Raw genomic sequence first — 226470 nt, forward strand, 5'->3', positions numbered from 1 at the left:
TATTTCACTGAGGTGGCCCGCCAGGGTTCGCTGCGCAAGGCTTCTGAGGTGCTGCACGTCTCGGCATCCTCAATTGATCGGCAGATCCTGCGCGTGGAGGAACAGCTGGATATGCCGCTATTTGAGCGCCATCCATCAGGATTACGTATGACCGCAGCGGGTGAGATCCTGCTGAATGCGGCGAAAAACTGGCAGCGGGATTTTGGTCGCGTCTGCACGCAGCTGGATGATTTGCGCGGATTACGTCACGGCCATGTGCATATCGCCACCATTGATGCGATTAATCGCGGCTTTTTTTCATCGATTTTGCAGCGCATTCGCAGCGACTATCCCGGCATCTCCTTCACGCTGACCACCATGAGCAACATCCACATCGCCAATGCGCTGACCTCGGGCGATGCGGATTTCGGCATCATGCTTAATCCGCAAAGTTCGCGCGAGTTGCTGGTGAAGTCGTTTGCCGATTTACGTTTGGGAATTGTGGTGAGCAGTCAACATCCGCTAGCCAATCTGGAGTCGATCCGTTTCAGCCACTGCGAATCCTGGCCATTTATCGTGCCCGCCGCGCCGCTAATGCTGGCCGATCCGCTGGAGGCGCTGATCAACAGTTCGGGCATTAAGATCAACGAAGTGGCGCGCACCAATAACATTCATATGCTGCGTTCACTGGTGCGTGATGATGTGGGGATAAGCCTGATGTGCTGGCTGGATATCGTTGATGAGTATCGGCGCGGTGAACTGAAGTTTATCCCGTTGATCGATACGGTGCTGAAGCCATTTACCTTGTCGCTGTGTGTTGCGCCGCAGCGCCAGCTTTCGATTGCCGCTTCGATGATGCTGCGCGAGCTGGAGTCGTTTTTTGCACTGATGCAGAGTGAGGAGTTGCTGGCGTAATGCTCGTTAGTTAAGGCATGAAAACCCCTCATTATCGAATGCACACATTGTAGCGGCGCAATTCATTGCGCGATAAATCGCGCCGCTACAGAAGGTGCGGTTATATGATACGGCGCTTAACTGATCGTCATTACGCCATGAATGGCGACCTTACGATAATGTTAATCGCCCCAACGGCTGCGCAAATAATTCACCGCATCCTGGGTTTGTGGCTGATTAAGGTAATTTTCGCGGAACAAAATGGTGCCGTTAATCTGCGGTAGCGACTCGTTGAGATCGAGTTGCTTTTGCAACTCCGGCACGCCGCCGTTCACCGTCCAGTCAGGTTCACTTTTCGACGCTTCGCCAATTTTATATAGCGCCACACCGATATAGAGCCGAGTGTGCGTTGGCTTCACCACGTCCGCCCACCAGTGGGCTAACACGTCGTAACGGGCGGCCTGGCGCGCAAACGGCCAGTAAAGCTGCGGCGCGATGTAATCCAGCAGTCCCATTTGCACCCAGCGACGCGTATCGGCGTAGGCTTCGTCGTAGGCGGCCGCGCCGCGCGTGTCGGAGCCCGCCGCATCATGCGACAGATTGCGCCACACGCCTGCCGGGCTGACGCCAAATTCTACGTTCGGGTTCAGTTGCTTGATGGTGCGCGACACCTGCTCAATTAACAGCAGCGTATTGTTGCGCCGCCAGTCAGCTTTCGATGCAAAACCCTGACCATACTGGCGGAACGTGGCGCTGTCGTTGAGGGTTGAACCGGGCGTTTCAGTATAGAAATAGTCATCGAACTGCACGCCGTCGATCGGATAGTGCGACACCACTTCCGCAACGATGCTGGTGATCCAGTCGCGTGCGGCGGGAATGCCGGGATCGAGCACGAAGCGGTCGCTGGCGGTGCGGATCCAGTCGCGATGCAGCACAAATACGCTGGCCGGTTGCAGCGCAAGCGTATTATTCAGCGCGTTAACCGTGGAAGGTTTGACGTTGGTCGAGACGCGATATGGGTTGAACCACGCGTGCACCTTCATGCCGCGTTTGTGCGCCTCATCCAGCATAAATTTCAGCGGATCGTAGCCGGGATCTTCACCAATCCTGCCGGTGAGCATATCTGACCACGGCAAGATGCTGGAGCGCCACAGCGCGGTGCCATCCGGCTTTACCTGGAAAAATACCGTATTGATGCCGAGGCTTTTCAGTTTATCTAGCTTATCGGTCAACGCCTGTTGCTGCTGGTGGATGCGGTTGGCCGGGCTGGCATTCACGGAATTGATTGGCGGCCAGTCGAGGCGTGAAACGGTGGTGAGCCACACGCCGCGTACCGGTTCTTTGCTCAGCGCTGGTTTAGTCGGCATTGGCGGTTTGGTGACCGTCGGCAACGGCGTGACCAGCGATTTCGGTGGCGGCGAGGAGCAACTGGCCAGTGAGAGGGCGACAGCAATGGCGACCAGCGCAGCGGATTTTTTATAGGTGTTAACCCAGGGAAAACGATGTGAACAGGCTATGATAAACTCCCTTTTTTGCAACTTTCTGTTCGAAGAGCCTCATTCTCTTATCATGCGAACTAAAGTTAATAATGGTGTCATGGTTTGCACGATGAATCGCGCCGCTACTGATAAGTACGGGATTTTGTAGCGTCGCAATGAATTGCACGCAGTAAATTTATTTGAGGAACCCAAAACCTATGCAATACGAAGACCTTTATCGCCGTATCGGCCAGATCATCTTTAGCTGTGGCCCGCAAGGTGCGCGGGAATTGATCGTTCAGGCTGAACTGTTTGCGGACGATGATGGCGGGCAGTTTCAGTTCGATTACATCGATGAAAACGGTGAACCGGATTGGTTTGAACCCGATGCGCGCGCGATAGGCGATCTCTCGGAGGCGCTGAAAGATTTTCAGCAGTACTTCGTGGATAACAATATGACCAACGGTCTGCCGGTGTGGCGTAAATGCGCGATAAACCTCAACGTGCAGGAAGAAGCCATCAGCATCGACGTGCAGTACGACTAAGTTCCGCGGCATCCTTGCCTGGAAGTCATGCGTTACGAACGTAACGCCACCATCTCCTCGTTTTTCCGCGCCACGCGTTTGCGATGCACAATACGGCTGGCGGCGACGACACCCAGCGTCAACAGGCCGGTGGCGATAATCTCTGGACGGTGTTGTTGGTTGAAAAGCATGGCAACCAACACGCCAACGATGAACACCATCGTCGCCCACGTCAGGCCAGGGAACAGCCACATGCGATAGCTGAGGATTTCACCGCGCGCTTCGCGCTTTTTACGCAGCACCAGATGAGACGCGGCGATCACCAGATACACCAGCAACGCGATGGCGCCGGAACTGGCGAGCAGGAACTCAAATACTGCGCTCGGCGCCAGATAGTTAGCGATCACCGCGAGGAAGGCCGCCGCCGTGGAGAGCAACACCGCTACCCACGGCGTGCCGCTGCGGGTGGTGCGCGACGCGACGGCAGGCGCATCTTCACGACGTGAAAGCGAATAGATCATGCGCGATGCGGTATACAGCGCAGAGTTGAGACAGCTACACACCGCAATCAACACCACCACATCAACAATCTGCTTAGCGTAAGGCACGTTCATCATCTGCATCGCCGTCTGGTAAGAACCTGCTTTCATCAGCGACGGCGTATTCCACGGCACCAGCGCCACCACGATGAAGATCGACAGCAGATAGAACAGCGCGATGCGCCAGATCACCGAGTTGGTGGCCTGCGTAATTTGTTTCTTCGGCTCGCGCGATTCGGCGGCGGCAATGGTGACAATCTCGGTGCCCATAAATGAGAACATAGTGGTCAGAATGGCCGCCAGCACCGCGCCGATGCCATTCGGCATAAAGCCTTGCGTGTCATACAGATGTGAGATCCCCTGCGTGCTGCTGCCCGGCATCAAACCAAACACCGCTAAGCTACCCGCGCAGAGAAATGCGACAATCGCCACCACTTTCAGCAGGGCGAACCAGAATTCAAACTCGCCATAGTTTTTGACGCTGAATAGGTTGCTGATGGTCAGGAACGTGGTGATCGCCAGCGTATATTCCCATACCGGAACTTGTGGAAACCACGAATGCAGGATGGTGCCAGCGGCGTTGGCTTCCAGCGGGATCACTAACACCCAGAACCACCAGTACAGCCAGCCGATGGTGAAACCGGCCCAGCGGCCCAGCGATTTGTCGGCGTAGGTGGAGAAAGAGCCGGAATCCGGTGATGCCACCGCCATTTCGGCCAGCATGCGCATAATCAGCACCACCAACGCGCCCGCGGCGATGTAGGCCAGCAGTACCGCCGGGCCGGCTTCGGCGATCGCATGGCCAGAGCCAACAAACAATCCGGCACCAATCACGCCGCCAATCGATAACATCCGTACATGGCGCGGCTTCAGGCCTTGCGCCAATACATCGGCATTCTGTGAACTCATCAATGTTTCTCCAAAGCGTCTCTCAGGCCGCGCGACGCGCAGCCGGGTTACAACAGGTGAGAAGCCCAGCCCGCCGCGCGAGCTGGGTAGATTGTTACGAATCGGCGTGTTGACTCAGCACGCTGCTGAGGATCTCCAGCGCCTGGCCGAACTGCGCATCAGGAATGGTGAGCGGATAGAGGAAGCGGATGACATTGCCCTGCGGGCCACAAGTAAGCAGCAGCAGCCCACGCGCCATCGCGTGTTGCTGGATGGTTTGCGCGGTTTGCGCGCTGGCGAACTCCACCGCAATCATCGAGCCAAGGCCGCGAATGTCGGTGATGGAGGAACACTGGCTGCGTGCGCTGTGCAGGAAATCGGTTAACTGCGTACCGAGTTGTTGAGAACGTTCGCACAGCTTCTCGTCGGCGATCACGTCCAGCACCGCATGCGCCGCGGCAATCGCCAGCGGATTGCCAGCGTAGGTGCCACCCAGGCCGCCTGGACCCGGCGCATCCATAATCTCGGCCCGGCCGCTGACCGCCGATAACGGCATGCCGCCCGCGAGGCTTTTCGCCATGGTGATGAGATCCGGTTTCACCGTATAGTGATCCATCGCGAACAATTTGCCGGTGCGGGCAAAGCCGGTTTGTACTTCATCGGCAATCAGCAGAATGCCGTGCTCATCGGCCAGCGACCGCAGGCGGTTGAAGAATTCAGGCGGCGCGACATGGAAGCCGCCTTCGCCCTGAATTGGCTCCAGCACGATAGCCGCAACATCCTGTGGCGCGATGTCCTGCGTGAAAATATCCTGCAAGCTGGCCAGCGCATCATCAACGCTGATGCCGGTGATGCTGTTGGGGTAGCGCGCGTGCCACACCGACGCGGGCATCGGACCGAAGTCGCGTTTGTAGGGAGCAACTTTGCCGGTCATCGCCATGGTCATAAAAGTACGACCGTGGAATGCATTGCCGAAGGTGACGATGCCGTGACGGCGCGTCGCTGCACGCGCCACTTTTACCGCGTTTTCTACCGCTTCAGCGCCGGTGGAGAAGAACGCAGTTTTGGCTTTACCGGCAATCGGCACCACGCGATTGAGGCGTTCCGCCAGCGCCACATAGCTCTCATACGGCGTCACCTGGAATGCGGTATGGGTAAATTTCTCTAACTGATCGGCAATCGCCTGCACGATGCGCGGATGGCGATGCCCGGTGTTCAGCACCGCGATGCCGCCAGCGAAATCGATCCAGCTGTTGCCTTCACCATCGCGCAGCGTGGCGTTCTCCGCGTGCTCTACGTACCACTGACAAAGATTACCGGTGCCGCGTGGCAGGGCATCATCTTTACGTTGCTGCAACTGGCTGTTTTTACCTTCCATAACCTTTCCTTAGCGATAAGCGTCTTTACAAATCACGACAAACACGCTTATTTATGCCTGCGCTGAGTTATCTTGCCAGAGCCACTTTCAGTGAAAAGAGGGGAGCCAATTGCGAAGTTTGTACGCCGATCATGTATTAGAGCGCATGCAGTTTATGCCGGAAGGGACGTTGCAGCAGCGTTTGCTGAGTTGTATGCAAGCCGCTATTGCAGAAGGCATTTTTCCGCGCGCCACGCGCTTGCCCGCCACGCGCGATTTGGCGCGCGAGCTGTCGGTGTCGCGCAACACGGTGTTGAACGTGTATGAGAATTTGATGGCACAAGGCTACGTCACGGCGCGTACCGGCAGCGGAACATGGATTGCAGAAAATTTGCCGGAGGGATCGCTGAACACGCCGCGCAACGTGGCGCCGATCGAAACGTTAAGCGCGAAACCGGCGGCGATTTCCAAACGCGGCGCTTCGCTGCTCGGCCATGCCAATGCCTCGCCATATCAGTGGGGCGCTTTTGTGCCTGGCGCGCCGGATGTCACGCAGTTCCCGCATAAACTCTTCAGCCAGATTCAGGCGCGTCTAAACCGTGAACCGGATATTGAACGGCTGATCTACAGCAGCAACGGCGGCTGTGCACAGCTGCGTGCTGCGCTGGCGGAGTACCTGAGCGTGGCGCGTTCGGTACGCGCTGATGCCGATCAAATCATCATCACTGAAGGGATTCATCAGGCGGTGGATTTGGTTTCGCGCGTGTTGTGCGATCCCGGCGATCAGGTGTGGATCGAAGAGCCTGGTTATTGGGGGACGCGCAATCTGCTGCGCATTAACGGACTGAAAATCAACGCCATTGCAGTGGATGAGCAGGGATTGATCCCCGATTTGCCACCGCGCAGTCGTGCACCGAAGATGATTTTCGTGACACCGTCACATCAATATCCGCTGGGCGTGCATCTCAGCCTGGAGCGACGCAAGCAGCTGCTCGATCTGGCGCGCAAACACAAAACCTGGCTGGTGGAAGATGATTACGACAGCGAGTTTCGCTTCTCCGGCCAGCCATTCCCGTCATTGCAAGGCTTTGAGCCGGATGCGCCGGTGATTTATATGGGCACTTTTAGCAAGACGCTCTATCCGGCGCTGCGCCTCGGTTATCTGGTGGTGCCAAAAGCGCTGGCGCAGCCGCTGCGTGTGGCGGCGGCGGAACTCTATCGCGGCGGGCATTTGCTGGTGCAGCGCGCGCTGGCAGAGTTCATCCAAAAAGGGCATTACATGTCGCACATTCGCCGCATGCGCAAGCTCTACAGCCAGCGGCGGCGCTTTATGGTGAGCCTGATTGAGCGTTATCTGGGCGCCGATTTTCTGCCGGTAGTGAATCATGAGGCGGGATTGCACCTGGTAATGAATCTGCCAACCGGCTGCGACGATGTGGCGGTCGCCGCGCTGGCGCTACGGCGCGGCGTGAAGGTGCGGCCGTTGTCGCAATATTATATGCATCCGCAGGAGCGGCGCGGCCTGCTGTTGGGTTTTGCCTGCGTCGATGAGCGGCAGTGTCAGGATGCGTTTGGTATTCTCAAAGGTTGTCTGGTCGAGGCAAAAATCATTTAAACAGTGAATAATCCGTAGCGGCGCAATTTGTTGCGCAATGTATATGGCAAAACACGCGCAATAAATTGCGCCGCTACGAAGGGTGCTCTATCGCTGGCCGATGGTGTTTAGCCGCTGCACAATTTCTGGCGTAAGTTTCACTTCGCTACTCGCCAGGTTCTGCTTCAGGTGCTCCGGCGATGACGTGCCCGGAATCAGCAGAATATTAGGCGAACGCTGCAGCAGCCACGCCAGCGCCACCTGCAGCGGCGTAGCATTGAGCTCATTCGCTACCTCGCTCAGCTGATCCGACTGCAGCGGTGAAAATCCGCCGAGGGGGAAAAATGGCACATAAGGAATGCCTTGCGCTGCCAGCTGGTCGAGCAGCGCCTCATCCTGTCGATTAGCCAGATTATAGAGGTTTTGCACGCAGGCGATCGGCGTCATCGCCTGGGCATCGGCCACCTGTTTAGCCGTCACGTTGCTCAGACCAATGTGTCGAACCAGCCCGCGCTCTTTTAGCTTGATCATCGCTTCAACCTGCGGCTCCAGCGAACCCTCTTTCGGTCCGTGCACGTCCAGCATCGAACGCAGATTCACCACTTCCATCACATCAAGCCCTAGATTGCGCAGGTTATCTTCCACCGCTTGCGTTAGCGCTTCTGGCGTGAATGCCGGTAACCAGCCGCCTTTATCGTTGCGGCGCGCGCCCACTTTGGTGACGATAACCAGATCGTCGGCGTAAGGGTGTAACGCTTTTTTGATCAGCTGATTGGTGATATGCGGACCGTAGAAGTCGCTGGTATCAATGTGATTCACGCCTGCTGCGACCGCATCGCGCAGCACCTGCAAAGCACGCGCTTCATCTTTCGGCGGACCAAACACGCCGGGACCGGCTAACTGCATGGCACCGTAACCGAGTCGTGCAACCTGGCGGTCGCCAAGGGTGTAAGTCAATGCTGGATGAGACATGGAAAGCTCCTTCGTCAGTGTGTGGTTAGATTGTAATCGCCAAAACGCTGTGCAACTATCCGTACAAATTGGGACACAGTGTACGAGGTAGCGAACAATGGCATTGGATATCGCCTTGCTGCACGCGGTGGTGGCGGTGGCCAAAGCGGGCGGGTTTCGTGAGGCGGCGCGCATGACCGGCAGTAATCCGTCGCGCTTGAGCGATGCGGTGCGGCGTGCCGAAGAGCAACTTGGCGTGCGGCTGTTTAATCGCACCACGCGCACCGTGGCGTTAACAGAAGCCGGCAGGGTGCTGATGTCGCGCCTGCTTCCGGCGATGAACGAAGTGGATGCGGCGCTGGATGCGTTGAACACGTTCCGCGATACGCCGGGCGGCACCTTGCGCTTAAATGTGCCGGTGAGCGCCGCGCGCATTGTGTTACCGGCGATTGTGCCGGGATTTCTAAAGCGCTATCCCGATATCCAGCTGGAAGTGGTGGCGGAAAGTAATGTGCAGGATGTGTTCCGCGATAGTTGTGATGCCGGCATTCGTTATGACAATCATCTGGAGCAAGACATGGTGGCGCTGCCAATCGGTCCGCGCACCCAGCGCTTTGCCCTGGCGGCATCACCCGCGTATCTGGCGCAGTTCGGTACGCCGCAACATCCGCGCGACTTAGTGCAGCATCGCTGTTTACACGGACGCTATGCGACTGGCGTGATTGCCGAATGGGAATTTACCTGCGGCGAGGAAACCGTGCGCTTGCAGCCGAAAGGTCCGCTGATTTGCAGTATCGGCGCGGCGATGGACTTGACGGTAGAAGCGGCAATCGCTGGCTGCGGCGTGGTCTACTTATTTGAGGATTGGATTAGACCGGCGCTGAGTGATGGCAGCCTGCAGCCGATTCTGCCGGATTGGTGGCAAAGCTTCTCTGGCCTTTGGCTCTATTACAACGATCTCCGGTTGATTCCGGCGCCGCTACAGGCGTTTCTGGATTATGTGCGCGAACTGAATTCAGGTGCAGAAGCGAAAAAAAGCCGATAACCGTTGCCAGTTATCGGCTTATTCGCATCACAGGTAATTATGCGTTTAGCAGCTGATTCGCGGTTTTCTCAACCAGCGCCAGCAGGAGTTTAATATCTTCCAGCGTCACGGTTGGGTTCAGCAAGGTCAGCTTCAGGCAGGTTACGCCCTGATTCTCGGTCACACCTACGTTGGCGCGACCTGAATCCAGCAGCGCATCGCCAATACGCTGGTTGAACAGCGCAATCTGGGCAGTTTCGGTCAGTTGCTCTGGACGATAGCGGAACAGTACGCTCGCCAGCTGAGGCTGCATTACCAGCTCGAGGCGTGGTTCAGAGGTAACAAATTTCGCCACTTCCTGCGCCAGCGTCACACCGTGATCGATGATCGCCGCATACTGTTTCTGACCCAGCGCTTCCAGACCCATCCACAGCTTCAGCGCATCGAAACGACGCGTGGTCTGCAGGGATTTGGATACCAGATTCGGTACGCCGGCCTCTTCGTCAAACTCAGAATTCAGGTAAGCCGCCTGATAACGCATCAGCTCGTAATGACGCTCATCTTTCAGCAGGAACGCACCGCAGCTGATGGTCTGGAAATACTGTTTATGGAAGTCCAAAGTGACGGAATCCACCCGCTCCAGGCCATCGAGGTAGTCGCGATACTTCTCGGACAGCAGCAGCGCGCCGCCCCATGCTGCATCAACGTGTACCCAAATGTTGCGCTCGGCAGCAATGCCGGCAATTTCACGCAGCGGATCGATAGCACCGGCATCGGTGGTACCGGCGGTCGCCACGATCGCCAGGATCTTTTCGCCGTTAGCGTCGGCCTGCGCCAGTTTGGCTTTCAGGTCTGACACATCCATACGGGCGAACTCATCAGACTTCACCTGCACCACAGATTGGTAGCCATGGCCAAGCAGCGCCATGTTCTTCTGTACGGAGAAGTGCGCGTTTTCAGAACACAGCACTTTGATCTTACGCAGATCACCAGTGATCCCGTGCTGCTGCACCGAGTGACCCTGACGCTGATAGAAGGCGTCGCGTGCCAGCATCAGACCCATAAGGTTGCTCTGGGTGCCGCCGCTGGTGAACACACCGGCGTCGCCAGCAGGGTAACCCACTTGCGCACGCAGCCATTCGATCAGTTTGATCTCAATGATGGTGGCAGAAGGGCTCTGATCCCACGAATCCATACTCTGATTGGTGGCGTTGATCAGGACTTCTGCCGCCTGACTTACCACCAGACTCGGGCAGTGCAGATGCGCTACACATTGCGGGTGATGCACTGAAAGACTGTCTTTCAGGAAATATTCAATCGCGCGTTCAATCGCGGCCTGGTTACCCAGGCCGTTTGGATTGAAGTCGAGCGTGATACGCTCGCGCAGTTCGGCAACGCTTTTGCCTTGATACATCTCAGGCTGTTGCAGCCACTGCACAACCGCGGCGCTGCTCTGGGCAATCGCCTGCTGGTACGCCTCAATGCTCTGTGCAGAGGCGGCCAGAATCGGGTTTACTTCAGACATTTACTCTTCCAATCAAACAGGTTTGACGCCAGCGCCAATTAGCGCCTGCTCAAATTTATCCAGGAAAATCGCCAGCTCATCGTTGGTGATCAGCAGTGAAGGCAGCAGACGCAGAACCGCGCCATGACGGCCACCGCGCTCCAGAATCAGACCAGCTTCGAAGCACTTCTTCTGCAGCAGCGCAGAGAGTTCGCCGTCAGCCGGGAAGCTGCCCATGTGATCGGCCGCTTCGTTCGGTTTAACGATCTCAATACCGATCATCATGCCGAGACCACGAATGTGACCGATTACCGGGAAGCGTTTCTGCATCGCGGCCAGCTGCTGTTTCAGCCATTCACCCTGCGCGGCCACTTTGCCCGCGATATCCTGCTCTTTCAGGATTTTCAGCGTGGTCAGGCCGGTTGCCATCGCCAGCTGGTTGCCACGGAAGGTGCCGGTGTGATGACCCGGAGACCAAACGTCGAACTGCTTTTTGATACCCAGCACAGCCAGTGGCAGACCGCCGCCCACAGCTTTAGACATCACGATGATGTCTGGCTCGATACCGGCGTGTTCGAAGGCAAAGAATTTGCCGGTACGGGCAAAGCCAGCCTGAACTTCGTCGAGGATCAGCAGAATGCCGTGTTCCTGAGTTACTTTACGGATGCGCTGCAGCCACTCAGCCGGTGCTGGGTTCACGCCGCCTTCGCCCTGAACGGCTTCGAGGATCACTGCTGCAGGCTTGCGCACGCCACTTTCCACGTCGTTGATCAGGTTGTCGAAGTAGTAGGTCAGCGCTTTCACGCCAGCTTCACCACCGATACCCAGCGGGCAACGATACTGATGCGGGTAAGGCATGAACTGTACTTCTGGCATCATGCCATCAACCGCTTCTTTCGGTGCCAGGTTGCCGGTAACGGACAGCGCGCCGTGCGTCATACCGTGGTAACCGCCAGAGAAGCTGATCACGCCGCTACGGCCAGTGGCTTTCTTGGCCAGTTTCAGCGCGGCTTCAACCGCATCGGCACCCGAAGGGCCGGTGAACTGCAGGCAATAATCTTTACCCTGGCCTGGCAGCAGCGAGAGCAGAGACTCAGAGAACTGATCTTTCAGTGGAGTAGTCAGATCAAGAGTATGTAACGGCAAGCCGCTGGTAATGACATTTTGAATGCTCTGGAGAACATCAGGATGGTTGTGACCCAGTGCCAGCGTCCCTGCGCCAGCCAGACAGTCAAGATATTGTTTATTCTCAACATCTGTGATCCACACGCCATGGGCTTTAGCGATAGCTAAAGGCAGTTTGCGCGGGTAACTCCTGACGTTAGATTCAAACTCAGCCTGACGGGCTAAGAATGCGTCGTTATTTCCGTTGAATGCATTGGCACCAAAACTATCAATACGGACTTTATCCGTCATCATATCTCTCCTTCAACCGGGGCACGTAAGGCTCGCCAATTGACTAATTGAACAAAAAAGTAACAGCTGTGAAAAAACGCGGCCAATATAGAGCCTTTTGACCTACATCACAATGATTAATTTTGTTTAGATTTGTTTACTCTTTCCATATATGAATCAGAGCGTTGGCCAGAAATTGGCCACTTAATTTCGCACCGCAGTTGGGGTGGTTAAAAAATAATCGAATGAATAAAGAGACTTATAGCCGCTAAGGCGATCCACGGACCAAAGGCGATGACGTGATTGAGCTCGCGCTGCCCGCTAACTCTGGAAATCAAAACACATAAAATAGCGCCGCCCGAAGCCAATAAAAGCACCCAGGGTAAAAGCGACCAGCCCAACCAGGCGCCGATTGCCGCCAGCAGTTTTGCATCGCCCATCCCTAATCCCTCAATCCCTCTAATCCATTGATATAAAATTGATAGCGCCCACAACAAGCAATATCCTGCTATGGATCCCCATACCGCTTCTTGTAATGAGCCGGGTAGCCATCCCATCGCTTTAAACAGCAGCGCAATCCACAGCAAGGGCAGCGTAATCACATCCGGTAAAAGCAGATGTTCGAGGTCAATAAAGGCTAATACCGTTAACGCCCAGAACAATATGAGCGCGCCCAGCAATTGCATATTGACTGGCATCAGCCAGATAAGCAGCAGCGTCAGAAGCGCGGTAATTATCTCCACCTGTGGATAACGCCCGCTGATTTTACAATGGCAATAACGGCATTTACCGCGTAACAGTAACCAACTTATGAGCGGAATGTTGTCGCGCCAGCGCAGCGCGGTGGTGCATTGGTGGCAGTGAGAGGGCGGACAACACACATTTAGCGGAGTGTTCGGGTGCACTATTTGCAATGGCAACCGCGAGATCACCACGTTAAGAAAGCTGCCTACGGCCAATCCTAATAGGCCACTAATTAAGCCATATACGTATTCCATTACTCATACCTCGCGCCATCCAGGCTTGTCGTTGCCAGGACTTTACGCCGAAGCGAGGATAGGTGCGAGAGGTAAAAGGGCGTTACAGCGGCATACATCGGGATTGCAGAGCGGGCTCCAGAAATGGAGAGGAGAAGATTAAGCTTGCTGCTTGAACAGCTGAATCGCTTCCTGCACATTGCTGGTATTCAATGACATTACGCGGTCGTTATTAAGGAACACATCGTAGTGGCCGGCGTTATAGCGGAACACATATAGATCGCCGCGATAGCGCAATCCTTTGGTTTTCACCCCAATATGGTGGCGGCGCAGCGCTGCCTGAGAAAGTCTGTCAGTAGCCGTACTCATCGCATTATCCTCCAGACGTTATAAGACATATCCTGACTTAGTATAGGGTCAAAACCTTAATTTAACCTTAAGAAGTGTGCTGGTTCATGATGATAAACCGGCAAATTTGACCCTTCCTCTACCAATCCTCAACGTGTCAGAAAAAGCCGACTTAGTACCCTTCTCATTTAATGTTGCGTTAAGTTAACCCGCGTATTTTGGAATAAATGGCCGTTAAATAGTGCTTAATTCCAAGGTAACATAATGAATTTTCTACCATTCTCACGGCCCTCGTTGGGTGAAGAAGAGTTAGCCGCCGTTAAATCGGTGTTTGAGTCGGGTTGGATCACCACCGGCCCGAAAAATGCCGAACTGGAAGAGGCTTTTTGCCAGCTCACTGGCAATCAGCATGCGATTGCTGTCAGCTCCGCCACGGCGGGGATGCACGTCACGCTGCTGGCGCTGGGCATCCAGCCTGGCGATGAGGTGATCACGCCTTCGCTGACCTGGGTTTCCACCATCAACATCATCACGCTACTGGGTGCGACGCCGGTGATGATCGATATCGACCGCGACACCTTGATGGTAACGCCGGAGCTGATTGAAGCGGCGATCACGCCGCGTACGCGCGCCATCATTCCGGTGCATTACGCTGGCGCGCCCGCCGATATAGATGCCATTCGCGCTATTGGTGAGCGCCATGGCATTCCGGTGATTGAAGATGCGGCGCACGCCGCAGGCTGTTATTACAAAGAAAAGCACGTTGGCCAGCAGGGCACGGCGATCTTCTCCTTCCACGCCATCAAAAACATGACCTGCGCCGAAGGTGGCTTGATTGTCACCGATGATGCGGCGTTGGCCGACCGCATGCGCAGTCTGAAATTCCACGGACTCGGCGTCGATGCGTACGATCGCCACACGCACGGCCGCAAGCCGCAGGCCGAAGTGATCATGCCGGGTTTCAAATACAACCTGCCAGATATCAGCGCAGCAATTGCTTTGGTGCAGCTGAAAAAGTTGCCCGCCATCAATCAGCGCCGCGCGGCGATTGCGCAGCGCTATCTCACTGAACTGGCGAATACGCCGTTTCTGCCGCTGGCGCAGCCAGAATGGCCACATCAACACGCGTGGCATCTGTTCATTATTCGCGTTGATGAGGCGCGCCGTGATGCGCTTATGGAAACCTTGAAAGCGCAGGATATCGGCACCGGGCTGCATTTCCGTGCCGCGCACACCCACAAATATTACCGCGAACGCTATCCGCAACTCTCGTTGCCGCACACCGAATGGAATAGCGATCGCATCTGCTCAATCCCGTTGTTCCCTGATATGCGCGATGAAGATGTCACGCGCGTGATTAGCGCATTACGTCATATCGCTGGAGTTTGACATGCTGGAAGAAAAAGCCATTCGCAAAGTCTCCGTGGTGATCCCGGTGTACAACGAAGAGGAGAGCCTGCCGGAGCTGGTGCGTCGTACCGATGCGGCCTGTGCGGGATTAAATCTGGCGTACGAGATTCTGCTGGTCGATGACGGCAGCAGCGATCGCTCAGGCGAGATGATTGCCGATGCCGCCGATATGCCGGGCAGCCATGTGGTTGGCGTGTTGCTGAACCGTAATTACGGTCAGCACTCGGCGATCATGGCGGGCTTTAGCCACGTCAGCGGCGATTTAATCATCACGCTGGATGCCGACCTGCAAAACCCGCCGGAAGAGATCCCGAACCTGGTGAAAGCGGCTAAGCAGGGTTATGACGTGGTGGGCACCGTGCGTCAAAACCGCCAGGACAGCTGGTTCCGTCGTCGCGCCTCACGCACCATCAATCATCTGATTCAGCGCGTCACCGGCAAAGCGATGGGCGATTACGGCTGCATGCTGCGCGCTTATCGCCGCCATATCGTCGATGCGATGCTGAACTGCCACGAACGCAGCACCTTTATTCCCATCCTCGCCAACACCTTTGCGCGCCGCACCATTGAGCTGCCGGTGGCGCACGCCGAGCGCGAATTTGGCGATTCAAAGTACAGCTTTATGCGGTTGATTAACCTGATGTATGACCTGGTCACTTGCCTGACCACCACGCCGCTGCGCTTGCTGAGTATCGTCGGAAGCCTGATTGCGCTGGCCGGTTTTGCCTTCTCGCTGATTCTGATTGTGCTGCGTCTGTTCCTCGGCGCGGTATGGGCCGGTGACGGCGTGTTCCTGCTGTTCGCGGTGCTGTTTATTTTTGTCGGCGCGCAGTTCATCGGTATGGGATTACTCGGCGAATACATCGGCCGCATTTACAACGACGTACGCGCCCGTCCGCGCTACTTCATCCAACGTGTGATTCACCCACAGCAAAACGCCTCATCTGTACAGGAAATTGAGCAATGAAAACTGTCGTCTTCGCCTACGCCGAAATGGGCTGTGCGGGTATTTCTGCACTTCTGTACGCTGGTTATGAAATCAGGGCTATTTTCACCCACTCAGACACAGGAACTGAGAGCCACTTTTTCGACTCCGTTGCGCGTTTAGCCGCTGAGCAGGGCATTCCGGTCTATGCGCCGGAGGATGTCAATCATCCGCTGTGGGTCGATCGCATTAAAACCATGGCACCGGATTACATCTTCTCCTTCTATTACCGCGCTTTGTTGAACGACAGCATTCTCAGCAGTGCGCGTTTGGGGGCCTTTAACCTGCACGGTTCGCTGCTGCCCAAATACCGTGGCCGCGCACCGCTGAACTGGGTGCTGGTCAATGGCGAAACCGAAACCGGCGTAACGCTGCACCGCATGGTGAAGCGCGCCGATGCCGGTGACATCGTGGCGCAACAGCGCGTGGCGATTGACGAGCAGGACAATGCGTTAACGCTGCATCGCAAGCTGGTTGCCTGTGCAACGCAGGTGCTGGAAGGCGCATTACCGGCGGTGAAACGCGGCGATATTGTTACCACACCACAAAATGAGCGCGAAGCCACGGTTGTGGGTCGCCGCACGCCAGAAGATGGCCGCATAAAATGGGAACAACCGGCGCAGACGGTCAATAATCTGGTGCGCGCGGTGACCTATCCGTGGCCAGGCGCGTTCGCCTATGCCGGAACGGTGAAATTCGTGGTGTGGAAAAGTCGCGTACACAGCACTGAACATCAGGCCAAACCGGGTACCGTGCTTTCTGTTGAGCCATTCCTGATCGCCTGCGCTGAAGGCGCGCTGGAAGTGGTGACCGGTCAAAGCGATAACGGCGTGTTTATGAACGGCAGCCAGCTGGCGCAAAACCTCGGTATGGTGAAGGGCGCCTTGCTCTATTCTCAGCCAGTGGCGGCGGTGAAACGACGCACGCGCGTGTTGATTCTCGGCGTGAACGGTTTTATCGGTAACCACCTCACCGAGCGTCTGCTGCAGGATGATAACTTCGAAGTCTACGGTTTAGACATCGGTTCTGACGCCATCAGCCGTTTCCTCGATCAGCCACGCTTCCACTTTGTCGAAGGCGACATCAGCATTCACTCAGAATGGATCGAGTATCACATTAAGAAGTGCGACGTGGTGTTGCCATTGGTGGCCATCGCCACGCCGATTGAGTACACACGCAATCCGCTGCGCGTGTTTGAGCTCGACTTTGAAGAGAACCTCAAAATCATTCGTGACTGCGTGAAGTACAAAAAGCGCATCATTTTCCCATCGACTTCCGAAGTGTACGGCATGTGTACCGATCAGCATTTCGATGAGGATCACTCTAATCTGGTGGTTGGGCCGATCAATAAACAGCGCTGGATCTATTCGGTGTCTAAGCAGCTGCTGGACCGCGTGATTTGGGCTTACGGTGAGAAAGAAGGGCTGCGCTTTACGCTGTTCCGTCCATTTAACTGGATGGGGCCGCGCCTCGATAATCTGAATGCCGCGCGTATCGGCAGTTCTCGTGCTATCACGCAGCTGATCCTCAATCTGGTGGAAGGCTCACCAATTAAGCTGATTGATGGCGGCGCACAGAAGCGCTGCTTCACCGATATTCGCGACGGCATCGAAGCGCTGTTCCGTATTATCGAAAACAAACAGAACAACTGCGACGGCCAGATCGTCAACATCGGTAACCCGGATAACGAAGCCAGCATCAAAGAGTTGGCCGAGCGTCTGCTGGCGAGTTTCGAACGTCACCCGCTGCGCAGCAACTTCCCGCCGTTTGCTGGCTTCCGTGAAGTGGAAAGCAGCAGCTATTACGGCAAAGGTTATCAGGACGTGGAACACCGTAAGCCGTCGATCAAAAACGCGCGTCGTCTGCTGAACTGGACGCCAACCGTAGAGATGGATACCACCATCGATAACACGCTGGACTTCTTCCTGCGCACCGTTGAGCTACAGGATAAACCATGAAGAAAGTCGGTTTGCGTGTCGATGTCGATACCTGGCGCGGCACCCAACTTGGCGTGCCGGCGTTACTGGAGCAATTCAGTTTGCATCAGCTGCAGGCCAGTTTTTTCTTCAGCGTTGGGCCGGACAATATGGGGCGCCACTTGTGGCGCCTGTTAAAACCGCGTTTCCTGTGGAAAATGCTGCGGTCGCGCGCCGCATCACTCTACGGCTGGGATATTTTGCTGGCCGGCACCGCCTGGCCGGGACGTCAGATTGGTCGCGGTCTGGAGGAGATCATCAGCGCCACCGCCGATCATCATGAAGTCGGTTTGCATGCGTGGGATCACTTTGCCTGGCAAACCTGGGCGGGCGTGTGGCCGCAAGAGAAACTGGTTGAGCAAATTGCGCGCGGTAAACAGGCGCTGGAAGCGATCATCGGTGACAATGTCACCTGTTCAGCGGTGGCGGGCTGGCGCGCTGATGGCCGCGTGGTGGCTGCCAAGCAGCAGTTTGGTTTCAGCTACAACAGTGATTGTCGCGGCAGCGGTCCATTTATACCGATTCTCAGTGATGGCAGCCCCGGCACGGTACAAATCCCGGTGACCTTGCCGACCTGGGATGAAGTGGTTGGGCAATCGGTGAGCGCGGAAGGTTATAACGACTTCATCCTCGAGCAGATCCATGCCGTAAGCGGTTCGCCGGTTTACACCATTCATGCCGAAGTGGAAGGGATTGTCGGGCTTGAGGCGTTCGCCGATCTGCTGAAGCGTGCGGAGCAGCAAGACATTCAGTTTTGTCCACTCAGCGCCTTGTTACCCGACGATCTCACTACGCTGCCACGGGGCAACATCGTGCGCGGGCATATTCCCGGGCGTGAAGGCTGGCTAGGCTGCCAGCGCTAATTTTTACAGGAACCACGGATGCGTACAGTCACTAAAACCGCGTTACCCCTCGCGCTCTTCGCGCTGTTTTACCTGATCCCGATTGAGTTCCGCGCCTTGTGGCAGCCGGACGAAACCCGCTATGCCGAAATCAGCCGGGAAATGCTATTTAGCGGCAATTGGGTAGTGCCGCACTTCTTCGATCTGCGCTACTTCGAGAAACCGATCGCCGGTTATTGGGTCAATAACCTCGGCCAGTTGCTGTTTGGTCACACTAACTTTGGCGTGCGCGCCGGATCGATTTTCAGCACCACGTTGAGCGCGGTATTGGTGTATTGGCTCGGCACGCAGATGTTCGCCAGCCGTAAAATCGCGCTGAGCGGCAGCATGATTTTTCTCACCTCGTTGCTGGTGTACGGCGTCGGCACCTACGCGGTGCTCGATCCGATCCTGACGCTGTGGCTGGTCGCGGCCATGTGCAGTTACTGGCTGGCGTCACAGGCCAGCAGCACGCGGCAACGATTGATCGGATATGTGTTGCTGGGTGCGGCCTGCGCGATGGGTTTTATGACCAAAGGTTTTCTCGCGCTGGCGGTGCCAGTATTGGCGATTCTGCCGTGGGCCATCTGGCAACGTCGCTTTGGCGAACTGCTGCGTTGGGGACCGCTGACGATGGTGATCGCTGCGCTGCTCAGCACGCCGTGGGCGCTGGCGATTCATCAGCAGGAAGGCGATTTCTGGCATTACTTCTTCTGGGTCGAGCATATAAAGCGTTTCGCCGAGTCGGACGCGCAGCACAAAGCGCCATTCTGGTATTACATTCCGGTGCTGTTGGCAGGCTGTTTGCCGTGGCTGGCGCTGCTGCCGGGATCGCTGGTTGGTGCGTGGCGTCAGCGCAGCCAGCAAGCGGGTTCGATTTATCTGTTGAGCTGGGTGCTGTTACCGCTGCTGTTTTTCAGCATCGCTAAAGGCAAACTGCCGACCTACATTTTACCGTGCTTCGCGCCGCTGGCCTTGCTGATGGCGCATTACGCGCACAGCGCTTCGACAAAGGTGGTTACAGCGCTAAAGGTGAATGGTTGGATCAATCTGCTGTTCGGTTTGGTCATCACCATTGTGGTTTTAGTAGTGCTGGCACCCTGGGGCGTTGCGCATCGTCCAATTTATAGCGGCGATGAAGGGATGGGCGTGCTCTGTGCGGCGCTCTCCTTTATAGGTTGGGCCGTGATGGGCTGGTTGAGCCGCAAGCCGGAGGAGGGTCGCTGGCAGTTAGCCGCGCTCTGTCCGCTGGCGCTGGCGTTACTGGTGGGATTTGCCATTCCTGACAAGGTGCGCGATTCAAAGCAGCCACAAAGTTTTGTTAGCGCTGTACACGCTCAGCTGGCGGATAGCCGTTATCTGCTGGCAAACAATCCTGGCGTGGCATCAGCGGTGGCCTGGGAACTGCAGCGCAGCGACATCAATTTCTACGATGCCAAAGGTGAGTTGCAATATGGCCTGAGCTACCCGGATGCACAGTCACACTATATTGATGCGGATAACTTTGCCGACTGGCTGCGTATCCATCGTCGTCTGGGCAAGGTTTCGCTGGTGTTGATGCTGAATGCCAGCGACAGCACGCCGGATAAAAACCTGCCGGAACCGGATGATGTCTATCGTCAGGGCCGCCTGGTTTACTACGGCTATGATGCTAAACCATGAATCTGCTGCTGATTTTACTGGTGAGCGTGCTGAGCTGTGCCGCCCAGCTGTGTCAAAAGCAGGCGGCCCATCTCGGTATCAAAAAGGGGATTTCCTGGCTGGCGCTCAGCATCCTGCTGCTCGGTATCGGCATGCTGCTGTGGCTGGCGGTGCTGCGCGTGGTGCCGGTAAGCGTGGCCTATCCGATGTTGAGTCTCAACTTTGTGTTGGTGGCCATCGCCGCGCGGCTGATCTGGCGCGAAACTTACAGCGTGCAGCAGTGGATCGGCACGCTGGCGATTGTTGCTGGCGTGGCGCTGATGGGAAGTCATCTATGAAAGGCGTGATGCTGGCGCTGTGCAGCGTGTGGCTGGTATCGCTGGCGCAACTGGTGCTGCGGTTGGCGATGCTGGATTTCCCGCCATTAAGTGAATTGCTGAGTGTGCAGCACTGGAAAGCGCTGCTGCTGTTGGCGATGGGCCTCGGGGCGTATGCGCTGTCGATGTTGTGCTGGATGCTGGCGCTGCGCCAGCTGCCGCTTAACCGGCTCTATCCGCTGCTCAGTTTGAGTTATGTAGTGGTGTGGCTGGCCGCGATTTCCTTGCCGATTTTGGGCGAAACCTTCCGCTGGAGTAGCTTTGCTGGCGTGGTGCTGATCGTGTTTGGCTTAATGCTGGTTTCGCTGCCGCGCCGTAGGTGATGGTGTTTATTTATGCACATACCTTAGCGGCGCAATTTATTGCGCGATAAATCGCGCCGCTTCGGAAGGTGCAGTGATGAGATACGGCGCTTAATTGAAAGGCATTACGCCACTCATGGCGATCTTTTTTATTTATCCCCTCAAAGGCATCCCTAAATAAATACATCACCCTGATGTAAATCCATCAAAATAAAAATCCCAAAATGCTTGAACTCACACTTCGAAAAACAAATTTCAAATAAAAATTAACATGAAATAAAAACACCGCTAGCGTGAGTGCTCTGTTTTGTTCTGCCGTATTTCCTTAATTTTTTTCACCAGGAGGTATTATGGAAAGAGAACTTTATATATCCACTAACACCGCTTCCGGCCCCAATAGCGCCACGCGCACCGAGCCATTTGTTAAAATTATTGCGCTGGTCGCCACGCTGGGTGGATTGCTGTTCGGCTACGATACCGGTGTAGTATCAGGCGCTTTACTCTTTATGCGTGACGATCTACAGCTCACGCCCTTTACCACCGGGTTAGTCACCAGTTCACTGCTGTTTGGCGCCGCTTTTGGCGCGCTGCTCGCCGGTCATTTCGCGGACGCGCTGGGACGCCGCAAGATCATCATTTCTCTGGCCTTTATTTTTGCCCATGGCGCCATCGGTTCGGCCTTCGCGCCGGATGTCATCTCAATGATTGCTTCACGTCTGTTCCTCGGTATCGCCGTCGGTGGCGCAGCGGCCACGGTGCCGGTGTATATCGCGGAAATTGCCCCGGCGAACAAGCGCGGTCAACTGGTGACCTTGCAGGAGCTGATGATTGTTTCAGGTCAGTTGCTGGCGTACGTGTCCAACGCCACTTTCAATGAAATCTGGGGGGGAGAACACACGTGGCGCTGGATGATCGCTATCTCAACTGTGCCCGCAGTATTGCTGTGGTTGGGCATGATCTTTATGCCGGAAAGCCCGCGCTGGCATGTAATGCGCGGTAATAGCCAGCAAGCACGCAAAGTACTGGAGAAAACCCGCGCGGCCGATGACGTCGAATGGGAGCTGGAAGAGATAGAAGAAACCATCGAAGAGAACCGGCAACAGGGCAAAGGCCGCCTGCGCGATTTGCGTACGCCGTGGCTGCGCAAAGTGTTCCTGCTTGGTATCGGCATCGCGGCGATTCAGCAGCTGACCGGCGTCAACACCATCATGTATTACGCGCCGACCATGCTGACGGCAACCGGCTTGAGCAACGATGCCGCGCTGTTCGCCACCATCGCCAACGGCGTGATTTCGGTGCTGATGACGCTGATCGGTATCTGGATGATCGGCAAAATCGGCCGTCGTCCGCTGGTACTGGTTGGTCAGATGGGCTGCACCGCGTGCCTGTTTTTTATCGCCGCGGTGTGTTTCTTCATGCCGGAATATTACCCGGCAGGCGACGTCAATCTGCTGCGCGCCTATCTGGTGCTGGCGGGCATGCTGATGTTTCTGTGCTTCCAGCAAGGCGCGTTGTCGCCGGTTACCTGGCTATTACTTTCCGAGATCTTTCCAGCGCGGATGCGCGGTATTTGCATGGGCGGCGCGGTATTTGCGTTATGGATGGCCAACTTCGCCATTTCCATGGCGTTCCCGTTGCTGTTGGCGGCATTTGGTCTGGCCGGTGCCTTCTTAACCTTTGCCGTGATTGGTATTGGGGGATCGATGTTCGTGTTGCGCACCATCCCGGAAACCAAAGGACGCAGCCTGGAACAGGTCGAGCACTATTTCCATGAGTTGTACAAATGATGTTGCATTGATGTAAATCAATCAAGGTTCTGGCAGAGCAGCAAAACTACATCGCTTACTATCGCAAGATATCGACGCGACATGACAAAACAGAAGCTAATAAATATTACTCTTTCAGGATAGAACACACCATGACCTACAAAATAAGCCATGACCGACTCTGCGTTAATCGTAAAATCGCGCCTAATCTTAGTCTCGAGCGTTTTTTCTCGCTGGTTGAAAAACTGGGATTAAATAAAGTCGAAATCCGCAATGATATGAAAAGTGGTAGCGTGACCGATGATTTAACAGGCGAAGAAGTTCGCCATCTCGCGACGCAGCATGCTTTTACCATTGAAACTATTAATGCGGTTTATCCGTTTAACCAATTAAGCGATGACGTGCTGGAGAAAACGCGCGCTTTATTAAAAGACGCGCGTGCCACCGGTGCGAAAGCGTTAGTCCTTTGCCCACTGAATGACGGCACCGTTATTTCCCAGCAGCAAACCGTCGATGCGTTAAAAACGCTGGCGCCACTGTTTTCCGAATATGGCATTGCCGGTCTGGTGGAGCCGCTCGGTTTCCCGCAAAGCTCGCTGCGTTCAGCGGCTCTGGCACAGCAGCTGATCAAACAAGCCGGCGCGCCGTTCAAAATCGTATTGGATACCTTTCACCATCATTTGTACGAAGGGGCTGAACAAGACTTTGCTGGCGGCGTCGACGTCAACAATATCGGGCTGGTGCATTTGTCCGGCGTGACCGACGCGCGCCCAACGCATCAGTTAACCGACGAAGAGCGCATCATGTTAAGCGCCGACGATGTGCTGAAATCGAAACAACAAGTGCAGCGTCTGGAAGAGATGGGCTATCGCGGCATTTACGCTTTCGAACCGTTTTCGTCGGTGATGGATAACTGGAGCGAAGAACAAATTGCTCGTGAAATCCACTCCAGCATTGCTTACCTGAATAACTAAGGAACACTTCCATGACGCTCAATATCGGTGTAATTGGCACGGGCGCGATCGGTCGCGAACACATTCGTCGTTGTAGCCAGGTACTGCAACATTCGCGTGTAGTGGCGCTGAATGACATCAATCGCAGCAACTGCGAGCAGATCATCCACGATCTCGGCATTCAGGCGGAGATTTACGACAACGCACATGATCTGATTAACGCGCCAGAGGTGCAGGCGATTCTGGTCACCTCGTGGGGCCCAACCCATGAAGAGTTTGTGCTGGCAGCGATCAAAGCCGGCAAGGCGGTGTTCTGCGAAAAGCCGCTGGCGGTCACCGCGCAGGGTTGTATGAACATCGTGGAAGCGGAAATCGCCGCCGGTAAGAAGCTAGTGCAGGTCGGCTTTATGCGTCCTTACGACGCGGGCTACCGCGCGCTGAAGGCGGTGATTAATAACGGTGACATCGGCGAACCGCTGATGCTGCACTGCGCGCATCGCAATCCCGAAGTCGGCGATTCCTACACTACTGATATGGCGATCACCGATACGCTGATTCATGAGCTCGATGTGCTGCGCTGGTTGCTGAAAGATGATTACGTCAGTGCACAGGTGATCTACCCGCGCTCAACCAGTAAAGCCGCCTCGCATCTAAAAGATCCGCAAATCGTGCTGCTGGAAACCGCCAAAGGCGTACGCATCGACGTCGAAATCTTCGTTAACTGCACATACGGCTACGATATTCAGTGTGAAGTGGTCGGCGAAAGCGGTATTGCGCGCCTGCCTGAACCGATGTCGGTACAGACGCGCAGCGCGGCCAAACTCTCCACCCGCATTCTTACCGACTGGAAAAAGCGTTTCATCGATGCCTATGACGTGGAGTTGCAGGACTTCATCAATAACGTGTTGTCGGGTGAGATGACCGGCCCGTCTGCCTGGGATGGCTTCGCTGCGGCGGTTGCTGCCGATGCCTGTGTTGCGGCGCAAAAATCCGGAGACATCGTACCGGTCACTATGCCAGTGAAACCGGCGTTTTATAACTAAGTTGTTTTCCCTTCCTTAAACGCGCGTCAGGTTTAACTGGCGCGCGTATTATCGCGTATCACACTCTCTTCTCAGCGTTTTCCCGTGTATCATCGCCGCCTTTAAGATGTTTTGTAGGGAATAAGTGATGACGGAGATGACATTGTCCCGCCGCCAGCCTTCCGTATGGTGGGGCGCGATGATTATTTGCGGCACCGTGGTGGGCGCAGGGATGTTTACGCTGCCGGTGGTGATGGCGGGCGCGTGGTTTGGCTGGGCGATGATGTTACTGCTGATCAGCTGGGGCGGCATGTTGCTGTCCGGCTTGTTGTTTATGCGCGTCAGCCTTACGTATCCGCCGGGCGCGGGTTACGACACTTTAACCAAAGATTTGCTTGGACGCGGCTGGGCGGCGCTGAACGGCCTCAGCATCTTATTCGTCCTTGGCATCCTGACATACGCCTACATTTCAGCCAGCGGCCCGGTCTATCAGCACTCAATCAGTCAGTTGGGATTACCCATCTCAACTGCAGAAGCCAAGGTGTTGCTGACGCTGTGCGTCGCCGTCGTCGTTTGGCTCGGTACGACGGGCGTCAGCCGTTTGATGACCTTCTGCGTGCTGGCGAAAATTCTGCTGTTGATCGTGCTGTTTGGTGGCCTTCTGACGCAGGTGAACGTGCCGTCGTTAATGAGCGGACCCGCAGCCGGTGAACGTTACTGGCCTTATGCACTCGGCGTGCTGCCGTTTTGTCTCGCTTCGTTTGGTTACCACGGCAACATCACCGGTCTGGTGAGTTATTACGGCGGTAATAAGCAAAACATCACGCGCGCTTTGGTGTTGGGAACGCTGCTGTCGCTGGCGTTGTATCTGTTTTGGCTGACCAGCACCATGGGAAATCTACCGCGCGACGCGTTTCCTGAGATTGTGAAGCAGGGCGGCGATATCGCTGCGCTGATGGCGGCGCTGCGTGCGCATCTGCACGTCAATGCGCTGGCGCTGATGATGTCGATCTTCTCGCATTTCGCCGTGATTGCCTCATTCCTCGGCGTCACCGCCGGTCTGTTTGATTTCATCGCCGATCGTCTGGGATTCGCGAATTTACCCGTCGCACGTCTGAAAACCGCCAGCCTGACTTTCCTGCCGCCGTTACTCGCCTCGATTTGGTGGCCAAATGGCTTTGTCGCCGCGATTGGTTTTGCCGGACTGTTTGCCACCTTGTGGGCGGTCATCATCCCCGCGCTGCTGGCATGGAAATCTCAGCAACGCTGTTCGCTGGCGGTGGTTTTACTGTTGGTGTTTGGCGCGATGAATATATTGGCCTGGCTGTTGAGCTGGTTTGGGGTGTTACCGGAATTTGGTGGCCGTTAGAGTGAGAAGAAGACAACGTCAGCGCGACGTTGTCTTCAATTTAATGCGTAGAACCGGCTAATACGTTAAGGGCATGCGAGAAGAAGTCGCGCCGACCAAAATTCCCCGATTTAAGCGCCAGCGCCAGCGGCCGCTCGCCCTGAGCAAACAGGGCGGGCACGCCAGGATCGATTTCACTTCCAACCTGCAGCGAACCCAAATTTAACGCGCTGACCACCGCGCCCGAAGTTTCTCCGCCGCCAACCACTAAACGCTGAATGCCCGCTTCAAGCACCAACTTGCGTGCCGTATCGCCAAATAAGCGATCAAGTCGCTGCGAGATGTTGTGTTGGCCAAACTGCTGCTGCGCTTGCTTCACTACTGCCGGATCGCCTGAGGAATAGATCAGCGGGCAACGGTCCTGATGGGTGAGGATGAAATCCACGAGATCGTCAGCATCAATACGTTCCGCCATCACATCCTCAATCTCAATGGCCAGCACCGCATGCTGTTTTTGGTGTTCCTCTATTTGTCCGCGCGTCGCACCTGAACAACTGCCAACTAAAATGGCGCTGGAACCTTTAATGGCAGGAAACTCACTGTTGTTACCTTGCGCTTTACGGGCGCTGATAAAATTGTGCGGCAGGGCAAGCGCGATGCCCGATCCACCACTGATCAGCTTCTCATCCGCAGCAGCGATGCCGATCAGCGTTAAATCGTGATCGCTGAGGGCATCCACCACCACCAATTGCGTTTCCTCATCTGTTTGGTCTTGCAGTATCTCGCGCAGTGTTTCACTGCCTTGCACCACTTGCTGCCAGCCAATGTGGCTGACGCGCGTTTTCGCCTGGCGCGACAGCAAACGGCGGATGTCCGCATCCTTCATTGGCGTCAGAGGATGATGCTCCATGCCTGATTCATTCAGTGGACGGTCATGCACAAACAAATTGCCCTGATAAAGCGTACGGCCCATCGCGGGAAACGCCGGGCAGACAATCACATTGCGCGCCGCTAATCGCTGAGCCAGCGCGTCTAGTACCGGACCAATGTTGCCAGCATCGGTCGAGTCGAAGGTCGAGCAATATTTAAACACGATCTGCGCACAGCCTTGCTGCAACAGCCATTCACAAGCAGCCAGAGATTGTTGAACGGCTTCCTGTGCTGGCAAAGAGCGTGATTTCAAAGCAATGACGCCTGCTTCCACCTGTTCCTCGGCAGGCTGTTGCGGTACGCCAAGATATTGCGTCGTGCGCAATCCGCCTTCGCCCTCCAATCCTTTCGACAGCGTGACGGCGATATCGCTGGCACCGGTAAAATCATCGGCGATGACCCCAATCAGCATGATGAGCCTCCAATCGCTAACTGCATTTTTTTCACCGCAGCATGCGGTGCCGTTAACACCGGAATCGAGACTTTCTCACGCACGGCGTCGGCGGCGCGCGAGGTGGAGAAGTGAGCCAGCATAATTACATCGAAGTGACTCAACTGCGGCGCGAACTCTGCGACCAGACGATTGTGGCTGGCGACATCGCCTTTACGCAGCAGGTCAATGGCATCCGGAACCAGCACGCTTTCCAGCGTCGCGGATGAGCCAATTTGTTCGGCATAGTGATAAAACTCATCGCACATCGTCACTAATGACGGGCCAAAGGTCGCCAGCATGCCGATACGTTCGCCTTGCTGCAGTGCAGCCTCGAACATCGCTTCATTCGGTTTCAGCACCGGCACCGGCAAAGCCGCAGAGAGTTCATCAATCGCCGGGCCAAAAGCTGAGCAGGTCACCAGAATACCTTGCGCATTCATCGCATAACCGTAGCGGCCAAAAGCAACAAAGCGATCAATCAACTGGCGCGAAAGCTGTTCCTCTTTAGCGCGATCCAGCGTCAAACCATCATCCAGCAAATTCACCACTTCAGCCTCTGGCCAAAGATCGTTAAAGGCTTCCTGAATAGGGGGCATCGCCACCGGCGTGGCATGCAGTAAAACTATGCGTTGGCTCATCATTTTCTCCGACACCAGCGATACACAAGTGAATTACAGCACACCATACCTGAGGCAAAATGAAAATGTAAGGGCTTACATTTGTCTTCATAAGGTGATGCTCGTCACACAAAAAAACTGCGTATCTGTCAGGATAGAAATGAATGCATTCGTCTGAATGCCTATTTTGAAATCGCTTACTTTAGCTAACCCTGAGAACGCACTATGACCATTCGTGGAGAAACCACCGCAATTAACGTTAACGTGAAACCCGAAGCGCAGGTGCGCCCTGCGAATACGGTGCCACGCCATTTTCGTGATTTGCTGGCGCTGGAAGATTTTGAACGCCATGCGCGTAAGCGGTTACCGAATATGATTTATCAATATGTAAAAGGCGGTGTGGAAACCGGCAGAGGACTTGCTGCCGCGCATGAGGCTTATCAGCAATATGTCTTTGTACCGCGTATGTTCCGCGATGTTTCGGGCCGGGATCAGCGGGTGAATTTGTTGGGCCATGATTGGGCGCATCCCTTCGGTGTGGCTCCGCTTGGTGGGGCGTCGTTTGTCAGCTATCGCGCGGACTTAATGCTGGCGAAAGCCGCACGGGCCATGAATGTGCCGATGATCCTGAGCGCCTCATCGCTGATTCCGCTGGAAGAGGTGATCGCCGCTAATCCGGACGCCTGGTTTCAGGCCTATCTGGCGGGCGATCAACCGCGCATCGATCGATTAGTCGATCGCGTTGAACACGCAGGCTATAAAACGCTGGTGGTGACCGGTGATACGCCGATGCTGGGTAATCGGGAACACAACACCCGCAGCGGCTTCAGCATGCCGATAAAAATCACGCCGAAAGTGATGTGGCAAAGCGCCATGAGTCCGCGCTGGCTGCTGGGCACGGTGGCGCAAACCTTCCTGCGTCATGGTGCGCCGCACTTCGAAAATACCGATGCTGAACGCGGCCCGCCGATGATGTCGAGCAAAGTGCGTAACACCAATGCACGCGACAAACTGAGCTGGAAGCACGTTGAAGCGATCCGTAAAAAATGGAAAGGCAATCTGGTAATTAAAGGGCTGATGTCGCCGGATGATGCCTTCATCGCGCGTGATCTTGGCGCCGATGCGGTGATTCTCTCCAACCACGGCGGCCGTCAGCTGGACCACACGGTGCCACCGCTGCATACGCTCGCTGAAATCGCGGCGGCGAAGGGCAATATGAAGGTAATTATTGATAGCGGCATCCGTCGCGGCACCGATGTGATGAAAGCGATGGCGCTGGGCGCGGACTTCGTGTTTCTTGGTCGTCCATTCCTGTATGGCGCGGTGATTGGCGCTCAGGCGGGCGTTGAACATGCCATGCATATCCTGCGGGATGAAATCGATCGCGATTTAGCGCTGATTGGCGTGACACGGCCTGAGCAACTTAATGCTGCGCTGCTGCGTCGCGCACCCTTTTTCGCACGCGAGGATTAATCATGGCGTTAACGATTTATAGTGCGCTCGCACTGAGCGCGCCGTTTAACACGCTGGTTGCGCAATGGCAGTCGCAACATCCCGATATACCGCTGGCGATACGCTGGCATCCCAGCACCATCATCGAAAAAGAGCTCAACGCCGGCGCCGAAGCGGATGTGGTGATCGCTACGGTTGAGACGCTAGACCGCCTGACACAATCGGGTTTGGCGGAAGCGGGCACGCGCATCGAACTGGTCGATTCTCCCATCGGAATTGCGGTGCGGGCGGGCGCTGCACAGCCTGATATCAGCAATCGCGAAACGTTGATTCAGACTTTGTTGGCTGCGCGTTCGGTGGCCTGGTCAGAAGCCGGAGCCAGCGGTGTCTGGTTCTCGCAATTGTTGAAACAACTCAACATTGATACGGAACTGCGCGCGCGTGGCACGGTGATTCCTGCTGGTTTCACCGCCGAGCAACTGGTGCAGGGCAACGCTGACCTGGCAGTACAGCAGATCAGCGAATTGCTGATGGTGGAGGGCATTGATGTTGTTGGACCGCTGCCAGCGGGTACGCAGCAGGCGATTTCGCTCTCGGCTGCGGTGTTAAGCCACGCCCAACAACCGGAACGGGCGCAGGCATTTCTGGGCTGGCTGAAAACGCCGTCAGTCACGGACGTGTTCAACCGTTTTGGCATGGACAGGCGCGATTAGCGTTCCTGACGGGGCACCGAGCCGCTGCTGCCCCGGACAATCAACTCGGTACTTATCTGCGTCTGCGTTTGCGCAGGTAAGTTATTCAGCGTGTTCAATAAATAGTGCGCCGCGTGTTCACCAATCGAGGCTAAATCCACGCGCATGGTGGTCAGCGGATGCTCAAGATGCTCGGCGTATTCATAGTCGTTGAAGCCCACGATGGAGATATCATTCGGAATGCGCAGATAACGCTCGCTCGCCGCGCGCATGGCACCAAACGCCAGCAGATCGTTCCCGCAGATGATGGCGGTGGGCGGCTGCGGCGCATCGAGTAAACGAAACACCGCTCTGCGCGCATCATTCATGGTGAAGGCGTTATCAATTAAATGCGTATCCGGCAGCGTCAATCCATACTGCTGCAGGGCGCGGCGCGTACCGTTCAGACGTTCTGAAATACGATCGTTCGAAGGCGGCGTGCCGACAATCACCGCAAAGCGCTGATGCCCTAATCCCAGCAAATGCTGCGCCAGGGTTTCAGCCGCACCCTCGCTGTCATAACCGACACAAGGTCTTTCTCTGTCTTGCGAAAAGGTCTGCACGCAGGCGATATCCTGCTGAATGATGCGCTCCCACAGTTTTGGATGATGGGTATTGCCCACCAGCATCAAACCATCGATACCGTACTCAATCAGCTTATTGACTTCTTTCAGCTCGGTTTCCGGATCAAAGTTGGAGTTGGCCAATAGCAGCGTGTAGCCGGCTTCATGAATCAGTTGCTGAAACGCCGCCAGCGGACGCGAAAAGGTTTCTGTCGCCAGCGTGGGGACCACCGCGCCAATTGTCATGCTGCGTCGCGAGGCAAGGGTGCGCGCGGCGCGATTAATCACATATCCCAACTCTTCGCAGGCCTTTTCCACCGCTTCACGGCGTGATGCTTTGACCGTGGTGCTGCCGTTCAATACGCGTGAAACCGTCGCCGTTGAAACGCCAGAGAGACGCGCAACATCATCCAGTGAAACGCGGCCAGATCCATTTTGCTTCTCACTCATCAAGTCACTCCTGCAGAAAGAGTGAGCTTGCCCACAAAAATTGCAGACAACTCACAATCAATTTTGAAAGCGCTTACTTTTGGCTTGACTGAATTTTGTAATCGCTTACTTTTGACATCATGTTATCAGTTTGGGTGTGCCTGCTCACGTTTTTTTAACAGGTTCGCGAACTGTCACCCCCAAATTTAACCCCAACGCGGGCTGCAGCCGCTCTACGGCCGCAGAACCTCGTTAACCCTATATAAATCATAAAGGAATTCACCATGCGCAGATATCCACGAATTCGCTGGCTGATGATCGTGTTCTGCTTTTTCGCCATCGCAATCAATTACATCGATCGTATCAACCTCGCGATCGCCGCACCGCACATCAAAGCAGATTTAGGCCTCGATGACACCAGCATGGGACTGATTCTGGGCGCCTTCTTCTGGACCTATGCGCTGATGCAAATTCCGGCCGGACGTCTACTCGATCGTCTCGGTGCGCGTGCCGGACTGGCCATCGCCGTCGGCTGGTGGTCGTTGTTTACGGTGTTTACCTCGTTTGGTAAAGGATTCACTTCTCTTTTTGCGGCGCGCTTAGCATTAGGCCTGGGCGAAGCAGGGGGAAATCCGGGCTGTGTCAAAGTGGTTTACAGCTGGTTCCCGAAAAAACAGCGTGCAACGGCCAGCGGGATCTTTGATGCCGGTCCGCGTGCTGGCAGTGCGCTGGCGCTGCCGCTGGTTGCCTGGCTGATCAGCGTGTGGGATTGGGAAACGTCCTTCATCGTGACTGGCGCATTAGGACTGATTTGGGTGGTGATCTGGTTAGTCTTCTATCGTGAGCCTGAAGAGATGAAAGGCCTTGATGAAACTGAGCGGCAAAATCTGCTGGAAGATCGTGCTTTGCCCACCACGCAGGCCGACGCCAAAGTTGAACTGTGGTCACTGTTCCGCCATCGCAACGTATGGGGAATGATGATTGGTTTCTTCTGCATGAACTTCGCTACCTATTTCTTTGTGACCTGGTTCCCAACCTATCTGACTGTGGCACATGGCTTCTCGCTGAAAGAATTGGGAACGCTGGGTGCGATCCCTGCGCTGATGGGGATTCCGGGAAGTCTGCTTGGCGGGATTGTGTCGGATACCCTGTATCGCAAAGGATTTAGCCTGACGGCGGCGCGTAAAACTTGTCTTATCAGCGGCATGTTGCTTTCCAGCGTGATTGCTTTCGCCGCATTCACCGACAGCATTACGGTGATCCTGACGCTGTTTTCCATCACTTACGCCGGTTTAGCTTTTACCGCCGCCAACATTTGGACGCTGCCAGCCGACGTTGCGCCCGCCAGTAATTATGTGGCCACGCTGGGCGGCATTCAGAACTTTGCCGGTAACCTGGCCGGGATTGTTACGGCTTCCTTCACCGGCTTAATGCTGAGCCTCAGCCACGGTTCATTTGTGGTGCCGTTGCTGGTCGCGGGCGGCATCTGTGTGCTGGGTGCGCTGACCTTTATGTTTGTGCTCGGCAAATTGGAGCCCTTACCGATCAGCCCCAAATCTGATGCCAACGTCATTGCCACCGCCAATCAATAACAGGAGAAACCACATGCAAAACGAACAGGTCTTGCGAGAAGAGATTTGCCAGGTAGGAGCCGATCTGTTTAACCGCGGCTATACCACCGGCACCGCGGGAAACATCAGCGCTCGGCTGGAAGATGGCTGGCTGATTACGCCAACCGATGCTTGTTTGGGACATCTGGAGCCCGGCCGGATTGCCAAGGTTAATCGCGCCGGTGAATGGGTTTCGGGCGACAAGCCATCGAAGACTCTGCTGTTACATCGCCAGATTTATGATCGCAACCCGGAGGCGCACGGCGTGGTGCACACCCATTCGACGCATCTGGTGCAACTGACGTTAGCGGGTGTGTGGCAGCGCGACAGCATTTTACCGCCGCTGACGCCGTATCAGGTGATGAAAGTCGGTCGGATTCCGTTAATCGACTATCGCCGCCCAGGCCATGCCGATGTGGCTGCGCAGGTGGCTGAACTGGCCAATGACGTGCGAGGCGTGATGCTGGAGAGACTTGGCCCGGTGATGTGGGGCAAATCCGTTTCAGCGGTAAGCTTTGCCCTTGAAGAGCTGGAAGAAACCGCGCGCCTTTGGCTGAACTGCGTGGATAAGCCCGCCGCGCTGCCAGAACAAGCCGTATTGGAGCTGTGCGAACACTTTAATACGCGCTGGTAATACCCGCATTGTCCCTACAAAAACGAGATCTAAGATGAAAAAGACGGTAATAGCCGCAGGCATGATGCTTTTTGCATCAACGGTATTGGCGCAGGAGAAATCCTTTGTCTACGTATCCAACGGCGACAGCGGCACGGTGACGGCCTACGAACTGCAAAAGGCGCAGCGCCAGCTGAAACCGATTGGTGAATACCCCAGCGGCCTGAAAAGTATGCCGATGATGGTATCGCAGGATAACAAGACACTTTATGTCTCCGTTCGCAGTAAGCCTTACCATGTTTCGGCCTGGCATATTCAACCTGACGGCTCACTGCAGCATTTTGCGGATACGCCGCTGCCAGAGGCGATGGCGTATGTCGCGCTGGATAAGAGCGGGAAATTCCTGCTTTCATCTTCTTACGGCGGCGATCTGTTTAGCATCAATCGCATTGCCGCGGATGGTAAAGTTGAGAGTGCGCCGGTGCAGGTGGTGCATACCGGAAAACGTGCACATTCCATTCAGACCGATCCCAGCAACCAGTTTCTCTATGTACCGCTGCTGGGTGCCGATCAACTGCTGCAATACCGTTTCGATAGCCACAGCGGAACCGTTACGGCGAACACGCCAGCGTTTGTGAATATCCAACGCGAGTCGGCAACCGGACCGCGTCATTTCACCTTTGCACCGCAGCGGGACCAAAAGGGTGAGCAGAATCTCTATTTGCTGACCGAAATGGCCGGCAACATCTCGCGCCTGACGCTGAATAAAGATGGCACCCTGACGGAACATGAAGCGACACCGTCACTCGATCCAGCCATTGCCGCCAACATGCAGCGTGGCGAAGCGCGACCACTGACCGGCGATGATGATTTGCCAAAATCCGCCAAACCGCGTTTATGGCAAGCCGATATTCATATCACGCCGAATGGACGTTTCCTTTATTCCACCGAACGCACCAGCAGTCATATTACTGCGTTTCATGTATCACCGATCGATGGTCGATTGACGTTGATTAATAGCACGCCAACAGAAACTCAGCCGCGTGGATTTGCTATTGATAATTCCGGGCGCTATTTAATTGAATCGGGTCAGAAGTCGACACAAATCTCGCTCTATTCCATAGATCAAACCACTGGCAAACTGACATTAATTGAGCGCGTCCCCACCGGCAAGGGCGCTAATTGGGTCACTATCGTTGAGTAAATTTCTGCTCTACTTAATTCATTCGTAAGAAAAGGATTGTTTATGTCGACTATTCGCAAAACATTATTCAGCACATTATTTTGCTCAACGCTGTTAAGCGTTGGATTACCGACACTGGCGGCTGAAAAAGGGGTTGCCACCGATCTGGAACCACTGCACCACGTCATTCTGGAAAATAAATATGTCACAGTGATGCGCGTATTAATTCAACCTGGACAATCGACGCTATTTCATGAGCAGCATCTGGATTATGTTAATACCCACATTGAGGGTAGCCCGGTCAAAATAGAATATCCCGACAAGCCGGTTAACATAACAGAAATGAAAAGTGGCAATGTTAAATTCGGTGAGCATCAAGGAAAATCGGATACGGATAAGGTCACCAATACCGGAAATAACGTCAATCATCAGGTGGCGTTCGAAATTAACATCCCAGGCCCGCAACATTTCGGTAAGGCTTCCCGGCCTGCCAATGCCGCATTTAGTCAGGTGCTGGATAAGAAAACCGTGAGAGGCTGGAAGGTCACGCTTAAGCCTGGCGCCAGTACCGGCGAATATACGCAACACGGGCCTGGCGTGCGCGTGTTCTTCACCGAAGGGCGGGTACTGATTGCCGATCAAACTCATACCAATCGGGTAAAAGAAGTTTGGGTACATCCCGGCGATGCCTTTTTAACCGAGCCAGGTAAAGTCGATATAACGGCCGCAAGTGGCGAGAATATTATCTTCAATGATTATGAATTGTTATAGCACTGTTTGTATTTTGTGAATTGACGTTGTCTGATAATGTGCACTTCTGTGGGTTGCCACAGAAGTGCATTATTGTTTTTACCATACTAATAATTATTTACCGGAAGTAATTACAATGAAAGCAAGAAAGGTGAGACAGTGTTGTCTGCCTTTCGCGTTGAGCATTCTGATGTCTGCCACATTTTCAGCTCACGCTGAAGATGCAGCTGAGTCTGCAGCTCTTATTGCGAAAGGCAAGTATCTGGCTATTGCTGCGGACTGTGGAGCTTGCCACACCGCACCGAATCAGGGCAAGGAAATGTCGGGTGGCTATATTATCTCCTCGCCGTTGGGGAATATTGTTGCCAGTAATATCACGCCATCAAAAACCGCCGGCATTGGCGATTATAGCGAACAAGATTTTGTTAAAGCCGTGCGAAGTGGCATTAATAAACAGGGGCAACATCTTTATCCGGCGATGCCTTACACCTCATATGCGAAAATTTCTGATGCCGATATGCATGCGCTGTATGTTTATTTTATGCACGGTGTAAAAGCAGACGATAATGTACCGCCAGCAACGGATTTGCCTTTCCCGTTTAATATTCGTTCAAGTATGTTCTTCTGGAATATGCTGTTTGCCGATAATAAGCCGTTTATTCCGGCAAAAGATAAATCTGATGTGGTTAATCGCGGTGATTATCTGGTCAATGCATTGGCGCACTGCGATACCTGCCATACGCCACGTAACGCGCTGATGGGGCAAAACAATGCTCAGGCCCTCAGCGGTGGCAGCCTGGGCAGTTGGTATGCGCCGAATATCACTCCCGATCAACAAGCCGGCATTGGCAACTGGAGCAATGCGCAGATCGCGCAATATCTCAAAACGGGCCATGTTGCAGGCAAAGCGCAGGCAGCAGGTCCGATGGCGGAAGCTGTCGAGCACAGCTTACAGCATCTATCTGATGACGATATCAAGGCGATAGTGGCTTATCTGCGGCAGATCCCCGCAGTGACTCAGGCCACCCATTCGCCACGCGACGCGCTTGGCAAACCTGCAACAGATGAAGCGGCGCTGCGCGCGGTTAAAAATCCTGATGCGGGCTGGCAGGTTTACGCCAGCTCTTGCGCTAACTGCCATCAGGCGGATGGTGCGGGCAATCACTTCTATCCTTCGCTGTTTCATAACACCGCCACTGGCGCACCGCAGGCCGATAACCTGATTGCCACCATTGTCTACGGCGTACATCGCCAGATTGATGGCAAAGATGTGGTAATGCCCGCTTTCGGCCCGGATGGATTATTTACCGATCGACTGAGCGATCGGCAAATTGCCGACGTCAGTAACTACGTGCTGAAAAACTTTGGTAATTCTCAGCTGAACGTAACGCCTGAACAGGTGAAAACCGTGCGTGAAGGCGGCCAGCGCCCGCTGATTGCACGCCTGGCGCAGCCTACTGTGTGGGGCGGTGGCGCGGTAGTTGTCATTATTTTACTGGTGCTGCTGGTTTCAATTTCGCGTAAGGGGAAAAAGCATGGCGCATAACCTTTCCCGACGTCGTTTGCTGCAAGGCATGGGTATTTTGTCACTCGGCGCGATGTGTAATTCCCTGTTCCCGGCGCGCGCTCTGGCTGCCGATCAGCTGGCTAAAAATGGTTTTCTGACCGTTTCGCAGTTCCTGGTGAGTCTCCCGGTCGGCCCGATTTTGGGGCAGCGCTATTTCGATGCCTTAAATCGCCATAATGCCGACTTCACACACCGGCTTAGCAGCCTGCAGGCATTGTTGCAGCAGCATAATTTTGCTCATGTCGACGAATTTCTTGCCGCATTTGGGGCCGATAATTCTGATTGGCAAACGGCAAAACGCATCATTTCTGCGTGGTACACCGGCGTGGTCGGTGACGGCAGCGATCTGGAGTTGATCGCGTATGCCGATGCGATGATGTACCTGCCCACCAAAGATATTCTGGTGGTCCCAACCTATGGCGGCGGGCCGTTCTACTGGGCAGTAACGCAAGATGGCAAAGTGGCAACCACAGGAGAAGGCGCATGAGTGCACAAAAAGTCGATGCCGATGTGATCATCATTGGCTCGGGCGTGATGGGCGGGTTGATCGCCTGCCAGATGGCGAAAGCGGGTAAATCGGTGATCATCCTCGAGGCGGGCCCGCGAGTCTCTCGTCAGGAAATCGTCGAACGTTTCCGTAATTCCCCATTCAAGATGTCGTTAACCAACATCAAATTACAGGGCGTGGGTTCGCCTTACCCCAATCCGCCGCATATTCCGTCCACCTACGGTGACTATTTGCAGCAGGTTGGGCCGGTTAAATATCCCACCAAATACCTGCGCGTTGTCGGTGGCACGACCTGGCACTTTGGCTCCGCGTTGTGGCGCATGATCCCCAACGATTTCAAACTTAACACCCTTTACGGTCGTGGCCGCGACTGGCCTTTTGGTTACGACGAGCTGGAGTCGTGGTATGGCAAAGCCGAGCATGAGCTGGGCGTTTCAGGCGTCGATGGACAAGATGAAAGTGGGCAGGGCGGCAAAGCCTGGCCACCGCGATCTACGCCATTCCCGATGCCGGGTTTACCAACCAGTTATCTGTTTGATCGCCTAACCGAGATGTTGGGTAAAGGCGGTTATAACCCGGTACTGGAACCGAACGGTCGCGCGACTAAGCCGTGGGGTAAGCGCCCGATGTGTGGCGGCAACAATAACTGCAATCCGGTTTGCCCCATCGCCGCCAAATATGATGGCTCGATGCATATTGATGAAGCGGAACGTTTGGGAGCGAGGCTGCTGGATAACGCGGTGGTCTACCGTATTGAAGCGGCGGATGACGGCAAAATCACCGGCATTTGGTATAAAAAGCCGGATGGTTCCGAGCACCATTTAACCGCCGACTACTTTGTGCTGGCGGCCTACGGTATCGAATCGCCCAAGCTACTGTTGATGTCGACGTCGGAGAAATATCCCAACGGCATCGCAAACTCTTCCGATCAGGTGGGGCGCAATTTGATGGGCCACACCGGCATTAGTATGAACGTGATGATGTCGGAAGATGTGTGGCCAGGTCAGGGGCCGACTGAATTACTGGTGTATCTGAACAACCGCGATGGCGCCTTCCGCAAGGATTTCCCCAGCTACAAGATCAAAGTGCGTAACACGGTGCCAACTGCAGATTATGCTGCATCGCTCATTGAGAAAGGCGTGCTGGGCTCCAAACTGGATGCTGAAATCCGCCGCCAGTCGGCGCGCTCGCTGAACTTCGCTATTGATTTTGAAACCTTGCCGCTGGCGGAAAACCGCGTTACGCCGAGCAAGACGAAAAAAGATGCGATTGGTATTCCGTTGCCGGAGATTTATTACAGCGTGACGGATTACTGGCATGCCGGGAAAGAAGCGGGCATCAAAGATTTTCACAGGTTTGCAGAGCTGCTGAATGCGGAAATATTATCGATCGATACTAAGTTTCAGGATCGCCAGCACATCATGGGCACCACCATTATGGGCGATGATCCCCACAATTCAGTGGTAGATCGCGATTGCCGCACGCACGATCATCCCAATATGTGGATTGCCGGAACCAGTGTGATGCCGTCGGCGTCATGCATGAACCCAACCTTGACCGGCGCGGCGTTGAGCTTGCGTTTGGCTGAGCATATGTTGCAGACCATGAAGTCGGAAGTAGCAGGTTAGGTGGGAATCGGTCGCCATAAATGGAGACCCTACGTTGGAGCGGTGCGCATTGATGCGCACCGGCTCAAATAATCACTTTTTATTCGAAATTAGCGTGCCTTTCAGGCCGTGCGGCTCGGAGCGCAGATACTGCGGTGGCGCTTTGGCCTGCGCGCCCAATTCAGCGGCGGCATGCCACGGCCAGCGCGGGTCGTAAAGTACTGCGCGCGCCAGCGCGATCAAATCTGCGTCACCTACCTGCAATGCTTGTTCTGCCTGCTTTGGTTCCGTAATCAAGCCTACGCCAATCACCGGAATCTTTACCTGTTTGCGGATGTCGCGTGCAAAAGGCAATTGATAACCGGGACCGACCGTGATTTTCTGCTGCGGTGACAAGCCGCCACTGGAGACGTGCACATAATCGCTGCCCGCCGCTTCGAGTTGCTGGCTGAAGACAATCGACTGCTCAACATCCCAGCCACCGTCAACCCAATCCGTTGCAGAGAGGCGCACACCTACCGCCACTGAATCTGGCACGGCGCTGCGCACCGCATGGAACACTTCCAGAGGGAAACGCAGACGATTCTCCAGCGAGCCGCCGTACTCATCCTCACGCTGGTTACTCAGTGGCGACAGGAACTGATGCAGCAAATAGCCGTGCGCAGCATGCAGTTCAATCAACTGGATACCGAGTTTCGCCGCACGCTGCGCGCTGTCAACGAAGGCCAGTTTCAGGCGCTCAAGATCCTGTTTACTTAGCGCAACCGGTGCGCGATCTTCAGGATTAAAGGCTTGCGCGGATGGTGCAACGGTTTGCCAGCCACCTTGCTCCAGCGACAGCTGATTGCCGCCCAGCCACGGCGCGGCGCAGGACGCTTTGCGTCCGGCGTGACCGAGTTGAATACCAATGGGAGTGTCAGAATAGTGACGGATATCTTGCAGAACGCTGGCTAAAGCCGCTTCCGTTGCATCATCCCACAAGCCTAAATCGCCCGGAGAAATACGTCCGGCGGCTTCCACTGCTGTCGCCTCAATGATCAGCAAACCGGCGCCGGAAAGTGCCAGTTGCCCGAGATGAATGCGGTGCCAGGCGCTGGCTTTGCCATCCTCCGCAGAGTATTGGCACATCGGCGCGATGACGATGCGATTATCGAGCGTTAACTTACCCAGTTGCGTCGTACTAAACAGTAAACTCATTGAAACCTCATCTTCAGTGGCTGAATGGCTTTAAGCTTAGGGCGAAAAGCGCATTTTGCAGAGGGCTATGAGTTTGAATGTTGTAGCAAAAAGTAAGTTAAGCGGAATGTGCCGCCGCAAGTCGAAACGCATCAGACATTTTTTCCTGCTCACGTTGTGATAACCCCAAATGTCTGGCGACTATGCGCCATTGCGCAACAATGCTGCTGAATTTTTCAATGATAGTTTCGGCTTCACGTGCCTTCAGCCGGAAATAGGGCGCAACTTCCCGCGCCAAATCGAGATCAAGCGCATTATCAGCTGCCGTCACATTTAATTTTAGGCCATCAGCATAGGGCACTGGATTGAGATCGAAGGCGGCAGATAACCGCCAGCCCTTGTCTGGAACCAGAATAAATCCATGATTACGCAGATGATCATCGCTGTTAGAAACCAGCATATTAAAGACTATCCGCGACCACAGCTCGCGTAAATCAGCATTGGTTTGGGAGCCATGACGAATCAATACTTCTGCCAGTTCGAGATAACTCACTCCGGTAGACGCATCTTCGCCATCAATATGGCCAGTCATGGTCATCGCGGAGGCAAAGTGCAGACGCTTTCCTTCGGGCGTGCGATCGAAACGGCGCACCATGAAACAGTGATAATCGCTGGCAAATTTTTTCGCCATCGCAGCGGCAACGTCAAGTTCACAAGCCGTGGCGAGAGCATTGACGACCATTTCCCATCCACCCACATCATATTCATCGCGGATGCTGGGGAACTTGGCGATAAATAGCTGACCTTCCTCATCAACCACACTGGCTTTGGGCCGTGCGCCACCCAGAGAACCGCCTGGAGCGATCAACATCCTGAGCCATTCATGTCCCTGAACAGCACGGTTATCCGGATCGCTTTCCAGCGCGCGGCTTGCACGTTCAAGTGCTGCGATTTCAGTAAATGGGGGAGCCGCAATTTCCAATCTGTTATCAAGAAATTCCCCCTGATCCTCCAGCCGGTAACGCAAAGCACCCACGCGATACAGGTCATGAACCCCCAGTAAAAAATCGGATTCAAACATGCGCGTGCCGGAAGGCAATAATCCGCCACGGATATCGCGTTCCAGACGACGCTCCATCAATAAGCGTCCCCATCTGTCGGGGCTGGAATCGCCAAACACTCCAAATCCAGCACGATTGTGGGCAGGATATTGTGGCCCTTCGAATAAGTGGATGCCGGGATCTAACTGGATCAACATCAAATCGGGATCGCTAAGCGCTTGCGGATCATACTGAAATTCAAAAGATTCACGCGCCCGGCTGCGGCGAATATGCAGATAACCGAGACGTTTTGGTTGCTTGAGTCCGTTCCAGTCGGCGTAGACGCTAATCATGGTCATTGTCGGGTCCTATTTTTTCTTCCCTGAAATTAGCAGTGAGGCGAGGCCGGCAGAGGTGACTGTCTGAGCGTTTTTTTGCTCAACTCCGCGCTCATTCGCCTCAGCTACCTGCGTGCTGTTCTCACCCTCATCAACCTTATACGCTGATTTAGCAGCAAATAATTTAGTCGTTGAGGTAAGACGTGCATCCTGTAGTTGGCGACCCAAAGTATCCTCAGCAGCCAGCAGATTGAGATCCTGTTCGAGTCCTAACACCTGCATCACAGCCAGATAGGCTCCGATAGTCACACCCGCGCTACCCGCTTCAAGCGAACGCAACGTCATCGGGGTCATTCCCGCGCGTTCCGCCACCTGTTTAGCCGTAAGTTTTCTTCTTTTACGAGCGAGTTTTAATCGCTCTCCAAAAGCGGCAAGCATTTCGCTCGTTTGAGGAAGAAGCAGAGAAGTTCGCTGTGCCATTGTGTCACTATTTTATCTTTAAATGGGGTTAATGGATAAAATATTAGCACTTTTTCGATCTGTCTTCCATTTTTAATGATTAAATAAAAAACGAAAAAGTGTTAATAAATTAGCATTAAATGAACCTAAAAGATAAAATATTAGCACTTTAATTTAAAACGCCGCCTATCGCCAGCCGCGCGCTTTATCATTGCCGGTGCGCACCGCCAGTGAATGCGCTGCACGTTGCGAACGCGCCATCACCTCTTTTTGATTGAGCTGGGTAAACTCCCCGGCTCGCAGCAGATAAGCGCCATCAACAAACACATCGCTGACCTCGTGGCCGAGCGCCGAGTAGACCAACGATGAAACCGGATGATGGATTGGCGTCATCGCAGGATGCGAAGTATCAACGATCACCACATCGGCGCGTTTGCCGACTTCCAGCGAACCCACCAGATGTTCAAGTCCAATTGCCCGCGCACCGTCGATGGTGGCCATCTCCAGCACTTTTTCCGCCGTCATAATGGTGGGATCGCGGTGCACGCCTCTTTGCAGCAGCGCCGCCACTTTCATCGCCTGAAAAAGATTGTGATTGTTGCTGCTGGCCGGGCCGTCTGACCCCAAACCAACGGTTAAGCCGGCAGCCAGCATCTCCGGAATCGGCGGCACGCCGGAAGCGAGGTAGAGATTGCTGCAGGGATTGTGCGACACGCGCGTGTCATGATGTTTGAGTGCGCGGATGTCGCGCGAATTGCACTGCACGCAATGCACCGCCAGCACGTCCGGGCCGAGGAAACCGATATCGCTGAGGAATTCGGTATCGCTGGCCTGAAAACGCAGCTTTGTCTGCTCGATCTCAAAATCGGTTTCCGCCACATGCGTAGTGATCAGCACGCCGGTTTCATCCGCCAGCTGGCGCGTGCCGCGCAGCACTTTCTCATCCAGCGCCCAAATCATGCTCGGTGCCAGACCGACTTTTACCCGGCCATCGACCTGGTGATAACGATCGATCACCGCGCGCGCATCGGCCAGCGCCTGTTCAGGCGTTTCGATCAGTTCGGCAGGAATGCCATGCTCAGCGCCGCTGGTGAGAAAACCGCGACACACATGACCGCGAATGCCGCTGACTTCAAAGGCCTCGATCACTTTGGCGGTTAATCCTGGACGCGGATGCGCGTACATAAAATCGACCAGCGACGTGACGCCCGAACGCAGTGATTCCATGCAGCCGTGCAGCGCGGCGGCGTAAACATCCTCTTCGGTCAACGCCACGGCGCTGGGTCCGGTCATGCAGGTGAACCACTTTTTCAGCACCATGTCATCGCCGAGACCTTTCAGCAGCGTCTGAAACAGATGCGTATGCGTGTTCACCATGCCCGGCATAATAATGCGTTCGCGGCAGTCGATAATTTCGGCTTCAGGATAGCGCTGCTGCAAAGCGTCGCGCGTGCCGATGGCGCGAATGGTTTTATCTTCAATCAGCAAACTGGCCTGTTCCAGAATCTCGCGTTGCGGATTCATGGTGATAATCCAGCCGTCAGCCAGCAGATAACTCATGAGGCGTTCTCCAGTTGCTGCTGTAATTCAGCGGCATTGACCACAAAACCAAAGCATTGCTGCACGTTATACAGCGTGGCATCGCGGCAATAAGCCGGCGAGGTGGTGGCGCTGCAATCTTCCAGCAGCAGGCAGTCGTAACCGCGAAAGTTGGCATCCTGTAAGGTGCAAAGCACGCACTGATCGACATTAACACCGGCAAACAGCAGCGTGGTGACGTTGAGATTGCGTAGAATGCTGTCGAGTTCGCTGTCCTGAAATCCGGACATGCGGTATTTGTTGACGCGAATGTCATTGGCATCCGGCGTCAGTTCGTCCACTACTTCCGCCGCCCAACTGCCGGCCTGCAACACTGGCGCGCCGGAAACCGGCAGCGGATCGCCTAATCCCACGCCATCACCATTCGGGTTATAGACGTGCAGCAGCGCAGGGCTGAGATTGAGTTTATCAGCGCGATTGCCCCAATTGAGCCAAATCACCGGCACCTGTGCAGCGCGCAGCGTCGGCAGCAAGGCTTGCAGCGGCGCAATTGGCGCGCGCGCGGGCGTGACATCGACGCCGATATGCCCGAGCCAGCCTTCGGCATGACAAAAGTCGTTCTGCATATCAATCACCAGGATCGCCGTGCGCTGCAGATCAAAAATCACTGAACGTTCACGCGATGTAAGCTGCACGCTGCGCGACACCTGCGCTGGACGCCGCGTATCAACCACGTGCGCTGAAACGCGCCATTGATTGTGTCGACTGCTGCCTAAAACGTTCTCCGGCATATCAGGCTCCCGTTAACACGCGGATATCTTCAGCATCGAGCGTGACAGGGTCACCTCTACGAATCAGTTCGGAGAAGCCTTCATTCGGCGTCATCACCGTCAGCGTATAGAGTTTGCTGTTGCCGGTATTACGAATGGCGTGATCGTTGCCCGGATGCAGCAGCAGGGAATCGCCTTTCCTTATCTCAAGTTCATCATCGTTACAGCGCGCCACGCCTTCGCCGTGCAGCACATAGAAGAACTCGTGCGCGGTGGCGTGTTCATTCGGTGGCGTCGCGCCGCCGACGTTGAAGATCTCTACCACAAAGATGTTCTCAATGCCGTCTGACGGCTTGTCGAACAAGATGGCGAAATAGTTGCTGCTGTCCGCACTGATACGGAACGCCTTAACATCCGCAAGATTGTTGAAACGAAACGATTTCATAATTTATTCCTTTCGATAAGGCTGCGTTAATGCGCCGGGTTGCAATGTGCGTCCCACCACGCCGGACATCGCCAGAATGGTGAGCAAGTAAGGCAGCGCCAGCAGCACCTGCGGCGGCAGCGTGTTTTCAAACAGCTGTAGCGAGAGTTGCAGGGCATCTGCGGCGCCAAAAATAAAAGCGGCGACCAGCGCTTTAAGCGGGCTCCAGCGTCCAAAGATGACAATCGCCAGCGCGATAAAACCTTGTCCACTGACGATGTTGTCGCGGAACAGGCCGATCTGCGCCGTGACCAGATAGCTGCCCGCCAATCCAGCGCCCACGCAGGAGAACAGCACGCCCCACGTGCGGATCTTCAACACGTTGAGCCCGGCGGCATGTGCCGCGCACGGGTTTTCGCCCACCGCACGCAGCGACAGGCCAAAGCGGGTGTGAAACAGACCAAAGTGCGCCAGCACCGCCAGCAGCAAAGTGAGATAGAGCGGCAGCGGCTGCTGGAACAGAATCGGGCCAATAAACGGCAGCGAAGAGAGCAGCGGCACATGCCAGGGTTCGAGCATTGGGATGGTGGGCGAGGATGCATTGCCCATCACCAGCGCGTAAATCCAGGTGGCTAATCCCGCTGCCAATATATTGAAGACGATGCCCACCACAATCTGGCTGGCATGGGCGCGCAGGTAGAGCGCCGCCAGCACGCAGCCAACCAGCAGTCCGCCGACGCCACCGGCGATAAAGCCCAGCGCGGTCGATCCGCTCTCCACCGCCGTCATGTGGCTGGAAAGCGCGCCCAGCAGAATAGTGCCTTCAATACCGATATTCAGTACGCCGGAGCGTTCGGCATAGATCTCGCCCAGCGCCGCCAGTAATACCGGACCGGCAAGGCGCACTGCGGCGGCCAGCCAACTGACGAAAAAAGCGGTATCGAGATTCATCCACAGATTCATGAGTGTTCCTCCGCCAGATGGCTGCGCGATTTACGCCCGCCGGGCAGGTTGATGCGGTAATAGCGCAGCAGATCGCCCGCCAGAATCAGTAGCACCACCAGACTTTGCAGAATCAGCACCACCGAAGTGGGTAAGCCAGTTTGGCGCTGCATGGCGCTACCGCCCACTTCCAGCCCGCCATAGAGAATGGCGGTCGGGATCACCAGCAGCGGATTGAGGCGTGCCAGCAAAGCCACCACCACGCCGATAAAGCCGACGCCGCCGGAAATGCCTTCCATCAGGCGATGTTGCACGCCTAATACCGCGCACAATCCCGCCAGCGCAGCCAATCCGCCGCCGAGCAGCACCGCGCCCATTTGGCGGCGATTGACATCCACGCCGCTGTAGCGCGCCGCGCGCGGATTCAGCCCGGCAATTTTGATTTCGAAACCGGCGGGCGTGGCACGCATCAGCCAGAAGACAAACAGCGTGGCGACTAGCGCGATGGCGATGCCCCAATGTGCGCGCATGCCGTTCATCACAAACGGCAGCCAGCTCTCCACCGGCAAACGTGGCGTCTGCGGCAGATCGCCCGGCGCGCGCATTGGGCCGGAAACCAGATACTGCACCATGAACAGCGCCACATAGTTGGCCATCAGCGAAATCAGCACATCGTTGCCGCCAAATTTCACCCGTAACGCGCCAACCCAACCGGCCCAAATGGCGCCCGCGAGGAAGGCGGTAATCAGCACCATCGGCCAGTAGAGCAGCGCGGGAATCGCCCACGGAAAGCCTTGCGGCGTACCCGACAGCGCGATCCAGCTGGCCGCCGCGGCACCCAGCAGAAAACAGCCTTCGAAGCCGATATAACCGAGCCCGGCGCGCCACACAACGATGGTTGCCAGCGCGATCAGCATCAGCGGCGTGGATTGCACCAGGCTGAGACCGAAGCTGCGCAGCGAGCCAAAAGCGGCATCAAACAGGAAGCCATAAGCCGAGAGCGGATTGCCGCCAAACGGGATAAACAGCAAGCCGGCAATGATGAAAGCGGCAAGGATGCCGCAAAAACTGGTTAATACTAGCGCGCCGCTGGATTCGGCGGGCGCCAGACGTCGCTCAAGCAGCTTCTTCATGGTTGCCTCTGGTTTTTTTCAGGTGCGCGCCCGCCATCAGTTCGCCGAGGCGTTCTGGCGTGGCGTCGGCGGCGTCCATTTCTCCGGCAATCTGGCCGCTGTACATCACCGCGATGCGATCGGAGAGATTGATGATCTCCTCCAGCTCGGCGGAGATCATCAGAATGGCGCAGCCGCGATCGCGCGCCGCCATCAAACCCTGCCACACGCTCTCAATCGCGCCGACATCCAGCCCACGCGTGGGCTGTTCAACCACTAATAAGCAGGGATTGCTGGCGACTTCGCGCCCGAGAATCAACTTTTGCAGGTTACCGCCGGAGAGTTTTCCGGCTTCGAAATCGGCATCCGGCGTGCGTACCGCAAAGCGGGCGATGATGTCGCGCGCATGCTGGCTAATGCGCTGGCGATCCAGCAGCCAGCCGCCCGCGCGGGTAAAGGTGCGCTGGCGGCCGAGCATGGCGTTATCGGTAATCGATAAATCGGTCACCGAACCGACGCCACGCCGATCCGCCGGAATAAAACTGATGCCTTTATGGCGGCGCGTAGCGGGGGAATCGTCGCTGATGTCTTCGCCATTCAGCAGAATGCGGCCTGCTTCCAGTTCACGCAGGTTAAGGAGCGCTTCCGCCAGCTCCGATTGACCGTTGCCTTCCACACCGGCAATGCCGAGGATTTCGCCAGCGGCGACGTTGAGCGACACGCGCCAGATTTTCTGCTGGCCGCTGGCATCACGCACCGCAATGCTATCCACCTGCAACACGGTTTTGCCCGGCTGGCACGGCGTTTTTTCGACGCGCAGCACCACATCGCGCCCAACCATGCGGCGTGCCAGATCGCGCTCCGAGGTGTCTTTAATATCCACCGAATCCACCATTTTGCCGCCGCGCATCACCGAAACGTGATGGGCAATCGCCATGATTTCATACAGTTTGTGAGTGACAATCACTACCGAACGGCCTTCTGCGCACAGTGATTTCAGGGTAGCGAACAGGCCGGCTTTCTCCTGCGGCGTCAGCACCGCCGTCGGTTCGTCGAGAATCAGCACCTGCGCATCACGGTACAACAGCTTGAGGATCTCCACACGTTGCTGCACGCCAATCGGCAAATGCTGCACTTTCGCCCAGGGATCGATCGCCAGCCCGTGTTTATCCGACAGCGCCTGCAAACGCGCCGCCGCCGCGCGCAGATCAAGTACGCCGCTGGCGGCTTCTTTCAATCCCAGCACCACGTTTTCCACCACGCTCATCGGCTGCACCAGCATGAATTCCTGATGCACCATGCCAATGCCGCAGGCGATGGCATCGCTGGGATCGCGAAAACGCTGCGCCTGGCCATCCACCTCAATGCTGCCTTCATCGGCCTGATACAGGCCGTAAAGGATTTGCATCAGCGTGCTTTTGCCCGCGCCGTTTTCACCCAGCAGCGCGTGGATTTCGCCGGCTTTAATGCTGAGCGACACGTCATCATTGGCCACCACGCGCGCAAAGCGTTTGGTGATATTTTTCAGCGCGACGCGGATGTTTGCTGTTGCTGTCATGATGGTTAAACCACTGGCTTCAGCGCGCCGCTATCAAGCTGCTGCCAGATCTGCTGGAAGCTAGCCCATGCGCTGGCACTCACGAGTTTGGCGTTGTAATGTTCGCTGCCATTGACCACCGACCAGGCTTTGCCAACGGTGGGGTGCCATTCGTCGCCGCCTTTGAAGGTTTTATTCGCCATCGACTCGCCAACCTGTTCCACCATCCAGTCGAGGTTCTGGCGGAAGCTGCAGGCAACATAATCTGGCGCGACATCACGCTGATCGACATAGCAGCCGATAGCTTTGACTTTCGCCGCTGCCGCGCCTTGCATCGCGCCGAGGCCGGTGACGTCTGCGGCATGCCAAATCACATCCGCGCCGTTGCCAATCATGGTGGTGGCAGCTTCACGGCCTTTGGCGGCGTTGTCGTAATCGCCGGTCACCACGCCCATGCCTTTGATGCCCGGACGGGTTTTCTCAGCGGCCTGAATAAAGGCGCGCATCATTGCCTGCTGCGTGGGATTATCGCCGCCGCCCACAAAGCCGACCGCTTTGCCTTTTTCGGAGATCAGCGCCGCCAGCGCACCGGCGGCATAGGCGCCTTGCAGATAGGCGAGGTTGACGTATTCCACGTTGTCCGGTGATTTTTCGCCTGGCTTGAAGGTGGACGCGAAGAAATAGGTGTCAGGATATTCCGGCGCGATTTCGGCAAACGCCGAGCCGTATTCAAAGCTGTGGCCAATGATCAGCGTGTAACCGTCATCGGCGTAGCCACGTATGGTTTGATCCATCTGCGCCTGCGACACGCTTTCGCTGTGCGCCACGCTGAAACCGGCTTTTTGCAGGCTCTGCAATCCGGCATACGCCAGCGAACTCCAGCCGCCATCGGCAACCGAGCCGGGCAATAGCAGGGCGATTTTTATGGTGTTATTCGCCGCCATCGCTTTGCGCGACAACATCGGTGCCAGCGCGGGTAACAACAGTGCGCCAGCCACTAACTTCGCAAACTTTCTGCGGGATACGTCTGCCATCATGTGTTCTCCTGGTGTGGTTTTGATGTATTAATCACCGGAAGAGCATTATCTTAAAAGCATCATTTTTAGTACTTACCGATGCCTAAAAGGCAACGCAGGGGGAATATGCTGCAACATCGTTTGTTTGTGTATATCGATCAGGTGGCGCGCAGCGGTTCAATTCGCAAAGCGGCTGAACGGCTACACATCTCCGCGTCGGCGATTAACCGCCAGCTGATTGCGCTGGAAGAGGAGCTGGGCACGCCGCTGTTTCAGCGTTTGCCGCGTAAAATGATTCTTACCGCCGCCGGTGAAGCGCTGATTCATCATGTGCGGCAGAGCTTTAAAGAGATTGAAATCGCGCAGATGAAAATCGAAGAGCTGAAAGGACTGCGGCGCGGCGAAGTGACGGTGGCGATGATGAGTGGATTAGCGGCGAACCTGATTCCGCGCGTGGCAGCGGAGTTTCGCCGCGCCAATCCGCGGGTGAAATTGCTGCTGCAACAACTCACCACCGGCGAGAACATCACTAACGCGGTGGCAAGTGGCGAGGCCGATTTGGGGATTGGATTTGATTTCGACCTGCAGCCGGTACATCGCAACATTGCCAGCGTGCCGGTGCGATTGGGCGCGGTGGTGGGCGCGGGGCACCCGCTGGCGGAGAAGTCCAGTTTACGTTTGAGTGATTGCTTGCCGTATCCGGTGGTGATTGCCGACAAATCGATGGTGATTCGGCCTTACCTAAATGAAGTGTTCGCGCGTGCCTCGATCAATATGCAGCCAGTTATTGAAACCAATTCGATCGAGGTAATGCGCCAGTCGGCGATGATGGATCAAACTCTCACGTTTCTCACGCCGATTGACATTGAATCTGACCAGCGCAGCGGCCGGTTAATCTATATTCCGGTGCGCGAACTGGCGCAGCACACGCAAACGCTGATGTTGATCGGCCACGATCGTGGTACCAGCGCGATTGGTAGCGTGTTCGCCGAAACCATTAAAGGGATGATGTCGGAATTGCGTTAATCGTAGGGTGCGCATTAATGCGCACTTGGTCACCTTACATGGCGACCCTACGAGACTGCGGTGCGATCGGTCAGGAAATGAATATCGAAATCGTTCACTTCGCGTGCCAGCTTCAGCAGCGCATGCGCAGCACGATCGGTGGCAATCGCACCGCGCTCAGCATCCGCCGCTGCGGCGTTGCCGGTGGCACCAGACAGATGCAGATCCTGCGCCATCCAGCCAAAACCAATGCCGCCTTCCGGCGTTAAAATACCGCCGGTCGCTTCAAGCGCCACCGAAGTGGAAACGAAATTAGCGGCGTGCAGCATCTGCACCAGTTCAGGGTGCAAATGCAGCATCATGCTGGTTTCTGATTCACCGCCGTGAATGCCGTGATTAAGTTCATGCGCGCTGTAGAGATCCGATGCATCAATGGTACGGAACCAGCTGGCGCTGACGGCAAACATGCCCAGTTCGATGCGCAGCTGGCGACAGACGATCTCCATCAGCTGCGGCTGTCCGCCGTGCGAGTTCCAGAAAATCAGCTTGCGAATTCCGGCGCGCCAGGCGCTTTTCGCGACTTCGAACCACACTTTGCCTAACACGTCATACGGCAGCGAAAGGGTGCCGGGATAGGCAAGATGTTCATCCGATTTACCCATCGGCAGCGCGGGCAGCACCAGCAAAGGAAGATCGTCGAGCAATAATTCCACCGCGCGTTGAATAATGCCGGCGTTGATCGCCGCATCCACACGCACCGGCAGATGCGGGCCATGTTGTTCAACTGCGCCAATCGGCAGCACGGCGACGATATTCGCCATATCAAGTTCACTGAATTCCCGGGTTGAGAGATCCCACCACCAGGGCGAAGACGGTTTGAGCATGTTGACCTCCATTTTTAACCCCAACATAGCGGGTTAATAGTGCAATGGAAGCAACAAAATTCGCACTTAGCGTTGCTTTAAAGGCAATGGTCATAAGCAGGTCGCCATGAATGATCGGCGACCCAACAAGAGCGGCGTTACTTCTGATTTTTACTGGTGAATTCCTGATAATTTTCTTTGGTCACCGTCTGGTATGGCACCCAGTTGTAGGCTTCGGTCTTTTTACCGCTCAGCATGTCGTAAGCCACATCGACTGCACCGGTCGCCTGGCCTTTCGCATCCTGGAAGATCGTCACCGCCATTTTGCCGTTCTTAATAAACTGCAAACCATCCGGCGTGCCGTCGATGCCGGCGACTAACACATTGTTTTTCTTCAACTGATCGAGCGCCATAATCGCCCCGATCGCCATTTCATCGTTGTTCGCGATGATGGCGTTGATATCATTCCCATCCTGCAACCATGACAGGGTTTTATCGACCGCTTCGTTGCGCTGCCAGTTGGCGCTCTGTTTCTGAATCACTTTCAGGCCGGGATGATCCTTCACATAATCTTCAACCGCTTTGGTGCGCTGACGTGCTTCTTCGGTGGAGAGGGCGCCCATCAGAATGGCGATATTTCCTTTGTTATCCAGACGTTTGGCTAAAGCTTCGATCTCCATTTTGCCGCTTAACGCTGAGTCGGAACCGACATAGGCCATTTTACCGGTCAGTTTCACTTCGGGTTTACGGTTCACGAAGATCAGCGGGATATTGGCTTTTTGCGCGGCGGCGATAACCGGCATTACGCCTTGCGTATCCACCGGGTTGATGATGATCGCGTCTGCGCCCTGATTGATGAAATCATCCACCTGCTGGATTTGCAGAGATACATCGCCTTTGGCATCGGCAAACTGGCTGTTAAGCCCTTTGTCTTTAAGCTGCTTTTCCATCTGGCTTCGTAAGATGGAAACAAAATTGAGATCGAGATTAGCCAGAGCGACGCCAACCATGTAGGTTTTCGCCTGGGTAGTGAACACACTGAGCAAACCGCAGATAAGCATTAGTACTTTGAATAATTTCATTTTTTTATCTCTGTAGGGGAGGTTTCAATTATTTTGCATCCGGGTGCAAAATCAACGGGATGAGTCCCGCTGATTGACATCATGTTCAGACGGACAACGCGATGTGCTGCATTCACTCTCTGGCACGGTTGAAAAATAGTCAACGCAGCAAAAAGCGATTTCATCACCACGATCACAAAATCATCACGATTTGCACCCGAGTGCATTACAAAAATGCAACCGGGTGCAAAGTTTGCAAAAATCGCCTCTTGCTTACATGAGGAATCGCTCTATGCTCGCTTTTTGCCAGCTAATTTGCGGAAGGGAGCCGATGACGAGAACAGTAAAAAAAGCCACGGCCAGCGATGTGGCGCTTCTTGCCGGCGTATCGAAATGGACGGTATCGCGCGCGTTTATGCCCGGCGCTTCAATCTCTGAGAAGGCGCGCGAGAAGGTGATGCGCATCGCTAAAGAGCTGGGATATCGGCCCAATTTGCTGGCGCGTAGTCTGGTAAAGAAGAAAACGCATATTATTGGCGTGGTGATCGACGAGCTGAAAAATCCGCATACGCTGATGATTCTCAATGAAGCTACGCAGCAGCTACAACGTCGCGGCTATATGGCGTTGATCCTCAACATCACCGACGGCGAGCCGTATCGATCGGTAATGACGCAGGCGGATCAATTGCAGATCGACGGCATTTTGTTTCTCGGTACGGTGTTATCGGCGCAGCTGATTACGTTGGTGGAGGATATGTACAACATTCCGCTGGTGCAGCTGTATCGCAATACGCATGCGCAGGGCATCGATGTGGTGGCGATTGATGGTTATGCCGCCGGCAAGCAAATCGCCGAGCTGTTGCTGGCGCAGGGCGCGCAACGGTTTGGTTTTATGCAAGGTCCGGATACACCAACGTCACATCTGCTGCGCAAAGAGGGATTTGAAGCGACGCTGCAACAAGCGGGCTGTCAAATTGATGTGCTGCTTAAAGCCGGCAGCTACGATCGTGCACGCAGCTGGCAAGCGATGAGCGATTATCTGCATCAACCGGATGCGCCCGCAATTGATGCGCTGTTCTGTGAAAACGATGTGCTGGCGCTCGGCGCGATGGAAGCGATGCGCGCCGCCCCGACCAGGCCAAGGATTGCGGTGGTGGGATTCGATGATATTGAAGAAGCCAGCGCGCCAGGCTGCCAACTCACCACCTTTAGCCAACGTATTGATCTGCTGATCGCCGAAGCGTTAAATCGATTGATTGATGGTCGCGAGAGTGCGGATGAGCATTGGCGGCGGGGTGAAATGCGAGTACGGCGTTCGCATTTGAGGTCGCCATAAATGACGTAATGCTCCTCAGTTAAGACATGAAAACCCGTAATTACCGAGAGCACACATTGTAGCGGCGCAATTCATTGCGCGATAAATCGCGCCGCTACGGAAGGTGCGGTAATTTGATTCGGCGCTTGACTGATCACCATTACGCCATAAATGACGACCCACGACGTAAAATCACTGTTCTATGCTGGTCAGCAACGCATTTTGAATAATTCTTTGCGCTTTCAGCGGGTTTTGCTCACGCTGCGCTTCCTGCAACGCGGCGATATCCAGCTTATCCAGCGCGCGATAGATATGTTTGAGGAAGCGAATCGACAGATTGGCGGCTTCAACATGATCTTCACGGAACGGGAATTGATCAAGCTGCCACACGCCGTCCCAGTTATTGATCTTCAGAACATAGAAGAACTCAAAAATCTCGGTCATGTGCACGGTACCGACCACCAAATCGTCATCCCAGCCGCGCAGGTTGTCGTTGACGTCCATACCAAACAGACGACCACGATCGATAATCAGCTGGGCGGAATCCGCTGGGGATTCACCGGCAAACAGTGCATGACCAAAATCGAGCAGCACGCCAACGTTATCCAGTCCAATATCCTCAATGCCAAGCAGCGTACGCGCAGCTGAATCCCAGGTCATTTTCACGCGTGGTTCGCGCGGTTTGTACTCGATAGCAAATTTGACGTCTGGATTGGCGCTCGCCAGTTCGCGCATACCCTCTACGGCCATCTTCCACAGGTTTTTATGATCGACCTGGAACGGATAATCCCAGCCATCCTGACCCGGCCAGACTTTCACGTAGTTAGCCCCCAGCTCACGCACTACGGTGGCGGCTTCGTGCATCAAATCAAACGCCTGTTGGCGAATGGCGGCGTCGGGATTGGTGAAAGCACCGCGTGAAAAGCGGCGCAGATAGATTTCTGGCGTCACGCCAATGGCTTTCAATCCGGCATCGGCGAGCGCTTGTTTAACCTGCGCTACGGTTACGCCTTCGGTGAAGGGATAGGGCACATCAACATAGGATAGGTCCTCGACGCTGCCAGCGAGTTTAATCTGATCGAGGGTGCTAAGCGCTGGCCCGTAACCATCTACGGCGTAGCGATCGATATAGTTGGCGAAGTGCCACAATCCGGCACCAAATTTCGGATACGTGTAGGAACTCATTAGACCTTCTCCTCAGATGATTGCGTCATTGAATATATATTCATATATGGTTATATATTCCATTCTGCGCCTCGGCGTGCGCAGTTAACCAGCAATCATTGACGGAAATGCAACCGTAATCACACAATATTCGATGCCATGCCCCTTTGTTCAAACCGGTTTGCTGTGATATCCCATCCGGCTTAACCGGCTGAATAACTCTTTATTGTTGGCGCAGTTGAGCTTGCGAATAATACTCTGCCGATGATGGCTGATGGTTTTGCAACTGAGATGCAGTTTGTATCCAATATCGGTGAGATTGCTGGTTTGCCCCAGCATGCGCAATAAGCCGAACTCCCGCGCTGAAAGGGTTTGCTTGGTGCGGCGAACATCCGCCTCAAATTCTGTAGCCAACGGTAAACCTAATACAGCATCAGAAAGCGCTTTCAGACTGCACTTTTTAGAGAGAAAAGTAACACCTGGAAGCAAACTGACCACATAGCTTATGACCGCTTTCTCATGCAAATCGGTTAGCACGATAATCCGCGTGTCTGGCGAAGTTCGTTGGACTTTTAGCAATAATTCGGTAAAGAATTGCACATCGCGGCCATAAGCGGTTAATTCACTGATGAGCAAATCCGTTCCTGCGATCTTACTCAGCGCTGAGTCAATATCGTCACTATCTATATTTTTTACATGAATAAATTTCCCGGCAAAATAACGCGAAATCCCTTCAGTAATCCATTTGTTATTGTCTATCAGTGTTAATGACAACATAGTTATCCCCATCTTTATTATGCTGGCATTAAAGCGCGATCCCGGTGCTATGAATATCGGACTGGGGAAGGGAGGTTTGTACGAAATTTCCCAAATTCGCGATTACAGATTTAAAGGCATGTCAGTGTTGTTGAGATATAACCGCTGGGTGAACGTATGGCCGCGCTGGGCGTTAGCCTTGCATCGGGCTTGCCACTGAAAAAAATGTGAACCAAAAATAAGAACATGCAGCGATGCACAGCCAGGAACGGCAGCGGGTGGTGTATCAGCCTGGCGCGTTTCATTTGCTGTTGGGTAAAATAGCCGACATAGTTAACTGGCGCAGCAGCTGGATATTTCTGAAGCGTCACCGTATGCGATGACGCTGGTGTAGGCTCTTCATAAAGTGGAGGAATGATGGAATTAGAAACAACCCGACTGCGGCTGGAACCCTTTGAGCTGTCGCATTTTGACGGACTGCGAGCGATGGAAAGCGATCCGGAAATTATGCGTTACATCAGCAATGGCGTAGTTAAAACGCCAGAAGAGACCCTGACGAGTATTGAACGCGTTCAATCGCGCTGGCAACAATATGGTTTTTCCTGGTGGGCGATGCGGGAAAAAGAGTCTGGCGAAATCGTCGGTGCTTGCTGTCTGCAGCATTTAGCCAATCAGGATGGTGCGCCATTGGAAATTGGCTGGCGTCTCAATGCCAATTATCAAGGCAAAGGTTTTGCCACCGAAGCCGCGCAGGCGATAGTTAAGTTTGCGGTAGAACAGGTTGGCGTTAAATATTTGGTTGCGGTGGCCGATCCTGAGAATGCCGCTTCGCAGAAGGTGATGCAGCGGCTTGGCATGACCTACAAAGCGATTGAGCAACACTACGATGTGCCTTGCGTGGTGTATGAGCTTCATCTTTAGGCATTCGTGAACAAGTGCCATCAACATTTTATGTCATATTCCAATTCTGCTTATTTTACAGGATTGGAATATGAAAGAGCACGATATTGGTTTTAGCCACATAGCGCTGCAAGTGAGAGATATAGAACGCAGCATCGATTTCTATCAACGTTACGCAGGGATGCAGGTGATCCATGAGCGGGCACCAGGCATTGCAGAAGCGCAAAAAGTCGCATGGCTTTCTGATTTAACGCGTCCATTTGCGTTGGTGTTGGTGCAATCTCAAACCACAGTGGATACGCCTCTGGGTCCGTTTGGTCATATAGGCGTTGCGTGTGACAGTAAAGAAGAGATTGATGCCAGGGTTGCTCAGGCTGAATGCGAAGGTGTGTTACGCCGCCCAGCGCAACAATCAGCCGCTCCCGTCGGTTATTGGGCATTCTTCGCCGATCCCGACGGCAACACGCTTGAACTTTCATACGGCCAACAGATTGGCCTTGAGATTATTACCAGCCGCCTTAACGCGGGTGTTTAACCTAAAACGTCACTTGAAAGGGTGACGGTTGATATCGGGTTTAGACGTGGTATGAGTGCGCGATGAGATGCTTGATTTAACATAATCATGATTATACGCACTTAGATTGATGAGGCATTTGAGCAGATATCAGGGATATTTGAGGGATAAACAACGTCGTCAGTATTTCGGAGTTCATTAAGATCCCACCAATGATAACTATTGATGACTGATTTTTCATTTTCAGTCCATCCGCTGGTACTGATATCTTCATCGCCTATTTTAATAAAATAAAATCGCTCATGTGCCAGAACCACCTCACCGCTGGGCAGAGTCATTTCAAAGGTTCTCTCCGTTAACGCCTGTCCTACATCATTAACATAAATGCCTGTTTCTTCTCTAAGTTCCCGAATGGCTGCCTGCTCAAAAGTCTCTTCTGATTCCACGCCTCCACCGGGAGTTGCCCAGTATACTTTACCTGCCAGCGCATCCTTCTCATGCCTGAACTTGAATAATAAGACCTGATTAAGGAAGTTCATAATAAGCAAACGTGCAGAATCACGGGTACGCAATGGATAATTCCTTTTTCATTTTCAATGCAGGTCAGCATAACTGATTTTGAGGATAAAAATAAAATAGAGCCAAAGTTAAATCATATGTTATTACAGAATATTGGACATCTCAGGTTTGCAAGTTTCAACACCCGAAGGTGAGAGCGTAGTTTTCAACGTACATAGTCCTGCCATGATCATGGCTGACAACGCTGCTTCGCTCTTGGCTTTTGCTCTTGGAGGGGCTGGTGTTGCCCTCTTACCTGCCTGGCTTGTGCAGGAAGAGTTGCGCCTGGGGAATTTGATCCAACTACTGCCAGATCATCATTTTCCCCGTCAAGGAATTTATGCGCTTTACCCCAACACGCGCCATGTACCTGAAAAAGTACGAGCGTTCATCGATTTTTTACAGAGCAGAGTTGGAAGCCCCCAATAAAACTGATGTGAGGGAGCATCAAACGACTCAATGACCATGCACCGTTAATCCCACCAACCGAACCACAATCGGGCGCACTACCAGTATGCAAACAAAAGCCGCGGGCATCGCAACTTGATATGCATTCATCACATTTTCCATATAATGCGGCCCGATGCCAAATTCGGCGAAGGTAATGACCAGGCTCATCAGAAACGCCATTATAGTCGCCATATAAAACGCGAAGATGTAAGGTGAAACGTGCTTTGGTAGGCGTAGACGAGCACTACTTTTCTCGGTTGCTATTGTCATAGCGTGATCCTTTTCAGTAAGTTTAAGCAAAACAGCCGCTAACCTATCAAGTGAATCAGGATGCGAGTAGAACGCTTCTGCTTTAATCATTATTAAGTAAAAGTAACGAATCACGCATTGAGGGATCTATGGATTTACTGGGGTTGATCAACACTTTTATTCGCGTAGTTGAGAACGGCAGCATTGCCGCCGCCGCGCGGGCGAAAGGAATGAGTCCAGCGGCGGTAAGCCAAAGTGTTGCGCGTCTGGAGACGCATTTGGGTGTGCGGCTGCTTTCCCGCACTACCCGCAGCATGACGTTAACCGAAAGCGGTAAACGCTATTTCGAAAAAGTCCGACACATTCCCCATGATATTGACCTTGCCTCGCAGGCCGCAGCGATTGAAACCAAACCGCAGGGTTCGCTTTGCATCGCCACCACGGCGGCATTTGGCAGACACATTCTCGCCCTACTGATGCCTGCCTTTAAACAAACTTACCCCGATATTGATATCGAACTGATCAGTACCGATCGCAATGTTGACCACCGCCTGGAAGGCGTTGACGTCAGTATTCGTATTGAGGCGCAACTGAACGATCAATTGATCGCCCGCAAAATTGCCTCATTACCCTTTATCTTCTGCGCGGCACCCGCTTATCTGGCGCGTGCGGGCATCCCTAAAACGCCTGAAGATCTGAGCCAGCACGCCTGTTTGGTTTTCCGCTATCCAACCGACGGACGCTTTCTTCCGTGGACGTTTATGGTCAATGGCCAGCCGGTGAATGCAAAGCTCAACCCAGAATTCATCAGCGATGATATTGATATCATCGCGAAAATTGCCGAAAACGGCGGTGGAATTGCCCGGCTGGCGAGTTTTATTGCTCAGCCGTTGCTCGAGAGTGGTCAACTAATACCTTTATTCCACTCAGATCAAGGTGAGAAAAGCGACGTAGTGGCTTCACCGATGAATATTTATGCCTGCGTCAACGAGCGTTCGGCGCTGAATGCAAAGGTAAGAGCGTTTATTGCCTTTCTGGAACAACAACTCGCCGAAAGCGTTGATTAACTCTATAATATTGGGTGTTAAAGTCATTTTTGGACGATAAGACACAATATGCTGGATTTAACACTCAGCAAAACCAAAGAAATCGTCAAGCTGTTGAGCGGATGAAGCAGGCGGATGTCGCGGCCAGAGCGGGATTAGCGCTCGGGCAACAGGAAACTGAACTCACGCCAGCGCAGGTAGGCGATATCATCGATAATTACAGTTCGGTTGCATCTGGCTTTGCCCGCAAAGCGGCCGATTTGTTCCCAGAGCAAATCACTGCGGAAACGCTACGCTTTCTCCAGGCGCGCATTGACGAAAACATCAAAAACCTGGCGAAATAGTTAGCCGCTGCGGCCCCAAAAAAGCGCCGTTTTCTCGGGCCATTCAGCGCCCTAACCTGCTTTTATTACTCCCGCTCATAAACCCATTTAGTGATTACGGATAATGCTTTCGCAGATGCCGACTATGCTTACCCTTCTAAAACCATACAAAAATAAGTTGTACCCCAACATTTAACCCTTTTACTGGAGGTTTGGCATGAGCAGCCAACACTTAACAACACCTGTGCCGTCAATGGCGCCGATCAGCTTCAAAGTCAACGGTATACAGCAGCAATTAAACGTTGATACCCGCACTACGCTGCTGGACGCATTGCGTGAGCACCTGCATTTGACCGGCACCAAAAAAGGCTGCGATCACGGCCAATGTGGTGCCTGTACGGTGATGGTCAACGGACGTCGCATCAACGCGTGCCTGACCTTAGCGGTAATGCAGCAGGATGCAGAAATCACTACCATTGAAGGTTTGGGAAATCCGGATGAGCTGCATCCCTTGCAGGCGGCGTTCATCAAACATGATGGTTACCAGTGCGGCTACTGCACGCCTGGGCAAATATGTTCATCGATGGCGGTGCTGGAAGAGATCAAAGCGGGCATTCCCAGCCACGTCACCCACGATCTGGTTTCCGCGCCCAACGTGACTGCGGATGAAATTCGTGAGCGCATGAGTGGCAATATCTGCCGCTGCGGTGCCTATTCCAACATTCTTGCGGCGATTGAAGAGTACGCGGAGGGTCTGGAATCATGAAAGCCTTCACTTACCAGCGGGTCAAAACCCCGGCTGAAGCCGCTACCAGCGCCCAGCAACATACCAATGCCAAATTCATCGCCGGCGGCACCAATCTGCTCGATCTGATGAAGCTGGAGATTGAGACGCCCGCGCATCTTATTGATGTGAATGGGCTTGAGCTGGACAAAATCGAGGCCACAGCCGATGGCGGATTACGCATCGGCGCATTGGTGCGTAACACCGATCTGGCGGCCGATGCGCGTATTCGCCGTGATTATGGCGTGCTGTCGCGCGCGTTAGTGGCTGGCGCTTCCGGCCAGTTACGTAATCAGGCGACAACCGCAGGTAATCTGCTGCAGCGCACGCGTTGCCCCTACTTCTATGACACCAACCAACCGTGCAACAAACGTTTACCCGGCAGCGGCTGCGCGGCGCTGGATGGCTTCAGTCGCCAGCATGCGGTGGTCGGAACCAGCCAGGCCTGTATCGCCACCCATCCGAGCGATATGGCGGTGGCGATGCGTTTGCTGGATGCGGTAGTGGAAACGGTCAGCCCGGATGGGCGAGAGCGCAAAATCCCGATTGCTGAATTCTATCGTGCGCCTGGCAATACGCCGCATCTGGAAACCGTGCTCACTCCTGGCGAGCTGATTGTGGCCGTTACACTGCCGGCTCCGCTGGGCGGCACGCACATTTACCGCAAGGTGCGCGACCGCGCGTCTTACGCTTTTGCGCTGGTCTCTGTTGCCGCCATCATTCAGCCGGATAAATCCGGTCGCGTGGCGCTCGGTGGCGTGGCACATCAGCCGTGGCGGTTGGCAGAGGCGGACAATGCGCTGATTCAGGGCGCGCAGGCAGTGAGCGATCGGCTGTTCGCCACGGCGCAACCTACCGCTGAAAACGAGTTTAAGATCATTCTGGCGCAGCGAACGCTCGCTTCCGTATTGGCAGAAGCGAGGGGATAACTGATGAAATTCGAAAAATCCGCAGGCAATAACCCAATTGATCAGCTCAAGGTAGTTGGTCAGCCACTCAATCGTATCGACGGACCGCTGAAAACCTCCGGCCTGGCGCATTACGCCTACGAATGGCATCACGAAGCGCCCAATGCGGCGTACGGCTATGTGGTCGGCGCGCCGATCGCCAAAGGAAAAATCACCGCCATTGATGTGCAGGCAGCGCAAAATGCGTCGGGCGTGTTAGCGGTGGTGACGGCTAACAACGCGGGAAAACTGGGCAAAGGCGATAAAAATACCGCTCGCCTGTTGGCCAGCGATACCATCGAACACTATCACCAGGCCGTCGCACTGGTCGTGGCGGAGACGTTTGAGCAGGCGCGTGCGGCGGCGAGTTTAGTGAAGGTGGATTGTCAGCGTGAGCGCGGCGCTTATGATCTCGCGCAGCAAAAGCCGGGCGTTACCTCCGCGCCCGAAGATACGCCAGATAAATCCGTCGGTGATTTCGCCGGTGCGTTTACTGCAGCTGACGTCAAGCTGGATGCGCACTACACCACGCCGGACCAAAGCCACACCGCGATGGAACCGCACGCCTCGATGGCGACGTGGCAAGGCGATAAACTCACCGTCTGGACCTCGAATCAGATGATTGACTGGTGCCGCACCGATCTGGCCGCCACGCTCAACATGCCGATGGAGAAGATCCGCATCGTGTCGCCTTATATTGGCGGCGGCTTTGGCGGCAAGCTGTTCCTGCGCAGCGATGCAGTGTTAGCTGCGCTGGGTGCGCGCGCGGTTAAGCGTCCGGTCAAAGTGATGCTGCCTCGGCCATTAATCGCCAATAACACCACACATCGACCGGCCACCATTCAGCACATCCGCATCGGCACCGATAAAGCCGGCAAGATTCAGGCCATCGCGCATGAAAGCTGGTCGGGGAACCTGCCGGGAGGCACACCTGAAACCGCCGTGCAGCAAACGGAACTGCTTTACGCCGGTGCTAACCGCTTTACCGGATTACGACTGGCGACGCTGGATCTGCCCGAAGGTAACGCCATGCGCGCACCGGGTGAAGCGCCTGGACTCATGGCGCTTGAAATTGCCATTGATGAAATAGCGGAAAAAGTGGGCATTGATCCGATCGCCTTCCGCATCCTCAATGACACGCAGGTCGATCCGGCCAAACCCGAGCGCCCTTTCTCACGCCGCCAGCTGGTTGAGTGCCTGAATACCGGCGCCGAGCGCTTTGGCTGGTCACGACGCAACGCCAAACCGGCAATGGTCAAAGAGGGACGCTGGCTGGTCGGCATGGGTGTTGCGGCCGGTTTTCGTAACAACATGGTGGCGCCTTCCGGTGCGCGTGTGCATCTGGACAATAACGGCATCATCACCGTTGAAACCGACATGACCGACATCGGCACCGGCAGCTACACCATCCTCGCGCAAACGGCGGCGGAGATGATGGGCGTACCGATTGAGCGTGTGGCGGTTCGTTTAGGCGATTCAGACTTCCCGGTTTCTGCCGGTTCCGGCGGACAATGGGGCGCGAACACCTCAACATCCGGCGTTTACGCCGCCTGCGTGAAATTACGTGAAGCGGTCGCCAGCAAACTGGGCTTTGATGCGCAACGCGCTACTTTCAGCGACGGTCAGGTGCATGACGGAAACCAGAGCGCACCGCTCGCCCAGGCCGCCGCTGAAGCCACCATCACTGTGGAAGACACCATCGAGTTTGGCGACCTTGACGAGCAATATCAGCAATCCACTTTCGCCGGACACTTCATTGAAGTCGGCGTGGACGTCGCTACCGGTGAAGTGCGCGTGCGGCGCATGCTGGCGGTTTGTGCCGCCGGACGCATTCTCAATCCCAAAACGGCGCGCAGTCAGGTGATTGGTGCCATGACGATGGGACTTGGCGGCGCGTTGATGGAGGAGCTGTTCGTCGATGAACGCCTCGGTTATTTCGTCAACCACGATATGGCGGGCTACGAAGTGCCGGTTCACGCCGATATCCCGCAGCAGGAGGTGATCTTCCTTGATGACACCGATCCCATCTCCTCACCGATGAAAGCAAAGGGCGTGGGTGAACTGGGCTTGTGCGGCGTCAGCGCGGCAATCGTTAATGCCATTTACAACGCCACCGGCGTACGCGTGCGCGACTATCCGGTGACGCTGGATAAGTTACTTAAAGGCTTGCCTGCCCTTGTCTAAAGCTGAGGAGAAGCGCATTGCAGCAGCTACTGATTGACGACGATCTGCATCCGCAGATCAAGCCGCAGCAGGCTTTACAGACCGATGACAGTGAAAGCATCCTGCGCTTCGCGCTTGAAGCAATGGAGGCAGATTCCGCTGCCGTGCTGGTCACGCTGGTTGAGATTCGCGGTGGCGCGGCGCGGGCATTGGGTGCGCAGATGGTGGTGCGGGAAGATGGCCGCTATTGCGGCTATGTTTCCGGCGGCTGCGTGGAAGCGGCGGCGGCTTATGAAGCGTTGCAAGTTATCGCCACTGGCAAAGATCGCTTTGTGAGATATGGCGAAGGATCGCCTTATTTGGACATTGTGCTGCCCTGTGGCGGCGGCATCACGCTGGCTTTCCATCAGCTACGTGACGCGCAACCGCTGAGAAACGTGCTGGATTTGCTGGCAAAACGTCAACCCGCAGCGCTGCGCTATCTGCCGACGTTTCAGCGGCTGGCGAGCGCTGCTTGCACTGAGATAACCGGCTGGCAGGAGGATGCCTTTATCACCGGCTATCTGCCAAAAACACGCGTGGCGGTATATGGACGTTCAGTCGAAGCGTTGGCGACGGCGTCGATTGCGCAGGCCGCTGGTTACGAGGTGCTTTCTGGCGAGGATGTGCAGGCGCAGGCCGTTGATCCCTTTACGGCGGTGATTTTGCTGTATCACGATCTCGATCGCGAACTCCCAGTGCTTCTGGCAGCGCTGCGTTCTGCGCCCTTCTATATCGGAGCATTGGGAAGTCGGCGCACGCATGCAACGCGTATTGAGAAACTGCTGTCGCTCGGGTTTAGTGAGGAAGAGATTGCGCGTATCAAAGCGCCTATAGGCATCTTTGCCCAGGCGCGCGATGCGCGCACGCTAGCGCTATCAATTGTCGCGGATGTCGCGGCGGCTCGGCTCAACGTGGTTTAGCCACCACATCGAGATCGCGCTGTACAGCAGCATCCGCTTCAAGTGTGACCAGTAAGCGCGAGTCCAGTAACGCTCTGGCACCCTCATCGCCCTGCAAATTGCGTAACGCCTCAGCGTAGCATCCAGCAAACCCGACCGGATGGCCGGGTTTACCTTTATAGGTAAGACGCACCTGCGCCGCGCCCTTTTCTAACGCCTCTTTTACTTGCCAATAATGATCCACCGTTAGCCACGGCATATCTCCCAGCGTAATGATCCATCCGTTCCAGTGAGCGGTCATCGCCACACCCGCCGCAATGGATTCGCCGCTGCCGCCACTTTCACACAGCACAAGCTGCACGCCCGCCTTTACTGCATGCTGACGCACCGCCAGATAGTCGGGACGCGTTACCAGCGCCACCGGCAACCCGCTCAGCTTTGCCTGTTCGATCACCGTTTCAATTACCGCCGGCGCATCGTCGCCCATGCTGGCCAGCAACTTATTGCCGCTGCCGCCGCTGGCGATATAACGCGAACCTTTACCTGCCGCGAGGATGAGAATGCCGGGCGTTGCTGAATCCATAGAAGTTTTAAACCTTGCGTTACCATCGATTGTTAATGAAATTATAGTTAATTATATGATTTATAATAGATATTAACAAAAAACAGCCAATCCAAATTAGATTGACTTCAATCTAATTTATGTCAATATATTCACGTTTTTCAGTCTTAACGACTGCAACTCTGCCTTAAAAATAGTGGTGATATGAAAGAGTTAAACGATGAAGTTTGCTGTGTAGGTCCTGAGAGTGAAGCGCCGGTGACTGTCGACCAGTTTCTCTGCTTCGCGCTCTATTCCGCGTCCCTTGCGATGACCAAACTTTATCAGTCGCGACTGAAACCACTGGGTTTGACCTATCCGCAGTATCTGGTGCTGCTGGCGCTGTGGGAAAAAGACCATGTCACCGTTTCAGAATTGGGCGCGCGCGTGCAGCTGGATTCTGGCACGCTCAGCCAGCTTTTAAAACGACTGGAGCAGGCTGGCATTATCAGTAGAAAACGCGATGTCGGTGGCGATGAGCGCAGAGTGTTGATCTCCGTCACTGAGCAGGGACAAGAATTAAAGATCGCGGCGGCCGGCGTTCCGGCTGACATGGTGTCAGTGATGGATACGCCTTATGAAGAACTGGCCGATCTCACTGCACGTGTAACCACGCTGCGCCAGAAACTGATCAATGCCCTGCCCTGAGGGCGCGAAATAATACATTCCTATGAATGCTTTGGAGCAAGCTGAAAAATGTTAATTAGCAAAGGGATTAAGGAGAAGGTGATGTCAGACGAGAAAGCGGAAAATATGGATGACATTCATGCTGTCATTGGTCACGCCGTGTCATGCCTGCTTAAATCCGATCAACCTTTGCAACTTGATCACATTACTGCGCTATTGAAGCAGCAAGAAGAAGCCGCGCCCGTTCAGCTCAAGCAGGATTATGTCAACGCGATGAGTAAGATTGCGGAAAAGTGTTTAGCATCGTAATCAGTGCTTTTTCTGATTCGGGATATTAGCATGCTTCTCACTACTGAAATCTTCTCCGTCGCGTTGCGTGCTGGTCCTGACGCTATGATTTCTGACATCCGCCAGTGCGCGTTGGCAGGCAACTCGCCTGTAGCTTTCCTCTTCTGTTTCCGCCATCTCTTCAAGTTTGGCTATAAGCGCCGCAGAGGATACTGCAACCTGGTCTTCTAAAAGAGCAAGCAGCGCCTCACCAATCATTCGGTCCTTCATCTGTTCATCATAACTGCTGGTCATTTAATTCTCTGTGTAGTCATATTTACTCAAGCTTAAGAGTTATTAACCAATGGCGTTGTTATCTTGAGAAAATCAACGTGCGTCAGTCAGGTTAAGAGAAAACAATTGTTTTGTAAAATCCAATCTAATTCAGCAGCGCTATCAGCAAGTCTTGCCGCATAAAAAATGATCGCCGCGGCGCGATGACATTCCCCGATAAAAACAAGCTCATCCAACTTGATTAAAGATAAGAAAAGTCTTAGTGGCCTCGCGTACGTTTTCATGGCGAATAATCACCACAGGAAATAAATAGTATGAAAGCCGCAACCCCTGCTTTTCTCACCTCACTTTGCCTTACTGTTATCGGTTAGGATGCAGCGAAATTGAAAATCTATCAGTTCAGAAAATTCACTTTTAATGTGAAGAATCATGAAGTCACCTGCGACGGCAAGATGATGGCGGAGATAGCCACCACCGACTCTGCGCGTGTTATGCAAGGCGATGGATTGACCGTCATTTTCTATCACTATTTTCCGGAAAAAGCGGCGGTGATGAAGGATGGCCAGTTTGTCGATTGGGCCAGACTGAAACGTTAACGATAATGCGGGCAGCAAGGAGGCTGCACTCTCTTCTACAGGCGTGATAAACACTCGCCAGCGCATTCCATTCGTCTGTGACTTTTATCAATGATTAATAATGTTAAATAAGCCGATTAAAAAGCGTTCACTAAACCGCATTAGGGTATTTCGCTAAAATATCTTTGTTTACAGTTTATAACGGTAGGATTTATTCCACTTACTACACTGGGAGCGTGTATTTGCACGCTATTAACTTTATAAGGAATAACTCCAGTGCGTAAATTTTCTCTGATTGTATTAACTGCGGGCGTGCTGCTGTCGGTCACTTCTCAGGTCGAAGCGAAGGGCTGCATCAAAGGAGCGGTTGTCGGCGGCGTGGCGGGCCACGTGGCGCATCACGGCGTTGCGGGTGCAGCAGCGGGTTGTGCGGTTGGTCACCATATGGCGAACAAAAAGCAGAAAGAAGCGGACAGCAAACAGCAGCAATCTAAGTAATTCCCTGAGCTGCCTGTGCAAACAGGCAGCTGTAAAACGCGTTATAAACGCTTTTGCGAATCCGCATCAAACAGCATCGCGCGATCCGCATCAATGGTCACCGGCAGAATATCCCCCGCCTGTGCGCCAGAACGTTGCGTGGTGAACAGCATAATGTCGTGCCCCAACAGCGATCCATGAATCAGCTCGGATAATCCCGTCGGCTCCACCAGCGACACTTCTAACGGCAGCGCATTCATCGCGCCCGCTTCAGCAATCGCCACGTTTTCGGGACGGATACCGTAAACTACCGCTCGCCCAGCCTGATGCTGCGACCAATGCTGATTCAACGGCAGCTGTGCGCTATCGCCAATACGCACGCCCTGCGCGGTCATCATGCCATTGATGAAGTTCATTGATGGCGAGCCAATAAAGCTGGCGACAAACTTGTTCGCCGGTGTGTCATACAGCTCGAGCGGCGTACCGACCTGCTGAATCACACCGTTGTTCAGCACCACAATGCGATCCGCCAGCGTCATGGCTTCAACCTGATCGTGCGTCACGTACACAATGGTGTTGTTCATCTGCTGGTGCAGCTTCTTGATCTCGACGCGCATCTGACCGCGCAGCTGCGCATCCAGGTTCGACAGCGGTTCATCAAACAGAAACACCTGCGGCTGACGCACGATGGCGCGTCCCATGGCTACACGCTGCCGCTGACCGCCGGATAACTCTTTGGGTCGGCGATCAAGCAGATGCGTCAGGCTGAGAATTTCCGCCGCACGCCTCACCTTCTCTTCAATTTCCGCGCGCGGACGCTTCTGAATTTCCAGGCTGAAGCCCATATTGCGCGCCACCGTTAGATGCGGATAGAGCGCGTAGCTTTGAAACACCATCGAGATATCGCGATCTTTGGGTGCCACATCGTTCATCAGCTGGTTGCCGATACGAATATCGCCGCCGGTCGCCAGCTCCAGTCCGGCGATGGTGCGCAGCAGCGTCGATTTGCCGCAGCCGGAAGGTCCCACCAGTACCACGAATTCGCCGTCTTTGATGGTGAGGTTAATATCGCGCAGCACCTCAACGTTGCCATAGCGCTTGTCGATCTGTTTGAGCGTGATTTCAGCCATGATTTACCCCTTAACCGCACCGGCGGTGAGTCCCTGAACCAAATAGCGTTGAATAAAGGCGAAGAACAGACAGGCCGGGATCAGCGCCAGCACCACCGCCGCCATCATCTCGCCCCAGGAAACGGCAAACTTCGACACGAAGCTGAGCAGCCCAACCGGGAAGGTCATCACTTCGTTTTTGTTGATCAGCATCAGCGAGAACAGCAGCTCGCTCCACGCTGCGGTAAACACAAAACCCAATGTGGCCGCCATGCCCGGCAAGGTCAGCGGCACCAGCACGCGATACAGCGCCTGAAAACGCGTGCAGCCTTCCAGCATCGCCGACTCCTCCAGATCTTTGGGAATCGCATCAAAGAAGGATTGCATCAGAAAGGTGGCAAACGGCACGTTGAACGCGGTGTAGATCAGAATCAGCCCCAGCAAGCTGTTGGTCAGGCCCAGCGGCGCCATCACCTTGTAAATCGGCGCGATGATCATCACCAGCGGAAACATCTGCGTGAACAGCAGCAGTCCGGCGATCAGCACTTTGCCGCGGAACTGGAAGCGCGAAAAGGCATAGCCGGCCGCAGCGGCAATCAGCGTGGTAAGAAACGCGGTGCTAAACGAGACAATCAGGCTGTTGGTAAAAAAGGTCGGGAAATCACTGTCGGTCAGCACTTTTTTGAAATGACCAAAGGTCACGCCGCTCGGCAATAACCTTACGCCCTGACTAAACAGCAGTTGGTCCGGCGTCAGCGAGATTTTGATGATCCAATACAGCGGAAACAGCGCGAACAGCAGATACGCCGCAATACTCAGGCGATGGCCAATCAGCGGTAAGAGTCGCATCGTCGCCTCCTATTTCAGCAGCTGATGACGGATGCGCAGCAACACCAGCGCATAACAGGTCATCAGCAGTAACAGAAACACCGCCATCGCTGAGGCATAGCCAAAGTCGAGCTTGCGATAGGCGGTGGTGAAGATGTAGCTGGAGAGAATCGAGGTCGATCCCGCCGGACCGCCATCGGTCATCACCACAATGAGGTCGGCAAAATTGGCGATCCAGATGGTGCGCAGCATCACGGTGATGGCGATCATCGGTGCCAGAAACGGCAGCGTGACGCGACGAAACTGCTGCCAGCCGCTGGCACCGTCAATCGAGGCCGCTTCGTACAGGTCTTTGGGGATCGACTGCAGCGCCGCCAGCAGCGTGATGGCAAAGAATGGAATGCCAAACCAGACGTTGGCGATCACCGGTCCCCACATTGCCAGCTGCGGATCGGACAGGATGTTGTACGGCTCACTCAGCACGCCCAAATCGCTCAGCCACTGCGGCAGCGGCCCGACGACCGGATTGAACAACCATGACCAGGTCAAGCCAGAGAGAAATGCCGGTACCGCCCACGGCAAGAACACCAGCGCCTGCACCCAACGGCGAAAACGGAACTCGCGATTGAGCAGCAGCGCCAGCGCCAAACCGAAAAAGAACTGTAGCAGCAGCGAGCTGAGCGTCCAGTTCAGCGTGTGGCCCAGCGCTTTGAAAAAGCGCCGGTCATCAAACATCTCGCTGAAGTTATCCCAGCCGACCCAACCGGCCTCCAGCGGATTCAGCAGGTTAATGCTCTGAAACGCGTAGGAGATGCCGATCGCCATCGGCACAAAGATGAACAAAGCGATCAGCAACAGGCCAGGCGAGAGATACCACCACGGCTCAGCCAGCCGACTCCAGCGGAGGCGGCGGCGCGCCGGACTGTTGGGCAGAGAAGCATCAAGCATCATAATCACACTCCGCGTGGTTAAAGGTTACTGCGTAGCAAGCCAGGCTTTCTGCTCTTTGCTGAGATAGTTCGCCCAATCTTTCACCATGCTTTCGGTATCGTTCTCACCCAGCAAGGTTTCCTGGCTGCTCTCTTTCACAATCACCGAGTTGAAATAGCCCCAGCCTTTGAGATGGGTTGGCATGGTGAGTGGCACATAGTTAGGATCGTTCAGCTCTTTGAACCAGCCGGCGAACTGCGGCGTTTGGTAAAACGGGTCTTGCTCGGCACCTTTGTAAATCGGCAGCGTGCCGACGAATTTTGACCATGCGAGGTTGTTGGTTTTGTCACTGAGGAAGGTAATCAGCGGCCAGGCGAGATCCTTCTGTTTACCCTGCTTGAACATCGACCAGCCGGTATAGCCAATGGTCGGGAAAGCTTTGCCTGACGGGCCAACCGGCATCGGAGCCACAGCGAAATCATCGGCCGCCATGCTGTTTTTAATGGCGATCAGCGCGTCGGGATCCTGATCGAGCATTGCGCATTTACCTGAATAGAAGCCCGAAACGATCTCATTGAAGCCCCAGTTAACGCTGTCTTTCGAGGCGCCACCCTTTTGATACATATCCACCAGCAGCTGCGCGCCTTTCATCGCACCCGGCTCGGTCAGCGTACTGTTACCTTGTTTATCGAAGAACTCCGGTGAACCGTTCATCGCCGCCATAAACATCATCCAGGCGTTGGTGCCGCCCACGCCACCACGCATGCAGTAGCCGCTGATGCCATTCCCCAATTTGCTGATGCGCTGGGCATCGCTGGCGAATTGCTCCATGGTTTTGGGCGGTTCGCTTAATCCTGCCTGCTGGAACAGCTTTTTATTCCAGAACAGCGCGCGCAGATAAAAGCCGTACGGCACCATGGTGGCTTTGCCGTTGGCGGCGCGCGCCATGGCCAGCGTTTTATCGGTGAGCTGTGGCGTGGCATCCCAGCTTTTCAGGCGCGGCTCGAGGTCTTCCAGCATATTGTTACTGGCATACAATCCTTGCCAGGTATCCGGCATCTCCACCACATCCGGCACCTGACCGCTCTGCAGCATGGTGCCGAGCTTTTCAAACGCCTGGCCCCACGGCAGAGAAATCAGTTCAATCTCCGTGCCGGGATGCTGGGTTTTATACTCATCGAGCATTTTTTGCAGCAGCGCGGTGCGCGGCGGGCTGGTAATCACTTCCACTACGGTAAGCTTGGCGGCGAGGCTGCTCATCGCTGCACTCAAACCCACGGCTAACACTAATGCTTTCACGGCAAAACGTTGCGTCATGACTTTTCTCCAGTGAGTGATTACGCGCGATTCGCGCTGGCAAGGGCTTGCTGCAAATCGGCCCACAAATCGTTGGTCTCTTCAAGGCCGACCGAGATGCGGATCAGCCGTGGCGAGACGCCGAAATCCACCGCCGAGTTAAATTCACTGGCCTGGTTGATCACCGAAATCGCCGGCATCACCAGACTCTCAAATCCGCCCCAGCTCACGCCCATGTGGAACAGCTCTAGCGCGTTACACAGCTGTGGAATATCCACCTGCTCCGCCACTTCAAAGGCAAACAGACCGCTGTAGCCGCGCAAGGTGGACCACGACTGCGGTTTCAGCCCCGGATGGCAGACGTCGGTCACTAGCGGATGCTCCGCCAGTTTCTCAGCAATAGTCAGCGCGCTCTGGTGGTGGTGTTTCATGCGCAGCGGCAGCGTGCGCAGGCCGCGCATCAGCAGTGACGCTTCATGCGCCGAAAGTTTGCCGCCGAGGTAAGGACTGATGTGACGCGTAATGTTGTTGATGTGCTGCTGGCTGGCGATCACCAGACCAGCCACCACATCGCTGTGGCCGCTGATATATTTCGACGCCGAGTGCACCACGATATCGATGCCGCACAGCAGCGGCTGCTGGAAAATCGGTGAAGCCCAGCTGTTATCGATCATGCTGACCACGCCCGCTTCGCGCGCCATCGCGCCGAGCTGATTCAGATTCTGTTCACTCATCACCCAGCTTGAGGGACTTTCCAGATACAGCAGGCTGGCATCCGATAAGGCCGCACCAATTGCAGCTTCGTCATCGCCATCGACAAACTCGGTGACGATGCCAAAGCGCTGACAGAAGCCACGCAGAAAGCGATAGGTATCGGGATAAACGTGATTAACGCACACCACTTTTTTACCCGGCGCCACCACGCTGAGAATCGCATTGCTGATCGCCGCCATGCCGCTGCCAAAAGCCAGACAGGCTTCGCCGCCCTCCAGCGCCGCCATCTTGTCCTGCAGCGCTTTTACCGTCGGGTTATCGACGCGCGAATAGAGCGGCTGATCGCTCTCGCCGCGAAAGCGCGCGATCATGCTGTCGTAATCACTGAAGGTGAACAGCGAAGACTGGTAAATCGGCGTAGTGACCGCGCCCATTTCATGGCGTTGATCGTGAGTGAGCAGCGTTTGTTGCGAAATCAACTTATCGTTTGGCATTCATTACATCCTTCATGTCGCGTTCGGTGATATCGAGAATTTGATGGCAGATCGCGCGCGATGCCGTGCAATCGCGCTGGCGGATAGCGTTTAAGAGTTCACGGTGCAGCGGGAAAGAGTCTGAAAACAGCGCCTGTTCCGGCGGTGATTCGAAAAATGCATGAAATGAGTCGTAAATGCCGTTGAGCATTTGTAGCAGCAATGGATTTCCGGCAGCCCGATAGATACTGGCGTGAAATGCCCAGTCTTCCGCACCGGCAGAACCGATCGCCAGATGCACTTTTTCCATCTCATTTAGACGTTGCTCGATTTCGATCAGATCGGCAGCCGAGGCACGTTGAGCCGCCAACGCGCAGGATTCCGACTCGATAATGCGGCGCACTTCCAGCGCGTACAGCATGTTGGCCGAATCGTTTTTAAAGCGCAGCGATAAGAAGCTGTCGTTGACGCCCACTTCCGCCTGCAAAAAAGTCCCGCTGCCCTTTTTACGCAAGATAATGCCTAGCGCTTCCCAGCGTTTGAGTGCTTCACGCACCGTATTGCGGCTGACGCCAAGCTTCTCCGCCAGCACGCGTTCCGGCGGCAAGCGGCTGCCGGGCTGCGCACCCGACTGCGCCATATAGCGCGTTAGCGCATCGAGAATCAGCGTATCGCTGCGCGGCGTGGAAATAGGATGAAGCTCAGCCGGTATCTGCATGGCAATGCCTTAATTGGTCCAACATCTCTACCAATCGTATAGCAACGCGCGTGCCAGATTATTAATGCGCTGAATTAAATGAATTTTGTGCGGGGTAATAAGTGGACATTATGCGTTTTGCTGGTGCAAATCGAGGGGATCTGCACCAGTTGGGTACGTGGCAAGGGTGTTGATCATCTTGGGAGGGATTAAGCCGCGAGCAACTGACACGCTTTTATTTATTTAAAACCTGCCAGTGTTTATAGACGTCGAGCGCCTGCGGTCGAGGCTGATATTGCATCGGCAAGCGACGTTGTTCAATTGGCTTGCTGTATTCAGCGTAAAAGGTGTCCAGTTCAAAGTATTTACGATCGTCACGGTAATACGTCGAGTATTCTTCGCGTTTGGTGATGTATATCACCTGCTTTGGACTGCAATAATAGAGTGCCCCCAGACACATTGGACAAGGGCTGGCAAGAATGTAAATGTCGCAGTCGGTGAGGTTTTCGCTGCCTGATTCACGGCAGGCTTCGCGGATGGCCAGTATTTCAGCGTGAGCCGTGGGATCATTCGTCTGTGCGACCTGGTTTGCGCTCTCAGCGATTACCTTGCCATCGCGAACAATGACTGTTGCAAATGGGCGACCGCCCTCTTCAACGTTTTTCATTGCTAAATCAATCGTGCGTTGTACAAAATCCATTCGTTCCTCGCTTGTATACATAATTAACCATGACATGTTGAGCCTGGTTCAGTTTTGTATAATGCGAAAGCGATGAGCAGGCTAAACGTATACGATTTAACCGTTGAATGAGTAAAATTTTATTTCTGATGGCGGTGATGGGCAGCACCGCCTTTAGAAGAGTAATAATCTTAATCGCAAGCTCGCATTTTTAAGACTTATTACCAAGGACTACCATTGATGAGGGTTACGCAAAAATTCTGCCTGGCTCGGCAAAATTTCAAGATCCCGTTTTCTACAAAAAACCTGCGACGGCATATTTCCTGTTAACGGCGCAATGTCACGCAGTTTCATTTCACGGTTAACTTTAGGTAACCACTCTTCGAACTGTTTCGCGTAGGAATCCGCTAAATTTTTATCATGGGTGCGCCCGACAAAAAGCTTACTTTTAGCGAGACGGGAAATGTCCGTCGCATATATTTCGTAAAGATCGCCGCACTGTACAATTTCAATTGCGGTGAAATGCATATTGGGCCAGAAACTCACTTTTGCTGAAAAATTGCTGTAATTCATAAAATATCACTTATTGTTGGATTTATCTGTGTGCCAGATTATTCTGGTCGGGCCAGTAATTATAACGCCATTCTCATGGCCTGATACTGTCAGATAAATCCTGAACTTTTAAAATTGAATCAGTTTAAAACCCACGTTCTTAATTATGGGAGATTATCTTAACTGAAAAAGCCGTCATCATCCGGCGTCTTTCCTACCACGATTTGCAGCGTATTCCGCAGGCAATCCTGGAAAATCACATCATTGGTGCTCTCAAGCTCTGCCAGCAGATAGGCAATAATGCTCTTATTGGTAACAGTTTTTTTGTCTTTTATGATAGCGGTGATAATTGAACCCAATATTTCGGCCTCAGATTTCAGTTTTACAGAACCACAATTGAAATAGGCGATAAAATCGGTACTGATATTCATTTTTTGCATGCGTTTCCCCTGGCGACGTTAGTGCCAGCACTTTATGGAGTAATAAAAAATTAATGGAATAGTCTGAAAAATGAGATCGCAAATGATCTCGTTAAGCTGATTGAATTTAATAAAAGGGGAATATTGTTAATTTTAGAGAAAATGTCTATCAAGAGAGCCTGCTGACGTTTACATTGAGTAGCGTGGGTTTCGGGGTGAAAGAAGTTATGTCACCACTTGATCACAAAAATATACAAACACGTAATAAGAGTACAGAAGTTTCTTTTAATAAAACCGCTGTTATTTTAAGCAATTGGAATAAAATCAGCGATAACAGTCAGTTGAGTGATAGTTAGAGTCCAAAGAGAATTGTAAATTAGTCCTGTTAGGTGATTAATGCGCATTGTTGTTTATCGGTTTACAGATTGCAGAAGCGCACATTGATGCGCTTCTGCCCCTATGTTCAAGGCGTTACCGCTTCGCCGCTCACCACTTTTGCTTGCTGCAGGCTGGCCTCTTCCTCGCGGAACTTCAGACGATCCCAGACCCGGAAGAACGGATAGTAAATCACCAGCGAAATTGTCAGATTCACCACCTGCAAAACGGTGCCGGAAATATGCCCGCCGGTGGCCAGATAGCCGCTGACAAAAATCGGTGTGGTAAACGGCAGCGCAATCCCCGCCGGAGGCGCCACCAAACCGGTGCTCATCGCCGCCCACGACACAATCACCAGCACCACCGGCGTCAGGATAAAGGGCAGGAACAGATACGGGTTCATCACCAGCGGAATGCCAAACACTAATGGCTCACTGATGTTAAACAGCGCCGCCGGCGCAGCAATTTTACCGAGCTGTTTCATCTGGCGACTGCGTGAACGAATCAGCATGAAAATCACCAATCCCAGTAGCGCGCCGGTGCCGCCCGGTGCAATCCACAAATCATAAAACTGCTGGGTAAAGATGTGCGGGATGGGTTGGTTGTGCTGAAACGCCTCGAGGTTTTCACTCATATTCGACAGCCAAACCGGCTGAATAAACACCAGCACAATCGCATCACCGTGTAGCCCGAGCGTCCAGAGAATCCCAATCAGCAGCACCGAGAAAATCATGCCAGGCAAGGTGCCGCCCACGTGATGCATCGGCAAACCAATTACAGTAGCAATCAGGTTATTGATATCGCCGAACGGCGACGCTTCCACCGCCAGACGAATTACCAACACCACCGCCAGCACGCAAAAACCGGGCACCAGCGCGAGGAAGGATTTTGCCACCGCAGGCGGCACGCCCTCCGGCATCTTGATCACCAGATTACGGTTGTGCACAAAGCGGTAAATCTCGGTCGATAGCAGCGCAACCACGATAGCCACAAACAAACCCTGGCTGCCAATCAGTGAAATCGGCAACACGCCGGTGACCAACTGCGTCGGCGCGCCTTCCACCGGAGTAAACAGCGTCTGCTGCGGAATGGTCATCACAAATGCCACTAACGCCATCGCGCCGCTGGTGAGCGGATCAAGCGTGCGATACTTCTCCGCCAGGCGGTAAGCGATGCCGAAGCTGGAGATCAGCGCCATGATGTCGTAGGTCGCGCGCACCGGATAAAGCAGTTTGTTGCGCCACGTCTCGCCAAACAGATCCGCCATTAAATGGCCCCACGCCGGAATCGGCAGATAGGCAAAGATCAGGAAGAAGCTGCCAATCAGCATAAACGGCATGTTGAGAATGATGCCGTCGCGCACGGAGAGCACATGCTTCTGACCGGCGATTTTCAGTGCGACGGGCAAGACATAACGGTCTATAAAAGTACGGTTAGACATAGGTGTTCCTCTGGCTCAGTGGCGCAACGGATTATGGCGTGGCGAACTGCGGCAGCCACGGCTTGTTTAGGGTCAGCACTTCGTCAAGCAAAGCTTCGGCGGTCGCGACATCACCGACTAACGGATTGCCGAGCAGCGCCAGCAGCGCTTGCTCACGATCGCCATGCACTGCGGCTTCGATAGTCAGGCGTTCAAACGCTTTGATCTGCTGCGTCAGACCATTCATCAGCGGCGGCAACTCACCAAACGCCAACGGATGCGCGCCTTGCGCATCAACCAGACAGTTCACCTCCACCACCGCGTCATCCGGCAGGCCATGAATCGCGCCATTGTTGCGACAGTTCACCACCAGATTTTTGCCGCTGTTATTGTGAATTGCGCTGATCAGCTCAACCGCCACTTCGGAGTAATACGCGCCGCCACGGAAACTCAGCTGCTCGGGTTTGTGCGCCAGATGCGGGTCGGCATACAGCGCGAACAGTTCCGCTTCCACTTTCATCACCTGCTCCGCGCGCGTGCCTTCATGACCGTTTTGCGCTTTCTCCTGCTCTTCGGCCAGCATCTGCGGCGTTTGCCAGTAATAACGGTGATACGGGCACGGAATCGCCTTGAGCGCGCGCAGGAACTGCGGCGACCACGGCATATCTTTGATGTTGTTCATGGTGAGCGATTGGCCGTCGCACAGTTGCTCGATCACCTGCGCGGTCACATCCTCGCCCCGGCACGTCACCTGATGCACCCACACCAGATGATTGAGCCCGGCGAAGCGCAGCTGCACGTCATCCCAGGGCGCGTCGAGCATGCCAGCAATCATGTGATGCATATTCACCGGCACATTGCACAGCCCGATGATTTTCGCCTTGCTATAGCGCGACACCGCCTCCGTCACAATTCCCGCCGGATTAGTGAAGTTGATGATGAAGGCGTCCGGTGCCAGTTCCTCGACTTTGCGCGCTACCTTGAGCATCACCGGAATGGTGCGCAACGCTTTGGCAAAGCCGCCAACGCCAGTGGTTTCCTGGCCGAGCCGACCATATTTCAGCCCGAGGCGCTCATCCGCCGCGCGCGCGGCCAACAATCCCACACGCAGCTGCGTCAGAACAAAACGAGCACCGCGAATCGCGTCATCCAGCTCAAAATGGACGCTAACTTTTACCTGCTCCAGCCCGTTTTGCTGCAGCATGCGGCGAGTAAGATCGGCGATGACATTAACCTTTTCACGCCCTTGCTCGATATCCACCAGCGCCAGTTCCGTCACCGGCAGCTGCGCATAGCGATTGATGATCCCTTCCACCAGCTCCGGTGAATAGCTGCTGCCACCACCAATAATTGCGATCTTAAGCATCTGTGCCTCCTGCCGCTGTGCGGCGATAGAGTTCAATGATTTCGCCAGCCAAATCCTGAATCAGCATGGCGTTCATAAGATGATCCTGGGCGTGCACCAGAATCAGCGTGACCGGCAACTTACCGCTGCCTTCATCCAGACCAATCAGCGCGGTCTGCTGCTGGTGCGCAGCGCTGATGCTTTCGCCTGCCGCCGCCAGCTGTTGCTGCGCCTCGCTGAAGCGCCCTTCTCGTGCCAGTCGTAGCGCGCTGATGGCCGCGCTGCGGGCTGCGCCGGCCTGCACCAGCAACAGCATAATTTCCTCTTCAAACTCGATAGCCACGATTTCAGACATGCAGAATCCCCCACAGCACAACGCCGTGTAATGTCAGTTGGATGGGTTAAAAAGGACGTTTAAGAAGCGTGTAAGGCCAGCGCTTTATCGAGCACCTGTTCGCCACGCATCATGCCGTAATCCATCATGTCGATGACGGCGACAGATTTGCCTTGCGGCGCGGCAATAGCGCTAAGACGGGCTGCTTCGAACTGCACCTGCGGGCCAAGCAGAACCACATCGGCATCTGGCAGAATGCGTTCGAATTCCGCCACCGGCACGGCTTTAATGTCAATCTCCAGACCGCGCCCTGCAGCGGCATGCTGCATTTTGCTCACCAGCATGCTGGTTGACATGCCTGCAGCACAGCAAAGTACGATGCGCATAATTTCTTCTCCTGTGATTTGTCCCGGTCATTTAAGACCTGTCTCAGAGACGCTGTAAAGTGGTTGCGGGCAGAGGATTTTCTGATGGATAGATAATTTATTGATACAAGTCAGATGGATACGATTAAAATCGTCATGAAAATATTTTTCATGAGTGTGATCTTAACCGTAATTTAACAGTAAAAAGCCCAACAAACGGCGCTAACACCCCGCGATGAGATGAAAAAAAACTCAACATGAAAAATAATTTCATGCATGATGGACCTTCGCTACTGAGGATGTGATGAGCTAATGGATATTGTCTGGCAATTACGACAGCAGTCGGAGCGCGCGGATGCGCAGGAATCGAGGCTGGCGCGTTTTATTCTGGCGAACCTGCACGCCAATGTACACGTCACCATGGAGAGTCTGGCTACACAGGCTGGTGTGAGTCCGGATGTGCTAAGACGCTTTGCCACCTCGGCGGGCTGTCAGGATCTCGATGATTTTCTCCATCAGGTGCGGAAAGCCGGTCAGCAGCAGGATGTTGAATTTATTGATGTCATCCGCCAGCGGCAATCGTCGCTGAGTCAGCAGGAGAAACGCGTTGCCGAAGCGATTCTCAGCGACACTGCTTTTGCCGCTTCCGCCACCATCGAGCAACTTGCCGGCCGCGCAGAAGTCAGCGCCGCCACCATCACCCGCTTTGCGCGTTCGCTGGGTTGCGAAGATATCCGCGATTTGCGTATGCGGCTGGCGCGCGCGCCACAGAGACAACCCCCTCACGCGATTGCGCCGATTGAGGCTATTACTCAAGCGTTAACCCAGCAATATGGTCAAGCGGAAGCGGCGACCTGGCAACGTGCCGCAGAGCTGTTGCGTAAAGCCCGAAGCGTACTGCTGATTGGCGCATCGGGGCTGCAAACTACGCTGGTGGCGGACGTCCATCAGCGCCTGCAAAACGCCGGACTGGCCAGCGCGTGGATTCAGGATGACAACCTGCTGAGCATGACGCTGAGCCGTTTGCAACCGGACGATCTGTTGTTGATTCTCGCGCCTGATACGGTTAACAGCCACGTGCTTAGCGCAGTACACCATGCGCACATTCAAAAAACGCCGGTGATTGCGCTTTGTGCGAAGACATTAGATCTCGCCAATCAGGCCGATATCTGGCTGCCGCTGCCGGAAGCGCAACACGCGCGCCGTTACGGCATTTTGTTTGCGCTGGATCGGCTGGAGTCAGCATTAACTGTTCTCTAAGTAAATCTCCAACATCCTTAGATTTGCAAAAGTAAAACGATCGGTTTACTTTTTAAGGATGAAAAAGAAACTCGATATCATCAATGCCGCCGAGCGGCTGTTCTATCTCAACGGCTTTCACGCCATCAGCACCGATCGCATTTGCAGCGAGGCGAATGTCTCGACGCGCACCTTGTATCGCTATTTCCCCTCGCGTGAAGCGCTAACGGCCGCGGTGCTGGAGGCGCGACAGGATCGTTTCTTCGCCGCGTTGCAATCGCCGGACCATCCGCAAGCGGTCAGCCACACGTTCGATGCGATGGCCGACTGGATGCAACAATACGGCAACAATGGCTGTTTGTTTCTCAAGGCATGGGGCGAATACGCCGGAGAAGATGCCGCGTTAGCTGAACAGGCGCTGGCTTACCGCCACAAGATGCGCGATTACATTGCACGCGCCATTCAGCAGGCGCTCGGCAAGCAGCATGTCGCGCTAGCGGATGCGGTTTGGCTGCTGTTTGAAGGTGTGCTGACTTCCGCGCTGATCATCGGCGCGGCGCAGGCGTGCGAAGCCGGTAAAAACGCCGCGCTGCAGCTTATCGCGTTCAGTGAACAGACATGAAGGGTACGGCGCTCGGCATCACCGGATTTGCACTTATCGCGGTGACCTACGGTATGGCGCGTTTCGCCTGGGGCTTGATGATGCCCGAGGTGATGCACGACATCCCCTTTACCCGGCGCGTTTCTGGCGTGCTTTCGGCCTGTAGCTTTGCCGCTTACTGTGTGGCGGTGTTGATCGCGCCGATGATGACCGCCCGCGCCGGGCCGCGATTTCCTGCTGCGGTTGCCGCGCTGTGTGCCGCGTTGGGTTTGTTGATCATCGCGAGCGCGGTATCGCCGTGGATGCTCGGCGTGGGATTGTTTATCGCCGGTATGAGCGCCGGTCTCGCCTCGCCTGCGTTAGCGAGCGCCGTCAGCCAGCGTATTGAGGCTGAGCAACAGCCGCAGATGAACACGGTTATCAATGCCGGAACTAGCATGGGCATTATGTTGTCAGTGCCAATTTTGTACTGGCTGCCCGGCGGCTGGCGCATCGCCTGTGCGGTTTTTGCCGCGCTGGCGATGATCTGCCTGGTGCCGATTTGGCGCCAGCTACCCAATCACAATGAAAACGCTCAACGTGAATCCTGGTTAAGCCACCTGCGGCAGCGTTCGCTGCAGCGCCTTATCTTCATTGCACTGTTCAGCGGCGTCGCCAGCGCGGCTTGGTGGAGCTTCGGCCCGGATCTGCTGCATCGCATTCACGTCAGCGACCGCATGGTTAGCCTGTTGTGGCTCATCGCTGGCGCAGCAGGCATTATCGGCGCGCTCACCGGCCCGATGGCGAAATGGATGGGGATGAAGCGGGTTTATTGGCTGTCGCAATGCTGCCTTGCCGTGCCCTTATTGCTACTGGCGTTCAGCCATCACTATTCAGCCTGGCTGTTTCCCGCCGTGGCGCTGGGTGGCGCGGCGTATGTTACGCTCTCGGGCGTGTTGCTGGTGTGGGGCGCAGAAGCAACCAACAATGCCCCCGCCGTTGGCGTAGGCATCTTGTTCTTTGTGTTGGCGGCGGGTCAGGTGATGGGATCGCTGCTGTTTGGACAACTCTATATGCTGGCAGGCGCGTCAACCGCATTAACGCTGTTTGCCGCGCTGCCGTTGCTGATGATGTTTGTTATTCGTCGTTAAACGGATCTTTTTTGTCGTCTTCACTGTCATCGCGCGTTCTGGGGATCTCACCGTGTTCGCTGGGATTGTCCTTGGCGGGATGCTTTTCATCATTTACATCGCGTTTATCTTTAGGGTGATTGCTCATCTGAAGCTCCTTTATTGATCACCCATTAAGTGTAGTTGATGGGGCGAGGAGTTCGCCCCATACGCTTACTGCAACGCTTTCAGAATCTGCATCGCGGCTTTAACCCGCTCGGTATTGGGATAATTTTTGTTTGCCAATATCACAATGCCGACCTGCTTCTCCGGGATGAAGGCGACATAAGCACCGAACCCACCGGTTGCGCCGGTCTTATGCACCCACGACGCGCTGACACGCGGATGTGATTCGGCATCCCGCACCGGCTGCGGCCCAAGCGCCACCTTGTTATCCGCGCCCTTCACCGCCATCTCCGCCTGAGCGGGCCAATCCAGCATCTCCCACCCCAAACCTTGATAGAGCGCATCGGTGCGATAGAAACGCGTTTGCGCGAAATCCAGCGCCTGCTGCAGCGGCTTATCGTTAACCTGCTGCGGATCCATATTGGCCTGCATCCAGCGCGCCATATCTTTAATCGACGACTTCACGCCATAGGCTTCAGCATCCAGCATGCCCGGCGACACGCGCACCGGTTTGCCTTCGCGGTAGCCCCATGCGTAAGCATTTTTCGCGGCGTCAGGCACGGTTATAAAGGTGTGCTTGAGCTGCAATGGCGTGAATACGCGCTGTTGCATTGCCTGTTCAAAAGTCAGCCCGCTGGGTTTCGTCGCCAGCCAGCCAAATAAGCCGATGCTGCTGTTGGCATATTGACGCGTGTTGCCCGGCGTCCATTGTGGTTGCCACTGTTGATAGAAGTTCGCCAGCGCCTTTTCTTCGGTCACGGCATCGGGCACCTGCAGCGGCAAGCCGCCAGCGGTGTAAGTCGCCAGCTGCAGCAGCGTGATGTCGCGCCACTGCGGCGTGTTCAGTGCTGGCCAATATTTGCTGGCAGCATCGCTCAGCGCGATCTCGCCTTTATTCACCGCAACGCCACTCAGCACGCCGGTGAAGGTTTTACTCACCGAACCCAGCTCAAACAGCGTGTCTTGGGTGACCGGGCGCTGCTGTTTGACATCCGCCATGCCCCAGGTGAAATAGTGAGGCTGGCCTTTAACCACCACCGCCACCGCCATGCCGGGAATCGATTGCTGCTGCATTAGCGGTTTGATCGCCCGATCAACGGTTGCCTGCACATCTGCCGTGGTGGCAAACGCCATGGAGCACGCCGAGGTCAGCGCTGTAGCTATCAATGTTTGAGAAATCAATTTCACTGTAATTAACCTTCCGGGTTGTTGTTCCGCAGGCAGTTTGACCACTTTGACAGGGTGCAACAAACTGTTAATTTTAGCGTCAGACAATAGAAAATCTTACAGGTAGGCGCATGACACGACCCTATATTCCCCTAAACGCGCTTAGAGCCTTTGAAGCCGCTGCACGTCATCTAAGTTTTACTAATGCGGCGATTGAGCTGCACGTAACCCATGCAGCCGTGAGCCAGCAGGTAAAATCGCTGGAGCAGCAGCTCGGTTGCCAGCTGTTTGTGCGGGTCTCGCGCGGATTGATGCTAACCACAGAAGGCGAAAGCCTGTTGCCCGTGCTCAACGACTCTTTCGATCGGATTGCCGATACGCTGGATCGTTTCTCATCCGGTCAAATGCGCGAAAAATTGAAAGTTGGTGTGGTGGGAAGCTTTGCCACCGGCTTGCTGTTGCCGCGCTTAGAGGATTTTAACCGCCGTTATCCGCACATTGAGCTGCAACTCTCCACCCACAACAATCGCGTCGATCCGGCTGCCGAAGGCCACGATTACACCATTCGCTTTGGTAGCGGCGCCTGGCACGGCACCGAGGCGCAGTGTATTTGTCCTGCACCGTTATCACCGCTGTGTAATCCGGCCATTGCCCGGCAGTTGCAACAGCCTGCAGACGTGCACAAATTTACCCTGCTGCGCTCGTTCCGCCGTGATGAGTGGAGCCAATGGCTGCAAAGCATGAACGAACATGCGCCATCGCCTGCGCATCCGGTGATGATTTTTGACTCGTCGCTGACGATGATTGAAGCGGCGTTGTTAGGTGCGGGGATTGCGCTGGCACCGGTGAGGATTTTCAATCACCTGCTGCAAAGTGAGAAGCTGGTGCGCCCTTTCGCCGCTGAAATCGATCTCGGCGGCTATTGGTTAACGCGTTTGCAATCGCGGCACGAAAGCGCCGCGATGACCGCGTTTTCTGGCTGGTTGATGAATACCTTTTTGCCCGGTGCGCACTAATTAAACGAACACGTGATTTATAGCGCGAGAGCGCAGGCCGGAGTCACTTTTGGTCCGGTGGTCCTCGCGCCGCAGCAGATGTGTCAGCGCCCGCACGTAAGCCAGGCCTTACGCTATTTGTTTCGCCTTCGCCAGCGTGCGCGCAAGAAGTGCTGAGTACAGCGGCTTGCCGCCGAAGAACTGCGCGGCCAGCGTTGCGCCGAGACAGGTAATGATCATCGGCAAAATTAGCTGATAATTGTTGGTCATCTCCAGCACCAGCACAATGCCGGTCAGCGGCGCGCGCACCGACGCCGCAAACAGCGCGCCCATTCCGGCCACGGCAAAGGTTGCCGGCTCCAGATGTAAACCCGGCAGCCACTGCATGCAGAGCTGGCCGAAGCAGGTGCCGAGCAGCGTGCCTAGCGTCAGCATCGGGGCGAAAATACCGCCTGGCGCGCCGGAAGAGAAACAGCAGACAGTGATGAGCGTGCGCAGTGCGAAGAGCAGAAACAAGGCCAGCGCGCTATAGCTACCGCTGGAGAAATCGGGGATCAGGGCAATCCCGCCGTTGATGGCTTGTGGCAGCACCAGGCCAATCACGCCGCACGCGCCAGCCAGTAAACTTCCCCACATCACCCAAGGTGCCACGCGACCTTGGTGCAAACGCTGAAACTGATCCTGCGCGAGGAAAATGAAGCGATTAAATGCCACGCCGCAGCCACCGAATAACACGCCTAATACCAGATAAAGCCACAGCGTATTGGTTGGCGCATCCTGCAACTGACCAATATTGATGATCGCCTCATTACCATTACACACGCGGAAAACAATGCTGGAGACGATAACGCCAACAAACACCGCTTTGATGGAAATCAGGCTGTAACGAAACTGCGGACGCATCTCTTCAATAATAAACAGGATGCCCGCCAGCGGCGCATTGAAGGCAGCCGATAAACCGGCGGCAGCGCCGGTTGCCAGCAACGTGTGGCGAGATTCAGAAGATTTAACGCGGAACAAATCGACACACATGCCGCCGATATTGCCACCCAGTTGCACGGTTGGCCCTTCGCGACCCAACACCATGCCTGAACCTAACGCGCCCATGCCACCAATGAATTTCACTGGTAGTACGCGCCACCAGCGCACCGGTCGGAGCTCTTCCAGCGCGCCTTCGATTTCAGGAATACCCGATCCGCCCGCTTCTGGCGCGTAACGTCGCACCAGGAAATAGCCAATAGCGCCTAATAATGCCGAAAGGAAAAACGCACCGATTATTTTCACCAGCAGATTGTCACCGGCATCCGCCAGCCAGCTCAATCGCGTCTGCCCCACAAAATTCACCGCTTTATCAAAGGCCACGCCAACCAAACCGGTTAGCACACCGACCAGCGCAGCCAGCAGTAATAGTGCAACGGGCGTTTTGTCGCGGCGTAATAGTTTCTGCATCAATAAGAAGCGCCCAGCACGTAAAACCGTTTTGGGCTCTGCGGAGTGATGATGAGCAGACATGCAAATCCCTCTGTATTCAGAACAGTGTTCAAACGTTAGTTTGAAAAAAGAGGGATTAGCATACTGAGAATGAAGTGATTTTTAACCCAGGAATTCGCAAGCGGATTTTTCAGGATCGAAAAGGTTGGACATTTTTAGCCGATGCATCAACCTCTTCTACGGGGAATTAATCCTGCTCTTCAGCAATCAGCGTCAGTTTTTCATCAGTGGCTTTTTCTTCTTCCAGCGTTTCGCCCAGTAACCTGGCGGCATCCTGATAATCCAGCTTCAGGGCTAAGGCGCGCAAGGTGCCGTAGGTGGCGATCTCATAGTGCTCAACTTTCTGTGCGGCACCGATCAGTCCAGCATCGCAAACCGGCCCTTTTTCTACTTCATCGATAATTTCCTGCGCCTCTTCGGCCAGACCTTCCAGCGCATGGCATTTCATTCGTTTGATCTGCACGCCATCCGTGAGCTCAACCAGTTGATCAATACGTTCAATTTGTCCGCGCGTTTCTTCGAGGTGCTGTTTAAAAGCCGCAACCAGATTAGGATCAGAGGCTGCGCGAATCATTTTTGGTAACGCTTTGGTGATCTGTTTTTCTGCGCTGTAAATATCAGAGAGATCATGCACAAACAGATCTTGCAGTGTTTTAATCGTCATAATATGGCCTTTTAGTAGAATAGAATATCAGGTAGGTAAAAACGTGGGCGAGAGTGAATAAGTAATTACGCCGGCACATAAGCCTGACTTAATCCTGGCGGACAATAGACAATTCACAAGCGAAGCCTGAAAATAAACTCGCCGCATTGTTTAAATCATTGCCAGACTTAAACCAGGTCAATCGGAGAGAACATAATGAAAAAGCCAGGGCCGCCAGATCTCAACGGCGAAATTATTCACGAACGCAGATTAATGCCGCTCGGATTAATTTCTCTGTATGAAGTTACCTTCAACAATGGCACATATGCCGTTATGCGTTTGGATAAAACTCAACCCTTTCATCAGGGTGCCGTTTTTAAACGTGTTAATGACTGCTGGTATTGTGATGAACAACTGATACATCCTTACGCTTTTCAGTTTGTCGATCAGGCTGAAGCGCAACGGTCATTTATCGAATATGAGCGATAATATTATCTTGTGCTCTTTCATATCGGCGAGTGAAACGCAGCGAGTTGGTCCGGTTGCGCTGGCGGCAATGACATCCAGAAATTCACCTCCATGCTGGTTTCATATTCCGCATGCGCTTCAAGGAAAATATGCTCGCCGCTGCGCGATTGCCCGCCATAAAGCCAGCCGCCCTGCACCTCACCATTTTCAAATTGCACGATGCACTCCTGCTTGTAGCCGGGCGCTTGTTCATTTACATCAATCCATTCAAGAATATGGCGCATTCGCTTACTCCTCGGCAATAAACAGTGATTTACAGTGCGGGCACAACATAGCCTGTCCGCGCGCTTGCTTTAAGGAAGATTGTGGGCAAAACTTTTTACAGACTGGACACTGAGTTTTGACTTCCCGGCGTGATAAGCTTTCTAAAAATTGATTTAACCAGCTCATAATTTATTTCCTTTTTCCGTTAACTGATTCTAACACACCTGATTATTTTCATTGCCACTCACACTTGACAACCACGTTAAAGATCCTCAACCCCATCATTACGTTCAGTTAAATGTTCTAAATTAACTTTTATTTTATAAACCAACCGTAAGATCGATTTGGCACTATACTCAAAACAGACAAATATTTTCCCTCGCCCTCTCTTATACCGTCAACTTTCCTGTTGATAGTGCTGACTTTTATAATCCATTGGATTTTTTGCGACGCCATTATGAAAAATAAACTTTCCACCGGGCCATTCATTAGCTGTAGTGCGCTTCCAGCAACGACACGCAGTAGTTTTGAGTTTTTACATCACAGCGGTGTTTACCAGGCGAACCGGCCAGATGTTTTTTCCGAGCGGCAAATGGAAATATATGGCGAGCGTCTGGCAAAAACGCATCATCTTTCCGACGCCAAAAAAAGCTATAAATTATTGCAGCGGCTGACGGAAAACGAACAGGCGCTGATAAAAAGCGCAGAAATATTAAGTACCGGTGAGAAGCGTAATTTGACACCGGCTGGCGAATGGTTGCTGGATAATTTTTATATTATCGAAGAGCAAATTCGGATGGTGCGCCATCTGTTGCCCACCAAATTTGGTCAGGGTTTACCTGCGCTGAAAGACCCCGCGCACTATTTGCGTATTCAGGCGATCGCGGATGAGATGATCAGCCACAGTGATGGCCGCTTAGAGTCAGCAGTGTTGGCGACCTTTATTCATGCTTATCAACGCGTGACGCCGCTGCTAATGGGTGAACTCTGGGCGCTTCCCGCCATGCTGCGCTTTGCGCTGCTCGATAACCTCGCACGTATTGCGCAAGGCGTTGCTGAGATTCATCAGGAGCGCAGCCAGGCCGAAGCGTGGATTAATGAGATCGTTCATCACTCCGCCAGGGACGCCACTCGCGTGATTCAGGTGATCGCCGATATGGCGCACAAAAACGCTCAGCTTTCCGGCGCGTTTGTCGCCGAACTGGCGCGCAAACTGAATGGGCAGAATCACTCGCTGGCGCTAACGTGGGTGGAGCAACACCTGCTGAACACCGGGCGTAATACTGCGGATGTGATTGAACAATTCAACCGCCAGCTGGCACTGAGTCAGCTCTCGGTCAGCAACAGCATTGCCGGATTGCGCCAGCTTGGCGAAATCAACTGGCAGGATTTGGTGGAGTCGCTGAGCCTGGTCGAGCAGGTGTTGGCGCAGGATCCCGCCGGGATTTATCCCCAGATGCATTTTGACAGCCGCGATCAATATCGGCATGTGATTGAAGAGCTGGCTCGCCAGAGCGAATTCGACGAGCTAAACGTGGCCAATCAGGTTTTGGCGCTGAGCCGTCAGGCCGCATTGCCAGCGCGCCAACAGCATATCGGTTACTTCCTACTGGATAAAGGACGTGCGCAGCTTGAGCAACAGCTAAAGCCGCGCCGTTCCTGGCTGAATCAGGCGCGCCATCATCTCAGCCAAACGCCGCTGCTCTCCTGGCTGGGCAGCCTGACTTTATTGACCACCGCTTTCAGCGCCGAAGCGCTGTTTTTCACTCATCAATCCGCGATGTCGGTGGTGCTGTGGCTGTTACTGGTGCCGGCGGTGATCTTAATCAGCAGCCAGCTCGCCCTGCAGCTGCTCAGCGAAGTGACAACCCGCACCCGCCATCCGGTACCGCTTCCGCGACTTGATTACGAGCGGGCGGTACCGGATGGCGAACGCACGCTGGTGGTGATCCCCTGTTTAATCAGCAGCAAACATGGCACCGATGCGCTGTTGCGGTCGCTGGAAACCAGCTATCTCGGTAACGCGCTCGACAACATCAGCTTTATGCTGCTGGCCGATTTCACCGACAGCGCAGCCGAACACGATGACGATGATGCTGAAATCATCGGTTATGCGGTGCTGAAAATTCAGGCGCTCAACCGCCGATACAGCAGCAAGTCGCACAATGATGTGCTGTTTTCTCTGCTGCATCGCAACCGCGTGCACAACCCTTCGCAGGGCGTGTGGATGGGTTATGAGCGTAAGCGCGGCAAACTGCATGCGCTCAATCGCTGGCTGCAGGGCGAAGCGGAGATGTTTAACGTCATCGTCGGCGCCAGCCAGGCGCAAATGCGCACGGTGAAATACGTCATTACCCTCGATAGCGACACCATTCTGCCGCGAGAAACCGCGCACAAGCTGATTGGCATTATGGCGCATCCGCTCAATGCGCCGGTGTTTGATGACAGCCTGAATCGCGTGGTGGAAGGTTATGCCATTCTGCAGCCCCGTCTGGCGGAGGAGATTCCGCCCTTCGGCCAGGGCCGCTACGCGCGTCTCTCCAGCAGCGTGCCGGGCAACGATGCGTATTCATCGATGTCTTCCGATATCTATCAGGATCTGTTTGGCGAAGGTTCGTTTGTCGGCAAAGGCATTTACGATGTGGCGGCCTTTACCCGCGCGACGCGTAATACCTGCCCGGAAAATCTGGTGCTCAGCCACGATCTGCTGGAAGGCTGTTATGCGCGTTCTGGCGTGGTCAGCAATGTGGTGCTGTACGAACACTACCCGGATAACTATCTCAGCGATGTCGCGCGGCGTTTCCGCTGGGTACGCGGTGACTGGCAGCTGCTAAACTGGCTGAAACTGCGCGTGCGTCTGGAGGATGGCGGCTATCAGGCCAATCCGCTCAGTGCACTGTCGCGCTGGAAATTGTTCGACAACCTGCGTCGCAGCCTGATTGCGCCCGCCTTGCTGCTGCTGATGTTTCTGGCATTTAGTTGGGTGGCGAATCCGCCGTTTTGGCTCGGCTGCATTGCGCTGTTCCTGCTGTTGCCCAGCGCCTTAGCGTTGAGCATGGAAGGCATGCGCAAAAGTAAGACGCGCGCCTGGCAGCATCATCTCTCTATCCTGTCTTTGGATGCGTTAATGCGCCTGAGCCGCGCGGGACTGACGCTGGCGACACTACCGCATGAAAGTTACTGGTCGCTGAAGGCGATTATCGTCACGCTGTGGCGACTCAACGTGAGCGGGCAATTTCTCCATGAATGGAAAAGCGCCTCGGCGGGCAGTTCGTCGCCCACGCCGTCACTGCGCCATTTTTATCAGGCGATGTGGTTTAACCCAGCAGCTGGCGTTGCACTGTCACTTTTAACCGCGCTGGTTAATCCTGAATTGATTGCGCTGGCGTTGCCGATCTCGCTGCTGTGGCTAATCACGCCGTGGCTGTTGTGGCAGTTGAGTAAACCGGCCCATTCGCGCCAGAAAAAGCTCTCCGCTGAGCAGCAACAGTTTTTGCGCCACACCGCGCGTCACACCTGGGCTTGGTTTGAAGATTTCGTCACCGCCGAACATAACCACTTGCCGCCGGATAACTTTCAGGAAGTGTTGCAGCCGGTGGTAGCGCATCGCACCTCGCCGACCAATATCGGCCTGTCGCTACTGGCCAATTTAACCGCATGGGATTTTGGCTACATTACGCAGAAACCGGTGATAGCCCGTTCGCTCGCCGCGCTGGATAGCCTCGATCGCATGGAGCATTTTCGTGGACATCTCTACAACTGGTATGACACTTACACGTTGAAGCCATTAAATCCGCGCTACGTCTCCACCGTCGATAGCGGCAATCTCGCCGCGCACCTCGCCACCCTGCAGGCCGGACTTGCGCAGTGGAAGCATCTGCCGGTGCTCACCTTACCAGTGATTATGGCCGGTCTGCATGACACCTTGCTGCTGGCGAAAGCGCAGATGGGCACAGAGCGTAACGATCGCTGGGATGAGTTAACCGCGCAGTTTGCTGCGCTGCAACAGGCCGCGCCTGCTGCGATTGCCAACCATCTCTCGTCGCTGATCGCGCTGAGTGACATTCTGCTGGCGCAGATGACGCTGCCGCCGTTGCAGGTGAAATGGTTTGAACGGTTTATCCACCAGCTCAGCGATTTGCAGCAGGAGTGGACGCTGTTTTTCAGCTGGATCACATCGGGTGATGATCTGCCTGCCGCCTTGCCTTCTCTGCTGTGGCTGAGTGAGTTAGAGCGTCATCGCCCCGGCCTCCATTCTCAGCTCGCGGCGTCTGTGATGTGGGCCGCACGTGAACGCATGGCGACCTTGCTGGAGCTGGAAGGACGGCTGGAAGATCATGCAAAAATGGATTTCCGCTTTCTCTATGTTGATAAAACCGCGCTGCTCAGCGTGGGTTACAATCTCGACAGCGGCGCGCTCGATAAAGGCCATTACGATCTCTTCCCGTCCGAAGTGCGCCTGACGCACTACTACGCCATCTCTGCTAATCAGCTGCCGGTAAAAAGCTGGTTCGTGCTGGGCCGTTTGTTCACCCAACTGGATAACAAACCGGCGGTGATGTCGTGGAGCGGCTCGATGTTTGAGTACCTGATGCCGCATCTGGTGATGCCGGTTTACCCGGATACGCTGCTGGAAAAAATGGCACTGTCGGCGGTGAAGCAGCAGATCGCGTCCGGTGATGCCGCGCAGATTCCGTGGGGCGTCTCCGAGTCGGCTTACGCCGCGTTCGATGACAGCCAAAACTATCAATACAAAGCCTTTGGTACGCCAGAGTTAGGGCTGAAGCGTGGCCTCAACGATGATCATGTGGTTGCGCCCTACGCCTCGCTGTTGGCGCTGATGGTGCTGCCGCATCAGGCCACCGACAACCTGATGCGATTGAAGAAAATGGGTGCCTGCGGCAAATACGGTTTCTACGAGGCGCTCGATTTCACCGCGCAGCGCCTGGCGCGCGGCCAGCAATTTGTCGCGGTGAAAACCTACATGGCGCACCACCAGGGCATGGGTTTTCTGGCGATTTCGCACCTGCTGCATGAAGCCCCGATGGTGGCGCGGTTTATGTCGAGTGCGCGCTTCCAGTCTTCCTACTTGCTGCTGCAGGAGCGCGTGCCGGATGACATTGAGCTGTATACCCCGCGTCGGCAGTTCGTTGACACCAGCGAGATCAAACCGCGTTCAGATACGCCCGAACTGCGCGAGTTCAGCGGCTCGGCGGCGCATCTGCCGCAAATCCAGCTGCTGTCGAATGCCAATTATCATGTGATGGTGACGCAATCCGGCACCGGGTATAGCCAGTGGAAAGGATTGGCATTAACCCGCTGGCGCGCCGATGGCACCAGCAATCAGCACGGTATCTTCTGCTACATCCGCGATCGCCAATCCGGCGAGCTGATTAGCCCGACGTTCCAGCCCAGCGGTGATGCGCGCCCGCAGCACATTGCGCGCTTTATCGACGCCGGCGCGGAGTTTGAATCGCGCATGGAAACGCTCAGCACCCGCACTCAGGTGGTAGTGTCGCCAGAAGATGATGTGGAAATCCGCCGCATCGTCCTGACCAACCATTCACGCCAGCTGCGTGAAATAGACATCACCAGCTATGCGGAAGTGGTGCTGGCTTCTGCCGCCAGCGATATAGCGCATCCGGCGTTCAGCAACCTGTTTGTGCAAACCGAAATCGTCACTGAACTGGAAGCGATTTTGGCGCATCGCCGCCCGCGCGATGAGAAAACCGAGCCGCTGTGGATGTTCCACGCCCTGCTGATTCACGGCACCAGCGAGCGCGATACGCATTATGAAACTGACCGCGCACAGTTTATTGGTCGCGGCAGAACCGCCGCCGATCCGCAGGCGATGGCAGCCGATGGCGTACTCAGCGGCAGCGCCGGTGCGGTGCTCGATCCGCTGATGTCGATTCGCCAGAAAATCGCCATCAAAGCGGGTAAATCCGTCACCCTCGATCTGGTGTATGGCGTCACCACGCAGCGTGATGCCTGCCTTGGCTTGATAGAGAAGTATCGCAACAATGTCTACGCCAATCGGGTATTTGAAATGGCGGCCTCGCACAGTCAGGTGGCGCTGCGCCAGCTGAATATCCTCGCTGAAGATGCCAGTTTGTATAACCAGCTCGCCAGCGCGGTGATTTTTGCCAGCCCTGAAATGCGCGGCGACAGCCAGCGTCTGCAGCAGAATCGCCTGGGACAATCGTCGCTGTGGCGACACTCGCTGTCTGGCGACTTACCGATCGTGCTGGTGCGCATCGAAAACGGTACCCAGCTCAGCCTGGTGAGCAATATGATCAAAGCGCATCAATACTGGCGCCAGAAAGGATTGACGGTAGATTTGGTGATCCTCAACGGCGAGCAAATCGGCTATCAGCAGCTGTTGCAAAATCAGCTGATCAAAATGATTTCATCAGGCGAGATGCAGATGCTGACCGATAAGCCTGGCGGCATCTTCCTGCGCCAAAGCGAGCACTTTGCGCCCGAAGATGTCACGCTGCTACTCAGCGTAGCTACCGTGGTGCTGGAAGGCTGCAACGGCAGTTTGGCCGACCAGCTGACGGTGCTGTTAAAACCGCAGCCGGTGGCGCCGCCTTGCCGCTTCCTGGCGCATAAACAGGCCTTTCCTGCGCCCGCTCGCCTCGCTGAGCCGGAAAACATGCAGTTGTTTAATGGCACCGGCGGCTACAGCGCCGATGGCAGTGAATATCACATTTTGTTGTCCCCACATCAGCAGACGCCCGCGCCCTGGTGCAATGTGCTGGCAAATAAACAGTTTGGTAGCGTGATTTCAGAAAGTGGTCAGGCCTACACATGGTATGAAAATGCGCATGCATACCGCCTGACGCCGTGGCACAACGATCCGGTCAGCGATACGTCGGGCGAAGCCTTTTATTTGCGCGATGAGGAGAGCGGCGATGTCTGGTCACCTATGCCGCTGCCGATGCGCGGCGCCGGAGATTATTTGACGCAGCACGGCATGGGTTACAGCCGCTTTATGCATCAGGAGCAAGGCATTAGCAGCACGCTCACCACCTTCGTAGCTGGCGAGCAGGCGGCGAAAATCACCCTGATTCAGCTCAGTAATCTGTCTGGCAAAACCCGTCATTTGTCGATCACCGGCTACGTCGAATGGGTGCTGGGTGAGCTGGTGAGCCAATCTGCCCGCCATGTACAAACTTCTTCGGCGATAGTGGCAGATGGCAGCGCCATTCTGGCGGTAAATCCTTATACCAGCAGCGGATCGATGCGCACCGCCTTCTTCGCCGCATCCGGCAATCAGATTGCTTTCAGCGGTAATCGCCTTGAGTGTCTGGGCCGCAATGGCTCGACACGTAAGCCCGCGATGATGCAAGCGCGAGGCTTGTCGGGTAACACCGGCGCGGGACTCGATCCCTGCGCCACTCTGCAAACGCTGACCACCTTGATTGACGGCGATACGCGCACGCTGGTGTTCGTGTTAGGCGCGGCGGAAGATACCGCAGCGGCGTTGACGCTGATGCAGCAATTTCTTCCCAGCGAACAGGCGGAAGCCGAACTGGCGAAAGTGCAGCAGCAATGGCGCAATCTGTTAAACAAAGTCGAGGTGCAGACGCCCGATACAGCGGTGAATCTGCTGGCGAATAACTGGCTGCTGTACCAAACGCTGGCCAGCCGTTTGCTGGCGCGCAGCGGTTATTATCAGTCCGGTGGCGCGTTTGGCTTCCGCGATCAGTTGCAGGATACGTTGTCGCTCACCCACGCCGCGCCAAACTTACTGCGCGATCAGCTGGTGCTGTGCGCTTCCCGACAGTTCCTCGAGGGCGATGTGCAGCATTGGTGGCATCCGCCTGCCGGACGCGGCGTGCGCACCCGCTGCTCAGATGATTATCTCTGGCTGCCCTTTGCACTCTGCCACTACATCACCGCCACGGAGGATCTTGCGCTGTTAGAACAGCCGATTAGCTATCTTGAAGCGCCACTGCTCACCGCCGAAGAAGAGTCAGTTTACAGCCTGCCGAACGTCAGTCAGCTGCAGGAAAACCTGTGGCAGCATGGCTTGCGTGCCATTCAGCATGGTCTGAGGTTTGGTGAGCATGGTTTGCCGCTGATGGGTTCCGGCGACTGGAATGACGGCATGAGCGAAGTGGGTATTGCCGGTAAAGGTGAAAGCGTCTGGCTCGGCTTTTTCCTTTACAGCGTGCTCACGCGCTTTGCCGCGCTCTCCACCCGTATCGATCAGCCGGAAGCCGCCAGCTTGTGCGAAAAACAGGCGGAGAAGCTGAAAACGGCGCTCAATCAGCTCGCCTGGGATGGTGAATGGTTCCTGCGTGGCTACTTCGATAACGGTGAAACCCTGGGTTCGCAGCGCAACGCAGAATGTCGCATTGATGCCATCGCGCAGAGTTGGTCGGTGCTGTCTGCGGCTGGCGATCACGACAAATGCGCCTCGGCAATGCAGGCGCTCGATCAGCAATTGGTGGATAGCGATAACGGCCTGATTAAACTGCTGACGCCGCCGTTCAATGGCGCAGGCCCCAATCCGGGATACATTCGCGGTTATCTGCCTGGCATCCGTGAAAACGGTGGGCAATACACGCACGGCGCGCTGTGGGCAATTATGGCGTTCGCCGAGATGGGCCAGGTCGAGCGCGCATGGGCGTTGCTGGCGCTGATCAATCCGATCAATCACAGCCTGGATTCGAATGCTGTTGCAACTTACAAAGTCGAACCTTATGTGATGGCGGCGGATGTCTACAGCGCCGATAACCATGAAGGTTGCGGCGGCTGGACGTGGTACACCGGATCGGCGGGCTGGACTTATCAGCTGATCATCGAAAGCCTGCTCGGCATCACGCGCCACTGCGATACATTGCGGCTGCGTCCGCGTCTGCCCAAAGCATGGCCGGGCGCGAAGGTGATTTATCACGAAGGGGCCGCGCGCTATGAGATTGAGATGCTGCGCACGCCTGGCGCTTATCAGCTGTGGCTGGATGATGTGCTGAGTGCCGATGATGCCATCACACTCAGCTGCGACGTCGGGAATCATCAGGTACGAATTCATCTCGCTGAGTAGCAATCACTAAGGTCATTAGTTTTCACCATAGCCAGCAGTGGAAAATATCGCAGCGCCCTGCCAGCGGCTATTTTAGGGTTATTCTCCCCTACAAGGAGAATAATTCATGAGCCTCTTATCACCCGGCAATCGCCGGGATTTTCTTTCCGCCGGCATGAAACTCACCGCCGCAGGCACCTTGCTCAGCGCGGGCATGAGCCGTAGCATTCAGGCGGTAGAAACCTGCCAACCGGCGCCTGCCAGCCGCGTTGATGCCACGCACTTTTTGCTGCGCAATGTGCGCCTGGAAGAAGCCTTTATCCGCAAACAGGATGTCATCACCGCCACGCAAACCGGTTTTTATGATGTTGAGGTGAATGCTGGCAAGATTGCCGCCGTTCATCCTGCGGGCGTCAGCCTTAATCTGCCAACGTGGGACGCCGCAGGTTATCTGCTGCTGCCCGCCACGCGCGACATGCATATCCATCTCGATAAAACCTTCTACGGCGAAAGCTGGCGCGCCCCGCTGCCGCGCCATAGCGTGATTGATATGATTCATCAGGAAGAGCAGATCCTGCCCGAACTGCTGCCGACTTCTGAAATCCGTGCCGGGAAACTAATTGGCCTGCTGCAATCCAAAGGCAGCAGTTCTGCACGCAGCCATTGCAACATCGATCCGGTAAGCAAATTACACGGTCTGGAGCATCTGCAGCAGGCGATTGCCAGCCATCGCGATGATTTTCATGCCGACATTGTCGCCTTCCCACAGCACGGATTATTGCGTTCACAGGTTGAAGGCATGATGCGTGAAGCGATGAAGATGGGCGCGAACTATGTAGGTGGACTGGATCCAACCAACGTTGACGGCGCGATGGAAAAGTCACTGGATACCCTGTTCAGCATCGCACTCGATTTCGCTGCACCGATCGATATTCACTTGCACGAAACCGAGCCGCACGGCGTGGCGGCGATCCGCTACATGCTAAAAACGGTGCGCGACAATCCGCAGCTGAACGGCAAAGTCACCCTCAGCCACGCCTTTGCCCTGGGGACGTTACAGGGTAACGAACTGACGACGATGATTGAGGAGCTGAAAGAGCAGCAGTTTAGTATCGCCACCACCGTACCGATTGGTCGCGTAATCATGCCGCTGCCGCAATTGCGCGCCGCTGGCGTGCCGGTGTGGTCGGGCACCGACACCATCGCCGATCACTGGCAGCCCTTTGGCAGCGGCAGCATGCTGGAGAAAGCCAACGTCTATTCGCAGCTCTATCGTGGGCCGGATGAGTATTCTCTGAGCCGCGCGTTAGGTATCGCCACCAACGAGGTGTTGCCGCTGAATAGCCACGGCGAACAGCAATGGCCGAAAGCGCAGGACCACGCCACCATGATGCTGGTTAACGCCAGTTGTTCTGCGGAAGCTGTTGCGCACATCGCGCCGGTGATGGCGACGTTCTTTAACGGCAAACAGACGTTTGGCAGCTTGAGAAAGGTGTAAATTTCGACCTGGTGCGCATCAATGCGCACCCTAAAAAAGCTGTATGGCGAAAGCCAGCAATTCATAGTCAATTTCGGCATTTGCCTGCGGCCATCCTTTTCCATAGCTTGAAATCATCAACAGGAGAGGAACCTATGACAGCATCAGCACTACCGGTCGCGATTGTCACCGGCGGCAACAGCGGCATTGGCCTGGAAACCGTGAAGTTATTGGCGGCCGATCATCAGGTTTACGCGATTGGGCGCAATCAGCAAACGTTGCAGGCTTTAGAACAGGTCACCAATGTGATTCCGCTTGCACTGGATATCACAGATTTTGCCGCCGTGGCCGCGTTCACCGCCACATTAAATCGGGTTGATGTGCTGGTGCATTCGGCGGCGATCTCGATTCTCAGTACCACCTTCTCCGCCACGCCAGAACTGTGGCAACAGCACCTGAATATTAATGTCATTGCGCCTGCAGAACTCACGCGCTTAACCTTGCCCGCCCTGCGCGCCTCGCAGGGCAAAGTGGTGTTTATCAACTCCGGCTCCGGGACGCTGGCGTTAGCGGGACACGTCATTTACTCCGCCTCCAAATTTGCCCTTACCGCGCTGGCGCATGCGCTGCGTAGCGAAGAGAGCGAACATGGCGTGCGGGTTGCGACAGTCGCGCCCGGCCCAACCGATACGCCGATGAATCAAGCCTCGCGTGCCCGCGCGGGTAACCATGCACCGATCAATCCGCAGGAGTATCTCGATGCGAGTTCGGTGGCGCGCGCCGTGCGGTTTATTGTGGATAGCCCGGAAGATACGCAGATTGCAGATATTGTGATTCGTCCACGCCGCGATAAAGCCAGGCGCTGATTCAGCAGTAAAAAATCCGTAATGCGAGGCTGCCATCCGGCGGCCTTTTTCTTTTTTACGTTTTTTTAGCAATATTCTCACTGCTCATTCGTCTACCTCATCACCAGCAGTTATCCGTTAATGTAATGAGGACAAAACAATGAGAGATTTTGATATGCACAGACGCGGTCATCGGGATCATTTTGGCGGTCATCGCCTGGCGAAACCGCTGCTGATGGGCGCGGTGATTATCGCCGCACTGGGCTTGTTGGTGATGTCGCTGTGGAATGCGTTGCTGCCGGGCATCATCGGCGTGAAAAGCATCGGTTTCTGGCAGGCGCTGGGCTTGCTGGCGTTGTGCCGCATCTTGTTTGGCGGTTTGGGATTCCGTCCGGGCATGTTCGGCATGGCGCGTCGCCGCATGCACGAACGCTGGATGCAGATGACGCCAGAACAGCGCGAAGAGTTTATGCAGCATCGCCGCAATCGCTTTGGTCATCGTGGTCATCACGATCGCTGCGACTGGCATGGTCGTCGTGATGAGCGAGGTGAAACGCGTCCGCAGCCAGAGAATAATCCGCCCAAATCCAGCGACGCCGGGTAAGCGTGATGGCGCAGGATTCACTGCTGATGTCGGCAATCACCGCCTGCCGCACTAAGCTAAATGCGTTCATTCGCGGGCGAACTGACGAAATAACCGGATAACCCGATTGCCTGGCAATCGGGCATCATTTACCACCACTTTTTCTCTTGCTGCGGCTGCAAAAATTGCACGCCCTGCCCGAGTTGTGGCATCGACACATTAATCTGCTGTTCCTGCGCCAGCGTCACGATTTGATTAAGCGGATCATTCCATGCATGAAACGCTAAATCGAAAGCGGCATTGTGAATCGGGAACAGCCATTTCGCGTTAAGGTCAATAAAGGCTTTGATGGTGTCTTGTGGCAGCATATGAATATCGGCCCAGCGACGGTCATAAGCGCCGTTTTCCAGAAAGGCCATATCGAACGGGCCGAATTTATTACCGATCTGTTTGAAACCATCGAAATAACCGGAATCCCCGCCATAGAACAGGCGGAAATCATCGCTGATAATGCTCCATGAGCACCACAGCCGCTTATTACTGTCGAACATGCCACGGCCAGAAAAATGCTGCGATGGCGTGGCGACAAAATGAATACCGCCGATATTCTTTGATTCCCACCAATCCAGCTGGGTGATTTTTTCCGACGCAACGCCCCAGGATATCAGTAAATCACCGACACCCAGCGGCGTCAGGAAATAGCGCACGCGATCTTTGAGCTGCAAAATGGTGTGATAATCCAGATGGTCATAATGATCATGCGAAAGAATAACCCCTTCGATGGGCGGCAAATCTTCAAGCGCAATTGGCGCAGGCTGGAAGCGTTTCGGGCCAAACCACTTAAAGGGTGAGGCGCGCTGCGTAAATACCGGATCGGTCAGCCAGTATTTGCCCTGCATTTTAAATAGCAATGATGAGTGGCCAAGGCGAAATACGCTGTTATCCGCCGCAGCCGCAAGTTGCTGCGCGTCGAGTTTGATGAGCGGCAGCGCAGATTCAGGTGCGGTATTTTTCGGTTTGTTAAAGGCAAAATCCCAGAATAGTTTGGCGAACTCAGTTAATCCTAACTGCTGGCGTGGGATCTTATTGTTAAACCTTTTGCCATCAAACTGAGCGGATTGCGGATAGCGTTTTATATTGCAGCGACAAATGCTCGAACTATTCAACATTGATCTTTTACCTCTCATCGCGGGTCCTTCAGAATAGTCACTTTTACGGCAACGCACATCGCATATTGGGCGGTTGATGACTTCGCTAACGCCGAGAGTTAAAGTAACGCTTTTGCTTGATTTTATGAGGGAAAATGAAACGTTTATTTGTTTACGGTACGCTCCAGCCCGGCCATTCAAATGCGCATATTCTGGAAAACATCGGTGGCGAATGGCTGGCGGGAACGGTTTCAGGCACATTTTATGAACGCGGCTGGGGCGCAGCAGCAGATTTCCCCGGCATTGTGTTGCAGGAAAACGGCCCACGCGTGCCGGGTTATCTGTTTATCTCAGAGAAACTTGAACCGCATTGGCCGATGCTCGATGAGTTTGAAGATGGCTACGATCGCGTGGAAGTTGATGTCACCACCAGCAATGGCGAGCTGATCACGGCGTGGATTTATCAGTTGCAGCCGCAACTTTAACTTCACAATGCCAGTATTTACGCCCGATTTCCTCTTCCACCCCCAATGCGATGCAACGTCCTCAATACAATCTGTAATGATCTGCGCGCGTCCTGATTTCGGCTTCTAGAATGAATCTCAAATAGACGAGAGGAATTCATGATGATCAAAGTCTGCACCGCCTGCGGCACATCTTACGATGAGCAACAGAGTCAAATCGAACACTGCAAAATATGTGAAGACGAACGACAGTTTGTGCCGGCCAGCGGGCAAAAATGGACTCCACTGAACAGCCTGCAAGCCACACACTGCAATAAATGGCAGCAGCACGCTGCCAACGTGTTCAGTCTGCAAACCGTGCCCAGCTTTGCTATTAATCAACGCGCGTTTCTGCTGCAAACGCCGCACGGCAATATTCTGTGGGATTGCATCGCTAATTTCGATAATGCCACCAAAGCGATTGTTACCGCGCTCGGCGGTATTCACGCCATCGCTATTTCGCATCCGCACTATTACAGCACCATGCAGGATTGGGCAGCGGCATTCGACGCGCCGATCTATCTGCATGCTGACGATAGTGAATGGATTATGCGCGACAGCCCGCATATTCATCTTTGGCACAATGACGAGCTGGAAATTGTGCCGGAAGTGAAACTGGTTCGCCTTGGCGGACATTTTGCCGGCGGATGCGTATTGCATTGGACGCACGATGACGGCGTGCTGTTGAGTGGCGATATCGTGCAAGTCACGCCTGGCGCGGATGCGGTGTCATTTATGTGGAGCTATCCAAATATGCTGCCGTTACCGGCGGCGGCAGTCAGCGATATTATGCGTCGGCTGGCGGCGCTAAAATTTTCGCGCTTATACGGCGCATTCGAGCATCGCCAAATTCTCACTGACGCGCAGCGGATCGTGATGCAGTCGGGCGAGAAATATATTGCCTGCTTGCAGAAGTCTCTCTCCTGAACGAATTGTAAGCAAACGCGCCGTGGATGGATGTACAGACGTCTAAACATCCATTATAGTCCGTTCCCTACGTTTAAAGGGAATCCGCGCAATGAAGAAAATTTTACTCACGACGCTGCTGGCTGCATCCGTGGCGCTGCTTAGTGGCTGCAACAAAGACGATGAAAATCAAATCAAAGTGGCCATTAATACCGGACCAGACCAGGCGCTGTGGGATACCGTGAAGCAAGTGGCGCACGACAAATATCAGCTGGATGTCGATGTGGTGGCCTTCAATGATTACGTGCAGCCGAATGAAGCGCTGTTCAACAAAGATGTCGATGCCAACGCCTTCCAGAGCCTGCCTTATCTGGAGATGCAATCCAAAGAGCGCGGCTACCACTTCGCCGTGGTCACCAACACCTTCGTGTTCCCGATTGCAGGTTACTCGCGCAAGATAAAATCGCTGAAAGCGTTGCCTGACGGCGCCACCGTGACCCTCTCCAACGAAGCCACCACGCTCGGCCGCAGCCTGCTGCTGTTGCAGGCGCAGGGCTTGATCAAAGTGAAACCGGAAGCGGGCTTGCTGCCAACCACGCTGGATATCACCGACAATCCGAAGAAGCTGAAAATTGTTGAGGTGGATACACCGCAGCTGGCGCGTACGCTGGACGATCCGCAGGTTTATCTTTCGATCATCAACAACAACTTCGCCGCGCTGGTTAATCTCTCTGCCTCGCGTGACGGTATGTTTATGGAAGGCAAAGCCTCACCTTACGTGAATGCGATTGTGGCGCGTGAAGATAATAAAGACAGCGCCAACGTGCAGAAGCTGAAACAAGCCTTCCAGTCACAGGAAGTGCTGGATAAAGCCAACGAGATCTACAAAGGCGATATTATTAAAGGCTGGTAATTCGGCGAAAACTGCGCAGATATTAACTGCGCAGTTTCAGCTTATTTAAAATCGACCTCCATCAACTCCGCAATAGTTGCATTACACGTTGAAGCGACACAATGATGCAAATAGTCAGTAAACTTTGACGATGGCGGCATACCCAGCTCCAGCAATTTTTCATTGCTGAACACCACATTCAGTTTTGAAAAATGTCCATACAGATTCATGGCGCGTAATAAGATGCGTTCATTACAGGGACCAAACAGGGTAGAAAATGAGCTCCTGCTCGCTGCCAGTTCACGGTAATTCACTTTCTGATACGTTTCGGCCACCGCAACGTGTCCCGAGGCTTGTGCCATCGCCTGATCAATCTCGGCAAACGTGACGCTGCTATTTTCACCCGCTGAAATATGAATAATCGTCTTCTCCACGTTGGGAGCCGTCAATAACAACTCCAGCGCATCGGCACAGTAATCGACCGGCACCACATCAATACGGTCATTCAGCTCACACATAAATTTGCCTAAGGTGAGCACCATGCGAAATACCCAAAAAATGCTTGGCGACGGCGCACAGCCACAGTCCGAATGCCCCACCACAATGGATGGTCGCGCGATGACTAAGGGCAGATTAGGTAACATCTCGCTCATCATTCTTTCCACCGTCGCTTTACTCCACGTATATTCCACAACGTGTTGTTCGCGCAGCGTATTCAACTCACTTTCCACCACCAGCGAATTGGCTTCGGGCGCACACGACATAGCGGTACCGACATGCACAAAGCGCTTGAGCCCTTTCACCCGCGCCATACGACTGGCAAATGCAAAGGTGCCTTCTACATTGACTTTCCAAATCAGGGGATTCGCGCCAAACGAGGCAACAGCGGCGCAGTTAAGCACATGCGTAACCTTGGTCAAGCGCGCATCGTCAATAAACCGTTCCGGCTCAGCAAGATCGCCTATTAAGATGTTCTCGTGGGTGAGCCTGTTTAATTGACCGGCTGCAACGCCAAATTTAATCAGGTTTTCCTTAATTCGCTCTAATCCTGCAGCTTGACTATTAGCCCGCACTAATAAAAGTAGTCGGTAATGATCACTTTTCTTGAGCAGATTAACCGCGACCGCACCGCCCAAAAATCCAGTTGCACCCGTTATGAGTACTGTATTCATATTTTTAACCCACCGGTTCGTTACAGGAAAAACTGTGCATTTAGCTGGCTAGAATCTATGCTCGCGTGGGTAAATGGTGAATAAATGCCCTGTGCTTTCCTGCGGGTAAAACCGCTCCAGTGAGCATTGGTTTATATATGTTTAAATGTGATATTTGGGCCTCAGTGCGCAGTCAAATATTCCACTACGCTCAGCGTGAAAAATGAGCGCGATATAAAAATGGTGTAAAAATATCGGCGTTACGCGTAAAAATGCTGTACGTAAATTCGCCTGCCACTGTTCGCTTCGGTCGCAAACAGGTATGTTCGCCCTCATTAGCCTCAACCCTGATAAACCACAGGAAATTTATGAGTCAAAGTGAAAAACAGTCCTTGCCTGCTGGCATGCTGGCGGCCGCGGGGATCGTGTTTGGGGATATCGGCACCAGCCCGCTTTATACCCTTAAAGAGTGCCTCTCCATTTTGCCTAATGGCGCCGTCTCCACCACCACAGTGATGGGATTTTTGTCGCTGATTTTCTGGGCGCTGACGCTGATCGTGACGCTGAAATACGTCTGCTTTGTGATGCGCGCCGATCATGATGGCGAAGGCGGCGTATTAACGCTGATGTCGCTGGCACGCCAGCATGTTGGGCCGAGAGCCTCGCACATCATTGTGTTAGCAGGCTTGATTGGCGGCGCGTTCTTCTACGGCGATGGCGTGATCACGCCGGCGATTTCGGTACTGTCGGCGATCGAAGGTATCGAAGTGGTGTCACCTGAGCTGGATAAATATGTGGTGCCGCTGGCAGTGGCGATTCTCACGCTGCTGTTTATGATCCAAAAACACGGCACCGAGAAGGTCAGTAAAGTGTTCGGCCCGGTGATGTTTGTCTGGTTTGTGTCGATTGCCCTGTTAGGCATTCGCGGCATCCTGCTTAATCCCGAAGTGCTATACGCGCTGAATCCCTCCTATGCGCTGACGTTCCTGCTTAGCCACAAAGCGCTTTCGTTTGCCGCGCTGGGCATGGTGGTGCTGGCGGTGACCGGCGCGGAGGCGCTCTATGCTGATATGGGACATCTGGGCAAAGCGCCGATTCGCATGGCCTGGCTGGTGATCGCCATGCCCGCGCTGGTGCTTAACTACTTTGGGCAGGGCGCGCTGGTAATTGCCGATGCGCAGGCCCTCAATAACCCGTTCTTTAATCTCGCGCCGGGTTGGGGACAGATCCCGCTGATTGTGCTGTCAACGCTGGCCACGGTGATCGCCGCGCAGTCGGTGATTACCGGCGTGTATACACTGACGCATCAGGCGATCCGTCAGGGATTTCTACCGCCGATGCGCATCATCTTCACCTCGCACACGGAATCCGGTCAGATCTATATTCCGGTGGTGAACTGGCTGCTGTTTGTCGCGGTGACGGTGATTGTGCTGGCGTTCCGACAATCATCAGCGCTCTCTTCGGCGTACGGCATAGTGGTGACCGGCACCATGGTGATCACCGCGTGTCTGGCGGGCGTGGTAGCGCTGCGTAACTGGAAGTGGCCGCTGCCGGTGGCGCTGGTTTTCCTGCTGTGTATGTTAAGCATTGATGTGCCGCTGTTCAGCGCTAACCTGATGAAACTGCTGTCCGGCGGTTGGGTGCCGGTGCTGCTGGCGCTGAGCATGATGGGATTGATGCTCATTTGGAGCAGCGAGCGTAATCGCCTGATCCGCAAGTTGAATAACGATCCTGAGAGCCTTCAGGCGCTGGTGCGATCGCTGGAAACCCATCCGCCCAGTCGTGTGCCGGGCACCGCAATCTTCCTCTCACGTAAAGAGCATGAGATTCCGCAGGCGCTACTACATAACCTTAAACACAACCGCGTGCTGCATAAACGTGTGGTGCTGCTGCATATTCGCACCACCGATATCCCGCGCGTCTACAACCAGAAGCGTCTGAGCATCACTCAATTGTCGCCAACCTTCTGGCAAGTGACCGCCGCTTACGGCTGGCGCGAGACGCCATCGATGGCCGAGATCCTGCATTTGTGCGGGTTGGAAGGAATGGGTTGTACCGTCAATGAAGCCTCGTTCTTTACCTCGCACGACACGCTGGTGATGAAGAAGAGAAAAGGTTTGATGCGCATTAAAGGCGGTATTTTCCACTTCTGCCAGCGCAATGCGCAGCGCGCACATGAGCAATTTAATATCCCACCGAATCGGGTCATTGAATTGGGCGGGCAGCGCGAATTTTAATCTGCAGATGACATAAAGCGCAGGGATTGTAGCGGCGCAGTTCATTGCGCGATAAATCGCGCCGCTACTGTTCAGGCGTTATATTCAACCTCCTGTCGACTGTTAGGGTTAACACACCAAATGTAACCAGATGCAAAAATAGTCGCGTAAGGTTGAATGAGTTGTGGCTGAATCTTTCTTAACATCTAATTAGCAATTAAAGCTAAAACGCTTAACTTGAAAAGGTGTTTATTAACTTCACCGGCAATCATCACTCGCCGTAAACATTTAGGGTGTCAGCACATTACCAACAATTGAAAGATTCGTAGCTGCGGCCATTGGCTCAGTTATTATTTGCGAGGAGTATCGCCATGAAACAATTAATTAATGACGTAATATCTATTTTCACACCGCAATCTGTTAAACCGGTTTTAATTCGCGGCGATTTAACCCATCGCGAACTTTCATCGATTCATCCGGTAGGCTTTACTTCGGTGAGCTGGGCGACTTCAATGGAAGAGCTGAATGACGCCTTTGTGCAGAAAGCCGTTGCTGCCGGTGCGGTGGGTTATCACATCACCGAAGTGGAATCCCACGAACCGGCGCACGATGGTCAGCACGTCATGGCCGCCACTGCCACCCTTTATCACATCAATAGCAAAGTGGCTTATGGCTAATGTTTATCTTCGATCTGCTTAAATCACAGCCTGCCCTTCATCGTCGGCAGGCTTTTTTCTGCAAAATAGTCGACAAGAAAATCAATAAACACTTTAATGCGTGGCGATTCAGACGCGCGCTGCGTGTAGACCGCCCAGACATTTGCTTCCTGATACCATTGCGGTAATACGTGCAGCAATTGGTTTTCGCTTAAATACGGCGCCACATCCCAGGCAGAACGCAACGCAATACCGTGCGATTTCAGTGCCCAATTCAGAATCACTTTTCCGCTGTTCGATGAATAATGGCTATTCAGGCGACAAACGATTTTATTTTCGCCGTCCGTTAACGTCCAATGCCCAAAGGTATTATTATTCTCATTAATAATAAGACAGCTGTGATCGATTAAATCATCCAGCGTCTCCAGCGGACGTGACCGGGCTAAATAATCTGCCGTAGCACAAAGAATACGCCGATTGGCGGCTAATTTTCGCGCAATGTAGGCGTGATTCACATCATCACCCACCCGAATATCGACGTCAGTGCCTGACTGCAATAAATCAATATCGCGATCGCTGAGCATCAATTTGATGTTCAGTGACGGATGACGCGTCATAAATTCGGCAATCGCATCGGACAAATAATCCTGACCAAAGCCAAATGAACAGGCCACAGTCAAATCGCCGGTTAATTCGCCGCGCCACTGCTGAAAGTTATTCAGGAAGGAATCCATTTCGTGCACCACGTGCAATGCACCTTCTAGCGCCTTTTCACCTTCTGGCGTCAGGCGCATCACGCGGTTGGTGCGGAAAAACAGCCGGGTTTCCAACTGCTTTTCGAGGATGGCAATCCGCTTGCTGATGTAGGATGGCGACTGGCCGAGCTCAATCGCAGCGCGGCCAAAACCTTCATAGCGCGCTACGCTGATAAAGACATACAGATCTTCGACCGACGGCCAACCCTGAAGCGGCTTCTGATAACTTTTTCCGGCAAGCAGTATTTTCATCACCATCACGGCGTTAGCGAAATTTAGCCGGTTATAACACAGAATCCAGAAAGCACTGAAGCTGACTTAAAAACAGTTCAGGCACTTCCTCATGCGGTGAATGACCGCAAGGTAATGCGTTGCCCTGAATATTGCGCGCTTTGTCCCGCCAGGTTTCCACCACGTTATATAACTGGCCAACCGTGCCCTTTTCTCCCCATAACAGCAGCAGCGGCGCTTCGATGCGTTTAGCGCTGTCCTGCGCATCATCGTCTAAATCAATCGTCGCCGCGGCGCGATAATCTTCGCATACCGCGTGAATCATCTCTTTATTTTGATAACAGCGCAGGTAATCGTTGAATATTGCTTCTTCGGTGGCACCCGGCGTTTTTAATTGCCCGTCAATGTGTTTACGCAGGAATAACGCCGGATCGTGGCCGATCAGGGTTTCAGGTAATGGATAAGGTTGAATCAGGAAGAACCACCAGAAATAGCGCGTGGCAAACGCTTTGTTGGTTAAGGCGTACATGGTCGCGGTCGGCGCAATATCAACAAATACGCAGCAGGAGATTTTTTCCGGATGATCAAGCGCCAGCCGATGGCCCACGCGCGCACCGCGATCGTGCCCGACAAACGCTACGCGCTCTAAATCCAACGCCTCGATTAACAGGCTGATATCCTGCGCCATCACCCGTTTCGAGTAAGCGCGATGCGTCTCATCACTCGGCGGCTTGTCGCTGTCGCCGTAACCGCGCAGATCTGGCAGGATTACGCGATAATGCTGCGCCAGCTGCGGCGCAATTTTGCGCCACGCCAGATGATTTTGCGGATGTCCGTGCAGCATCAGCAGTGGCGGACCTTCGCCACCCATCGCAACGCGCAGCGTCACGCCGTTCGCCAGACGCACATCACTCAGCGTAAAGCCGTCAATAAAGGGTGAATCACCGCGTGGCGTAATCTCACTCATGCTGGTGCATCCTGTTGGATTTGATCGCGCTTCAGCCACGGACGCTGGGAAAAATGCTGCGCTTCAAACTGGGTGATGTCAGATTCGTACTGTAACGTCCAGTCCACCGCGCTGCCGCCGCCCAATAACATCTCGCGTTTCAACGCACTGACCGAAAAGGCAATGCGTTGATTATCGAAGAGGATCGCCTGTTGTTCCAGCGACACGGTAATGCGATTACTGGCGGCATTGTTCGCAACCTCGCTCAGGCGCTGATAATCCTCTTCGCTTAACGTCAGCGTCAAAACGCCATTGCGCTGGCAGTTATCGTCGAAGATGCCGGCAAAACTGGTGCCGATAATGGCGCGGATGCCGAGCTGATTAAGTCCCCAAACCGCATGTTCGCGGCTGGATCCACAGCCGAAATTGGCGCCCACCAGTAAGAAGGTGGCGTTTTCCCAACCGGCTTGATTAAGAATGAAAGCGGGATTTGGACGGCCGTCGGGCAGGAAGCGCAGGTCGAAGAACACACCGCGATCCAAATTCTTACGATCGATGCCTTTGAGAAACTGCTTTGGCATGATCACATCGGTATCAATATTGGCCGCCGGTAGTGGCGCCAGCGTGCCCGTCATGTTGTTAAATGCTTCCATCTCAAACCTCTGCAGTCATGAATTTGCGGACATCAACCAGATGGCCGGCAATCGCGGCGGCGGCGACCATCGCCGGGCTCATTAAGTGCGTGCGCGCACCCGCGCCCTGGCGGCCAGGGAAATTGCGGTTGGTGCCGGACGCACAGCGATCGCCGGGCGCTAACACATCTTCGTTCATCGCCAGGCACATTGAGCAGCCCGATTGACGCCATTCAAAACCGGCGTTGACGAAAATCGCGGCTAACCCTTCCGCTTCTGCTTGCTGACGCACCTGCGTCGATCCCGGCACGATAATGCCACGCACGTGCGGCGCGATTTTGTGTCCGTCGATAATCGCGGCGGCAGCGCGCAGATCTTCAATGCGGCCGTTGGTGCAGGAACCAATAAAGGCATGCGTGATGGCGATCTCCGCTAACGGCGTGCCGGGTTCCAGCCCCATATATTTCAGCGCGCTCCGCAGCGTCTGCTGTTTCACCGCATCTGCTTCCTGCGCCGGGTCGGGCACGTGGCCGGTAATGGCACTGGCTTGATCCGGGCTGATTCCCCAGGTCACTTTGGGTTCAAGATCGCTGCAGTCGATAGCGATGCGGCTGTCGAAACGCGCGTCCGCATCGCTGCGTAAATCGCGCCACTCCGCAACGGCCTGCTGCCACAACTCGCCGGTCGGCATTTGCGGTTTGCCGGCGATATAGGCAAACACTTTTTCATCCGGCGCGATAATCGCACCGCGCGCACCGGCTTCCACTGCCATGTTGCACAGCGTCATGCGCCCTTCCATGCTCAGCGCTTCGATGGCAACACCGGCAAATTCAATGGCAAATCCGGTTGCGCCTGATGCACCAATCTGCTCGATCAGCGCCATGATGATGTCCTTCGCCGAGCACCCAAACGGCAGCTCGCCGCTCACCGTCACCAGCATGGTTTTAAGGGTGCGATAAATCAGGGTTTGCGTCGCCAGCAGGTGCTCGATTTCCGAGGTGCCGATGCCGAAACCGAGCGCGCCAAACGCACCGTAAGTGGTGGTATGGCTGTCGCCTGCGGCAATCACCATACCGGGCATTACCAGGCCTTGCTCGTGTGCGACGACGTGTTCGATGCCTTGACGCGGGTCAAGCACATCGAACAGTTCGATGCCAAAATGCGCGGCGTTCTGGCGAAAGTAATCGACCTGTAACTGCCCGCCCGCATCGGTCATCGCATCATCACGCTCGGGGCGCGTCGGGTTGACGTGATCGACATTCAGCAAAATGGTGCCCGGATTACGTACCGGACGCTGGTGATCGCGCAGGCCGCTAAACGCCTGCGGGCTGGTGTATTCATTGAGAATCGAGCGATCGATGTAGAGCAACACATGCCCTTCATCATCTAACTTACGAACCACATGCTGATCGATCAGTTTTTCATACAGTGTTTTGTTAGCCATGCCGTTGCCCACGCGAAAAGTCACACAAGTCATTAGAGACGTTAGGGTAAACCAGTTTGTACGCGGGGAATGAACACGCTCCGTGAAGTGATGTTTTATGAAATGTGCAGTAGGTAAGTTGGTCGCCATGAACAGCTAAAACATCGCGCACGCTTTGTAGCGGCGCAATTGATTGCGCGATGAATCGCGCCGCTACGCAATGTGCATAAAATAGCAGGAGTTTTATTTGACCTAAGTCGCGTCTCCCGATATAAAGAATAACCGCGCTGCTTAAGCGGTTATCCCCGACTTATTTCCTCTTCTGCCTATATTTCACGCTATTTTATTTTTTTAAGTTAATTAATTAACACCAATACTTTATTAACTAAAAACAAGTTAATCATTCCGTAACAATCTCTTAATGTGCAAACCGAATTTTTAACGTTCACCTGCATTGCATAATAAGTAGGACTGGAATGACTCACACCAAAAAGATCGTGTCTGCCCTATCACTGGCAGCGCTGCTTGTCTCATCAGCGGTTCGCGCTGAAGACGCACCAGAAAAAACTGACGTTCTGCTGATTGGCGGCGGCATCATGAGCGCCTCGCTCGGCACCTGGCTGCAAGAGCTGCAACCGGGCTGGAAACAGCTGATGGTTGAGAAGCTGGACGGCGTCGCGCTGGAATCGTCCAACGGCTGGAACAACGCCGGTACGGGTCACTCTGCTAACATGGAGCTGAACTACACGCCCGAGCGTGCAGACGGTTCAATCGACGTTAGCAAAGCGCTGGAAATTAACGAATCCTTCATGATTTCGCGCCAGTTCTGGACGTCGCAGGTGCAGCGCGGTGTGTTGCACGATCCGCACTCCTTCATTAACTCTACGCCGCACATGAGCTTCGTCTGGGGCGACAAAAACGTCGAGTACCTGACAAAGCGTTACGATGCGCTGCAGAAAACCACCCTGTTCCAGGGCATGAAATTCTCTACCGATCATCAGCAGATCCAGCAATGGGCGCCGCTGGTGATGGAAGGTCGTGACCCGAACCAGAAAGTTGCGGCAACCTGGACGCCAGTCGGTACCGATGTTAACTACGGTGAAATCACCCGTCAGCTGATCGGTAGCCTGAAGAAAGATCAGAACTTCAAACTGGAAACCTTGTCAGAAGTCACTGATTTCAAGCGTAACAGTGATAACTCGTGGCACGTCACCATCAAAGATGTGAAGAGCGGCGATAAGCGTTCAGTTGATGCGAAATACGTGTTCATCGGTGCAGGCGGCGGCGCGATTAAGCTGCTGCAGAAAACCGGCATTCCGGAAGCAGATAACTACGGCGGCTTCCCGGTCGGCGGTTCATTCCTGATGACCGAGAACCCAGAGATCGCTAATCGTCACCTGGAAAAAGTATACGGTCAGGCTTCTGTGGGTGCGCCACCGATGTCGGTTCCACACATCGATTCACGTACCCTCGACGGTAAGAAAGTGGTGCTGTTTGGACCTTTCGCTACCTTCTCCACCAAGTACCTGAAAAACGGTTCGCTGTTCGATCTGCTGAGCGCGACCACCACCAGCAACATTATGCCGATGACGCATGTGGGCATCGACAACTTCGATCTGGTGAAATACCTGATTGGTCAGGTGATGCTGAATGACGACGACCGTTTTGCTGCGCTGAAAGAGTACTATCCGAACGCGCGTAAAGAGGACTGGAAACTGATTCAGGCGGGTCAACGTGTGCAGATCATCAAGAAAGATGCCGAAAAAGGTGGCTTGCTGAAACTGGGTACCGAAATCGTGACCGATCAGCAGAAAACCCTGGCGGCACTGTTGGGCGCGTCACCGGGCGCATCGACTGCTGCACCAATCACCCTCGACGTGATGAAAAAGCTGTTCCCAGAGCAGTTCGCTTCGCCAGAGTGGCAGCAGAAGATCCGCGCTATCGTGCCAAGCTTCGGTCAGAAGCTGAACGGCAACACCGCGCTGACGCAGCAAGTTTGGGACAACACCGCAGCGACGCTGCTGTTGACCAAGCCGCCGGTCATCAACATGGGTGATCAGACGGTTGCGCCAACGCAGGCTAAGCCGCGTACCGAATCAGGCAAACAGGATATGGCGCTGTAATTCCCGCCAGAAGTGAATCAAGCCGGACACTGTCCGGCTTTTTTATTGTCTTTTCTAGGGGCGCCATTAACGACGATCTCACGGAGATTTTTACGACTTTTTATAATCGGTGTAGGCGTTTTGTAAAACCACATGGTCGGCAATATATTTGGCATCGTGCCATACGCCATAAATAAACGATGATGCGCGATTCACCAGATTGGGCAAGCCAAGGAAGTAAATACCCCGTTCGGCGGAAATACCGCGTTTATGGAACGGCGCACCATTAGCATCAAAGGCATCCACTTTCAGCCAACTAAAATCAAATTTAAAACCGGTGGCCCAGATAATGCTGGTAATACCTGCGGCCTGTAGATCCAGTTCTGATAATGGATTAATTAAACATTCTGGATCTGGCAATAATTCCCATGCTTGCGGCTCGGGCGGTAAGTCCAGGCCATTACGTTCAATATAGGCATCGGCATCACGCAGTACGTCGAAATACGCTTTGTCGCCTTCAGCAATATTGTCCATTATACCCTCAGCAAAGCTCAGCACGCCGTTATCCCAGGTTTTGGTGATCCCCACTAACGTAATGCCCATGTGCGCCAGTCGGCGAAAATCGACCGTTTTGCCACCTTCATAACCACTCACGGCAAAAGCAACGTGCTGTTTCTTCGGCTTGATTTTGACTTCATCCCATAAGCCCAGCGCGCCCAGCCACCAGCAATAATCGCGGTCACGATAGGAACGTGGCGGACGGTAATGTTCGCCGATGGAGAGCGTCACTTCACGGCCAGATTTACGCAACTCTTCCGCAATTTGTGAGCCTGAAGCACCAGCGCCCACCACCAGCACGCCGCCCTGCGGCAACTGCTGCGGATTTTTATACGCCGATGAATGGATCTGATGCAGCGCAGCGCTTTCCGGCACGATCTGCGGAAAAGCGGGTTTCTGGAAAGGACCGGTAGCCGCCACCACATTGTCAGCTTCAAATTCACCGGCCGACGTCAGTACCTTAAAACCGCTACGTTCTGGTAGACGCTCAACCGAATGGACTTCAACGCCGGTGCGCACCGGCGCATCGAGCATTTTTACGTAGTCTTCGAAATATTGCGCCATCCGCTCTTTCGGTGGGAACGCTTCCTGGGAAATATTATCGAATTTCATTGAAGGAAAACGATCGTGCCAGGCTGGGCCATTGGCCACCAATGAATCCCAACGTTCTGAACGCCAGCGCTCAGCAATACGGCTACGCTCTAACACCACATGTGGCACGCCCATTAACGACAGATGTTCACTCATCGCAATACCTGCCTGACCCGCTCCGACCACCACGGTATTAATTTTTTCTACTGACATGTGAGATCCCTAAGATGATCGACCCCGATCTTTTCATGGAAAAGAGTAATCAGGTGTCGGATGACTACTATTCAGATTAATAAATGCTGTGCTATTCAATAAGCACAGCATTCCGTGCGAATACATCAATGCCCTGCTTCGACGTTCAATATTTTCCCCAAGCCTAAAAACTTATTCGCGATAATTAACATCGTCGCCGTTACGGCAATATAAATAACCGACAGTGCAGCCAGCGTTGGGTCGGCAAATTCACGCACATAGTTGTACATCGCCACCGGTAAGGTCTGCGTCGCTTGCGTGGTAATAAACAGCGAAGCGGTAAATTCGTTGAAGGAGAGGATTGCGGCAAATAACCAACCGCCAAACAAGCCCGGTAAAATCAACGGCACGGTTATGGTCCATACCACGCGCAACGGCGAAGCGCCGAGGCTTGCAGCCGCCATTTCAATACGTTGCTCAAGGTTTTTCAGCGACACATACACGCTGCGCAGCACAAACGGCAGTACCAGCACGACATGGCAGAAGATCACCAGTGAATAACCGCGTCCAATGCCTAACTGCGAGACCAGCATCAGTAAGCCGAGGCCAATGGTGAAGTGCGGAATAAACAACGGTGACAACAGCACGCCTTCCAGCACCTGTTTACAGGGGAAAGTGTAACGTTCAATGGCAATCGCCAGCGTGGCGCCAATAATTACCGCCAGCGTTGAGGCCCATGCTGTCACAATCAACCCCGAATAGAAGCCGTGGCGGAAGTCATCGTAGTTAACCGCACGCTCAAACCAACGCAGCGACCAGCCTTTCGGTGGGAAGAACAGCACCGAGGTGCTACTGAAGGAAGAGATCAACACCACAATGGTTGGCAGCAACACGAACAACAAAATCGCAATCACCAGCGAGCGTCCCGCCAGGGTAATCAATTTATCATTGAGGGATCGGGTCATATCAGTGGTCTCCCATCGCATGGAGGAAGCGGCTCATACGTTTCAGCGCCATCAGCAGCAGAATGGTCAGAATCAAACCCGCTATGCTGAGCGCAGCGGCAAACGGAAAATTCATCGATGAGAAACCCAGCTGATACACCATGGTAGCCACGGTGCTGACGCGTCCACCACCAATCAGCTGCGGCGTAGCGAAGGCGCTGAACGTCCAGGCAAACGCGGTGGTCAGGCTGGAAACGATGCCGGGAATCGATAACGGAATGGTCACCGTCAGCAAGGTGCGAATCGGCCCCGCCCCCAGACTGGTCGCGGCTTTCTCATAATCAGGATTGATGTGCGACAGCGCAGTCGCCAGCATCATCACCATGATTGGCATGGTCACATGCACCAGCGCGACTACCACGCCGGTTTGGGTAAACATAAACTGGATCGGCTTGTTTATCAGACCCATCGCCAGCAGCAAGCTATTGAGGAAGCCGCTATTACCCAGCACGATGATCCAAGAATATGTCCGTACCACTTCGCCGAGAAACAGCGGCGTAATGGCGATAATCAAGATGGTGGATTTGATCCAGGTGGTGCGCGTTCTCACCAGCGCATACGCCAGCGGATAACTCATCAGCAGCCCAAAAATCGCCGTTTTCGCACTGAGCATCACCGTGTTGATAAACGCATCGGCATAGATTTTCTTGAATAGACCGTTAAAGTTCGCCAGCGTGAATCCGCCTACATCAAGCGATCCTGGAATATAGGCCCGCACGCTAAACTGCATCACGGCAAACATGGCCACCACCAGCCCAAGCGCCGTGAACGTGGCGGGGATAATGAACCAGGGTAAGAATGTCGGTTTTTTCGTCATAGACGTTGCTGCCTGAATAAAGTGTTGCGACTCACCGGGCGGCCAATCGGCCGCCGCTATTTATCAATGTGACATGATGTTTTCAGAGAACCACTGACGCCACTCGGCGGTTTTCTCCGCGCGCAGTTGCGGATCGGTGTTGATGGTGGCATTCCACTGCTCAGGCGTGGTCAGCATGCCAGGCAGCTTCGCCAGTTCTGGATCGATATGCGCATTGGTCACCGTTGGGCTGCCGCGATAAATTTTCGCCACTTCCTGCTGGATTTCCGGTTTCAGCGCAATATTTATGAACTTGTAGGCCAGTTCCGCATGTTTGCTGCCTTTATTGATACCGACGGTATCAACGCCCAAAATCGCGCCCTCTTTTGGCACTGCCAGCTTAATGTTGACGCCTTCTGCAATCATGCTGTAGGCGTTCATCGACAGCATCACCTGTACCGGCGTTTCACCTGTGGAGATCAGCTGCTGGCTGTTGGCATCATCGGTATAGAAGGATTTGATGTTCGGGATCAGCGCTTTCAGCCTGGACTGGCCTTGTTCCCAATGCGCTGCGTCCGAGCCAGAAAGTTTGGCGGACACCGCGATGATATGGCTCGGATCCCAATCTGGCAGCGCAATCGAGCTCTTCAGTTCCGGACGCCACAGATCGTTCCAGCTGGTAAATTCTTCGCCCTTCGGCACTAAATCTGGCCGGTAGCCGATGGTGTAAACGTAGCCCCACACGCCAAGGTGATACGGGCTGACTTTGGCCTGCTGTACCAGATTCACCGCGTTAGGGATTTTGCTCAAGTCGAGCTTTTCAAACAGGCCGCTATTGGCATACAGATAACCGACATGCGCGGTGGTAAAGGTGACGTCAGTTTCCGGCGAACCGCCCGCCAGCTTGGCTTTGTTCAAACGATCGATGGTGCCGCCGGTGACGAACTGCACTTCTACGCCGGTTTCTTTGGTGAACTCTTTGGCGATAGTTTGATCAATCAGATCCTTAAAGCTGCCACCCCAGGTGCTGACAATCAGCTTATCTGCGGCCACTGCATTCCCTGCGCTTAATACACACGTGGTCAATAACGTTAAGGCACCTATCTTACGCAACATATTCTTGTCCCCAATGAATGAAATGGCTGTTGTCGCTGCTTTGCACCACCGTCTGGTCCATCGCGTCGCAATGCTCTAAAACAGTGCGAAGGCGGCTCTCGGGTGTTGAAGCGATAATGCCGTTGCGGTGAGATGGGGTAAAACAGCATTTCCCTCGCTGTTGCATCAGGATTTCTGAGGCTAAAAAAGTGGCCTGCTTAACAAGGATTTTCTGAAGCAGGAGTGAGGAAGACGCGAATGGTCGCTGGCGCAAGGACAGGTGATTATGCTGTAAGTCGGAATTTGGCATAAGAAATGCTTGAGTTGAATCGACCTTATTAGAATGACTGACGCGACATGAGCGTGTCAGCGATCTCAGGAGAACCTGCATGCTCAGTCGCATCACCCAGCGTCAGCTGGAATATTTTGTCGCTTCCGGTGAAGCGGGCAGCATTATTGGCGCCTCGGAGCGTATTCACGTCTCCTCTCCGTCGATTTCCGCCGCCATCACCCACATTGAGTCTGAGCTTGGCGTGCAGCTGTTTGTGCGTCACCATGCCCAGGGCGTTTCACTCACTGCAATCGGCCACCAGGTATTAAAAGAGGCCAAACTGATCCTCGAACAGATGTCGAACCTTTACACCATTGCATCGGAATCAATGAACAACGTACGCGGCCCGCTGCGTGTTGGTTGCCTCGATACGTTAGCGCCAATGTTGACGCCGGAATTGGTGTTTGGCTTCGGCCGCGCCTTTCCCGGCGTGCGTATCTCGCTGGTGGAAGGCAATCATGAGTTGCTGTTAAAACAGCTGCGCTCAGCGGATATCGATATCGCCCTCACCTATGATTTGGTTCCCGCCAGCGATGTGACTTTCCAGTCGCTGGCGCAACTGCCGCCCTACGTGATGGTGGGCGAGCATCATCCGTTCGCCACACAGTCCGCGGTTTCGATGCAGGATCTGGCTGCTGCGCCGATGGTGCTGCTGGATATGCCGTGGAGTCGTGAATATTTTCTTGGCTTGTTCAGCGAAGCCGGGGTGACGCCGAATGTGGTGATGCGATCCAGCAGTATGGAAACGGTGCGCGCGATGGTGGCCAACGGAGTCGGCTTTGGTATCGCTAACGTACGACCTAAAGCGCATTTGTCGCAGGATGGTAAACGCTTGATTCGCGTGCGGTTGGCGGGGGTTAACAAGGCGATGCAGTTGGGTTATGCCACCATGGCGCAGGTACAGCAATCCAGGGTGGTAAGCGCTTTTGCCGAGCGTTGCCGCATGTTTATTTCCGACCAATATATTCCCGGCATGGCGGCACCGAGTTATTTCGATCCGCAAGTGGTGCGAGTGGCGTGAGATCCCTGGTCGCCATGAATGGCGACCAACGGTTAATACCCCTGCTGCGGGAAGACCTGATGCAATACCGCTTCGCCGCGTGCGGCGCGCTGGATATTCGCGGCGACCTGCGGTGCCGCGCTGGCCGGAATGGCAACCGAAGCCAAATGCGGCGTGATCAATACATTTTCCATACCCCACAGCGCATCTTCGGGCGGCAACGGTTCACGGTCAAACACATCCAGCGTCGCCTCGGCGATCTGTCCACGCTGCAACGCCTGCGTTAACGCCACCTGATCAACAATCGCTCCGCGCGACACATTGATAAACGCGCAGCCGTGCGGTAACCGTGCCAGTCGTTCAGCACTTAGTAAGCCCTGGGTTTGCGGCGTGAGCGGCAGCATCACTACCAAAATATCGCTGCCGGCGAGGAAAGCATCCAGCGCGTCTATTCCGCTGCTACAGGTAATGCCGTCGATGTTTTTCTGCGATCGTGACCAGCCGCGCACATCCAATCCCTGGCGCGCCAGCTCAAGCGCGGTGTGCGCGCCCAATTCACCCAATCCCAGCACGCCAACGCGCACGGTTTCCGGCGACCGCGGATGCAGGTAATGCCAGCGTCGTTCACGTTGTGCCCGCTCAAAAGCCGGGATGTCACGCACATAACGCAGCACGGCAAACAGCACGAAGCTGGCCATCATCCGCGCCATATGCGGGTCAGACAAACGAACAATGGGGATATCCGGTAAATCATCGCGCCCGACCAGCGAATCGACGCCCGCACCCAGATTTATAAGCAGTTTCAGGTTGCGATAAGGGGCGAAAAAACCGTGCGGCGGCTTCCACACCAACGCGAAATGCACCTCATCATCGTTTTGCACCTCTTCCGCCCGGCAAAGCGTTACGCCCGGCAGATGCGGTGCGAGCAACGTTGACCACTGTTCAAAACTGTCGAACTCGCTGTAAAAGACCAAAATACTCATGCCGCATTCGCCTTGATCAACTCAACTACCGCATCTATTGCCAGTTCGTAACCAATCACGCCCAAGCCTGCAATCACGCCAGTGGCGGCCTTTGATACCAGCGAATGATGGCGGAACGGCTCGCGTTTCCAAATGTTACTCATGTGCGCTTCGATGATCGGGCCATCAAACATCAGCAATGCATCGAGAATCGGCACCGAAGTGTAGGTCAAACCGGCGGCGTTAATGATCAATCCGGCAGCCTGCTGACGCGCTTCCTGAATCCAGTCAACCAGCACGCCTTCGTGATTGCTTTGGCGAAATTGCAGTGTGATGTTGTGTGATGCTGCCCGGCGCTGGCAGCGTTCATCAATGCTGGCAAAGCTTTCGCTGCCGTAAGTGCCGTTCTTGTCCATGCCGTACAGATTAGCGTTCGGGCCGTTAAGAAAAAAAATCTGCTGTGTCATCTGAGCTCCTGAGTCACTGTGCAGTTGTCGCCCGAAAGGGTGACCGAATGACGATTAATGGCGATCAATGCGGGCGCGTGGCGGCCATCGCGGGATGGGCATCGAACAGGGCGAACCACGCGGCAGTCCGCGGATGGTTTGCCCGCCAGTTAAGAACATCGAAGCGAAAATCGAGATAACCGAGCGCGCAGCCGATGGCAATCAAACCCACGTCATCAGGCTGCGTACTAAAACCCGCAACCTGACACTCAATTTCGCGTAATGCCGCATGGACTTTTTTCAGCTGAGCATCAGCCCAGCCTTGCCACTGCTTTTCCAATGGGCGGGCACTGAACTCGTAACGCGCCAGCAAGGCGGCATCGATCAAACCGTCGCCTAACGCCTGGCGCGACAAACTCAACCAGCGCGCATCACCCTGTGACGGGATTAAGTCGCCCTTCGCGCGGGCATTGAGGTATTCGCAAATCACGCGGCTGTCGTACAGACATGCCCCTTGTTCGGTTCGCAGTGCGGGCACTTTGGCTAACGGATTAACGATGGCGATGCGCTCATCACGTTCAACCGGATGCGCCGCCGAATCCAGAAGCTCAATCTCATTCGTGAGCCCAAGACAATGCGCAGTCACCATCACTTTGCGCACATAGGCAGACGTGGTGGCGTAAAACAGTTGCATCATGCCAACGCTCCTTGCTGAACCACGCTCAGCAACACTTTGCCAATGTTGGCGTTGGCCTCAAGGATTCGATGTGCATCCGCCGCCTGCGCCAGCGGCAAAATTTGATGCAGCGTGGGTTTGATTTTGCCTGCTACGATCAGCGGCAGCAGATGTTTGCGGATGCACACCGCCAGGCGCGCCTTTTCAGCAGCGCTTTTGGGGCGCAACGTGGAAGAGGTCAAACTCAGTCCTTTACGCATCACCAATTGCAGATCGAGCTCGATCTTCGCGCCCTGCATAAATGACAAGCTCACATGACGTCCGCCTTGCGCTAATACGCTAAGATTGCGCGCCACGTAATCACCACCCACGTTATCCAGCACCACATCCACGCCTTGCCCTGCGGTTTCCGCTGCAATCACCGCGACAAAATCCTCTTTATGACGATCAATGGCGCGCCAGACGCCAAGCTGTTGCAGCGCCGCAATTTTGTCGGCACCGCCTGCGGTGGCCACCACACGTGCACCACAGGCGTGCGCACATTGGATGGCAAAGGTGCCAACGCCGCTGGCGGCACCGTGAATCAGTACGGTTTCACCGGGGGCTAAACGGCCCAGCTCAAACAGGTTGTGCCACACAGTAAACGCCGCTTCGGGGATGCCCGCTGCATGCGCCAAAGGCAGATTATCGGGCACCGGCAAACACAACTCAGCGCGCGCCACGCAATAGTCGGCATAACCGCCACCGTTCAGCAGCGCCATTACTGCGTCGCCGATGGCGAAACCACTAACCCCTGCACCTAATGCCACCACGTTACCTGCTACCTCCAGACCGAATACATCTGAGCTGCCCGGTGGGATTGGCATGCCGTTACGCTGCATAATGTCAGGACGATTAACGCCCGCGCTGGCGACGCGAATCAATACTTCACCCGCCGCAGGTTGTGGCACGGTACGTTCTACCACCGTTAACACCTCTGCGCCGCCCGGCTGGCGGGCAATTACCGCGTTCATCATTTCAGGCACCATCGGATTTTATCCTTGCTTAGCGGCGGTAAAGGCGCACACGCCTTCATCATCAAAGGTGATGCCCACTACGCTACCCACTGGCCAGCGGGTTAGGGATTCCAGACCCGACTGGCGCGCAAACAGCGAGGCGCTGCCGAGGGCTGGCACATCAAGATGCACATCAACGTGATCGCCCTGAAACACATGGGTGATCACCGTGGCGCTCAGGAAACAATGCGAAGAGAGCGGCCCCAATTGAATGTTTTCCGGACGCACGTACACATCGAGTCGCTCGCCAACGCTCGCCTGCACGCGTTCTGCCGGCAGACGCAGCGCGTTGCCGCCCAGCTCAAGCACCGCAGCGTGATCGCGCCCGGCATAACGTCCAGGCAAGATGTTGACGTCACCGACAAAGCCCGCCACAAAAGGATCGCGCGGCTGGCGATAGATTTCATCCGGTGTACCGATTTGACGCACATGCCCCGCTGACATCACCACCACACGATCGCTCATGCTAAGCGCTTCGCCCTGATCGTGGGTGACAAACACCGTGGTGACGCCTAACTTGCGCTGGATGGCTTTCAGTTCGACCTGCATCGATAAACGCAAATTCTTGTCCAGCGCGGAAAATGGCTCATCCAGCAACAAGACTTTTGGACGGATCACCAGCGCACGCGCCAGTGCCACACGCTGCTGTTGTCCGCCGGAGAGTTCACGCGGTTTGCGATGGCCGTAACCCGCCAGTTTGACCAACGCTAATGCTTGCTCAACGCGCTCCGCGATTTCGGCCTTTGGCACCCCGCGCATACGCAGACCATAACCCACATTTTTTTCCACCGTCATATGCGGAAACAGCGCGTAGTTCTGGAACACGATGCCGATTTCACGCTGGTAAGGGGGAATTTCCGTGACCAATTCGCCATCAATAAAAATCTCGCCGCCATCAGCTTCAGCAAAACCGGCCATCAAATTGAGCAACGTGGTTTTGCCGCAGCCCGAGGGGCCGAGCAGGGTAATAAATTCCCCTTCATCAATAGTCAGGGAAATTTTGTGCAGCGCGATAGCGTCGCCGAACTTTTTCAGCACACCGTCTAATTGCACGGCGATGTTGCTGCTTTTTACTGCGGCGCGTGGCATATCGGGTTGTGGGAATCGGGTGATTTCTGCACTAACCATGAACTCTCCAAAACAATTGGTGTGACGTTGTCACAGTAATTATTGACGCATCCATGCGGCTAAGCGCTGCAACATGGCGTCACAGGCATCCAACTGAGCGATGCTGATGAATTCGTCGGGTTTATGACCTTGCGCCATGCTGCCAGGCCCACAAATGACACTGGGAATACCGGCCTGGTGGAACAAGCCGCCTTCGGTGCCAAAGGCTACCGTGCTGAAGTCGCTGGATTGAGTGAGATAGGCGATCAATCGCGCAGCGTCACTTTGCGCATCGGTTAATAACCCGGGGTAGCCACTGATAGGATAAAAACGGATCGCGCTGTCCACTGCGACGGCCTGCATACGCGGCACCAGCTCTGATTGCGCGAAGGTGTCGATCTCAGCGGCAACGGCTTGCGCGTCATGCTGGGGCAAGGTGCGCACTTCAAAATCAAAGACGCATTCCGCGGGCACAATGTTCAATACAGTGCCGCCACGAATAATGCCGGTTTGCACCGTTGTAAAAGGGGGATCAAAACGTGTGTCATGTTGTTCAGTCTGCGCCAGGCGCTCGCCTATCGCCGTTAATTGGTGAACTAGCTTCGCAGCATATTCGATGGCATTGACACCCTGCGGGGCATAGGCAGAATGGCAAGCCGCGCCCTTCACTTCGCAGCGCACACCCAGTTTTCCCTTATGACCGAGCACCGGTTGCAATTCGGTGGGTTCACCAATCAGGCAGAGTGACGGCTTTTCCGGGCGCTGCGACAGCGCCTCCAGCAAGGTGCGCACGCCCAGGCAGCCGACCTCTTCGTCATAGGAGATTGCCAGATGCAGCGGCTGCTTTAGCGGCTGTGCCAGAAAATGGGGCACTGCCGCCAGCATGCAGGCGATGTAACCTTTCATATCAGCGGTGCCGCGCCCGTATAACTTGCCGTCACGTTCGGTGAGCGCGAACGGTGGCACGCTCCAGTTTTGTCCCTCCACCGGCACCACATCGCTGTGGCCGGAGAGCATCACGCCGCCATCGCCAGCGGGTCCAAGACGTGCATACAAATTGGCTTTACTGCGTTCCGCGTTGTGAATTAGCTCACCGCTTACACCCAAATCATTCAGGTAACGCCAGACGAAATCGATCAATGCCAGGTTGGATTCACGGCTGGTGGTGTCAAACGCCACCAGCTTTTCAAGCAGTTGTCGGCTGGTAAACATGGAAACTCCTACTCGTCGCCCGGCACGCCATAACGGGGTGCCTGCGTTGGATCGATGGCGCGCGTCACGTAATCGTTCATTTGCGGTTGATAAGCCAGCCACAGCTGGTCGAGTTTGCTAATTGGATCGCCATCCGTCCAGTCAACACGCAGATCGACAATCGGCCACACCTGATCATCAACGATCGACAAGGCAGAAGAGTGCACCGGCCCCGCTTCCCCGCCCGCCTGCATGCCCGCTTGCATCGCCGCCATTAAGCGCTCGGCTAAATGACCGGAATGCTGTTCGAAGGCGCTTACCATCGCCGGAATCACCTCAGGATTAGCCAGCAGATTGCCCGCCGCAACACAGTGATGACCGGTTTGCGCGTTATGAATGCCGAGCGTTTTATCGCCGCTAAAGCAGGCCGTTTGGCCATCGGCGGCTAACACCGTCACCTGGCGATAAGAGGAAGAGTCGTCGCTGGCGAGCCCGGCTTTGAGCGCGGCTTCTGCGCTGTCGCCTTGTTGCAGGCGATCAAGAATGCGCGGGCCTAGCGCGGGTAAGGTAATGTTCTGGGTTGATACTGCGCCCACTGCCGCGCGTAGCCATGGGCAACGTGCGCCTACCGCAATGCTGGATGAGCTAATGGCAATGCCGATTTGACCGGTTGCGTCGCAGCGTCCCACAATGGATAACGTCATCGTTTCGCGCCTCTTATTCCGCTTGCCAGTCGTCAGGAATAACCGCGATCACATCGATTTCCATCAACCATTGCGGCTGACCTAAACCGGAAATCACCAAACCGGTGGAGATCGGGAACACACCTTTCAGCCACTTGCCGACCACCTGATACACCGGCTCGCGATAGCGGGGATCAATGATGTAAGTGGTGGTTTTGACGATGTGCGATAAATCGCTGCCCGCTTCTTCCAGTAGCTGTTTAACGTTTTTCATCGCCTGTTCGGCTTGCGCGGCGGGATCGCCTAATCCTACCAGGTTGCCCGCAAAGTCGGTGCCAATCTGCCCACGGACATACACGGTATTGCCCGCGCGCACCGCCTGACAGAGATCGTTATCCAGCGCCTGATTGGGATAGGTTTCTTTGGTGTTGAATTTACGGATGCGAGTATGTGTGGTCATGCTGGCCTGCTCTGCGAAAAAGGGTTTCGCAAGGTATACCCTCCTACGCCTGGCAGCGAAAACAGCATTAACCGAGGTGTTGCTTTGAAAAATCCGAAGGAGCTAACGGTGATGATTTTTAGCATTAAATTGTGAACATCATCACCTGCCGACTAACCGGCGTTTACCGGACGTGCGTTCTGAGGTATACCACCCTCCTTATTCCCCTAACTCTCAGATAAGGATATAAAAATGTTTGCAAAGCAGTATGAGGTGGATGAAAAGCATATCGATTTTCAGGGCGTGGTCGATGGCCTTTATTATCCGTTTTATATGGAGTGGACGCGCCACGCTTATATGCGTGAAGCTTTAGGTATCGATATTGAAGAAGAGTTTAAACAGGGCAAAATTACGCTCCCGCACCGGATTGCGGTGCGGGGGGAACCCGTTTTCCCCTCAGCCTGTTAATAGAGAAATAAATTTCCACATAACATCAGTGGCTAAATGACTGGAATAAGAAACCCCAATTTTTCATCACTGATGGTGATGCGGTCCCGGCCCAACTGATTCACGCATAATTAATTCCCCGGCAAAGGTTTTGTCGTTGCGCATTTCGCCGCCATCCAGCATGGAAATCAGGCGTTCAATGGTTTCCTGAATCATCTCGGTTACCGGCATTTTCACGCTGGATAACGCCGGAATGGTAAACGGCGCCAGCGGGATATCATCGAAACCGATCACTGCCACTTGTGCAGGCACCGCAATCTGCGCGGCCGCCAGCGCTTTGAGCGCGCCCACCGCCATATCATCGTTACTGGCCACCAGCGCCGTGAAATTTCTGCCCTGGTTCAGTAACTGTTGTACCGCTGTCATGCCGTTTTGCGCCTGCCATTTTCCTTCGACCACCAGCGCATCTTCAACGGCAATGCCATGTTTGGTCAGCGCGGCATGGTAGCCCGCCAGACGTTCGCGGCCGGTCGGCGAATCCAGTGAACCGGTGATAAAGGCGATGTCGCGATGGCCCAGCGCAATCAGCTGCTCCACCGCGACGCTGCTGCTGCGCTGTTGATCCGAGTAAATGCAGTAACTGTCGTGCTGACGCAGACGGCGGTTGATCACCAATATCGGGTGTTTATGCTGCGCAATGATGCTGTCCATTTCATCGGTGGTGAGAAAACGCGGATAGATGATCACGCCATCGCAGCGCAAATCGAGCAGGAACTGAATGGCCGCACGCTCCTCTTCGGCGCTGTGTTTACCATCCACCAGCAACAACTGACGTCCCTGCTGTTCCATCAGGCGCGCAGAGTGCTGCATCAACTCGCTGAAGTAGCTGCCGGTGTAAAGGGTATTGGTGATCACTAGCCCAATGGTCTGGCTGGATTTGGTCGCCAGATTGCGCGCCAGCAAGTTAGGGCGGAAATCAGTAGCGGCAATCGCCTGATACACCTTCTCGCGTTTTTCCTGGCTGACATAGCCGTTGCCAGACAGCACACGCGACACAGTCGCTTTGGAAACGCCTGCTACTTTTGCCACCTCGATAATCGTCGCCATGATTTACTCTTTTTCCATCCTCATCGCAGCAGTGTACCTAAGCTCCGAAACAGGCGGCAATTTTTCTGCCATTACCGCATAGCCGTCCAATTAGTCAAAGCGATCAACTTCACACTTTCAACTATCGAATTTTAAATTTCTTGCCTGGATTACATTGCATCTTCATGATTTTGTGAAACCGGTTTCTCATGATGAAAAATCACGCAGAAACCGTTATACCCCTACCAAATAATCAGAGATTAAAAATCCATGGCTAAAAATTATGCGGATGTCTCGCGCGCCATCGTGGCTGCGCTCGGCGGCCTGAACAATATCGAAGCGGTGACGCACTGCATGACGCGCCTGCGTTTCGTGGTGAAAGACAGCGCCAGCATTGATAACGCCACACTGAAAGCCATTCCCGGCGTGATGGGCGTGGTGCACACCGACACGCAGTGTCAGGTGATCATTGGTAACAATGTGAACCTCGCTTATCAGGAAGTGTTGAAGCTCGGCACGCCGAACAGCGAAGGCGCCGCGCCAGTGAAACGCAAAATCACCTTGCGCAGCATCGGTGCCGGTATTCTTGATGCGCTGGTGGGCACCATGTCACCGTTGATCCCGGCGATTATTGGTGGCTCGATGGTAAAGCTGTTGGCGATGGTACTGGAGATGAGCGGCGTGCTGGAGAAAGGCTCTTCCACACTGATCATCCTCAACGTGATAGGTGACGGCGCGTTCTTCTTCCTGCCGATTATGGTGGCCGCCTCCGCCGCGCTGAAATTCAAAACCAACATGTCGCTGGCGATTGCCATCGCGGGTGTGCTGGTGCATCCCAACTTTGTCGATTTAATGGCGAAAGCCGCACAAGGCCAGGCGGTGGAATTTGCTTACATTCCAGTGACGGCGGTGAAGTACACCTACACGGTTATTCCGGCGTTAGTGATGACGTGGATTCTGTCGCATATCGAATACTGGGTTGATCGCATCACGCCTGCGGTTACCAAGAACTTCCTCAAGCCGATGCTGATTGTGCTGGTGGCCGCCCCGATTGCCATTGTGCTGATTGGACCGCTCGGCATCTGGATTGGTAGCGGCATTTCCGCGCTGGTCTACACCATTCACGGCTATCTTGGCTGGTTGTCGGTGGCGATTATGGGCGCGCTGTGGCCGCTGCTGGTGATGACCGGGATGCATCGCGTATTTACCCCCACCATCATTCAAACCATCGCCGAAACCGGCAAAGAAGGCATGGTGATGCCATCGGAGATCGGGGCCAACCTGTCGCTGGGCGGTTCTTCGCTGGCGGTGGCATTCAAGACCAAGAACCCTGAACTGCGTCAAACCGCGTTTGCAGCAGCGGCATCGGCGATTGTCGCGGGCATTTCTGAACCGGCGCTGTATGGCGTGGCGGTCAGGTTGAAACGTCCGCTGATCGCCAGCCTGATCAGCGGCTTTATCTGCGGCGCAGTGGCAGGGATTGGTGGGCTTGCCAGCCATTCAATGGCCTCACCAGGCTTGTTCACCAGCGTACAGTTTTTCGATCCCACCAATCCGATGAGCATCGTGTGGGTCGCTGGCGTGATGGTGCTGTCGGTGGTGCTCTCCTTCATTCTGACGTTGATTCTCGGCTTTGAAGATATCCCGGTCACCGAGCCCGCACAGCCAAAGCCGGTGACGGATGATGCCAAACCCGCCAACGTTAATTTATCCAAGGTGTAAATGAGGTTTTTATGTCTGAAGTGACATTTCCAGAGGGATTTTTGTGGGGCGGCGCATTAGCCGCTAATCAGTCAGAGGGGAGCTATCTGGCGGGTGGTAAAGGTTTAACCACGGTGGATATGATCCCCCACGGCGCGCATCGCATGCCGGTAAAGTTGGGCCTGGAAAAGCGCTTCGAACTGCGCAGCGATGAGTATTACCCAAGCCATGACGCCATCGATTTTTACCGTCGCTACAAAGACGATATCGCGCTGATGGCAGAAATGGGTTTTACCGTGTTTCGTACCTCGATTGCCTGGAGCCGTATTTATCCGCAAGGCGATGAATTGACGCCTAACGCGGAAGGCATCGCGTTCTATCGCAGCCTGTTTGAAGAGTGCCAGAAATATGGCATCACGCCGCTGGTGACGCTGTGCCACTTCGATGTACCGATGCATTTGGTGACCGAATACGGTTCGTGGCGCAATCGCAAAATGATCGAATTTTTCAGCCGCTATGCGCGTACCTGCTTTGAAGAATTTAACGGTCTGGTGAAGTATTGGCTGACCTTTAACGAGATCAATATCCTGCTGCACAGCCCGTTTTCCGGCGCAGGTTTGGTGTTCGAACCGGGCGAAAACCCGGAGCAGGTGAAGTATCAGGCGGCGCATCACGAGCTGGTGGCAAGCGCGCTGGTGACCAAAATCGCCCATGAAATTAACCCGGAAAACCAGGTCGGCTGCATGCTGGCGGGTGGCAACTTCTATCCGTGGTCATGTAAGCCGGAGGATGTATGGGCCGCGCTGGAGAAGGATCGCGAAAACCTGTTCTTTATCGATGTGCAGGCGCGCGGCGCTTATCCTTCGTATGCCGCGCGGGTATTCCGCGAGAAAGGCGTGGAGATTGCGATGGAAGCGGAAGATGCCGCTACGCTGCGTCACACCGTTGATTTCGTCTCCTTCAGCTATTACGCCTCACGCTGCGCCTCGGCAGAGATGAACGAGCAAAACAGCAGCGCCGCCAACGTGGTGAAATCGCTGACCAATCCGCATGTTAAACGCAGCGATTGGGGCTGGGGCATCGATCCACTCGGTCTGCGTATCACCATGAATATGATGTATGACCGCTACCAGAAGCCGCTGTTTCTGGTGGAAAACGGCCTCGGCGCGCACGATGAAATCAATGCCGACGGCGAGATTAACGACGATTATCGCATCAGCTATCTGAAAGAGCATATTCAGGCGATGGGCGAAGCGATTGCCGATGGTATCCCGCTGATCGGTTATACCACGTGGGGCTGCATCGATTTGGTGGCGGCCTCGACCGGCGAAATGAGTAAGCGTTATGGGTTTGTTTATGTCGATCGTGATGACAAAGGCAACGGCAGCCTGGAACGCATCCGCAAAAAATCATTCTGGTGGTACAAGCAAGTGATCGCCAGCAACGGGCGGAATCTGGAGGCGCTGTAAATAAGTGGTCGCCATGAATGGCTTAATGCTTGTCAGTTAAAAAGCATTTTTAGTTCTGGTGCGGGCGCTGACACGTCTGCGCCTCTGGCAAATGTGCGGTTTTCAACAACACGCATTGAAGGTTCGGAGCAGGCCGGGGGCCCAAAAGTGACCCAGGCCTGCGCGCTCGCCGCTAACATTGCTGACGACTCTAAGTGGCTGCCTGACGCTGCAAAACTTCCCTTTGACGCGGCGTGGCGGCTGGCCACGCTTGTTGCGGGAACAGATAGAGCCGAATACTGAACAGATGAAACAGCGGCGTCAGCACCCTTTCGTCGCGCTTCGCCAGTTGTTCCAGCTTCAGCAACAGTAAATCCAGCTCATCCTGCAAATCCGCATGCGGTGGGGTTTGCAGTGACTTCAGGCGGCGTTTGAGAAACAGCGCCAGCTCATGAAACATCTGTCCACTATCCAGATGATATTGCTGCAGCAGCTCTTTGTGGCGCGCGTAATAATCAAAGCTATTCACGCCCAGCCACACTTCCTTGAGCAACATGCCGGCTGAACGCATATCGGGATGCGGATCGAGCCGTAAGCGCGGCAACACCACATTCACTTTATCCAGCATCAGGCTGATAAAACGTTGCCGTCCCAGCAGTGACGAACCGTTTCGTTCGGTCTCTTTAATAAAGCGCAATAGCTCGCGCAGACCTTGTCGCACGGCGCGGCGCGCGGTCCATGATGGGCGTTTGTTACGCATGATGGCGGTGATGATTACCGCAAACATCACGCCCGCCATGGTGGCAATCGCGTTATTGATTAGCAGCACCAAATCGGGTTTTAAATGGTGGCCGAGGCCGATAAAGCCGGGGATCTGAATCGCTACGCTCAGGCCTATCATGTTGGTCGAGGGCCGCGCGATCATCAGCGCCAGAATCATCAGTCCGGGCGCGAGACAAATCATCAGCGCCTCAAACGAAGTGGCTTGCGGCAGCAGCAGCGCCACGTAAATTACGCTGATAATGATCGCCACGATTACGCCACGCACAAACAGCTTCATCGAGGTCAGCGGCGTATCCTGGCTGGCGAGCAATGAGCAGAGAATCGCCGCCATCACCGGTGCCGATGCGCCATCACGCCAGCCCGTTCCCATCCATAACAAGCAGGAACCGAAGGTGGCACAGAACGCGGTTAACGCCGAAAGCCGAATTAACCCTTTATCAAAAAAGCGGTGCGTGCGTTTGCCGCGCGCCAGTGTAGTGTCGCCCGACAGGTCGCTTACCAATCCACCAACGCTTTGATAGGCCCCGGCAATACGGACAAAATCCGCCAGCCGTTCCATTAATCCGGTAAAAAGCAGCCAGTTTTCAGTAGGCAATTCGCCGTTTTGCCAGGCGAGGTTAAGTTCAGCTTGACAAGCGCTTAACGTCTGCTGGATGCCGCTGGTTTCCCCTACCGCTTCACCATCATTGAGCCACTGTAGAAACAGCTTAAAGGTTTGCGCCACGTTTTCCGGAAAGGCGATTTGCAGTATCGAGAGCCGCTGCAGGCGCATCTCGATAGCCGTCAGCGTCGGGATCAAATAGGAGAGATGTTGATACTGCACGCTAACCAGGCGAATCAGTCTCCGTGCGGCGTCACCTTCATAAACGCAGTGGGTGATCAGCACTTCCACCTGCTGCGGATGCGTTGCCATGCGAATCAGAATATCGTCACGCTCGGGCGAACTGTCGCTGGGAATGCCGGAAAGCAAATCGCTGCACAGTTTGCGCGCGTTGAGATACCAATGGCTTACGCTCTGCTCCAGCAGACTGCGCATCGATACCGGAAACAACAGCGCATGCACAAGGCTGCTGCAGACGATGCCTAGCGTGATCTCTTCTATACGCGAAATCACCGTGCTGGTGATCGACAGCGGCGTGGTGACTTCCGGAAAACCCATGATCGCCGCGCTGTAACCGGCCAGCATAAACACGTAACTCTTCGGCGTGCGGTCGTGCAGTGAAAGATAGAGGCAAACGCTGACCCATAACGAAATGCTGAAACAGAACAGCAGCGGATGCTGCACGGTCGGCGGAAAGATAAAGAAGACGAATACGCCGCCCAATAGTGTCCCCAGCAGACGGAACACCGATTTGGAAATGGTTGAGGCGGAATAGAGCTGTGACGCGAGCAATACCGTGGTCACCGCCCACGCCGGTTTATCCAGATTCAGTTCGAGTGCGAAATAAAGTGCCAGAAAGGCGGCCAGACAGGTTTTTACAGCAAAAAAAAAGGCGTTTTTTGAAAACCACTGCATGACACGGTGACCAGGATGTACTGAATGTTGCGTATCCTGCCAGAATGTGAAAAAGCCTCACCTCGATAAATATGTCGAATTATTTCGTAATCGAAAACCATGTTCATCGCGCGGTTTGCACGTGGCGCAGATGCGTAAGCACGGCTAATGAAAATCCACGTTAAAGATGCGGTTTTGTCGCTAATTTATCCGGCATCAGCGATTTAAGCCGTTTTAACGCGTAGCAGTTATCAGGCCGATAAATGTGTGCTGGATCACACTTTGGTGAAGTGCGCCCTTTTTGGTCGTTTATCCATAAAATAATTTCGCGCAATGCCGTCTACAAATATCGCAGAAATTTGTGGAATGCTCGGGTGAGCATTTTGCGAGAAAAGTCGCCATGAATATCGGCCCTACGAACTGTAGGTACATTTTTAACCGTAGCGGTGCTACTATTTGCGCGCTGAATAATGCGAAGAACTCTCGGGAACGCAGTATGTTACGTAAACATCAACTTCATCGGGAAGCCGACGTCCTGCTCTCCCTGCTCCATATCTGCAAAATCGTCGTAACTGCCCTATTTCTGCTGCTGTTTATTTCTCGCTCAGCAATTGCTGAAATAAAAGACGATAAAGCCAATCGCATTGTCAGCGGTATTATTAGTTTTACCCATTGGCCGGGTTTAACCGGCGCGCCACAACTCTGCGTATTTTCCTCCGCGCAACATCTCTCATTGCCACAAAATAGTGTGCCTTCAGCCGTTCCGTTTAGCGTGGTTTATCTCTCCAGCGAAAGTGAACTGGCAACGCAGCATTGCGATGCGGTCTATTTTGGCGATCAGACGCCGCAACAACAGGTTGAACTTTTTAATCACCTCAAAGGTAAGGCGGTATTAACCCTCGCTGAAAACAATGCGGAATGTACCATTGGCGCCGCCTTCTGCCTGATTTTTAAACCCGACCACACGCTGTTCTCAGTCAACCTTGATTCGCTTGCCAGGAGCGGCGTCAAGGTGAGTCCGGACGTACTGTTGCTGTCCCGCAATGGAAGCAAATAAGATGAAAATAGAAAATTCACTAAATGACAAATCATCGATTCGTAACAAGCTGCGCAAGATTAGCACCATCAACTCTGCGGTGATTTTATTGCTGTGCTGGCTGCTACTCTCGTCGACTTCCCTGCTGTTTATTAAAAGCTACGAGAAAAGAAATCTGGAATTAATTGCCGCCACGCTCAGCACCACGCTGACGGCCGCCACGGTATTTGAAGACAGCTACGACGCGCATAATAAAATCGCGCGCCTAGGCAATGAAGGCATGTTCGATTCCGCCAAACTGGTGACTGACGATCACACTGTTTTAGTTGACTGGCATGATCGACAAGAACAGACCGGCTGGTATCCGCGATTATTGCGTGAGTGGATTTATCTTAAACCGCTCAGCGTTAATATTAACCACTCGGAAGCCAATGTCGGTACGCTGACGCTGGAAGGCACCGTTACCGGTGCGGCCGATTTCATCCGTTATTCGCTGATGATTCTGACCAGCGGCATGCTGTGCGTGTTAATCATCTCCTTCCTGCTGAGTGAATTTCTCCATCGCGGCATACTTGCCTCGCTACGTAATATCACCAGCTCGATCCACTACGTGATCCATTCCGGTGATTTTTCCTTACGTATCCCGGAAAGCCCGACGCGCGAGTTTCAGCTGTTTTCCAATGACCTCAACTCGTTGCTGACAGAGATGCAGACGCTGCAGGCTTCTCTGATCCGCGATAATCGCACGCTGGCCGCCAAAGCGCTGGAAGACCCGCTAACCGGCCTCGCCAATCGCGCCGCCTTTGTGGCGCGTTTAACCCAACTGCTCGATCAGCAACTGGCGAAAGAGCGCTTTGCTTTGCTGTTTCTCGATGGCGATCGCTTTAAAAGCATCAATGATAACTGGGGCCATGCCGCCGGTGATGAAGTACTTAAAGCGATTGGTTCGCGCCTTTCCGCATTGGCATATAAACAGGATTTAGTCGCGCGTTTAGGCGGCGATGAGTTCGCCATGCTGGTGAGCAGCCGCGCCAACGAGGCGCAATTGCAGTTGCTGATGCAGGATATTAATGAAGCCATCAGCCAGAAAATAGTTATTGCTGAATGCACTCCGATTTCCACCTCGGTGACCATTGGCTACGCCTGGTCGCAGCACGGCGATACGGTTGAGTCGATTCTGGAACGCGCAGATACGAACATGTACAAAAATAAGGGAAAGAGTAAGGTGCGGAGATGAAGATGAAAATTTTCCTGATGGTGTGTGTGCTGGCGCTGGTCGGTTGCCAGGCAAAGGGACGTTTCAGCGATGAACAGATCGCGGCGATGCGTAATGCCGGTTTCAGCCAAAATAGCGAAGGTTGGGGATTAGGTTTGTCGGACAAAATTCTGTTTGGCGTTAACGAATCTGAACTCACTCCCGCCAGTAAAAACACCATTCAGACAATGGCGAAAAATCTGGCGACGACCGGCATTAAGCATGTGCGTATTGATGGTCATACCGATAATTACGGCAAAGCGGATTACAACCAGCAGCTGTCGTTGAAAAGAGCCAACGCCGTTGCGACACAATGGGCGCAAGGCGCAGCAATTCCGCGCGAAAATATCGTTACGCGCGGCTTAGGAATGAGCGCGCCGATTGCCAGCAATAATAACCCGCAGGGCCGTGCGCAAAACCGCCGCGTGGCGATTGTGATTACGGCGCCGTGATGATCTGGCGCTCGACTGCATAATCGTACAAACGGTCGCGCGCTAAATTTTTCATTTTCACTTCGCACATAATATCGAAGGCATCAAACGACAGCGCCCAATCATTTAAGCTTTGATTGAAGTAATAATCGGCATGGGCGCGAAGTTTGGTTTTCGACACCGCTAAATCCTGCTGATCCGGGAAACCGTGATCGGGAATCAAACCTTCCTGCGCAATCGAATAGTGCAAAACTGGCCGCACACCGCGCCACGACGCTTTTATCAGCGCGATGCGCGCATCATCAGCCTGAATATAGTGATTCTCTTTCACCCAATGATGGTGAATATCCAGCACTACCGGACACAACTCACGCGCCTGCAACACATCGTCCAGCGAACAGGATATTTCATCATTTTCCACCGTCAGCATATTGCGCGCTTCAGGGGTGAGCCGCAGAAACGCGGCGCGGAATCCCTCAAAGCCCTTTTTGCCGTTCATATGGATGTTGATTTTGAAATCCTGAAACTGTCGGCCATAACCCATTAATACCGCACAGGTAGCGTGATACTCCACATCCTCAATCGCGCGATCGACCACGCCGTCATTATCGGAGGCCAGCACCGTATATTGGCCGGGGTGGAATGAAAGCCGAATATTATTAGCGCGCGCCAGCTCGCCGCAGCGGCGCAGTAACGGCGTAAGATCGGGCAAGAATTCACCGTACAGCTGAGTCGCTTGCGGCACCGTGTAAAGCGGCAATAGATCGCTGCCGATGCGCATCATGCGCAGCGCGTCAGGCTGCGTGGCCAGCTTTTCAAGCGTGAGAGTGAGATTTTGCAGATTGTTTTGCGCCAGCTGGTTCAGCAGCGTGATGCGTGATTCATCATCGAGGCCGAGAAAGCGCGTGCGGGTGGTGCTTTTGAAGGGATACGGCTGTTTAGCCTGTTGATCCAGATACTTACAAGCAAAGCCTAATTTCATTTCATCCCCCGTTTAATCAGCGTGAAAGTGTAGCTGCGATCGGAGAAAGTGCCAGGTGCGCATCGAGGCGCACCTGGCTGAGATCACACGTCCGGGAAGGTCATATTGCTGCCCGGCGCTTCACGATGCAGGTGGATAAAGTTCAGGTGACGTTCGTACTGATCGAGAATATCGATGATCACCTGCTCTTTGTTGTAGTCCATCAAATCATTGCCCTGGCTGCCTTCCAGCAAGAAGGTTTCCAGGCGGTAATAGGTCGATTTACCGCTACGTGCGCGATAGGTAAAGCCCGGTACCGAATACTGCTGTGGCCAGATTTGATAAACGAAATCCTGCTCCTCGCCCAGCAACACGCGCAGATCAAGGTGGCCCAGCGGCTGCCCCTCTTCTGGCTCGGCACGCTCCAGTGATACACGTCCACCGCGCAGCTCCAGCTCTTTCGCCACATCCTGCATCGCCGGGAACAGCACCTCTTCCATCATCTTCTGCGTATAGCGCGTGCCCGGATAGTTCATCAGACGCGACAGGCGCTTCTTCCAACTCAGGCGATCGTTACTGGCTGAAATGTACGGCGCAGTGTCGCGGCTGGCGCTGGCGCGGCGGTGATCTTCCACCTTCAGCGATTTATACAGCCCGGCCATCACAAAGAAGATTACAAAGCTAAACGGTAAGCCCATGATCACCGTGGCGTTCTGCAAGGCAGAAATCCCGTTGGTCATCAGCATGCCCATCGTTAGCACACCAATCGCAATCGACCAGAAGATACGCAGCCAGTTCGGTGCATCGCTGTTGATGTCTTTCAGCTTCGAGGTGAAGTTACCCAGCACCAGCGAACCGGAATCCGCCGACGTCACGTAGAACAGCATGCCGGTGATGGTGGCCACCGAAGCACTGAATTTAAACGCCGGATACTGCGCCAGCAGGCTATAGAAGCCGCGTTCGGCATGCGCCATCACTTCCTGCGCAAAGCCGGCATCGCCGTGAATGATTTCATACAGCGCCGCGTTACCAAACACCGACAGCCACAGCAGCGTAAAGGTGAACGGAATAATCAGCGTACCCAACACGAACTCACGAATGGTACGACCGCGCGAAATACGTGCGAGGAACAGACCGACAAAGGGCGACCAGGCAACCCACCACGCCCAGAAGAACAGCGTCCAGCTATTCATCCACTCGCGTGGCTGATCGAAGGCAAAGGTATTCAACGTCATGCCCATAAAGCGATTGACGTAATCACCTACGTTCAGCACCAGCGCGTTGAGCAGGAAATCGGTCTTGCCCATAAACAGCACGAAGAGAATTAAGCCCAGCGCCAGCGCGACGTTCAGCTCAGAAAGAATACGGATGCCTTTATCCACGCCGGATGTTACTGAGATGGTGGCGATGATCACCGACAGCACAATCAGCGCGGCCTGCGCCGTGAAACCTTCCGGCACATCGAACAGCACGTTGAGGCCGTAGTTCAACTGCACCACACCAATCCCCAACGTGGTGGCGATTCCAAAGATGGTGCCGATCACCGCGGCGATATCCACCGTGTGACCAATAGGGCCATTAATGCGTTTGCCGAAAATCGGATAGAGCGCCGAACGGATGGTGAGCGGCAGATTGTAGCGATAGCTGAAGTAGCCGAGCGCTATGCCCATTAATGCGTACATCGACCAGCCGGTGACACCGTAGTGGAACAGCGTCCACACCATCGCCTGACGCGCGGCTTCCATGGTCTGCCCTGCACCTTCTGGCGGCTGCATGTATTGGGTTACCGGCTCGGCAACCGAGAAGAACATCAGGTCAATACCTATGCCAGCGGCAAACAGCATCGCCGACCAGCTCAGTAAGCTGAACTCGGGTTTAGATTGCTCCGGCCCCAGCTTGATGGCGCCGTAGCGCGAACACGCCATATAGATGACGAACACGATGTACAGCGTGGCAGCGAGCATGTAGTACCAGCCAAACGTGGAGGTGACCCAGTTAACGGCGGTCAGAAGCCAGCTGGCAGCGAGTTCGCTGTAAAAAATCGTGACAAGTGAAAATGTCAGAATCAGTCCGGCGGAGGTGTAAAACACCACAGGATTGATTCTGTCTTTTTCACTGGCAGGTGGATTAATCATCGATTACCTCTGGTTAATTTCCTGTAGTACGTGCCAAAGAAGCTCGCGGAGATCGCCATTAACGGCATCCCGACGAGGCAAAATGCGGTTTTCGTGGGATGCGCGTGCATACGCATCCGCTGAGTCCCTTCGATTCCCCGCTTCGTTTTTGTAACAATCCAAGCACAGCATCCTAACAAATTTCTTTTTTATATTGAACGTGCAATCAAAAAAAGTTTTAATAGTGTTCTAAGATTGAAGTGGAGCTGGAGTGTTATGCCAAAGGTGGGAATGCAGCCGATACGTCGTCGGCAACTGATTGATGCGACCCTGAGCACCATCAACGAAGTCGGGATCAACGATGCCACCATTGCGCAGATTGCGCGACGTGCTGGCGTATCGACAGGCATCATTAGCCACTACTTCAAAGACAAGAACGGTCTGCTGGAAGCCACGATGCGTGACGTAACACGTCAGCTACGTGATGCGGTAGCAGCAAGGTTAAAACCGCTGGCAGACGCCACAACGGAAGCGCGCCTGCTGGCGATTGTGGAAGGCAACTTTGATGATTCTCAGGTGCACAGCGCCGCAATGAAAGCCTGGCTGGATTTCTGGGCCAGCAGCATGCATCAGCCACAGTTGGGCCGCTTAGAACGCGTGAGCAGCCGGCGCCTGTTTTCCACATTGGCCGCCGAGTTTCGTCGCGTTATCCCGCGCGAAAAGGCGCGTCTGGCGGCACATGGCCTCGCGTCATTGATTGATGGCCTGTGGCTGCGCGCGGCGCTCAGCGGCAAACCGTTCGATTTGGCTATCGCCAGACAGCTCACCACCCAATTCATTCGTCAGCAATTGGCTGACCAGAATCACTGAGGAAGGAGAAATCATGTCCCGATTCACCGAGCAACACCTTTATATTGATGGCGCATTGGTTCCCGCTGCGGCAGGTAAAACATTCCAGACCATCAACCCGGCGAACGGCGAAGTGCTGGCCGACGTGCATGAAGCGGAACGCGCAGATGTTGATCGCGCTGTTGCCGCCGCGAAAAAAGGCCAGAAAATCTGGGCGGCGATGACCGCGATGGAACGTTCGCGCATTTTGCGTTGTGCGGTCGATATTCTGCGTGAGCGCAATGACGAACTGGCCGCGCTGGAAACCCTCGACACCGGCAAACCGCTGAGCGAAACCCAATACGTGGACATCGTCACCGGTGCCGACGTGCTCGAGTACTACGCGGGCTTGATTCCTTCTCTGGAAGGCCAGCAGATCCCGCTGCGCGATACCTCGTTCGTTTACACCCGCCGCGAACCGCTGGGCGTGGTAGCCGGGATCGGCGCGTGGAACTATCCGATTCAGATCGCGCTGTGGAAATCCGCGCCAGCATTGGCCGCCGGTAACGCGATGATCTTCAAACCCAGCGAAGTCACGCCGCTGACCGCGCTGAAACTGGCGGAAATCTATACTGAAGCGGGCGTGCCGAACGGCGTGTTCAACGTGTTAAACGGTCGCGGCGCGGTCACCGGCCAGCTGCTTACCGATCATCCGGGCATCGATAAAGTCTCCTTCACCGGCGGCGTTGCCAGCGGTAAGAAAGTGATGGCCAATGCGGCCGGTTCGACGCTGAAAGATGTCACCATGGAGCTGGGCGGCAAATCTCCGCTGATCATTTTCGATGACGCTGACCTCGATCTCGCCGCTGACATCGCGATGATGGCGAACTTCTACAGCTCGGGCCAGGTTTGCACCAACGGCACGCGCGTGTTTATCCCGGCTAATTTGCAAGCGGCGTTTGAAGCCAAAATCGCTGAGCGCGTGGCGCGTATTAAGGCCGGCGATCTCAACCATCCAGATACCAACTTCGGTCCGCTGGTGAGCTTCGCGCATCGCGACAACGTGATGCGCTTTATTGAATCCGGCATCAGCGAAGGTGCGCGCCTGCTGTGCGGCGGTAAACGTCTGAGCGGTGCGGCTTTCGATAACGGCGCATGGGTGGAACCGACCGTGTTCACCGACTGCCGCGATGAGATGACCATTGTGCGTGAAGAGATCTTCGGGCCAGTGATGTCGATTCTGACTTATGAAAGCGAAGAAGAAGTGGTTCGCCGCGCCAACGCCACCGAATTTGGCCTGGCGGCCGGTGTGGTAACCCAGGATCTTAACCGCGCGCACCGCGTAATTCACCAGATTGAAGCGGGCATTTGCTGGATCAATACCTGGGGCGAATCTGACGCCGCAATGCCGGTGGGCGGTTACAAACATTCGGGTGTGGGCCGTGAAAATGGCCTGATGACGCTGCAAAACTACACGCAGGTGAAATCTGTGCAGCTCGAAATGACCCGTTTTCAGTCCGTATTTTAATTTTGGCTTTTAACCTGAGGAACGACTAATGGAATTTGATTACATCATTATCGGAGCCGGATCCGCAGGGAACGTTTTGGCAACAAGACTGACCGAAGATAGCAGCGTCAATGTGCTGCTTTTAGAAGCGGGCGGCCCAGATTACCGCTTCGACTTCCGCACGCAGATGCCCGCGGCGCTGGCGTTCCCGCTGCAGGGAAAACGCTACAACTGGGCGTACGAAACCGAACCTGAGCCGTACATGAACAACCGCCGCATGGAGTGCGGGCGCGGTAAAGGCTTGGGCGGATCGTCGCTGATCAACGGCATGTGTTACATCCGTGGTAACGCGATGGACCTCGATAACTGGGCCAGGGAGCCTGGCCTGGAAAACTGGAGCTACCTGAACTGCCTGCCCTACTATCGCAAATCAGAAACGCGCGATATCGGTGCCAATGATTATCACGGCGGCGAAGGTCCGGTGAGCATTACCACCTGTAAACCTGGAAACAATCCGCTGTTTGCGGCGATGATTGAAGCGGGCGTGCAGGCAGGTTATCCGCGCACTGATGACCTGAATGGCTATCAGCAGGAAGGTTTCGGGCCAATGGATCGCTTTGTGACGCCGAAAGGTCGCCGCTCCAGCACCGCGCGCGGTTATCTCGATACCGCGAAAACCCGTCCGAACCTGAAAATCGTCACCCATGCGACCACCGACCGCATTCTGTTTGAAGGTAAACGCGCGGTTGGCGTGCAGTATCTGCTGGGTTCCAGCAATACCTCGCACCAGGCGCATGCACGTCGTGAAGTGCTGCTGTGCGCCGGAGCCATCGCCTCGCCGCAGATTCTGCAGCGTTCCGGGGTCGGATCCGCTGAACTGCTGAAACAGTTCGATATCCCGCTCGTGCATGATTTGCCGGGCGTGGGTGAGAACTTGCAGGATCACCTCGAAATGTACCTGCAATATGAGTGCAAAGAGCCAGTTTCGCTCTACCCGGCCTTGAAGTGGTGGAACCAGCCGAAAATCGGTGCGGAGTGGCTGTTTAATGGCACCGGCGTCGGCGCCAGCAACCACTTTGAAGGCGGCGGCTTTATCCGCAGCCGTGAAGAGTTCAGCTGGCCGAATATTCAGTATCACTTCCTGCCGGTGGCGATTAACTACAACGGCTCGAACGCGGTGGAAGCGCACGGCTTCCAGTGCCACGTTGGTTCGATGCGCTCACCGAGCCGCGGTCATGTGCGCCTGAAATCACGCGATCCGCGTCGCCATCCAGCGATTCTGTTCAACTACATGTCACATGAGCAGGATTGGCAGGAGTTCCGCGATGCGATTCGTATTACGCGCCAGATCATCAACCAGCCGGCGCTGGATAAATATCGCGGTAAAGAGATCAGCCCTGGCCTGGATTGCCAGACCGATGAGCAGTTAGATGAGTTTGTGCGAAATCACGGCGAAACGGCTTATCACCCGTGCGGCACCTGTAAAATGGGTAACGACGAGATGTCTGTCGTCGATGGTGAAGGCCGCGTTCACGGCGTTGAAGCCCTGCGCGTGGTAGATGCTTCAATCATGCCGCTGATCATCACCGGTAACCTGAACGCGACGACCATCATGATCGGCGAGAAAATCGCAGATAACATTCGTGGTCGACAGCCGCTGCCGCGCAGCGAAGCGGATTACTTTGTTGCCGGTGATAAACCGGTCCGCGCTGAACCGATGCGTGGTTGAGGTTGATTTGGGGGCGACGTTGGTCGCCCTTTTCTTTGGTGGCTAGCTAGCCCAATCCTGAAGATCTAAATCAACTACCCGAGCGAATTCCCGAGTATTGTTAGGGACTAAAATTGTGCCTGCCGCAATGGCATGTCTGGCGATCTCCGCATCATTAGCACCAATCGAAGTACCAGACGCAGCCAAGGCCATTGTCACTTTCGTCGTAGCATCTATAGCCGCGCTTCACTGTCACTACGACAACCGCACTGCTGCCAGGTTCACGATTAAGAAAACAATTAAAAGTATGTTGTAACTACAAACCCTAATGCTTTTCCCGTCGCATTTGTTCATACATAGCAACGCCCTTTTCATCTTTTCTGCTGATTTTTCTGCTTCAATAAATCTCCAATTTCATGAGGAGCTGCCATGGAGCGCCGCCATTTTTTGTCGTATCTCACTCTTTCCACGCTGACAGTGCGCAGCGGGCTAATCTGGGCTGCTTCTAAACACGTAACAACCCACATCTTGCCGCTATGGCCAGATTTACCGCCGGGCGGTGGCGGTCCTGCTGGCGCTCTGGTGATTTCAGCTAAAGGCGCGCAGCGTAATATCGTGCAGCCCACACTCACCTTATTAACGCCGCCCTCGCCTAATGGTCGCGCGGTATTGATTGCCGCAGGTGGCGGCTATTCGCGCATTGAAATGGGTAAAGAAGCCTGGCCTGCCGCAGCCTGGCTGACGGCGCGCGGATATACCGTTTATGTGCTGAGTTATCGTTTACCGCATGAAGGCTGGAAAGATGGTGCGATGGTTTCACTGCAGGATGCACAGCGCGCGCTGCGCCTGGTGCGGCAACGGGAAAAATATCTCAGCGTGTTAGGCTTTTCCGCTGGCGGTCATCTGCTCGGTATGGCGGTCACGCGAGCAGATTTTCGATCTTATAGGGCAACCGATGCCCTGGATAACCTGCCCGCCACGGCCGATCGCGCGGCGCTGATCTATCCCATCATCACGCTGGAAGCGCCTTACACCCACACTTCAACCCACAAAATGCTGGTTGGTAACCACGCGCCCGCCAGTGAAAACGCCGCATGGTCAGTGCAGGAGTTTGTCAATCCGCAATCGCCGCCCTTCTTTCTGGTGCAGGCAGAGGACGATCCGATCTCCGATCCGCATAACACGCTGATTATGGCTGACGCCTGTAAGCGTGAGCATGTGCCGGTTGAGATGCATCGCTACAGCAGCGGCGGACATGGATTTGGTATGGGCAGGCCTGGCACGCCGACCATGGCGTGGCCAGAGCACTACGAAAAGTGGTTAAAGAGCTAATCCACCTCAACCGTTTGCTTGCTAATTAATCCCGCCAGCAAGGTCTGCGAACTGGCTACGGCACCAAAAATTCCGCCCTGCATATGGATCATGCTAAGCGCCGCTTCGTGGTGTTTCAGCTCCGTCGCCGCGCAGCAATCTGACAACACCAAACACTCAAAACCGCGATCGTTAGCCTCGCGCAGCGTGGTGTGGACGCAGACATCCGTGGTGATGCCGCTGATGATCAGATTGCGAATACCGCGGCTGCGCAGAATCAGTTCGAGATCGGTAGCGTAAAACGAGCCTTTGCCCGGTTTATCGATGATGACTTCTCCCGGCAATGGCGCCAGTTCCGGGATAATTTCCCAGCCCGGTTCACCGCGCACCAGAATGCGCCCGCACGGACCGGGCGCGCCGATTTCCGCCTGCATGCGCCTGGATCGCCAACGCTTATTTGCGGGCAGATCACTTAAATCCGGCCGATGCCCTTCGCGCGTATGGATGATCGGGAAGCCCAACTCGCGCATCGTTGCCAGCACCTGCTGCAGCGGCTTGATAGGCGCGCGCGTTAAGGCAATATCGTAGCCCATGCTATCGACGTAACCGCCCTTACCGCAGAAATCGGTTTGCATATCGATAACGATCAGTGCGGTATCCTGCGGGCTGCAGCGACCGTCATACGGCCACGAGTAAGGGGTTGAATCAATGGCGTAATCAGGCATTTTTTTCCTCCATCACAGTTACTGTGCTTTCACCTTTTAGTTTCACAATCAGCGTATAGCTGGCGGCAGCAGTCACCAGGCCAATCACCGCTTCACCGAACTGTGGGAAGGCGATGTGCGCAATCACCGCACACAAGCTACCAATCGCCCAGGCGGCAAAGGCGCTGCCGCGCATACGGCGCAATTGGCGCTGTTCGCTGATTTTGGCCATGAAGATCAAATCAACAATCATCACTGCGCCAAACGGCGGCACCACGATGCCGAGCAAACTCAGCCATTCGAGGAAATAGGACCAGACGCCAGCCAGCGCCAGCGCCCCGCCAATCAAGCCAAGGATCACCGTCCACAAACGCATTTTGCTGCTGAACAGATGACTAAAGCCGACTGCGCCGTTATACAGGCAGTGCGTACACACCGAACCGAGATTGATAAACACAAACAGGAAGGCAATCACCGACAGCAGCATGCCGTGCCCCATTAGCATAGGCAGGAAGTTGCCGCCGTTACTCGCCGGATCAACCGCCGCGCCCACCGCCACAATCACCACGCCAAATAGATAAGAGATAACGTTCGCCACCGGGAACGCTGAGAACGCGGCAATCACCGCCGATTTACCGTCTTTTGACCAGCGGGTGAAATCTGCCGTCATGGTGCCTGAATCGGCGAAACCGGCCACCACCATGGTGACGGCGGTGCCCATGCTCATCGCGCCCACTGCGCTGCTGCTGCCGGTAAACTGCGTGATGGTGCTGAAATCGTGATCCTTACTGATCAGCCACAGCGCCACCAATCCCAACACCACGAACAGCGGCGCAGCGATCATGCCGAGCACGGACAATGCGCGCACGCCGAGGAAGGTGATGCCGGTATACAGCACCATGGCAAACGCCGTCACCGCCAGTGCATTCCAGCCAAAGGTTTGATTAATCACCGTGCCGGTTAACCCGGCCTGGAAGGCGTACCAACCGATCACTACAGTAGAAAGGAAGCCCGAAACCAAAATGTAGCCTTTGGTGCCAAAGGTCCGTTTCGCCTGCAGCGCGAAGTTCATGCCGGTATTACCGGCGAACCAGCTCAGCGCACCCACATAGGCAAACAGCACCAGATTTCCCAGCAGAATGGCAATCAGCGCCGGCCAGAAGCCGAGATGCCAGGTAATGATGCCGCCAAATAGCGCATTAGTGAGGATCATCGGGAAACCAAACCACACCGCCGACACCGAACCCGTCGAGTGGCGATGGCTGAGCGGAACCGGTTCATGCTCGAACTCCTGCTCTAAAGCTGGTGAATTTTTGTTAGTCATGGGCAACTCCGATTGAAACAGGTGTGATGTGATTCCAGGGTTGTATGCGCTCGAACGCGGCACTCGCCGCCAGCACCAGGCCATCGTCCAGATGACGACCCACGATTTGCATGCCAATCGGCAATCCGCTGGCGGTAAAGCCCGCAGGAACAGACGCCGCCGGTTGGCCGGTGAAATTGAACGGGAAGCAGAATGAGAGCCAGTGATCGCTGCGCACCATGCGGCCATCGATGATCTCGGGTCCCTGCATATTGAGCGGGAACGGCGGCACCGCCAGCGTCGGCGACAGCAGCAGATCGTAATGCTGCATAAAGCGCCACATCTGGTTACACAGCTTTTTGCGTGTGGTATTGGCGTCGGTAAAGGTTTCAGCGCGCCAGTCGCGTTGCAGCATGGCGCTGAGATGCGGTGACATGCGTGCACCCAGTTCAGCTTGCATGTGACGCATGCCGGTGAGATCGCTCTCAAAAGCCACCAGCGCGGCAAAGGTGGCACCTTCATCGGCGATACCGGGATCGACTTCATCCAGTTCAGCGCCGAGCTCACGGGCAAAACGACGCGCGGCTTGCGTGACAATGTCACGCACTTCGTGATCAACGGCGATGTAGCCGAAATCCGCGCTGAAAGCGATGCGCAGACCGCTCAGCGGCTTTTCCAGTGAGGCCAGCCAATCCACGTCGTTGCAGGGAATCGAGTGGCGATCGCGCATATCTGGCCCCGCCATCACCGACATCATCAGCGCGCTGTCGCGCACCGAACGCGTCATCGGGCCGATATGCTCCAGCGACTCCCAGCTGGAAACGCCGGGATAACGCTCGTCGCGACAGCCCGGCCATAAGGGTACGCGCCCCATCGACGCTTTCAGGCCAAACACGCCGCAGTGCGCGGCGGGGATTCTTACCGAACCGCCGCCATCGCTGCCCAGCGCAATCGGACACAAGCGCGCCGCCAATGCCGCTCCGGAACCGGCGCTCGATCCGCCCGGCGTTTTAGAGAGATCCCACGGATTACGCGGTGATGGAAACAGTGGATTGTGCCCAACGCCGCTATAGCCAAACTCCGGTGCGGTGGTTTTCCCCAGCAGCACCGCATCGGCCGCCAGCAGGCGCTCAACGGTGATGTCATCTTCTTCCGGGACAAAATCAGCGTAGGCATGCGATCCAGAAGTGGTTTTCACGCCTGCGGTACAAATCAGGTCTTTCACCACCAGCGGAACGCCCGCCAGCGCCCCCAGCGTTTCGCCGCGCGCGCGTTTTGCATCAACAGCGGCCGCCTGTTGCAGCGCCAGCTTTGGCGTAGCGGTACAAAACGCCTGAATCTGCGGCTCGCGCTGCTCCATGCGATTGATGGCCGCTTGCGTCACTTCCTGCGCCGAAACGTCTCCGCCGCGGATTAACGCCGCCAGCGTAGTGGCATCTTCATCCAACAGTGCATCAAACATGCGAATACTCCCGATTTATCACTTATCGGAAACGTTGCAGTTTGCGTGCCAGAAAATTCCATAAACGAGGGCGCTAGCGGCCAGGCCAGATGGGATACGCTCTTGGATACAAGATCGAATACTTATGTTTCTTTACAATGCAGCGATTGCGATAGGAAGCACGAAAATGGCGCAGTCTTGCGCCACAATGAAGAGCGGCTTAATCGGCCGCAGGAATTAACGCATCCACAACCTGTTTGATCACTTCCACCACACGTTTGACGTGCAGCGGGATAAAGCGCGCATCGGGGAATACCGCGTAGAGAAAACGGTCTGGCAGACGATATTGTGGCAAGATGCGTACCAGCGAACCTGATTTTAATGCCTCCTGCACCAGTGGTAACTGCATGCCCCCGACGCCGATGTCCGCCTGCAGCGCCTGCAACAACCCTTCGCTGCTGTTGGCGCGAAACACGGTATTCACGGTTAGCGCGACGGTTTCCTGGTTGGATATCAGACGCAGCGGTGCCTGTTTGTCGATACCGCTAAAGCGAACATGCGGATGCGCGGCCAGCTCTGCCAGCGAGGTAATCGGTGTTGCGCGTACCCGCTCAGGCGCAGCAAACAGCGGCGTTTCAATACGCGCCAGTAATCTCGCCGGAAACATCTCCGGCGGCATTTCACTGAGGCGCAACGCGATATCCACGCCTTCACTCACCAGTTCGGACACGCGATCGTCGAGCGCGATGGTCAGATGCAGTTCTGGGTTCGCGCGTTGCAGCGCCAGCAAAGGCGGCAGCAATCGCTGGCCTAATCCGCTGGGTAATTGGATATGCACGCTGCCTTGCAGCGCTTGCTGTGCCGGCCGCAACTGACTTTCAAGATCCTGCATCGCGGCCAGTAGCGGCTGCATCTGCTGTAAGTATCGCTTGCCCTGCTCGGTCAATTTCATCGCGCGCGTGGTGCGGTGCAACAACACGATGCCGAGTTCCTCCTCCAGCGCCGCGATTTGCTGGCTCACGGCGGATTGCTTCATCCCGCTCAGGCGCGCTGCTGCCGAAAACGATCCGGCTTCCGCCACGCGAATGAAGGTATTGATGGCATTGAGTTTATTATTCATTTAATGATTTTTCTGATAAGTGGCATCTGGATAGTGGGATATCAGCAATAAAAATAATAGATAACACTGTGCCTGTCTTGTTCACAGGAGAATCATCATGTCGCAAACACATCACGTCGCGCTGGTCGCGGGCGCAACCGGCATTGTCGGCAGTGAGTTGGTAAAAACGCTGCGTCAGCAGGATTGGCAGGTGATCGGCCTGACGCGCCAGCCTGCAATCTCAACGCAGAATATCCCTTTCATCCATGTCGATCTGCTGGATGCGCAGCACAGTGCACAGGCGCTGGCCCCGCTCAATCAGGTCACGCATATTTTCTACAGCGCCTGGCTGAATGCAGCCAACTGGCGTGAAATGGTCGAACCCAACGTGACCATGCTGCGCAATCTGGTGGTTAACATCGATAAAAGCGCGCCGTTGCGCAGCGTTAGTTTGATGCAGGGATACAAAGTGTATGGCGCGCATCTGGGAGCGTTCAAAACGCCCGCGCGTGAAAGCGATCCCGGCGTCGCGGGAGCCGAATTCAATGCGCAACAGCTGCGTTGGCTAAGTGACTTTCAGCGCGGTAAAAGCTGGCACTGGCACGCCTTGCGACCCGGCGTGGTCGGCAGCGCGGTACCCGGTAATGCCATGAACCTGGCGCTGAGCATCGCGCTCTACGCATCGCTGTGTAAAGCTCAGGGCTTACCGCTACGTTTTCCCGGTTCATCGCACGCCTGGCAGAGCATGGTCGATCATACCGATGCGGGATTACTTGCGCAGGCCACGCTGTGGGCGGCCAATGCGCCCGGCGCGCGCAATCAAGCTTTCAACGTTAACAACGGCGATTTATGGCGCTGGAGTGAGCTGTGGCCTGCGATTGCCCGGTGGTTTGAACTGGAAAGCGCGCCGGCGGTGAATCTGTCGTTTTCTCAGCTGTTTCAGGATTACCGCGCGCTATGGCAAACCATCGCTATAGAACATCAGCTGATCGCGCCGGATATCTTGCAGCTGAATGATGGGCTGTTTGCCGATTTTGTTTTTGGCTGGGATTACGACATGTTTGGTGACGGCAGTAAAATACGGCGCGCGGGTTTTAACGGCTATCAGGCAACGGATGAGATGTTCTTTGCTCTGTTTGCGCAGTTACGCGCAGCACGCATTATTCCTTAACGCTAACAGGGAAGCCTGTGCTTCCCTGTTATTACTTCATTAATGCAGAATGGTTTTGGAGAAAACCTGAATCACCACAATGCCTAACCCGATTAACATCAAGCCCGCTATTGCAGCGAAATCCAGTTTCTGGTTGTAGAAAAAATAAGACATGACCGACACCAAAAATATACCCATTCCGGCCCAGATAGAATAAGCAATGCCGACATTCATCTGTTTAACCACTTGAGATAATCCATAAAATGAAATGGCATAACCTATTACCACAACCACGCTGGGAATAAGGCGTGAGAATCCTTGCGAGGCCTTCATCATGGTTGTGGCAATCGTCTCAGCGACGATGGATATCGCCAGTATCACGTAAACATTATTCATAAAGCCCTCTTAAATGCCCGAGTAAACACGCGTTATAGCGTAGCGGTTAGAGGTTGTTTTTCCAACGGATTAAATCGCGCTTCAGTAACGTCAGACCAATCGCCACCACCATAATATCTTTAAAAATAAACGAATCGAGTCCGCCTAACTGCGGTAACAGACTTAAGGTAACTAACCCGGTAAGTATCAACAATCCAGCGCCGATCATACCTAACAGTGGACGTTTAAAGCCTGCGATGAGCAGAATAACCGTCGTCATCTCTACTACGCCCAGGAAATAGCTGCTGCCATGGAGACCGAGGAAGTAGGGAAATATACTCAGCCATGTTTTTATAAATATGGGTTCCAGCGCCTGAACTTCGAATTCAAACCACTTCGCCATACCAAAACCAGAAAATAATAATCACCGATAATCGCAATACCATCAGTTCTTTGCTCGCGTGGAAATAGACCACTCGTGAAATTCAGACTTGATTAGCTGTTGTCAAAATAAACTCTCCAGTGATTTATGCAGCCAGCTCAATAAGAAATGAGCTGGCATAAAGTCATGGTTCATGATCTCGATTACATCTCAACGCTGTCGTAATAGGTAGCGGGCGCTGACACATCTGCTGCGTCACGGGCCTTCCTCGCGCCGCCGGTCCGTCAGGCAGACGAGCGAAGTGAAGGTACCGCGCAAGCGGCGCGAGGACCGCTGGACCAAAAGTGACTTCGGCCTGCGCACTCGTCGCTGGCTTAACTGACAAACATGAGGCCATGTATTGTGATGTTAAAAACAGCCATATCTCCGCTCACTTAATCGCTATATACTCCGGTGCATATCGAATTCAGGAGCTTTTATGCATACCTCTTTTAAGCGGATTATTCTGGCGGAATTACTCACTCTCACCTCGTTTCATAGCTATGCCAGCCGCATCGTCACCGATCAAATTGGCCGTCAGGTGGAGATTCCGGACAAGATTGATCGCGTGGTGGTGCTGCAGCACCAAACTCTGAACCTGCTAGTGCAGATCAACGCCACCGATAAAATCGTCGGGATTTTGGCAAACTGGAAACAGCAGCTAGGTGAGGGTTATGCGCAATTAGTGCCGGAACTGACGCACAAAGCGATGCTCGGTGATTTGACGCATGTCGATCTCGAAAAGCTGGTGGCGCTGCATCCGCAGGTGGTGTTTGTCACCAACTATGCGCCTAAAGAGATGATCGACCAGATTTCTGCCCTGGGCATTCCGGTACTGGCGATTTCACTGCGTCACGATGATGCAGGTCAGCAAGGCAAAATCAATCCCAGCATGCAGAATGAAGATCAGGCTTATGATCTCGGCATTAAGGAAGGCATTACGCTGATTGGCAATGTGGTTAACAAGCCAAAACAGGCGCAGGCGCTGATTAATGCCGCCTTTGCCGGGCGCAAAATGGTCAGCGACCGTCTGAAAAATCTGCCTGAGCAGCAGCGCGTGCGCGCCTATATGGCGAATCCCGACCTCACCACCTACGGCTCGGGCAAATATACTGGCTTGATGATGGCGCATGCGGGCGCATTGAATGTCGCTGCCGCGACCGTGCAGGGTTTCAAACAGGTCAGCATGGAACAAGTAGTGGCGTGGAACCCGCAGGTAATCTTCGTGCAGGATCGCTATCCCAACGTGGTGCAGGAGATCCAGCAGGATGCGCGCTGGCAAACCATTGATGCGGTGAAAAATCATCGGGTGTGGCTGATGCCGGAATACGCCAAAGCGTGGGGCTATCCGATGCCGGAAGCGATTGGCCTCGGAGAGCTGTGGATGGCGAAAAAGCTCTATCCGGAAAAATTCCGCGACATCGACATGCAGCAGCAGGCTGATCGCTGGTATCAGCGCTTTTATCGGACGCACTATCATGACAATGCTAAATATTCTGACAGCCGGTAGTTTGCGCGCGGCGTGGCCGGATCTGGTGGCGGCATTTATCTCTTCAGCCACAGCGCAGCTCATCTTGCACCAGCATGGCTTCCAATCCACGGTTTAAACCGCGATAGCCAACAACACCATGCACAACAGCAGCACATAGACACGCGCATGCCAGACATCGGGCACCGCCGGAATACAGCGCCGGGCAAACAGAATTCCTAAAAATCCGGCGACCACCAGCAGCAACAATATCCTCAGGCTGATAAAGCCGAGATAACCGCTGACGGGAATCTGCTGCCAGCCGCTGATGGCGTAAGTTATCGCGCCAAAAACGGCGACCGGCAGCGACAGCGGATTGGCCGCGCTGACGCAGTCGCGCATGGCATAACCATGACGCCGCAGCAGCGGCACGGTCATTACGCTGCCGCCAACGCCGAGCATGGCGGCGATCACACCAATCACTGTGCCGCCCGCGCTGACGGTCAACCGTGACAACCTTCGCGGTGCAGTGCGGCTAATGAAGCCTTTCCGCAGCAGGCAATCAGCGATAGTCACCACCATGTAAAACATAAACAGCCTGCGCACCCAAATGTCGCTCATCACGCCCGCCAGCCACGATCCCATCACTGCTCCGAGCGCGATAAACCCGATTAGCGGCAGTAAAATATCTGTATTTAATTTGCCAGCCCGCCAGTTTTGATAACTGGCCCAGCCGGCGTTGAAAATCATCACGGCGGTCGAGGTCGCCACCGCGGTATGCATAGCCTGCGCCGCCAGTAACGGCTGCTGCAACAACAATTGATAGACAAACGGCACCACGACAAAACCGCCGCCAAAACCAAACAGCACCGTGGAGATGCCGGTAGCAAAACCCGCCAGCCCAATTATTAACAGCTCGTTCATCGCCTTTCTCTGCATCATGAAAAGAGTGATGCAGCTTACGCAGCAAGCTGCCCACTTCCCATTTGCGCAGCGCTCATTTACCCTTGCAAATCAGTCAATTTGCGGTGGATGTCGGGGATGCGAAATAGCCACATTGATGAATACGACCATATTGATCGTGACGTGGTGGCGCTGGGCAATGACTACGCGCAGAGATTTGTGCTGCCAGAGCATCGCCATCGCCGCGCGCAGCTCCTGTATGGCGCAACGGGTTTGATGCACGTCGCAACGCAGGCGGGCGAATGGGTGGTACCGCCGCAGCATGCGGTGTGGATTCCGCCAAACACTGCGCACAGCGTGAAGTTTGTGGGTGTTTCGACGCGCAGTCTTTATATCGAGCCGGTTTGTGCGGCAGCTCTGCGTGAAAGCGATCGCTGTCGCGTCATCAGCGTCTCGCCGCTGCTGCGACAGCTATTGATTGAAGCCGTTGATTTACCGCTGTTATACGCATCCGATCGCGATAGAGCGCTGGTGCAGTTGCTGCTGCTGGAGTTAGCGGCGATGCCTGCACAGGAATTCGATATTCCGCTGCCGCAACATCCGGCGCTGTTGGCGCAATGCCAGAACTTCTTACAAGCACCAACCATTCACGACCCGGCCGATCGTTGGGCCAACACACTGTTTATGAGTCCCAGCACCTTCCGCCGCCATTTCCTGCAGCAGACCGGTTTGTCTTTTTCCGCCTGGCGACAGCGCGCCTGCGTGGTGACGGCGCTGGCGTGGCTGGTGGCGGGCAAATCCGTTAACGACGTGGCGCTCTCGCTCGGCTATGACAGCAGCTCCGCTTTCTCCACCATGTTCCGTCGCGTCACCGGTCAGGCGCCATCATTTTACATCGACCATAACTGAGCAAAGTTTCACCACTCATTTGGCGATTTCAGGCTGAAATCGGATTTATGAGGATACGCTCTCATGCATAACACACTGAAAATAATCTAATTTCTTTTGAAACAGATACGTGTCGAAATTCAGGCGGTTAACTGCTGCTGCACCGCATCTAAAAACGCCCGCAGCGCCGCCGGTTGCCGTTCGCGTGACATGTAGAGGCCATAGATCGCCAGCGTTTTTGGCTGATAAGCCGGCAGCACGGTTTGTAGCTTTCCATTGTCGAGGGCGTGACGTGCCTCCATTTCCGGCACCATCGCTAAACCGCAACCGGCAATCGCCGCATCACACAACACCGACGAGATACCGGCGCTGAAATTCCCGTGCACTGCCGCTGAAAGGGTTTCGCCCTGCGCATCAGAAAACTGCCAGCTCTGCCCGGCGAAACGGCTGTAATGCAGGCAATTATGCTGTGCGAGATCGGCAGGCGTTTGCGGCGCACCACGCGCCTGCAGATAGCCAGGCGAGGCGCACACCACCGAAACACATTCGCCTAAACGTCGGGCAATAGCGCCAGGTTCGGGATCGTCGGTAATCCGCACCGCCACATCAATGCGTTCGCCGATTAAACTCACCGGTTGATTGTTGATCTCCAGTTCGATACGCACCGCCGGAAAACGCTCGAGAAATGCCGGAATTATCGGGCCCAGAATATGCGTGGCGGTGGAGTGCGCGCAGGCGACGCGCAAGGTGCCATGCGGTTCGCTATCCGCACCCTGCTCGGCAATCTCTTCAGCCAATCTCGCCAGCGCGCGCGATTTTTCGAGGATCTCCTCGCCAGCGGGCGTAATGGTCAGTTTGCGCGATGATCGGTGCAGCAAACGTGCACCTGCCCACTTCTCCATTTCATCCAGATAGCGGCTGACCATCGGCCGCGAAATATCCAATGCACGCGCCGCAGCACTTAAGCTGCCCAGCTCGCAAATGCGGTTAAACACCGTTGCCGCCGTAACTCTGTCCATTTGGTCTCCATCTGATCGTTTTATGAAACTGATCATACCCAGTTTCGGGAATTCTACCAGCCAGCAATTTCTCTACAATAAAGCCCTCAAAGACGGCAAGGTGCCGGATAAAGGAAAATTCGATGAAAATGAAAACGTTGACGCTGGCATTGGCCTTTGCCGCCCTGCCTGCCTTCGCTGCGCCGCTCAATTTAGACGTGTATAACCCGCAGGAGAACGGCATTTTCCCGGTCTCTTCGACGCTGGTTTCTGGTCCGCATGAAGCGATACTGTTTGATGCGCAGTTCAGCACCAAAGACGGCGAGAAGCTGGTGCAGATGATCAATGCCAGCGGCAAGAAGCTGACGCAGATTGTTATTACCTCCGGCGATCCTGATTTCTATTTTGGTCTGGAACCGATTGTAAAAGCGTTCCCGCAGGTGAAGATCGTGGCAACGCCGGAGGTGGTAAAACACATCGAAGCCAGTAAAGCCGCCAAGCTGGCATATTGGGGGCCGCAGATGAAGGACGGCGCGCCAAAGCAGCTGTATGTTCCGCAGATTACGCATGCCACGACGTTTAAAGTTGATGGTGAAACGCTGGAACTGCGTCACGCCAATGATTACGCGGCTTACGTGTGGATCCCGGCGAACAAAGCGATTCTTGGGGGAACCGGCGTGGCTTCCGGCATTCACGTCTGGACCGCCGATACGCAAACGCCTGTTATTCGTCAGCAGTGGCGCAATGTGCTGAGCGAGATGCAAAAGCTGCAACCTAAGCAGGTGATTCCGGGCCATTATCTCGGCGAGCGCCCGGCGGGTGATGCGGCTGTCACCTTTACCCTTAACTATCTGCAATCCTTTGAGAAAGCGCTGCAGCAGCACAAAGGTTCGGCGCAGGTGATCGAGACCATGAAAGCCGCTTATCCGCATCTGCCGGAGGAGAGTTCATTGGATTTGAGCGCCAAAGTGAATACCGGCGAGATGAAGTGGTAAATAATGTTTCAGTGAGTGTGGTCGCCATAAATGGCGACCAGCATCGCAGCAGAAATCGAGCAAATACAAAGCGCGTTTGATTTGATAGGATTTTGGCCCGAATTTGCGAAATAAGGTGGCGGGTCATGCCCCAAAAGAAGGCGACGCTGATTGGTTTGCTGGCCATTCTGCTGTGGAGCGCGATTGTAGGACTGATTAAAAATGTCAGTGAAGGATTCGGCGCGGTGGGCGGCGCGGCGCTTATCTATAGCGCCAGCGCTATTATGCTGATTTTCACCGTAGGCTTGCCAAAGTTGCGCACTTTTCCGCGCAGCTATTTGATTATCGGCAGCGTGCTGTTCGTCTGTTATGAACTCTGCCTGTCACTCTCATTAGGCTTTACCCACAGCGGTCGCCAGGCGATTGAAGTTGGCATGGTCAATTATCTGTGGCCAAGTTTGACCATTGTTTTCGCGGTGATAGTCAATCGACAAAAAACCCATCCGCTGATTGTTCCGGGTTTGTTGCTGGCGGTTGCCGGCATTTGTCGCGTATTGGGCGGCGACCAGGGTTTTTCATTCAGCGAAATCGCCCATAACGTGATGGATAATCCGTTGAGTTACGGCTTGGCGCTGAGCGGCGCGGTTATCTGGGCGGTGTATTGTGTGGTAACCAAAAAAATTGCTAACGGCAGCAATGGTATAACGCTGTTCTTTATCCTGACTGCGCTGACGTTGTGGCTGAAGTTTTTGCTCTCACCCCAGCCGCCGTTTGTGTTATCACCTGAAGTTTGTATCAGTCTGGCGCTTGCTGCGATGGCGATGGGTTTTGGCTATGCCGCATGGAATGTCGGCATTCTGCATGGCAACGTGACCATTTTGGCCGCCGCGTCTTACTTCATTCCGATTATCTCTTCGATTCTCGCCGCCTTTATTCTGCGCTCGCATCTGACCGTCGCCTTCTGGCAGGGCACCGCGATGGTCAGCCTTGGATCGCTGATGTGCTGGTGGTCAACGCGCGTGCAGCAAGCATAATGCTTATCCTGAGAACAAAATTAACTCGTTGATCATTTCCTGCACAGATCGCGATGTGTTGCTACTATAGCGACGCAACACACAGCAATGCGTTGCTACGAGAATTTCAGATTGGTAACCTTTACCTGGCCCGCGCTTAGCGGGCTTTTTTTTGCCGGTTATAAATAACGCGGCTTTTCGGTGCGGAATCCGAGGCCAATCAAGCGGCCAAACAGATGGCGCAGGAACGGAAAGCGGCTGATGATCTGCGGCACTTTGCTCGGTGTGCTGCGTTTGCGCTTGTTGCTACTCATTTTGATTTGCAGGAATTGGGTGGCGACCGTCGGGAACTGGCGGCGCTGCTGCACTTTTTGCAGATCCTGCAAGGCAACATTGCCCTGCTGCAGCGGTTTGGTCAGCATATTGGCTGCGGCCACCGCATCCTGAATCGCCAGGTTAACCCCCACGCCGCCAATCGGCGACATCGCGTGCGCAGCGTCGCCGATACAGAGCACGCCAGGTTTCATCCAGTGATCGAGGCGGTCGATGCGAATCGATAACAGCTTAAGTTTGTCCCACTCATCGACTTCCGCCATGCGCTCTGCGCTGAACGGAGCCACCTGCGCCATGGTGCTTTTTAGCGCGTCCAATCCCGCCAGCTTTAACTCGTCGAACTGGTTTTTCTGGATGGTGTAGCCGCACTGCCAGTAATCGCCGCGATCGATGACAATAAAGTTTTGCTTCGGCCCTTTATGGCCCATACCGAGTTGCGGATCGTCGGGATGTTTCTCCAGCCGGAACCACAACACATCGCGTGGCGCACCAAAGCTTTTCCCGGTTAATCCGGCTTTGGCTTTGACCTGCGAATTGCGGCCATCCGCGCCTATCACTAACGAAGTGCGAATAGTGTGACGCTCGTTACCCTGTAACGTTTGCACGCCACTGATTACGCCATCGTCATAAATGAAGTCATCAAATGCGGTGGATTGCAGCAAGGTAAAACCCGGAAATTCAGCGGCTTTTTTGGCGAGAAAGTTGAGGAAATCCCACTGCGGCATAAAGGCGATAAAGCGGCACTCAACCGGTAGACGTGAGAAATCGGCCATGGTGATCTCTTCACCCGCCACTTCCGCCTGCAGCTTCTCCGCGCGCTGGTGCGGCAAGGTGAGCAGCTCATCGAGCAATCCCAGCTGGCGCATGATCTCCAGCGTTGAGGGATGAATGGTGTCGCCACGAAAATCGCGCAGGAAGTCGGGGTGTTTTTCAATAACCACGGCGCGTAAGCCCGCGCGCGCCAGTAAATAGCCCAGCATTAATCCCGCCGGGCCGCCGCCAACGATACAACAATCCGCGCTTATCGCGTTTTCCTGTGCTGCCTGCATCCTCTGCCTCATACCAAAAATGATAATGGTTATCATTTATAGCATAACCTGGCGTTAATGCGATGAAACGAACGCCGATGCCTGATGCGCCGGCGGCACGGCAAAGTTACGCTGCATGCGTTTGATCTCTTCGGCCGGCGGTGAACCGAACAGGCGTTTGAACTCACGATTAAACTGCGAGGCGCTTTCATAGCCCACTGCGTGACAGGCCGCAGCCGCCGTCATCTCCTGACGTACCATCAACATGCGCGCCTGATGCAATCGCACCGACTTCACGTACTGCATCGGCGGCTGATTGGTGATGCTTTTGAAATGGGTGTGAAAAGTGGGCACGCTCATGCCCGCCAGCGACGCGAGTTGTCCCAGCGTTAGCGGCAGCGCATAGTGCGCGTGAATGTGGCTCAGCGCTTTGCCCACTTTGCCAAATTGGCCTTGCAAGGTTAACGCCGCTCGCAGCGCGCTGCCCTGCTCACCGGTCAGCACGCGGTAATAGAGTTCACGCACCAGCGCTGGGCCGAGCATCTTCGCATCCAGCGGATGATTTAGCGTTGTGAGAAAACGCAACACCGTCTCGCGCAACGTCTGGTCCATGGGGCTCGACATCATGCTCTGCGCCGCCTGGCTCTCAAGGGCCACATCTTGCTGCTCCAGCTGCAACAGCAACTCCGTCGCCACGCTGAAATCGAGATGCAGGTAAATCGCCAGCAGCGGATTTTCCGCCGATGCCGCGCTTTCCATGGTAAAAGGCACCGGCACCGCAACCGCCAGATAGTGCTGCTCATCGTAGAGATAAACCTGATCGCCAAAGAAGCCGCGTTTCGATCCCTGACAAACAATCACGATGCCCGGGTCGTACAGCACCGGCGTACGCGCCAGCGGCCGATCGGAACGCAGGATGCGCACGTCCGGCAGCGCGGTGAGGTTGTAGCCTTCCTGCGGCGCTAACGTTTTAAGCAGTTTTACGGTTTGCTGCTGGAGCGTTTCTTTCATCGGATAACATCACATTCATAATATTAGGCAAGCATTACACAAAATAAGGCCTTATGGCCGTTTCAGCGCCAGAATATTATGCATCCTCTACTTTTTGAGGAGAAACCGCAAATGTCCAACGTTAAAACATTATTCATCACTGGCGTCAGCAGCGGATTTGGCCGCGCGCTGGCACAGGTTGCGTTAAATCGTGGCTATCGCGTAGTCGGTACGGTGCGCAATGCTACGGCAAAAGCCGAGTTTGAAAATTTGCATGCGGAAAATGCCTTCGCCTATGAATTGGATGTCACCCATTTCGCCGCCATTGAGGCGGTAATTGCCGATGTTGAAACCCACGTTGGCGCAATTGATGTGCTGGTGAACAACGCCGGTTACGGTCACGAAGGCGTGATGGAGGAATCATCACTGGACGAGATGCGCCGCCAGTTTGACGTCAACGTGTTTGGCGCGGTGGCGATGATTAAAGCGCTGCTGCCCTTTATGCGCCAGCGCCGTCAGGGCCACATTCTCAACATCACCTCGATGGGCGGTTTTATCACCCTGCCTGGCATCAGCTATTACTGCGGCAGCAAGTTTGCGCTGGAAGGGATTTCGGAAACCCTGAGCAAAGAGCTGGCGCCGTTCAATATTCATGTGACCGCCGTCGCACCCGGATCGTTTCGCACCGATTGGGCCGGGCGTTCGATGGTGCGCAGCGCACGCAGCATCGCCGATTATGATGCGCTGTTCGATCCGATTCGGCAGGCGCGTGAAGAGAAGAATGGCAAACAGTTGGGCGATCCGTTTAAAGCCGCCAGCGCGATGCTCGATGTGATCGAAAGCAGCAATCCACCGGCGCATCTGTTGCTGGGCAGCGATGCTTTGGCATTGGTGCGGCAGAAGATGGAATCATTTAGCGCGGAGATTGATCGCTGGGAAGCACTGACGCGATCGACGGATGGCTGATGGAATAATTGCGGTGATATTCAGGTGCGCATGAATGCGCACCCTATAAGATCTCGCCACGCTGACATTCATGGCGACCGATTTACCCTCAACTGACAGGCATTATTGCAGCACTTCCAACCCCTTTCGCTCGATAAGATTGAGCAATCGCAGTGCTGCTCCGTTAGGTTTTTTCTCTTCTCGTTCCCACTTCACTACCGTCCCCACTGACATGCCGACGTAGGCGGCCAGCATCGCCTGGCTCAGATTATAACGTTGACGTAACTGATTTATTTCATCTCCCGACATCATGTGCAGGACAGGTAGCGAAGCGCGCAATTCACGCAATCTCACACGAGAATCAATTTTTTCTTTTAGCTCATCGGTGACCACGCCAATTTCATTAAAATCCTTGGCGATCTCTTGTAAATCTTTCAGATGATTAACCATCACATTTTACCTCACGCATCTTGCCAGTATTGATGGCTACTTTTGCTTGTTCTGATGACATTTCAAACAGTTGTTTGGCCACTTCCTTGTAGAGAGCGAGATCAGATTCAGATATCTCTCGACCACTACTTTTGAATGCGGATTTAGCATAGCCGTTGACGAAAAAAAGATGTTTTTCAGTTTTAAAGGCTACAACCGCCCGGGCCCCGCCACTTTTTCCAGCAACTAAAGGAATGCGCTTCTTGTAAACTCCCCCGCCGAAACTGGCTTCATAAATCCCTGCCATGACTTCCAGCGCCGCTTTGCATAATTTTGCACTATCGATAGCGTCACCTTTGGTGTTTCTATCGAATGGCTTTAAGACATAAATTGCCATGTGTTCCCTCCGTTCTTAATGAGGACTCTCCTTGTCCTGGCATGAAAACCTATTGTACTAAGTGCAATACATATACTCAAGAACAGCCTTCATCACTGAGCATTGTATGAAATACACTCAACCTCCCTGACCTGGTCCTTAAGTGATTGTTAACAATAAATTAGCACTTTTGGCCAAATGACTACGCAACTGATTCGCCATATTCCTGTACATATTAATTAAACTTGTATAAGTTTGATGGCTAAAGTTATACGTCAACCTTGAGGATGGAACCATGCGTCAGGATCGTAACTTTTCCACAGCGTCGGAAGCAATTGCACGCTACTTCAAAGAAGCCTCTTTGCCTTCGCAGCAGGAAACGCTGGGGCAGATTGTGGTTGAAATCTTACGTTCAGGACGGACGTTAAGCCGTAAAACACTATGTACCAAGCTGCTGTGCCGTATGGAGCAAGCACGCGGTACTGAAGCGGAAATTCACTATCAGCAATTAATCGGCCTGATGTTTTCCGTAGAACGATAAGCCTAAATCAGGCGCCGCTGGCCTGAGAATTAACCAAGTGGTTTCCGCCTCATTCAGCTACTGGTTAGACTGAATCCACTTCGTTATTTGCCGCAGGTCTGCCGCGGTAATCTGAGAGAATATATGTACAGAAGTGATGAAGAACGGCTCACCGACATCATCATGGGCGATGCGATTTTACAGTTGCTGAAAAAATCCGGCCCGGTTTCTACTCGCGCGCTGCTTGATAAATTGCGCGTGATGGCTTCGATTGAACGCGATCCGCCGCGCCAGCAAGCGCTGAGCCGTGCGATGTCGGAAGTGATGAATCATATCGAAACCCCGCAGCAGAGCGGAATAGCGATCAAAAACACCGATAACGTGACGCATATTTTCCGCAATCGTGACGGTTCAGGTAATGGAACCAAGCACTAAACGTTGGGCGAATGCTGGTTGATCCGCGTTCGCCCTTTTTTTTTCAATGTAAACACATCACGCTTGTTTTCTTCGCGCGCCACACTGGACCGGAAGGATCGCCTTTCGCCGAGAGCAGCCTGCTGACTTAGCGCATTCTTAAAATGCAGATGGATGCATCGCAAGATTGGGTATTGGTGAAGCGTTCTCCTAATAAACTTACATCAACTCAATACCAAAACGCTTGAGCAGCGTGGCCCAAAGAAGAAATAGCAAGATGGTGAGTACGCAACTCGCGATCAACGTCGGCCAGAATCCGAGGCGTTGATAGAGAAATGGAAAGGCGACAAACATCGGCAAGGTTGGCACCACATACCAGAAGGTGTACCACGCGTGACTGGCAATTTTGGCCTGACTTTGGCCTTCCAGCTTCATCCAAATCAGCACCAGCACCGTAACCAAAGGCAGCGCGGCAATCAGCCCGCCAAGGCGATCGCTACGCTTAGCCACTTCAGATATCAGCACCACCATGCCAGCGGTTATGGCGTATTTGGCGATGAGCCAGAGCATCCGATTTTCCTTCCTGCTGCAGGCGATTAATGCCGAATCGCACATCCGCACTGCGACATTTCGCCCGGCACATGTTTGCCGTGATGTGAATGGCGCACCTGCAATTCGCCCTGCTGCCAGGCGTTACTGGTATCGGCACGGTTTTCCAGTAAACGATTCAGCGCTTCGGCCACCAGCAAATCCCGTCGCTGCGCCCAACTGGTGAGATGCCAGGTTGACGCGCGCGCCTCATCGACATCATCAAAACCCACCACCGCAACATGTGCGCCTTGCGCGAAGTCGCGCACCGCTTGTAACGCGCCAAATGCCAGCACATCGCTTTCGCAAAACAGCGCATTGATGCGCTCGGCAGCGCGCGTTTTCTTCAAGTACGCCATCATTGCCTGATAAGCCAGTTCGCGATCGTTGCCACCGGCAGAGAGCTCGATATTCAGTTCTTTCTGTTCAGCTTGCAGGCTAGCGACAAAACCGTCCATCTGGCGCGCGGGCGCGCTATTTTCCTGACTGTGCATAAAGCCGAAACGTTGATGACCTTGCGACAGCAGCAGCAATCCCATCTCTTCGCCTGCATCATAACCATCCGCAATCACAACGTTAGCATCCGCGCTGGCGCTGTGGCTGAGATGAACCGTTGCCGTCTGCGGCAGAATATCGGCCACCACACTCAGTTCATCGCTAAACAGCGAAGTCAGAAAAACCAAGCCGCCAACAGGAAGTTGCGCCGCATTACGCAGCGCGCTTTGAAAACTTTCGCGGGAATTCGCATTCAGCAGCAGCGTAATAAAACCACGCTCATTCAACTGGCGCGTGACTTCATTAAGCAGCTTTACGGTGTGGGGGTTGATGAACTCATCGCTGACAATGCCGACGATATTAGAATTAACGGCCATGAAATGACTCTCCTGCAACTTAGCGTGCGGTAATTATTTGTAGGTAACAAAGTTAAGCATTCCACGTTACCCGAATAATCCGCGAGCGCCAATCGCTGGCCGTTGTTCCTAAGATGGATTTGTTAACGACGCGTCAGCGCCAGGCGTACGCCTAAACCGATAAAGGTGATGCCCACCACACGATCAAGCAATTTCTGCAACATCACATTGCGCGACACCGCGCTAGCCGCGCTGCCAGCAACCAGAGCAAATATCACGTCAGTCATTAAACCCACAACCGCATACGTCAGGCCGAGCAACAGAAACGAGCTGGCATGATGATCGCCATCAACTACCACGAATTGTGGAAAGAAGGAGATGAAAAACAGCAATACTTTTGGATTGGTAATCGATGTAATAAAACCGCGAATTAATAAGCTGCGCGTATTAGAGCGTGGAATTTCAGCCTGCGGTGTTTTCTCTTCTTCACGGCTAAAAAAGGTTCCCCACACCATCTTACTGCCCAGATAAATTAAATACGCCGCACCGATATATTTAATCACCGTAAATAACAGTGGCGAAGCGGTAATTAGCGCCGTCAAACCGACGGCGCTGGCAATGGCATGCGTGCAACTTCCTAGCGCTACGCCACTCGCTGATATCACACCGCTACGTCGTCCATTCGCTACGCTTTGTCCTACGACATAAGCTAAATCCGGTCCCGGTGTAATACACAGCAGAAATACGGATGCGAGGAAAAGCGGAAAGTGCGTGATATCCAGCATAGTGACTCCTTGTGAAAGGTGAATAATTCCAGCGCCTATCGTAGCGGCGCAATTAATTGCACACAATAGAAGTAAGAGACACACAATGATTAAAAAAATAGCGCAATAAATCGCGTAAGGCCGATCAATTAAGTACCGCATCAAATCACCGTACATTTTGTAGCGGTGCGAATTACCGCGCAATAAATTGCGCCGCTACGGTTCACTGCAGTTGCAAATACTCAACTACGCCTCCAGCAAAATCGCGAATCCACCATAGATCATACGCTTACCATCGAACGGCATATTCTCGCCCATCTCTTTCATACGCGGATCGGACATCATTTTGGCATTGGCGGCGTCACGTACTTCCTGCGATGGGTATTCGATCCAGCTGAACACCACCGTTTCGCCCTCTTCGGCTTTTACCGCGCGATAAAAATCGGTCTGCGCGCCTTCGGGAACATCGTCTGCCCAGCACTCGACAACACGCGTGGCGCCAAACTCTTTAAACAGCGGTGCGGCTTTAGCCGCCATGGCACGATAATCCTCCTTATTAGCCTCCGGCACCGCTACGACAAAACCATCAACATACGACATAGCTCGTTACTCCGTCGTCATTTGCGCGGTCAGTAATAACCGCGCATTAATTGTATAAATGATGTGCAAGCTGAGCCGAAACAGAGATGAAAATTTGCGCGCTTACTCGCAGATTCTGCGCGCGCCAGACGATTTACGTTACACTGACGCCTTTGATCGTTACGTCACCGAGAAATCTATGCGCATCACCATTGAACCGGCCGATCAGCCGTTTATTCACCGTTTGTTGGGTGAAGAGATTGAGAGTATTGACACCGCATCGACCGATGCCACGCTATTACAGCAGGCGCTGCACAGCGCACGACAGCAGAAGAATCACGAAGCCGACCTCGACTGGCGCCGCAACGCGCTGTTTCTGCTACTTTTTGTATTTTTATATGCCGCGCTCGGCGCGTCGTTAACGCTGGACCTCACGCCGCAGGCATCGAGCCATAAAAGCCTCGCTTATGCGCTGGAAGCGGTGCCGGTACTGATTGCTTTTTCTGGTTTATTCGTCTCGCTGCTGTACGTATTTCTGACTCGCAGCGGCGCTCGACGCTTGCGTAACTGGGAACAGGGAATTTTTGTGCTGGAGAAATACAGCGGCGCGAACTTCAGTCGGCAGATTAATGAAATGGGATCACGCACCACGGATTATTCGCAATCGGCAATTAACGTTGCGCTAGCGCTGTTTATTTGTGTGACCTGGGTGGTGATGTATAACTATTTCACGTTCACCACCAGCGGCGTGATTGGCAGCGTGATTTCACTGTTCATCACCACCATGACCTACGTGATTCTGGATATTCAGCTGCTGAAATCTAATTCATCCATCGCTATTGATGAACCGCTGATTCCAGTTGAAGACGAAAAAGAGAAGCCATAAGGATCTCAATGTGCGACATCCCTGTCGCACATATTTCGCTAGAGTTCTTCGCCGTTGCTGGCGATGACCCGGCGATACCAGTCAAAACTCTTCTTCTTCGAGCGGGAAAAATCACCGCTACCATCATCGTTTTTATTTACGTAAATAAAACCATAGCGTTTGCTGTATTGGCCGGTGGTGAAAGACACGCAGTCAATACATCCCCAAGGGGTATATCCCATAAGATCGACGCCATCTTCGGTCACGGCTTTCTTCATCTGTTCAATATGCGCCCGCAGATAATCGATGCGGTAGTCATCATTGATCTCGCCCTTTTCATCCATTTTGTCGATGGCACCAAAACCGTTTTCCACCACGAATAGCGGCTTTTCGTAACGCTCATAAAGAATATTCAGAACATAACGCAGCCCAACCGGATCGATCTGCCAGCCCCAATCTGAAGCTTTAACGTGCGGATTCGGTACGCTGCCCTCAAAGCCTGAAAGCGCCGTCCCGCTGCCGGCATTTTCTTTACTGACTGCATTACTCATGTAATAGCTCAGCCCGATATAATCGGCACAGCCTTCCCGTAGGATCTGCGCATCATCGGCTTCCATTGCAATGTGGTATCCCTTGCGTTGCCATTCATTGAGAATATAAGCCGGATAATGACCGCGCATGTGCACGTCACTGAATAGGAATCGCTCCCTCATCGCTTCCTGAGCATACATCACGTCATCCGGATGACAGGAAAACGGATAGAGCGGCACCATGGCGATCATGCATCCAATTTGTAGTGCAGGATTAATTTCATGTCCCAACTTCACCACTTGAGCACTCGCCACAAATTGATGGTGCAGAACCTGATACATGCACTCTTCAGGATTAGGCTCGTGGGTAAAAATGACGCCCGAGCAGCAATAACCAAACAGCGGAGTTTTCCAGTTGCGCTGATTATTAATTTCGTTGAAGGTCATCCAGTATTTTACTTTGTGCTGGAAACGATTAATGACCACCGCGCTGAAGCGGACAAAGAATTCCAAAACTTTTCTATTTTTCCAGCCGCCATATTCGGTGACCAGGAAGTTTGGCATCTCAAAATGGGACAGCGTAATTACCGGTTCAATCCCGTATTTCAGCAGCTCATCGAATAGCGCATCGTAAAAACGCAACCCCTCTTCGTTCGGCTCGGCTTCATCGCCGCGTGGAAAAATACGCGACCAGGCAATTGAGGTGCGGAAGCAGCGGAAGCCCATTTCTGCCAACAGCGCGATATCCTCAGGATAGCGATGGTAAAAGTCTGATGCCTCGTGATTGGCATAAAAGCAGTCATCCTGAATCTCGGCGGTGATGACGCGATCAACACCGTGCGCCCCGCTGGTCAGGACATCAACTATGCTCGGGCCTTTACCGCCTTTATCCCAGGCTCCCTCGACCTGATGAGCGGCAACAGCGCCGCCCCACATGAAATTTTCTGGAAATGGCTTATTCATAATCTGTATCTCTATTTATCAGAGGGTGCCAGGCTGCGGCACAGAGCGAACGTCAGGTTGGCTGTTTTCTTTGAATCCCGCGACCCAGGAGAAAATCATGCCCAATATGAAGGCGACGAATATGGATGCCAGGAAGCCGAGGAACTGCGTCATGTGCCCCTCTTTAAAGAACACCGGCAGGACGGCAATACCGGGAATGCAGTAACTCCATGAAACCGCGTTGAAAGCCCCGGCGATCATGCCGCCGGCAGCACCCGCCAGGCAGCCACAAATCATCGGTCGTTTAAGACGCAGAGCCACACCGTAAATGGCGGGTTCAGTGATGCCGAACAGCGCCGTTACACCCGCAGAAAGCGCCATGCGCTTAAGCTCAGCGTCTTTCGCCTTCAGGTATACGCCCAGCACCGCGCCCGCCATACCGAATACCGCGGAGGCTTGCAGTCCGGTAAAGGTGTCGTAGCCCAGGGTGGCATAGTTACCGACGGTCACTGGCGTGATGCCCCAATGCACGCCCAAGGTAACCAGTGGCATCCACAAGGCACCAACCACAAATCCGGCAATGGCAGGGCTGAGATGATAAAGGGTGTTATAGACGCCACCGATGGCGCCGCCGATCATATTGCCGATCGGACCGAATGCCAGAAGCGTGAACGGAACCATGATGGCGAGGCAGAACATGGGCGTGAACAGGTTGCGTATCACCATCGGAAGCAGGCGCTCGAAGAAACGCTGTACATACGACATGCCCCACACCATCAAAATAATGGGGATTACCGACGAGGTGTAACTCAAATACTCTACCGGCAGCCCCATAAAGGTCAGCGGCGCGGCATCAAGCGGAATGCCAGCGATCTGCACCATTACCTTTGAAATCTCGGGATTTTCAACCGCGCCCTTCATCAAAGCCTGCACTGCGGGATCGGCTGAGTTGGCGGTGAGGATTTTGTTGGCCGTCAACATATTCAGGTAATCCGGCGACACCAGCGCGCAGGCGGAGATAACCGCTGTGAACGGATTGACGTTGAATTTTTTGGCGGCGGTAAACGCAACCATCACGGGCAGGAAGGTAAAGCCGGTCCACGAAACGAAGTTAAGGATGCGATAAGTGCCGCTTGCCGGATCCATTAGGTCGATGGCGATCAGCAGCGAAATGATGCCCTGCAGCACACCGCAGGCTGCCAGTGGATAGAGAAAAGGCGCAAAGATACTGGAGATGATATCCATAATGCGGCTAACCATACCGATATTAGGCTGTGGTACCGCTGCACTTTCGTCGATAGTGAGTAGATTCTGCACTTCGCGGTAAGCATCACCAACGTGATTACCAATCACCACCTGCATCTGGCCGCTGGCCTGCATCGCGGTGATAACGCCTTTTACCCGCTTTAGTGATTCAACCTCGACCAGAGAATAATCTTTCAGCACAAACCTCAGACGTGTAGCGCAATGTGTCACACTTATCACATTATTATCGCTACCTATCAGTCTAACGATCTCTTTCGCAGAATCCGCATAATCTATTGCCATGGTTTTCTTCCATTGCCAGAGGGAATTCAGCCCGTCAGGAGCGGACTAATTCCGGCAATGTTAGAAAATCATCCCGGCAATGTCACGAGGTCACAATATGTTATAACGGGTCGCTAATTACAAAAATGTCACACCGCGTGACATATCGCTGAGATTATTCACCACCAGCTTTCTGCCTATCGATTCAAGAATAAAAATGACCGGAACCTGAGTGGTAATATCGTATTCGCTTTCAATCAAAATGCGAGAAACATGGTAAGGAACAATAAAGTCAGAAAGTTTTGCCAGTGTTGAATCCGGGTTGCAGGTAATAGAAATCACTTTGCACTTGTGAATAACAAACTGCCTGGCAAGCTTCAATATTTCGGGAGTTTCGCCAGAGACTGAAAGCAAGATAGCCACTGAACTCTGCACCATATCGGTACTCACCGGATAATAGGGATCATCAATGTGATTACTGAACTTGCCTACATTAGAGAAGAAACGCGCACCATACCTGCCAAGCGTGCCAGAGCTGCCTGCGCCAGCAAAGAACACCCGTTCGGCATCACGAATGTATTGAGCCGCCTGATTGATCATCTCATCAAATTCATCGTTTCTGATGCTTTTAAAAAAGGTCAATATTTCCTCAGCTCCATGAGGAATCAGTAATGTGTTATTTTTGTTCAGGTGCAACTTCATACTGGCTTTGAGTTCTGAGTAACCTTTGAAGTCCATTTTTTTACAGAATCTCAGAACAGTCGCGGTAGATACGCCAGAATTATCAGCTAGCTCTCTTATCGTCATATAAATAACGGCATTGATGTTTTTAATAATGTAATTATGCACGCTGCTTTCGAGGGCATTTAAGGTTGATAGTTTTCTGGCGTTAAACATCTATTCAAACATCCTGACGATTCAATTATGACGCTTATCATGTCACAAACCGTGACATCTGAGGGATGTTTAACGAGTAAACCCGCGCGGCAAACCAAAAGAAATTGTATTAATTGTGATAGCTCGCACAATTTGGATCAAGCATGGCGGAATGCATATTAGTTTTCCAGCGCAGTAAGGATCGTCGCTTCCATTTTTTCTGGTTTGGTGATCGGTGCAAATCGCTTGATCGGTTTGCCGTCGCGTCCGATCAGAAACTTTGTGAAGTTCCATTTGATCCGCCCGCCCAACACACCGGGTAATTCGGCTTTCAGGTAGCGAAATACGGGGTGCGTTGCGGCGCCGTTAACTTCGACTTTCTCGAACATCGGGAAGCTCACACCGTAGTTGATGAGGCAGGTCTGCGCGATATCATCGGCTCCGCCAGGTTCCTGCTTGCCAAACTGATTGCAGGGGAAACCCAATATCATCAGCCCATTGTCCGCGTACTTCTTGTAGAGCGCTTCAAGGCCTGCATATTGAGGAGTAAATCCACAATGGCTGGCGGTATTTACCACCAGAACCAGCTTCCCGGCGTAATCGGCCATAGAGATGGGCTGGCCTCGCAAGCTGATGGCATTAAGTTGATGAAAGGTGGTCATGTATCAATCCTCAGAGCAGAATCAGTTCGGCATTAAAGACGGTGCTTTAATCAGCGGCCTCTGCGCCTTATTCTATGATTAAAGCGCCTGCGATTCATGTTAGACGTGATGTGTGAAAAGTCATGACTACCGCACCAAGAAGTAATAAACCACTCAAGCCGAAAGCACTTTGCCAACCCAGACTGTCGAAAATCAAACCCCCAACGGTTGATCCCAGCGCAATGGAGAGTTGGATGACAGCAACCATCAGACCACCACCTGCCTCTGCATCTTCGGGTAGCGTCCGCGCGAGCCATGTCCACCATCCGGTTGGCGCGGCTGTCGCAAGCATTCCCCACAGGCTCAGCAAAACGGCAACAATCCACATGCTGTGGCCAAACAAAAGTAACGTACCGGCAATCGCTGACATAAGCAGTGGTATCAAGATTAATGTCGGATAAAACCTTGAGCTCAGGAAGGTCGAAACAAACGTTGTGCCGATAAAACCTGCTGCGCCTATAGCCAGTAAAATCCAGGACAGGCCAGGCGCGCTCACTCTGGTCACGTTCTCCAGAAACGGTCGCACGTAAGTAAATAAGGAAAACTGCCCCATAAAGAAGAGTCCGCAAGCCAACAGCCCCATTGATACGATAGAGGCTCTGAAAAGACCAAGCACCGATCCCTGTGGCTTGCGCGCATTATCGCTTTCCATCGAAGGCAGGCTGAGGCATTGCCAGATGAACGCAACTATCGCAAGCGGTACCAGACATAAAAAGGCACCCCGCCATCCGACAGTCGCCCCTAGGTAGCTACCCAGCGGTGCCGCCACAACGGTGGCCAGCGCGTTCCCGCCGTTAAAAGTCGCCAGCGCGCGGGTAACCTTGTGCTGCGGTACCAGCCGAATGGCTGTTGCGGCCGACATTGACCAGAATCCACCGATGACGATTCCAATCAACGCTCTCCCGAGCATATAAACCGAATAACTGGCCGCCAGCGCGACAATGATTGCCGATACCGCCATCAAAATCGTTAGTCCCAGCAGAAGATATTTCCGATTCAGGTCCCCGGCAATGCGGGAGATAGTCAGGCTGGTAATCACCGCCAGCGCGCCAGAGATGGCAATTCCCTGTCCTGCCAATCCTTCCGTGACATGCAAGTCGCGGGCAATAGGTGTTAGCAGACTGACCGGCATAAATTCAGAAGCGATCAATACAAAAACGCAGAGCGTCATGGCAAAAACGCCCCCCCAATACGACTGAGTTTTATGGTGAGAGGATTTAATATTTACTGTGGACATTATCAACTACCCTTCAAATCGATCCGACCTGCTTCAGGCGAAAGTGGGAGATGCGCTTTTCAGGGAATAACATCATCATTTCACTGCGTTACATCAGGCGAGTTAATGCCTAATGCTCGTCAGTTAAGACATGAAAACCCGTAATTACCGAGAGCACGCATTGTAGCGGCGCAATTTATTGCGCGATAAATCGCGCCGCTACGGAAGGTGCGGCGATTTGATACGGCGCTTAACTGAACGGCATCAGGGGAGTTAATGCCACCCGTGAAGTAGGGGTGGCATGGTAAATGCAAATTATTTCAGAAAATTACCTTAAATTTGATTTGAAAAATTGTTCAAACTTAGCAAACGGGATCTTTCCAGCCACGTTGTCATATAAGTCCACATGATTTGCCCCGGGAATAATCACCAGCTCTTTCTTGTTACTCCCGATCGCCTTAAAAGCGTCTTCAGCAAAATAACGTGAATGGGCTTTTTCACCGGTCACAACAAGCGCAGGGATAGTGATTTCATTTGCATAACTCAGCAGCGGCATATTCATAAATGACAGTGGCATTGTTGCATTCCATGCGCCGGTTGAGTTGACCGAACGCGCATGGAAACCGCGTGGCATGCGGTAATAATCAAAGAATTCTTTCAAGACTGGATTTGGATTAGCGGGTAACGTTTCCGGCAGAATACGCTCAGAAGCGCTGACTTTACCTTTTTCGTCAACATCGATGTCGTGACCACCGGGCGCGAAAGTGCCGTTTTCCGCATCCTTCCAGCGCTGCGCGTTCAGATACTGCAACACAGCACGACGATCGGCGCTGGTGTAACGATCTTTGCCATCGCCTACGCCGTGGCCCATCGCGCGGCTCATGTCATACATCACGCTGGTTGCCACTGCTTTAACGCGTGTATCCATCGCAGCGTCGTTTAACGCCATGCCGCCCAGACCGCAAATACCGAGCAGCCCGATATGGTCGCGGTCTACCTCATTTTGCAGACCTAAGAAATCAATTGCCGCGCTGAAATCCTCAGTATTGATATCCGGAGACGCTACATTACGCGGGTAGCCGCCACTTTCGCCCGTATATGAAGGGTCAAACGCGAGGGTGACAAATCCCTTTTCAGCCAGCGTTTGCGCGTACAGGCCGCTGGATTGTTCTTTGACTGCACCGAAGGGCCCGCTGATGGCAATGGCTGCCAGCTTGCGCTCGCCGCGATCCTTTGGAAGATAGAGATCCCCAACTAAAGTGATCCCATAGCGGTTCTGAAAGGTAACCTTACGGTGATCAACTTTCGTACTTTCAGCAAAGGTTTTATCCCAATTTTTGACCAGCGAAATAGGTGCGTTCGGATTGCTGGTATCAGCATAACTCATCGTTGTAACTCCACTTAATGATGCGCATAGCAGCATTGCAGGTAACACTGCTGTCAATTTTTTAGTGAAAACAGTCATTAAAATCCTCCTGAATAAACATCAAAGAGGCAGGTTTCATACCGACAACGCTGCTGTGCTTTGTTGCAATGTGCACATTCTAGTTAGCAGCATGTGTTCTGATTAGAGGGGAATTTTTGCTAAGATTGATATCAAATTGTTCCAAATAACGATGTAGTCATAAGGGCGGGATGATGGCAAAACGGGAAAACTACAACGATCTCTACCTGTTCATGCTGGTGGTGCGCGAGGGGAGTTTTACCGCTGCGGCGAAACGCCTTGGCCTGGCACAATCAGGTATCAGTCGTTCAGTGCGTGAACTTGAAGAAAGACTGGGCGTTCAACTCATTGTTCGCACCACGCGCAGATTATCGCTCACCCATGCTGGTGAGCAGCTTTATCTAACCGTTGAGTCAGGATTCGATGCTTTAGATATGGGGCTCGCTAAGCTGGCCCACTATCGCCAGACCCCATCCGGTACGGTGCGTATCAATGCCAGCCAGCACGCGATAGATAAAGTACTCCTGCCAAAACTTGCGGTATTCAAACAACGCTATCCCGATATCAGACTGGAGCTCATCAGCGAAAGCCGGTTTGTGGATATCATTGCGGAGAGATTCGATGCGGGTGTACGTCTGGGGCCGGAGGTTGGCAGCGGCATGATCGCTGTACGCATTTCGCCTGAGATGGAGATGGCCGTTGTCGGTACGCCAGAACACTTTCGTCGCTACGGCTTTCCGCAGATCCCCGCGGATTTGGCCGTTCATCCCTGCATCGCTTATCAGTTAGGCGATGGCAGCCTTTATGCCTGGGAACTTCATCAGGATGGCAAAAAAATCACCCATAGGCCGCAAGGGCAATGGGTTTTTGCTGACAGCTATATGGAAGCGAAAGCCGCTACTCTCGGGCTCGGGCTGGCTTATGTCCCGGAAGAGCTGGTTTCTGAGGATCTGGAACAAGGAAAGCTGATCAGGGTTCTGCAACGGCACAGCCAACGTCTGGAAGCTTCATTTCTCTATTATCCGCACCGCAATGTGTCACCCGCTTTGCGCGCGGTTATTGATACATTGAGAATTTAAAAGGTTTTCAATGAAAAATATGTATACCTGCCAATATCATCATCTCTCTCATTCGCCCACTGTTAATTAATCCTGAAGTAAATAAAGGCTTCTTAGCAACCTGAAACTTTAATCAGCATTGGCACTCTCCCTCCCGACATTTTCTGGAAATCGATTAAACACCAGCAAATACACGTATTTTTGCTGTTTGGCCGTGCATAATTTGACATGTTGGGAAGCGTCGCAAAAAGCAGATTTTGCTCTGGTATCAACAGTCTGAATAATCAAGATGAATTCAGAGCTTATCTGAAAAACCATAGCCTTACATAACCCAAATACTCTTTTATCCTCTCAATAACGAGGATATTTAAATTAATTCTGTTAATTTTTTGCACTCGCCAGCAGGGGGAAGAATGAAGATTATCGTCGGTGGAAACGGCTACCCAGAAAAGAGAAACATCATTACAAACCCTTCAAATCGCTATCTGGATTACCGTCCCAGAAATATCTGGACCTGGATCAACGTTATAAGGCGGCGCTTATTGCATAAAAATAAACTGTTTATTTTTCGACCGCTGCCCCTGATGTCTTCAGGTGATGCGGACATTATCCACCTTTTTAACGAAGTTTCTTCGGGGCCAGGCGACTGGGTAGCGACCTTTGAAACCGAACTGCCCCGTGTTCTTCCCGTTGAGGGAATACCCAAATTTGCCAACCCCGAGCTGGCGCGGGAACTCCGGTACGTCTGCTCTCCGCGCTGCAAAGGTATCATCGCTATCTCAGAAGCCACACGTCAGATCCAACTGCGGCTGCTGGAACATTTCCCCAGGGAGCAGGCTATCATCGGGCCCAAACTGCACGTACTGCATCCCCCGCAGCCGGTACTGCAGGAAAAAAATGCTCTGGTTGAAAGAGGTCCGCTGAATTTTACCTTCGTGGGCAAGGAGTTCTATCGCAAAGGAGGGGCAGAAGTTGTGCTAGCCTTTAGCCAGTTATTAAGGGAAAACCTGATAAGTGTGAACGACGTACGCGTAAATCTGGTTGGTGATCCTGGCAAAACGCATAACGTGGCTCACCAGGCGTTCCAGGATGATGACGCATTTAGAAGAAGCGTGGAGGATACACTTCGTGAATGCCCTCTATTCCAGCACCATACGTCGCTGACCAACGACGCGGTACTGGCGTTGATTAAGACCTCTGATGTCGGGCTGCTGCCCACATGGCAGGAGACATACGGCTTTTCCGTTCTGGAAATGCAGGCCTGCGGCTGCCCGGTAATAACGACGAATGTCAGAGCCTTGCCGGAAATCAATCCGGAAAATGCCGGCTGGCTGATTCGCTGTCCACTGAATAGCATGTCGGAGCTGACGGTTGGATCGCTCAACGATAAAGCCGCACTGAGAAGCACCATCGTTTCTCAGTTAAAAGCCCATATTTTACATATCTTAAGCGACAGAAAAATTGTCAAAGTGCGCGCTATACAGTCAGTCGCTCGCATACGTAATGAACACGATCCTGTGGAGTTCAGAAATTACCTGAGTGCGATATACAGGGGGTTTTGAGCCAGACAAATAAAGAAATTAACCGTTTTCTGTATGGGTATTGTTCACATTGCTCATACGGATAACCTGCCCTCCCAACATTTCGGGCATTCTTAACTGGAAAACAGACCTTTCCGCCACTATCATCAGCTCACTTATTCACCCACTGATAACTAAGGAGGATTACTATGCCACTGTGTGAATTGTTTATTTACTCACACTTCTAAAGGATCTAAGTAATAATATAACTCACTGTATTCAAAGCATAAAAAACCATTTGAAACTTTAGTTCTGGTTGCTTTTTGTTGAATTTTTATTGCTAAGATATCAATACGTTACTTATAATTTTGCAGAAACCAAAAGAGTTACTATGCAACATTCCCCAGTCTAATGGTGACTTGACCTACAACCTAAACTTGACATATTTAATGACTCAAAGATTGAGAATGATTTAGCCCTTTATTGTTTAAATAAACCTCTAATATTGTGGCTTATCAGAGAATAATTTCAGTCTGTTCTAAATATGCCATTGCATCAAGTATAGATGACCAGCCAGTAGACTTCGTGAGGGGATAATTCAGAACTTTCATCCCGTTGTGCAGATAGATATCACAGGTTTTTGATTTACCATCAATTTTGATATCCAATATTATTCTGCGAGCTATTAATTGAAATTCCTTGCGGTCGGCTACGTTGAGTACATTTAATGCAGAAGCAGCCTTCATGTCACGCTCATCTTGTATTTCAGCCATGTCACTCTTTAACTTAATTATCTCAGCAGAAATTTCAGCTGCTCTGACTGTTAGCTCTCTGACATCCGGTGCTAGCTCTATCGCCTTAATCACGTTCTGAAGCTTACCGGTTAATTCCAATTGCCTGGCTGTCATTGAAGTTAATGCAGTTTCATTTGATAAATGCAGGTCCATTCCTGATGCACCTTTTAAGACTCCAGTAATTAGGTAGCGGTCCGTTAAATCTCTTCTAACCGCTTCAGTTTTGCATCTGTGTTGACGCCGCATTGAGCAAACATAGTAGCCATAGCCTTTTGTGCTGATCCCCGTCAATATAATGGCATGCCCACACTCTTTACAGTGCATCAGCCCTTTAAAAATATTTATTAGATGGGGATTAAAATTGGTGTTCCTTCTGCTTTCAGGTTCGTAACTTATACGTCTTACCCGCTCAAAATCTTCGATACTAATGATTGCAGGATAATAATTAGAAATGTCCTCAACATCGGGAACTGTTATGCGATATGACGGAGAAAGAACGCCAATCACAGCTTTAGATTTAACCAGTCTTTCAATTGAAGCTGAATTCCATTGTGAAACTTTTCCCCGAAGATTTTTCTTACCCTGAACATTCAGTGCCTGACTGATTTTCTCAAAGGAGCGGCCATCGAGTCTCATTTCGAAAATGGTTCTGATAATGTCTGCTTTGTCTTCAATCACCTCAAAACCATTACCAGCAGCGTTTACTTTCAACCAGGAGGGGCAATGGCGGGTCATTATTTTCCCCTTTTCAGCGGCCTGTTTACGCTTTTCGGCCCAGACTGCTCGCTGTCGTTTAGATTTGATCTCGCTTTCTTCGTTAGCGCGCTGGGCTATCAGAATTGCTTTGATGATTGAATAGGGGTCGTCAAGTGAATCGCGGGTATAATGTGTGCCATCAGTGAGGGTAACCACATCGATTCCCGCCTTAAGAATTGTACGAAGCCTGTCTGACGCATCACCTATTTTTTCTCGTGAGAGACGATCCAGGCTTTCTACAAGGAGTACACTGCCCGCCTCAATCAATTCCTTTTGCACCGCCTCCATAAACTCTGAAAATGCGCCTGAAATCGCATGCTGTCCTCTGTAAGCGCTTAGCCCCAAATCCTCGAATGTTACAGGGTCAAGGTAATAATCAGCATTATGTTTAAGCCATTCATCAATTAGTTTCTTTTGTCTTCTCACTGAATCTCCCTGGACCTGCTGTAAAGATGAAAAACGTAGATAAGCTATAGCCCTTTTCATATTCCCCCCTTTATCCTGATAGAGACAACTGACATTTAGCATTTCCAAAAATCAAATTTGAAGATTGATTGAGTCACATTAATATGACAATGCAAAATATGAACATTATGGTGGCGAATGCGTGAGTCACTAATTCAGCCCTGTTTTACATTAAAGCCTTCAACCCCTCTGAGTAAAACAACATTACGCTCACAGGTAATGACATAACTCTCACATTTATAATGAATGTAATTTTATATCTCAAGCAGTTAATATCGCTGAGCATAACTGGTGGCATTTGTAATAATGCAAGCCATAAACATTCACTTTTATGAATGAAGATATCTGTAACCTGTCAAATGGATAAGATCACTCATTTATCAGGCTATTAACTCCAGGGTATTTAAATGCACATAAAATTAAAATTCGCATGTATAATATTGGCTTTCATGACAAGTGGTTCAGTTTTTTCCTCACCTGTTAATCCCAATATTAATGCCACTAAAACGACTCTTTCCATGGGCTACTCGCTAGGAGAGCTTCGGGACTTCGGTTCACTCTATGGAGGGAATATTACGGTACAGTTTGAACCCGATTTTCCTGTGGGAATAATAGGGTCAGTGACAGCTCTGCGTTCAGACCTTGACGCAATTGCTGAAAGAATGAAAAAACATCATGGCTCATCGCCTAAAAAATTAGCTGAGAGTGCTGAATACTACTCGGCCATGTTTGGGCCGACTCTTCGTTTGAATGAGACCATTAGCATTTATGCTCTGGCTGGCATATCGCATAGTAAAGTCGATAATAACTCATTCACTGATTCAAATAGTGACAAAGCTCCTCCTGCCACCTCAGACAGTAACAGATTCGCTTACGGTATTGGCATGACTGCTAATGTAACAGACCATCTTAATCTCAGTATTGGATATGAAGGTTCCAGAGTCAGGTTTGATGAAGAATCACATCCGATCAATACCGTCATGCTAAGTGCCGGCTATCGCTTCTGATTAAAACTGGCCCCCTCAATATACGTAATGGGGGCTTTTATCATTCATATCATGTTGGATTTCTACGGAACCAGAAATGAAAAATAATTTGATTAAAATGATCGCCGCACTGGCCTGTTTTGTCTGCATAACTGCAAGCGCAGAAAATATTCCAGACCGTACCACGATGTTATTTGGTTATGAGCATGGGTCAATTGAGGGCTATGGCAGCCTCCACGGACCCAACTTTAAGATAATCTACGAACCTGAGAGCCTGTTTAGTATTGTCGGCTCTTTGACGGCTCTCAGAAACATATGGGATAACACTGACGAGTTTCATTTTGAAAAGAATATCAACGGCAAACGTATCAGAGTCAAAACAGAAAAAAAGCCACGCAGGATACAGAGTATTATTCTGCGATGTTCGGTCCATCATTACGTGTTAACGATCTCTTGACCGTATATGGCATTTTTGGGTTTTATCATCTGAAAATGGATAACCCACTCATACACGACCCGGTTACAAAAAAGGCGGCAAGAAATGGTTCCCACTCTTATAACAATGTTGCATATGGTGCCGGTGTTATCCTGAATGTTACTGATACGCTCACGCTAGCAGCTGGATATGAAGGGGCGCCAGCAGAAAAGAATCAGGATTACCGCAGCCTGAATGCTGCATCACTGAGTATGGGATATCATTTTTAACGAATTTATATCTCTAAGCATCGAGCTGATTACATCAGCTCTTTCAGCTGGAATTACCGGACTGATGTCTTCTTTTATGCCGGGACGTCTGGCCAGCGAATTGAACCAACATTTCCCGGTTCGATGCGGTATACATCAACAAGATGCTTCTTCCATGATAAAAGTTTTTGGGTTTCTTCATCCGTTAATGCATGAAATTCTTCAACAATCTTCAGCTGTCGAATTTCGGTGTCAGCCGTCATTAACATCGCATTTTTTTTACTCACTGCATCCGCTATGCGCTCCTGTTCGGAAGGTTCAGGAGCATCAGCCCAGCAAGGCATACCATTCCTATCGGCACCACGAATTTTTCCCTGTGGAGGCTGCCCATTGTAATTTTGCCAAAGCGCTTCTGATATGTTTATGACATCATCACTCCATGAACCATTCTGAATGTATACCTCTTTCTCATCCAGGTCATAAAAGGCTTTTGTTGTTGCACTGAATCCAATATTCATACCATTCAACCATGCTCTCACTGACCAAACGCAACCCAGTAGAATCCGGATTCACCAGAACCGGCATTCAGCTCAAAGTGTGTTTTATCAATCACACTAATATACGGGTTCAAGACACTTTTTTTATATGTTTTGTTCAACGAAAAGTGGACATTGAAGCAGCCAGAAGGGAATAAAATGGGAAAGCTAACGCTGGTGGTGCTGCTGGCGCGATCAAACATTCCCCCCTGAATAATGAGTTGATTATTGGGTGATTTATAGTACCAGGCTTTCTGAGAGCCTGAGGTGAAAGGCAACTGTCGTTTAAGCCATTTTTCCAGACTCCCCTCCCAAAGTTTACCTCTTACATCACCTTCCTCAGTCAGCTCGGCCTCCCCTACCTTCAAACTTTTTTCGATTGTCAGATTGCCCTGTACAACGACATCGCCGCTAATATGTCCTCCATCGCGGGAATAATACTTTTGATCCGATTCATCTTTGGTGTAGCTGCTTTTAGGTGAGCTGAGAATCCAGGCGCCGATCGCGCTATTCCATTCAACTTCCGCAGTATGTCCATGAAAAATCTGACCAGGCGGTAATTCCTGGTGTTCAGCAGTGAGGATGCTGGCCGCTGGAAAATGACTTACTGCCAGTGCCGACGGACCCGAATTAGTACTTTTCGCACGAAAATGTAATCGCATACCGTCGCTGATATGGCTAATTGCTGGTTGATAAGAGACCTGATAGTGATTTACGGTTCCCGAATCCATTCCGTAAGTTAGCCTGCCCTGCTGAATCGCACCGATGAGACCATTTACGGGTAGAAAGGGAGCGCCATCAGCGGGACGGATATCTTCCGCATTAACATGACGATCGCCATAGTTAATCGTGATGACCCAGGCAGATGTATAGCCTGCATCTGGAGGAGGCGTAATCTGAGAGCCGGCTACAGCAGCTACTCCAGCTTTGAGACGAACAATGCAGGCACCTGAACGCACCGTACTCTGAGCATTGCCGGTATTATCAGGACCGCTAAATGCCATAGCAGGATCTGCAGCGTTGTAATAAGGTAGAATGGTTTGGCCGCCATCCACATCGTTATAGGCAACCTGAATCAGATAGTTGATGCTGTGGCCGGGCGTCGCTGGTGCAGACAGGTGGAATGTAACTGGATCAGGATTAAGTCCCTGCTTCAGCAGTGTGTGTGTCGTGTCAGCTGCAAGCGATGAATACGGCGTACCGTCTGTGTTGTGCAGACTGTAAATCTGCCCTTCTCCTATGCTCACTGCTAATGATTCGGCAACAGCTGGTGTACAGACGAGTCCATAAAGATAGGTATTATCTCCCATAATGACTGATGCCAGTTTGGCCATCCCTGTCATGGCGAATTTGTTGGTGTTAAGCAGGTCAGTTTCGAGCGGAATTGCGCCCGGATAAACGATGAGACGATCCATGATTTCCCCATAGAAATGGCATTTGCTTAAGTGTCCTTAATGACGCCATTTATCTGAATTGACTATTTTACTGCAGTCGCACCCATACGAGAGTGCCTTCCATCTTCACTGCTTCAATGGCAGCGTAAATCTGTGCATCCGTGATACTGCCGGCAACCATCTCACGAGAAACATACTCCCCCTGAGATGATTGCCCGTATGCCGCTGTAGAAGTACGATAGCCCGCTACCCACGGAATGCCCGCCTTCTTTGACCGGTGGACAGTAACAAAAGCCTGGTAGGGTAAAAGGGATGAACCATAACCACCAGCCGCGCCATAACCCATTGTCGGCCGACTATATGCTCCCGTGTCCTGCACCCGCTGCGGCTCAAATATCGTCGGTGAATTGCCCGTCAGTTCTGCAAGAACATCGTGGATAGCCTGTCGTGTTCCCCGCTCCCGTAACAGTGCCCGTTTAATCACCGTGCGAAAGACGTCATCAGTCATATCCACAGGCCGCGTAAGAGAGTTCCCGAAAAAATCATACGCCGCCATATCCAGCCAGCCATCACTGGCGGAAGAGATACGGGTCTGAGTTTTGGCGTAAAGATACAGGGTGTAGCACCAGGATAACGCCGCAGCGCATGCTGATAGCGGTCCATTCAGAATGGTGCTTTCCTCTGCAAACCATGCGGGAGGAAGCAACACCCTGAGCCTGTTATAAAAGTCGTTCTGATCACCTTTAGCCATTCAGCTCACCACGATTTTCCCGGCACGAATAATCTGCCTGGCAGATACCGCAAAATCCGCCATGCCACCGTTTACCGTCAGAGAAGTAACGTTGATTACACATGGGCTGGCGGCATAGGCCACTCTTACCAGCTGGGTGTAGGCAAGTAATTTGCCCAGTGACAGGCTCGACAGGTATTGATTAAGAGAAGCGCGCACCTGATTGACGATCTCCGCGTGATTAGCAGTGGCCTCGGTAGTTACCATTAAGACGACATCGACTTTGATGGTTTCTGGGGGGAACACGCCGAACGACACCGTGAATCCCCGGGTATTTTCGATAGCCTGATAGGCTTTTTTCAGTAATGCAGGTGCGGGCAGCCCTGTGCCATCATCCACCACAGCATAAAAATAGCCGGGCTTATACTCTCCTTCCGGCGTGACATTTTCAGTCAGCGTATAACTGATACCGCTCTGCAGATTACTGATCGCAAAACCAATAGCCGCTTTCGTGGCTCTGGACAGTGAAGCAATCCACAGCACAAAGCGCGCGCGGTAGCTGTCATCGGATTCAGCATCCTTACCGTTTGTAAAAGCATCGTTGTTGGTCACGGCATCAACCGACATTACCGAGCCCGTTATGACAGTAACTGTCTTCGCCTGCGCGTTACCTGCAGTCCCGGCAATATTCGCACGCACCGGGACGGCTAGTGAACTGACGCCGGGGGCGATGACATACGCAGCCCGTACTGCATCCCACTCTTTAATCAAAGTGTTGGGTATGACTGAATAGGTCTGAGAGCCGTCAAATGTTGTCACCTGCGCGCCCTCCTTAATCAATGCCTCGCTGCCAGGAGTAAACCGGCTAAACGTCACTATTCCACTGGCCTGAACGGACTGAAGGCGGAAAAAACTGAAGTCCGCCATCCAGCTATCCAGGTCTTCGCCAGAGCAGGTAGCTGCACGTGTCGTGACCAGCAACTTCACTATCAGCTGCTGTAGCCACATGGCCACCCCAGCGTTGGATTCCGCAAGCGATCGCAGGATGCTACCGATCGAAAAATCCAGCAGTTTTTCCGCTCGGGCCTGAATAGCCGTGACCTGCTCACTGACGAGTTCAGAGAATGACCTGGTGTTAAGGGAAGCCATCGCTTTACCTCGTGACGTCGAAATGGAGAGATTCATTGACCTTGGTCGTGGCGTCGGTGTACGCAATTGAGACACTGACCCCACCTTCAATGGTTGTCAGCCTGATTGCCGGCGGTGGATTACTGTCCACCGATTCCTCCAGTAGCATCTGCCCGGTGATGAGCGCTTTCCACTCTCCAGGGTTAACCGTCTCACCAATTTTTTTTGCCAGTCCGGCGCCATATTGGGGGTGAAAAACGTAGTCGCCCGGATTAGTCAGAAGGCGACGTAATATTCGTTGCTTAGTGCGCTCGCTTCCTTTAACTGTGCGCAGGTCTCCAGTTGGCGCCTCCTCGAGGTCGCCGCCTGTAAAGTGATAGATGTCGTACATGAACTAAGGCGCCCGCGTTGATTTAATCTGCTGCTCGGGAGGGTCAGTACGGTTACCCCGACCTTTTTCAAGGTGGGTATGACCGCCATAAACAATGCGGATGCGATGTAACGATCCAAACCTGCCGTTTTTGTCGAAGATGTCTTTAACGACCCTGAGGTTTTTATCGACCGTCACATCACCGCCGATAAAGTGATGCGCCGGTGCGTTAAAGGTGAGCTTAATTTTCGCACTCAGCAGAACTTCACCGCTGTTCAGGAATTTCAGGAGGGAGCCACTCTTATGCATCAGCCAGAACTCGCCTGATGGCGGCCCAAGACAACGGTCTTCATCGTTATAAAACTGCCCTGCTGCCATGCCGACGCCTGTCAGACCACTATCAAACTCAATCTCCACCACTGCACCGATCATCGGTCCAGCGGCCATGCCCCAGCCATTGCCTACCCAGGGAGAACTCAGTGATATCCAGCCTGTTTCTTCACCCGTAGGTTGCAACTGAACCTTCACAGCGTAATGGTCAGGATCATAGGCAGTGATGATGCCCTGGCGTGTGCCACTTTCACCGGCGGCACTCTGGTGTGCTGTCGCCGCAATGATATTCAGTAATGCTCTCAAAGCCAGACTCCCAGCGCTGGGCTGTGGTTTTTCCCTGATATGTCCATGGTGTACCCCGTTTCCCAGCTCAGCGTCCGGCGTATCCGATCGCAGTGGTAAATCTGGTCGAAATGACTCTGTGTACCCTCAATACGTACATGTGTGCCCGGCATAAGCAAGTTGTCTCCTGCCATGGATCCACTGAACTTCATCTCATGCTGTACCACTTGCCGGTAAATGGATTGCGCCAGCGCGTGAGCACCCTTTTCTGACAACCCGTTGCGGATGACCCGATAGACCTGCTTTTGGGATGTGGCTTTTCCTGGTGCGATACTTTTAGCCGAAGCCGGAAAGGACACGACAAACTGCTTATTTTTCAGTTTTGCATTCCAGCTCAGCACCTCAACCGTAATCCCTCGGGAAATGGTCAGCGCGCGTGAAAACGACAGGTCGTCGGAGGTATTGCACTGTGGATACGCCAGCAATCCGGGAGGCTGCCATCGAATGACATAGTTCTCAGCTTCAGCCGGATCCCGTTTCGGCTCAAAGTGCAGGTTGTCGCCATCCACGTAAACCAAGAAATTCTCAATGGCCGCAAGCGTTGTGATGAGGTCCCACTCCGTCTGCTCACCTGTCAGGTGTGCAGTATCAATCTGGTAAAATTCGCCAACACGCCTGCTGGTTGCGGTAACAACCGGCGTCAGGCTGTGCCGTTTGGCCAGCATGGTAGCTATCTGTGAACTGGTCAGGTTTTTAAAGCTTTCCCCTGTGGTCTTCGCATCAATAAGCTTTGCGGCAAAGTCACGTCCTTCAGCCGATATCACAAAGCGCGCGGGTTCGAAGTGCCAGGTATCAATGTTGCCAGTGATGTGCTTCTTCTCATCAATGCCTGCTCGCGTGCTGACCGAGATGAACAGTTCAACCCGGATAGTCGTCTGCACTGCCCACCAGTTCAGCATCTGCATGGCGGCTGGCAGAGCTGTGATGGCCAGCGTCAGATCAAACGCCCCGGCGCCGCGAAAGGCATGAGCCTCAACACTAAACGATATGAAAGGCACGTCAGTGCCATTTAAAAGACAACGCCCGCTGATTTGGCGGGCGCTGGATAAAAAAAGAGGATCGTTGACGTCCATAGTTAGCTCGTCGTTCCTGAGGGTATTTGAAGAGTGTTGATACCGCTCAGTTGCGGATCGGTCAGGTCGTTAGCTTCGGCAATTCTTGTCCACATTGATGCATCCCCATACTGTTCTGATGCCACCTGATAAAGATTGCCTCCAGCAAGGGTAACGGCTTTAACCCCCTCCGCAGACTGACCTGTTCTGACGTTTTTATTCAGTCTTCCCAGCACTTCCTGTAACCGATACAACGCTAAAATACGCGTGCTGCAGTCCAGATGGATAAGCAGGTTACTCACAGTTTTTGATACCGGATTACCTGGAACCAGGCCACCGAGTGAGGTGATATCGCCGGCAGCGGCTTCCAGTAATGCCAGCTCATGCTGGATAATATTACGGGCGGCAATGAGGGGTCTGATTACAGACTGAATCTGCGCGACGGTAGCATGGGCAAAGTCCGTAATCTGTTTTACCGCCTTATGTAAATCTTTTACTGCCCTGGTGACAGCATCGATATTGATCATACTGGACAGGCCCAGCGCGCGCCCAAGATCACTGTCAATCAGCCCCCGCAATGCGCCCGTCAGTGCATCAACTTTGTCGGGATAACCATCATTGCTGATGACCACCATTTCAATGGAATACGGGCGACGCCACATATACTCATAAACCGGCGCAAAACGGGTGACGATCACAGTAAAGCGGTAATCGTCGAAAGTGAGCACTATCGGTCGCCCCTGGTCCCGAATCCGTTCAAGAGCACTAACGCGTTCGCTGGCCTGCAAGCCGGTGATAACTCCAGACCAGGCCAGCGGTTCGTACTCAGTGCCCAGCACATCAATGATGCGCCTGCCGCCAATAAGTTGATGCTGGATTGTCTTCTGTTTGCCGGGAACAGCGATGCGCTCGGGAACTTCTAAGTCCAGGAATTCGAATTCACCCAACATCAAACGAGTGACTGTCGGGTCGATACCCTGTGCGAAATGAGTTACATTCTGGAGGATTGTCACTGAGACCCCATTATTTACTTAACAATAGACTCCTTTATTCACTCCTTAAATAACCTCTTTCGGGGCATCTTCAAGTATGAAATTTGATCGGGTTTTACAGAGAGAAATTCTGTTGGTTTGTGTTGATGCTTATCCAGACTATACGTCATGGATAAACTTTGATGCTTCATTAGTCGATACAGACGATATTAAACTTTCTGCTAACATCAACTACCTAGCGGAGCAGGGCCTGATTTCTATCAGAAACAGAACCAGCGATGATCCATATAGCTTCTTAGACAACATGCGAGCTACCGTTCAGGGAATTGATTTTCTCCAGCATGATGGAGGACTTTCAGCAATTCTAAATGTTCAGACCATAAAATTTCACAGAGAAGCCGTTGTAGTGCTTGAAGACCTTATTGCTCTCTCAGGCCTGAGCGAACATGATAAAGAAACGGCCAGGTCAAAGCTTTCAGGGATGACTACCGATGTACTTAAAACGATCGTACAAACAGTTACCTCAACTGGGGTATCACTGCTAATAAAATGAAAGTAAGCAATAAAAATGGGTTGATTATTCTATTAACACTTGAAGCATCATAGAGTTAAAATTATGTGGCTTTGTTTTTTTCTTGACATGAAAAGGAGATTGTAATGACTAAGTTCGAGCGTGTTGTCTCAGAACTGAATAATATTGAAGATAAAATTCAGGATAATTGTAAAAAATCGATGACCCCATTTAAGGGGCGAAATATGAAAGCAAGGTTAGATAAAATCTATCGTGACGCGAATAAACTCAAAGACCCGGAACAGACTTCAGCACAAGCTAAAGTTAAAGAGTTGAAAAAATCCGTTAGGGCTTTGGTTGAGGCACATGAGTTATCCAAGAGCACGCAACATGAATGTGGTTGCAAAAAATGTAATCCAGCCAGTACACGGGCTAGAAAATCTATTCGCTTGTAAAAATTTAATAGTGGATTTCACAAGCCCCAGACTGCGGGCTTGTCTTCCGTTATTCCATCTGTTGTTCAACTTGGTTCAATACTGCCGATAATGATCGTGGGCGCTCCAGAATAATGGAGTGTTCGGAACAAGTTATTTTTGACATCAATGATGCAATTTGCACCCGTGGCTACATGGAAAGGCTAATGTCCATGGTTTGTCCTTTAAAATCAATACCCGCCACGAATACACCAGCGAGCATCAACCCAAATAATAATCCATCTTCAACATGCCGTTTCTCAACATGAAAACTCGCGGCATCCGCGCTCTTACGTCAGTCAGCAAAGAGGACTTCAAATCAAGGCCAGAACGCGCAGGCTGGCGCTCATAGCATTATTTTACGTAGCAGTGGATCAAACGAAACGGGTCTATGGATTTATGAGACTGCTGATATGGCCGGGATGAACCATTTGCATGGATGAATCGAAAGCGCTTGTCCCTGCAAATGAACGAGTCGCCTCACGTACCTGATGTTGCGTTACGGCCTCGCCCACTGCTTTTTTGTCCAGATAGACCTTGCTGTGAACCTGAACCATCTGCTGAATTCTTTCTGGTATTGGCGGGACGTCATTACCGCGATGCAAGCTCTGCATACCTTTAGCATAATCTACCCCACCCTTATATCTTCCCTGCGTTGACATGGCGATCGCTAATGCCGAATGGCCTGCAGGGGCGTGTGTGCCACGGGTTATGGCCTCAATATCACCGTACAGTGTGTACGCGCTCTTTTTCAGCTGGCGTTGAGCCGTTGTCGGAATGTTGACGCCAGGCAGGTTGTTGAGCAGGCCGGTGATGTAGTCAAACAACCGGTTAAAGCCTGACTGCACGCGCTCGCCGAAATTATCCGCCCTGCTCTCAATGCCTTCCCACCAGCCAATGAAATGCTGCCCCATTCCCTTTATTGCGGACCAGGTGGTACTGCCCACTTCGCTGAACTCTCTCCACATTCCCGTAAGCGCGGGACGGACGCGTGCCCAGTTGCTGTAAATCAGTACGCTGGCACCTGCAACTGCTGCGATGGCCAGCGTCACCGGACCACCCAGCATGGCGGCAACAGAAGTTATAACGCCGAGACTGCCCACCAGCCTTGTTCCGGCAATGGTGGCACTTAACAACAGAATGCCACCGGACAGCAGTGTCAGACCCGCGAGCGCAGTCGCAGAGTAAGCCGCAATCCGGGTGGCCCATGGATTGTCTTCGGCGAACTGGCTGAGCTTGTCGATAAATCGTGTAAGTCCCAACGTCAGGCTGGTTACCGTGGGCAGCAGCTGGATGCCCAGGATGGCTTTCAGGTTGGTCCAGGCAGCCGTGAGCCCAACAGCGGCACCGTCAGGTGAATTCTGATAAGTGTCGTAAGCAGCGCTGTAACTCTGCGCACGGTGGAATACCGTGGCGTCTTTGCTCAGCTTGGCGGCATTCTTAATGTGCTGGCCATAAAACTGTCCGGCGTTACGGTTCAGGTATTCACCGAGCATGTTTCCGACTTCATCATCGGTAAGCCCGCTGCCGTAACGCTGTCGGATTTTATCCGCCATCACGGCAGCAAGTTTATCGGGGCGGGAAAACAACCTCGCATACTCCGGCTTCAGACCGCCACTGGTAACGGACTCACTGCCAAGACTCTGCCGGTATAAATCCCTCTCTTCAGCCGACATGTTGCGCATAGCTTCGCGCATCATCTTCAGTCGTACAGGACTGACACCCTCTTCCAGCATGCCTATTTCAGCGAGCAAACCCTTTGCCTTCCGGTCCATGTGCCCACCAATCAGCGAACTGAATGCTGTCATAAGCGCGGTACCGGATTTATTTCCCCCTTTGTCCATGCTCATCAGGCCTGCAAACTGACCATACAGATATTGCGGATCGAGCATCATATAAGCGGCTTTGCCCGTCTGCGAGGCGGCAAGAAAGTCTTTCGGGCTGACACGCCCGCGTGATGCAAGCTGTACCTGAGACATCATTGACAGCTCATTCAGGAATCGGGCGGGATCATTAATCACCGCACCGCCACGGTGCTCTAAAGCCTTCGCTGCGGCATTGACCAGTCCGTCAGTTGCGCCTTTACCAAGCGCCATACGTACTGTCGCTTCATAGCGGGCAAATTCTGGCGCGGTCTCAACGGCATGGTGCAGATCACCAAAGGCTGTATGCAGGTCCTGAATCAGGCGAATATTACCTGCAATCGTGGTACCCAGCGTCTGGTGTGCCAGCAACTGCGCCTGACCCGTCACTGCGGCATTGTCCTGAGCTGAAAGATTAAGCGTGCGGAAATCAGTCTGAGCGCGCACCAGGTCTCGTGCAGCCTTAAGGGTTGCATCCAGTCCCTTTGTAATACCCAGGCTAACAGATGTCAGACCTCCACCAGCAATCGTCATTCTCCCGATCTGTTTCATCTGCGTCTGAAACAATGCAGCCTTCTGGTGGGTGTCTGCAAACCTGCGGGAGACAGCCAGTAAACCAGCGGAGATGTTTTCAGTCAGACTGAGCCTGACGGCGACCTTATAGGACTCTAAATTCATAATGTTATCAGCAACATATAATCATTTGTTTTTTATTTGTGGTGCGAAGCATAGAAGAATCAAAATGATTTCATCGCAGTCAATGATCTATATGACTGATCTTTATGTATATACATACAGTTATTTATGCTCACCAACCCCATTCAAAGTAGAAAATCAAAAAAAAGGATTGATCATTATTGCGCGCAGTGAGACTTCAGGTTAGACTTAAATCAAGTCATAATTGAAGGTGGAATCATCATGAGCGACGTCAACCTAAGCGTAAGTGCTTTCAAAGAATTTCTGGAAGCCCTTCCAACGCTCGATTTGGTGAAAGATGCAACCGCACGTAACCTGAAGAATTCAACAGCGAGATTACTCACTGTCGTTAGAGACAATGAGATGGCTGATGTAAGTTTGCTGGACGTTGAAGAGTTGGCGGAACGTTATATGAATGAAACGTCTCCTACTCCAAATGGAAACAGTATTACTTCATACAAGAGCCGCATGGACAGTGCAGTTAAGAAATTCATAGCCTATCAAAAGGGTGATTCAATTCCTTACAGGCAGCACTCGAAATCCACTTTGGATTTGGGAGAGGATTCAATTGGAACTGGCCAAGAGGAATTACCTGTGATGAGAGATGATAAGGCAGTAAATGAAACAGCTACTGAAGCGCCAGTCAAGGGCACCTTTACTATCCCTATTCTTGTAAGACCTCAATCGGGGGTGGTAGTAACCATCGCTGGGGTTCCCGATGATTTAACACGTGAAGAGGCTGATAGAATCTCTTCGGTATTGAAAATTTACACTCAAAAGACGTAAAAAAAGCCCCGTTTGCCGCGGGGCTTAATTGGTTCGGAGATATTTGCCGTATCTCCGGTGTGTATGGAGGCAAACCCCCCGCTACACTTTGCGTTAGCAGGCGAAGAATAACGGGTCTCCCAACCGTTTACAACACTGTTCGGGTTTACAGTGATGTGAGGTATTCCCTATGCCGACTACTGTTTGTCGTAAATGTGGTAACACCTGCGAAGTTATCTTCCGTCCTTATGTTGTTGATAAGAACGGTAAGAAGAAATTCCCCAAAAACTCGCGCGTGTTCCCAATCCCAGTCTGCGGATGTAATTTGATCTAATTAAAACCCGGCTACGGCCGGGTTTATTTTATCTTTTGTTTGGACTTTAGCTATCGCTTCTTAGGCAATCCCCATTAGACAAACTAAGTTCTAGTCGTCTCTTACTTCCCTGTAATGAGGCCATGCTCTTATAGGAATTCTTTGGCACAGGATTGTGCCCAGCCCGGTTGCCACCACTCCCGGGCTTTTTGTTTTCAGCCTTGTGTTTTCTTATCGTCCACTTTTTTCAGGAACATCCACTGAATGCTGTAGGCCACACCGCCGGGCGCCAGTACCCACGAAGACGAAGAGTGTCCATCTGTGCCCATCACCACGAACGTCACTCCGACCAGGTTAAGCAGTTCGACGACCTTTCTGTCCCAGGTTTCTGCGATACCGGTATCGCCTGGCACCACATCCACTTCGACGCGTGTACCTGGCGGGCATGTTACACGTGTGCATGTTCCATGAATTTTAGCCATGGTGTTGTCCCAGCTGTCTCCGTAGTAGGTTTCACTGTCATTCGCATCCATGCCAGCGCCAACCATCGTCAGCGCCAGTAAAGATAATACTGATAATGAGTTCATACTCTTTCGCCCCGAAAAATGCCGAGACTATAAGCTGACACTGACAGCATTAAGTTTTCCGCAAAAATGCTTTCCGTTCGTATTCACTCATCATGTTTCCGTCTGCGCGCGCTTCAACGCCTCTTCAAGTTCACTGAAAGGCACATCGCCCGTCAAAACTGTGTCGCCAATGAGGGTCGCGGGCGTGTGGGTGATATTAAGTTTTTTCATCAATGCTTTGTTCAGCGCCAGTGTATGCGTGACATCCGGGCTGAGTTGATAAATGGTTGAGCCTGCAGAGCGGACTGCATTCCGGATACTGTAATCATCCAGTAAGCCCTGATAACGCATCAGATAGCGATGAAAGGCCTCAAATTTTGAGGGCTGTTGTTCCCATAAGGTCAGAGCCATACGCGAAGGGTTAAGTGGCTGAAACATGGATGGACTGAATTTGTAAGTCACAGCCAGCTGAGGATGCTGCGCCAGCAACCGATGCAGTTTTTCATCCAGGCATTTACAGGCTTTGCAACTGTAATCGGTAAAACATACCAGCGTCAGCGCCGGTTGCAGCGCCCCGACTCGCGGTGAATGCGGATCATCAAGCAGGTTGCTGCGAATTAATGCCTCCGTCTCCGGAACCCTTTCGGGCGTATATGCCACCAGCTCCGGAGCAGGCACGCGATGGATGTGACCTGGTGCGATGGAAACAATCTGCGCAGGTGCAGGTAAAGCAGGCAGTAACATCATTGGGACAATCAGGGCTTTCAGCATAATTACTCCCGAAACAGTTCATCGGCCGGCCCCGTGAGAAGGTCAACTATTGGCCGTAATGACATTGAGGCGCTAATTTGACTTAAGTTTGGCGATGAAGTTTCTTGGCGGGATTTATATCTGGCGGTCATATCCCAGAACACTGTGGATGGCTGTGCCTTTAGTGATACCCGTAACTGCAGCACGCCCCAGTATCCGGCGGATAGTGCGCTCATTGTGGATGACTGCCGGGCCAAGCACCGGACGAGGAGGCATATTGACGGTACCGAATTCAAACCAGAGAGCTCTTTTATCTTTTGAACCCACCACCGCCTCGAAACCACTGATCTCATGCTCCCACGTATCGCGGAACTCACCGGTACGCAGAAGCGGGGCTTCCAGTGGAAAGCCTTTTCTCGCCTTGTCCGCTTCGGTACTCTCAGCCAGCGGAGCCCAGTCCTGAAAAGGACCGACCGCCGGCTGATAAAAACCGATTTCATCTTTCGCGGTCTGTGCGATAGATTCTGCGACGTCTTCGAGTCCGTCAGCCAGTCGCTTGTGCAGCGCGACTTCCAGCGCCGCAAATTGCAGTGCCGCACCGAGGAATCCTTCTAACTCTTTCACGTCTGTTTCTCCCAGGCCCATGTCTGCCAGTTGAACTGTGCCCCTTCCAGCTCCGAAAAGACGATCGCCATCGCGTGCCGTTCGTGCATCACCATCTCTGTCACATCAAAAACCATTGAGAATGGAACCCCGTTCTTCAGCAGCCAGCAACGACTGCGAAAATCAGGGTTCAGGGCGAGTTTTTTGTGGCGGCCCTGGGAATGTCATCACCTTGATTGCAGTCTCCGGTCGGGAAAAATTGGGTGGCCAGCGCGTCCATGCCCTCGCGCCCCAGAATGCTGATCATGGCATCTACCTGAGCCTGCGTCTGAGGAATGGCGTACTCATCCCCATCAATGTCTGAGACCCGCGCTGCAGGAATGGCATACACATTCACATAAACCGGGTTCATTGCGGCCTGCGCGCCAATTGCCAGAATCAGACGTGATTCCTGTAACGGGTCAAGCTCGCGATAGCGGATAACGCGACCGCGAGTGTCAGTTACCTGATTTGATACAGCAACCGAAGGTTCATCAGATCTCGGTTTTTCATGGACTGTGACTTTCACTCAGTAACCTCAGTTAACTTTTTTACGACGGCTGGCAGTGAACGTCAGCGTCTGGTTGACGGTTTTCTCACCCTGCTTGTTGCCGGCATCGGTGAGGTGAAATGACACCCCTTCATAGCGATACACGCTAACTGTGCCATTCGCTTCAGTAATGGTTTCGGTAATGGTGCCGCGCGGCTGATCAATACCGTTGTAGTAGTTGTCTTCCCACTTCGCCCAGAAGTCATCCAGCGTGGCATCCATACGTTCAGCCGTGATGGTCCCATGCCAGCCAACCGGAATTTGTAATTCATCAGTAATGCCGTTTAGCGGGGTAATCTTCTGTGTCGAAACCTGCGGCTTTGAGTCAAAGCTCATGATTTTGGGAATGCGCAGCTTGCCCGTGTGCGTATTGATATCAACCGCGATATCGCGGCCCACGGTATAGCCAAGGGTTGGCATGGTTTATCTCCGGATTAATAGTGCAGCGGCATTAGCAGCATTAGCAGCATTAGCGGTGTGAGTCGTTTGAGACGGAGATGGCCACGCTGCCGCCCCCTTCCATATTCACCAGGAAATAGCGCACCACATTCAGATATTTGACCTGCACATCGGCCGTCATATAGCCCAGCGCAACGCGGGAATCCGGGTTGTTGGTCGCATCGAGGCGCACTGAGAAAGCCGGCCCGCCGTTCGGATCGCCGATCATCTTCACCCCTTCCAGGTTTGACAGGAATGACTCCAGCGTGCTTTTCGTTTCCCGGCGCAAATCCACCGTCTGGTTGTCACCCACCACGCCCCCAAAGCTTGCCGCAATCGTCAGCGACAGGAAGTTGGTCATGCGGGTGTAAATGTCATCATTCTGGGTCGGGTTGGATGAGGTATTCCGCCCCGAGCGCATGCCAAAATAATGGCCGCCCGGACAGGGATTGGTGATGACATCAAGACGCGCTGAGTTAATCGCGCCGATTTCCGGTACAGAATAGGGACGCCCCGCCTGTTGGCGCTCCGTGGCAATGATGCCAGGGATACGCTTGTTCAGGGTAGAGATATGCGGTGATCGGGATGCAATATTCGCCGCTTCGAAGGTGGCTGGCGCAATCATGCGGTTTATACCGTTGGCGCTATCCTTCCAGAACGGCCAGTCACCAACAATCAGTTTCAGGTGCCAGTCATCCACACCAGAACCGTTAAGCGCTTCAGACAGGGTTTTGTAGTCGGTGGAAACACCGCCCTGGGTGATGATATATGCCCCTTCTGACTCCGCAAACGCAGCCATCGTAGGCCAGCAATTTTTATCCGTCACATCAATCAGGTTGATGACCTGCGAGTTCGTACCTCGCAAGGCAAACATGCCTTTACGAGGGGTATCAATACCGTCCTGTCCAAGGAGAATTGTGTCATTAATTCCTGTTACGCCATCGGTACCGCCACTCAGGGTGACCTCAGTAGCCGGTGACGGCGTCGTCGCCTCTGACTCGGTGACTTTTGCCCTGACTAGCTGGCTGGGACCGCGAATATTCATCTGCCCGTGGTTCACCGCCTCTGCCATGGCTTTCCACATCGCATCCCCTTCACCTTTCAGGTTATCGAAGACCTCAGCACTGACACCCGGCAGGCTGATGGTGAGCTTTCGTGAACCGACGGCGGTACCGTTACTGATGCCTGCGCTGATCTGATTACCGCGCGTGCCGCTGTACAGTGCCGTAAGCAGCAGTGAAGCCTTGCTCCCGTTATCAAAGAGCATGGCGCTGGCAGACGTATCCCGTCCGTTGGTAACGCGGACACAGTTCAGATTCGAGGCGCCGAGCTGCAGTGAGATCGCCGCAGCGGTGGATAAATCGTACTGGCGATTCCTGGGTGATCCCAGAAAGAAAGCCATGTCAGTATCGGAACTGATGCGGAATGCGCTGTTTACCGGTCCCCAGCTGGCCACGCCCACCAGTCCCAGTCCATCTGTGGGTACGCCATTTATATACTGTGTGCGGGGCGGCACGACCTGCACGTACAAATCGGGTGCCGTCAGTGCAGACGTGTTAAGGCTGCCCGAAGGATAAATCGGCATTAGAATTACTCCGTAATAAATCAGTAATGCGGGTAGCGGGTTGAAGCTGATGCGTGAAAGGCAGTCATCAATGCCTGAGGTTGTGGCTATTTAAGGTGACAGCGATCTCCGTCACCTCAGGCGCACTGATGGTCTGAGTCGTGGCGTAATTAACACTGAAAATCAGGTCACGGCGGTACACGTGCCAGTTTTCAGCAGCATCCGAATCAAACTGGCGTGCATAGAACATCTGAGCGGGCACACCGTCGCCAAGGTCAATGTGACAAAGCTCTGACAGAGCAGCATCAATCTCTGTGCCTATCGTGTTTCTCAACTGAGATGTGGGTGCCCAGACCGTAATCTGAAAGTCTTTAATCTGTCGGCGTAGCTCCCTGACCGCAGTGCCAGCGGTTGTGACTGTGATACTCAAATGATTAACAACGGGGATGATGACCCGACCCATCATGATAAAGGCATGGGGGAGATTCAGCTGAAGGATGTGGACTACCTGTTCTGCTGTTGTACCTGTCTGGAAGTGAAAGATAAATTTTTTGCCATTCAGGTGAATCTGCACATTCGTTATAGACGATGCAACTCCCGAAACTGCAATCGCACTGTCAGTTACCCTTAGTTGCAGTGTAGGTTTGCCTTTTGCCAGCGTCTGATAGGGTCGGCCTAACGCACAGTTAACCTTGCGCTCAGATGGCAGAGGCCACACGGAGACGTGCGCACCGCCTGCTTCGGTATCTGTCTGTAATGCGCCTGACACCGGCCAGCCGGGATAAATCCTGACAGAGGTATTAACAATACAGGGCAAAAGAGGACCGCCGGGATAAAGCACGTCCGCGACCCGCTTAGCCAGATAATGAGTGACATCATCAACACTGGCCATCTTAAGCAGTCAACCGCATTGCCGTCAGGCGCCAGCCCATCTCTGTCAGTTCGGTACCGCTAATGACATAGCGCAGGCCAGTATCATCTGTAACAAAATCCCCAGGATGAATATGCAGATCACCGAAGGCCGGCATCAGAATGTTGTACCACGCACTGCGTGTTTCACCGGGCAATTTTAACGGGCTGTGCTCACCATTTCGATTGTGCAGAATACTCGCAGGCCAGTCAGACATGATAATTTTTTCATCCGCTGCAGACGTCCCTCCGTAATCCTGTAACCCTCCACTCGCCGGGGCTGCAGTGGTGCGTCGTAAAGTAATCAGCCGTTCTGCTTTCACACACAGGATGGGCTGCAACAGAGGCATGGCAGCCACATAAAATGTACCTTCTTCATCTGAGGCCAGGATATCACCCGTTTTAAATCCGGTTGCATCAAAAATACCAATGCGGGCGGCCTGACCAAAACGCGCAGCGCGCATGTAGCCGTAATCAGTCGTGAAGGACGCCGCAAGCACCTGCAATGGTCCCGTTTTGAGCGGGCTGAACGGGTTCAATGCCCGGTAATGACGTGCGATACAGCCAAGACGTTTTGCTGCCTTGCGATTACCCATGTTTACCCTGGCTGAAAGCTGTAACGCATCCATATCAGCTCCTGACCAGTCGTGCTGAGCTATCGCCCAGCGAAGGACCGGGAGTGATGCCCAGCAAGCCGCACAACTGACGTCGCCACTGGTTGTAGAGGCATGTGCGATCGGCCACTTCAGATCGGTTGCGCTGCCATACTGCTGCTTTATCCGTATCGAGATTTTCCGCAGCGCGGGCAATGCCACTCTCCAGCCCCGCCAGCGTAATGAGGAAACTTGCAACTATCAGTTCCTCCTCATCCCGCAGCGTGTTCAGTCGATGCGCCAGCGTCTGATAGCGTCCGGAGGTGACCTGTGCGTACGCCACATCTGAGCGATCGTCGGGAGTGGTATCACCCAGCATCGGATAGCCCATGTAACGGCGTGCGTCCGCCTGCTGTTGGGGAGTCAGCATGAGATACCTCATTCAGTGAAATGCCACCGGAAATGGCAGCTGCAGGCTAGCCCAGCAAAACGGCGGTGTGTTCTGGTTTGATGTTCTGACAGCCCCACGCAGCGGCGATTTCATAACGAACACGGCGGTATTGTTTATACATCGAGACTTCGAATGACATGTTGGTGCGTGGGTCGGTGATCATGATACGGTCGTCTGCCATATCCCCCTCTTCAGGCAGCGCCGGGGCACGAGTGGCCAGGATGATCGCAGAACGGCTGAAGGCAAAATTGGCACTGAATTCACTTATTACGTCAAATTTGGCACCTGCTTTCACATTGTCCATCAGTCCAGGTCGATGAATTATGATGGCTTCTCCAGGTGAGACCCCTGCAACGACATATTTATGCTTACCGAGCAGCACAACACTACCCGGCTCAACAGAAGCAGGGATTTCAGGTTTTACATTGGCACTTGCACCAGCCACAGGGATGATTAAGGCTCCGGTTTCAAGGTCGTCACTGACTGACAGTTTTTCTGCTTTCGCCCCCGTATTCTCTGCCACACCTGCAGACTCGCGTAATGTGAAGCCATGCAGTTCGAGAAGTGTGCCCTGCGCACGCAGCGATGTGGTGCCCGCTTCGTTGGCTTTGGTCAGCTGGGCCATGGTGCGCAGTGCTGCACCTGCAGTTGTGTCGATAACACATTGCAGGTCACTGAGCGGTGCACCGTTATCGGTGAGAATTTTACGCACCTGTGCCGTGTCGGTAAGTGTGTCCTTAAACGGTGTTTTACCGGCCTCACCAGCAGCACGGGAGGCACGACGGAAGAGATCGCCAAGATCGTCTTCGATTTCGTTCACCAGCGTGCGCATGGCCTGCGCAATCTGGTCGCGACGAATGCCGTGGTAGCCTGGTCCCGATTTGATGCCTTTCTGTTGCTCGCCTTCCCAGCGGAACGGCACCATGCGGGATTTGGTGATGGTCAGCGGCACGTTATCAATAATCTGGTCGCCGTTATCGGGTGGTAACTGGCCGGGCGTCACATCATCCGCTTTGGATGCAGGCGTCAGCGGAATACGGATCGGCTGGTTAAGAGCCGCACGTTCTGCCGATGCATCAAGCGTGACGGAGGGGATAAACCCTGCCAGTTCGCGCGACACAATATCGAGCGACTGATACAGGTCGGGAATAAGTTGCGTTAGGGTATTAGACATTCAGAGTGCCCTGTTAATCAGTAATCTGCACACCCGCGCACGCTCGTTCGCTCTGCTCCTGAGGGCTGAGTGTTTCGAACTGTTCACGGGTAAGCGTATTCGGGTTGGTGTTCCCATTGCCTCCACTGGAGCCGCCGCCTGATGCGCCGGTACCTTTGAGGATCTGGTCTTTGTAGGGATAGTGATCGACGAGAATGCCCAGCGCTTCATCGAAGCCGGCTGCTTCGCCTGGCTTGATTGCACTGAAGATTTTGTTGCCTTCACGATCAAATGCCGTGACAGCGTCACCGTCTAACTGGAAGTTACTGCCAAAACGGGCTTCCACGAGGTCAGCCGGGATACTCATCTTCTCGGCGATGAATTTAGAGCGGGCAAAACTCCCACCGATTTTTTCCGCAGTGAGCTTTTCGCTCAGGTCGTCTCGCTCTTTGACGATCGGGGCGTATTTCTCTTCTACTGCACGAACCGCTTCTGTACGCACCTTTTCGACTTCACCAGCATCCACCAGCGTTTTGTCTTCCAGGTTTTTAACGGTCTCCAGCGCCGCCAGAGCAGCGGCCGGATCAGTGATGCCTTCGAACGTCTTAAGCGCGGTCTCCGCCGTCTCCGCACGTTCGCGGTGCGACTTCGCCTCACCATTCAGGCGCGAGATGGTCTGCAGAGTGCCCGGCGCATCGAATACGATTTCTTTGCCGTCATCCTGCATGTACACAGGTTTACCATCGTTCACGACAACATTGCCGTTCTCATCGAGTTTAAGTTTCATACAGGTCATCCAACCGGGTAAGAGCCATCCGGCTCGTTGCACCGAGCTGCATCCGCAGCGGTCGGCAATAAAAAAGCCCATGCGTTTGCACAGGCCTGAGAAGGTTAAACCGGGTCTGGTACCGGCTTATCTTTATTGGGTGGCGGCATGGCGCGGATACGTAGCAGTTCATCCGTCCAGCGGAGTTCGCTGTTTATCAAACCACGGCGCTGAATTTCGTTGAACAGCGTTTCATCTGACAAAGCCCGGGCTTTATGCATGCCCACCAGGAAGTCTGCGGAAGCTTCAGCGAGAGTGGTGGCCCCAAAGTCGCTGAATATCGTGACGTGACCACCGTCTTTCTCACCCATCCACTCCGCCAGGTACTGCAGCGCCAGACGAGCGGCATCGGTCAGGTCACAGACCATACGCTGCAGAGCACTGGTACCCGCCTCGTTATCTGCCAGCGTCTGCACCACGGTTCGGTGGCCGGGTTTAATCACCAGCAATTCCGCCCCTATCTGACGCATCTTCTCCTCAAGGTCGAGAATGTCAGTGCGCCCGGCTTCGATGGCTTTACCGCTGTGCTCGACATAGCGCAGGTCTGCATCGTCTTCTTCAGCCATGATGGCAGACGCAGCCCCAACAGATATCGGCCCATCGCCGAGTTTTTTACCAAACAGGACCGGCACCCGCGCCACGTGCAAAATGGTCTGCTGGTCACTGCGGGACTGCCAGTGCTCGACATTGAGCCATGCAAGCTCAGTCAGCGGCGGCCTGCCGTGCATGAAACCACGCTTATCGCCATACACCGGGACAAAGGTGATTTTTTGCAGGCTGGTTTTACCCTCATCGTGCAGCTGCCACTCCAGAGTACCAGTTGTGGTATTGGGTTTTTCACGGTAAACACGCCAGCGGCCGGGGTTCAGCACCCTGACCTGTTCAATGCTTTTAACAACAAATTCATTGTCCGGATCGCGCTCGCTCACCGTCTCGACAAAGCGCAGCATGGTGAACGTCTCCTGACCATTGACTCGTTCGGAGTCGAAGTCCAGCAGGCTGTTGGCGGTCACCTTCACGAAATAAGGACGCAGCCCCCGGTGACGCTCCTCAGCCAGAGAAATGCGCTTATTTGAGGGCGGGTGTTCAACCAGAATGCCACACAGGCCATACGCCATCGCCTCTTCACAGATGTCAGCCAGAAACGAGTGCAGATTAGTGCCCTGCAGGTCGATATCGGCGAACATTTCTCGGATGCGGGCAGGCACAACCTTCTCATCCCAGGTCACCGGGCGGGAGAAGGGTTTGCCGCTGAGCACTTCAACGGTTCGGCTGAACGCCGGAAACAGCGTGGCCGTACTCAGGCGGTTCTGATAGAACGCATCTTCTTCGTTGGGCCACCGTGGCAGATACGTTTTTCCTGCCTTACGCATTGCCGCCGTGCCACCCAGCAGTGCGCTGATCATGGGCCAGCATCCGGCCATCGACTCAATTCTGGGCGATCGCTTCCGGACGTCGTTGTTCATGGTGATTTTCAGTTATGCAGTGAATGGACGGACTGTTGTGCCTTTTGGCTGGAACAGCTCAGTAATGGCCCAGACCAGCGCATCAAGACGATCCGGTGATTTTTTAGCTGTGGCAGGTACGTACTCCAGCAGCTGATTCTCCAGCTGATAGAGATTGCCACGGTGCGCCACCCGCCCCTGTTCATATAGCGCCGAGATAGGTTCAGCGCGGGCAAATTTGCCCTTACTGGCATGGACGCGAATGATGCGCCCGCGATAGCCCGCATTACGCAGCGTATTTTCCGCCATGTCACCGCCCTGATTGGTTTCGATAACGATGGCTTCAGCCCGGTGCTCCTCATAAGCCCGGATGGCACGCTTCGCCCAGCCGTTGGGCGAGTATTTGCCCGAATAATCAGCATCAACGGAGAACAGCCGGTCATTACCGCGCCCGTAGCTGCTCGCCACGACAATGCCCGTTTCGTCACTCTCTTCGCTGTTGGTGGCCTGTGGGTCGATAGCCACAACGGTACGGGACAGCTGAAGCGCAATCTCCAGCGCTCGGGCACCCGACACCATGGTTTCTGTCCACAGTGCGCCTTCGGCATTAAACCGGCGAGGACGCTGCATGTACTGCGCTTCGGCAGTGCGGCGGTGTGAAAACAGGGAAACCCGGTGCGACTCGTTATGCTTATACGGCCATAACCAGCCGTCAGGCAGGCCATGCTTAACCGGTATCGCGTGTGTATTTTCCGGGTACTGCACCGAATAGGCCTGACTGTTATCAATCAGCACAGGCAGGTTCAGGTGATGCCACATCTCGCCACTGCCACCCCGCAGCAGGTAGCCGCTCAGGTCGTGATAGTGAATGCGCTGCATGATGACCACGATAGGCGTGGTCTCAATGGCCAAACGGGAGCGGATGGTTTCGTTGAAGCGGGTATTCACCCCGTCGCGGATGATTTCGCTGTAGGCATCGTCAGGCTTTACTGCGTCATCAATAATGAGCGCGCCCTGCCAGCCTGGCTCCATGTGCCCGGCACGAAGGCCGGTCACCTGTCCCGCAGCCGACGAGGCATACACCCCGCCGCCATATTCGGTCCACCACATGGTTTTACTGTCCGCATCATCGCGAAGTGCCATAGGCCACATGGCCTGATAGGCTGCTGACTTCACGATGCTGCGCGTGGTAGAGGAGTTCAGTAACGCCAGGTTGTGGGAATAGGAAAGATGCATGAAGCGCGCGCGGCGGTTCAGCGCCAGCCCCCGGCCCATCATGTTGATGGTGGCCAGTTCGGTCTTGGTGTAGCCCGGCGGAACGTTGATGATGAGGCGCTGGATGTCACCATCAATCACCCGGTCCAGCGTCTGCTGTATGACCTGATGATGTGGTGCCACAATCATTCTGCTGCCGGTGCGCTGCCTGAAGAAGTAACGGGCGAAGTACATCCCGTCCTCTTCACACTCTATACGTCGTGCAGCAGTCTTATAGTCAGCAGTCGTCATCCTCTAGCATTTCCCGGCGAGCCTGCCGGTATTCCTCGCGGGAGAGCAGTTTAACTTCAACGGGACCTCCATCCTTGCCCGTCAGCGCATGCGTGGCCTGCTCTCTGAAGGCCTGCACTGCAATGTGCTTACCCAGCAATTCCAGGTTCTTCACTTTATCCGGCTACTTGATTTTTTTGAGTATGTTTTCAGTGGTGGTTTCGTCGAAGTTAGTGACGGTCGTCAGCACATCCAGACCACTCAGTGTCGTACGCCAGACTTTTGGCCACTCATGAACAAGTTTGAGGCCACCGTCGTCTTTCAGGATGTCGAGTACGTCCATTTCATCGATCTGAACCAACCGCTGCAGTACGTAATCTGCATTTATCTCAACCCTTTCGTTTCGGGCTGTTTTAAGTTCTATGATGCGCTTCGCAACATCAGGTTTAGAGAGGTTTTCAGAACCCATGCGGCTTGCTGTTTTCTGGCTGTATCCTGCCCGAATGGCGGCCTGTGAAGCGTTTAGATCAACTAGGTACTCACGACAAAACATTTCTTGTTTAGGAGTTAAGGTCTTCAATTCAAACCTCAGATAATCGCCTCGCTCTTTGCAGAAACTGACTTGAATCGAACGAGGGGGCTACCACTAAATTTAGTAGTAAATAATCTGCAATCTCTTCCGATAAATATTCATTCAAGGCGTTAATACATTCTGCTTTACAAACATGCGGACAACTCAGGGATTGCTATGAAAATTACGGCGTATGATCAGAAGGCACTTAAAGAGATTCATCAATGGAAAAACCCTCAGATTGGATGGTTTGATAAGGCTCTGAAGGTAATTAATGAACCTTTGAATGCCGCCGGTAATGCAGTTCTTTCAACACCTCTAGTGGGTGAAGCAATCCAGAAAGCGGTTAAAGGGCTTATTAGTGTATGCAATGATGCGGCACAATGGTCTGTCAGGCCAGAAGCTATCCTTGAGGAATATCGCTCAGATGGACACGTGCACGTCAAATCTCTAAAAGACGTCTCCGGATTATCGCTGGAAGATGCTGACAAGACTGTCGGCTGGCTTGCTGCGAAGTATAAAAGCTTAGCTCTTGCTGAAGGTGCTGGCGCTGGTGCTGCAGGTATAGCTGGAATTGCAATTGATATCCCGACGCTAATTGCTCTAAACCTTCGAGCCATTGGTGAATATGCAACCTATTATGGATTTGACATTGAAAGGCAAGAGGAAAGACTTTTTGCTTTTAACATTCTTGCGCTTTCTTCATCGCCTGCAGATGCATCCAAAAATGTGGCGATGGCTCAACTTGTAAAAATCTCACAACAAGTCGCCAAAAAACAAACCTGGAAGCAACTTGAGCAACATGCATTCGTAAAAATTATTCAGCAAATAGCCAGCAGCTTGGGAGTCAAGATTACCAAAGCAAAACTGGCTCAAATCATACCTGTAGCTGGCGCGGTGGTGGGCGGCGGATTTAATGCTTATTTCACTTCAAATGTATGTGAAGCTGCATATTATCTTTACAGAGAGCGCTTCTTGGCTGAGCAATATGGCCCTACAGTCATTGACCAAAGTGTCGAACCTGCTGCCTCTTTTGAGCCTGACCTACCGGATACATTGGAAGGAGAGTTGATTTGATAGCAGATCAATTAATATCCAAGCTAAATTGTCGGTAACTTTTTTCCCAAGGAATAATTATGTCAGCGATTGTTAAACGCACAGCAAAAAATGCCGGTGATGCTGGTGAATACTATGTTGCCTACATGTTATCTCGCCTTGGTATAAGCGCAGCTTTAACAACCAGCGGTACAAGTAGAGTAGATATAATCGCGACCATTGACGGTTCTAAGAGCATAAGCATTCAGGTTAAAGGTTCTTGGGCCAGGTCTGCTCCAAGGCAATGGACTGTTGGCAACCACAGACCAATAGTTTCCCCTGACTTATTTTATGTCTTCTGTAACATGTCTGAGGATATTAACAACACAACAGCCCCTACGATATATGTTGTTCCGAGCCACGACGTAGATGCTTTATCGACATGGCATCATCAGGTGCCGCTTTTCAAAATATCTAAATCAGACGACGATAATTATCTAAATCGCTGGGATCTTATTCAGATTGCACTGGCACGTACTTCATCTTAAGCAAATCTTCCGGCGCGAGATTAATCCAAGCGCCATCTTCCTTAGCACCTCAGCAACACAAATGATTCAGTTTACTATTTCAGGTAGCGAACTTTTCATCAGGCCGATGTGAGTTTCACCTGACTTTGTTACAACTGTGATGCGGTAGGTGTCTGTCATATTGGCTCCAATAAAAAAACCGCACGGAGGCGGCTTGATTATCAGTGAATGTGTTACAGGGTTATTCGTCTCTAACCCATTCACCTTGGACGGTGCGATAAAATGAGCATACAGCTTTCTCTTTCTGTATGTCGTAAATATCTACAGTGTCGTTGTTATTTCTCGCTTCGTCACTATATGCGGCCTGTTCTGCTTCCTCGAAAGTCGTGGTCACGCAGTGAATGTCATTACATCCACCACCACGCTCATAATCATCGTAAGCAAAAACGATAAAGCGCTTTAAATCTGCCATCTTGCCACCAATGTTTGTATTTCATTGGAGTATAAACCGATGTCGCAGCGCTTCACAGCGTAGCTAACCCTATCCCTTGTCGAAGAGATTCATCATCAGGCGCACTCGTAAATGCGCCTTGATGTGCTCAGCTCTTAAAGTCGGCTAACCCTTCGCTCTTACGCCATGCCCTGACGGTTGCAACGATTTTCTCCGGAGTGAGATCATCATCGTCGTCATAATAAATCAGGTCGGAGCCTTCCGGGTGCTCCGCCACCGCAATGAAGTTATCCAGCAACTCATCTTGGTACGCTTCATTGCCCTCAGCGCTGCAAATCTCACTGACCAGCTGAGTAAATTCTGCTTCCGAGTAATCTTCGAATCTTGGCTTTAAGTTCATTGGGCACCCTCATGTTAGGGTGATGTTAACTCAAGATGTCATTTTAAGCATTGCTCGTTTATGTACTGCTGCAAGCCGGCTATTTGCTTTCCGGCAACTTCGATTCGACGTCTGAGAGTGAAATAATTGCGTTCAAGGGTGTCATCAGATCGGGGGCTGGCAGCATCATCCACGCAGGAGGTGCCGGTGGCTTTTGCCCTGTAACGTTTGACGTTGAGCTGCAACCGGCGCTTGCCAGTAGCAACATCATCGTGCAGCTGGTCAATAGTCGCCTGAGCATCGGCTAAGTCCCTAGTATATTTGGCATCGAGTGCAGCAACCTCACGTTGGCGAACCTGCATGTCATCTATCTTTGCATTTGCTGACTGAAGTGCATCTGTCGCTTTGTCGCGCTCGCTCTGGTAGATAATGGCATTGCTGCGGTAATAAATGGCTATTGAGCCTGCCGCCAGTACGCTGCTTAAGGCAAACGAGGTGATAAGTACACCGGAATTAAAGGTCATCTGCACCACCGGCCAGGCAGAGGGAACGCTCAATTTCTCTGCGTTTTATAAGCCCTTTCCACTTTTTACCGCCGGCTAATTTCCAGCGTCGTAATTCATCGCACGCTCCGCTTTGGTCGCCTGCATTGAGCTTTTTCAAAAGGGTGGATTTTGAGAAGGCTTCAGTACCGACGTTATAAGTAAAACTGTACAGTGCTGCCCGTTGGTACTCGTTTAGCGGTACGCTCACAAGGTCATCAACCGTTCGCCTGACTGGCTGCAGGTCAGTCCATATCAGGCTATCGCACTCAGCGTCAGTGTACCTTTTACCTCTGCCAATATCGGCACCGGTATGCCCGTCGCAAACCGTCAGGACGCCAGTCACATCAAGATAAGGCTCGTAAACCCGCCCTTCAATGCCGGTTCTGCCACTAAGCAATACGGTGGCAATCATCAGCGCCCCGCCGCCAGCAGCAGCAATCAGTTTCCGACGCAGTGCTTGTGGTATGGCCAAGGTTTATTCCTCGCGCGGATCTTTATCGCAAGATTTGTGATGTAAGGCCTCAATCTGTGCGAGGGCTACTTTTCGCTTATAAAACCAGTTAATCATTAATGTGAGGAGTGCAAGTGCGATCCCGGTCAGCACGCCAAAGGCACTCCATTCATCCGGGCTGAGCCAGGTCAGAATGCCATTGGATACCAGCCCTGCCGAAGTACTGTAAGCAGCGCCAGAGGTAAGCCTGTCCATTGTGAAAGTCATGAGCCCTAACTCGTTAAGGTGAGGCGCAGATACACCAGGAAAATGAATATCGCCTCAGGCCATATCATTTGCTGGATGCAGAAAGCAAAAAGCCCCGCTTTCAAGCGAGGCTCTGATCGTGGATGCCATGAGGGAATTGGCATCGAGAGTAGTTGTGCAGAGTATTATGATGAAAACGAAAGCGTGATTAAAAAGGTTAGCAGGCACACTACCTTATCCGGCGTAGTTTTCTGAAGGGCAATACCCCACGGTTGGGCGCAAGATACCACATAAAATGGAAATGTAAATAGCGAGCTATATAATCGCCAGAAAACATATCGCTTACTACTTAGTGATTTGTTTTAGTTGCTTCTCCGCCCATGATTCTTCCGTCAGTAGTTTGGTTACGAGACTTTCATAGAATGATTTGACGCTTTTGTGCCATGTATCCAGCGATATTTTGGTAGTGATGTGACTAATAATGCCAAAAATATGGGTTGAAGGGATCCGGCTAAACCCTCGCCCACTACAACGCTTGCAGGGCTGGTAAACGGGTACACCCCGGAGCTTTGACTCGCGGCGATTGACGGCTTCGCCACGGCCCTTACAGGATGGACAGGCAGCGCGAACTTTCCGTTTACCTTTGCAGCACGGGCACAGGCCATTATCAAGAATGCCTTTTCCACGACAGACAGGACATTGATTCTCAGTGGCAGCACTGCGTGCAAACTCCATAAAAGCACACACCGACAGGTGGTTAATGACTGATGTTCTGACTGCCGGCGTCAGCTTATTGAGCGCAGGAATATGTTGCGCCTGCTCCCGCGCATAAATACTCAGAAGGCTCACCGCACGCTGCGATTCAGTTTTGCTCAGATTCATTTTTCCTGCAAAGGCTGCATAGCCCAGCGCCGCACGGTGCTGCAGCATGCCTGCTGCAGCCATCACATCACTGGTGGTAAGCGATGAACATGAGCCTTTCGACGGCACATCTCCACGCGATACAGATTTTGGGTTGTGAAATTTGATCAGGTGTTCGAGATTCATGTTGACTCCGTTGCACTGCATCAGGAATGAAGTGATACAGGCAACGGACTGTAGCGATGGAGACGTTCACTTTTCTGAATGAGGTGAAACGATGCAAAGCGGTTTGTGGATAAACGCCCTCTTGCAGACGACCCTGGGTAACTCTGATCGGTCCCTGCCAGTCACGTTCATCCAGATATCTATCAGAGCTTCACCCGTATGATGGCGGGGGCTTGCGCCCTGCTTCCAGCCGATGAGTGTTGAGGCAGCGACATCCAGTTCGTAAGCAATGGCCTGAAGCGAGAACCCGGCCCTGCTGATGTCACAAAGCACTTTGAACCAGTCTGTCTTATAGATGTTGACTAAAGGCACGATGCTCTCCTGAACACGCATAACTTCTGATGAAAACGTTAACCGGAAATCGTGAATGTAAGGGTTGCACTGTCTTACATCCTTGTCAGGTCCTTTAGGCTTTTCAGGCCGAGTTTGTTAGCGCAGTTTTTTCTGTGCTGATATATGGTTTTGACATTTACGTTTAACTGGAGGGACTGCGCAGGGGCTTTCATCCCCTTGATGTAACCATCGATAATCGAGAGTTCGCGCAACGACAGGTGGCATGCGTGATCGTTTCTTATTCGGCCATTCAATGCATCCACGAGTGCAACTCTGAGGCTGTTTACCGGCATAGATGAATAAAGCGTACATTCAGTGTTAGCTATTCTACTGATAAGCCGTTTTTTTTTGTCGCACAGATAACGTTCATCATTGATATAAATCAAAATCCGCCCACGCGTTTTTCTTTGAAGGAAGAGGAAAGTATTAAACCATCCAGGAAAGAATATGTTCGCTGAAATGCACACGATCGCGCTGAAGCTAACATCTTCGCGAAAACAAGGCTGCCTTCTGAAAAAATCACGCTCATCCCGGACATAAACGGCATGCGTTGAATGCAGATAACTCAGGTCATCGATAAGACTGAAAAAACCCAATGTTTCAATATTTCGCTCACCGAGCACAAGAAGGTAACCATTTTTGCTGAGCACTATAATATCTTCCCTAACCTGTCGAGTTGAAGAGCTTATTTATACTGCCCCGGATTAATGATGAGAACATGATAATTCCACTCAATCAATACATCTTGAGGTTGCCTGACCAATTGTTACATCCTGACGCATCCTTTATAAAAGAAATTAAGGACATTGAATTCATGCTATTGCAGAAAACATCAAACTTTATCTATGAGTTTTTTAAGAGTAACTTACAGGTGTAACTCTTAGATAATTCATTTCGGATGATGAATTGACCAGCAGCATAACTCTGACATAAAATCCCCTCGCCCATTAATAGTAACCAGATGAATCATCATGTTTAAAAAAATGGTCTACACGCTCGTTCTCTCATTATATTCACTGACTAAATGCACTGCCGAGCCTGATAATAATTTATGGCTAAACCCTGACGCTGTTCATTCGGTCCATTCCGGTTACATTGAAGGGTATGAAAATTTTATCTTTGCAGTGCCTGATAAAAACATCTCTAGTGATGAGGCAAAATCCCATCGACTGGATCCCAGCCGAAAGCACCAAAAACTTAAAGATTTAAAAAAGGGAAAAATCAAAAAAACAGTAGTTACAGAGGATAACTGCGCTTTTCGCTTCATGACAAAGCGCGGGTGTGAAGAAAGTGCATTCGGGGAATATTTTTTAGATTAAGCATGTAGCGCTGCCGAGGATGAACATTTATCTTGCCCGGCAAAAGCCCTGATGCCGTTATGCCCTGCACGCCCCCATAGAAACATCTGCAGCCAGATAACAGACATCATCTGACCTGTGCCTTCATAGTCCGCTGTCCAATCCCCCCGGCATCAAGCCGGGCACACTAATAAATGCGTTTAAGTTTATCTTAAAGACTTCAAATCATGAGGCTTTACAAGTCTGGCATAATATCCCCCGGACAACAATAACACACTCAGGTTATTTAATTCTGCATAAAAAAACCCACAACAAAACATCAGTACTGCCACGAGCACTCAATATTCACCCTTAAGGAAAATTCAGATAACTTAACCAGAAATGACTCACACTAGCCTTTTCAGACAAAAAAGATTAAATCCGAAAAAAATTAACATCAAAAAAGTGAGTTAGCTCATAACAGCGTTAATTAACACAACCCTGAGAAATTCCACTGCCTTTGCTTAACAGGTGGAGGTTTTCAATATCAGAAAGCAGAATTTCTGGCACTCTGCAGGAGAATCACACATGGATTATTTTATCAAAGGCTGGACTATTGCAGCGACAATCTATACCTGCCTCAATGTAAGTGAACATCTATGCCAGATGTTTCCTGATAAACAACTCACGATTTGTATTATTGGCATATGCCTCAATGTCGCCCTCAACGTCATGCTTTTCTCATACCCTAATCGCGGGCGAGAATAACCAGCAGCTCCATGAGTTAACTATTCCTTCATGCAGAACCGGATAAATTCAGGATTACGCATCTCGTGTGCGCAAATATGTGCATTTTCCCGACATCATTTGCCAGTGCCAGAACCGGCTACCTGTGCCCGGAAGGGAAATATTCTGGTTTTAATACTTCTCTCACTAAGCCGATACGACCAAGGAAAACCCATGAATAAGGATGTTAGCGCGGGTAACACACTGAACCTGATGGCCATCATTGCAGTATCGTTAAGCACGGTCATTGCGATGCTCGACAGTACAATCGCCAATGTCGCGCTCCCTGTGATTGCGCGTGAGTTTTCAATAAGTGAGTCCAACTCCATTCTGATCGTCAATGCTTATCAGTTCGCCGTGGTCGCATCACTGCTTCCACTCGCGGCACTGGGAAAATCTGTGGGTATCACGCGCGTATTTAATACAGGCGTACTCTTATTCGCGCTGTCATCACTGGGCTGCGCGTTATCTGAAAGTCTGGAAATGCTGACGGTATTTCGCGTAGTACAGGGTTTCAGTGCAGCGGCGATTTTGAGCGTGAATGCTGCACTGATCAAAGCTATCTATCCCGCAAGCCTGCTGGGCAGAGGTTTGGGCGTGAACGTTATGCTGGTCTCCGTTGCCGCAGCGGCCGGGCCATCTATTGCCTCTGCCATCCTTGCTGTGGCGAGCTGGAACTGGCTCTTCACCATCAATGTACCTGTTGCGGCGGTATCGTTACTGATTAGCGTAGTCTTTCTGAATAAGAGCCCGGCTGAAAAGGGACCGTTTGATCGCACAGGAGCCATCATCGTATTTATGCTTGGTCTCCTTTTCTCATGCACTGTTTTCGGCCTGACGCGGCAAAAGATATTTTTTGCGATGGGGAGCCTGATTTTTTTTGTACTGTTACTGGAAACGTTTTACCTGAACCAGAAGCACAAGGTTGAAAAGGCGCTGATACCTCTAGCCGTCTTCCACAGTAAAACGTTAAGCCTCTCACTTTTGATGTCAGCGCTCTCCTATGCAACACAACTGCTGGCCTATGTATCGCTGCCCTTCTACCTTCACAATGTGCTCCATCGCGATATAGTGTCAACAGGGTTACTTCTGACTGCCTGGCCACTGGCAACAATGTTTACTTCGGTTCTGGCAGGCAATCTGCTGAAAAAATATGACTGTAATATCATTGGAGCCGCAGGTCTTGGGTTGTTGTTTGCCGGCATGCTGCTGACCGCTGCCCTGCCGATGGTACCCGGAAATATTGATATTATCTGGCGAGTCGCGCTATGTGGTGCGGGCTTCGGACTTTTTCAGTCACCGAATAACTATCTCATCATGACTTCAGTAAACGATGAAAATACCAGCGTCGCCAGCGGTCTGTTAGGAAGCTCGAGGCTGCTGGGTCAGATTGTGGGTTCGGCACTGGTTGCACTGTTTTTTAACATCAATGTGAATGATCCAATCAACTGCAGCCTCATAACAGGAGCGTGCTTTTCCTTCTTTTCTCTTGCAGTCAGCTACTGGCGATACATATCGGCAAAGCCCCATTAAAGCCATAAAATCCGGGAAGATGAGATTTGTCGCCGGGTGACTTCAATCATAAAGACATTACTACGTGGCTCCGGGTTTCGGTTATCATTTCAGACTACTGCAGCGGACAGTAGTAAACTTCACTTCGCCACGGGCAGATCCTCATACCGCGTCGTGTATGCCGGTGACAGCATCTCACGCTTCATCTCCCAGGATTTCTGGATCCCCTGACCTGCAAACCATAATTTCCCCTTCCCGCTCTGGTTTAGGCCATCAACAACACGCATCAGCGCCTCACTGTTGGCCTGAGGCTTAAATTCATCAAAGAGATTGAGTTGAGAAACGCCCTGGCTGTAAAAATCTCCTAGCATCACCCCTGCTTTCATATAGCGGCACCCGTCCCGCCATATATGGTCGAGACCCTGCATAGCAACTCTGATGATGTCGCGCGTGTCGTTGGAGGGCGTTAGCAGCTTACCCATCGCCTGGTTTCCATAGAACACTTCACCTTCAGCGTGTGGGCTGGTCCGGACAAACACCGCTACCTGACTACAGTACTGGCGTTCCCTTCTCAGCTTCTCAGCCGCGCGCTCTGCATACGAGCAAACCGCCTGACGCATATCCATATACTCGGTTATGCGCGAGCCGAAGGATCGTGAGCAGACGATTTGCTGCTTGGTAGGCGCAAATTCTTCCAGCGCGAGGCAAGGCTCGCCCCGCAGCTCGCGCACCGTTCGCTCCAGCACAACGTTGAAGTGCTTACGGATGATATATGTGCTTTGCTCCGACAGGTCTTTCGCGGTGATGATGCCCATAGCATTTAGCTTCTTACTTATGCGCCGGCCAACACCCCATACTTCTTCGACCGGAACCAGCGCCATCAGCTTCCGCTGGCGCTCAATGTTTGACAGGTCAACAACGCCGCCGGTCTGCGTCCACTTTTTGGCAGCGTAATTTGCTAATTTTGCTAACGTTTTAGTTTGCGCGATACCGACGCCAACTGTCAGATGCGTGTTGCGTCTGACGCGTTCACGAACTTCTCGCCCAAAATCTTCAAGAACCCGGCAATTTCTCAGACCTGTCAGGTCCAGGAAGGCCTCATCAATTGAGTACACCTCGACGGATGGCGCCATAGCTTCCAATGTTGTCATTACGCGATTGCTAAAATCTGCATACAGCGCGTAGTTGGAGCTAAACACGTGAATCTTGTGTCTGCGTATTTCATCTTTAAGCTTAAAGTAAGGTGCGCCCATGGGGATATTCAGCGCTTTGACTTCCGCGCTGCGGGCAATGACACAGCCGTCATTATTACTTAAAACCAGCACTGGCTTTCCCCACAGGTCAGGTCGGAAAACCTTCTCGCAGGCGCAATAAAAATTATTAACGTCCACCAGCGCGAACATTACTGGGCCATCGATTTAATCGAGTATTTGACCACTCCGAAAATTTCAAACTGGTCAGGATCGTTGACCGGAATGATAGCGTGCGCTGGATTCATTGGCTTCAGGTGCAGGCAAGGTTTGGTCATGAGCTGTTTCACCGTGAACTCTCCCTCGATGGCCGCCACAATAATGTCGCCATGATCAGCTTTCACTGAGCTGTCCACAACCAGCATATCGCCATCACTGATGCCACCGTCAATCATGGAGTCACCGCTTACCCTGATGAAATAAGTTGAGCTGGGATGGCTGACAAGCAGACTGTTGAGATCGATTCGCTGTTCAACATAGTCCTGTGCAGGAGAAGGAAACCCACATGGGACGCGCTCAATAAATAATGGCAGCGCTAATATGGCGCGGATTTTTGCAGGCTTGTAGAACTTCATGGCTGTAGTCTCAATTGATGAATTTCAGAACAAAATTAAAAGAACATTTAATATTTTATTTATTCTCAACCGTTTGGATTGAACACCTGAAACACGCGCTCATCACCTTCCGCTGTGGAAATATCCCGGAAAACTGATTTGTGCGCTTCTATCCAGTTGTTGGCTTCGCGTGGCGTGTAATGCCAGTTGAGCCGCTTAAGCTCAGTGACAAAATCGAGTGTACAGACGGTGTATCGGCCAGCAGCATCGCGTTTGATTGCGAACCTAAAGGCGTCTTTGATTTCGTAGTCGCGGGGCATGGTCATCACCCTCCCTGATAGATACTGTATATAAATACAGTAATATCGATCACCAGGATCGATCAAGTGAATTGCATGAGGTTTTTGCGAAGGGATTGGCGGGCAAAGAAATTTATATTGCAGTGGACTTTATGAGGGGCAAAAACTGGCTGAATACACAGATGTGAAAAAATACAGCAGTTAAGCTGATCTTTTTATTGAGGTTTTTGTGCTGCCTGGATATTATCCGAAGATGTGGTCAGTAAGTGTGCGCCACATAAGGGAAAGCCCCAAGTTGCGTCAACAACATGGGGCCGATAAAAACAGTCAGTGCTTGAATGTTTTCTTGAGATCTCGTTTTTGAGATTATCTCAAGCGAGATCCCGTGTAAAGCGTTCGGCACCTTATTTTTCAAGGTGCTTTATGAAAATTATTTGTAAACAAGGCCATCGCCGCAATCAGATGTTCGAGGTTCTTCCGGAGAACCAAGGTCAAACTGGGCGCCATAAATGCGCTGGTTGTGCGTATGATTTAGGTAAGTGGCACGCAATGATTGGCGTTCCAAAAGCTAGTGATGACGGTGTGCTCGCCGACCTAGCAGAAAGTCAGGCAAGTTATGTTCGCCACAAGGATGCATTCACTGCATACCTAATGGGATACGAGCATGGACTTAAGCTACAAAACGTTGCGTAATTACTGACCCGGCCGCCGTGCCGGGTTTTCTTTTGGCTCAGTGCTTGCTGACACCAAAAAGATACATTGCCAGCTCTGCCACGCAACTCCTGGCCTCATCCTCAAACATTGCGGCCATATAACCGACCAGTGAATCGTTCGTAATCGGTATACCTTCGTCAAGCATGTTTATAACCGCCTGCCCCATAACGCTGCGTACTGCATCCATCGCCAAGTCACAAACCTCAATGTCCATGCATCCTCCTATAGTAATTTCTCTACGGTACGCCTGCAGCTGAGCTTTGATATAAGAAACGGCTCAATGGCAGAATTCTGAAGTTGAGGTTTTGCGATGAAATTTTGCGCGCGCCTTATAGCAAAACAGTACCGCTCGATTATGATTAATTCGTAACACACAGCAAACGTGTTGCGTACGAAATGACTTAGCCTGAGAACTTATTAGCCCGCTCCGGCGGGCTTTTTTTATCGACGGACTGACAAATCCTAAGCGGCTGTCTAAGCTCAATTTGTCTCACTTTCTTCCCGAGACGACTGTCAACCTGTTGGAAATGTTAGGCTCCATTTTTTGCCGCCCGGAATCCATTGCTCCGGGCTTTTTACCTACACTTTCTGGCTGTAATTTTGGCTTGTATCAACAACGAGCATCCACCACTAAGACAGTGCAATTCGGAGCTGACTACTGGAATAACTGAAAACTTAATACTGCTCATCTTCGCTTATGGCGCGAAGCGGATACGCGTGCCAGATCCGTTATGAGCGAGAAGCTGAATTTAATCAGATGGTGAATCTCGGGTCGATTTTAACTCTCGAACAATAGAATGCGGCAAGCAACGTCCATATATTATGGATGAGTAATCTCGGTCAGTATCATCAGTTATCTTACAGGTACACTGAAAAGGTTCGCCTGAGGAGGTGTCTTCGTACAATTTTGCATGTTTCGAATTAGCATTAAAATCGATCTTAATGATCGCGTTCTTCACCCAGAGGTCAGGTAATTTCTGATTAGATAAAAGGCTTTTGAGCATTTCAGCGTAGCGGTGAACCGTGTAGGTTTGCAGATTAGATGCAGGGTTGGTCATAGGAAGGGTTAGAGCAAAAGTTACTGAAGTAAGGCCGTTATCAAGAGCGAATGATTTAATCTGACCTATTGACCAGTATCCATTAAAGTCGTTGTTTCTGCTAACAAAACTCCCATTAATAGCATTAGCTATACCTTTTAATTCACTTCGACGTGCCATAAATTACTTCCTGATAAAATTAGTAAAGAAAAAATTTCCGCTCCTAGCGCTCAACTCCTCTTAAACAAAGTATAAGTCAGCCTAGAACGTTCTGACGACATTGAAGATAGCACTTTGTATGAGTTAACTATGGACGCATCAGAACGTCCAGCCAATATTGAGACCCTAAAGTTTTGTTTAAAATTGCCGATATTATATGTCATAGGTTTTTTTGATTCAAAATCACTATTTATCGATAACAAGACATGGAGGACTTATGGTTTTAAATACACAAGTATTCAAAGGCGCTAGTGAGTTATTAAAAAAATCAAAAAGTGAAAACAATGAACCAGAAGGTCCCGTGACCGAAAATGGGAAAACATCTAAAAACAAAACTACCCCCTCTAAAATTCTCGATGAAATTTTATCTACACTTCCGCCAGAAATCTCACGCTATACGAAAAAGAAACTCACTGAAGTCATAGATTATGAACCTCGCATCGGTGTAATGGGTAAAACGGGAGTTGGTAAATCTTCATTATGCAATGCTATTTTTCAACAAGATGTCTGTAAGGTTAGTCACGTCGAAGCATGTACAAGAGATATTGAAGAATTGCATATTGATGTAGGTGGACGAAAGCTGACCATTGTTGATTTACCAGGGGTGGGGGAAAGCAAAGAGAGAGATGTTGAGTATAAGTCCCTTTATGAGGAGCAGATACCCAACCTTGATTTGATCCTTTGGGTTATTAAAGCAGATGACCGAGTTCTTGCACCTGATGAAGAGTTCTATAAAAACGTAATTAAACCACTCAAGGCTGAAGGTAAGATACTTTTTGTCATAAACCAAGCAGATAAAATTGAGCCATCTTTTGAATGGGATCGTTCACTGAACAGTCCTTCTACGGCCCAAGTACAAAATTTAGAAACAAGAGAAATGTATATTTACGAAAGGCTATTTGAAACAAGCAATGGTTGTGTTGCTGTCTCAGCACCCTTGAATTATAACATCGGTAACCTTGTGAAGAAGATGGTGCTTAGACTGCCAAAAAAGTCAAAAGCAGGCGTGTATAGCACGCTACGAGAGGAATATAAGACTGCCGAGATAAAGAATGAATCCAAGGATGGATTTAATGAAACTGTAAAAGGAGTCCTAGATCATGTAATTGATTCTGCGCCAATCCCTACAATACTTAAAGAACCTCTTAAGAAAGCAAAAGATTATATTTGCAACAAAATATCCAGCTTTTTTGGTTCTTGGTTTTAAAAAATGGGTGCTAATAATTAGCACCCTAACTCACTTGCATGTATCTTATATTATAACATAGTGCGAATTATCTTATCACTTTAAAATATAATGCCGTTAATAAAAACTCTTCCGTATTGATGAATAAAAATAAGCAGGTTCAATTGATAACTATTTATCCTCGAACCTAGTCATTTTCATATAAGTCAGGGAAGTGTTACCTCTACTTGATCATAATTAGATTAATATAAGGCCAATTTTCGTGCATTTATCATGATGTGATGCTCCTCGACACGAGCATAGGTACACCGCTTCGTGAAAGATTTTTGAGTACGGCTTAATTTCTTCCTTTGCACGGTCAACAGTCAAACTATGGAAGGAATGATAAAAACCCACGCACCAGAATGAACGCTGTTTCATCTCAGTTTCAGCATAATGTGATTTAACGATTGAATTAACCTTGGTTATGTCAGCCAACATTCCTTTCACTAACGTTGTTGCTTTCACCGCTCGCTTGAATTCAATATATATATACTGATCCTTTGCAGTGTTAGGCTTTCTGAAAATTAAGTCGACAAACATGTAAAAGCGATTCAACTTACTTCTTTTATCAGATTTAGCTTTCAACTCCCTTCTAGTATGAAAGTTCTTTTCATTCAAAAGAAAATATTCAAATTCTATTTGAAACCACTTTTCCCAATCGTTGTATTCATTGTCAACCACGTGGGCGAACCTGGCTTTAACTTCTTTTTTCTTTATAAATTCTAACAGTAGATTGTTTACAAGTTTGAAATCTTCAAGCTCACTCATTTCAGATGCCACAAATAATAAAAATAAATTTTAATAAAAAGGCGAGTGTTAATCAACTGCTGAAGTAATAAGGTTATGATGAGTACATCATAAGGCAAATTTATATGGAAAAATTATGGAAATTTTTCTCTAACAGCTGGAAATTTTGACATGGTTTTCACAATACATACTGAAAGCCCCTAGAGTTACTGATTTACGCGAATAGTGTGGCCGTTATCACTCTTGATTATTACAGTGCGAATTTGAGCAACGACCGCTTCTGGCACGGAGCGGACATGCGTCATGTGGCTATGCATTTCACATGAGCGCGCATCTTAATGACTTCATCACCCCCTGAACCCTTCCGGTATTGCATAATCAGCTCTGGGCATGACATTGATATCCCGATGTGAAGTTCGGGTCTTAACCGAAAGCCTAAGCCCCTTCGAGATAAAGCGAACAAGCTTGATATCTCACTGCTTCTGGATGTGCTGTGCGCCCTCTTGCTTGCTACATCAAGCTAATATTGATCGCGCTGCCCATAACAGAATTCGCAACTTCAGCTAAGTGTTGAAGCGGGCATTTCAAAGTCAGCGTGTTAAATTTGAACACCGCTACCGTTTGTTTAAAACAGGAGTCAACAAGTGAAAATCGACTGGCATAGTTCTTCATTAACACGTTTGACAATGGTGGATAAAGACTACAAAAACACACAAAACGTTCGCCGTTTCATGATGGATGAGTGCGGTCCAGATTTCCGGTTTGATCGCGAGTTTATGGCCTGGATACGAAATGACGTACCAAAAAATCTGGGTGATGTGATTGCTGAGTGGAAGCGTAGACATCCACTTTAGGCTAGGAACGTAGGGTCTTCGCTTATAGCGGATCGTTACCTCGTCCGCTGAGTGCCAGAAGCGGACGTTGCTAACATCAGAATGTACTAATATTCGGGGTACTAGTCAGAACTTCTGCTAATCACTTTCGCAAACTTAATCGTATAAAATCATGAGGAAATAATGGTTGCATCATCAAGTTATCATTAAATATATATAGGTTAGGTGATATAGCAATGACATCGTAGATATTATCAACAATGAGTTGTAGATAGGTTCTGAACACGGGCACATTAGCATCATCCGCTATGACAAATACAGATTCATTACCTAAGCCGCTCCCATTAAACACCTCATGAGTGATTTCATGATCGCTGAAATCCATTTCGGACCACATGATTTTACCGCTATGCCATCGATATTGATGAAAAATATCCATGGCCATGCTCAAGTCATCTCCTTCAACAACATCAAAATCTGCCTTAAGCAACTCCTTACATTCTTCAAACAATGTCATGTCTACTTCCTTTGCAGCTTTTTATTACTAGCATAACCGCCCTGGAGGATTGTCTAAAGAATTATGAAATTCCGCTCTTAGCTCACTACTGAACAAGGTTCAATTATTTGATGCTGTTCTTACTTTAAGTGAAGTGATCGAACTCATTCTACCCCTAAAGGGGCGTGAACAGCGTCGCGCTAATTGTCTATGTTTCTATCTGCCGTTCCGCGAGAGCATGTCTTGCTGCGCTTGAAGCCCATTCATCAGATTGTTCAAGGTGTTCAATCTCTGACTCTGCTATCGGCGTTACACGGATTAGCGGAACTGAACCGAAAGGCAAATTATCAATCTTACGGCCATCACGGCTGAGGATGATTCTGGTCATTGGGTTATATTCGTCTGTAAGAGTGCAAAACAGGATTGCACCATATTTTTCAACATCGGCAGCAACCTGATACCCATCGGCAACGAGATCCCCCAGGCTAATCAAGAGATGAGTCCAGTCATCAATCAGGTGGCTGGTAATATTCGAAGCGTCTAATTCCATGAAAAGTTCACATCCTACGCCATTTTCCTGGTCTGCAATGCCAGCCCAGGGTGTCGAGAGGCCATCAGTGGCCAGCGTTAATTGGGTGTTGCTCTTCAAAGTAAGTACTCGACGATGGGGCCCGAACCATTCCGTCTGGTTGTGTATGTTCGCGCCATCTTGTTCAGCCTTAAAACCATCTTGGACGCTGCCATACTTTTCCCAAAAGGCTCGCCTTGCTACTGAAGCTGCCTCATAAATCGGGTCCTGTGGACCACGCGGCACAATTGTCTCATCGAATAGTATATTAACCGTTACGCGCCCCCTTAATAACGGTATTTTAGACCTTGTCCAGTGGACGATAACCTTATTAAAGGGCTGTATCTGGGATGCTTCGAGTTTTTCGACAACCTCCCGGACTTTCTGCAAGGCGTGGTTTCCCTCTGCAACGTGACTCCCGTCTGCATACATGTAACCTCCTGTTTGTGAGATGACTCCAGCCTGTTCGGTGATAAACAACCAATCTCCGGTCACTGCGTCAGCGGGTGCTTTGTCTAAGGCCGAACGTAAATCTTTTGCTGCATCGGAGTTTGAATATGCTGTCATATCTGTCCTTTAGCTTCACGTCTTATGCATCATACTTAATTTAACTTTTTAAAAATTATAGTATTAATTATCTTTCGGCCAAACATACTGAAAAACTCCTACCGGAATTAGCTATCCCTCTGCCTGCAGAAGGAACCGATTTTTCGCGTAAAAGTACCAACTTCCGCTTCTCGCTCATTGCTGCCTGTCACATCTCCTATGTCACCTGAGTGCCAAGTGCTGACGCTCAGGAATTGAGTTTCAGGTACTTTAAAAGCGAGGCTAGCGACTCGACAGGTCCAGCATGGTCACTAGGTGAGCGCGCTTCATCCCAAGGCATTGCATCATCTGTGCAGAAGTCTCCTACACATTCCATTTCAAGAGGTTCGTCAATTAAACCAACAGGAACCCAGACATAAGGTACGTCTCGCAGACTGTTAGGCACAGTTGAGCCACATACATTGCAAAAATCGGTACGGTACCCCGTTGGCTTAGACCATGAAGCAATGCAGTTTTTTCCTTTAATCCAGCGAAACTCACTGTCTTTGACTAGTGTGGCGAGATTGTAACCCACGCCGCTCTGCTTTCTACAAAGCGAGCAATGACAACGATAAAAAACTGCTGGTTTATGAGTAAGTTCAAATTCAATTGTTCCACACAAACAAGATCCATTCATTTCAAAACCATTCCTGCAAGGTCTAAGAGATTTTATGAAACATTACCATCTTTTTAGTAATGAATAGGATCGCTCCTTTTCGGCAACTCAAAGTCAGCTAACAGTCGGTCTAAACATACGCTCATCGCTCAGGCTGTGTGAAAACTCTGACCTAAAACTGAAGTGCGTGCATCTACGCAAAATCTGGAATTAATTGACAGGTTAGCTGAGCCAAATTTTACGTATGAGCGCTGCTTTCAACCCTGTTTTACGCAGATTAAGCGACCAAAACAGTTTTCACACAGCCTGCGCTCATACCTGACTAAGCCAGTTACTATAAGCTAGCTTCTTGGCAGGAGCGGAAGTTGACGTGTTAAGACAATTTTAGGATTATCTGTAAAACTGCTCGTATAGTGTAAGATTCTGTGACCAGAAGGTTATCTGGCTATGTTCTAACACCAATTTTTTTGATCTTACTTTAGGCGAAACCTCTTCATAGTTGTCGTAAAAAAAGGAACTCTCTTGTGTCTGAGATAAAATATGAAATGAGGCGTGGAAGCGATGTATTACGTGATGGCATGTACCTGGAGTTATCCGTCAGCGAGACATCTCCTTTGCGGCAAGTTGCAGAGATCTTCTTTTCTGATATTACTCACGAATTCTTTTTGACCTGTTACGAAGAGAACATTCCTCTGGAAGTAATTGAAGAATTGATTTCAAAGGCAAGAACATCTCTCCCACCAGTAGTGTCAGAACAATAAACAGCCACATAGTGCTGTGCTGCTTACATATCAACGTCTGCTTTTCGATCATAACTGCCCCTACCTGTCGTCTTAAGGGGCAGCTTCGTGCCAGAACCGGACGCATGGTCTGGAAGCTCAAGACTGACTCTGCTTGTGCAGTCTATTATTTTTCGAATTTGGTCCCCTTTAAATCGGGGAGCCATATATAAAGAAAAAATTAGTAGATACATGATTCTTGACTTTAGAATGTTATCACTTTAAAAGAGGTTAAGCCTATAAAATTTTATAAAGGAAGCTGGTTCATGTTGACGCAGGATAGCCTTCAGCAAGAAATAATTGCATCAATAAAAAAATCACTCACTTTCGATATATTATATCAAAGAATAAGGCCTGATATATCAAAATTCATCACGGCCACCTCAAAGTTACCCTTAAAAGGCCTCGATGATTGGGAACGATTAATTCGAGCTGAAGCTTTCTATTCACTTCGACAGTATATTCAGAAGCAAAATGATAATAATTTACAGCAAGTAGGTTCACTTAGATGGATAGACATATGTAGCACTGATGGTTTCAGACGCGAAAGAGCGCTAAGGACGCTATCTGGCGGGGCACCAAATAGTTTTTTATTAGCTTTGGTTGTTCGGAGGCTAAATGACTGGGTTCCGCAAGTAAGAGCTGCAGCCCGTGATGCTTTGCCATTGATTGCTGAAGAATCTGATCCTGAGTTTATTGTTGATGTCTTATTTATAACTCTTCCCTACTGGCATTCCTGGGGGAGAATGGAATATATCGAGAAAGAGGTACTCATGAAAGTGATTTTGATGGAGAAGGTGACGAATGCTTTAAAAAAACGGCTTCTAACATCCTCTTCAGGGCCTGTCGCTACTATATTTGGGCAGATAGGGCGCACAACAGCGCTGGATAAATTTTTAGCTGAAATTTCAGAAAAATCAATTCAACCCTCCCTGCGAGCCAAAGCGTATCGTTGCCAGTTTGAAAGTAAATTTGTTTGGGCTGAAGGGCTGACATGGCAGTGGATTGACAAAATATACGGCATACAGCGGCGCATTCCTGCTTTAAAAGAACGAATAATACCTACAGCTCGCCCCTTTATTGATACTTTGAGAATGGCAACAATCGACCGCTCGCCAATGGTTCGGCGTATAGCTGGCGAAATGCTCATAAAAGAATTGGATAACATCGGTGATGAAGCATTTAACCTGGCAAACATATTGGCTTCTGATAAGTCGCCGTCAGTTGCGGAACGCGGCAGATATGCATTAACCGACTTAGAAAAACGAAACTGAGCATTCACATACATTGGTGTGCCTGTAGCCGATTAAGCGATAACACATATTATTTGCTATAGGTGCATCCGCCAACATCTGTGAGAATGATTGCTTACTCCTACTCCACGCTCACCGCTGACAAACAGGCGGCTATGTGCCAGCTGCAGACGTTCAAGTCATTCTGTCCAGTGCTGGCACTCTGCTTGCATTGACTCCACGGAGAGACTGAAAAGCGCAGATATAACTTTCGGCCGGAAGCGCAATCAACGGATAAAGGAAAAGATCTACGGAACCTGGGAAGAAGCCTATAGCGATATTTTTGAATACATCGAGATGTTTTATAACAGTAGGCGTCGGCATGGTACGAAAAATCAGATGCCACCGACAGAATATGAAAACCCGTGTTATTAACGGCTCGGAAGGGTCTGGATTATCCGTGGGATTTTAATAAACTAGCTATCCGCAACCTCCGTTACTTTCAAAAAATCAGATATTTTAAATTATTTTTATAAAAAATTTTGCTATAACAGGGTATGCCATTGCGATGCATTTATGATGAATAAAAGTTCACAAGCTTTCATTTTATACAGCTAAGAGAGGTTAGTATGGGTATTAATGGATTTATTTCAGATAAATATAAGATGGAATACATACCGCAGAGACTACTGTCTCTCGAGGCATGCACGTTAGCGTGTCATACGATTTTGTCAGGGAAGGATAAAAGCACCCCTTTTGAACTTGATTTGGGTTCTTCAAAACTACAACAGCCTGATTTAAGTATTTTCATTGGTTTGGCGTTAGATGCGGGGATTGTCGCAAACAGAACTCTGCTTAATTTTATGGGCCTTAAACTGGATAATCATGACATTGTTAATAGCGGCTATACACTGAATATAAGCAAGTTTTCTCAACCACTCGTTCCAGTAACTGATGCATGCAGGATACTGAAATCAAACCATTTTTCTGAATATGAAATAAAAGATATGTGGATTGAGGCATTAACAGTAGCCAGCAAGTCTATTGCCCACTTTACTGAAACAGGAGCCACTATAAGCGTTGCCAAACTAGGTATTGCTTGTTATGCAACTTCGAAACTCGTTCGTCACTACTTCTTTGATGCCATGTCTGAAAATCAACCACAATCCATTATTACTCCAGAAATAGAACCAAAATCAGATAGTTTATGGGGTATCGTACATAACCACTATGACAGGATGTGCTAAAAACATTGCATTTAAAAAAAAACGAATCTCTATAGGTGAAAAATTTTATTCAGTTTAAGTTGTTAAGGAGAGACATGCGATTTCGTAGGCTATGCAGTAACAGACAATTTACCTGCTCCCTGATGACTAAAACATGGTTATGTTAGCATTTTTTTTACTGCTGGAGAACGATTACCAATGTCCGCTCCTCGCTCAAAGTTGCCTGTCATGTCTCTTTAGGAAACAGGCTTAACGTAGGAACATTGATCATCAAAAACATGCTTGTTGAGTTATGCGTTTTCCCACCAATACCACTTTGAAGCTTTGGGGGTCGGCATTGAGTACCGCATAGCGTATCTGCGGACAAATCAGTTCTAAGCTTCGTTTGCTACAATCAAGCTGTATTAAAGTGCGTGCGCCAGATTGGGTTTGCACCCTATTGGTCTCAGGATAATCGCTGCAATCAAATCCTTCTTTACTTAACTTTTCTTTCGCCGAAACCAAGCTCATTCCGATAACATTTAGGCTCTCGACTTCTCTGGCATGCGATTTTTCAGAAACTCGAGTCAGTGAGCACCCGCTCAGTAATTGAGCGAAGAGTAAGGGGAATAGAAGGGTTAATATCTTTTTATTGTTTGTTCTCAGCATAACGCGACCCTTTAGGTTTATACCGTTGAGCGATATTGTTAAATTATGCGCCAGCTTCATGCAGCGAAAGAGCTAACCGTTCGTGATAAACGCCGGTTGCTTCCATAATAAGGTGAACGTCCCCCAAGCCACAGTGCTGCATTCGAAGCCAGCGGATGATATTAGCTGCAGCACTACTGCCATTTTTTTCTTTTTGGCCCGTATACGACCCTTTATGCCATCATAGAGGATGCAAAGGTCGTATACCTAAAGGAAACATTTTCCTTCTTTTCTCACATTGACCGTCACGCCTGTTCGCCTTGTTTATCCGGAGTCATGCTCACGGTAACCGTTCAACAAAATGTGCTACCGTATAAGGTGAAACGGAGGGCCGCAAGCTGTCAGGCAGGATCAGTAATTCAGATTGTCCTCAGGGAGGGGCCCGGCTCACTCCGCTTCGTGTGATGGTAGCTAATCACCACATAATGTTAGATACAAGGGAGGGGGATGGACTGGCAGGCTTTATGGGTCATCAACCGGCTACGCCGGGCCTACGGCGCCCTTTACCATCGGAGTTATATATCACGTCATTTGGCGCCTCCATGACGCTAGGGCGTCATTCAGAAGGCCGGCTGCGCACTGCTCGGCCGCCGTAATTGCTTTGAATCGGAATTATGATGAAACATTACGTCCGCAGTGTGCCAACAGCAGACATTTCGCACAAAGACAGTCCAAATCAGAGCCTAAAGAAAAAATAAGTAATCAACTTAGGACTACTCAAGAAAATCCATTTTCATTTTGTTCCTCCTTAGCCGTTAAACTTTTAGTATCTTTGCAATCAGGAAATGAAGAGCATCCCCAAAAAATACTTCCAGCATTCACTCCATTCCTGGCTGTTCTTTTTACCATTTTTTGATGGCATTTCGGACAGGTGGGAGGGGATAGCAATTCGAATAGATTATAAGCTGTTGCCTTTCCCTCTGGTGATGCCTTGAAAATTACAAATATTTTCTTCGAACTCTCCAGTTCTCCTTGGTAATAGCCTTGATCAAGGTATTCCTCAAATGTCTTCAACCATCTTTTTTCATTTATATGAATCAAAAGCATTATACTGCACTGAAAATTATACTGATTTGAATATATAAAAGTATGAAAGATATCTTTAAATATTTCTGACTTATTTAAATTTGGGTTCAGCTTTGCCTCGATTATTAGCTTCTGACCATCCTCATCCATCACAGACTGCCCAGCATGAACTAAAAAGTCTGGCTCAGTAGTAAAATACTTTAGCATATCTACTTCTCTGCCAAACCTAGTATTTAGCTTTTCGAATGTGTTGCGTATGGAAATGTTACAGTCATCGGCAAACATGAATCTCTTAGGTATTTCGAATTCATATTCGAGTTTTTGATAAGAGCCCTGCTCTTTGAAAAGCGCTGAAAATTGAATTGAAAACTCTATCATAAATCTTCTTTCGAGTTTTTTTAACTCATCTCCCCCAAGTAGCTTACCATCCTGATAAAAATGATCTGTTAAGCTATAGAATCTGCTGGGGATTTCATCTAATACTTTAATAACATCATTAACAGTGTTAGTGGCACCAATGCTAATGCAGCCCGTCACCTTATCGTTCATGCTTATTTCCCTATCGCTATAAATTAATTAATCTCGCCTGATTTATTTTATAAGCCAGAGTTGATCAGGCTTAATTTTGAATGCTTATCGCGTCTTCGAAACCATTAAATTTAACTTCAATTATCAACCATAGGTTTTAAAAGTCCACCTTCGATTGTCAAGATCATCACTACTACTTCAGAGCCATAAGGTCATCCTCCCCTTGTGTAATAGTGACATGCATCTTCGCTTCAACTCGTAACCCCTATAATCACCTTTTGAAACTCTCAGACTAACCAGAATACACATTCAGTTTTAATGTCGATGGCAGTGGTTTTGCACTTGTCGTTGCAATCAGACCCTAGCCGGATGGCCCGGAAAGCCACGCGTTCCGGCGAAGCTTGCCGGCTGTGCCGGTTAGCGTAGTGGGGCTGACGACCCGGCGCGCCGGGAAGCCGGAGGGGGCCAGAAGGTTGTTATCAGAAAGAAAGTAGGCGTAGCTGTTGCATCATTTAAGGCTTAACAGCAGCTGGAAACAAAGCACGGAGAGTCTGAGATAGCGCCACAAAGATGAAAGGCACATGCGACTGCAGGAGAACCGCCGTGGCGGCGCAGCCGCCGCAGCTGTTATCAGCGGCTTTAGACATTCGCTGCCAAAACTTTCGGCAGAAATCCGTCCCGCCCCCGCGGAACCGGTCATGCAGTGCTTCACGCATCGATGCGAACAATCAGGGTGGAAACTTCCGTATAGATGAAGGTTCATGCAGGAAGCGCCTCCTGATGCATCGCAATATCCCCAAACACCCGCTGCTGCCGAGGCCCGTTTGCGCATACCGCCACCAGGTTACCGCCTGGTGCCAGCATGTTAAGGGCGTGCCTGATATGCTTCACAAGATCCATCTGGATCTGCGGGACAGCGGGCAACAGTGCGGAGTCAACAGAGTCTGGCGACTGATGAAACGTGTCGGGATAAAGGCTCAGGTTGGATACCGGAGCCCGCGGGCACGTGAAGGCGAGGCCAGTATCGTGTCGCCTAACAGGCTCCAGCGACAGTTCAATCCGGATGCTCCGGATGAGCGTTGGGTAACGGACATAACCTATATCAGGACCCACGAAGGCTGGCTGTATCTTGCCGTGGTTGTTGATCTGTTCTCACGCAAAATTATCGGCTGGTCAATGCAATCCCGGATGACAAAGGACATTGTCCTGAACGCACTGCTGATGGCTGTATGGCGGCGTAATCCCCAAAAACAGGTACTGGTTCATTAGGATCAGGGCAGTCAGTACACAAGCCATGAGTGGCAGTCGTTCCTGAAATCACACGGCCTGGAGGGCAGCATGAGCCGTCGCGATAACTGCCACGATAATGCGGTTGCAGAAAGCTTTTTCCATTTGCTGAAACGCGAACGGATAAAGAAAAAGATCTACGGAAAGCGGGAAGAAGCCCGCAGCGATATTTTTGATTACATCGAAATGTTTTATAACAGTAAGCGTCGGCATGGCTCTAGTGATCAGATGTCCCCGGCAGAATATGAAAACCAGTATTATCAACGGCTCGGAAGTGTCTAAATTATCCGTGGCGATTCATGCTCTATGCCAGGGCAGACGCTCTTCAAGACATTCTTTGCCAATAGTGGTAAATCTTTTTATCCCGTTCTTTCCAATCAGGGCCTTCGTTCGACAGCTACGCATCAACTACCTTCCCGAAACCTCTGAATACTCTTATGATGGTTGCAAAGTGAAGAAGTGACATAATTCTTCAATATTATTCAACTAACAGTCTCTTTTCTTCTCTATAAATCAGCGTAATGTGCCCAATTAATTCAACTTATAGCGATGGTCAATTGAAATAACTTAACTTAGCGCCTTCTGCCGATAGCGAGCCATATATGGAAAGTACCAAAAGCAGTGCCCCCTCAAGTAAATGGACTGACGGCTTCGAACATGCGGTCGTACATATTGCTGTAGTAGTACCTCCAAAATCTACATCTGAGCAGTTACCTCTACGCTTACTGTTCGCATCGGTCTGGTTGCTTGCATCAGGAAGGCAAGCAACTTCAAGACCTCTTAAGCCTTACATTAAAAGATTTAATAAAGATGGCGCTA

The 226470-nt window shown here is 52.6% G+C and carries 225 protein-coding genes and 7 pseudogenes (2 of these 232 running past the window's edge); 96 read left to right on the top strand and 136 right to left on the bottom strand.

From position 1 onward, the window contains the following. A protein-coding gene (locus tag PZBJ_RS04810; RefSeq protein WP_101761445.1) for a LysR family transcriptional regulator crosses the window boundary here: on the top strand, positions 1-894 show its 3' portion. 27 nt of this gene lie to the left of the window's left edge; 894 of the gene's 921 nt are visible here — the last part of the coding sequence; its start codon lies beyond the left edge, outside the window; its stop codon occupies positions 892-894. Between the two features lie 161 nt (positions 895-1055). On the opposite strand, the gene PZBJ_RS04815 is transcribed toward PZBJ_RS04810, so the two are convergent. After that, positions 1056-2393 (bottom strand): glycoside hydrolase family 10-like protein, encoded by a 1338-nt coding sequence (locus PZBJ_RS04815; protein ID WP_370581441.1) that lies wholly within the window; start codon positions 2391-2393, stop codon positions 1056-1058. 176 nt (positions 2394-2569) lie between these two features. Here PZBJ_RS04815 and PZBJ_RS04820 point away from each other — a divergent pair, with 176 nt between their 5' ends. Continuing rightward, positions 2570-2896, top strand: a complete 327-nt coding sequence (locus PZBJ_RS04820; protein ID WP_101761446.1) for a hypothetical protein — start codon at positions 2570-2572, stop codon at positions 2894-2896. 32 nt (positions 2897-2928) lie between these two features. On the opposite strand, the gene gabP is transcribed toward PZBJ_RS04820, so the two are convergent. Together gabP and gabT are read right to left on the bottom strand one after the other, a co-directional pair. Beyond that, positions 2929-4323, bottom strand: coding sequence for a GABA permease (gabP, locus tag PZBJ_RS04825; protein WP_101761447.1), 1395 nt, complete (start codon positions 4321-4323; stop codon positions 2929-2931). Between the two features lie 94 nt (positions 4324-4417). Next, the gene (gene gabT, locus PZBJ_RS04830; RefSeq protein WP_101761448.1) at positions 4418-5680 is read right to left on the bottom strand and encodes a 4-aminobutyrate--2-oxoglutarate transaminase; all 1263 of its coding nucleotides are present in this window, start codon (positions 5678-5680) and stop codon (positions 4418-4420) included. Between the two features lie 109 nt (positions 5681-5789). Here gabT and pdxR point away from each other — a divergent pair, with 109 nt between their 5' ends. Then, positions 5790-7274 (top strand): MocR-like pyridoxine biosynthesis transcription factor PdxR, encoded by a 1485-nt coding sequence (gene pdxR / locus PZBJ_RS04835; protein ID WP_206098195.1) that lies wholly within the window; start codon positions 5790-5792, stop codon positions 7272-7274. An 87-nt stretch (positions 7275-7361) separates the two neighbouring features. Here pdxR and PZBJ_RS04840 read toward each other — a convergent pair whose 3' ends face one another. Next, complete coding sequence (locus tag PZBJ_RS04840) at positions 7362-8225, bottom strand: aldo/keto reductase family oxidoreductase (RefSeq protein WP_101761449.1); 864 nt, start codon at positions 8223-8225, stop codon at positions 7362-7364. Positions 8226-8322: 97 nt separating this feature from the next. Here PZBJ_RS04840 and PZBJ_RS04845 point away from each other — a divergent pair, with 97 nt between their 5' ends. Then, positions 8323-9249 (top strand): LysR family transcriptional regulator, encoded by a 927-nt coding sequence (locus PZBJ_RS04845; RefSeq protein ID WP_101761450.1) that lies wholly within the window; start codon positions 8323-8325, stop codon positions 9247-9249. Between the two features lie 37 nt (positions 9250-9286). Here PZBJ_RS04845 and PZBJ_RS04850 read toward each other — a convergent pair whose 3' ends face one another. The 4 genes from PZBJ_RS04850 to PZBJ_RS04865 form a co-directional block, all read right to left on the bottom strand. Next, the gene (locus PZBJ_RS04850) at positions 9287-10753 is read right to left on the bottom strand and encodes a pyridoxal phosphate-dependent decarboxylase family protein (protein WP_101761451.1); all 1467 of its coding nucleotides are present in this window, start codon (positions 10751-10753) and stop codon (positions 9287-9289) included. A gap of 12 nt (positions 10754-10765) precedes the next feature. Further along, positions 10766-12151, bottom strand: coding sequence for a diaminobutyrate--2-oxoglutarate transaminase (locus tag PZBJ_RS04855; protein ID WP_036649212.1), 1386 nt, complete (start codon positions 12149-12151; stop codon positions 10766-10768). Between the two features lie 206 nt (positions 12152-12357). Then, positions 12358-13125 (bottom strand): prepilin peptidase, encoded by a 768-nt coding sequence (locus PZBJ_RS04860; RefSeq protein ID WP_101761452.1) that lies wholly within the window; start codon positions 13123-13125, stop codon positions 12358-12360. A gap of 138 nt (positions 13126-13263) precedes the next feature. After that, positions 13264-13473: a hypothetical protein gene (locus PZBJ_RS04865; RefSeq protein WP_101761453.1), complete on the bottom strand. Its 210-nt coding sequence runs from the start codon at positions 13471-13473 to the stop codon at positions 13264-13266. Between the two features lie 243 nt (positions 13474-13716). On the opposite strand from PZBJ_RS04865, the gene arnB reads away from it, so the two are divergent. The 11 genes from arnB to PZBJ_RS04920 all read left to right on the top strand — a co-directional run bounded on the left by arnB (position 13717) and on the right by PZBJ_RS04920 (position 26134). After that, positions 13717-14841, top strand: a complete 1125-nt coding sequence (arnB, locus tag PZBJ_RS04870; RefSeq protein WP_101761454.1) for a UDP-4-amino-4-deoxy-L-arabinose aminotransferase — start codon at positions 13717-13719, stop codon at positions 14839-14841. Between the two features lies 1 nt (position 14842). Next, entirely contained in the window at positions 14843-15829 is a 987-nt protein-coding gene (arnC, locus tag PZBJ_RS04875) for an undecaprenyl-phosphate 4-deoxy-4-formamido-L-arabinose transferase (RefSeq protein ID WP_101761455.1), read from the top strand. Next, complete coding sequence (arnA, locus tag PZBJ_RS04880) at positions 15826-17805, top strand: bifunctional UDP-4-amino-4-deoxy-L-arabinose formyltransferase/UDP-glucuronic acid oxidase ArnA (protein ID WP_101761456.1); 1980 nt, start codon at positions 15826-15828, stop codon at positions 17803-17805. The genes arnC and arnA overlap by 4 nt, the downstream gene beginning before the upstream one ends. Beyond that, positions 17802-18686 carry a 4-deoxy-4-formamido-L-arabinose-phosphoundecaprenol deformylase gene (gene arnD / locus PZBJ_RS04885; protein ID WP_101761457.1) on the top strand — a complete coding sequence of 295 codons (885 nt, stop codon included), beginning with the start codon at positions 17802-17804 and terminating at the stop codon, positions 18684-18686. The genes arnA and arnD overlap by 4 nt, the downstream gene beginning before the upstream one ends. An 18-nt stretch (positions 18687-18704) precedes the next feature. Then, positions 18705-20366, top strand: coding sequence for a lipid IV(A) 4-amino-4-deoxy-L-arabinosyltransferase (arnT, locus tag PZBJ_RS04890; protein WP_101761458.1), 1662 nt, complete (start codon positions 18705-18707; stop codon positions 20364-20366). Next, positions 20363-20683: a 4-amino-4-deoxy-L-arabinose-phosphoundecaprenol flippase subunit ArnE gene (arnE, locus tag PZBJ_RS04895; RefSeq protein WP_101761459.1), complete on the top strand. Its 321-nt coding sequence runs from the start codon at positions 20363-20365 to the stop codon at positions 20681-20683. The genes arnT and arnE overlap by 4 nt, the downstream gene beginning before the upstream one ends. Continuing rightward, positions 20680-21045, top strand: a complete 366-nt coding sequence (arnF, locus tag PZBJ_RS04900) for a 4-amino-4-deoxy-L-arabinose-phosphoundecaprenol flippase subunit ArnF (protein WP_101761460.1) — start codon at positions 20680-20682, stop codon at positions 21043-21045. The genes arnE and arnF overlap by 4 nt, the downstream gene beginning before the upstream one ends. A gap of 329 nt (positions 21046-21374) precedes the next feature. Further along, positions 21375-22811, top strand: coding sequence for a sugar porter family MFS transporter (locus tag PZBJ_RS04905; RefSeq protein WP_101761461.1), 1437 nt, complete (start codon positions 21375-21377; stop codon positions 22809-22811). Between the two features lie 131 nt (positions 22812-22942). After that, positions 22943-23764: a TIM barrel protein gene (locus PZBJ_RS04910; RefSeq protein ID WP_101761462.1), complete on the top strand. Its 822-nt coding sequence runs from the start codon at positions 22943-22945 to the stop codon at positions 23762-23764. An 11-nt stretch (positions 23765-23775) separates the two neighbouring features. Beyond that, positions 23776-24786 (top strand): bifunctional inositol 2-dehydrogenase/D-chiro-inositol 1-dehydrogenase, encoded by a 1011-nt coding sequence (iolG, locus tag PZBJ_RS04915; protein WP_101761463.1) that lies wholly within the window; start codon positions 23776-23778, stop codon positions 24784-24786. A gap of 127 nt (positions 24787-24913) precedes the next feature. Next, positions 24914-26134 (top strand): aromatic amino acid transporter, encoded by a 1221-nt coding sequence (locus PZBJ_RS04920; protein WP_101761464.1) that lies wholly within the window; start codon positions 24914-24916, stop codon positions 26132-26134. 40 nt (positions 26135-26174) lie between these two features. Here PZBJ_RS04920 and otnK read toward each other — a convergent pair whose 3' ends face one another. Then, complete coding sequence (otnK, locus tag PZBJ_RS04925) at positions 26175-27455, bottom strand: 3-oxo-tetronate kinase (protein WP_101761465.1); 1281 nt, start codon at positions 27453-27455, stop codon at positions 26175-26177. Beyond that, positions 27449-28114: an aspartate/glutamate racemase family protein gene (locus PZBJ_RS04930; protein WP_101761778.1), complete on the bottom strand. Its 666-nt coding sequence runs from the start codon at positions 28112-28114 to the stop codon at positions 27449-27451. The genes otnK and PZBJ_RS04930 overlap by 7 nt, the downstream gene beginning before the upstream one ends. A gap of 204 nt (positions 28115-28318) precedes the next feature. Between PZBJ_RS04930 and PZBJ_RS04935 the strand changes: the two genes are divergently transcribed. After that, positions 28319-29566, top strand: a complete 1248-nt coding sequence (locus PZBJ_RS04935; protein ID WP_101761466.1) for an alpha-hydroxy acid oxidase — start codon at positions 28319-28321, stop codon at positions 29564-29566. Between the two features lie 2 nt (positions 29567-29568). Continuing rightward, positions 29569-30258, top strand: coding sequence for a molybdate ABC transporter substrate-binding protein (locus PZBJ_RS04940; RefSeq protein ID WP_101761467.1), 690 nt, complete (start codon positions 29569-29571; stop codon positions 30256-30258). Here the strand turns inward: PZBJ_RS04940 and PZBJ_RS04945 are convergent. Further along, positions 30255-31289, bottom strand: coding sequence for a LacI family DNA-binding transcriptional regulator (locus PZBJ_RS04945; RefSeq protein ID WP_101761468.1), 1035 nt, complete (start codon positions 31287-31289; stop codon positions 30255-30257). The genes PZBJ_RS04940 and PZBJ_RS04945 overlap by 4 nt on opposite strands. Positions 31290-31552: 263 nt before the next feature. On the opposite strand from PZBJ_RS04945, the gene PZBJ_RS04950 reads away from it, so the two are divergent. From PZBJ_RS04950 to PZBJ_RS04980, 7 genes are all read left to right on the top strand, one after another. Next, complete coding sequence (locus PZBJ_RS04950; protein ID WP_061719470.1) at positions 31553-32860, top strand: MFS transporter; 1308 nt, start codon at positions 31553-31555, stop codon at positions 32858-32860. 13 nt (positions 32861-32873) lie between these two features. After that, positions 32874-33512: a 3-oxo-tetronate 4-phosphate decarboxylase gene (gene otnC, locus PZBJ_RS04955; protein WP_101761469.1), complete on the top strand. Its 639-nt coding sequence runs from the start codon at positions 32874-32876 to the stop codon at positions 33510-33512. Positions 33513-33546: 34 nt separating this feature from the next. Continuing rightward, positions 33547-34695: a lactonase family protein gene (locus tag PZBJ_RS04960; protein ID WP_101761470.1), complete on the top strand. Its 1149-nt coding sequence runs from the start codon at positions 33547-33549 to the stop codon at positions 34693-34695. Positions 34696-34737: 42 nt separating this feature from the next. After that, the gene (locus PZBJ_RS04965) at positions 34738-35445 is read left to right on the top strand and encodes a hypothetical protein (RefSeq protein ID WP_101761471.1); all 708 of its coding nucleotides are present in this window, start codon (positions 34738-34740) and stop codon (positions 35443-35445) included. Between the two features lie 115 nt (positions 35446-35560). Continuing rightward, positions 35561-36970, top strand: a complete 1410-nt coding sequence (locus PZBJ_RS04970) for a c-type cytochrome (protein WP_101761472.1) — start codon at positions 35561-35563, stop codon at positions 36968-36970. Next, positions 36960-37478 carry a sugar dehydrogenase complex small subunit gene (locus PZBJ_RS04975; protein ID WP_101761473.1) on the top strand — a complete coding sequence of 173 codons (519 nt, stop codon included), beginning with the start codon at positions 36960-36962 and terminating at the stop codon, positions 37476-37478. Before PZBJ_RS04970 ends, PZBJ_RS04975 begins: the two co-directional genes overlap by 11 nt. Continuing rightward, positions 37475-39127: a GMC family oxidoreductase gene (locus PZBJ_RS04980; RefSeq protein ID WP_101761474.1), complete on the top strand. Its 1653-nt coding sequence runs from the start codon at positions 37475-37477 to the stop codon at positions 39125-39127. Before PZBJ_RS04975 ends, PZBJ_RS04980 begins: the two co-directional genes overlap by 4 nt. A gap of 72 nt (positions 39128-39199) precedes the next feature. Here the strand turns inward: PZBJ_RS04980 and PZBJ_RS04985 are convergent, their stop codons facing one another. The 10 genes from PZBJ_RS04985 to PZBJ_RS05030 all read right to left on the bottom strand — a co-directional run bounded on the left by PZBJ_RS04985 (position 39200) and on the right by PZBJ_RS05030 (position 49480). Next, complete coding sequence (locus PZBJ_RS04985) at positions 39200-40303, bottom strand: NADH:flavin oxidoreductase/NADH oxidase (RefSeq protein WP_101761475.1); 1104 nt, start codon at positions 40301-40303, stop codon at positions 39200-39202. 97 nt (positions 40304-40400) lie between these two features. Next, positions 40401-41681, bottom strand: a complete 1281-nt coding sequence (locus PZBJ_RS04990; RefSeq protein ID WP_101761476.1) for a type II toxin-antitoxin system HipA family toxin — start codon at positions 41679-41681, stop codon at positions 40401-40403. Between the two features lie 9 nt (positions 41682-41690). Beyond that, entirely contained in the window at positions 41691-42140 is a 450-nt protein-coding gene (locus PZBJ_RS04995) for a helix-turn-helix domain-containing protein (protein WP_101761477.1), read from the bottom strand. Positions 42141-42305: 165 nt separating this feature from the next. Beyond that, a complete protein-coding gene (locus tag PZBJ_RS05000) occupies positions 42306-43679 on the bottom strand; it encodes an amidohydrolase family protein (RefSeq protein ID WP_101761478.1) in 1374 nt (457 codons plus the stop codon). Further along, positions 43676-44449 carry a cysteine hydrolase family protein gene (locus tag PZBJ_RS05005; protein WP_101761479.1) on the bottom strand — a complete coding sequence of 258 codons (774 nt, stop codon included), beginning with the start codon at positions 44447-44449 and terminating at the stop codon, positions 43676-43678. The genes PZBJ_RS05000 and PZBJ_RS05005 overlap by 4 nt, the downstream gene beginning before the upstream one ends. Before the next feature lies 1 nt (position 44450). Further along, positions 44451-44873 carry a cupin domain-containing protein gene (locus PZBJ_RS05010; RefSeq protein ID WP_101761480.1) on the bottom strand — a complete coding sequence of 141 codons (423 nt, stop codon included), beginning with the start codon at positions 44871-44873 and terminating at the stop codon, positions 44451-44453. 3 nt (positions 44874-44876) lie between these two features. Then, a complete protein-coding gene (locus PZBJ_RS05015) occupies positions 44877-45815 on the bottom strand; it encodes an ABC transporter permease (protein WP_101761481.1) in 939 nt (312 codons plus the stop codon). Further along, positions 45812-46927: an ABC transporter permease gene (locus PZBJ_RS05020; RefSeq protein WP_101761482.1), complete on the bottom strand. Its 1116-nt coding sequence runs from the start codon at positions 46925-46927 to the stop codon at positions 45812-45814. The genes PZBJ_RS05015 and PZBJ_RS05020 overlap by 4 nt, the downstream gene beginning before the upstream one ends. Beyond that, on the bottom strand, positions 46911-48464 hold the full coding sequence (locus PZBJ_RS05025) for an ABC transporter ATP-binding protein (protein ID WP_101761483.1): 1554 nt from the start codon (positions 48462-48464) through the stop codon (positions 46911-46913). Before PZBJ_RS05025 ends, PZBJ_RS05020 begins: the two co-directional genes overlap by 17 nt. Positions 48465-48469: 5 nt before the next feature. Next, positions 48470-49480, bottom strand: coding sequence for a BMP family protein (locus PZBJ_RS05030; protein WP_101761484.1), 1011 nt, complete (start codon positions 49478-49480; stop codon positions 48470-48472). 105 nt (positions 49481-49585) lie between these two features. Here PZBJ_RS05030 and PZBJ_RS05035 point away from each other — a divergent pair, with 105 nt between their 5' ends. Next, on the top strand, positions 49586-50485 hold the full coding sequence (locus PZBJ_RS05035; protein ID WP_101761485.1) for a LysR family transcriptional regulator: 900 nt from the start codon (positions 49586-49588) through the stop codon (positions 50483-50485). A gap of 47 nt (positions 50486-50532) precedes the next feature. Here the strand turns inward: PZBJ_RS05035 and PZBJ_RS05040 are convergent, their stop codons facing one another. Together PZBJ_RS05040 and PZBJ_RS05045 are read right to left on the bottom strand one after the other, a co-directional pair. After that, complete coding sequence (locus tag PZBJ_RS05040; RefSeq protein ID WP_101761486.1) at positions 50533-51348, bottom strand: creatininase family protein; 816 nt, start codon at positions 51346-51348, stop codon at positions 50533-50535. A 137-nt stretch (positions 51349-51485) separates the two neighbouring features. Then, positions 51486-52409, bottom strand: coding sequence for a substrate-binding domain-containing protein (locus tag PZBJ_RS05045; RefSeq protein ID WP_101761487.1), 924 nt, complete (start codon positions 52407-52409; stop codon positions 51486-51488). A 310-nt stretch (positions 52410-52719) separates the two neighbouring features. Here PZBJ_RS05045 and PZBJ_RS05050 point away from each other — a divergent pair, with 310 nt between their 5' ends. After that, positions 52720-53724, top strand: a complete 1005-nt coding sequence (locus tag PZBJ_RS05050; protein WP_101761488.1) for a LacI family DNA-binding transcriptional regulator — start codon at positions 52720-52722, stop codon at positions 53722-53724. 171 nt (positions 53725-53895) lie between these two features. Here the strand turns inward: PZBJ_RS05050 and PZBJ_RS05055 are convergent, their stop codons facing one another. Both PZBJ_RS05055 and PZBJ_RS05060 read right to left on the bottom strand, forming a co-directional pair. After that, positions 53896-54888 (bottom strand): sugar phosphate isomerase/epimerase family protein, encoded by a 993-nt coding sequence (locus PZBJ_RS05055; RefSeq protein WP_101761489.1) that lies wholly within the window; start codon positions 54886-54888, stop codon positions 53896-53898. 150 nt (positions 54889-55038) lie between these two features. Further along, on the bottom strand, positions 55039-55644 hold the full coding sequence (locus tag PZBJ_RS05060) for a helix-turn-helix transcriptional regulator (RefSeq protein ID WP_158238596.1): 606 nt from the start codon (positions 55642-55644) through the stop codon (positions 55039-55041). A gap of 396 nt (positions 55645-56040) precedes the next feature. Here PZBJ_RS05060 and PZBJ_RS05070 point away from each other — a divergent pair, with 396 nt between their 5' ends. Both PZBJ_RS05070 and PZBJ_RS05075 read left to right on the top strand, forming a co-directional pair. After that, entirely contained in the window at positions 56041-56544 is a 504-nt protein-coding gene (locus PZBJ_RS05070) for a GNAT family N-acetyltransferase (protein WP_101761491.1), read from the top strand. A gap of 70 nt (positions 56545-56614) precedes the next feature. Beyond that, entirely contained in the window at positions 56615-57058 is a 444-nt protein-coding gene (locus PZBJ_RS05075; RefSeq protein ID WP_101761492.1) for a VOC family protein, read from the top strand. A 101-nt stretch (positions 57059-57159) separates the two neighbouring features. On the opposite strand, the gene PZBJ_RS05080 is transcribed toward PZBJ_RS05075, so the two are convergent. Then, a complete protein-coding gene (locus tag PZBJ_RS05080; RefSeq protein ID WP_101761493.1) occupies positions 57160-57609 on the bottom strand; it encodes an NUDIX hydrolase in 450 nt (149 codons plus the stop codon). Positions 57610-57691: 82 nt separating this feature from the next. Between PZBJ_RS05080 and PZBJ_RS05085 the strand changes: the two are divergent. Then, positions 57692-58024, top strand: a pseudogene (locus PZBJ_RS05085) (LysR substrate-binding domain-containing protein); the annotation flags it as partial. Positions 58025-58051: 27 nt separating this feature from the next. Here PZBJ_RS05085 and PZBJ_RS05090 read toward each other — a convergent pair. Next, complete coding sequence (locus PZBJ_RS05090; RefSeq protein WP_101761495.1) at positions 58052-58315, bottom strand: DUF2798 domain-containing protein; 264 nt, start codon at positions 58313-58315, stop codon at positions 58052-58054. A gap of 128 nt (positions 58316-58443) precedes the next feature. Here PZBJ_RS05090 and PZBJ_RS05095 point away from each other — a divergent pair, with 128 nt between their 5' ends. From PZBJ_RS05095 to PZBJ_RS05120, 6 genes are all read left to right on the top strand, one after another. Next, on the top strand, positions 58444-59361 hold the full coding sequence (locus PZBJ_RS05095) for a LysR family transcriptional regulator (protein ID WP_101761496.1): 918 nt from the start codon (positions 58444-58446) through the stop codon (positions 59359-59361). A gap of 101 nt (positions 59362-59462) precedes the next feature. After that, entirely contained in the window at positions 59463-59684 is a 222-nt protein-coding gene (locus tag PZBJ_RS05100; RefSeq protein WP_206098196.1) for a hypothetical protein, read from the top strand. 196 nt (positions 59685-59880) lie between these two features. Beyond that, positions 59881-60429, top strand: coding sequence for an aldehyde dehydrogenase iron-sulfur subunit PaoA (gene paoA / locus PZBJ_RS05105; RefSeq protein WP_101761497.1), 549 nt, complete (start codon positions 59881-59883; stop codon positions 60427-60429). Continuing rightward, positions 60426-61376, top strand: a complete 951-nt coding sequence (locus tag PZBJ_RS05110; protein ID WP_101761498.1) for an FAD binding domain-containing protein — start codon at positions 60426-60428, stop codon at positions 61374-61376. Before paoA ends, PZBJ_RS05110 begins: the two co-directional genes overlap by 4 nt. 3 nt (positions 61377-61379) lie before the next feature. Further along, entirely contained in the window at positions 61380-63578 is a 2199-nt protein-coding gene (paoC, locus tag PZBJ_RS05115) for an aldehyde oxidoreductase molybdenum-binding subunit PaoC (protein ID WP_101761499.1), read from the top strand. Between the two features lie 17 nt (positions 63579-63595). Then, the gene (locus PZBJ_RS05120) at positions 63596-64519 is read left to right on the top strand and encodes an XdhC family protein (protein ID WP_101761500.1); all 924 of its coding nucleotides are present in this window, start codon (positions 63596-63598) and stop codon (positions 64517-64519) included. Here the strand turns inward: PZBJ_RS05120 and PZBJ_RS05125 are convergent. Beyond that, positions 64506-65081, bottom strand: coding sequence for a nucleotidyltransferase family protein (locus tag PZBJ_RS05125; protein ID WP_101761501.1), 576 nt, complete (start codon positions 65079-65081; stop codon positions 64506-64508). The genes PZBJ_RS05120 and PZBJ_RS05125 overlap by 14 nt on opposite strands. A gap of 183 nt (positions 65082-65264) precedes the next feature. Between PZBJ_RS05125 and PZBJ_RS05130 the strand changes: the two genes are divergently transcribed. Both PZBJ_RS05130 and PZBJ_RS05135 read left to right on the top strand, forming a co-directional pair. Next, positions 65265-65747 carry a MarR family winged helix-turn-helix transcriptional regulator gene (locus PZBJ_RS05130; RefSeq protein ID WP_101761502.1) on the top strand — a complete coding sequence of 161 codons (483 nt, stop codon included), beginning with the start codon at positions 65265-65267 and terminating at the stop codon, positions 65745-65747. Positions 65748-65828: 81 nt separating this feature from the next. Further along, entirely contained in the window at positions 65829-66035 is a 207-nt protein-coding gene (locus PZBJ_RS05135; RefSeq protein WP_101761503.1) for a hypothetical protein, read from the top strand. Here the strand turns inward: PZBJ_RS05135 and PZBJ_RS05140 are convergent, their stop codons facing one another. Further along, positions 66036-66308 (bottom strand): hypothetical protein, encoded by a 273-nt coding sequence (locus PZBJ_RS05140; protein ID WP_101761504.1) that lies wholly within the window; start codon positions 66306-66308, stop codon positions 66036-66038. A gap of 362 nt (positions 66309-66670) precedes the next feature. Here PZBJ_RS05140 and PZBJ_RS24115 point away from each other — a divergent pair, with 362 nt between their 5' ends. Further along, the gene (locus PZBJ_RS24115) at positions 66671-66883 is read left to right on the top strand and encodes a hypothetical protein (RefSeq protein WP_101761505.1); all 213 of its coding nucleotides are present in this window, start codon (positions 66671-66673) and stop codon (positions 66881-66883) included. Positions 66884-67138: 255 nt separating this feature from the next. Further along, on the top strand, positions 67139-67360 hold the full coding sequence (locus PZBJ_RS05150; RefSeq protein ID WP_101761506.1) for a hypothetical protein: 222 nt from the start codon (positions 67139-67141) through the stop codon (positions 67358-67360). A gap of 41 nt (positions 67361-67401) precedes the next feature. On the opposite strand, the gene PZBJ_RS05155 is transcribed toward PZBJ_RS05150, so the two are convergent. From PZBJ_RS05155 to PZBJ_RS05215, 13 genes are all read right to left on the bottom strand, one after another. Then, the gene (locus PZBJ_RS05155) at positions 67402-68469 is read right to left on the bottom strand and encodes an ABC transporter ATP-binding protein (RefSeq protein ID WP_101761507.1); all 1068 of its coding nucleotides are present in this window, start codon (positions 68467-68469) and stop codon (positions 67402-67404) included. A gap of 3 nt (positions 68470-68472) precedes the next feature. Further along, positions 68473-69297, bottom strand: coding sequence for a carbohydrate ABC transporter permease (locus PZBJ_RS05160; RefSeq protein WP_101761508.1), 825 nt, complete (start codon positions 69295-69297; stop codon positions 68473-68475). A gap of 9 nt (positions 69298-69306) precedes the next feature. After that, on the bottom strand, positions 69307-70227 hold the full coding sequence (locus PZBJ_RS05165; protein WP_101761509.1) for a carbohydrate ABC transporter permease: 921 nt from the start codon (positions 70225-70227) through the stop codon (positions 69307-69309). 24 nt (positions 70228-70251) lie between these two features. Continuing rightward, the gene (locus PZBJ_RS05170; protein ID WP_101761510.1) at positions 70252-71523 is read right to left on the bottom strand and encodes an ABC transporter substrate-binding protein; all 1272 of its coding nucleotides are present in this window, start codon (positions 71521-71523) and stop codon (positions 70252-70254) included. A gap of 20 nt (positions 71524-71543) precedes the next feature. Further along, positions 71544-72710 (bottom strand): PLP-dependent transferase, encoded by a 1167-nt coding sequence (locus PZBJ_RS05175; protein ID WP_101761511.1) that lies wholly within the window; start codon positions 72708-72710, stop codon positions 71544-71546. Beyond that, positions 72697-73407 carry a FadR/GntR family transcriptional regulator gene (locus PZBJ_RS05180; RefSeq protein ID WP_101761512.1) on the bottom strand — a complete coding sequence of 237 codons (711 nt, stop codon included), beginning with the start codon at positions 73405-73407 and terminating at the stop codon, positions 72697-72699. The genes PZBJ_RS05175 and PZBJ_RS05180 overlap by 14 nt, the downstream gene beginning before the upstream one ends. Before the next feature lie 214 nt (positions 73408-73621). Beyond that, the gene (locus PZBJ_RS05185; protein ID WP_101761513.1) at positions 73622-74086 is read right to left on the bottom strand and encodes a nucleoside deaminase; all 465 of its coding nucleotides are present in this window, start codon (positions 74084-74086) and stop codon (positions 73622-73624) included. A gap of 210 nt (positions 74087-74296) precedes the next feature. Then, positions 74297-74638: a hypothetical protein gene (locus PZBJ_RS05190; protein WP_101761514.1), complete on the bottom strand. Its 342-nt coding sequence runs from the start codon at positions 74636-74638 to the stop codon at positions 74297-74299. A 158-nt stretch (positions 74639-74796) separates the two neighbouring features. Further along, positions 74797-75057, bottom strand: a complete 261-nt coding sequence (locus tag PZBJ_RS05195; RefSeq protein ID WP_101761515.1) for a biofilm/acid-resistance regulator YmgB/AriR — start codon at positions 75055-75057, stop codon at positions 74797-74799. Positions 75058-75499: 442 nt separating this feature from the next. Then, positions 75500-76852: a PTS cellobiose transporter subunit IIC gene (gene celB / locus PZBJ_RS05200; protein ID WP_101761516.1), complete on the bottom strand. Its 1353-nt coding sequence runs from the start codon at positions 76850-76852 to the stop codon at positions 75500-75502. 31 nt (positions 76853-76883) lie between these two features. Then, entirely contained in the window at positions 76884-78197 is a 1314-nt protein-coding gene (locus PZBJ_RS05205) for a 6-phospho-beta-glucosidase (RefSeq protein ID WP_101761517.1), read from the bottom strand. Further along, complete coding sequence (locus PZBJ_RS05210) at positions 78190-78531, bottom strand: PTS lactose/cellobiose transporter subunit IIA (protein WP_101761518.1); 342 nt, start codon at positions 78529-78531, stop codon at positions 78190-78192. The genes PZBJ_RS05205 and PZBJ_RS05210 overlap by 8 nt, the downstream gene beginning before the upstream one ends. A gap of 59 nt (positions 78532-78590) precedes the next feature. Further along, positions 78591-78899 carry a PTS sugar transporter subunit IIB gene (locus PZBJ_RS05215; RefSeq protein WP_101761519.1) on the bottom strand — a complete coding sequence of 103 codons (309 nt, stop codon included), beginning with the start codon at positions 78897-78899 and terminating at the stop codon, positions 78591-78593. A gap of 288 nt (positions 78900-79187) precedes the next feature. Between PZBJ_RS05215 and PZBJ_RS05220 the strand changes: the two genes are divergently transcribed. Genes PZBJ_RS05220 through PZBJ_RS05230 form a run of 3 tightly spaced genes read left to right on the top strand, consistent with a single transcriptional unit; the run spans position 79188 to position 81845 of the window. Beyond that, entirely contained in the window at positions 79188-80135 is a 948-nt protein-coding gene (locus PZBJ_RS05220) for a MurR/RpiR family transcriptional regulator (RefSeq protein ID WP_101761520.1), read from the top strand. Positions 80136-80193: 58 nt separating this feature from the next. Then, the gene (locus PZBJ_RS05225; protein ID WP_101761521.1) at positions 80194-80736 is read left to right on the top strand and encodes a TetR/AcrR family transcriptional regulator; all 543 of its coding nucleotides are present in this window, start codon (positions 80194-80196) and stop codon (positions 80734-80736) included. Continuing rightward, positions 80733-81845, top strand: coding sequence for an MFS transporter (locus PZBJ_RS05230; protein ID WP_101761522.1), 1113 nt, complete (start codon positions 80733-80735; stop codon positions 81843-81845). The genes PZBJ_RS05225 and PZBJ_RS05230 overlap by 4 nt, the downstream gene beginning before the upstream one ends. Here the strand turns inward: PZBJ_RS05230 and PZBJ_RS24195 are convergent. Both PZBJ_RS24195 and blaPSZ read right to left on the bottom strand, forming a co-directional pair. Further along, positions 81832-81972 carry a hypothetical protein gene (locus PZBJ_RS24195; protein WP_167391175.1) on the bottom strand — a complete coding sequence of 47 codons (141 nt, stop codon included), beginning with the start codon at positions 81970-81972 and terminating at the stop codon, positions 81832-81834. The two genes, PZBJ_RS05230 and PZBJ_RS24195, sit on opposite strands and share 14 nt — an antisense overlap. Positions 81973-82037: 65 nt before the next feature. Then, on the bottom strand, positions 82038-83171 hold the full coding sequence (gene blaPSZ / locus PZBJ_RS05235) for a PSZ family class C beta-lactamase (RefSeq protein ID WP_101761779.1): 1134 nt from the start codon (positions 83169-83171) through the stop codon (positions 82038-82040). 116 nt (positions 83172-83287) lie between these two features. On the opposite strand from blaPSZ, the gene ampR reads away from it, so the two are divergent. Beyond that, positions 83288-84172 carry a LysR family transcriptional regulator AmpR gene (ampR, locus tag PZBJ_RS05240; RefSeq protein WP_101761523.1) on the top strand — a complete coding sequence of 295 codons (885 nt, stop codon included), beginning with the start codon at positions 83288-83290 and terminating at the stop codon, positions 84170-84172. Positions 84173-84280: 108 nt separating this feature from the next. On the opposite strand, the gene clcA is transcribed toward ampR, so the two are convergent. Then, positions 84281-85663: a H(+)/Cl(-) exchange transporter ClcA gene (gene clcA, locus PZBJ_RS05245; RefSeq protein WP_101761524.1), complete on the bottom strand. Its 1383-nt coding sequence runs from the start codon at positions 85661-85663 to the stop codon at positions 84281-84283. A gap of 166 nt (positions 85664-85829) precedes the next feature. Next, positions 85830-86306 carry a YciE/YciF ferroxidase family protein gene (locus PZBJ_RS05250; protein ID WP_101761525.1) on the bottom strand — a complete coding sequence of 159 codons (477 nt, stop codon included), beginning with the start codon at positions 86304-86306 and terminating at the stop codon, positions 85830-85832. Positions 86307-86501: 195 nt separating this feature from the next. Between PZBJ_RS05250 and PZBJ_RS05255 the strand changes: the two genes are divergently transcribed. Beyond that, positions 86502-86774, top strand: a complete 273-nt coding sequence (locus tag PZBJ_RS05255; protein WP_101761526.1) for a hypothetical protein — start codon at positions 86502-86504, stop codon at positions 86772-86774. A 17-nt stretch (positions 86775-86791) separates the two neighbouring features. On the opposite strand, the gene PZBJ_RS05260 is transcribed toward PZBJ_RS05255, so the two are convergent. Together PZBJ_RS05260 and PZBJ_RS24305 are read right to left on the bottom strand one after the other, a co-directional pair. Beyond that, positions 86792-87037, bottom strand: a complete 246-nt coding sequence (locus tag PZBJ_RS05260) for a hypothetical protein (protein ID WP_101761527.1) — start codon at positions 87035-87037, stop codon at positions 86792-86794. A gap of 4 nt (positions 87038-87041) precedes the next feature. Continuing rightward, the gene (locus tag PZBJ_RS24305; RefSeq protein WP_217548267.1) at positions 87042-87203 is read right to left on the bottom strand and encodes a YnfU family zinc-binding protein; all 162 of its coding nucleotides are present in this window, start codon (positions 87201-87203) and stop codon (positions 87042-87044) included. A gap of 271 nt (positions 87204-87474) precedes the next feature. On the opposite strand from PZBJ_RS24305, the gene PZBJ_RS05265 reads away from it, so the two are divergent. The 4 genes from PZBJ_RS05265 to PZBJ_RS05280 all read left to right on the top strand — a co-directional run bounded on the left by PZBJ_RS05265 (position 87475) and on the right by PZBJ_RS05280 (position 98977). Beyond that, the gene (locus tag PZBJ_RS05265; protein WP_101761528.1) at positions 87475-96072 is read left to right on the top strand and encodes a glycoside hydrolase family 94 protein; all 8598 of its coding nucleotides are present in this window, start codon (positions 87475-87477) and stop codon (positions 96070-96072) included. 106 nt (positions 96073-96178) lie between these two features. Beyond that, complete coding sequence (locus PZBJ_RS05270) at positions 96179-97549, top strand: amidohydrolase (protein WP_101761529.1); 1371 nt, start codon at positions 96179-96181, stop codon at positions 97547-97549. Positions 97550-97683: 134 nt separating this feature from the next. Further along, on the top strand, positions 97684-98394 hold the full coding sequence (locus PZBJ_RS05275; RefSeq protein WP_101761530.1) for an SDR family oxidoreductase: 711 nt from the start codon (positions 97684-97686) through the stop codon (positions 98392-98394). A gap of 139 nt (positions 98395-98533) precedes the next feature. Then, entirely contained in the window at positions 98534-98977 is a 444-nt protein-coding gene (locus PZBJ_RS05280; protein WP_101761531.1) for a hypothetical protein, read from the top strand. Positions 98978-99105: 128 nt separating this feature from the next. On the opposite strand, the gene PZBJ_RS05290 is transcribed toward PZBJ_RS05280, so the two are convergent. After that, positions 99106-100125 carry an MBL fold metallo-hydrolase gene (locus PZBJ_RS05290; RefSeq protein WP_101761532.1) on the bottom strand — a complete coding sequence of 340 codons (1020 nt, stop codon included), beginning with the start codon at positions 100123-100125 and terminating at the stop codon, positions 99106-99108. Positions 100126-100259: 134 nt separating this feature from the next. Between PZBJ_RS05290 and PZBJ_RS05295 the strand changes: the two genes are divergently transcribed. From PZBJ_RS05295 to PZBJ_RS05305, 3 genes are all read left to right on the top strand, one after another. Then, positions 100260-100589 carry a gamma-glutamylcyclotransferase family protein gene (locus PZBJ_RS05295; RefSeq protein WP_101761533.1) on the top strand — a complete coding sequence of 110 codons (330 nt, stop codon included), beginning with the start codon at positions 100260-100262 and terminating at the stop codon, positions 100587-100589. Positions 100590-100730: 141 nt separating this feature from the next. Further along, entirely contained in the window at positions 100731-101534 is an 804-nt protein-coding gene (locus PZBJ_RS05300) for an MBL fold metallo-hydrolase (RefSeq protein ID WP_167391181.1), read from the top strand. A 91-nt stretch (positions 101535-101625) separates the two neighbouring features. Then, positions 101626-102426, top strand: coding sequence for a MetQ/NlpA family ABC transporter substrate-binding protein (locus PZBJ_RS05305; protein ID WP_101761535.1), 801 nt, complete (start codon positions 101626-101628; stop codon positions 102424-102426). Positions 102427-102467: 41 nt separating this feature from the next. Here the strand turns inward: PZBJ_RS05305 and PZBJ_RS05310 are convergent, their stop codons facing one another. Beyond that, complete coding sequence (locus tag PZBJ_RS05310; RefSeq protein WP_101761536.1) at positions 102468-103577, bottom strand: SDR family oxidoreductase; 1110 nt, start codon at positions 103575-103577, stop codon at positions 102468-102470. A 347-nt stretch (positions 103578-103924) separates the two neighbouring features. On the opposite strand from PZBJ_RS05310, the gene kup reads away from it, so the two are divergent. Continuing rightward, the gene (gene kup / locus PZBJ_RS05315; protein WP_101761537.1) at positions 103925-105793 is read left to right on the top strand and encodes a low affinity potassium transporter Kup; all 1869 of its coding nucleotides are present in this window, start codon (positions 103925-103927) and stop codon (positions 105791-105793) included. Positions 105794-106143: 350 nt separating this feature from the next. After that, complete coding sequence (locus PZBJ_RS05320; protein WP_101761538.1) at positions 106144-106449, top strand: YdgH/BhsA/McbA family protein; 306 nt, start codon at positions 106144-106146, stop codon at positions 106447-106449. 23 nt (positions 106450-106472) lie between these two features. Here PZBJ_RS05320 and PZBJ_RS05325 read toward each other — a convergent pair whose 3' ends face one another. From PZBJ_RS05325 to leuC, 4 genes are read right to left on the bottom strand one after another with little or no spacing between them, the layout of a single operon-like run. Beyond that, positions 106473-107435: a LysR substrate-binding domain-containing protein gene (locus PZBJ_RS05325; protein ID WP_101761780.1), complete on the bottom strand. Its 963-nt coding sequence runs from the start codon at positions 107433-107435 to the stop codon at positions 106473-106475. Between the two features lie 31 nt (positions 107436-107466). Beyond that, positions 107467-108381: an alpha/beta fold hydrolase gene (locus tag PZBJ_RS05330; RefSeq protein ID WP_101761539.1), complete on the bottom strand. Its 915-nt coding sequence runs from the start codon at positions 108379-108381 to the stop codon at positions 107467-107469. Next, positions 108378-109013: a 3-isopropylmalate dehydratase small subunit gene (leuD, locus tag PZBJ_RS05335; protein ID WP_101761540.1), complete on the bottom strand. Its 636-nt coding sequence runs from the start codon at positions 109011-109013 to the stop codon at positions 108378-108380. Before leuD ends, PZBJ_RS05330 begins: the two co-directional genes overlap by 4 nt. 1 nt (position 109014) lies before the next feature. Further along, positions 109015-110436, bottom strand: coding sequence for a 3-isopropylmalate dehydratase large subunit (leuC, locus tag PZBJ_RS05340; RefSeq protein ID WP_101761781.1), 1422 nt, complete (start codon positions 110434-110436; stop codon positions 109015-109017). A gap of 455 nt (positions 110437-110891) precedes the next feature. Between leuC and mqo the strand changes: the two genes are divergently transcribed. Continuing rightward, on the top strand, positions 110892-112538 hold the full coding sequence (gene mqo / locus PZBJ_RS05345) for a malate dehydrogenase (quinone) (RefSeq protein WP_101761541.1): 1647 nt from the start codon (positions 110892-110894) through the stop codon (positions 112536-112538). 90 nt (positions 112539-112628) lie between these two features. Here mqo and PZBJ_RS05350 read toward each other — a convergent pair whose 3' ends face one another. The 5 genes from PZBJ_RS05350 to PZBJ_RS23990 all read right to left on the bottom strand — a co-directional run bounded on the left by PZBJ_RS05350 (position 112629) and on the right by PZBJ_RS23990 (position 117063). After that, positions 112629-113879 carry a flavin-containing monooxygenase gene (locus tag PZBJ_RS05350; protein ID WP_101761542.1) on the bottom strand — a complete coding sequence of 417 codons (1251 nt, stop codon included), beginning with the start codon at positions 113877-113879 and terminating at the stop codon, positions 112629-112631. Positions 113880-114004: 125 nt separating this feature from the next. After that, entirely contained in the window at positions 114005-114823 is an 819-nt protein-coding gene (locus PZBJ_RS05355) for an ABC transporter permease (protein WP_101761543.1), read from the bottom strand. Between the two features lies 1 nt (position 114824). Then, positions 114825-115679 (bottom strand): ABC transporter permease, encoded by an 855-nt coding sequence (locus PZBJ_RS05360; protein ID WP_101761544.1) that lies wholly within the window; start codon positions 115677-115679, stop codon positions 114825-114827. A 63-nt stretch (positions 115680-115742) separates the two neighbouring features. Continuing rightward, the gene (locus PZBJ_RS05365; RefSeq protein WP_101761545.1) at positions 115743-116774 is read right to left on the bottom strand and encodes a polyamine ABC transporter substrate-binding protein; all 1032 of its coding nucleotides are present in this window, start codon (positions 116772-116774) and stop codon (positions 115743-115745) included. Continuing rightward, positions 116764-117063, bottom strand: coding sequence for a hypothetical protein (locus PZBJ_RS23990; RefSeq protein WP_146001284.1), 300 nt, complete (start codon positions 117061-117063; stop codon positions 116764-116766). Before PZBJ_RS23990 ends, PZBJ_RS05365 begins: the two co-directional genes overlap by 11 nt. 79 nt (positions 117064-117142) lie before the next feature. Between PZBJ_RS23990 and PZBJ_RS05370 the strand changes: the two genes are divergently transcribed. Continuing rightward, on the top strand, positions 117143-118105 hold the full coding sequence (locus PZBJ_RS05370) for a LysR substrate-binding domain-containing protein (RefSeq protein WP_101761546.1): 963 nt from the start codon (positions 117143-117145) through the stop codon (positions 118103-118105). Positions 118106-118137: 32 nt separating this feature from the next. Here the strand turns inward: PZBJ_RS05370 and PZBJ_RS05375 are convergent, their stop codons facing one another. The 8 genes from PZBJ_RS05375 to PZBJ_RS05410 all read right to left on the bottom strand — a co-directional run bounded on the left by PZBJ_RS05375 (position 118138) and on the right by PZBJ_RS05410 (position 124664). Beyond that, positions 118138-119067 (bottom strand): 2-hydroxyacid dehydrogenase, encoded by a 930-nt coding sequence (locus PZBJ_RS05375; RefSeq protein ID WP_101761547.1) that lies wholly within the window; start codon positions 119065-119067, stop codon positions 118138-118140. Next, on the bottom strand, positions 119064-119513 hold the full coding sequence (locus PZBJ_RS05380; RefSeq protein ID WP_101761548.1) for a type II 3-dehydroquinate dehydratase: 450 nt from the start codon (positions 119511-119513) through the stop codon (positions 119064-119066). The genes PZBJ_RS05375 and PZBJ_RS05380 overlap by 4 nt, the downstream gene beginning before the upstream one ends. A 64-nt stretch (positions 119514-119577) precedes the next feature. Continuing rightward, positions 119578-120189, bottom strand: coding sequence for a glutathione S-transferase family protein (locus PZBJ_RS05385; protein ID WP_101761549.1), 612 nt, complete (start codon positions 120187-120189; stop codon positions 119578-119580). Beyond that, positions 120186-121184 (bottom strand): NAD(P)H-quinone oxidoreductase, encoded by a 999-nt coding sequence (locus PZBJ_RS05390; RefSeq protein ID WP_240632881.1) that lies wholly within the window; start codon positions 121182-121184, stop codon positions 120186-120188. Before PZBJ_RS05390 ends, PZBJ_RS05385 begins: the two co-directional genes overlap by 4 nt. A gap of 18 nt (positions 121185-121202) precedes the next feature. After that, positions 121203-122351 (bottom strand): ABC transporter ATP-binding protein, encoded by a 1149-nt coding sequence (locus tag PZBJ_RS05395; protein WP_101761551.1) that lies wholly within the window; start codon positions 122349-122351, stop codon positions 121203-121205. Positions 122352-122390: 39 nt separating this feature from the next. Beyond that, a complete protein-coding gene (argE, locus tag PZBJ_RS05400) occupies positions 122391-123542 on the bottom strand; it encodes an acetylornithine deacetylase (protein ID WP_101761552.1) in 1152 nt (383 codons plus the stop codon). Between the two features lie 8 nt (positions 123543-123550). Further along, entirely contained in the window at positions 123551-124225 is a 675-nt protein-coding gene (locus PZBJ_RS05405) for a DUF1028 domain-containing protein (RefSeq protein ID WP_101761553.1), read from the bottom strand. Positions 124226-124238: 13 nt separating this feature from the next. Next, complete coding sequence (locus PZBJ_RS05410) at positions 124239-124664, bottom strand: RidA family protein (RefSeq protein WP_008106850.1); 426 nt, start codon at positions 124662-124664, stop codon at positions 124239-124241. A gap of 231 nt (positions 124665-124895) precedes the next feature. On the opposite strand from PZBJ_RS05410, the pseudogene PZBJ_RS05415 reads away from it, so the two are divergent. Beyond that, a pseudogene (locus PZBJ_RS05415) lies at positions 124896-125054 on the top strand (acyl-CoA thioesterase family protein); the annotation flags it as partial. A 123-nt stretch (positions 125055-125177) separates the two neighbouring features. Here PZBJ_RS05415 and PZBJ_RS05420 read toward each other — a convergent pair. After that, on the bottom strand, positions 125178-126197 hold the full coding sequence (locus tag PZBJ_RS05420; RefSeq protein WP_101761554.1) for a LacI family DNA-binding transcriptional regulator: 1020 nt from the start codon (positions 126195-126197) through the stop codon (positions 125178-125180). Between the two features lie 249 nt (positions 126198-126446). Between PZBJ_RS05420 and ascF the strand changes: the two genes are divergently transcribed. Both ascF and PZBJ_RS05430 read left to right on the top strand, forming a co-directional pair. Then, the gene (ascF, locus tag PZBJ_RS05425; protein WP_101761555.1) at positions 126447-127898 is read left to right on the top strand and encodes a PTS cellobiose/arbutin/salicin transporter subunit IIBC; all 1452 of its coding nucleotides are present in this window, start codon (positions 126447-126449) and stop codon (positions 127896-127898) included. 11 nt (positions 127899-127909) lie between these two features. After that, positions 127910-129346, top strand: coding sequence for a 6-phospho-beta-glucosidase (locus tag PZBJ_RS05430; protein WP_101761556.1), 1437 nt, complete (start codon positions 127910-127912; stop codon positions 129344-129346). A gap of 190 nt (positions 129347-129536) precedes the next feature. On the opposite strand, the gene PZBJ_RS05435 is transcribed toward PZBJ_RS05430, so the two are convergent. Beyond that, positions 129537-131624 (bottom strand): FUSC family protein, encoded by a 2088-nt coding sequence (locus PZBJ_RS05435; RefSeq protein ID WP_101761557.1) that lies wholly within the window; start codon positions 131622-131624, stop codon positions 129537-129539. A gap of 379 nt (positions 131625-132003) precedes the next feature. Here PZBJ_RS05435 and yfiR point away from each other — a divergent pair, with 379 nt between their 5' ends. The 3 genes from yfiR to yfiB are packed head-to-tail and all read left to right on the top strand — an operon-like array spanning position 132004 to position 134346. Then, on the top strand, positions 132004-132660 hold the full coding sequence (gene yfiR, locus PZBJ_RS05440) for a regulatory sequestration protein YfiR (protein ID WP_233501695.1): 657 nt from the start codon (positions 132004-132006) through the stop codon (positions 132658-132660). Between the two features lies 1 nt (position 132661). Further along, entirely contained in the window at positions 132662-133876 is a 1215-nt protein-coding gene (gene dgcN / locus PZBJ_RS05445; RefSeq protein ID WP_101761559.1) for a diguanylate cyclase DgcN/YfiN, read from the top strand. After that, positions 133873-134346, top strand: coding sequence for an outer membrane lipoprotein YfiB (gene yfiB / locus PZBJ_RS05450; RefSeq protein ID WP_101761560.1), 474 nt, complete (start codon positions 133873-133875; stop codon positions 134344-134346). Before dgcN ends, yfiB begins: the two co-directional genes overlap by 4 nt. Here the strand turns inward: yfiB and PZBJ_RS05455 are convergent. Together PZBJ_RS05455 and PZBJ_RS05460 are read right to left on the bottom strand one after the other, a co-directional pair. Beyond that, entirely contained in the window at positions 134333-135307 is a 975-nt protein-coding gene (locus PZBJ_RS05455) for an apurinic/apyrimidinic endonuclease family protein (RefSeq protein ID WP_101761561.1), read from the bottom strand. The genes yfiB and PZBJ_RS05455 overlap by 14 nt on opposite strands. Positions 135308-135390: 83 nt before the next feature. Further along, complete coding sequence (locus PZBJ_RS05460; protein ID WP_101761562.1) at positions 135391-137421, bottom strand: choline transporter; 2031 nt, start codon at positions 137419-137421, stop codon at positions 135391-135393. A 255-nt stretch (positions 137422-137676) separates the two neighbouring features. Here PZBJ_RS05460 and betI point away from each other — a divergent pair, with 255 nt between their 5' ends. From betI to PZBJ_RS05485, 4 genes are all read left to right on the top strand, one after another. Then, on the top strand, positions 137677-138270 hold the full coding sequence (gene betI / locus PZBJ_RS05465) for a transcriptional regulator BetI (protein ID WP_101761563.1): 594 nt from the start codon (positions 137677-137679) through the stop codon (positions 138268-138270). A 13-nt stretch (positions 138271-138283) separates the two neighbouring features. Then, a complete protein-coding gene (betB, locus tag PZBJ_RS05470; RefSeq protein WP_101761564.1) occupies positions 138284-139756 on the top strand; it encodes a betaine-aldehyde dehydrogenase in 1473 nt (490 codons plus the stop codon). 28 nt (positions 139757-139784) lie between these two features. Further along, the gene (betA, locus tag PZBJ_RS05475) at positions 139785-141464 is read left to right on the top strand and encodes a choline dehydrogenase (protein WP_101761565.1); all 1680 of its coding nucleotides are present in this window, start codon (positions 139785-139787) and stop codon (positions 141462-141464) included. 408 nt (positions 141465-141872) lie between these two features. Further along, positions 141873-142775, top strand: a complete 903-nt coding sequence (locus PZBJ_RS05485) for an alpha/beta hydrolase (protein WP_101761566.1) — start codon at positions 141873-141875, stop codon at positions 142773-142775. On the opposite strand, the gene biuH is transcribed toward PZBJ_RS05485, so the two are convergent. From biuH to PZBJ_RS05505, 4 genes are all read right to left on the bottom strand, one after another. Next, positions 142772-143479 (bottom strand): biuret amidohydrolase, encoded by a 708-nt coding sequence (gene biuH / locus PZBJ_RS05490; RefSeq protein WP_101761567.1) that lies wholly within the window; start codon positions 143477-143479, stop codon positions 142772-142774. The two genes, PZBJ_RS05485 and biuH, sit on opposite strands and share 4 nt — an antisense overlap. Next, positions 143472-144782 carry a purine-cytosine permease family protein gene (locus tag PZBJ_RS05495; RefSeq protein ID WP_101761568.1) on the bottom strand — a complete coding sequence of 437 codons (1311 nt, stop codon included), beginning with the start codon at positions 144780-144782 and terminating at the stop codon, positions 143472-143474. Before PZBJ_RS05495 ends, biuH begins: the two co-directional genes overlap by 8 nt. Then, positions 144775-146223 carry an amidase gene (locus PZBJ_RS05500; RefSeq protein WP_101761569.1) on the bottom strand — a complete coding sequence of 483 codons (1449 nt, stop codon included), beginning with the start codon at positions 146221-146223 and terminating at the stop codon, positions 144775-144777. The genes PZBJ_RS05495 and PZBJ_RS05500 overlap by 8 nt, the downstream gene beginning before the upstream one ends. A gap of 199 nt (positions 146224-146422) precedes the next feature. Then, on the bottom strand, positions 146423-147322 hold the full coding sequence (locus PZBJ_RS05505) for a LysR family transcriptional regulator (protein WP_101761570.1): 900 nt from the start codon (positions 147320-147322) through the stop codon (positions 146423-146425). Between the two features lie 97 nt (positions 147323-147419). On the opposite strand from PZBJ_RS05505, the gene PZBJ_RS05510 reads away from it, so the two are divergent. After that, positions 147420-148472 (top strand): SDR family oxidoreductase, encoded by a 1053-nt coding sequence (locus PZBJ_RS05510; protein ID WP_101761571.1) that lies wholly within the window; start codon positions 147420-147422, stop codon positions 148470-148472. A gap of 39 nt (positions 148473-148511) precedes the next feature. Here PZBJ_RS05510 and PZBJ_RS05515 read toward each other — a convergent pair whose 3' ends face one another. Beyond that, on the bottom strand, positions 148512-148847 hold the full coding sequence (locus PZBJ_RS05515; RefSeq protein ID WP_101761572.1) for a DMT family transporter: 336 nt from the start codon (positions 148845-148847) through the stop codon (positions 148512-148514). 46 nt (positions 148848-148893) lie between these two features. After that, entirely contained in the window at positions 148894-149229 is a 336-nt protein-coding gene (locus tag PZBJ_RS05520; protein WP_338064760.1) for a DUF417 family protein, read from the bottom strand. 457 nt (positions 149230-149686) lie between these two features. Here PZBJ_RS05520 and PZBJ_RS05525 point away from each other — a divergent pair, with 457 nt between their 5' ends. Then, positions 149687-150757 (top strand): ABC transporter substrate-binding protein, encoded by a 1071-nt coding sequence (locus PZBJ_RS05525; RefSeq protein WP_101761573.1) that lies wholly within the window; start codon positions 149687-149689, stop codon positions 150755-150757. Positions 150758-150850: 93 nt separating this feature from the next. On the opposite strand, the gene PZBJ_RS05530 is transcribed toward PZBJ_RS05525, so the two are convergent. Beyond that, complete coding sequence (locus PZBJ_RS05530) at positions 150851-151639, bottom strand: sulfite exporter TauE/SafE family protein (RefSeq protein ID WP_101761574.1); 789 nt, start codon at positions 151637-151639, stop codon at positions 150851-150853. Positions 151640-151756: 117 nt separating this feature from the next. Here PZBJ_RS05530 and PZBJ_RS05535 point away from each other — a divergent pair, with 117 nt between their 5' ends. Next, positions 151757-152527, top strand: a complete 771-nt coding sequence (locus tag PZBJ_RS05535) for an AraC family transcriptional regulator (protein WP_101761575.1) — start codon at positions 151757-151759, stop codon at positions 152525-152527. Positions 152528-152646: 119 nt separating this feature from the next. On the opposite strand, the gene PZBJ_RS05540 is transcribed toward PZBJ_RS05535, so the two are convergent. Next, complete coding sequence (locus PZBJ_RS05540) at positions 152647-153525, bottom strand: LysR family transcriptional regulator (protein WP_101761576.1); 879 nt, start codon at positions 153523-153525, stop codon at positions 152647-152649. A gap of 122 nt (positions 153526-153647) precedes the next feature. Between PZBJ_RS05540 and PZBJ_RS05545 the strand changes: the two genes are divergently transcribed. Both PZBJ_RS05545 and yddG read left to right on the top strand, forming a co-directional pair. Continuing rightward, the gene (locus PZBJ_RS05545; RefSeq protein WP_101761577.1) at positions 153648-154499 is read left to right on the top strand and encodes a Vmh family MBL fold metallo-hydrolase; all 852 of its coding nucleotides are present in this window, start codon (positions 153648-153650) and stop codon (positions 154497-154499) included. Between the two features lie 125 nt (positions 154500-154624). Then, positions 154625-155512, top strand: a complete 888-nt coding sequence (yddG, locus tag PZBJ_RS05550) for an aromatic amino acid DMT transporter YddG (protein WP_101761578.1) — start codon at positions 154625-154627, stop codon at positions 155510-155512. Positions 155513-155670: 158 nt separating this feature from the next. Here the strand turns inward: yddG and PZBJ_RS05555 are convergent, their stop codons facing one another. Beyond that, positions 155671-156873: an FAD-dependent oxidoreductase gene (locus tag PZBJ_RS05555; RefSeq protein ID WP_101761579.1), complete on the bottom strand. Its 1203-nt coding sequence runs from the start codon at positions 156871-156873 to the stop codon at positions 155671-155673. A gap of 54 nt (positions 156874-156927) precedes the next feature. Further along, complete coding sequence (locus PZBJ_RS05560; RefSeq protein ID WP_101761580.1) at positions 156928-157863, bottom strand: AraC family transcriptional regulator; 936 nt, start codon at positions 157861-157863, stop codon at positions 156928-156930. A gap of 111 nt (positions 157864-157974) precedes the next feature. On the opposite strand from PZBJ_RS05560, the gene PZBJ_RS05565 reads away from it, so the two are divergent. After that, positions 157975-158808, top strand: coding sequence for an oxidoreductase (locus PZBJ_RS05565; protein ID WP_101761581.1), 834 nt, complete (start codon positions 157975-157977; stop codon positions 158806-158808). A 102-nt stretch (positions 158809-158910) separates the two neighbouring features. Here PZBJ_RS05565 and PZBJ_RS05570 read toward each other — a convergent pair whose 3' ends face one another. Then, positions 158911-159237 (bottom strand): helix-turn-helix domain-containing protein, encoded by a 327-nt coding sequence (locus PZBJ_RS05570; protein ID WP_101761582.1) that lies wholly within the window; start codon positions 159235-159237, stop codon positions 158911-158913. Continuing rightward, a complete protein-coding gene (locus PZBJ_RS05575; RefSeq protein ID WP_101761583.1) occupies positions 159230-159613 on the bottom strand; it encodes a type II toxin-antitoxin system RelE/ParE family toxin in 384 nt (127 codons plus the stop codon). The genes PZBJ_RS05570 and PZBJ_RS05575 overlap by 8 nt, the downstream gene beginning before the upstream one ends. Before the next feature lie 274 nt (positions 159614-159887). Between PZBJ_RS05575 and ycgZ the strand changes: the two genes are divergently transcribed. Then, positions 159888-160133 (top strand): regulatory protein YcgZ, encoded by a 246-nt coding sequence (gene ycgZ, locus PZBJ_RS05580; RefSeq protein ID WP_101761584.1) that lies wholly within the window; start codon positions 159888-159890, stop codon positions 160131-160133. 123 nt (positions 160134-160256) lie between these two features. Continuing rightward, positions 160257-160547, top strand: a complete 291-nt coding sequence (locus PZBJ_RS05585; protein ID WP_101761585.1) for a hypothetical protein — start codon at positions 160257-160259, stop codon at positions 160545-160547. A 198-nt stretch (positions 160548-160745) separates the two neighbouring features. Here PZBJ_RS05585 and PZBJ_RS05590 read toward each other — a convergent pair whose 3' ends face one another. The 4 genes from PZBJ_RS05590 to PZBJ_RS05605 form a co-directional block, all read right to left on the bottom strand. Further along, a complete protein-coding gene (locus PZBJ_RS05590) occupies positions 160746-161096 on the bottom strand; it encodes a DUF3147 family protein (RefSeq protein ID WP_008102074.1) in 351 nt (116 codons plus the stop codon). A 26-nt stretch (positions 161097-161122) separates the two neighbouring features. Beyond that, on the bottom strand, positions 161123-161986 hold the full coding sequence (locus PZBJ_RS05595; protein WP_101761586.1) for a substrate-binding domain-containing protein: 864 nt from the start codon (positions 161984-161986) through the stop codon (positions 161123-161125). A 122-nt stretch (positions 161987-162108) separates the two neighbouring features. Continuing rightward, positions 162109-162750, bottom strand: a complete 642-nt coding sequence (locus PZBJ_RS05600) for a LysE family translocator (RefSeq protein WP_101761587.1) — start codon at positions 162748-162750, stop codon at positions 162109-162111. A 225-nt stretch (positions 162751-162975) separates the two neighbouring features. Continuing rightward, a complete protein-coding gene (locus PZBJ_RS05605; RefSeq protein WP_101761588.1) occupies positions 162976-163329 on the bottom strand; it encodes a DUF1428 domain-containing protein in 354 nt (117 codons plus the stop codon). A gap of 178 nt (positions 163330-163507) precedes the next feature. On the opposite strand from PZBJ_RS05605, the gene PZBJ_RS05610 reads away from it, so the two are divergent. Beyond that, positions 163508-164194, top strand: a complete 687-nt coding sequence (locus PZBJ_RS05610) for a RipA family octameric membrane protein (RefSeq protein WP_101761782.1) — start codon at positions 163508-163510, stop codon at positions 164192-164194. Between the two features lie 38 nt (positions 164195-164232). Here PZBJ_RS05610 and PZBJ_RS05615 read toward each other — a convergent pair whose 3' ends face one another. From PZBJ_RS05615 to PZBJ_RS05640, 6 genes are all read right to left on the bottom strand, one after another. Then, a complete protein-coding gene (locus tag PZBJ_RS05615) occupies positions 164233-165666 on the bottom strand; it encodes a 6-phospho-beta-glucosidase (RefSeq protein ID WP_167391176.1) in 1434 nt (477 codons plus the stop codon). A gap of 18 nt (positions 165667-165684) precedes the next feature. Beyond that, positions 165685-167193 (bottom strand): PTS transporter subunit EIIC, encoded by a 1509-nt coding sequence (locus PZBJ_RS05620; protein ID WP_101761590.1) that lies wholly within the window; start codon positions 167191-167193, stop codon positions 165685-165687. 117 nt (positions 167194-167310) lie between these two features. After that, complete coding sequence (locus PZBJ_RS05625) at positions 167311-168069, bottom strand: MurR/RpiR family transcriptional regulator (protein ID WP_101761591.1); 759 nt, start codon at positions 168067-168069, stop codon at positions 167311-167313. A 158-nt stretch (positions 168070-168227) separates the two neighbouring features. Next, positions 168228-168710, bottom strand: a complete 483-nt coding sequence (locus PZBJ_RS05630; RefSeq protein WP_101761592.1) for a glutathione peroxidase — start codon at positions 168708-168710, stop codon at positions 168228-168230. A gap of 94 nt (positions 168711-168804) precedes the next feature. Next, entirely contained in the window at positions 168805-169986 is a 1182-nt protein-coding gene (locus PZBJ_RS05635; protein WP_101761593.1) for an MFS transporter, read from the bottom strand. Between the two features lie 307 nt (positions 169987-170293). Further along, the gene (locus tag PZBJ_RS05640) at positions 170294-171430 is read right to left on the bottom strand and encodes an alpha/beta hydrolase (protein WP_101761594.1); all 1137 of its coding nucleotides are present in this window, start codon (positions 171428-171430) and stop codon (positions 170294-170296) included. 173 nt (positions 171431-171603) lie between these two features. Between PZBJ_RS05640 and PZBJ_RS05645 the strand changes: the two genes are divergently transcribed. Further along, positions 171604-172488 carry a LysR family transcriptional regulator gene (locus tag PZBJ_RS05645; RefSeq protein WP_101761595.1) on the top strand — a complete coding sequence of 295 codons (885 nt, stop codon included), beginning with the start codon at positions 171604-171606 and terminating at the stop codon, positions 172486-172488. Between the two features lie 392 nt (positions 172489-172880). Next, on the top strand, positions 172881-174029 hold the full coding sequence (locus PZBJ_RS05655; protein ID WP_101761597.1) for a glycosyltransferase family 4 protein: 1149 nt from the start codon (positions 172881-172883) through the stop codon (positions 174027-174029). 473 nt (positions 174030-174502) lie between these two features. Here the strand turns inward: PZBJ_RS05655 and PZBJ_RS05660 are convergent, their stop codons facing one another. Further along, a complete protein-coding gene (locus tag PZBJ_RS05660; RefSeq protein ID WP_158238598.1) occupies positions 174503-176023 on the bottom strand; it encodes a recombinase family protein in 1521 nt (506 codons plus the stop codon). A 386-nt stretch (positions 176024-176409) separates the two neighbouring features. Here PZBJ_RS05660 and PZBJ_RS05665 point away from each other — a divergent pair, with 386 nt between their 5' ends. The 3 genes and pseudogenes from PZBJ_RS05665 to PZBJ_RS24485 all read left to right on the top strand — a co-directional run. Further along, positions 176410-177009: an Ail/Lom family outer membrane beta-barrel protein gene (locus tag PZBJ_RS05665; protein ID WP_101761599.1), complete on the top strand. Its 600-nt coding sequence runs from the start codon at positions 176410-176412 to the stop codon at positions 177007-177009. A gap of 76 nt (positions 177010-177085) precedes the next feature. Further along, on the top strand, positions 177086-177445 hold the full coding sequence (locus tag PZBJ_RS23995; RefSeq protein WP_146001285.1) for a hypothetical protein: 360 nt from the start codon (positions 177086-177088) through the stop codon (positions 177443-177445). Further along, positions 177403-177693: pseudogene (locus tag PZBJ_RS24485) on the top strand (outer membrane beta-barrel protein); the annotation flags it as partial. The gene PZBJ_RS23995 and the pseudogene PZBJ_RS24485, both read left to right, overlap by 43 nt. 74 nt (positions 177694-177767) lie before the next feature. Here the strand turns inward: PZBJ_RS24485 and PZBJ_RS05675 are convergent. From PZBJ_RS05675 to PZBJ_RS05710, 8 genes are all read right to left on the bottom strand, one after another. Then, positions 177768-178190, bottom strand: coding sequence for a tail fiber assembly protein (locus tag PZBJ_RS05675; protein ID WP_052025979.1), 423 nt, complete (start codon positions 178188-178190; stop codon positions 177768-177770). Positions 178191-178207: 17 nt separating this feature from the next. Further along, on the bottom strand, positions 178208-179623 hold the full coding sequence (locus tag PZBJ_RS05680) for a gp53-like domain-containing protein (RefSeq protein WP_101761601.1): 1416 nt from the start codon (positions 179621-179623) through the stop codon (positions 178208-178210). A 67-nt stretch (positions 179624-179690) separates the two neighbouring features. Then, the gene (locus PZBJ_RS05685) at positions 179691-180353 is read right to left on the bottom strand and encodes a UCP028438 family phage-derived protein (RefSeq protein WP_101761602.1); all 663 of its coding nucleotides are present in this window, start codon (positions 180351-180353) and stop codon (positions 179691-179693) included. Further along, complete coding sequence (locus tag PZBJ_RS05690; RefSeq protein WP_101761603.1) at positions 180354-181481, bottom strand: baseplate J/gp47 family protein; 1128 nt, start codon at positions 181479-181481, stop codon at positions 180354-180356. It lies immediately after the preceding gene. Between the two features lie 4 nt (positions 181482-181485). Next, complete coding sequence (locus tag PZBJ_RS05695) at positions 181486-181851, bottom strand: GPW/gp25 family protein (RefSeq protein WP_101761604.1); 366 nt, start codon at positions 181849-181851, stop codon at positions 181486-181488. 3 nt (positions 181852-181854) lie between these two features. Beyond that, positions 181855-182466, bottom strand: a complete 612-nt coding sequence (locus PZBJ_RS05700; RefSeq protein ID WP_101761605.1) for a phage baseplate assembly protein V — start codon at positions 182464-182466, stop codon at positions 181855-181857. Further along, complete coding sequence (locus PZBJ_RS05705) at positions 182463-183578, bottom strand: phage late control D family protein (protein ID WP_101761606.1); 1116 nt, start codon at positions 183576-183578, stop codon at positions 182463-182465. Before PZBJ_RS05705 ends, PZBJ_RS05700 begins: the two co-directional genes overlap by 4 nt. 2 nt (positions 183579-183580) lie before the next feature. Then, positions 183581-184570 carry a LysM peptidoglycan-binding domain-containing protein gene (locus PZBJ_RS05710; protein WP_101761607.1) on the bottom strand — a complete coding sequence of 330 codons (990 nt, stop codon included), beginning with the start codon at positions 184568-184570 and terminating at the stop codon, positions 183581-183583. Between the two features lie 76 nt (positions 184571-184646). Here PZBJ_RS05710 and PZBJ_RS05715 point away from each other — a divergent pair, with 76 nt between their 5' ends. Further along, a complete protein-coding gene (locus PZBJ_RS05715) occupies positions 184647-185102 on the top strand; it encodes a DUF2513 domain-containing protein (RefSeq protein WP_240632882.1) in 456 nt (151 codons plus the stop codon). A 104-nt stretch (positions 185103-185206) separates the two neighbouring features. Beyond that, positions 185207-185515 (top strand): hypothetical protein, encoded by a 309-nt coding sequence (locus PZBJ_RS05720; RefSeq protein WP_101761608.1) that lies wholly within the window; start codon positions 185207-185209, stop codon positions 185513-185515. Positions 185516-185922: 407 nt separating this feature from the next. On the opposite strand, the gene PZBJ_RS05725 is transcribed toward PZBJ_RS05720, so the two are convergent. Beyond that, positions 185923-188073: a hypothetical protein gene (locus PZBJ_RS05725; RefSeq protein WP_101761609.1), complete on the bottom strand. Its 2151-nt coding sequence runs from the start codon at positions 188071-188073 to the stop codon at positions 185923-185925. A 240-nt stretch (positions 188074-188313) separates the two neighbouring features. Between PZBJ_RS05725 and PZBJ_RS05730 the strand changes: the two genes are divergently transcribed. Beyond that, complete coding sequence (locus tag PZBJ_RS05730) at positions 188314-188877, top strand: hypothetical protein (RefSeq protein WP_101761610.1); 564 nt, start codon at positions 188314-188316, stop codon at positions 188875-188877. A 507-nt stretch (positions 188878-189384) separates the two neighbouring features. Here the strand turns inward: PZBJ_RS05730 and PZBJ_RS05735 are convergent. The 14 genes and pseudogenes from PZBJ_RS05735 to PZBJ_RS05800 all read right to left on the bottom strand — a co-directional run bounded on the left by PZBJ_RS05735 (position 189385) and on the right by PZBJ_RS05800 (position 201121). Then, on the bottom strand, positions 189385-189756 hold the full coding sequence (locus tag PZBJ_RS05735) for a hypothetical protein (RefSeq protein ID WP_101761611.1): 372 nt from the start codon (positions 189754-189756) through the stop codon (positions 189385-189387). A 90-nt stretch (positions 189757-189846) separates the two neighbouring features. After that, positions 189847-190506 carry a thioredoxin domain-containing protein gene (locus tag PZBJ_RS05740; RefSeq protein ID WP_101761612.1) on the bottom strand — a complete coding sequence of 220 codons (660 nt, stop codon included), beginning with the start codon at positions 190504-190506 and terminating at the stop codon, positions 189847-189849. 114 nt (positions 190507-190620) lie between these two features. Beyond that, positions 190621-191109, bottom strand: coding sequence for a phage virion morphogenesis protein (locus PZBJ_RS05745; RefSeq protein ID WP_101761784.1), 489 nt, complete (start codon positions 191107-191109; stop codon positions 190621-190623). Positions 191110-191278: 169 nt separating this feature from the next. Next, positions 191279-191656 (bottom strand): hypothetical protein, encoded by a 378-nt coding sequence (locus PZBJ_RS05750; RefSeq protein ID WP_101761613.1) that lies wholly within the window; start codon positions 191654-191656, stop codon positions 191279-191281. A gap of 9 nt (positions 191657-191665) precedes the next feature. After that, positions 191666-192097: a hypothetical protein gene (locus PZBJ_RS05755; RefSeq protein ID WP_008101697.1), complete on the bottom strand. Its 432-nt coding sequence runs from the start codon at positions 192095-192097 to the stop codon at positions 191666-191668. A gap of 49 nt (positions 192098-192146) precedes the next feature. Next, positions 192147-193700: a phage tail protein gene (locus PZBJ_RS05760; protein ID WP_101761614.1), complete on the bottom strand. Its 1554-nt coding sequence runs from the start codon at positions 193698-193700 to the stop codon at positions 192147-192149. Between the two features lie 67 nt (positions 193701-193767). Then, a complete protein-coding gene (locus tag PZBJ_RS05765; protein WP_101761615.1) occupies positions 193768-194571 on the bottom strand; it encodes a hypothetical protein in 804 nt (267 codons plus the stop codon). A gap of 1 nt (position 194572) precedes the next feature. Beyond that, entirely contained in the window at positions 194573-195217 is a 645-nt protein-coding gene (locus PZBJ_RS05770) for a hypothetical protein (protein WP_101761616.1), read from the bottom strand. Position 195218: 1 nt separating this feature from the next. Next, positions 195219-195611: a hypothetical protein gene (locus PZBJ_RS05775; protein ID WP_101761617.1), complete on the bottom strand. Its 393-nt coding sequence runs from the start codon at positions 195609-195611 to the stop codon at positions 195219-195221. Positions 195612-195657: 46 nt separating this feature from the next. Beyond that, positions 195658-196806: a P22 phage major capsid protein family protein gene (locus PZBJ_RS05780; protein ID WP_101761618.1), complete on the bottom strand. Its 1149-nt coding sequence runs from the start codon at positions 196804-196806 to the stop codon at positions 195658-195660. 13 nt (positions 196807-196819) lie between these two features. Beyond that, positions 196820-197572, bottom strand: a complete 753-nt coding sequence (locus PZBJ_RS05785) for a DUF6651 domain-containing protein (RefSeq protein WP_101761619.1) — start codon at positions 197570-197572, stop codon at positions 196820-196822. A gap of 104 nt (positions 197573-197676) precedes the next feature. Next, a complete protein-coding gene (locus PZBJ_RS05790; protein ID WP_101761620.1) occupies positions 197677-199017 on the bottom strand; it encodes a DUF4055 domain-containing protein in 1341 nt (446 codons plus the stop codon). A 72-nt stretch (positions 199018-199089) separates the two neighbouring features. Next, positions 199090-200562 (bottom strand): phage terminase large subunit family protein, encoded by a 1473-nt coding sequence (locus tag PZBJ_RS05795; RefSeq protein WP_101761621.1) that lies wholly within the window; start codon positions 200560-200562, stop codon positions 199090-199092. Then, positions 200549-201121: pseudogene (locus tag PZBJ_RS05800) on the bottom strand (terminase small subunit). The gene PZBJ_RS05795 and the pseudogene PZBJ_RS05800 overlap by 14 nt, the downstream one beginning before the upstream one ends. A gap of 168 nt (positions 201122-201289) precedes the next feature. On the opposite strand from PZBJ_RS05800, the gene PZBJ_RS05805 reads away from it, so the two are divergent. Together PZBJ_RS05805 and PZBJ_RS05810 are read left to right on the top strand one after the other, a co-directional pair. Next, a complete protein-coding gene (locus PZBJ_RS05805) occupies positions 201290-202189 on the top strand; it encodes an EcsC family protein (protein ID WP_101761622.1) in 900 nt (299 codons plus the stop codon). Between the two features lie 59 nt (positions 202190-202248). Continuing rightward, the gene (locus tag PZBJ_RS05810; RefSeq protein ID WP_101761623.1) at positions 202249-202695 is read left to right on the top strand and encodes a hypothetical protein; all 447 of its coding nucleotides are present in this window, start codon (positions 202249-202251) and stop codon (positions 202693-202695) included. Between the two features lie 220 nt (positions 202696-202915). Here the strand turns inward: PZBJ_RS05810 and PZBJ_RS05820 are convergent, their stop codons facing one another. From PZBJ_RS05820 to PZBJ_RS05855, 7 genes are all read right to left on the bottom strand, one after another. Further along, positions 202916-203146: a hypothetical protein gene (locus tag PZBJ_RS05820; RefSeq protein WP_101761624.1), complete on the bottom strand. Its 231-nt coding sequence runs from the start codon at positions 203144-203146 to the stop codon at positions 202916-202918. Positions 203147-203273: 127 nt separating this feature from the next. Beyond that, positions 203274-203525 (bottom strand): bacteriocin immunity protein, encoded by a 252-nt coding sequence (locus PZBJ_RS05825; protein ID WP_101761625.1) that lies wholly within the window; start codon positions 203523-203525, stop codon positions 203274-203276. 38 nt (positions 203526-203563) lie between these two features. Beyond that, on the bottom strand, positions 203564-204028 hold the full coding sequence (locus tag PZBJ_RS05830) for a lysis protein (protein WP_101761626.1): 465 nt from the start codon (positions 204026-204028) through the stop codon (positions 203564-203566). After that, a complete protein-coding gene (locus tag PZBJ_RS05835; RefSeq protein WP_101761627.1) occupies positions 204018-204521 on the bottom strand; it encodes a lysozyme in 504 nt (167 codons plus the stop codon). The genes PZBJ_RS05830 and PZBJ_RS05835 overlap by 11 nt, the downstream gene beginning before the upstream one ends. Positions 204522-204524: 3 nt before the next feature. Next, the gene (locus tag PZBJ_RS05840) at positions 204525-204767 is read right to left on the bottom strand and encodes a phage holin (RefSeq protein ID WP_101761628.1); all 243 of its coding nucleotides are present in this window, start codon (positions 204765-204767) and stop codon (positions 204525-204527) included. 324 nt (positions 204768-205091) lie between these two features. Then, on the bottom strand, positions 205092-205793 hold the full coding sequence (locus PZBJ_RS05845; RefSeq protein ID WP_101761629.1) for an antitermination protein Q: 702 nt from the start codon (positions 205791-205793) through the stop codon (positions 205092-205094). A 425-nt stretch (positions 205794-206218) separates the two neighbouring features. Next, positions 206219-206815, bottom strand: a complete 597-nt coding sequence (locus tag PZBJ_RS05855; protein WP_008101725.1) for a LuxR C-terminal-related transcriptional regulator — start codon at positions 206813-206815, stop codon at positions 206219-206221. Between the two features lie 321 nt (positions 206816-207136). On the opposite strand from PZBJ_RS05855, the gene PZBJ_RS05860 reads away from it, so the two are divergent. The 3 genes from PZBJ_RS05860 (at position 207137) to PZBJ_RS05870 (ending at position 209761) form a co-directional block, all read left to right on the top strand. Next, positions 207137-207484, top strand: coding sequence for a hypothetical protein (locus tag PZBJ_RS05860; protein WP_101761630.1), 348 nt, complete (start codon positions 207137-207139; stop codon positions 207482-207484). A gap of 546 nt (positions 207485-208030) precedes the next feature. Then, positions 208031-208210: a hypothetical protein gene (locus tag PZBJ_RS05865; protein WP_101761631.1), complete on the top strand. Its 180-nt coding sequence runs from the start codon at positions 208031-208033 to the stop codon at positions 208208-208210. Between the two features lie 192 nt (positions 208211-208402). Further along, positions 208403-209761, top strand: coding sequence for an MFS transporter (locus PZBJ_RS05870; protein WP_101761632.1), 1359 nt, complete (start codon positions 208403-208405; stop codon positions 209759-209761). A gap of 119 nt (positions 209762-209880) precedes the next feature. Here PZBJ_RS05870 and umuC read toward each other — a convergent pair whose 3' ends face one another. The 3 genes from umuC to PZBJ_RS05885 form a co-directional block, all read right to left on the bottom strand. After that, positions 209881-211143, bottom strand: a complete 1263-nt coding sequence (gene umuC, locus PZBJ_RS05875; protein WP_101761633.1) for a translesion error-prone DNA polymerase V subunit UmuC — start codon at positions 211141-211143, stop codon at positions 209881-209883. After that, positions 211143-211565 (bottom strand): translesion error-prone DNA polymerase V autoproteolytic subunit, encoded by a 423-nt coding sequence (gene umuD, locus PZBJ_RS05880; protein WP_091003887.1) that lies wholly within the window; start codon positions 211563-211565, stop codon positions 211143-211145. Before umuD ends, umuC begins: the two co-directional genes overlap by 1 nt. Positions 211566-211630: 65 nt before the next feature. Further along, positions 211631-211864, bottom strand: a complete 234-nt coding sequence (locus PZBJ_RS05885) for a DNA polymerase V (RefSeq protein ID WP_101761785.1) — start codon at positions 211862-211864, stop codon at positions 211631-211633. Between the two features lie 402 nt (positions 211865-212266). Between PZBJ_RS05885 and PZBJ_RS05890 the strand changes: the two genes are divergently transcribed. Beyond that, positions 212267-212536 (top strand): hypothetical protein, encoded by a 270-nt coding sequence (locus PZBJ_RS05890; protein ID WP_008101739.1) that lies wholly within the window; start codon positions 212267-212269, stop codon positions 212534-212536. Positions 212537-212573: 37 nt separating this feature from the next. Here PZBJ_RS05890 and PZBJ_RS05895 read toward each other — a convergent pair whose 3' ends face one another. Next, entirely contained in the window at positions 212574-212771 is a 198-nt protein-coding gene (locus PZBJ_RS05895) for a hypothetical protein (RefSeq protein WP_101761634.1), read from the bottom strand. A 535-nt stretch (positions 212772-213306) separates the two neighbouring features. Beyond that, positions 213307-213774: a hypothetical protein gene (locus tag PZBJ_RS24000; RefSeq protein ID WP_146001286.1), complete on the bottom strand. Its 468-nt coding sequence runs from the start codon at positions 213772-213774 to the stop codon at positions 213307-213309. Positions 213775-214030: 256 nt separating this feature from the next. Between PZBJ_RS24000 and PZBJ_RS05900 the strand changes: the two genes are divergently transcribed. Further along, positions 214031-215020, top strand: a complete 990-nt coding sequence (locus PZBJ_RS05900) for a GTPase family protein (RefSeq protein WP_101761635.1) — start codon at positions 214031-214033, stop codon at positions 215018-215020. A 216-nt stretch (positions 215021-215236) separates the two neighbouring features. Here PZBJ_RS05900 and PZBJ_RS05905 read toward each other — a convergent pair whose 3' ends face one another. Continuing rightward, positions 215237-215809 (bottom strand): hypothetical protein, encoded by a 573-nt coding sequence (locus PZBJ_RS05905; protein WP_101761636.1) that lies wholly within the window; start codon positions 215807-215809, stop codon positions 215237-215239. Positions 215810-216432: 623 nt separating this feature from the next. On the opposite strand from PZBJ_RS05905, the gene PZBJ_RS05910 reads away from it, so the two are divergent. After that, on the top strand, positions 216433-216642 hold the full coding sequence (locus PZBJ_RS05910; protein ID WP_101761637.1) for a DUF6434 domain-containing protein: 210 nt from the start codon (positions 216433-216435) through the stop codon (positions 216640-216642). 121 nt (positions 216643-216763) lie between these two features. On the opposite strand, the gene PZBJ_RS05915 is transcribed toward PZBJ_RS05910, so the two are convergent. The 3 genes from PZBJ_RS05915 to PZBJ_RS05925 form a co-directional block, all read right to left on the bottom strand. Then, the gene (locus PZBJ_RS05915; protein WP_101761638.1) at positions 216764-217138 is read right to left on the bottom strand and encodes a CDI toxin immunity protein; all 375 of its coding nucleotides are present in this window, start codon (positions 217136-217138) and stop codon (positions 216764-216766) included. A gap of 187 nt (positions 217139-217325) precedes the next feature. Beyond that, a complete protein-coding gene (locus tag PZBJ_RS05920; RefSeq protein ID WP_101761639.1) occupies positions 217326-218252 on the bottom strand; it encodes a hypothetical protein in 927 nt (308 codons plus the stop codon). Between the two features lie 226 nt (positions 218253-218478). Continuing rightward, positions 218479-218907, bottom strand: coding sequence for a GFA family protein (locus PZBJ_RS05925; protein ID WP_101761640.1), 429 nt, complete (start codon positions 218905-218907; stop codon positions 218479-218481). Between the two features lie 503 nt (positions 218908-219410). Here PZBJ_RS05925 and PZBJ_RS05930 point away from each other — a divergent pair. From PZBJ_RS05930 to PZBJ_RS05945, 4 genes and pseudogenes are all read left to right on the top strand, one after another. Further along, positions 219411-219647, top strand: a complete 237-nt coding sequence (locus PZBJ_RS05930) for a hypothetical protein (RefSeq protein ID WP_206098197.1) — start codon at positions 219411-219413, stop codon at positions 219645-219647. A 284-nt stretch (positions 219648-219931) separates the two neighbouring features. Further along, complete coding sequence (locus PZBJ_RS05935) at positions 219932-220939, top strand: hypothetical protein (RefSeq protein ID WP_101761641.1); 1008 nt, start codon at positions 219932-219934, stop codon at positions 220937-220939. Between the two features lie 246 nt (positions 220940-221185). Then, positions 221186-221332 (top strand): annotated as a pseudogene (locus PZBJ_RS05940) (IS3 family transposase); the annotation flags it as partial. Between the two features lie 194 nt (positions 221333-221526). Then, entirely contained in the window at positions 221527-222144 is a 618-nt protein-coding gene (locus PZBJ_RS05945; RefSeq protein ID WP_101761642.1) for a hypothetical protein, read from the top strand. A 249-nt stretch (positions 222145-222393) separates the two neighbouring features. Here PZBJ_RS05945 and PZBJ_RS05950 read toward each other — a convergent pair whose 3' ends face one another. The 3 genes and pseudogenes from PZBJ_RS05950 to PZBJ_RS05955 all read right to left on the bottom strand — a co-directional run bounded on the left by PZBJ_RS05950 (position 222394) and on the right by PZBJ_RS05955 (position 224385). Next, complete coding sequence (locus tag PZBJ_RS05950) at positions 222394-222771, bottom strand: hypothetical protein (protein WP_101761787.1); 378 nt, start codon at positions 222769-222771, stop codon at positions 222394-222396. Between the two features lie 49 nt (positions 222772-222820). Then, positions 222821-223002: pseudogene (locus tag PZBJ_RS24315) on the bottom strand (IS110 family RNA-guided transposase); the annotation flags it as partial. 525 nt (positions 223003-223527) lie between these two features. Continuing rightward, entirely contained in the window at positions 223528-224385 is an 858-nt protein-coding gene (locus PZBJ_RS05955; protein ID WP_206098198.1) for a topoisomerase DNA-binding C4 zinc finger domain-containing protein, read from the bottom strand. A gap of 870 nt (positions 224386-225255) precedes the next feature. Between PZBJ_RS05955 and PZBJ_RS05960 the strand changes: the two are divergent. Together PZBJ_RS05960 and PZBJ_RS05965 are read left to right on the top strand one after the other, a co-directional pair. Further along, a pseudogene (locus tag PZBJ_RS05960) lies at positions 225256-225933 on the top strand (IS3 family transposase); the annotation flags it as partial. A gap of 320 nt (positions 225934-226253) precedes the next feature. Then, positions 226254-226470: the start of a VPA1262 family N-terminal domain-containing protein gene (locus PZBJ_RS05965; protein ID WP_101761643.1), read on the top strand. 1550 nt of this gene lie beyond the right edge of the window; only the first 217 of its 1767 coding nucleotides appear in the window; the start codon lies at positions 226254-226256; the stop codon falls past the right edge of the window.

Source organism: Pantoea endophytica, assembly GCF_002858935.1.
Taxonomy (GTDB): Bacteria; Pseudomonadota; Gammaproteobacteria; order Enterobacterales; family Enterobacteriaceae; genus Pantoea; species Pantoea leporis.

Excerpts from the sequence above, each read along its gene's own strand:
- PZBJ_RS04820 (WP_101761446.1), top strand. The coding sequence starts at position 2,570 with ATGCAATACGAAGACCTTTATCGCCGTATCGGCCAGATCATCTTTAGC.
- gabP (WP_101761447.1), bottom strand. The coding sequence starts at position 4,323 with ATGAGTTCACAGAATGCCGATGTATTGGCGCAAGGCCTGAAGCCGCGC.
- gabT (WP_101761448.1), bottom strand. The coding sequence starts at position 5,680 with ATGGAAGGTAAAAACAGCCAGTTGCAGCAACGTAAAGATGATGCCCTG.
- PZBJ_RS04840 (WP_101761449.1), bottom strand. The coding sequence starts at position 8,225 with ATGTCTCATCCAGCATTGACTTACACCCTTGGCGACCGCCAGGTTGCA.
- PZBJ_RS04845 (WP_101761450.1), top strand. The coding sequence starts at position 8,323 with ATGGCATTGGATATCGCCTTGCTGCACGCGGTGGTGGCGGTGGCCAAA.
- PZBJ_RS04850 (WP_101761451.1), bottom strand. The coding sequence starts at position 10,753 with ATGTCTGAAGTAAACCCGATTCTGGCCGCCTCTGCACAGAGCATTGAG.
- PZBJ_RS04855 (WP_036649212.1), bottom strand. The coding sequence starts at position 12,151 with ATGATGACGGATAAAGTCCGTATTGATAGTTTTGGTGCCAATGCATTC.
- PZBJ_RS04860 (WP_101761452.1), bottom strand. The coding sequence starts at position 13,125 with ATGGAATACGTATATGGCTTAATTAGTGGCCTATTAGGATTGGCCGTA.
- PZBJ_RS04865 (WP_101761453.1), bottom strand. The coding sequence starts at position 13,473 with ATGAGTACGGCTACTGACAGACTTTCTCAGGCAGCGCTGCGCCGCCAC.
- arnB (WP_101761454.1), top strand. The coding sequence starts at position 13,717 with ATGAATTTTCTACCATTCTCACGGCCCTCGTTGGGTGAAGAAGAGTTA.
- arnC (WP_101761455.1), top strand. The coding sequence starts at position 14,843 with ATGCTGGAAGAAAAAGCCATTCGCAAAGTCTCCGTGGTGATCCCGGTG.
- arnA (WP_101761456.1), top strand. The coding sequence starts at position 15,826 with ATGAAAACTGTCGTCTTCGCCTACGCCGAAATGGGCTGTGCGGGTATT.
- arnD (WP_101761457.1), top strand. The coding sequence starts at position 17,802 with ATGAAGAAAGTCGGTTTGCGTGTCGATGTCGATACCTGGCGCGGCACC.
- arnT (WP_101761458.1), top strand. The coding sequence starts at position 18,705 with ATGCGTACAGTCACTAAAACCGCGTTACCCCTCGCGCTCTTCGCGCTG.
- arnE (WP_101761459.1), top strand. The coding sequence starts at position 20,363 with ATGAATCTGCTGCTGATTTTACTGGTGAGCGTGCTGAGCTGTGCCGCC.
- arnF (WP_101761460.1), top strand. The coding sequence starts at position 20,680 with ATGAAAGGCGTGATGCTGGCGCTGTGCAGCGTGTGGCTGGTATCGCTG.
- PZBJ_RS04905 (WP_101761461.1), top strand. The coding sequence starts at position 21,375 with ATGGAAAGAGAACTTTATATATCCACTAACACCGCTTCCGGCCCCAAT.
- PZBJ_RS04910 (WP_101761462.1), top strand. The coding sequence starts at position 22,943 with ATGACCTACAAAATAAGCCATGACCGACTCTGCGTTAATCGTAAAATC.
- iolG (WP_101761463.1), top strand. The coding sequence starts at position 23,776 with ATGACGCTCAATATCGGTGTAATTGGCACGGGCGCGATCGGTCGCGAA.
- PZBJ_RS04920 (WP_101761464.1), top strand. The coding sequence starts at position 24,914 with ATGACGGAGATGACATTGTCCCGCCGCCAGCCTTCCGTATGGTGGGGC.
- otnK (WP_101761465.1), bottom strand. The coding sequence starts at position 27,455 with ATGCTGATTGGGGTCATCGCCGATGATTTTACCGGTGCCAGCGATATC.
- PZBJ_RS04930 (WP_101761778.1), bottom strand. The coding sequence starts at position 28,114 with ATGAGCCAACGCATAGTTTTACTGCATGCCACGCCGGTGGCGATGCCC.
- PZBJ_RS04935 (WP_101761466.1), top strand. The coding sequence starts at position 28,319 with ATGACCATTCGTGGAGAAACCACCGCAATTAACGTTAACGTGAAACCC.
- PZBJ_RS04940 (WP_101761467.1), top strand. The coding sequence starts at position 29,569 with ATGGCGTTAACGATTTATAGTGCGCTCGCACTGAGCGCGCCGTTTAAC.
- PZBJ_RS04945 (WP_101761468.1), bottom strand. The coding sequence starts at position 31,289 with ATGAGTGAGAAGCAAAATGGATCTGGCCGCGTTTCACTGGATGATGTT.
- PZBJ_RS04950 (WP_061719470.1), top strand. The coding sequence starts at position 31,553 with ATGCGCAGATATCCACGAATTCGCTGGCTGATGATCGTGTTCTGCTTT.
- otnC (WP_101761469.1), top strand. The coding sequence starts at position 32,874 with ATGCAAAACGAACAGGTCTTGCGAGAAGAGATTTGCCAGGTAGGAGCC.
- PZBJ_RS04960 (WP_101761470.1), top strand. The coding sequence starts at position 33,547 with ATGAAAAAGACGGTAATAGCCGCAGGCATGATGCTTTTTGCATCAACG.
- PZBJ_RS04965 (WP_101761471.1), top strand. The coding sequence starts at position 34,738 with ATGTCGACTATTCGCAAAACATTATTCAGCACATTATTTTGCTCAACG.
- PZBJ_RS04970 (WP_101761472.1), top strand. The coding sequence starts at position 35,561 with ATGAAAGCAAGAAAGGTGAGACAGTGTTGTCTGCCTTTCGCGTTGAGC.
- PZBJ_RS04975 (WP_101761473.1), top strand. The coding sequence starts at position 36,960 with ATGGCGCATAACCTTTCCCGACGTCGTTTGCTGCAAGGCATGGGTATT.
- PZBJ_RS04980 (WP_101761474.1), top strand. The coding sequence starts at position 37,475 with ATGAGTGCACAAAAAGTCGATGCCGATGTGATCATCATTGGCTCGGGC.
- PZBJ_RS04985 (WP_101761475.1), bottom strand. The coding sequence starts at position 40,303 with ATGAGTTTACTGTTTAGTACGACGCAACTGGGTAAGTTAACGCTCGAT.
- PZBJ_RS04990 (WP_101761476.1), bottom strand. The coding sequence starts at position 41,681 with ATGACCATGATTAGCGTCTACGCCGACTGGAACGGACTCAAGCAACCA.
- PZBJ_RS04995 (WP_101761477.1), bottom strand. The coding sequence starts at position 42,140 with ATGGCACAGCGAACTTCTCTGCTTCTTCCTCAAACGAGCGAAATGCTT.
- PZBJ_RS05000 (WP_101761478.1), bottom strand. The coding sequence starts at position 43,679 with ATGAGTTATCTGCTGGCTGACGGCTGGATTATCACCATGAATCCGCAA.
- PZBJ_RS05005 (WP_101761479.1), bottom strand. The coding sequence starts at position 44,449 with ATGCCGGAGAACGTTTTAGGCAGCAGTCGACACAATCAATGGCGCGTT.
- PZBJ_RS05010 (WP_101761480.1), bottom strand. The coding sequence starts at position 44,873 with ATGAAATCGTTTCGTTTCAACAATCTTGCGGATGTTAAGGCGTTCCGT.
- PZBJ_RS05015 (WP_101761481.1), bottom strand. The coding sequence starts at position 45,815 with ATGAATCTGTGGATGAATCTCGATACCGCTTTTTTCGTCAGTTGGCTG.
- PZBJ_RS05020 (WP_101761482.1), bottom strand. The coding sequence starts at position 46,927 with ATGAAGAAGCTGCTTGAGCGACGTCTGGCGCCCGCCGAATCCAGCGGC.
- PZBJ_RS05025 (WP_101761483.1), bottom strand. The coding sequence starts at position 48,464 with ATGACAGCAACAGCAAACATCCGCGTCGCGCTGAAAAATATCACCAAA.
- PZBJ_RS05030 (WP_101761484.1), bottom strand. The coding sequence starts at position 49,480 with ATGATGGCAGACGTATCCCGCAGAAAGTTTGCGAAGTTAGTGGCTGGC.
- PZBJ_RS05035 (WP_101761485.1), top strand. The coding sequence starts at position 49,586 with ATGCTGCAACATCGTTTGTTTGTGTATATCGATCAGGTGGCGCGCAGC.
- PZBJ_RS05040 (WP_101761486.1), bottom strand. The coding sequence starts at position 51,348 with ATGCTCAAACCGTCTTCGCCCTGGTGGTGGGATCTCTCAACCCGGGAA.
- PZBJ_RS05045 (WP_101761487.1), bottom strand. The coding sequence starts at position 52,409 with ATGAAATTATTCAAAGTACTAATGCTTATCTGCGGTTTGCTCAGTGTG.
- PZBJ_RS05050 (WP_101761488.1), top strand. The coding sequence starts at position 52,720 with ATGACGAGAACAGTAAAAAAAGCCACGGCCAGCGATGTGGCGCTTCTT.
- PZBJ_RS05055 (WP_101761489.1), bottom strand. The coding sequence starts at position 54,888 with ATGAGTTCCTACACGTATCCGAAATTTGGTGCCGGATTGTGGCACTTC.
- PZBJ_RS05060 (WP_158238596.1), bottom strand. The coding sequence starts at position 55,644 with ATGTTGTCATTAACACTGATAGACAATAACAAATGGATTACTGAAGGG.
- PZBJ_RS05070 (WP_101761491.1), top strand. The coding sequence starts at position 56,041 with ATGGAATTAGAAACAACCCGACTGCGGCTGGAACCCTTTGAGCTGTCG.
- PZBJ_RS05075 (WP_101761492.1), top strand. The coding sequence starts at position 56,615 with ATGAAAGAGCACGATATTGGTTTTAGCCACATAGCGCTGCAAGTGAGA.
- PZBJ_RS05090 (WP_101761495.1), bottom strand. The coding sequence starts at position 58,315 with ATGACAATAGCAACCGAGAAAAGTAGTGCTCGTCTACGCCTACCAAAG.
- PZBJ_RS05095 (WP_101761496.1), top strand. The coding sequence starts at position 58,444 with ATGGATTTACTGGGGTTGATCAACACTTTTATTCGCGTAGTTGAGAAC.
- PZBJ_RS05100 (WP_206098196.1), top strand. The coding sequence starts at position 59,463 with ATGAAGCAGGCGGATGTCGCGGCCAGAGCGGGATTAGCGCTCGGGCAA.
- paoA (WP_101761497.1), top strand. The coding sequence starts at position 59,881 with ATGAGCAGCCAACACTTAACAACACCTGTGCCGTCAATGGCGCCGATC.
- PZBJ_RS05110 (WP_101761498.1), top strand. The coding sequence starts at position 60,426 with ATGAAAGCCTTCACTTACCAGCGGGTCAAAACCCCGGCTGAAGCCGCT.
- paoC (WP_101761499.1), top strand. The coding sequence starts at position 61,380 with ATGAAATTCGAAAAATCCGCAGGCAATAACCCAATTGATCAGCTCAAG.
- PZBJ_RS05125 (WP_101761501.1), bottom strand. The coding sequence starts at position 65,081 with ATGGATTCAGCAACGCCCGGCATTCTCATCCTCGCGGCAGGTAAAGGT.
- PZBJ_RS05130 (WP_101761502.1), top strand. The coding sequence starts at position 65,265 with ATGAAAGAGTTAAACGATGAAGTTTGCTGTGTAGGTCCTGAGAGTGAA.
- PZBJ_RS05135 (WP_101761503.1), top strand. The coding sequence starts at position 65,829 with ATGTCAGACGAGAAAGCGGAAAATATGGATGACATTCATGCTGTCATT.
- PZBJ_RS05140 (WP_101761504.1), bottom strand. The coding sequence starts at position 66,308 with ATGACCAGCAGTTATGATGAACAGATGAAGGACCGAATGATTGGTGAG.
- PZBJ_RS05155 (WP_101761507.1), bottom strand. The coding sequence starts at position 68,469 with ATGGCTGAAATCACGCTCAAACAGATCGACAAGCGCTATGGCAACGTT.
- PZBJ_RS05160 (WP_101761508.1), bottom strand. The coding sequence starts at position 69,297 with ATGCGACTCTTACCGCTGATTGGCCATCGCCTGAGTATTGCGGCGTAT.
- PZBJ_RS05165 (WP_101761509.1), bottom strand. The coding sequence starts at position 70,227 with ATGATGCTTGATGCTTCTCTGCCCAACAGTCCGGCGCGCCGCCGCCTC.
- PZBJ_RS05170 (WP_101761510.1), bottom strand. The coding sequence starts at position 71,523 with ATGACGCAACGTTTTGCCGTGAAAGCATTAGTGTTAGCCGTGGGTTTG.
- PZBJ_RS05175 (WP_101761511.1), bottom strand. The coding sequence starts at position 72,710 with ATGCCAAACGATAAGTTGATTTCGCAACAAACGCTGCTCACTCACGAT.
- PZBJ_RS05180 (WP_101761512.1), bottom strand. The coding sequence starts at position 73,407 with ATGCAGATACCGGCTGAGCTTCATCCTATTTCCACGCCGCGCAGCGAT.
- PZBJ_RS05185 (WP_101761513.1), bottom strand. The coding sequence starts at position 74,086 with ATGGATTTTGTACAACGCACGATTGATTTAGCAATGAAAAACGTTGAA.
- PZBJ_RS05190 (WP_101761514.1), bottom strand. The coding sequence starts at position 74,638 with ATGAATTACAGCAATTTTTCAGCAAAAGTGAGTTTCTGGCCCAATATG.
- PZBJ_RS05195 (WP_101761515.1), bottom strand. The coding sequence starts at position 75,057 with ATGCAAAAAATGAATATCAGTACCGATTTTATCGCCTATTTCAATTGT.
- celB (WP_101761516.1), bottom strand. The coding sequence starts at position 76,852 with ATGTCTAACCGTACTTTTATAGACCGTTATGTCTTGCCCGTCGCACTG.
- PZBJ_RS05205 (WP_101761517.1), bottom strand. The coding sequence starts at position 78,197 with ATGCTTAAGATCGCAATTATTGGTGGTGGCAGCAGCTATTCACCGGAG.
- PZBJ_RS05210 (WP_101761518.1), bottom strand. The coding sequence starts at position 78,531 with ATGTCTGAAATCGTGGCTATCGAGTTTGAAGAGGAAATTATGCTGTTG.
- PZBJ_RS05220 (WP_101761520.1), top strand. The coding sequence starts at position 79,188 with ATGGATATTGTCTGGCAATTACGACAGCAGTCGGAGCGCGCGGATGCG.
- PZBJ_RS05225 (WP_101761521.1), top strand. The coding sequence starts at position 80,194 with ATGAAAAAGAAACTCGATATCATCAATGCCGCCGAGCGGCTGTTCTAT.
- PZBJ_RS05230 (WP_101761522.1), top strand. The coding sequence starts at position 80,733 with ATGAAGGGTACGGCGCTCGGCATCACCGGATTTGCACTTATCGCGGTG.
- PZBJ_RS24195 (WP_167391175.1), bottom strand. The coding sequence starts at position 81,972 with ATGAGCAATCACCCTAAAGATAAACGCGATGTAAATGATGAAAAGCAT.
- ampR (WP_101761523.1), top strand. The coding sequence starts at position 83,288 with ATGACACGACCCTATATTCCCCTAAACGCGCTTAGAGCCTTTGAAGCC.
- clcA (WP_101761524.1), bottom strand. The coding sequence starts at position 85,663 with ATGTCTGCTCATCATCACTCCGCAGAGCCCAAAACGGTTTTACGTGCT.
- PZBJ_RS05250 (WP_101761525.1), bottom strand. The coding sequence starts at position 86,306 with ATGACGATTAAAACACTGCAAGATCTGTTTGTGCATGATCTCTCTGAT.
- PZBJ_RS05255 (WP_101761526.1), top strand. The coding sequence starts at position 86,502 with ATGAAAAAGCCAGGGCCGCCAGATCTCAACGGCGAAATTATTCACGAA.
- PZBJ_RS05260 (WP_101761527.1), bottom strand. The coding sequence starts at position 87,037 with ATGCGCCATATTCTTGAATGGATTGATGTAAATGAACAAGCGCCCGGC.
- PZBJ_RS24305 (WP_217548267.1), bottom strand. The coding sequence starts at position 87,203 with ATGAGCTGGTTAAATCAATTTTTAGAAAGCTTATCACGCCGGGAAGTC.
- PZBJ_RS05265 (WP_101761528.1), top strand. The coding sequence starts at position 87,475 with ATGAAAAATAAACTTTCCACCGGGCCATTCATTAGCTGTAGTGCGCTT.
- PZBJ_RS05270 (WP_101761529.1), top strand. The coding sequence starts at position 96,179 with ATGAGCCTCTTATCACCCGGCAATCGCCGGGATTTTCTTTCCGCCGGC.
- PZBJ_RS05275 (WP_101761530.1), top strand. The coding sequence starts at position 97,684 with ATGACAGCATCAGCACTACCGGTCGCGATTGTCACCGGCGGCAACAGC.
- PZBJ_RS05280 (WP_101761531.1), top strand. The coding sequence starts at position 98,534 with ATGAGAGATTTTGATATGCACAGACGCGGTCATCGGGATCATTTTGGC.
- PZBJ_RS05290 (WP_101761532.1), bottom strand. The coding sequence starts at position 100,125 with ATGTTGAATAGTTCGAGCATTTGTCGCTGCAATATAAAACGCTATCCG.
- PZBJ_RS05295 (WP_101761533.1), top strand. The coding sequence starts at position 100,260 with ATGAAACGTTTATTTGTTTACGGTACGCTCCAGCCCGGCCATTCAAAT.
- PZBJ_RS05300 (WP_167391181.1), top strand. The coding sequence starts at position 100,731 with ATGATCAAAGTCTGCACCGCCTGCGGCACATCTTACGATGAGCAACAG.
- PZBJ_RS05305 (WP_101761535.1), top strand. The coding sequence starts at position 101,626 with ATGAAGAAAATTTTACTCACGACGCTGCTGGCTGCATCCGTGGCGCTG.
- PZBJ_RS05310 (WP_101761536.1), bottom strand. The coding sequence starts at position 103,577 with ATGAATACAGTACTCATAACGGGTGCAACTGGATTTTTGGGCGGTGCG.
- kup (WP_101761537.1), top strand. The coding sequence starts at position 103,925 with ATGAGTCAAAGTGAAAAACAGTCCTTGCCTGCTGGCATGCTGGCGGCC.
- PZBJ_RS05320 (WP_101761538.1), top strand. The coding sequence starts at position 106,144 with ATGAAACAATTAATTAATGACGTAATATCTATTTTCACACCGCAATCT.
- PZBJ_RS05325 (WP_101761780.1), bottom strand. The coding sequence starts at position 107,435 with ATGAAAATACTGCTTGCCGGAAAAAGTTATCAGAAGCCGCTTCAGGGT.
- PZBJ_RS05330 (WP_101761539.1), bottom strand. The coding sequence starts at position 108,381 with ATGAGTGAGATTACGCCACGCGGTGATTCACCCTTTATTGACGGCTTT.
- leuD (WP_101761540.1), bottom strand. The coding sequence starts at position 109,013 with ATGGAAGCATTTAACAACATGACGGGCACGCTGGCGCCACTACCGGCG.
- leuC (WP_101761781.1), bottom strand. The coding sequence starts at position 110,436 with ATGGCTAACAAAACACTGTATGAAAAACTGATCGATCAGCATGTGGTT.
- mqo (WP_101761541.1), top strand. The coding sequence starts at position 110,892 with ATGACTCACACCAAAAAGATCGTGTCTGCCCTATCACTGGCAGCGCTG.
- PZBJ_RS05350 (WP_101761542.1), bottom strand. The coding sequence starts at position 113,879 with ATGTCAGTAGAAAAAATTAATACCGTGGTGGTCGGAGCGGGTCAGGCA.
- PZBJ_RS05355 (WP_101761543.1), bottom strand. The coding sequence starts at position 114,823 with ATGACCCGATCCCTCAATGATAAATTGATTACCCTGGCGGGACGCTCG.
- PZBJ_RS05360 (WP_101761544.1), bottom strand. The coding sequence starts at position 115,679 with ATGACGAAAAAACCGACATTCTTACCCTGGTTCATTATCCCCGCCACG.
- PZBJ_RS05365 (WP_101761545.1), bottom strand. The coding sequence starts at position 116,774 with ATGTTGCGTAAGATAGGTGCCTTAACGTTATTGACCACGTGTGTATTA.
- PZBJ_RS23990 (WP_146001284.1), bottom strand. The coding sequence starts at position 117,063 with ATGCCAAATTCCGACTTACAGCATAATCACCTGTCCTTGCGCCAGCGA.
- PZBJ_RS05370 (WP_101761546.1), top strand. The coding sequence starts at position 117,143 with ATGCTCAGTCGCATCACCCAGCGTCAGCTGGAATATTTTGTCGCTTCC.
- PZBJ_RS05375 (WP_101761547.1), bottom strand. The coding sequence starts at position 119,067 with ATGAGTATTTTGGTCTTTTACAGCGAGTTCGACAGTTTTGAACAGTGG.
- PZBJ_RS05380 (WP_101761548.1), bottom strand. The coding sequence starts at position 119,513 with ATGACACAGCAGATTTTTTTTCTTAACGGCCCGAACGCTAATCTGTAC.
- PZBJ_RS05385 (WP_101761549.1), bottom strand. The coding sequence starts at position 120,189 with ATGATGCAACTGTTTTACGCCACCACGTCTGCCTATGTGCGCAAAGTG.
- PZBJ_RS05390 (WP_240632881.1), bottom strand. The coding sequence starts at position 121,184 with ATGATGAACGCGGTAATTGCCCGCCAGCCGGGCGGCGCAGAGGTGTTA.
- PZBJ_RS05395 (WP_101761551.1), bottom strand. The coding sequence starts at position 122,351 with ATGGTTAGTGCAGAAATCACCCGATTCCCACAACCCGATATGCCACGC.
- argE (WP_101761552.1), bottom strand. The coding sequence starts at position 123,542 with ATGTTTACCAGCCGACAACTGCTTGAAAAGCTGGTGGCGTTTGACACC.
- PZBJ_RS05405 (WP_101761553.1), bottom strand. The coding sequence starts at position 124,225 with ATGACGTTATCCATTGTGGGACGCTGCGACGCAACCGGTCAAATCGGC.
- PZBJ_RS05410 (WP_008106850.1), bottom strand. The coding sequence starts at position 124,664 with ATGACCACACATACTCGCATCCGTAAATTCAACACCAAAGAAACCTAT.
- PZBJ_RS05420 (WP_101761554.1), bottom strand. The coding sequence starts at position 126,197 with ATGGCGACGATTATCGAGGTGGCAAAAGTAGCAGGCGTTTCCAAAGCG.
- ascF (WP_101761555.1), top strand. The coding sequence starts at position 126,447 with ATGGCTAAAAATTATGCGGATGTCTCGCGCGCCATCGTGGCTGCGCTC.
- PZBJ_RS05430 (WP_101761556.1), top strand. The coding sequence starts at position 127,910 with ATGTCTGAAGTGACATTTCCAGAGGGATTTTTGTGGGGCGGCGCATTA.
- PZBJ_RS05435 (WP_101761557.1), bottom strand. The coding sequence starts at position 131,624 with ATGCAGTGGTTTTCAAAAAACGCCTTTTTTTTTGCTGTAAAAACCTGT.
- yfiR (WP_233501695.1), top strand. The coding sequence starts at position 132,004 with ATGAATATCGGCCCTACGAACTGTAGGTACATTTTTAACCGTAGCGGT.
- dgcN (WP_101761559.1), top strand. The coding sequence starts at position 132,662 with ATGAAAATAGAAAATTCACTAAATGACAAATCATCGATTCGTAACAAG.
- yfiB (WP_101761560.1), top strand. The coding sequence starts at position 133,873 with ATGAAGATGAAAATTTTCCTGATGGTGTGTGTGCTGGCGCTGGTCGGT.
- PZBJ_RS05455 (WP_101761561.1), bottom strand. The coding sequence starts at position 135,307 with ATGAAATTAGGCTTTGCTTGTAAGTATCTGGATCAACAGGCTAAACAG.
- PZBJ_RS05460 (WP_101761562.1), bottom strand. The coding sequence starts at position 137,421 with ATGATTAATCCACCTGCCAGTGAAAAAGACAGAATCAATCCTGTGGTG.
- betI (WP_101761563.1), top strand. The coding sequence starts at position 137,677 with ATGCCAAAGGTGGGAATGCAGCCGATACGTCGTCGGCAACTGATTGAT.
- betB (WP_101761564.1), top strand. The coding sequence starts at position 138,284 with ATGTCCCGATTCACCGAGCAACACCTTTATATTGATGGCGCATTGGTT.
- betA (WP_101761565.1), top strand. The coding sequence starts at position 139,785 with ATGGAATTTGATTACATCATTATCGGAGCCGGATCCGCAGGGAACGTT.
- PZBJ_RS05485 (WP_101761566.1), top strand. The coding sequence starts at position 141,873 with ATGGAGCGCCGCCATTTTTTGTCGTATCTCACTCTTTCCACGCTGACA.
- biuH (WP_101761567.1), bottom strand. The coding sequence starts at position 143,479 with ATGCCTGATTACGCCATTGATTCAACCCCTTACTCGTGGCCGTATGAC.
- PZBJ_RS05495 (WP_101761568.1), bottom strand. The coding sequence starts at position 144,782 with ATGACTAACAAAAATTCACCAGCTTTAGAGCAGGAGTTCGAGCATGAA.
- PZBJ_RS05500 (WP_101761569.1), bottom strand. The coding sequence starts at position 146,223 with ATGTTTGATGCACTGTTGGATGAAGATGCCACTACGCTGGCGGCGTTA.
- PZBJ_RS05505 (WP_101761570.1), bottom strand. The coding sequence starts at position 147,322 with ATGAATAATAAACTCAATGCCATCAATACCTTCATTCGCGTGGCGGAA.
- PZBJ_RS05510 (WP_101761571.1), top strand. The coding sequence starts at position 147,420 with ATGTCGCAAACACATCACGTCGCGCTGGTCGCGGGCGCAACCGGCATT.
- PZBJ_RS05515 (WP_101761572.1), bottom strand. The coding sequence starts at position 148,847 with ATGAATAATGTTTACGTGATACTGGCGATATCCATCGTCGCTGAGACG.
- PZBJ_RS05520 (WP_338064760.1), bottom strand. The coding sequence starts at position 149,229 with ATGGCGAAGTGGTTTGAATTCGAAGTTCAGGCGCTGGAACCCATATTT.
- PZBJ_RS05525 (WP_101761573.1), top strand. The coding sequence starts at position 149,687 with ATGCATACCTCTTTTAAGCGGATTATTCTGGCGGAATTACTCACTCTC.
- PZBJ_RS05530 (WP_101761574.1), bottom strand. The coding sequence starts at position 151,639 with ATGAACGAGCTGTTAATAATTGGGCTGGCGGGTTTTGCTACCGGCATC.
- PZBJ_RS05535 (WP_101761575.1), top strand. The coding sequence starts at position 151,757 with ATGCGAAATAGCCACATTGATGAATACGACCATATTGATCGTGACGTG.
- PZBJ_RS05540 (WP_101761576.1), bottom strand. The coding sequence starts at position 153,525 with ATGGACAGAGTTACGGCGGCAACGGTGTTTAACCGCATTTGCGAGCTG.
- PZBJ_RS05545 (WP_101761577.1), top strand. The coding sequence starts at position 153,648 with ATGAAAATGAAAACGTTGACGCTGGCATTGGCCTTTGCCGCCCTGCCT.
- yddG (WP_101761578.1), top strand. The coding sequence starts at position 154,625 with ATGCCCCAAAAGAAGGCGACGCTGATTGGTTTGCTGGCCATTCTGCTG.
- PZBJ_RS05555 (WP_101761579.1), bottom strand. The coding sequence starts at position 156,873 with ATGCAGGCAGCACAGGAAAACGCGATAAGCGCGGATTGTTGTATCGTT.
- PZBJ_RS05560 (WP_101761580.1), bottom strand. The coding sequence starts at position 157,863 with ATGAAAGAAACGCTCCAGCAGCAAACCGTAAAACTGCTTAAAACGTTA.
- PZBJ_RS05565 (WP_101761581.1), top strand. The coding sequence starts at position 157,975 with ATGTCCAACGTTAAAACATTATTCATCACTGGCGTCAGCAGCGGATTT.
- PZBJ_RS05570 (WP_101761582.1), bottom strand. The coding sequence starts at position 159,237 with ATGGTTAATCATCTGAAAGATTTACAAGAGATCGCCAAGGATTTTAAT.
- PZBJ_RS05575 (WP_101761583.1), bottom strand. The coding sequence starts at position 159,613 with ATGGCAATTTATGTCTTAAAGCCATTCGATAGAAACACCAAAGGTGAC.
- ycgZ (WP_101761584.1), top strand. The coding sequence starts at position 159,888 with ATGCGTCAGGATCGTAACTTTTCCACAGCGTCGGAAGCAATTGCACGC.
- PZBJ_RS05585 (WP_101761585.1), top strand. The coding sequence starts at position 160,257 with ATGTACAGAAGTGATGAAGAACGGCTCACCGACATCATCATGGGCGAT.
- PZBJ_RS05590 (WP_008102074.1), bottom strand. The coding sequence starts at position 161,096 with ATGCTCTGGCTCATCGCCAAATACGCCATAACCGCTGGCATGGTGGTG.
- PZBJ_RS05595 (WP_101761586.1), bottom strand. The coding sequence starts at position 161,986 with ATGGCCGTTAATTCTAATATCGTCGGCATTGTCAGCGATGAGTTCATC.
- PZBJ_RS05600 (WP_101761587.1), bottom strand. The coding sequence starts at position 162,750 with ATGCTGGATATCACGCACTTTCCGCTTTTCCTCGCATCCGTATTTCTG.
- PZBJ_RS05605 (WP_101761588.1), bottom strand. The coding sequence starts at position 163,329 with ATGTCGTATGTTGATGGTTTTGTCGTAGCGGTGCCGGAGGCTAATAAG.
- PZBJ_RS05610 (WP_101761782.1), top strand. The coding sequence starts at position 163,508 with ATGCGCATCACCATTGAACCGGCCGATCAGCCGTTTATTCACCGTTTG.
- PZBJ_RS05615 (WP_167391176.1), bottom strand. The coding sequence starts at position 165,666 with ATGAATAAGCCATTTCCAGAAAATTTCATGTGGGGCGGCGCTGTTGCC.
- PZBJ_RS05620 (WP_101761590.1), bottom strand. The coding sequence starts at position 167,193 with ATGGCAATAGATTATGCGGATTCTGCGAAAGAGATCGTTAGACTGATA.
- PZBJ_RS05625 (WP_101761591.1), bottom strand. The coding sequence starts at position 168,069 with ATGTTTAACGCCAGAAAACTATCAACCTTAAATGCCCTCGAAAGCAGC.
- PZBJ_RS05630 (WP_101761592.1), bottom strand. The coding sequence starts at position 168,710 with ATGACCACCTTTCATCAACTTAATGCCATCAGCTTGCGAGGCCAGCCC.
- PZBJ_RS05635 (WP_101761593.1), bottom strand. The coding sequence starts at position 169,986 with ATGTCCACAGTAAATATTAAATCCTCTCACCATAAAACTCAGTCGTAT.
- PZBJ_RS05640 (WP_101761594.1), bottom strand. The coding sequence starts at position 171,430 with ATGACTGTTTTCACTAAAAAATTGACAGCAGTGTTACCTGCAATGCTG.
- PZBJ_RS05645 (WP_101761595.1), top strand. The coding sequence starts at position 171,604 with ATGGCAAAACGGGAAAACTACAACGATCTCTACCTGTTCATGCTGGTG.
- PZBJ_RS05655 (WP_101761597.1), top strand. The coding sequence starts at position 172,881 with ATGAAGATTATCGTCGGTGGAAACGGCTACCCAGAAAAGAGAAACATC.
- PZBJ_RS05660 (WP_158238598.1), bottom strand. The coding sequence starts at position 176,023 with ATGAAAAGGGCTATAGCTTATCTACGTTTTTCATCTTTACAGCAGGTC.
- PZBJ_RS05665 (WP_101761599.1), top strand. The coding sequence starts at position 176,410 with ATGCACATAAAATTAAAATTCGCATGTATAATATTGGCTTTCATGACA.
- PZBJ_RS23995 (WP_146001285.1), top strand. The coding sequence starts at position 177,086 with ATGAAAAATAATTTGATTAAAATGATCGCCGCACTGGCCTGTTTTGTC.
- PZBJ_RS05675 (WP_052025979.1), bottom strand. The coding sequence starts at position 178,190 with ATGAATATTGGATTCAGTGCAACAACAAAAGCCTTTTATGACCTGGAT.
- PZBJ_RS05680 (WP_101761601.1), bottom strand. The coding sequence starts at position 179,623 with ATGGATCGTCTCATCGTTTATCCGGGCGCAATTCCGCTCGAAACTGAC.
- PZBJ_RS05685 (WP_101761602.1), bottom strand. The coding sequence starts at position 180,353 with ATGGCTAAAGGTGATCAGAACGACTTTTATAACAGGCTCAGGGTGTTG.
- PZBJ_RS05690 (WP_101761603.1), bottom strand. The coding sequence starts at position 181,481 with ATGGCTTCCCTTAACACCAGGTCATTCTCTGAACTCGTCAGTGAGCAG.
- PZBJ_RS05695 (WP_101761604.1), bottom strand. The coding sequence starts at position 181,851 with ATGTACGACATCTATCACTTTACAGGCGGCGACCTCGAGGAGGCGCCA.
- PZBJ_RS05705 (WP_101761606.1), bottom strand. The coding sequence starts at position 183,578 with ATGGACGTCAACGATCCTCTTTTTTTATCCAGCGCCCGCCAAATCAGC.
- PZBJ_RS05715 (WP_240632882.1), top strand. The coding sequence starts at position 184,647 with ATGAAATTTGATCGGGTTTTACAGAGAGAAATTCTGTTGGTTTGTGTT.
- PZBJ_RS05720 (WP_101761608.1), top strand. The coding sequence starts at position 185,207 with ATGACTAAGTTCGAGCGTGTTGTCTCAGAACTGAATAATATTGAAGAT.
- PZBJ_RS05725 (WP_101761609.1), bottom strand. The coding sequence starts at position 188,073 with ATGAATTTAGAGTCCTATAAGGTCGCCGTCAGGCTCAGTCTGACTGAA.
- PZBJ_RS05730 (WP_101761610.1), top strand. The coding sequence starts at position 188,314 with ATGAGCGACGTCAACCTAAGCGTAAGTGCTTTCAAAGAATTTCTGGAA.
- PZBJ_RS05735 (WP_101761611.1), bottom strand. The coding sequence starts at position 189,756 with ATGAACTCATTATCAGTATTATCTTTACTGGCGCTGACGATGGTTGGC.
- PZBJ_RS05740 (WP_101761612.1), bottom strand. The coding sequence starts at position 190,506 with ATGCTGAAAGCCCTGATTGTCCCAATGATGTTACTGCCTGCTTTACCT.
- PZBJ_RS05755 (WP_008101697.1), bottom strand. The coding sequence starts at position 192,097 with ATGCCAACCCTTGGCTATACCGTGGGCCGCGATATCGCGGTTGATATC.
- PZBJ_RS05760 (WP_101761614.1), bottom strand. The coding sequence starts at position 193,700 with ATGCCGATTTATCCTTCGGGCAGCCTTAACACGTCTGCACTGACGGCA.
- PZBJ_RS05765 (WP_101761615.1), bottom strand. The coding sequence starts at position 194,571 with ATGGCCAGTGTTGATGATGTCACTCATTATCTGGCTAAGCGGGTCGCG.
- PZBJ_RS05770 (WP_101761616.1), bottom strand. The coding sequence starts at position 195,217 with ATGGATGCGTTACAGCTTTCAGCCAGGGTAAACATGGGTAATCGCAAG.
- PZBJ_RS05775 (WP_101761617.1), bottom strand. The coding sequence starts at position 195,611 with ATGCTGACTCCCCAACAGCAGGCGGACGCACGCCGTTACATGGGCTAT.
- PZBJ_RS05780 (WP_101761618.1), bottom strand. The coding sequence starts at position 196,806 with ATGTCTAATACCCTAACGCAACTTATTCCCGACCTGTATCAGTCGCTC.
- PZBJ_RS05785 (WP_101761619.1), bottom strand. The coding sequence starts at position 197,572 with ATGAAACTTAAACTCGATGAGAACGGCAATGTTGTCGTGAACGATGGT.
- PZBJ_RS05790 (WP_101761620.1), bottom strand. The coding sequence starts at position 199,017 with ATGATCAGCGCACTGCTGGGTGGCACGGCGGCAATGCGTAAGGCAGGA.
- PZBJ_RS05795 (WP_101761621.1), bottom strand. The coding sequence starts at position 200,562 with ATGACGACTGCTGACTATAAGACTGCTGCACGACGTATAGAGTGTGAA.
- PZBJ_RS05805 (WP_101761622.1), top strand. The coding sequence starts at position 201,290 with ATGAAAATTACGGCGTATGATCAGAAGGCACTTAAAGAGATTCATCAA.
- PZBJ_RS05810 (WP_101761623.1), top strand. The coding sequence starts at position 202,249 with ATGTCAGCGATTGTTAAACGCACAGCAAAAAATGCCGGTGATGCTGGT.
- PZBJ_RS05820 (WP_101761624.1), bottom strand. The coding sequence starts at position 203,146 with ATGGCAGATTTAAAGCGCTTTATCGTTTTTGCTTACGATGATTATGAG.
- PZBJ_RS05825 (WP_101761625.1), bottom strand. The coding sequence starts at position 203,525 with ATGAACTTAAAGCCAAGATTCGAAGATTACTCGGAAGCAGAATTTACT.
- PZBJ_RS05830 (WP_101761626.1), bottom strand. The coding sequence starts at position 204,028 with ATGACCTTTAATTCCGGTGTACTTATCACCTCGTTTGCCTTAAGCAGC.
- PZBJ_RS05840 (WP_101761628.1), bottom strand. The coding sequence starts at position 204,767 with ATGACTTTCACAATGGACAGGCTTACCTCTGGCGCTGCTTACAGTACT.
- PZBJ_RS05845 (WP_101761629.1), bottom strand. The coding sequence starts at position 205,793 with ATGAATCTCGAACACCTGATCAAATTTCACAACCCAAAATCTGTATCG.
- PZBJ_RS05860 (WP_101761630.1), top strand. The coding sequence starts at position 207,137 with ATGTTTAAAAAAATGGTCTACACGCTCGTTCTCTCATTATATTCACTG.
- PZBJ_RS05865 (WP_101761631.1), top strand. The coding sequence starts at position 208,031 with ATGGATTATTTTATCAAAGGCTGGACTATTGCAGCGACAATCTATACC.
- PZBJ_RS05870 (WP_101761632.1), top strand. The coding sequence starts at position 208,403 with ATGAATAAGGATGTTAGCGCGGGTAACACACTGAACCTGATGGCCATC.
- umuC (WP_101761633.1), bottom strand. The coding sequence starts at position 211,143 with ATGTTCGCGCTGGTGGACGTTAATAATTTTTATTGCGCCTGCGAGAAG.
- umuD (WP_091003887.1), bottom strand. The coding sequence starts at position 211,565 with ATGAAGTTCTACAAGCCTGCAAAAATCCGCGCCATATTAGCGCTGCCA.
- PZBJ_RS05885 (WP_101761785.1), bottom strand. The coding sequence starts at position 211,864 with ATGCCCCGCGACTACGAAATCAAAGACGCCTTTAGGTTCGCAATCAAA.
- PZBJ_RS05890 (WP_008101739.1), top strand. The coding sequence starts at position 212,267 with ATGAAAATTATTTGTAAACAAGGCCATCGCCGCAATCAGATGTTCGAG.
- PZBJ_RS05895 (WP_101761634.1), bottom strand. The coding sequence starts at position 212,771 with ATGGACATTGAGGTTTGTGACTTGGCGATGGATGCAGTACGCAGCGTT.
- PZBJ_RS24000 (WP_146001286.1), bottom strand. The coding sequence starts at position 213,774 with ATGGCACGTCGAAGTGAATTAAAAGGTATAGCTAATGCTATTAATGGG.
- PZBJ_RS05900 (WP_101761635.1), top strand. The coding sequence starts at position 214,031 with ATGGTTTTAAATACACAAGTATTCAAAGGCGCTAGTGAGTTATTAAAA.
- PZBJ_RS05905 (WP_101761636.1), bottom strand. The coding sequence starts at position 215,809 with ATGAGTGAGCTTGAAGATTTCAAACTTGTAAACAATCTACTGTTAGAA.
- PZBJ_RS05915 (WP_101761638.1), bottom strand. The coding sequence starts at position 217,138 with ATGACATTGTTTGAAGAATGTAAGGAGTTGCTTAAGGCAGATTTTGAT.
- PZBJ_RS05920 (WP_101761639.1), bottom strand. The coding sequence starts at position 218,252 with ATGACAGCATATTCAAACTCCGATGCAGCAAAAGATTTACGTTCGGCC.
- PZBJ_RS05925 (WP_101761640.1), bottom strand. The coding sequence starts at position 218,907 with ATGAATGGATCTTGTTTGTGTGGAACAATTGAATTTGAACTTACTCAT.
- PZBJ_RS05935 (WP_101761641.1), top strand. The coding sequence starts at position 219,932 with ATGTTGACGCAGGATAGCCTTCAGCAAGAAATAATTGCATCAATAAAA.
- PZBJ_RS05945 (WP_101761642.1), top strand. The coding sequence starts at position 221,527 with ATGGGTATTAATGGATTTATTTCAGATAAATATAAGATGGAATACATA.
- PZBJ_RS05950 (WP_101761787.1), bottom strand. The coding sequence starts at position 222,771 with ATGCTGAGAACAAACAATAAAAAGATATTAACCCTTCTATTCCCCTTA.
- PZBJ_RS05955 (WP_206098198.1), bottom strand. The coding sequence starts at position 224,385 with ATGAACGATAAGGTGACGGGCTGCATTAGCATTGGTGCCACTAACACT.